The sequence below is a fragment of the Vibrio sp. JCM 18905 genome, assembly GCF_055393305.1.
The window spans coordinates 173,014-403,699 of sequence record NZ_AP043878.1 but is presented as its reverse complement, the minus strand read 5'-3'; the positions used below and the strand labels follow the sequence as shown (position 1 = coordinate 403,699).

The following is a 230,686-nucleotide window of genomic DNA, read 5'->3' as shown; positions in this document are numbered from 1 at the left end:
ACTGCTTAGTGGAAGATGACGGCCGTACATAAATACGTTTTCTTGCACCTGAGCCGCAAGCTCACGTGTTGGCGTCAGGATAAGTGCACGAACTTGGTTAGCACGAACGCGAGGGCCGTTCGATAAACGCTCAAGAATCGGTAGCGTAAAGCCTGCAGTTTTACCTGTACCAGTCTGCGCTGCTGCCATTACGTCTTTCCCTTCCAAAATAGCAGGAATTGCTTTTGCCTGAATTGGCGAAGGGGTGTCGTAGCCTTTTTCTTGAATAGCTTTAAGGATTGGAGCAGATAGACCTAAAGAGGTAAAACCCATATGTATGATTCTCAATTGTAGAGTTAGATAACAACGCGCCGAAAACAAATCGGTACGAAAAGTGCGACATTCTGAGGCTTTTACGCGCTGGCTTCAACTAATTCTGTTATGGATAAATATTTGAACCGGATCTCATTTCTTTTTTGAACAAAAAAGAGCATAGAAAAGTGACGTAGATTCATTCTGTAGTTTGAATGTGTTACGTGTTCTTTCGGAAAAAACAGCGAGACAAATGGTGATTATTAATCACTCAAACGGCTTAAAAGTACTTGTTTGATAAATAATCAGAATGATTGAATGTTATTCAGTGTTTTGCCACTCAATTTTAATGGAAATTAGTTAGTAAAGTATTACCAAGTCTCAGATTTGACACATGTCGGTGTGGTTAAATGCTGAGCAGAAAGGAATCGACTGATATAAAACAATGAGCTTGATGTGAATGCAAGGATCTCATTCAGCATCAAATCGCACTATTATCCCAGCTTGCTAACAAAGGTTGTACTATGCGCTTTGCTATCCGATTTCTCTACTCACGGCCTCCTTCACACTTTATTCAGAGATCTTTCTGCTTTTACTGCCTGAGTTAAAGCTCTCTAAATATTTGTTCTATTGTTGTATTTAACGGTGGCAAGGCTTGTCTACCTAGAGTGCTTTGTTACTGCAAGTTCTATATTTCTGATGTTATGAATTAATTTTGTGGTTGTGAGAACTAATAAAATGTCGTCAATAAATAACAATTTCTACTGGGTTGGTGAACAGCCTGTCAGTGAATTAGCTGAAGATATGGTTTTGGTTAATCATATTGATGAGGTGGCAACGGGACTCGGTGGCATGGTGTGTATTGCTTATCAAGATCCACACCAAATAGATACCGCGCTGAAAGCGTTTTATCAGGAGAAAGGGCGTTGGTCTTGGGCGGTTTATGTCACCGTGGAAACCCCTTATTCTCGATGCGTTACCGACGGTGTCTTTGAAGCTAGAGAATCAATAAAAATTTGGCGATCCATTCAGAGCAAGCTCGATGCCATTGATGAACCGGAAGTGTTAGATCCTTTGATTGGTTGGCTTGGGGTCAATCGTCAGCGAAGAGTGACTGCTTTAAAAAGTTTAGAGTCTATGTCGGTTTATTCGTACCCAATCATTGATATGTTGTTTCCTGATATTTATTCGACTTATCGATACGTGCTCTCAGAGCAAGGTCGCGGAGTCTTAGAAGCGGAAGTACTGATCGATAGAATTCGTGTTTGTTCTCATTGCAACAGCGGACACTTGAATTATGTAGAGGTGTGCCCGGATTGCAGCAGCATCGATATCGACTCTCAAAGCTCTTTGCACTGTTTCACTTGTGGCCATGTTGGTGAACAACACAGCTTTCAGCGCCGTGGAAAGCTCGAGTGCCCCAAATGTTTGACTCAGCTGCGCCATATCGGCGTTGATTATGATCGCCCGCTTGAAAACCACGTTTGTAATAGTTGCTCCAGTTTATTTGTTGAAGCGGCGACGATCAGTCAATGTTTAAGTTGTGACTCAAAGATCAAAGTTGAAGAGCTTGTTGTCCGTAAAATTTACCAATATCGACTTGGTGAAGTGGGTGAATACATTTTCCAACACGGTAAGTCCATTCAAGCTCCTGAACTCTCGATCAAAGGCAAAGTGGAAGTCAGCTTTTTCCAAAATTTGCTTGCATGGTTAAATAAAGTCGCGCTGAGACACAAAGAACAGCACCTTCTACTTGGACTGCATTTACCGACGATCGATGAATACGGTAAGCAATATGGCGATGCAAAATTGTTCTCATTAATGGATCAACTGACGCGTCGTCTTAGCAGCTTGTTTAGAGATACCGATATCTGTTGTCAGTACAAACAGGATGTGTTGCTTGTCCTAATGCCAAATACGACCAACGCGAGCCTGTCCATTTTACAGCAAAAATTATCGGATCTGGGTGAACTTGTTGAAGACGAAGAGTTTGAGTTGGATGTCTTTGTTTGGGACCTGCCCGATCCGATCATTGAAGACGGTGTTTCTGTTTGGATGGAATCGCTGATGGGTGAGATTTATGCTGCAAGATAGTCTCGTTCTGCTCGACTATCTTCGAGGTATACTACTTCACAACGAAGAGTTATGGCTATTGCTGTTTCCCGTCATGATCATTATCGAGCTACCTCTATATTTGCTGGTGCTAACAGGGATATTTCGTTGGTCATATGCGCAAGAAGACCCAGAATTAAAGCGGTTTCCTTCAGTGAGTTTCGTTATTACTTGTTATGGTGAAGGTGATGCGATTGGGATCACTATCGATACGTTAGTTGAGCAAGTTTACCCAGGTCATATTGAAGTACTTGCTGTGGTTGATGGGGCGGTACAAAACCAAGATACCTATCAAGCCGCGTTAAATGGTGAGAAAAGGCATGCAGGCGTTCGTAATCGTAAAGTGCGCGTGTTGCCCAAATGGCAACGAGGAGGCCGGGTTTCAACACTGAATGCCGGCTTATCAATGGCTAGTGGTGAAATCGTCATTAACGTGGATGGAGATACGTCTTTCGATAACGACATGGTCTTCACCATGATGAAACAGTTTGCGGATAAAAATGTGATTGCAAGCGGTGGTGCGTTAAGAGTTCGCAACCATAACGCCAACTTGTTGACCAAAATGCAATCCTTGGAGTACATGCTGTCGATGCAAGCCGGTAAAACGGGGATGGCGACTTGGGGTGTTCTCAATAACATTTCTGGCGCATTCGGAGCGTTTCGGAAGAACCTGCTTAAGCAAGTGGGGGGCTGGGATACGCATACCGCAGAAGATCTCGACTTAACCATGCGCTTGAAGCAATACAAACGTCGTTACCCTGATAATAAATTGGCTTTTTCGACGCACTCCATCGGCCATACTGATGTGCCAGATACGTTGAAAGGTTTGGTATTGCAGCGGCTGCGTTGGGATGGCGATTTATTGTTTTTGTTTTTGCGTAAACACAATGAAGGGTTGTCTCCACGGCTACTTGGTTGGGGGAACTTTTTATTCACTCTGGCTTATGGCGTGATTCAAAACGTTTTATTGCCGCTGCTTGTGGTGATATTTAGCGTGTACATGGTGATTGTCTATCCACTTAAATTTGTATTGGCGTTGATGCTAATGCTCTATTTTGTCTACCTCTTCTTATCTGCTCTGATTTTTGTTGTCTACATTGGGCTTGTATCAGAGAGAAAGAAAGAGGATTTGAAGTCAGCGAAATGGTTATTTCTTTACCCTGTCTACCAGTTTTTCATGCGTTTGATTACCGCTTTCTCAATGGTTAATGAGGTTGTGAGGAGAAGTCATGAAGAGTCGAGTATGGCACCTTGGTGGGTATTGAAGCGAGGTAAAAAGTTTTAGTATGAAAGTTAACTTTCACTTAGATAAGAAAAACAAACCGCAGTCTGAGAACGGGATGAAAGTCGTCTACGGACAGGCAAAGCGTGGCGGTTATCGTCTCCGTTGGTACTTGATTTTAGCGATTGTAATCAGTCCGCTTTTGTTTATGGCTTATTACTTGTTTAGAACGCAAGTGTTAGTGACGGCGCCTGCCATTATCACGTCACATCCACTTACGGTGACGGCAACTCGCTCTGCCATTGTTGGGCCAGTGCCTGTGAATGTCGGTACGGAAGTGACTCAGGATCAAGCGCTGCTGTTGTTAAAAGATAATGCGTTGAATAAAGAGATTGATTTCATTAAAGATGAGCTGGTGAAACTGTCTAAAAATCAGGTGCAAAGTACTGATGAGCTATACAAAAGTGCTATTGAAAGCTCAGCCGAAGGCTTGAAGAAGGTCCGTGATATTCAGAAAAAATACGACCTTTACAGAAAGAAAGGGCAAGTGTCTGAGGTGGATTACGCGGCTATTGTGAGTGTGAATAACTCACTGAGTAATCAGTTAAGCAGTCAGAAAATTGCTTATGTGGATGCGATGCGTAACTTGGAAGAGTTAGAGTTGGCTGGTCCAGTGACACAAGAGTATCGTTCTTTAATGCGTGAGCTGGTAGTAAAGCGTGCTCAACAAGAAGATCTCACCTTCCGTTCCCCGATGAACGGTCGTGTACTCGATATTCATGTGCATGAGGGGCAAAATGTATCGGAAAATACGCCATTGCTCACGATTGCTCGCAACGTGACACCTGAAATTACGGCTTTTCTAAATCCTAAATACCTCGAATACAGTAATATGGAAACCAAAGCAAAAGTCGTATTTCCTGATGGTCGAAAGTTTAGAGCGACGGTATCGAAGCCAGTTGAGGTTGTGAACAAATTGCCTTCAGAACTTCAAAGCCCATTTGAAGGGCAGCCAGCCTATTTAAAAGTCACACTGAGCTTTGATGAGCCGTTGGAAAAAAGTCGATGGATTGAAGGGGTCGAAGTGGAAGTTCGCTTTTAACGTTGGTTGATTGAGTAGAAAAGGAGCGAAAGCTCCTTTTCTTTTTTGGTTGTTAACGCGCCTTTAGTCGCCTTTAGCATGCATTAAAAACGCGCTAGTCAGTTGCTGAAAGAGTGAATCTATCGAGAGGCGGTCGGATATATGATTGAAGAGCGGTGTGTGGACATCGCCACGAATATCATCGCTGTGACCACAAAGCTGATTACACATTCGTACTGGTTCGACAATCTTCTCGACGTCGGCATCAATCAGAATGCATGCTTGTGACAATACCACTTGTCCGCCGCCTTTTTTAAGTAAAACACGCTGCGCGGTTCCCACGACTTTTTGCCCGCCAATGTTGAGGTTGTACTCGCCATCGCAGTAGGAATAAGGCGTAGCATGAACATCCACTTTCACGCCGAGCTGTTTAAAGAAAACCGTTAATATCGCACACAAATCGAGATACGCTTTCTTGATGTCGTAAGGCTCACCGTCTGGCCAGTGATAGATGTGGGATAGATTAATAATACCCGGTACTTGAGGGACGGGGGCACCACCAGTTTTACGGGAAAAGAGTTTCCAGCCAGACGCATTTAACGCATGTTCTAACTCGTTAGAAATAGGCCACTTTTTACCTGCGGGAAGCACGAGCGTCGGGCTTTTTACTTGCCAAAGTAATAGCACTTGCGAGAGTTGGTTGGACTGAACTTGTTTAATGAGCTCATCTTCTTTTTCAAATGCATCAGCGACTTCCGTAGCTGTGAAGCGAATTAGCTTATTCTTAGCAACCAAAACTCTATCCCTTGTGTGTATTTAATCGTTACTGTTTTATCTCAGATACGGTTTTATTGCTAGGTCTGTGATTGCGAGGTTTTTACTCGTTAGATGCGTGGCCACTTTTTGGTTTTTCCGTTGTCCATTAGTTCTACTTGAACGCGCGATAGAAATATTTTGTTGGTCATCGCATAAGCAACTCATAAAATCCGCCATCTATAAAATTTTTTGGCGATATGAATATGAAAAAGCGAGTGATGTGTCTCGCGTTAGCGGCATCATTAACGGGGTGTGTGACGTTCCCAACTCAAGAATCTGAGCAAGTACAGGTGCTTTGGGACAATGTGAATGCGATTGAAAACTGTGAACTAATGGGTACCGTGATCGGCTCAGAAGGGCACTTTTACGACTACTGGCTTCACGCAGATAAAGACATGGTATGGGGGACGCTAAACCAAATGCGCATCAAGGCGGCAGATTTAGGCGCAGATACCTTGTATTTATACCAACCGTTAAGCTTTTCTACGTCAGTGACGATGTTTGCAAACGCATACAAGTGCAAACAGTAGCGATTTGCTTGCTCATAACTGAAAGACAGGCGTTGCTCGCCTGTCTTTGATGCGCTCAACAAACGTGGGTTTGTTCGTTATGTTCTCTCTCGCCGTTAATTCACATTGGCTGTTGCTACCGCGACAGAGTCGGAAAACGACAGCGTGAAATCTTGCTCTGTATTGAGCACTTTGGCTGGAAACTCTAAGCTTAATTGCGCGTGTGGTGCGACTTCTGAAGCGATACTGGTGACGAATTTTCGGGTTTCACCCGGAGAGATTGACAAGTTGTTTCCATTCTTAGAGGAAAGCTCCGCAATGCCCATAGTTTGCAGCGTGTTGCCTGCCGTATCAGCCAGATGCAGTAAAGATTCTGACTTATAGACCAACTCTCCACTTTCGGTGCGATAGGCGCTAAATGTGTTGAAGTTTGGCTGCAATGAACCTTGTGAACCGACGTTTGTGACGGAAAACATCACGTTAGAACCATCAAAATTCTCGACTTTCACCAACACGTTACCGTCTTGGTAACGAGCGGCTGCCGCAGCACTTGCTTGCTGTTTCTGCCTCTGTTTTTCTTTTTCAATGTTGCTCAATTGGTTTTGCTCGTTTGCTAGGCGGTTTTCAGCCATCGCGTACGATTGATCCACCATTGCCAACAGCGCTGGGATTGAATACAGCGTTAGACCTTCCAAATGGTCAAAGTCGATTTTGGCATGCTGAGTAAGTTCGTGATTCGAGAACTGGCAGTAGCCATCAATCAAGCTAACAAATGCGACTTCAAAAGTACCTTGTAATCGGCTTACTTCCTGTGCGGCTTTTTCTAAATCTGAGCGTACTTTTCGGATCTCTTCCAATGTCTTTTGTGGCAAACGTCCATTGGGCGATACGTCATTGGAAACCGAGACCAATTCTTCGGTTACAAATGGATTGTTTTCGGCTGGAATCACTGTGGTGATGCGGTTGGATTTAGTGATGTCTTCGCCCAGTAAAACCATCATTTTTTGCGATACGGCAGTTGTGTTGCCCGCTAAAACATCACTACAGTTTGGAGACGTATTCGCATACGCGGCGAATGCGGTAAAAAGTGAAAAGATAACGGACCAGCCAGTGGCGACGAGTCCTGTCGTGGTTCGAGTGTTCATCCTGATAACCCCTCTGTCATTTGGTGCGATTCACTGACGTAATTGCCAATCAAGCGACTGGCTCGCGACATTCAGAATGGTTCTGGTCAATCCTTCGTAGTGGGCATGCCTGCAGATGCTTTCTAGTCGATTTTTCAATCGCTAAGCCACGACTGAGTAAAGTGTCTGAAATTGAGAGCATTAATGCTGCGAAGTTGATGTCTTTTGTCTGAAAGATAGACGTAACTTTTCTAACCATCAAATATGTGATTAGCTTCTCACTTTTATATGAGTGAGAGGATCAAGAGAAAACAGGCACTTACTGTAGAGAGTTGATTTGAAGGAAAAATATAAATTTTTTTTGGGAACTTTTTTGATGCTGCCTTTGAGAATTTTTTCGAATCTCAAAGGCAGGTTCTAACGCGGGGTACTCAATTACAAAGTGTTAAGTACATCCGCAAGTCGAGTGACAGCCGTCGTCAGTTCTTCTGGTGTGGCATTGGTAAAGTTAAGACGCAGAGCGGCTTTTACCTTGGAACCTTCCGGATAGAATACCGGGCTTGGCACCACAGCAACCCAGTTTGCGAGTAGAGTTTTCGCCAGTTCGAACGTGTCGCATTCTGGAATTTCGACCCAGACAAACATGCCACCATCGACAGGTTTGAGTACGCAACTTTCTGGCAGCTGTTTTTGCAGCTCAGCAAACATGACATCGTAACGCGATTTGTAAAGGGCGCAGATGGTTGAAATGTGTGTTTCGAAGTTGTGATGTTGCAGTAGACCATGCAGCAATGCTTGCATAGGAATACTAGAGTGCAGATCTGCTCCTTGTTTGATTTTGATGAGTGGCTCAAGGTAACTGCGTTTTCCGGTTACCACACCAATACGCAAACCTGGTGAGGCGATTTTGGAGAATGAACGCAGCACGATGGAGTGCTGCGGGCAGAATTCCGAAACCAGCGGCAGTGCTTCACCAGAAAAACGCAGCTCGCGGTATGGTGCGTCTTCAATGAATACAACGTCGTATTGGATACAAAGCTCGGCAACTTTTTGGCGAGTCTCTAGTGCCCAGCATACGCCCGTTGGGTTGTGAAAATCGGGTACGGCGTAGAACATTTTTGGTTGCTGTGTGGAAAAGCATTGCTCGAGTTCTTCAAGGTTTGGGCCACACTCGGTTTGCGAAACGGTCACGATATTGGCTTGAACTAAACCGAATACTTGCATGGCTCCAAGGTAGCTTGGTGCTTCCATCACCACTTTATCGCCCGGATTCACGTACGCACGCGCGATCAAATCTAGCCCTTGCTGAGAACCCGTTGTGATCATCGCCAAATGAGATTCTGGTAGCTGGTAATAATCGGTCAAAAAATTAAGTAGCGGTGCGTAGCCTGCTGTTGCGCCGTATTGAAACACCTCTGGCATGTTCGCGAGGTTTTCTAGCGTCGGTTTCATTAAGTCGATCGGGAAGGTTTTTTCGTCCGGTAAGCCACCCGCAAGAGAAATGACATTCTTATCGCTCGCTGCTGCGAGGATCTCTCGAATGTAGGATGACTTAGTTTGTTGTAATGACTGTGCGATTTCCATGTGCTGTGCTTCTCGTAATTGTCTTTTTTTATGTCAGAAATAGTATAGGTAAATTGCCAAGCTTGGTGTGTCCATTTATGCTGTTAAACATGTCCATTTATGCTATTTGAGCGAAAGTTTACTCCGTGAGCCATCAACAAGTTTCCAGAATCAATGACGTGTTGTTTTACATTCACCAGGACATTAGCAGAGAGTTATCGGCTAAAGAGCTGGCGGATGTAGCAGCCTATTCTGAACAACACTTCCACCGTATTTTTAAAGATGTAGTGGGGGAGTCCATCCATCAATATATCCGCCGTACAAGAATGGAATACGCTGCCAATCAACTTATGTTTGATACCAGCTCATCGGTGTTAGACATTGCTAACAAGTGCGGCTTTAGCTCGGTATCTTCTTTTAGCCGAGCGTTTAAAGCGACGTTCGCTATGTCACCTGGTGCGTGGCGAAAGCATGATTTACAAGTCGCAGAAAAACCGTATTTGAAGGATCCGGAAGTAGCAGCGGGTTATCATCGTGTTGCGAAACGCGAGTTGCCAGAACCTAAAATTATGGAGGTTCCACAACGCTTTGCGGCGTATGTACGGCATGAGGGTTATAGCCGTTCCATTCGCAACGCGTGGCTGATTTTGAAAGCGTGGGCAAGTTCTGAGAATCGGGACTTTTCGGTTCAATACGGCTTGCATCACTCCAATCCTGCTTGGGTCGAACTCGACAAGTGTCGTTATGTGGCTTGTATGGCGATTGATACGCCGCTCAAAGTGCGCGGCGTCGTGAATCAAATGACCATCCCAGGCGGTTTACATGCCGTCTTTCGCTTAACGGGCGTATATGGTGAGCTTCTTCCTCAACTGAGTATGGTACTAGAGAAGTGGTTGCCTAACTCTGGCTTTAAACAGCGTTCTACACCCGCTTATGTTCATTATCATAAAAATCACTTTCTCAGCCATGATGAGGCGTTTGAGCTGGATTTCTATCTACCCATTAGCTTCTTCTAAGGATGAAAATGAACGTATTATCGTGTGAGTCGGTTTGTGGTGAGCAAAGAACTGACCAAGAGCGCCATGAAGAAAAGGCAGAGCTTGTGCTGACTCTGCCATTTCTAGGGGATCTTAAAAGTTTGCGTCTGTATCAGTACCAACGGATACGTTAAGTCCGCTAGTTGATTGATAAATGCTGAAAGTTTCGCCAGCGACAATACCTTCTTCAGAATCGTCATTTGCCGTACAGGTATAACCGACCGAGTAAGTACCAGGTTCTACAAAACCGAATTCGTACTCGTAATTTGCATCATCAACGTCTTGAACCACGTTCGCTGCTGCGATTGGCATTGCTTGGCCTTCTGCGCCGGCAAATGGCCCCATGTTTTCTTCGGCGATATTTCCTTGATATAAGTAGACCGCGTGCGAATATCCATTTGCACTTGGGGTATCCGTTTCGCAGCTTTGATAGGTCAATGTTGCGACATCACCCTGAATCTCCCCCGTTGTAACCGTGTTAATTAAAGTGACGGAGGTGCGTTGAATGCTGTAGCCTTCGTTTTGGCCTGTTCCGTCTTTTAAGCCACGGCGCAGATCAAATTCAACTACGAACTCATTATTGTCAGGGTTGACTGCAAAGGTGTTGTTAAAGAACAGTACTCCAGAGTCAGGATCCTTTCCGACACCTTGTGGGCAAGCACCATCACCTTTGACGGTCAGTGGGATTTGATTTCCTGTCGCTTCGTCAATCACATACGATGGGTAGTTTGGATGATCGCCATCATTAACAAACACGCAGAGTTTATAATTACCAGTTGGTATCAGTTCATCATCCACCAATTCCTGCGCGTCACTGCCTTGGAAATTGAGTAAGTTAACACTTAGTGGGAGTGGATCTTCACCTTCGGGAAGGGGGTTACCATCTTCGTCGACCAAATTGCCTTCTTCGTCTGTTTTATACACATCGAATACTTGTGGTGTGCCACCATCCAGAGGAAGAAATGCAACTTTGTTATATGTGATCACCACTTCTGATACGTCATCAATAGGGGCATCTGATACGGACAAAGTAACAGGAGTCATTGTACTGACAGAGTCACTGTCTGAATTACAGCCAATAAGTGCAACGGCTATTGATGCACTGATTAGGCCAATTTTCATGCTGTTCATTAGATGTACCTTTTTATGAGAAGTGTATTAAATGTAGCTTATTATTGACAAAATACAGAATAACAACGAGCGGAGTTACCGGGTCGAAAACAGTGACGAACCATCATTAAGACGTTCAGTAAAAGTGTGCTCAAATCGACGATATTGTGCTCAATGAAGTGCTATGGTTAAGAATGTGTCGCTCAAAAAATGAGCGGAGATATACATCAATAACTCTAGCCAAGAGGTCTCTATGTTAGGTGAAAATCACTCATTAACTCATGAATTCCCAGAACATTTGGATACCATTACTCAGCTTGCCGAAAACGATGCATCATTTGCTGAAACCGTTAAAAACTACAATGCTTTAGATAAGGAAATCCGCGTACTAGAACTGCAAGGAAGCCCGATTGATGATCACGAAATGAACGTGTTAAAACATAATCGAGCTGAGCTCAAAGATTGGCTCCACTCGAGAATTATGGGCTCTTAGCGACGCAATGATCATCGGCTCGTAATCTACGAGCCGATTTTAGTTTCAAGGGACGATGCCAAGTATTCCAACATTAGGATTGCTGAGCAGGAGCTTGGAGTGGCAGGTGGCCTGTTTTTACCCAAATGACCGTTTCTTGCTCTACAAAAGGAAAGTGCTCACTCATATGTGGACTGCGTATCCAAGAGTAGGGAGGATAGGTTCCTAGCTCGTCTTTAAATTCCCCCGATAACACAAAAATTTCTTCACCACCAAAGTGACGGTGTGCTTGAAACTTCTCGCCTTTCGGCCATTTAACCAATGCTACATGTTCATGCTGAAAATCATGCAATGGCATGACTTTCAGCCTACCAATGCCAGGTAACCAATTCGCTTCGTTCGTGTTGATGCGAACTGCTTCAAGATCATCAGAATTGAATTGATTTAGTTTAACTAAAATCACACAGCCTTTCTTGCTATAGGGCGCATGTTGACTTCCAGGAGGGTTACGCAAGTAGGTTCCAGCAGGGTAGTCACCATGTTCGTCAGAGAACACTCCTTCGAGCACTAATATTTCTTCTCCGTGAGGATGAGGATGAGTCGAAAAGTGCGAGTTTGGCTCATACTTCACTACGCTGGTGGTGTGCCCTGATTCTTTGGCTTCTCTTTCCAAAGGTTTACGCCACACGCCTTTGGAAGGGCTGGCGATCCACTCCTGTTCACCTGTTTCTATCACGATTCTTTTCGAGAAATCCATATTCAACATACTGAAATTCCGTTACTTATCTAATGATTGACTCTCAATAGTATACGTATAAAAAACATCAATTGATTCACTTGTTGATAGTCAAAATCAGGGATTGAATACGAGCTAGCAGTCGGAACCGAGTTAAATTTCTGCTTGTGTAATGATAATTGTTATATTATAACATTGCAAAATTAAATGTTATAACATAACAAAAGGAAAGAAGTAGTGAATAAGAAATTGGTTTCTCTCGCGATCGGTAGCATTTTTGCGTCCCCTGTTTTTGCCGATACATTATCGAACCCACAGATTGGTGTTGTTGTTGATGGCTACTACCAAGATGGTCAACGTCATAATTCTGAGCGCGAAGAGGGCTTTGGCCTAGGCCATACGGAATTGAACTTATCATCAAATATTGACGACAAGTTTCACGGTGCGTTGACCGCTGTTCTTGAAAGTCATGGCGATGAGACAGAATTAGAGCTTGAAGAAGCATTCATCGAAACTTTGGCATTGCCATACGGTGTAAACGTGCGCGCAGGCCGATTCCTATCTGACTTCGGTTACCTCAACAATCAACACATGCATACTGACAGTTTCGTTGAACGCCCAATTGCTTACCGTACTTTCCTTGGTTCGCATTACTATGATGACGGTGTACGCGCAAACATCGTTCTGCCAACCGATCTTTACGTGAAGTTTGGTGTAGAAGCATTAAGCGGCAACAAGATGTCTTCTGTTGAAGATGGCTCTAAAGTTGGTGTTTACACGACAACGATGAAGCTTGGTAATGATTTCTCTGAATCTTCAAGTTGGCAGTTTGGTTTAAGTTATCTGCGTAACGAAAACGGCAAAGTTAAAGAATTCGAAGATCACGACCATGGTCACGAAGAAGAACATGACCACAGCCACGCTGCGGCTGTAACGGGTGCGAACCTATACGGCGCAGATTTTGTGTGGAAGTGGGCACCAGATGGTAACTACAAGTACAGCAACTTCACGCTATCTGCGGAATACATGTTGTTAGACGGTGTAGTAGACAGCAAATACAAGAACGATGCAGAGTCACCAGACAACCTAAGCGCATACTATGTTTCGGGCGTTTACCGCTTCAACCCAAGTTGGTCTGCAGGCCTACGTTACGGCGAAGCAGAAAGCTATGATGGCCACGCACACGGCGATCATATGCATTTCACAGCACTGAATGATAAAGAGATGGATGCGATGATCGCATGGGATTCTTCTCATTTCGGTACGATCCGTGCGCAATACACTCGCATTGATAACCAAGACAGCGAAACAGACAACGTGTTTACTCTGCAATACGTGATGACATTTGGAGCGCACGGTGCACATGCGTTCTAAACTTGCGATAAGTAAATGCAGTTTAGTGATGATGGCGGCGGGAGCTGCCATCATCTCTTCGCCTGCTTTGGCTCTCAACATTTTCGTTTGTGAGCCTGAATGGAAAGCTTTTCTTGAAAGTCATGCCCCAAACGCCACCATTTACTCAGCAACCACGGCTAAGCAAGATCCGCATTATGTTCAAGCTCGTCCGTCTTTAATTGCCAAGATGCGCCAAGCTGACATGGCGATGTGCTCTGGCGCTGAGTTGGAGGTAGGTTGGTTGCCGATGCTTCAAAATAGAAGTGGCAATAGTGCTGTTCAAAATGGTGCACAAAGCATGATTTATGCGACCGATTTCGTGCGTATGTTGGACTCTCATGATCATGTTGACCGCAGCATGGGGGACATTCATGCGCACGGAAACCCACATGTTCAATTTGCGGCAAATGACATGATTCCGTTGTCTCGCAAAGTAACGGAGCGCTTAAAAGCGATTGATCCCGACAACGCACAAAGTTACCAAGTTAATGGTATGAAGTTTCGCGCGAAGTGGCAAAAAAAGCTCAATGAATGGGAACAAAAAGCTCAACCATTACAGGGGAAACGGGTCGTTGGATATCACTCCACTTACCGATACCTATTTGATTGGCTAGGTATGGTTCAAGTCGCGGATCTTGAACCGAAACCGGGGATATCGCCAACGACGTCGCATCTGCAATCTTTAACTCAATTGGATGCCAAACAGTTTGACGCTATTGTGTTTTCATCTCATCAAGATCAACGTCCGGCTATGTGGTTAAAGCAACAAACGGATAAGCCTGTAGCGCAGTTACCTTTGACGGTCTCAAAACAGCAAAGCTTAGATGAGCTCTATGATGAAGTGATTACTGATCTGCTCGCCACGTTGGTATCACCCAGTTCAGTGAAATTTTAATTATGGGTGAATACCTTTGGTTAGCGCCAGCGGTTTTGTGTGGCTTAATTGCGTTAGTTGGCAACATCGTTCTGGGGCAACAAGTCTTACAGCGGCAGATCATTTTTATCGATCTGGCGGTTGCTCAGGTCGCAGCATTGGGAGCAGCGCTAAGTCACTATTGGCTGAACTCTTCTTCTTGGTATGCTGGTTCTCCTTGGCTATCCGAATCATGGCTTGGCAGCATGCTTGGTCCTTGGATGATGTCTTTGGTGCTTTGTGGTGTTATTGCTGCGCTTGAAAAGCGTAAACATCCTCACCTAGAACCGACGATCGGCAGCTTGTTTGTTGTGTCCGCTTCATTGGCAGTATTACTGGTTAGCAAAGACCCACACGGTGCCGATTTTATTCAAGGGATCTTGAATGGCCAGCTACTGTGGTCAACATGGCAAGATGTTTGGCCTTTGGCTGTCATTACGGGGGCAATGTTATTGTTGCTAACGCTAAAACCAGAGTTTATGCATGGTAGTGGTTTTTACCTCATCTTCGCTATTTTGATGCCTATCACTGTCAAACTGACAGGGATTTACTTGGAGTTTGCCTTGCTTGTGATTCCAGGTTTGTGTGCCGCAAGTCTTAAAGGTAGACGTTTTTTAATCGCCAGTTTAGGTATCGGAACAATTGGTATTCTGCTGGGGATAGCAGCTTCTGCAAAGTATGATTTACCGAGCGGTGCGACGATTGTTATTACGTTGTTTATCATCGGAATGATATTTAACCTGCTCCCACCTTTCAAAAGGCACGTCTTGTTAGAGACAAGGCATTAACACGGCATTTACTCAAAGCACCACTGGCATTGTTGGTGCTTTTTTCTTCAAAGGCTTAGGGCTTTCCATCGTATTTCTATCTTGATTCTAGGAATAATACGGGCTGAAACATCATCAAGTTGTCTTGATTCATTCACACCCTACTTCCAGAATATTCCTATAGTTTCATTATCTAAATAAACCTCTTTGCGTATGAGAAGCACAAAGCCACATAACGATAAGCGCTTAGGAGCAAGCAAGATTTGTACTCTCAACATTTAAGGAAGACCAAGATGAAAGACGAAAAAGTCGCCGTCGTTACAGGGGCTGCTCGCGGTATAGGGCAGGCCATTTGCGAACAATTACTCGAAGATGGATTCCACGTCGTGGGGCTAGATATCTCGCCTATGGAGTGGAGTCAGTCGCCAAACCTTTCAAGTTATCAAGTGAATCTCTGTGAGGCCGCAGCGGTAAGTGAAGTGGTCGACAGCATCGTCGCGAAACATCAACGCATTGATGTTCTGGTCAACAACGCCGGGATAACGAGAGATGCACTGCTGCCAGACATGTTAGAGCAAGACTGGGACAGCGTTATCGACGTGAACCTAAAGGCGGTGTTTTTACTCACCCAGCGCGTTGCACCTGTCATGCTAGAGCAAGGCGCAGGCAGTATTGTCAGTATTTCGTCTATCGTGGGAACGGATGGCAATATTGGTCAAAGTAATTATGGCGCGAGTAAAGGTGGCGTGATAGCGATGAGCAAAGGCTGGGCGAAAGAGTTCGCAAGAAAAGGCGCTCAAATCCGAGTCAACTGTGTTGCTCCAGGTTTTATCGCTACCGACATGACAAAGAGCTTGCCTGAAAAAGTCATTCAAATGATGGAAAGTAAAACGCCTCTGGGACGCATGGGCTCGGCGCAAGACATTGCCAATGGCGTTGCGTTTCTAGCGTCTGATAAAAGTGCGTTTATAACCGGACAAGTGCTCAAGATTGATGGTGGGTTGGTGTTATAGCTCGCTAATCAAAATCTCAAATAACAAACGCCCTTTACTTATGTGAAGGGCGTTTTTGTTGGGTAACGTTAATTGCGCTGCTGGCGCGTTTTTGCCCCATTCCAATTTAACTCGTTTTATCGCAACTTTCTTTATAAAGTCACTGTATATACAGACAGCGCTTGTTACAAATCTCGAGGTAATTGGTTTTAACTTTCTAGAACAACTTAACCCACAAAAATAAGGAATAAAAATGCTCGAAGAAGTTTTTAAAACCGTTAAAAATGACCTATCTGAAATACGATGATGTGATTGGTATTAGTATTAGCTTTGCTGAAAAGTAGAGATGGTGAAAGCTAAGAGCTCAGTTTCAGGTGAAGAGGCAGAAGCAGAGTTTTTGCGACTTATGGAGCTATTCCGTAAGATCGGGAATCGTAATATTTATAGCAACAACTGTACTATATTTAGACCGCCTTCAGGCTTTAGATTTACCGATGAAGTAGCTAATACTTACTATCACATGTATGAGGGTGCTCTTAAGATATCCGAAGCTTTGAGCCTTCTAGAAGCGTTTTTTAACGCTAGTCTAGAGTACGCAGTTGGCGGTGGTCCAACGAGCATGATTCGATGGATTTTCGAAGTTGGCCGCGCTATTGCCATGCAAGAAATTGAGAACCAAATGATGTTCTGAATCCTACGCTAACTTACCTAGCAAATCAGTCATATCAAAGCCCTCTGACAACAGCATATATCTTTGGTTAACAAACTAGGAAAAAGTGGGTGTGTTAACACTAACTTTTTTTAACAGGTTTCATTCAAAAGTACCTTGTAGTATTTCGGTAAGAACAACTCACCTTTTTGCCATTCTAATTGAACGTGTTGGCATCGGCCTTGGTAAAGATAGTTACCGTCGGCGTAGATTGACTTACCTTTATCTATCACCTGATTAAGGAGCACAGCTTCTTCTATTTTATCGTCCACTCTGATTTTTGTTTGCAAGTCTCTATCATCATCTATTGCTATCGTCAGAATCCTATTTTTGGCGCTGAACTCTACAGATCTAAGATTATTAATTTTGTCTTCATCGCCACTGGTGTAAAAGTAGAACGCTACTGCAATTAAACCCAGAATAACAAATATTTTCATTTCATCCCCATAATTAATGCGTTGTATAATCAGCTATTTTAACACGGTGTTTTAGAGAGAAAAATTGATTGAAACGGCAGTCTTGTTGGAGTATTCAATAAAGAAAGATGTTTCAAAGGTCTTAGTAGAGTAAGAGAAGTTTCTTCACGTTAGGGCGTGTGACTCTAACGATCGTAAAGAGGTTGAAGACGGGGCTGCTGAAGATTACATGAAGGCAAACCAAATGGAGCCAGTAGAAGTTGCGGTATACGATGTGATTTTTCCTGTACCTACAGACAGCACAATGCCACCAACAATGCTACTAATTAGTTCAAATTATAAGGTACTAAATAACAAGTGGCTGCATTAAATTAGCACATAACAAAGCATTTAGAGTGATTTGCAACGCGTGGCATTTTCACTATACATTGGTTTTAGTGGTTGAGGTGTTATGCGGCAGCATCAGTATTGCGTTGATCACCTCAACAGGGCGTTAAAAGCCTTTTATGTCGTTTGAACCAAGGTATCGAGATCCGCTTCGCTCTTAGTCACTTTCAAGCTTAGCCGCTGATCTTCTAGAGGCGCGTCGTCACCAAGTAGATTGGGGAAGTGAGTGATTATCATTCCCTCAAGCGAACATCAAATTCCCATTCACAACGTGATATCTTCAAACTAATTCCGCTAGAACGAATAATTTAACTGTGCGCTGGTTAATGATTTTTCTGTAATTAACACCATTGAACGTGATAGAAGTAACAAAATCGCTTCCTTGAGGTAACGTTCCCGAAAAGTTTGTATATTATCGCCCCATTGATACAAGTGGTAGAGACGCTCTGAGTCTGAGCGCTCTGAAATTCAGGCTTTAGATGGGCATTTAAAGTCACCATGAGTTTGCAATTTTGCTTGGGAACGTTTGCAGATAACCTAAGTATAAATTTACGTGAGACTATGGAAATGAAACTACACACTTTGACGATGGCAGTAGCGCTTGGGCTGGTTACTGCACCTGCATTCGCAACAACAGATGTTGCCGCTCTTGAAAAGCGAATTAATGAATTAGAACAGAGGCTTGAACAGACAGAAAAAGTATCCGTAGAAGCAAATGAAAAAGCCTCAAGCTTTGAGTTTCATGGTTACGCTCGTTCCGGGTTGCTCATTAATGACGATCTGAATGGTGCAGTTGGTACTGGTCCTTACATGACGGCAGCTGGTGCTATTGGAGCGCCAATTGGACGATTAGGGGTTGAGGATGATCATTATGTGGAAGCAAACCTTATTCACAAACGTTTTGCAGATGATGGTTCCAGCGCTTTGTTCCGAATCATGCTGGCAGATAGTACGGAAACCAATAACGAATGGACAGCGAGTGAGAGTCAATTAAACGTTCGTCAGGTATATGCTGAGATAAACAAGTTGAGCATGTTCTCTGAATCAAGTGCGTTTGCTGACGCAACGTTTTGGGCAGGTAAACGATTTGACCGTGATAACTTTGACATTCACTTCTTTGACTCGGATATCGTTTTCCTCTCTGGTACTGGTGCAGGTGTGTATGACGTCCAAATGAGCGATTCGTGGCAAGCAAACTTCTCGATCTATGGTCGTGATTTTGGTGAGATTGATAGCTCGTCAACGGATGTTGAAAACTATATCGCGACAATGAACAACCGCTTTGGTAATTGGCAATTGATGCTGAGCGGCATGACGTCTGCTGATAACAATGATCGCGTAGAAGGTGCAGCGGACAAAGGTTTACATGCGATGTTTGCCTACCATGGCGATACCTTCTTTGGCATGAGTGAAGGCTTCTCTAAAACTGGTATTTTGATGGGTGATGGACTGGGTGCGGAACTTAAAGGCATTGGTTCAAACGGTGATTTGCTAGAAGACGCAAAAGCCGTACGTTTGTTCAGTTATGGTGTAACACGCATCGGCGACAACTGGCGTGTAGCACCTGCGTTGCTAGCAGAACACAGCCAAGATCGCTTTGCTAAAAATGATGAATTTACGTGGGCATCGTTCAACATCCGCTTAGCACAAGAGTTTACGCAAAACTTTGAGATGGTTTATGAAGGCTCATACCAATACATGGACCTAGACAATGCGATTGATAAAGCAAGTGGCAGTTTTTACAAAGCGACAATTGCACCAACGCTTAAGATGTCTACCGCAGCAGGTTTCTTTGACCGTCCGGAGCTACGTTTTGCAGTTAGCTACGTTGATTGGAGCGAAGACTTGAATGGCTACTCGATTAGCCAGGATGCGGGCGCTGCAACGATGGGTGATGGTGGTGAAGTTCTGTTTGCACTGCAAATGGAAACTTGGTTCTAAAGGGCTCTAACCGACAAAGAGTAATAAGAAAAGCGCCAACTGATTTCAGTTGGCGCTTTTTCATTAACAGGACTGACGCTCAATTGTTTTGAAGGTTAGTACCATCTTACTCATTTCAAAACTTCTGTTGGCGATTCTATCTAGTAACAGTTTCGCACCATTTTCCCCTGCTTTATCAAATGCATAGTTAAATGTTGATAAGGTTGGGGTGCACACTGATGCGAGCTCATCATCACCAACTCCTAGCACTAAAACGTCTTTACCCGGTGTTAACCCGAGCTCTTGAATCGCTCTCATCGCACCGATAGCAATACGGTCTGTCGCACAGAACAAGCCATCTAGCTTAGGGTTCTTTGTTAAGTGTTGTTTTGCCAATGAATAGCCAGAATCGATTGTAAAGTCACCACGAGCATGGAAGGCGAGCTCAAAACCATGGTGTTGCAGCGCTTGAGCAAATCCTTCAGAGCGTTGCTTATCTACCGCGATATCGTCACCTTGTACGCCAATAAAGCCCATGGTTTGGCAACCTTTTGCAACCAGTCTATTTCCCGCTTCAAACCCTACTCGTGCGTCATCATGAATGATGCTTGGAATATTAAACATGGAACCATCCTGACCGACGAGCACAACTGGGACCGCTGAGTTTTGAATTGCTTTGACCAGCTTGGAATCGAGGTGGGTCGCGTAAAGAATGATCCCTTCAACCCGTTTTTGGTTAAAGATCTGAATATATTCCAGTTCTTTTTCGTGGACTTGGTGAGTGCTAGCAAGTAAGACATGTTTCCCCGCTTTTTCAAGGACCTCGGTTAATCCATCGACGCCTTGGGATGTGGCATGAGAGGAAACCCGAGGAACAATGACACCAACCAGATTGGTCTTTTGAGATTTTAGATCTTTAGCGACTTGGTTTGGCACATAGCCACACTCAGCTACTGCTTGGCGGACTTTCTGTTTTGTCGCTTCTTTTACGCCATACTCATCGTTTATAACCCGTGACACTGTTGATTTTGATACGCCAGCCAGACGGGCGACATCATGCAGACTCGCCATTGTTCCTATCCATTCTGTTTTTCGTTTTTGGGATTGTTTGCAAAGAGAAGATGAAAGGCTCTTTGATAAGTAGCGATTCTAACCTCCTATACTGCTCTTAGGGAGAGAATTTGACGATCATTCTCACATTCTCTCTGCTTTATCTTTGATCATTTGGTTTTATTGAGCAAAAATCTGTTTTGCAAACGTTCCCGAAAACTTCGCAAGCTCAGATAATAATCCAATGGGGTATGAAATGAATTATCCGGCAGTAGCAAAAGAGTTGTTAACTCTATTAGGTGGTAAAAGCAACATCACCGCACTTGCACATTGTGCGACACGCTTACGCCTTGCCGTTGCAGATGAGCAAAAAATAGATGAACAAGCGATTGATAACCTTGAAGGGGTAAAAGGGCAGTTCAAAGTTGCGGGTCAGTACCAAATCATTTTTGGATCAGGCATCGTAAACCAAGTTTATGCAGAAATGGCGAAGTTGACGGGCATGAGTGAAATGTCCACCAACGACGTTGCGTCTGCTGGCGCAGAGAAACAAAACATCGTTCAGCGCGCAGTGAAGGGGCTGTCTGATATTTTCGTCCCAATCATTCCAGCAATCGTCGCTGGCGGTTTGTTGATGGGTATTTACAACCTACTGACTGCCCAAGGCTTGTTTATTGATGGTAAATCCTTGATTGAGGCCAATCCAGGACTGACAGACTTGGCGAACATGATCAACACGTTTGCAAACGCGCCGTTTGTTTACCTGCCTATTCTGCTGGCATTTTCAGCCAGCAAGAAGTTTGGCGGCAACCCATATTTAGGGGCAGCGCTAGGTATGTTGATGGTTCACCCTGACTTGCTGAATGGTTGGGGATTCGGCGGCGCATCTGTGTCTGGCAACATTCCGGTTTGGAATATTCTTGGTTTTGAAATCCAAAAAGTGGGTTACCAAGGTTCAGTGTTACCGGTTTTGGTATCGGCATTCATTCTTGCGAAGGTTGAGCTAGGCTTACGTAAAGTCATACCTTCTGTTTTAGACAACCTTTTAACGCCATTACTGGCGATTTTCATAGCGGGTTTGCTGACGTTTACTGTCGTCGGTCCGTTCACGCGTGATATCGGTTTCCTATTGGGTGATGGTCTGAACTGGCTATACAACACAGCTGGCTTTGTTGGTGGTGCGGTATTTGGTCTTATCTATGCTCCGTTTGTTATTACCGGTATGCATCACAGCTTCATTGCGATTGAAACGCAACTTCTTGCGGATATTGCGACGACAGGCGGCACCTTTATCTTTCCTATTGCGGCGATGTCTAACGTTTCTCAAGGTGCTGCAGCGTTGGCGGTGGGCATAATGAGTAAAGATAAGAAGATGAAAGGTATTGCGATTCCATCGGGTGTCACGGGTTTGCTGGGTATTACAGAACCAGCCATGTTTGGTGTTAACTTAAAACTACGTTACCCATTTATTGCGGCAGTTTGCGCTGCGGCGTTATCAAGTGCGTTCATTACAATGTTTAATGTGAAAGCTCAGGCATTAGGGGCAGCTGGTCTTCCAGGCATCATTTCCATCACGCCAGATAAGATTGGTTACTACATCGCGGGTATGGTGATCGCGTTCTTGACCGCATTTGTTCTCACCATTGTTCTTGGTATGCGTGACCGCGCTAAAGTCGGTAAAAAAGCAGCGGCTTAATCTGAACTCCTTAAGGGTGGAGTCCCCCAAAATCCACTTCTTTTCCTAAATGTTTGGGGTGCTAGCCAAGCACTAATGGCTTGGCTAGCCTTTTTCAATTTTTACTTGGTAGTGAAGGTGTTCAACACGTTGGGCTATCAGGGCTTTAACTTTAAGGTAAGCAAGATGAATCAAGTGTGGGTAACTGGTGATGCTGTTGTCGATCTAATACCGGAATCTGAGACTTCTTTACTCAAATGTCCCGGAGGTGCACCAGCGAATGTCGCCGTAGCAATTGCTCGTCTATCTGGTAAGAGTGCGTTTTTTGGACGTGTGGGTGATGACCCATTTGGTCGCTTTATGAAATCAACTCTGGATCAAGAGGGCGTGTGCACGGAGTTTCTCGTTAAAGATCCTGAGCAAAGAACATCAACAGTGGTGGTGGATTTAGACGATCAAGGTGAGCGCAGCTTTACGTTTATGGTAAAACCGAGCGCTGATCAGTTTATGTCTGTTGAAGATATCCCAAACTTTAAGCAAGGTGACTGGCTGCATGTTTGCTCGATTTCACTGGCAAATGAGCCAAGTAGAAGCAGCACATTTGAGGCGATCAAAAGAGCAAAAGCCGCTGGTGGTTTCATTAGCTTTGACCCTAACCTGCGTGATGAAGTGTGGCAAGATCAATCAGAAATCCAAGCTGTCGTAATGAAGGCTGTAGCGATGGCTGATGTGGTTAAGTTCTCTGAAGAAGAGCTTTTGTTCTTAACTGACTCAACATCGATAGCGCAAGGTTTACAACAAATAGCCGCTATGAATATTGCTTTGGTCTTGGTGACACAAGGTGCGAAAGGCGTTTGGCGCGTCTTTGAAAGTCAGAGTGAGCTGATCACCGGTCAAGTCGTTAGTCCGATTGATACCACAGGTGCGGGTGATGCTTTTGTCGGAGGGCTACTGGCATGTCTGTCTCAACATGACGATTGGAAAAATCATCCTGTTATTAGCTCTGCGATTCAATGGGCAAATGGCTGTGGTGCATTAGCGACGACGCAAAAAGGCGCAATGACCGCGCTTCCAACCCAGACAGAATTGCTGCAATTTATTGGGCAATGATCTTCAGATCCAATTTCAGTTGAGAAAAATTATGAGCTTAGACAACCGTTGGACTGTAGAGCAAAGATATCGCCGACTTGAGCAAATCCCTCAGTGTGATATCGAAGAAATGACACTTTTACGTCAGCAAGATAAAGGCTTTCCTAGTTTTCATATCGCCCCTAGATTTGGGCTGTTAAATGACCCAAATGGGTTGTGTTATTTCAATGGTGAGCACCACATCTTTTACCAGTGGACGCCTGTGGGACCAGTCCATGGAATGAAGTATTGGTATCACCTTTCTACTAAAGACTTCATCCATTTTACTGATCATGGCGTGGGTCTTCATCCTGACCAAGACTACGATTCACATGGTGTCTATTCGGGTGGTGCTTTGGTTGAAAATGACAACGTTTTGCTGTTTTTTACTGGCAATAAGCGTGACAAAAACTGGAATCGAATCCCAACTCAATGTTTTGCCACTATGGATTCAGAAGGCAACATTGAAAAAAATGGAGTGGTCATCGAAAACGAACATTACACGGAGCACTTTCGTGATCCAAAAGTTTGGAAGAAAGGCGACGACTATTTGATGGTGGTGGGAGCTCAAACCAAAACTGAGCATGGCTCAATGGTGCTCTATCAAAGCAAAGATTTGAAAACGTGGCAGCATAAAGGTCCAATTAAGACCAAGTTCTCCGACCTTGGGTACATGTGGGAGTGCCCAGACTTCTTTGAGATTGATGGTCAATCGGTGATGCTATTTTCTCCACAGGGCGTGAGCAGTAGTAATCCTTATGATTTCAAAAACATCTATTCTGTCGCGTATATCGTGGGTGATCAGTTGAACCTAGAGTCGATGATTTTAGAAAACCACCAAGATATTTTGCAGCCAGATTATGGGTTTGATTTCTACGCCCCACAAACCTATTTAGATGAGAATGGGCGTCGCATTCTTATTGCATGGATAGGGTTGCCAGAAATCGATACACCATCGGTCACACACCAGTGGGCAGGAATGTTGTCTCTTCCTAGAGAACTAACGTTGAAAGATGGTTTTCTTGTTCAAACTCCACTCCTTGAACTGGAGAGTTTAAGAAAAGAAGAGGTGGTCTTTGCACAGTCCCATACACTGGAAAGCACCAGTTGTTTGATCCAATTAGACCTTGAGGGCGATGGCTTTGAACTTGAGCTGAGTAACCTCAAAGGTGACAACATCGTCTTTAGTGCGACAAAGCACGAGTTTATGCTGGACCGTCGTCACATGTCTCATTTGTACGCAGAAGAATTTGGTAGCATTCGAAAAGCACCAAGATTGGACGCTAAACAGACGATTGATATATACATCGACAATTCTGTCATCGAGATTTTCATTAATGGTGGCAAACACGCGATAACCAGTCGTTTCTTTATTGATGACCTCAGTAAGGTAACGTTGAAAGGGTTGGAGCAAGCAAGGCTTTTCCCTTTGAAAGGCATCACTGGTTTGTTTGAATCAGCTAAGTAACGGTTTCGATTACGAAGATATTAAAACGCCCTTCATTGACTCAGTGAAGGGCGCTTTTCTTTTTAACTATCTAACCTAACTATCTTTCACGTACGTAAGTCTTCTGAACCAAAGTATCTAACACTACTTCGCTCTTAGTGACTGTAAAGTTAAGCGGTTGTTCTAAATCACCAAACAGAGGTGCGCCGCCGAGTTGGGCTTACTCATTATTGTTAGCATCTCGAACCTAACTCACATTAAAACAACGTTTTTCCTTATAGCGTGAAAGAAAACCCCATAACCAAAGGTTCTAATTAAGTGAAAGGTCAGGACTTTTATTTGAAGATTCCGGCCTAATATCTTGGGTATGCCCATTTATCGAATGCGGTGGGTTACTTCATCATGCTTGCTGGCGCACTGAGTTTGCCAGTTTGATAATGCATTCAAACACAATAAGGGATAACAATGGCTAACGAATACATTCCACCAAAAGTTTGGACAAACGATAACGAAAACGGTGGCCAGTGGGCGAGCATTAACCGCCCGGACTCAGGCGCTCGTCATGAGCAAGAATTGCCTGTTGGGGAACACCCATTCCAACTTTATTCCATGGGGACTCCAAACGGCCAGAAAGTAACGATCATGTTTGAAGAGCTTCTGGCGGCAGGCGTAAAAGAAGCAGAATATGATGCATACCTGATCAAGATTGGTGACGGCGACCAGTTTGGTTCTGGTTTTGTTGCTGTGAACCCGAACTCGAAAATTCCGGCCCTAGTTGACCGTTCAGGTTCTGAGCCAGTGAACGTGTTTGAATCAGGTAACATCCTATTCTACCTAGCAGAGAAGTTTGGTCACTTTCTACCAAAAGAGGGCGCAAAGCGTGCTGAAGTGATGAACTGGTTGTTCTGGCTGCAAGGTTCTGCGCCATACCTAGGCGGTGGTTTTGGTCACTTCTACGCGTACGCACCAGAGAAGTTCGAGTACCCAATCAACCGTTTTACAATGGAAGCAAAACGTCAGTTAGATGTATTAGACAAGCGCCTCGCAAACAATGAATTCCTAGGTGGCGATGATTACAGTATCGCTGATATCGCAACATGGCCATGGTACGGCAACCTTGTACTGGGTCGTGCTTACGATGCGGCTGAATTCTTAGACGTAGAAAGCTATAAAAACGTTGTGCGTTGGGCGAAAGCGGTTGATGAGCGAGAAGCTGTCCAGCGTGGTCGTATTGTGAATCGCTCATGGGGAGAAGAATGGGAGCAGTTACCTGAACGTCACAGCGCAGAAGATATTGATAAGGTATTGAAGCTTAAACCATAAGCAACCTTGGCTCAGTCACTTCAAGTAAGTTTATTTTCATCCGAACTCATAATCCAAAACTGATCAAATCCATAGCGCATCTTACTAGATGCGCTACTTTTATTTGAATTGTAACCCCGTTGAAGATTATTCAATCTATAGATAGTTCTTTGCTTCTATTTGTCGTTTTCATATTCAACAAGCCCTCTGCATTTCTATTAACTATTAGCTGATGGCATTCTAAAAATTTATACTTTAGATAACCTTAAATTTATAACTTAATTTTATATCTAATATAAATAAACTTAATGATAATTAATCTTTGACATAACCTTTTATTTTGTGTGGAATGTGCGGGTTAATCTATTTAAATCAAAATTTATAGATAAATAAAATTTAAATAATTTACTGAATTCTACATCTAGCTTTGAGCAATGTTTAGTTACAACTGCTTATACCATGAAAGAGGATATGTATAATGTCGTCGTTTGAGTCGTACTGGGTTGGGGTACGTGAAAGAATTGCTATACAAACTGAAGGTAACCGAAATTTAAAGTCTTTAGTGATAAAAAAGCAGAGAGTGAACTTAAATAACAGTGGCTTATCTTTTCGCGCTAAAGCCGGATGCCTTATCCCTCATTGTTACACTCAGTTTACTGATGACGATACAAACTCAAAGGCATCGAAAAAAGCCTCCCTTAGTTTTAAGAAAGGGAAATTATACTTTTCTCCTGTCTAGTAATAGATAATATTTAGGTTATATATAAATTAAATTTTTATTTTTATCTGAAATTCTGACAATAAATTATTATGTTGTTATGACCGAGATGAAGCATTGGTTAGTAAATTATTAGTTCGGATTATTAATTGAATTGTAGATTTTCTTAGTTGCCCCTAGTTAGATAGTGATAAAATTTTTAGCTATCTTTTCTCGTACAAGCTTAGTTTTAGATCTGGCTTGTACGGTTTTTTCTCTGAACACTAATTACATAGCATAACGGCATGATTTCTCGCCTCTTGTCTCATCTTTCTAGACGAAAGCTCTACCTACCTCTCATTATTCTCGACAAACATTGAGTAAAAGTAACTAATCGTAACAAGGTGGCTGTAACTGAGCGCCGTTTCAATATACTCGCTCTTTACCTAGGTAACCCTGCGCTTTGAATTCATTCGGGTACCGTTTGTAAGCCTTAAATGCTACTAAGATAAGATGTCATGATGAGAAAAAGTACTATATTAAACACAGTGTTAATTACAGGGTTCGCTGCTGTATCTTCGTTGGCTTATGCAGCACCAACGGTTGTGCCAAATGCACCGGAACTCAGTTCTCGTGGCTATGTTTTGATGGACTTTCACACTGGGAAAGTGCTGGTTGAACGTGATGCACATAAACGGCTAAATCCTGCGAGCTTAACGAAGTTAATGACGGCTTATGTGGCTGGTCAAGAAATTAACGCAGGTAATATTACTTTGGATGATGAGGTCGTCATTAGCCGAAATGCTTGGGCAAAAAACTTCCCAGATTCCTCAAAGATGTTTATTGAAGTCAATACTTCCGTTTCTTTATCTGACTTATACCGTGGCCTGGTTGTTCAATCAGGTAATGATGCTAGTGTGGCCATTGCTGAACATGTCGCAGGTAGTGAGTCAGGGTTTGTAAGCTTGATGAATAGTTGGGCTGCTAAGCTTGAATTAAATAACACGGCTTTCACCAACCCTCATGGTCTAGACAGTGACGGTTTATATTCAACACCTTATGACATTGCCAAGTTGGGTCAAGCTATTATTCGTGACTTACCTGATATCTACCCACTGTATAGCGAAACCTCGTTTACCTACAACGGCATTACGCAATATAACCGCAATGGTTTGCTTCGTGATCGCAGTATGAATGTCGATGGTATGAAAACTGGTTATACAAGCGGTGCTGGTTACAGTCTAGCGACTTCAGCGACTTCAGCGACTCAAGGTGACATGCGTTTAATTGCTGTTGTGATGGGAGCAAAAAGTGAGAATATCCGTGAATCCGAAAGCAAACAACTGCTAAGTTATGGCTTCCGCTTTTACGATACGGTAATGCCAACCGAGGCAGGAACGGAAGTTGCGAACGCTCGAGTTTGGATGGGCGAACAAGATGAGCTTAAAGTAGGCGTGGCCAATGACGTTTATCTCACTTTACCAAAAGGGGATGTGAACAAGCTACAAGCTGAAGTTGAATATAATGGCGATTTGGTAGCGCCAATTTCTCAACAACAAGTGGTTGGTAAAGTGCTTTACAAAGTCGAAGGTAAAGTTGTGAATGAAGCCGAACTTGTTGCGTTGGAATCAGTGGAAGAAGGCAGCTTATTCAAGCGAATTTTAGACTGGTTTAAGCAATTGGTCGCGAGTTGGCTCTAAAAAACAGCTAACTTCTGCCATTATCACTCTATCTTGTTATTGTTCTATTAAATCAATTTACTAAGGCGGCCAACGTGGTCGCCTTACTTTTTTGGAATACTCGTTGCGCTAAAACATCGAACCTTCTCGTATGGGTCTATTTTCGCCTAATTAGAAGCGTTTTTGTGTTTTTGAGTGCGAGAGAAAAGAAACTAGAACAAAAATGGAGTGACACGTGCACAAGATTTTATCTTTGACATTGATTTTATCGCTCATGGGCTGCGCTATGCCTTACCAGCAGCAGGTCGATAGTGGCCAATGTGTTGGAGTAATGACCTCTCAGGATGCGTATGGTTATTTAAACCCAAACCATTACACGATGCAGGTACTCGCGCTAAAGCAAGAAAAAGATGTGAAAGATTACATTCGTTATATCGATCCTAAGCATCCGGTTTGGGTTAACTGGAAAAACAGCCGAGGCACGCGTTGGTATACGGTAACTGTTGGCGATTTTAAAACGAAACAGGATGCCTACAATGCGCTTTCTTCACTGCCGAGCCGCGTAAAGCAATCATCCCCATTTGTGCTGACTTTTGCGGAAATGCAGCGTAAGCAACAAACGAGTGTTGTGAGAATGCGTTAGCCAACAAAAAACGGAAGCGATGGCTTCCGTTTTTGTATCTAAGGGTAAGCTTAAAGCGCCGCTAAAATCGTTTCTGCTTTGCTTGCTTCAAACTCTTTTGGTTCTTCAACGTTAAGTTTGGTCACAATGCCGTTTTCAATGATCATGGCGTAGCGTTGTGAGCGAATACCACCAAAGCCGCCGGTATCCATTTCAAGACCCAATGCTTTAGTAAAGCTTGCGTCGCCATCACCCAACATCAGGATTTCTGAAGCGTTTTGAGCTTCGCCCCAAGCTTGCATCACAAATGCATCGTTTACAGAAACACACGCAATTAAATCAACACCTTTTGCCTTCAACTCGTCGGCTAATACCACATAGCCTGGTAGGTGAGCTTCCGAGCACGTTGGGGTGAATGCGCCAGGTACAGCGAAGAGTACGACTTTCTTGTTTGCAAACAGCTCAGTAACGTCGTGGTTAACCATACCATCGGCAGTCAATTCGCTTAGAGTCGCAACTGGTAGAGCTTGGCCTTGTTGAATCATGATTTTATTCCTTTTTGTGTGCTAGTTTAGCTTTCTCAGTCTAGCGCTTATAAATGCGGTTAACCACAGAGCTTTTGTAAGGTTTTAACACCTAAGTGTTTGACCCAAGATGTAGCACTGATGGCTTTATTACAACGCTTCATGCTGACTTACGTATTGACTAACGAGATGGTGATACTTCGCTTTCAACTCATTATCGATGAAGCTAGCATCAATCGCATTCATTGTGAATTGAGCTAGTTCATTCTTACTCATTGGGTGTGCGTTGTTGACGGCTAAAAAGTTATCTGTCATGTAACCACCAAAGTATACCGGATCGTCCGAATTAATCGTCACAGCGACACCTTTGCGCAGTAGCTCGACAATATTGTGATCGTTCATATCGTCAAATACACACAATTTAAGGTTCGATAATGGACATACCGTCAGTGGCATTTTGCTTTCAATTAACGACTCGACTAATGCTTCATCCTCAACACAGCGAACACCATGATCCACGCGGCTGACGTGAAGCATTTCAATTGCATCGGTAATGTTTTGTGCGGGGCCTTCTTCACCTGCGTGAGCAACAGTCAGTAAGCCTGCTTCTACCGCTTGTTTAAATACTCGTTTGAACTTAGCTGGTGGATGGCCTTGTTCTGAAGAATCTAGACCGACACCAATGATCTTATCACGGTGTTTCAGAACGGATTGCAGAGTCTCCATGGCGCTTTCTTCTGAAAGGTGACGGAGAAAACACGCAATGATTTGTGAAGTAATGCCGAGCTTCTCGTGCCCATCTTGTAGTGCGCGGGCGATCCCGTGGATAACGGTGTCAAAGTCAATTCCGCGCTCTGTATGCGTTTGTGGGTCAAAAAAGATTTCGGTATGAATAACGTTATCCGCTTTACAGTGCAGTAAGTATTCCCAAGTGAGATCGTAAAAGTCTTGCTCTGTACGCAAAACATCCGCCCCTTGGTAATAAAGGTCAAGGAATGACTGTAAGTCTTCGAACTGATACGCGCTGCGTAGTTCACTCGGAGAAGAGTAAGGAATGTCGATGCCGTTTCGTTGTGCTAACTTGAAGAGAAGTTCTGGCTCAAGTGAACCTTCGATATGTAAGTGCAGCTCTACTTTTGGAAGACCTTGAATAAATGCGTTCATATTCCACCTTATGTGTATTGTGGATGCAGTTACTCTAAGAATAGGTATAGATAAGAATAAATCGAACGCTATCACAAAGAGTAAGACCCACGATGATCTCAACTCTTCGTAATCAGCACTTTGCGGGAACTGGTAGAGACCCCCAAACCATATCATTGGGGTTATACGAAGCAAACGAGGCGATTATACGCAAAATTCTCAATTTGGCTATACGCAAATAACCTAGTTGTCAGTAGTCGAAGGATTTTTCTAAGAAAAGTAACTGGCAACCGTATAAGTCACTTGGGTATAGAGGAGCAAATTGGTTTTTGAGCGTGAACGAGGCTTATCGTGTTGTTATAGGCGAGGAAAAGAGTGAGGCTTCGTTTGAGCAAAGGTAGGTGGCGGTACCTTGCACAACGATGGAGCAGAGAGAGAATTGAAAGAGTCAAGGATAGCTTATAGATCAAATAACTTGTCAAATTCTCTTTGTTCCATAATGTCTTCTATACGGCGTCGCGTTTTTTGTTTTACCGCCGCCGCGTTTTGCTCCGACTCTTTCTTGTCTTTTTCTGCTTGCTTCTTACTTTTTCTAGCCATTGGATACCTTCCAAATTAGTTGCATCATTCATTAATGCATGAAAACTGAATTAGTTAACAGTAAAACTTCCTAACTTTGAACCTGAATCACAGAGAATAGTTCCAGATTGCGTTTTCTCACAATATTCAAAATCGATCATGTAGCTATGAGAATGAAGCTTAGGTAATACGTGCCTTCGTAAAATATCACCATTTAATTGATGTATTTTAGCGTTCCAAGAGGTGTGAGGTTGTTCTAGATTAAATTCAATTTCTAACATTTATTCTCCTGTTTCTTAGTGATTTTGTCTTTGTTAAGTAATTGATACCAATGCCTTTGACGGCCTGTTCTTTTTGAGGACATGATTTTTCCTATAAATAATAAATTAAGCAGTACTATCCTATTTATTTTAGGTAGCACAAAGCAATGCCTGATATTAGGCTGAGTGATTAAAGTGAGAATATTTTTTGAAGGAGAGAGATTTGGTGCAGCATGGGCATGCTACACCAAGAAAAGCAGTCTTATAGAGGAGTTACTTCAGTCGCTTGAGGACCTTTTTTACCTTGCTCTACGTTGAAGCTTACTTTCTGACCTTCAGTCAGTGTTTTGAAACCGTCAGAAACGATAGCGTTGAAGTGTACGAATACATCTTGACCACCGTTGTCTTGAGATAGGAAGCCAAAGCCTTTAGTTTCGTTAAACCATTTTACTGAGCCGTTTACTTTAGACATAAAAATACCTTTGAATTAAACATTAAAATTTGAATTTGTTTTGTGGATCTTTTCTAAGCTATTGAATGTTCAATCAAGAGGAAGTTGTACGCAGGTGTCTGAATTGGGGGATTCAAGATTTTACTGAGAGGAAACTTAAACTAAATGTTGCATTAACAGCTCTCTTCTAAGAGCCAAGGCCTACTATACACCTTGTTTAGGAAATAGCTACACTTATTTTTAAATATATGTCGACAGCTTGGATAAGTGGGCTGTTCGAAAAATTTGAATAAGTAGCTCAAATAGCAAGGCTCATGATTATTTTTCTTCAATCTAAAATAGAACCATATCGATAGCCATGGCTGAACATGCGGTTTGCAAGCGGCCACAAAGGTAAACGAGGAGAAATAGTATGAGCACATTCAGAGAAATTCGTCAGCTTATTCAATCACAACCCACTGCTGATGGTGACGGAGTGAAAATTCGTCGAGTAGCAGGGTTTAATCATGCGAGTTTTTCTCCATTTTTGATGATGGATGAACTTAAGTCTGACGACCGTGCTGACTATATTGGTGGCTTTCCTCCTCATCCGCATCGCGGCATCGAGACGCTTACTTATATGTTGAAAGGTCATTTCCAGCATCGTGACCACATGGATAATGTTGGTGAGCTTCGTTCTGGTGGCGCTCAATGGATGGCGGCAGGAAGAGGCGTCATTCATAGTGAGATGCCTATTATGCAGGAAGGTGAATTGCATGGTTTCCAAATTTGGATAAACCAGCCTGCGAAAAATAAGATGTCACCGGCTCAATATCATGACTTTCAACCTGAAACGATAACGGAATTCGAAACTCAAAGCTCGGGCGTTGTGCGCTTGATTGCTGGTCATCTAACTATAAACAACGAACGTATTCAGGGGCCTTTAACAGAAACAGGTGTTGCTGCCACGGTGGCCGATTGGAGAGCGATGGTTGGTCACGCTTTGAATTTGACCACGGAGCAAGACCACAACATGATGATTTACGTTTATAAAGGACGTATTCAGGTAAAAGATCGTGAAATCAATCAAGGCGAAATGGCGATTCTATCGAAAGGTGAATGGGTTGAATTACAAGCCGAAAAGGAGAGTGGTGCTCTGATTTTTATTGGCGAACCAATCAATGAACCAGTGGTTCACTATGGCCCTTTTGTAATGAATAGCATGGAAGAAATAGAACAAGCAATCCAAGACTACAATTCAGGATTGTTTGAAAGCTACTAGCATCAACATCCTAACTCCCTTTTCTGTGAGTAGCGTAGTTATCAACAGTTTTGAGCCTGACCATTGGGCTCGACCAGAAGCAAATACGATAATCCACTGCCATCGAATTTGCGTTAGCCACGTCTAATCCACGTGGCTTTTTTCTACTTCTGATTCCATCGCATGATGGCTTCTTTTCCTGCTTCAATACCTAACTCATAAGCTTGGCGCAATGGTACTGGCGAGCGACTCAATCGTTTTAATTTAAATGATTCGGGAGGACACACTTGGATGATTTCGACTCCCAATGGTGGATTGTCGATCAGTGCTAAAGTTTGATTGTAGCGAACTTCACGCGTCAACATCGGCTCAATTAATCCTGGCGTTTCTTTCAACATCCGTTTGGTTAGTGCGCTGAACTTTCCTTTCGGCTTTTGATAGCTGGAGGGTTGACTGCGTAAAACCATAATCTTTTTGGCTCCTCGCTTTATTGCTTCTGCGACAGGAAGTGCATCAGAAACCCCACCATCAACGTATCGGGTACCGTTCAGTAAGACACCATTTCGGTAAAGTACGGGAAGTGCGCTGCTGGCTTTCATTGTTTCTGCGAGCTCGTCGACATTAGGAGTATGGTACTCGGCTTGGCCATTGTCTTGACGTGTTACGCCTAAAAAGAAAGGTCTCGAATCCGCTTTTAGTGCGGACTTGTCGATGCCAAGCTCTTCGAGAGTGACGTTCCACATCCAATCTAAGTTCATCATATCGCCGCCACGTAGAATCTGAGATGGTGAGATGAATTCTTTCCTTAAACTGTAATCGAGATAGATTTTTAAGTTGCGCCCGGGCATTTTAGCTAAATACGCCGCCAAGTTACTTGCGCCCGCCGATACGCCCCAAAAGCTATCAAATGGAGAGAAATCGTTAGCGAGAAAATGATCGAGTATGCCGCAAGAAAATACACCTCGCATTGCACCACCTTCGACAATCAACGCACGCTCTCCTACTTGTTCCATCACTGTGTTCCATTCTTTACCTATTGGATGAATAGAATGCAGCTTAACGCATAACGGTTTTATACCCAAGTGGCCTTAAGTGCTAGGGCATCTCCTTAAGTAAAAGAAAAGGGCATCGATGGATGCCCTTTTTATATTAAGCCTAGGGAGTTACAGGTTATTGAGCAGCTCATTTAGTGAAAGAGCACTGAATAAATATGTCACTCCCACACAGAAAGCGGCGCCTGTGATTCCGATACTGATCGTTGTTGTAATTAAAAGAAGTGTCATCTTAGACATACAAGATCAAACTCCTTTTTTATATTTAAGTAGGGCGTTGTGCGTCTGGTTATCGTTTTGAATCATGATGCAAGCGCCCTAAGTTTATTGTTCTAATAAAAGTGATGATCACTTGTCAAAAAAGCAGATAAATAGCACCCAAACTGTCGTTAATGCGAGCAGCGGAGTGAATACTTTCTGTATAGAGGCGCCATCGGTTAGGTTGTAGATTTTGATGGATTCGTTATAGAACGCCCGCTTGAACGCCTTAAAAGAAATATCATTTTTCACATGAGATTGTTCATAGTGTAGGTGTGCTGCGTCTGATAGTTGGTATTCTAAGTCTTGGAGTTCGTACTCTTTGTTAAGAAATGCCTCCCAAGCCGAAAGACGGGCTATCGTTTTTGGAGATTGATTACCCTTTAACTTCTCTAGACGTTTGGCATAAGCAGCTTGATATTTATCCACGGTGTATTCCTGTCTGAATAGACGTTGAGTTAGAACATTTGTAAAAAGAAAAACGAGCAAAAAAGGGGCTTTACGTTCTATGTCTGTGATAAATGCTAAGGAGCTCAATGGTCTATTTCTCTGATGTCGCGAATAATATTGATTGAACTAAAATGCGACAAACAAAATAATTTACTCAAGATAACAACGAATATTTGTTGCCTTTTAAAGAAAAGCGATAGTGATGCGAAGTGGTGGCTTTGATCGGGAAGAAACCCGCTTTCGTAACGGCTTACGTTAATTGAGAAAAAGTAAACGCTGGAACTATCGCTGGATTGGTGTGAGTTATTTATCGTCAAAAATCATTAATATCAACTATGCTTATAGTTCGACTTTTCGTAAATGAACTCAATTTAGATGAGCGGAAATAATACTGATTTTTGAGCGTGGGTGAGCTTGGAGGGTTAAGCTAATCCATTGATTAATAAAAAGTAAAGTAGTACAGAGCTAGGGTGAACTTCAACTTAAAGGTGACGGTATGGATATACAATCAACCATTATTGAATATGCGATAGCGATAATAGGCTTACTTTTGACGGGAGTTGCCCTCTGAGCACGATTGCCCAGAGGATAGAAAGTATATTGGCTGTTTGTTAGCGGTTGATATTGTACCGAGCCATTGCAGCTTCTTCTGACGACACAACCGTTTTACCAATTGGTGCGAGTGAAATAACCGCAAGCTTCAGGTGTTGGAGTGCAAACGGAATACCAATGATGGTTACAAAACACGCTGCGGCGGAAAGTACGTGACCGATTGCTAACCAAAGACCTGCAAAGACAAACCAAAGGACGTTGCCGATAACGCCTAGAGGGCTCGTACCAATGTCCATTTCATTGGTCAATTCATCGCGTGAAATGGCTTCTTTTCCGAATGGGAAAAAGGAAAAATTACCCATAACGATACACGCACGCCCCCAAGGTATTCCGATGATGCTAATAAAGGCTAAGATACCGAAAAACCACCATAGCAACCCCATAAATACGCCACCAAATACAAACCAAATGATGTTACCGAGTGTTCTCATTCTATTTCCTTTACTCTTGAATATGACGATGCAGGTTCCTGAGGGTATCGTAATGTAAAACTAGAACCACTCCGTTAATAAACGTGATCCGTTCCCTCATTCACTTGCTTGATAGAATAGCCGCATAAGTATTAACAGAGAATGAATGACTCCCTGAAGCTACGTTTGTTTTAGTATAGAGCGTAATACTCGATTAAGCATAAGCCAAGAATTAAGCTACCTAGAGGTAACTTTCTCGATATATTGACAAATTTGCTCTGCTAACTGATGGCTAGCAATGTTGCGTTTCACTACTTCACTAGCGATTTTTCCAGATTCAACGACGCTAAACCAGTCGAGCAACATCGCATGGAAACCTTTGCTCGTCAGCATTGGCGTCCAATCTTTCAAATTGATTTTTTGCTCTTGGTTCGCTTGCCATCGTTTCCCTTCAACGAAAGAGTCGAACTCCACTGATTTGTTAGCATAACAAGCTTGAACGCGTTCCATAGTCATACCGAAGTGACGATTCATCGAAGCGTGGAGTAAAGTATCTCCGTGTTGCCACTGAATATCTAAACGCGCCAATTGGTCACCTTCAAGCTGATGCGTTATGTAAGCCTCTTTTAAATCGGTCTTGGCTGTCACGTTAATACTGTCTAATGGATGAATAAAATCATCAAATATAAAGGTACGAATATCGCCTGGTAGTTGGTGGCGGTTCTTTTCCCAGCGTAGCGATTTTAGGTCAGAAATATTGCCTTGCTGTACCTCTGGCATGTGTTGGTTGTAAAGCGGAATATGACGTCGGTTGAAGCCCACATAAAGTGGTTGTTTTTCTTTTTCGGCAATATCGTACAGTTTTTCCACGTCATCAGCGTTGTCCGCTAATGGTTTGTCGACAAAGGTTGGGATTCCATTCTGCAAAAAGAATGCTGCGATTTGAGGATGTACGCTTGTTGCCGCATGAATCATGACAGCATCTACGCCAAAGTGCAGAAGCTGCTGGTAGTCTTGACAGGTCTCTGAGATTCGATATTGCTTAGCCAGACTCTCAAGTGCATTTGCGTTGCGGGTACAAAATACAAGTTCGATATTTGGAAGCTGAGTGATAACGGGAAGGTATGCTTTCTGAGCAATATCTCCTAAACCAATAATACCAATTTTCATCCTAGTCCTTATTTCGATGTATGGATGGCAGGTTGTAGTATAACGCTTGGCAAGCTGATGAGTTTAAATGCCTTGTTAGAAAAGAGCCTGACTCACATTTTGAGTCAGGGTTTGTTGGTCCACTTAGGAAGTCGTGCGGCAGTCTTTGAATATATCTAACTTGCCGTTGTAGGCTTGGGTTTGTACATCCATAATGCCTAATAAAGAGTGGAACACGTTATCATGTGAGTACTGGCTTGCCTTTTGCGCTTCATTCGACAAACAGTCGGTGTTGATTTGTTTCACTTGCTTAAAGCCGGAAGATAGCCACATGAGCAAAGGAACACGTTTTTGGAAGTCTGGTGCAAGGCCGTAAGGCATGCCATGTAAGAACAATCCGTTTTCGCCTAATGATTCACCATGATCCGATACGTAGATGAGAGCGGTATTATATTGAGACTCTAATGCTTTGAGTTTGTTGATGGTTTCTGCCAACACAAGATCAGTGTAGCGTATCGTATTGTCGTATGTATTCACGATTTGTTCGACGCTACAGTTTTCTATATCTGCACGTGGGCAGTCTGGTTTGAAAAACGCTTTGTCTCTAGGATAACGCTGGAAGTAGGTAGGACCATGGCTTCCTATAAGGTGCATGGCGACAACGCGATTGCCGTGCATATCCGCAACTTCTTGATCAAAGTGATCTAACAGCGCCATATCGTAACAGGTTTGACCGTTACACAGAGGACTTGCTTGCTTTCGGTTCACTTCAATTTTCTTGATCTTGTGGGCGACTTCTTTGTCTCCACCATCATTTTCTTTCCAGATGAGGTCAACTCCAGCGCGCTGCATGATGTCGAGAGCATTATCTTGGTTATCTGCTTTGGTCCGTTCAAACTCGCTTCGCGTGAGCTGAGAAAACATGCAAGGCACAGATACTGCAGTTGCAGTGCCACAAGACGCAACCTCTTGAAATGAAATTACATCCAGCTTACTGGTGTAAGGGTTTGTCTCTCGCTTATAGCCATTGAGTTGGTAGTTCTGTGTTCGAGCGGTTTCTCCGACAACAAACACCAGTAGTGTCGGCTTGTTCTGTGCTTGCTTTACTGCGCTATCTGACTGCTTTGCATCGATTCCAATCTCGCGATACGGCTCTGGCGTGGTGAAGTATTTCTCCTTTACATACCCAGTCGCGCTGTAAACGAATTGAGTGGGAATAATGATTTTTTTCAGATAGCTGTTATTGCGACCGACAGATGCATAGTCTTGGTAGTAAACACTGGCAATAACAGCAATTACTGCAAGAGATGACAACATCGATACCAACTTCGTGAGAGAAAAATATAGCAATTGGTGGCGCTGAGATTGCAACTTGACCTTATAGACAATCATCGCAGGGACGCCCCCCATAAGTAGCGTCCAGATTACAGAATAAGCACTCAGGTAAGAGCTTGCCTCGCTCGAATCGGTTTCAGCAATATTAGCAATCATTCCAGAATCGAAAAGTGTGCCATAGTTGTAACTTGCGTAGCTAACCATACTCGAAATTATGAGCAAAGTAATAAAGAATGGCTTTCCAACCCAAGGCCAACTAAATAAGTTAAAAAGGAAATTGAGCGCGGCAAGAAAGAAAATGGGTATCGTAATAATAAAGCCAATTTTGACATTATCTAGGCTTGAAAAAATACCATTCAGCTCTTTGTAAATAGGAATGTTTACAACCAGCGCGAAATAGAATGCCAACAAGAAAGTAAAGGTAACGTACGAGATACCTTTCTGTTGCAAATTATGTGTCTTCATAAGTAAATGTCTTGAATCAAAATCAGAGCAAGAACGAAGCCCAAACAAAAAGGGCAAGAGTGAGCGCAACAAATACTGCAGCCGAGCCGATATCTTTGGCTCTACCACTGAGCTCGTGCCAGTCATCGCTAACACGGTCGACAACCGCTTCTACGGCAGAATTAATAAGTTCGACGATCAGGACCAATAACAGGCTACTGATCATCAGTACTCTTTCAAATGTGGTGACTGGAAGGAAAAAAGCACAGACGGAAAGCACTAAGGCTAGAATCAATTCTTGTCTGAAGGCGGCTTCGTATTTCCATGCGGCTTTCAATCCCTGAAATGAATAGCCGGTCGCATCCATGACACGGCGTAGACCTGTTTTTCCTGGCTTCAAAATATGACCTTACTACAGCTTAATAATTTAGATTGTGCATCTATCCAAACGATGAGATGAGACTAATCGTTCTTGCGTGAAACATTTGTGAATGGCATTCATCACACAACCATATAGGGTTTGAATAAGAAAAAAGAGTTGAATTAATCAAGGTCGTAGACGGTATAGCCTTTATTCTGAAGGCATTTTCGCAGTACGAGAGATTGTGTCTTGGTGGAGTCATTGCTTCCACTCAACGCTCCGGCCCCTGCCCCTACAGCACCGCCTGCAGCGGCACCTACAGCAGCCCCACCTATCCCGCTTTCTAGCGCTCCAGCTGCTGCCCCAATTAGTGCACCTGTAACTGCGCCATTAGCAGCTTCAGATTTTGCAGCTTCCGTTTTGTCTACGTTGTCCGCATACCCTTGGCAATAAAGAAAATCTTGTTCATATTTAGCAGGATCAACATTAGTCATGTCGACAACAGGCTTTTGATTATAAGTACAAGCGCTAAGAGTAGAGGCAAGCGTCATAACCAGAATAAAAGGTGTGTACATGAGTATTATCCATTTGTTCTGTGAATTTATGGATTAAATGTACACTGTTTTATTGTTGGGCTCTGTCGCTGGAGTGTATTGAAGTGTCGTCTTCTGTAAAGGAGGAAAGACGTTAACTTAACTGTCTGATTTTGGAAGACGAAGTGTGAAGCAAGCACCACCAAGTGGGCTATGAGAAATCGAAACCTCACCATGTTGAAGTTCCATTATCTGCCTGACGATCGCTAAACCGAGCCCAAATCCACTCGTGTTTTTGTTTCGGGACTCATCCGCGCTATAAAATGCTTCAAAAAGGTGAGGCCAATGCTGCTCTTCTATACCTATACCATCATCATGTACATGGATTAAACAGCTTTGCTGATCACTTTTTATCTCAACCATAATTTGAGTATTTGCGTATCGCATTGCATTGCGTAGCAGATTATCCAAGGCACGTTTTAGCAGTTTTGGATCAGCGAATGCGCGCGCGTTTTCAGAGTTTGTTTCATTGAGTGAGATTGATAATTTGGTCTCTTTTTGCCATCTCTGTTTTAACTCATTAACTAACTTGGCGAGCGCTACGTTTTCTGTTTGCAACGCCGTATCTGGGCGTTCCATTTTGGCGTAATAAAGCAACTCTTCAACCATGTCTTCCATCTCGTCAATGTCCTCGACGATACTACGTACATGCTTTTTCTGTTGCTCGGTTAATGTAGAGTCCGATAACAAGTCAGCTTGCCACTGTAAACGAAAAATAGGAGTGCGTAATTCATGCGCAACTGCATTGGTCAGCATTTTATTGCTAGTGATCAGGCGAGAAACTTTGTCAGCCATCGTATTAAAGCTTTTGTTCAGCGTTCCAACGGACTTGGCACTTGAGGTGCTTGCTCGTGCTTTGAAGTTGCCTGAAGCAAACTCTACTGTGACTCTTTCTAACTCACGAATTCGACGACTCAAAAACCAGATCAGCAGTATGCAATACAGAGCAAATCCGGCTAAAAAGAATAACCATACAATGTTGTCATCAAAGTTAATCGCCTGAATAACTGAGCTATCCGGATCATCGATCATTTTGAAAATAGGGGTGTCCGCATCTAGGCGGAACCATATATCCCTTTCTTCGTCGTAAGCAACGTTAACAGAGGTGTCACTTTCAAATGCTTTTCTGATGTCCTCTGGAAGTTCTTCGAGCGTGTGAGGAATCAACAAGCGATGGCTGGACGTGGCAAATTGCTCAAGCTGTTGTTGAGTGTATTCTAGTCCGTGCTCTTCGTAGATAGGATAGATAAGATCGTGGAAAGCTTGACCTTCTTGCTCTTGTAGCAGGTAATCGTAATCTGTGTTGATCTCATAGACTAAGAATTCGTAACCCCACAAACTCACCATAAATAGAATGATAAGACCGACAAAGCTTTCCAGATAAATCCGTCTCATTATTCATTCCATGCATCAGGCATAAATAGGTAGCCTTTGCCGCGAACCGTGATGATTTTTTGTGGAGAGCAAGAGGCATCACCTAATTTTTTTCTCAATGTCACAATACGGTTGTCAATGGTGCGATCTGTACCGTCGTACTCAATACCACGTAGTGTTTTCGTTAACCACTCACGTGAGAGTGTTTTTTCTGCGTGTGTTGCGAGAACCCATAATAAATCGAATTCACCGTCAGTCAGCGCAATTTCTTCCTGGTTCATGACGCATGATTTACGTAATCGGTTTAAACACAGTACTCCAATTTGTAGACCGTTTTCGGACTCGGTAGAGGCTGCCTCTTTTCTTCTCAATAGCATGCGAATGCGTGCCAGCAGCACGCGAGGTTTGATTGGCTTGGTAACAAAGTCATCGGCGCCAATTTCTAATGCGGCGACGTGATCGAAGTCGTCATCACTCGCTGTCAGCATCAAAACTTTGCCTTTGTAGCACTCACGGATTTGACGACATACGCTCAGGCCGTCTTGTCCAGGTAGCATCAAATCTAACAAAACCACGTCTGGCTGTGTGTCAATAATCGCTTCGGGTGCGTCTGTCCCGTTGTCGATACATTTGACCTGGAAACCTTGTTCAACAAAATACTCTCCCAGCATAGCTTGTAATTTGGGATCGTCTTCCACGATGATTAAAGATGGTTTGACTTGTTGTGCGTTCATTTGAGTGATGTATACAATATTTAATATCACTGGAACTTAAACAAATTTACGAATTATTTCAAATAAAGCTTTCTCAGAATAAGGTTATCGGATGAGTTGATTCGATAAATACCCCAAGTAATGATTCAAACTTAATCATTAATCACATTTTGAAAAGTCTAAAAAAGGCGCAACTGTTGCGCCTTAATATGGAATATTAGGGTGAACTTACGTTTTATTCAGTGGTGCACACGACGCTGTTGTCGCTGCCAAAAGCATTGGGAACATAAGCGTCGGCTTGAGGATCGTTTTCCCACTTTGCATCATTGAGCAAGTAGCGGAACTGAACATTCTGCTCTTTAGGTAAGCGCGTTTTAAATTTAAATTGACGGCTTTTCTTCACTAATTTCATCGGTTCTGGCTGCCAGTTGTTAAAATCCCCAGCAATATGGATGGAGTCCCACTGGTCTTTATCTAGCTCGAACGTGACTTCAACTTCATCTTTTGTCTTAAAGAATCTTTTTTTAAGCATTGATCTTTCCTTGTTCGTACAAAAACTGTTCTAACTATTACTCGTGTTTCATAACGATTTCAAGTTTTATCGAATTGTCGCTGGTATCAGGTGAAGAACTATCTAAATGATGAATAGCTTAATCGCTATGAGTTCTTGTGAGAGGGGAGCGGTATTGAGAAGCCTCAAGGATATGGAACCGTTAACGTACCAAGTTTTTAGGCGAGGCGGAACTCAGAGTCCGTATCTTGAAGTCAAACCGTTATCATGTATTATCTTAAATCACCATTTTTGTTGATGTAGCTATGTTGAAGTTTAACCGTACATTGTTGACCGCGATAGTTTGTTTAGCCGCTATGCTTTTGAGCAGTGTCGCTCCTATGGCGAAGGCTTCAGCCCCGGTGAAAACAATTGAAGTACGCGATATTATTGTTCAGCAAGCTGTTCTGCACAAACAACTTGGCGTCAATGACGACTGCGTAGAATCACATCACGATGAGTCAACTATCAATAAGGTGCAACAGTCTCACACGAGTTGTAGCTCTTCCTGCATGGTCAAAATTCCCACCAACTTATCTCAAAACGACTTACTGCTTCTTCCTTACAGCCTTGCATTGATTGATAGGCCTCTAGTCGAAAAAGTAGTGACAGTGATCACCAAGCTTTATCGCCCTCCGATTGTTTAATTTCCCATCTCAAATTACTTGGGGTCCCCCCTTTTTACCAAATGAAATGATTTGGCATTTGAATGCCACGAGGAAATAAACAATGAAAAAACTACTTGCCTTATGTAGTGCACTTTTACTGACTTTTACCGCTCATGCAGCGCAATTTGAAGAAGGGAAGCACTACAAAGTTCTGGATGTTAAGAAAGCATCGAAACCTGTTGTGACGGAATTCTTTTCTTTTTATTGCCCACATTGCTACAAGTTTGAGTCGCTTATTGAGCGTTTAAAACCTGCTCTGCCAAAAGAGGCAAAGTTTGAAAAGGTACATGTGGGGTTCATGGGCGGAGATATGGCGATTCCGATGGCCAAGTCCTACGCGACGATGGTGTCGCTCGGGGTTGAAGATACAATGATTCCTGCCATGTTTGCCCAAATTCATCAAAAGCGACAAGCGCCAAAAGATGAAGCTGAGCTGAAACAGCTCTTCGTCGATAATGGCGTAGAAGGTAAGAAGTTTGATGCGGCTTACAATAGCTTTGCCGTAAACTCAATGCAGAAAGGCTTTGACAAGCAATTTTCAGCCAGCACGTTAAGAGGGGTTCCAGGTGTGGTTGTGAACAATAAATACATTGTTTTGGCTAACGAGATTCGTACTTACGACGAGTACAATCAATTGGTTAATTACTTATTGACGCTGTAACTATAAATAGCATTGATGCTTTAAAATGGCGACGATAGAGTCGCCATTTTTTATGCATATCACTTTCGCATTATCTAAGAACGCTTGTACATGCTTGAGTCGGAACACTAGTCATAAATATGGCATGCGGATAAAACAAGCTAGCAGCAGTGATTGCAACATTACATGGCTGAGCAATCGTAGTTTTAATCACATTGGTAAGCACGGCTCCTGTATTATTTACTGTTTGAGCGGCGGCTTGTTGTGCCTGGTAAGACACGCAACCTGTCGTTGCATTGATCATCGCAGTGCTAAACAAAAGTTTGCGAAAAAACATATTCATATCCTTTGTGAATGCTTTGAATTACTTATATGTGGATTGATTCATAAATGAAACAAAACAGTGTTCAAAATATGTGTGCATTCACGAAATGAACATTGTTTTATAAAAAGACGTTTTTTTGTGATCTTAGCACTGGACAGACCAGGTTATGAAACTAAAGCCAATCCGTGCATTACGATTACGCCGAAGGTCAGTTTGTTCCTCATTCCTTGATATCCCTTGGGCTCGGCGTCTTGTTCGACTTTCCTCACGAGTTTTTCTGCATACCAAACAGCAAGATACCCAATTGCTAAGAGTAGGGTAGCGACCGCGTAATGTTTGTGACCCTGCAGTAATGCGCCCCAAGCAAGTAAGACAAAAAGGTTGCTGAGAATTAATATATTTCTGCTAAGGCGGTGGTAGTAATGCTCAATGCCGTTACCCCAAAGGATGCCGGATAAAAAACTTAATATAACGGCGCTGTATGCGGTGAAAAATTGCTGGCCACTTAAATTGAACAGTGAGATGTCAGTGAAAATCAGCCCTAAACTAAACACAAATGGAACCAGACCTAAGTAACCGAGTTGTAGCATGGTTGAGCGTGTTGTCATGGTCGTCACCTTACAATTGTTGCTCTATCATATTGGTAAGCGTAGTACTTGTCGGTGATGTGGAGCTTGGAAAAGTGGCAATAACTTTGCCTTCAGAGCTAATTAGAAACTTATAGAAGTTCCATTTTGGTTTGATGCCAGCTTGGTTAGTAATCTCGCTGAATACGGGGTTTGCATCTACGCCTAATACTGAGGAGCGAGCCATCATTGGAAAGGTGACCCCGTAATCGAGATAACAGACTTTCGCAGTGTTTGTTTCGCTTCCTCTATCCTGTCGGAAGTCATTGCTCGGGAAGCCTATAACGGTGAAGTTTTGGTCTTTGTAAGTTTGATAGAGGGTTTCTAACTGTTCGAACTGAGGAGTGAAGCCACACTGGCTTGCTGTATTGACGACTAGTAGTGTCTTTCCCTTAAAGCTTTCGCATAGATCGACTTCTTCTGTTGAGTTTAACAACCTTTGCTTACCTTGAAGAATATCAGGGCACTCAGATGCAAGAGTAAGCGAATTCATGGAGATAAAGCCAACGAGAGCGACGAGTTTCAGTAATCCTTTCATGGTGTTGTTCCCTTTGTTTTCAATAAGTATAACTACTCAAGCGCAAAGAGGATCGATCAAAAAAGCCGCACAAATGCGCGGCTTTTTTCAGAGCTGGGATTTAATTATGCCAGTTTTAATTCGAACTGGTTGCGGTACATCACCATGTCTTCAATCGTCAGCACTGGCATGTTGTGCAGGCGACCAAACGCAACGATCTCTGGTGCTTTTGCCATCGTGCCATCTGGGTTGGTCACTTCACATAGTACGCCAGCGGGTTGAAGCCCTGCCATTTGCATCAGGTCAATCGTACCTTCTGTGTGACCACGGCGAGTCATTACACCACCTGGACGTGCGCGCAGAGGGAATACGTGGCCCGGGCGAGCAAGATCTTCAGGTTTCGCATGCGGGTTTGCCGCCGTTTTAATGGTCGTCACTCGGTCTGCTGCTGAAACTCCCGTTGTTACACCAACTTTCGCTTCAATAGAAACCGTAAATGCGGTTTGGTTTGCACTGTTGTTGTTTACCACCATTGGAGGCAGTTCCAGTTTGTCTGCTTGAGCATCTGTTAAGCACAAACAAACGATGCCGCTACATTCGCGGATCATCAATGCCATTTGCTCGTTAGTGAGGTGCTCGACTGAATAAATAATATCGCCTTCGTTTTCGCGATCTTCATCATCAAGAAGTAGTACGCCACGACCTTCTTTTAAAGCGATAAGTGCGTTTTCAACGCGAGTAATTGGGTCGCCGAATTCGGCAAGTAGTGATGACTGATTCATGGTTAACTCCTAAATTTCACCAGAATCAGGGCGGTATGAGAGATCGTCGTAAAATACGATCAAAAAGAAGTGCACCAGCACTCTTAGCAATCTGACTCGCTATGCTGGTGTATTCTTATTCTCTTTCATCCGGACTATAACCGTCGGCTCTGGCATCTCACCAGATCTGCTGACCTCGACGAATCGAGCGCTCGCGGGCTCACTTGAAAAAGTATACCGCCGGTGGGGAATTTCGCCCCGCCCTGAGAACAATTAAAAATGTGCCACTTCATCCAAGTTGTGAGGAAGTGGAGCTAGGATAGTACTGCGAACTGAATAGCTTGGAAAGTCGATTCCATCTGTATGATGGAAAAGTGTGCTATCGACGGAAATAATCTGTGCGAATAAAGTGATCAATCTGCTGTGGCACGAAGGTGTTGTAAATCAGGCTCGTATGCGTTTGCTTCACTTCGATATGATCTTGCATACCGTCCAGTCTTGTCTCTTCTACGGTAACCGTACCGTCCGACATGGTGTTGTCATTACGGATCAACAATGGGCGAGCGCCAATCGGCATCGTTCCTGCGATACTGCCGAGTTTTTGAGGGAAATCCCAAGCGTCATCATGTCTGTTTAATCCGTGGTGTGGCGAATTGCCTAAAATTGCACCCAATCCGAGATCTTGAATCCGACCTACTATGGACGCGCCTTTAAGAGGCGAACCGATAGCGACAACATGAGAGACTAAGCTGGTGCTCGGTTGTCTGTTGGCGAGATAGCGCTTAATCATCAAGCCTCCCAAGCTGTGCCCCACGAGCACGTTTGCGGTCAGTGGGTTAAGCGAATGGTCAATAGAATCAAACAGTGAAGACTCATCGATAGCAACAGTGTTATAGCTGAGTACTTGCGTTTCGTATCCGAGCTTTCGCAGCTTTTGGCTAAGAGGCTGCATGACCAGCCCATGCATATAAAGACCATGTAAGATGATGATTTTCATAATACCTCCTAGATTTATGACGTTGTAGATATCCTACTCTAATTAACAAAGAACTACTTGTGCTTTGTGGTGCATATTTACGTTTTGCTGAAAAGTTTGATCGGTATAGCAAGCGTATTAGCCCAGTAAATCCTGTACTTGTTGTTGCAATTGATGACGATTTAAAGAAGCTGGGCTTAACACTTCACCAATAACAACGTCCACTTTTGACCAAAAACGAGTCGGTCGTTTTGTGAGAGCATGTCCGCCTTTGTGGCTGAAAAAAGAACCCCAAAGCCCCTTTAACGCCATAGGGATGACAGGAACAGGATTACGTTCAAGGATTTTTTCCACACCAGGGCGAAACTCATCCAATTCACCGTTAGACGTTAAACGACCCTCAGGGAAGATACAGACAACCTCACCGTCGTTAAGCGCTTGTTCAATCTGTTCAAATGCTCGACGGTAAGTGTCGGCACACTTACGTGGAGAACAGATCGGGATAACACCGGCATGACGGAAAACATATTTAAGAACAGGCAGCTCGCTGATGGACTTGTCCATCACAAAACGAACCGGGCGAGTAGAGGTTCCCATCAAAATCAACGCATCGACATAGCTAACATGGTTAGCCACGATTAACGCAGCACCTTGTTCAGGAATATGTTGGCGCCCCTGTACTGACACACGATACATACAATGGCTGAGTAAATAACTGATAAAGCGTTGTGTAAATTCCGGTACTTGACGATAGACATAGATTGCCACGAAGAAGTTACCTATTGCCATCATGGCAAACAGTTCCACAATAGAAAGCTCTAGTGCGCTGAGTACAACGATCGAAACCAAAGCAGACACCACCATAAACAACGCATTCATGATGTTGTTAGCAGCAATGGCACGTGCACATTCCCCTTTGTTTGAACGAGATTGGATGAACGCATAAAGAGGAACAATAAAGACACCGCCGCTTACACCAACAAGGAACAGGTCAATCATGACGCGCAGATGTTTGGATTCAGCAACGAAGCTTTGCACATCATAAAAGTGAATCGGAAGTGATGGATAACTAGGGACGGCCCATAGCAAGTCGACGCCAAAGACTGTCAGACCAAGGATACCGAATGGCAAAATACCAAGCTCAACGTGGTTGAAAGAGAGCTTTTCACACAACCAAGAGCCTGTAGCGATACCAATGGAAAACAATGCCAACAGTAAAGAAACGACAGTACTGTCTGCAAACAAATGTTCACGCGCAAAGTTAGGGAATTGAGTCAGGTAAGTCGCACCCATGAACCAAAACCAACTGATGGCTAGAATAGACACCCAAATGCCTCTCTGTTTTTTTGCCACTTTTAACGTGTTCTTTAAACCAGAAATTGGTTCAAACTTCGCTTTGTCAGTCGATTGGCTAGGCATCGTTGGAATATTCACACTGCTCATAAAACCAAGCAAAGACAAGGCAATCACGATACAAGAAGCAATCAAGGTACCATTAGGAATGGCTAGCAGGAGGCCTGCGCTAAGCGTACCTATGAGAATCGAAAGGAACGTGCCCATTTCAACCCAAGCATTTCCTTTAACAAGCTCATTTGGTTTGAGCGCTTGTGGTAGCAAGGCGTATTTCACGGGACCAAAATAGGCCGATTGAGTGCCTGTCATAAACAGCAGAACCAGCATCAGCATGGCACTTTGGGTGGCAATAGCGGTTGCTGCGCAAGACATGATAGCCAGCTCGATGAGCTTTAGACGTCGGATTAATTTGGCTTTGTCCATGCTGTCAGCGACGGCACCAGCATGCGCAGAGAATAGAAAGAAAGGTAGGATGAATAAGCCTGCCGCCAAATTAACAAATAGATTAACGGATATTGGTAAGTTATCAATTTGGCTGTATGTCACCATCAATAACAGAACGTTTTTGTAGATGTTGTCATTGAGTGCGCCAAGGCACTGCGTCACAAAGTAAGGAAAAAAGCGTTTTGAGAAAAACATGCTGGCTCCGATTAAACAAAGTCGAATGAGATGAGAGCACTTTATGCTCAATGAACGATTAAACCAGCTTTCTCTGTCAAGTGACGTTGCATGCCACCAAAAGTAACGAAATTCGTTACTTTCATCTCCATTTGTTTATTGAGTTACTAATTTCGAGACTTCTGAGTAGGTTTTCTTTCCCATGGTTCAAACAGAGGGAACGTCCAGCGACGCATCGCAATAATCAGAGAGGTGCCGTGCTTTTCGTCCATATCGAGAGAGCTATCACTTTGGCAAGCCTGATAAAACTCATCGATGACCTTTTGCAGTTTCTGTTGCAGCTTCTTGTTGGTTGGTACACTCATCAGCCCTGTTGCCATGGAGAACTTTTCATCTTCACCAGAAAAGTAGCTTTGGAAAAAGGCGTCTTGAACTTGCTGTTGGAAGAACCGTTGAATAGGGCCGCCCATCTGCCACTTAAATGTCGGAGATATACGCAAACGAATTTTGTTATTTGGCTGCAAGTCGATGATGTTCAGACGATCCAACTGAGCCAGCTTTTGCACCAGTTCCAACTCATTGAAGGTGTATTGCTGAACGATTTGTTCAAACTGATAGCCACTTACCACACAGATCGCCACGAGTAGCAGGGCTTTATCGTCAACCAACTGCTTTTCTTGCTCTAACGTTAGCGACTCTAGACCTTTATTGTGCGCAGCCGCGAGCTTAAACAGTTCCGCCATTTCTAAACCAATCAATTGGCAAATGCGTTCTAAGCGTTCAAGGCTAATGTGTTGACCTTCAGCCAGTAACCGTTTGACGCTGCCTTCACTTAAATCAAGGTGTTGTGCAACATCGATGTAATGCAGCCCAGCTAACTTTAGCTGGCGTTTAAGCTCTTTAATTAACGTATGGCTTTCAGACACTTACGCGGTCACCTCATCGTGCAGCTGTTCTAGGTACGTTTGCATAAAGGCTTTACGTTTATTGGCTTCAAGTTTTGCAGACTCTGTGTTCATGGTTTCGGCGATTTTGAATAACTTGGTCTGGAAGTGATCCAGAGTGAATTGTTTGTCGTCGAGTTCTCGCTGTTGAGCAAAGATGTCTTTGTCATCGTAAAGTTGCGCATCAAACTCAGTGCTCACTTGTATACAGCGAGTAATGCCAATTGCGCCTAAAGCGTCCAGACGGTCGGCATCTTGAACGACTTTTGCCTCCAATGTGTTGGGTCTGATATTAGCGCTAAAGCTGTGTGCTTCTATCGCATGGGCAATGGCATCATGGTATTGCTGCGGATAATCGATACTTTCTAAAAACGCGACCGCTTTTTTGGCTGCAATGATTGAGCTCTGCTTGCGGTTTGGATGATCTTTCGGATAGGTAAAACAATCATGTAAATAGGCGGCGGGAAGCACAATAGATAAGTCGGCGCCTTCTTCCATAGCCAGTTTTTTTGCGGTGTTTACGACCCGTTGAACATGGCTTATGTCATGCGCCGCATCGACTTGCATCTCTTGCTGCATAAATTCCAAAAATTGCGATTCTATCTGGCTTAATAAGGTCATGAGTTATATCTACAACTAAAGTGAAGGCGGAAGTATGCCGAACGCAGAGAGGAATTTCCAAGTTCAATAGTGTAATTGAGATTTAGCCATCAGAACCTTATGCAACTTAGTGAGTTTCGGGTCATCTTAAATAGCATTTTTGTGCGTTCGGTTGGCTACTAAGGTGGTAAGACACAGAACAGCAGTGACGTTTGCCAATAGCAAAAGGGCCTGATGATTTCGTTAGACCCTTTTTCGTTTTAGTCGGTATTTTTACTAACCTTAGCGCTTGAACGTCACTTGCTCTGCTTGTTCAAGATGAATATGAGTCGTCGCAGGTTGCGTTTCTGCAAGGACTTTACCGTGACGAACCGAGTAGCGCACAGTCACTTGGCGACGTACTGCATCAAAGCCATTTTCAGCTGGAAGAATCAGAAGACTACCTGGTTTGCCTTCTTCAATTCCGTAATTGTCTTGAATGTTCAATGTGCGCGCTGAGTTGGTACTGATGAGATCTAGTGAGTTATTGATTTGCTCGTAACCCATGACCTGACATACATGTAGGCCCATATGCAGCACTTGCAGCATGTTTGCAGTGCCTAGTGGGTACCAAGGGTCAAATACATCATCGTGTCCAAAGCAGACGTTGATGTTGGCATTCAGCATCTCTTTCACTCGTGTTACGCCGCGACGTTTTGGGTAATCATCAAAACGGCCTTGTAAGTGAATGTTCACCAATGGATTTGCCACGAAGTTGATACCGGACATGCGTAATAAACGGAACAGGCGAGATGCGTATGCACCGTTGTAGGAACCCATCGCTGTGGTGTGACTGGCCGTGACTTTATTCCCCATATCAAACTTGTGCGCTAATGCTGCCAGTGTTTCAACGAAGCGAGATTGTTCGTCATCGATTTCATCACAATGCACGTCGATCAGACGGTCGTATTTTTGCGCTAATTCGAACACGTAGTGCAGCGATTCAATGCCATATTCGCGTGTGAATTCAAAGTGGGGAATCGCGCCAATCACGTCCGCCCCCAATTTGACGGCTTCTTCTAGCAGCTCTTTGCCATTTGGGTAAGAGAGAATACCTTCCTGCGGAAACGCAACGATTTGGATGTCTACCCACTCTTTCATCTCTTCACGCACTTCTACCATCGCTTTTAGGGCAATTAGGGTAGGGTCTGAAACGTCTACGTGAGTTCGAACGTGTTGTACACCGTTTGCGATCTGCCATTTTAAGGTTTGTTTTGCGCGCGTTTTCACGTCTTCAATCGACAGTATTTCTTTGCGCTCAGCCCAACGTTCAATACCCTCAAACAATGTGCCAGAGATGTTCCAGCTTGGCTCGCCAGCGGTTTGCGTTGTATCTAGGTGAATGTGTGGCTCGCAGAAAGGCGCCACCGCCATGCCGCCTTCAGCATCGATGGTATCACCGTTATGATTAAGCTCCACATCGTTGTTTTCAATGCGCTTGAATTGACCATCTTCAATCAAAATTTGCTGTAGACCTTCTTGTCCTTTTAGCGTTACGTTTTTGATCAGTAGTGTTGTCATGATGGTTCCTTACGCTGGCTGTGTAGCCAGTGCTTTTTTGTTAAGAATAGGATTAAGAATCAGGAAGCTAATTGCGCCGCCAAGTACAGCGTTAATCGGCACTACGCCAGGCAGGAAGTGTCCCGCACCAACGCCAATCACGACAGCGATAATGCCAGCCCAGTTAACGTTTTGGAATTGGGCGGCTTCAAAGTTTGCGTAGCGCTTACGGTTCGTGAAGAAGTCAGCGATGATCACGCCGCCAATCGGTGGAATTGCCAACGATAAGAAGGTTAGCCAGCCAACAAAGTTATTGTAGAGCCAGAGAGCGCAAAGTGTGCCAACAAGCCCGTTCGCCATCGAGATGTATTTACTTGGTAAGCCTGTGATGTTGGAAAATCCAAGACCCGATGCGTAGAGCGCGTTGTCGTTAGTCGTCCAAATGTTTAACCCAAGTACGATGATGGCAGGAATCAATAAACCTTGCGCAATCATCACTTCAGAGATGTCTGATTGACCAGTCACCGACGCACCTGCCGCGCCAAAGATAAACATTAACGAGTTACCGATGAAAAATGCCACCATTGTGATCATCACAGCGCTGCGCGGCTTTTTGCCAAAGCGCACGAAATCTGCCGTTAATGTACCAGCACTGACAAAAGAGCCGACAACCATCGCGAGAGCTATTGAAAAATCGAGTGGCTCGGTTGGTTGAACCTGTTGTAGTTCGCTAATACCGCCAACGCTATTTACTGCCTCGATGACAGAGTAGCCGCCAAGTAGCGCAATGGCAGGAACGGCAATTGCTGACAACACCATCAGTGCTGAGATGCCAAAGTAAACGGTCGCGGTCATGAGCAAACCGGAAACGAGGATCAATGTATTGGTATCGATGCCCGTTGCTTTATGCACCGGAATCGCAAACATCGCGACACCAACTCCAAACCACCCAACTTGAGTACCACCAAGAAGAGCAGAAGGAAGCCAAGATCCTTTAGAACCAAAAGAGAAACGAGCAAGAAGGTGAGTAGAGAGACCAGTAGAAGCGCCGATGTAACCGAGGAAAGAAGTGTAAATACCGAGGATTAGGTTACCGATGAGAACAGCGAGGAAAAAATCATTAAAGGAGAGCCCAGTACCGAGAGAACCCCCTGTCCACATACTTGCGGAGAAAAAAGTGAGTCCTAACATCACCATGGTTAGTGACGCCACGCCTTTTCTGGCCGTGTTGGGAACTGGTCCAAGACTGTAGTTATTGTCTCCAGCCATTATTACCTCCGCACATTGAAATATTAAATTATAGCACCTGGTTTTCAGGCAAACGGCGCGTATTATCGTGATGTAAATTTAATAGTCAATGATAAAATTGCAATTTAAACGTTTGCTTGATTTTTGGTTTCTGTTTTTTCTTTTAATAACAATGGCTTGGTTTTTAAGTTCTAAAAGTGAAAAGTTTATTTTTACGTATTTTCTATGATTTATAGACAGGTTTTCTATGTGAAATGAATATTTTGAATTGCTATTTGTTTTTATGGATTAAATTTATCTATAACTCTGGATTGTTCAGTCGATTTCTATGAAAAGAAAACGATTTCATGATGAGATTTTTGGTTTGGACGTTATTTGTTCTTTTTTGGGGTGTGTTTTCTTGGTTTTATTTTATGTAGGTGATTTGTTTTTGTTGAAGCTGGCATTTCTAATGGTTTAGTGGGCGAATATTTGAATTTTATAAACAGTAAACAATCTGTTGTGGGCAAGAAAAGTACAACCGAGCTCGGTCAGAGGATAAGAGAGCAATAGCCACATAAAAAAATAGCCAACCGCAAAGAGTGCGATTGGCTTATATACATGTGAACAAAATCAAGTTCACTAACAACGTCAGTTGGCTAGGTGACCCTCGGCTTAAGAAGGGTCGATTTATATAATGCAGTTACTGTGCCAACTTTAATATGCCCTAAAATACGTAGTTTCTGTGACATGCGTTGCTTAAAGTTTGAGTTTGTTTGCAATTTGCAACTGCGTTATGCAATTTGACTCTATTATGCTAATGATTGATTAATAAACAGTGGACTTTTTAGAGCATGACTAAACTCGCCGTCCCTAAAAAGGCGAAAAAACCAACTACATCTGTCACTGTTGTTAGAATCACCGAGCCAGCCAAAGCCGGGTCCAATTTAAACTTATCCAAAATAATGGGTATCAACACGCCAAATAAAGCAGCGGTAATAATGTTGACGATAATGGCCAGCGCGATGGTTCCACCTAAAACTGGCGATTGGAACCACAATCCGGCTAACCCGCCGATGATTAGCGCCCAAGCAATGCCGTTCAGTGAGCCAATACCCAGCTCATTTTTTAAGAATTTGAATCGGTTACCTGGGGTAATCTGATTGAGCGCCATCGCACGAACCATTAGAGTCAGGGTTTGGCTGCCTGCAATGCCACCCATCGATGCAACAATTGGCATTAGTACGGCCAAAGCCACCACTTGAGCAATCACGTCTTCAAATAGCCCGATAGTGACAGACGCTAAAATTGCAGTCAGCAAATTGATGCCCAGCCACACGCCGCGTTTTTGTGAGCTTTTTAATACTGGCGCAAACAAGTCATCGCCTTCATCCATACCAGTACCGGCCATTAAGCGCGCTTCGTAGATTTCACGTTGCGTACTCAATGCAAATTGCCAATCGACTTCACCAATCAGAGTTTGGTCTGCATCAGTCACAGGCAGAGCGGGCAGTGTGCTGTGCTCTAATGCTTCTACCGCTTCGGGAAGCATCATCTTACTGTCTAGCACCGTCACCGCTTCAATAACGAGTGTTTTCAAGCGAGTATCAGGATCACTACGTAAAATTTCGTAGTAATTGACTGTCCCTCGATACTGTTTATTACGGTTGATCAGGTAGACTTGTTGAGGCGTGTCGTAGCTATAGCGCTCCATTAACTGCTTAGCCGTTCCAATCGTAATATTAAAGGGCAGGGTGATGATTTTACGCTCAGCCCAGTGGCCGAGTTCTTCATCTTCATATTCGTTTGCCTGATCGTAAAGCTCTAACTCATCTTTTTCGATTAACGCGAGCGCTTCGTTGATGATCGACTCAGGCAACGAATCCGCCCATTCGATCAGCGATAAGTTATCAAGTTTAGCGAGGGTGAGTTTTAGCTCGACTTCAGATAATGCATTGATGATAGAAAAACGTACGTCGGCACGCATTTCCGTTAACACGTCGATATGCAGTTCTAGTGGCAAAGCTCGCCATAAGCGAACACGATCATCGATTGGAAAGGCTTCCAGAATTAGGGCGACTGCGCCAGGTTCGAGACCCGCTTCAATAGATTCATTGAGCGTTGCGACTTGATCCGCTTCTTCGGCTTGGCCAATTTGCTGGATTAGAGTGGAGAGATCTTGAAACTTGCTCACCGAGTACCCCGATAGTTAATTCGTTTTATGGAAGTATGGCATGTTATTGAGATGCACAACTATGCATCTTAACCTTGCTCAAGGTACTTGAAAGTAACAGAAAAACAATAGGCTATTCGCTGTTGATAGTGAGATATGGCTGTACCAATTGGCGAATGTTCACTTTTGCGCCAATTCTCGCTGCGAGCAAATACATGCCACCAATTTTACGATGTAAAAATAGGGCATCGGCAGGTGGGGTATGCCAGTACTCTTGTTCCATGCTCAAAATAGTGCCAGCTTCGCGAAGTTTTTGCGCTAAGCCACTGGCTTTAAAATCATATGGCTCATCAACTAACATGGGTTCACATGCCATTTTTACTAAATCGAGAATCGCTTGGCGCTGATCAGGTAAGATGGTTTGGCTGAAGAAGCCAATTTGTTCAAGCGCGTCATTCAAGCCTTGTTCGTCATTATTCATGACGGACGCAAAGGCTTGGCGATAGCCGGCACTGAATCGTTCGCTGTATTCGCGAGTTGCACCGAAATCTAACAAGCCGATTTGGCGAGTACTTTCAATGTACAAGTAATTGGCGAAGTTAGGGTCGGTTTGCACCATCTTGAATTCGAACAGCTCTCTGAACAGCAATTCGAGCAAACTGTGCATGACAAAATCTCGCGTACTTTGATCATAATGTTCGATGTGTTCAATGGGTACGCCGTCAATAAACTCCATGGCGAGAACGGAGTCTGAGCAACTTTCAGTGTGAATCTTTGGTACGACAAAATGAGGATGCTCCTTCAAAGCATTATGGTAACGAATCGCAAATTGCGCTTCTCGGGTGTAATCGGCTTCATCATGCAGTTGCTTTTTGGCTTCTTCTAGTAGCCCTTTGTAGTCTACGGATTCTGGAATCAACCCAACCACTTTAAGCAACGTACCTACGTTGTTTACGTCGCTATCGATACTTTTCCGTATGCCCGGATATTGCACTTTGACGGCTAGGTTATCGCCCGCATCGCTGTAGGCTTGGTGCACTTGTCCTATTGATGCACTGGCGATTGGTTTGAAGTTAAATGATAGAAACTCAGCTTTCCAACTCGTTCCTAGCGAACTTTCCATGACTCCGTTCAGTTGCTTTGCAGGCATTGGGTCTGCGTTGGAGCGAAGGCGGGAGAGAATATCTGCGAGTTCAGGTTCTAAAACATCACCAGCATCCATTGAGAGCATTTGACCAAGCTTCATTGCAGCGCCACGTAGGTGAGCAAGTTGGTCTGTCAACCGTGCGATGTTTTGTGGCGTCAGCAAGAGGTCTTTCGCTTTTGGTTTATTGCCTTTGGCGATTTGTTTCGTGCCTTCTGCAATCACATTGCCTGCGACACGGGTAGCAAGTGAAGCGAACTTGCTGAACCTTGAGATACGATGGGTAGGTAGGCTTCTTTCCTTTGCCGACATGAATCTTCTCCGCTATTTACTAACTAATTGTTATACGGGAAAAGGATGTGTTTGGATACAAATGAAAAAACCGCCAGCGAAACAGGCGGTTTGTGAGTTTAGATGGAGTAGAAGAAGTACAGCTGGGACTTCATTCGAATGATGATCCCGCGAATCACATCCAAGAAGGCCATGAAGCCTATCGGTTTTTCACCGCTGACCCATGCGAGGCCAACAGAGCCAACAGGAATGTCGTAGCCTTCTGGCTCATCAATCTTAAGACGAACAAAGTGGTGTTTGTTCTGTAAATTCTTTCCAGTGGTGACACGCACAGAATCATCGAAACCCAGCAGATTACCTTGTGACTCACCTGTTGCTTCAACAATGCCTTCGACGGTCGCTGAGAAGATCTTGCCTGGGTAAACGGACGAGGAGAATTCCGCAGGTTGACCCGGTTTGATGTTACGAATCGCCTGGTGGTTGACTCGCATCAGCACATACTTCTCGTTAGTGTACATATTAATACGTGGCATCATCGATACACGCTGACCTTCACGCAGGATAAAGTTGGTGACAAAGCCATCTGTTGGGGCATGAACTTTGGTGCTGTTCAAATCCCATTGCGCTTTTGCAATTTGCTCTTCAGCTTGGCGCAGTTCGGCTTGTTTGGTTTCAACTGCGAGCTCTGCTTTATGAATCGCCAGTTTTGCACGTGAAATATCGACTTGTTTCTTCTTAATTTGAGACTCAAGGGTTAACACGTTGTGACGTGCCATATCAACCGCACTCGATTGTTTGTCGATGTCGCTTTCCGTGATGGTGTTTTGCACCACTCGGTTTTGCTCAACATAACGATCTAGCATCTTTTTCTGCAATTTGTAGTCAACTTTCGCCGCTTCCAATTGGCTCTTTGATGTTTCTAGATCTTGCACCAATGCTTGATGATTCGCTTCTTCAATCTCGATGTCGCCTTTTGCCGTAGCTAATGCGACTCGTGCAGAATCGGCGGATACGCTCGCCTGATTTAATGCGATTTCGTATTGCGTTGGGTCAAGTTCATAAATAAGCTGACCTTCTTTAACTTGTTGATTTGGCTTAATGTAAATGTGGTCAACTTTACCCTTCACATTGGTTGAATCTGGACGCAATTGGATGTGTGGTGACTGCACGACAGAACCACCGGATAAATCCATCGGGGTGAAGTTAATCAAACCTACCCATACGAACATCAGCCAACTCAAACCGCCAAGATAAGCGAACGATTTGGTTGCTTTGTTCCAAGGCATGCCAACCAAACGCAGCAAATAGATGAAGAGAGCCCATACCGCTAAACCTTCTAACATTACGCTTCCTCTTTTGGCTGTGTTTCTGTTTGCGGTTTACTTCTCCATGTATCACGCAGATTGATGATGGCTTTTTCCATATCAACGAATGCAAAGATAACAGCTAGCACCCAAACCCAGTGCCAGACAAACCCTATCCAGGTGAGCGCAGTGATGAGCCCTATCTGATGATGGTCTTTGCTGTGCGCCTTATTAATTGGCAACTCATGGATTTTCCAAAAGCCGTAACACGCGCCCGCGACACTCGCGATTAAAACGACAGCAGCGACAACATGTAACGCCGTATCTGCGCCTGTACCGACAAATGGGACACTCAGTAAACTCATTAAACACTCCTCTATCAAACGGTTGGCGTATTGTGATCTGGATTTGATTTAGGTCTTTCTTTGTGACAGATTCAATCAATAGAGGATTGAATTTGATGTGATTGGTAATGAAGACGGTTCGATTTATTCGCGCGATGGGCATTCTAAACATGCATAACCTCGCGTTATCTAAATATAATTTGGGCTCGGATGAACTGGGGATTCCGTCGTCGGTATTTCACAACCCAATGACACTGATCCCGCTAAAAGCCGTCGCAGAATGGTATCGTTGTGTTGAACAAGCCAGTAGTGATCCAGATGTGGTTTTGAGTCTCAGCCGAGGTATTGAACTGCAAAAGCTTGGGCCTGTGGGACGCTGGCTATTTTCTGGGAATGATTTAGCCAGCGCGATTCGACGCGTTAATTATGGTGCGAGTAACTTACAATCTGGGGCATTTTTTGCTGGCGAACAGTCGGGCAAAATCATCAAATGGACTTACCACAATCCGTTTATAGAAACGTCAGTAAAGGTGCACGATAGTATCCGCTGTGCGGTATTTATGATTAAAGTGCTACGCGAATTTCTTGGTAAAGACTATCAGCCTTTGCGCGTCAAGATTTCAGGGTCGAGAAAAAATACTGAGCGATACCGGGAATATTTCGGCTGCGAGGTGGAATGGAGTCAGCCAAAAACAGAAATATGGATCCCGGGAGATGACCGATTAGCTTCCCGCCAAGTGAGCCATCGCGAGGACAGCCGTCTAGCGATGAGTTTTTCCGATTTGGATGATTTGCTTAATATGCCCGACCCAGAAGATGAGTTGAAAGTGATTTATGAAGTGGTGAACTACAGCAGTCATTATGGATTGCCAACGTTAGAGCGCGTTTCTTCTCTGCTTGATTTATCTGAACAGCAGTTTCAACGTCGTTTGCACAAATTAGGCCTCAACTTCTCGATGGTATCCGGCTATGTATTGAGTAATGTTGCGGCTGGGTTATTGAGTAAGCGCGTGAGTATTGATGACATAGCCATGCGCCTTGGTTACACCAATGTGGCGAGCTTCAATCGTATGTTTAAGAAACATCGTGGATTAACGCCCAAGCAGTATGCGGGAAGATTAGAAAAGTAATGCTTCACTTGTCTTTATGAAAACAAGCAATAAAAGCCCTCAAGGTAGAGGGCTTTGCTATTTTTGGTGTTGTTTAATGTAATGGCTATTTCTTAGGGCGCCAGCTTAGTGCACTTGCAACAGCGCCGATGGCAATCACATCCTTTTTTTGTTCACTAAGTTCTGGGAGCATTTGTACCGCAATGGTACCGTTCGTCTGTACAGCGGCAATTTCTTGTGTGCCTTCCTTAAAGCTATAACCCAATGGAATGTCTACCGCCATCATGGCGTCGGGACTAGTATGTACGGTTTCTACATTAAAGTGGGTGCTGCCAATACGCACTACGCCAGTCTCTTTTTTCTCAAAGCTGATGTCGATGAGAGCGGATTTTGGCTCCATCGCAAATTCTCCCACTTTGACGCCATCTTGGGTGATATCACAGGTGTAAGGATCATTCCCACCAAAATCGACGCCCATGTAGTTAACCGACATACCGCCTCCAGAGCAGCTCAGAAGCCAAGTTTCCCCGTTGTCGATACGAGTAACTTCTGCGCCCATCGCACCTTCTTTGAAAGAGATATGGTTAAACCAACTTGAGTTAGAAGCACTGCGTGAATAGTTGCCTTTGTACTTACCAGCAAAATCAAAATGACCATCTGCACCGAATCCCCAAAAATCTCCGTCGGTTTTGATCAGCATTTCTGGTTGTGCTTTTACGGCATCAGTACGATCCATGACAGCTAGGCCACCACAACCTACAAGGAGTAGGGGAGCGAATAGAGTAAGTTTCTTCATGTTTTTCATCGTTTATAGCTCGGTTACATCTAAGATTTGGTCGGTGAATTGGATCTTTTGAATGTCGTACAACTCATCCGAGCCTGTACTCGGGCACTTAACAGAAACGCTCTTTGCTTTGATAACAGTACATTCTGCCAGTTTGTGTGGCACGATATAGGTGTTGATACCACCTTCACCATAAATGCTGTTGTCTTTGCTGTTGCCTTCAAAGGTATTGTTTTGGTCATTACCGATGACATTCATTGCGTCGTCGCCAATGATCTTCACTCTTGTCAGCCACTGAGATTTGTAGGTGTATGCTTCTATCAAGCCGTCTTTGTTGGGAGCCATACGGAAGGTAGGCACTGTGCCTGGATTTGTCTTTTCTGTGTAAAGTTTGACGCCCGCAGAGTCGATGTTCGCGGTGTATTGCAAGTATCCGTGGAATAAGCCGCTGATCCAATCAACGGCTTGTGGATCTTGAGTTTGCATTTCTTCACGTGTTAATGCTTGGTAGCCATCTAAACCTTGTCCGTTTGCTTTTGCTACACCCATGTAAGCTTCAAAAGCGGCAGCAAAGTATTCGTGAGAATATGAAGGGCCCGTTTGTTTAACACTTTCAGGATCGAAGTCGTCCGATTTCCAATCGTCCCAGTCATACTGAGTTGGGCGCCACACCGTCGGTTTGCCCGCTTGAATATCGTTATAGATTTTTAACGCATGAGCTTGAATGTCATTTTGCAGTGCCGCAGTCCCCGTGTTAGGTGCAATACCTTGCGCTTGGACCAAGTGTAAAATTTCTTCAAAAGCGGCGTCTCGTTCGGCTTTTTTACCAAGATTGGCACAGTAATCGGCAAAATTACTCATGTAATGGCAATCGCCTTCAACTGTCAGTTCTCGATACATCAAAGATTGGCTGTTCCTTAGCCAGTTTGGTGTTTCTTTACTATTTACTAATGTTGCCACGATAGATGTGACAAGTGTATCCATATCATCTTCGTTAAGTACCATCATGCTTACAACAAACTTTTCTAGAGAACTCGTATCAAAAGAGTGTGCTAAGCCCGAGTTTGTCACTGCATCGTTCAGTTTGTCTTGGCGAATCAGTTCGTTGATAAAGATTTTGGTTAACATCTCATCATTCTGTTCGTCGTTTTCGGTCAGCATTAGTGTGGCATCACGCTCGGCTAATGTCTTAGCGATACGAGACTTGTCAGCGCCGTACTTAGAGTCTGGTTGGTTTGTGAGAAGGTGTTGGATGATTTTGGCTGCACGAAAGATTTTTTCATTATTCGCACCGTCATCAACAGCCACAATGTGAAATGCATCATTGTTATTTGCTTCAGAAAGGGAGATTTTCACATAGTGGGTGAAGCCCGCATCAGCAGCCACTTTTAACTTGGCTGGAAGCTCTGTAGAAACGACAGTTGGGATTGTGACAGTGCTCAATGTTGGCGCTGGTGGTGTTGGAGGTGTCGTTGTCGATGGTTTCGAATTAGATTCACTGCCGCCGCAAGCAGTTAGACTTATCGCGCAAAATATGGCTAAAGGTGTTAATTGGGAATATCTCATTTCATGTTACTCGTAGACTTTATTAGAGCAAGAAACTTAGAAGCAACATAAAGTCCTGTCTATATAAGCAAACAAAGTCATATATATCGATATTGTTTTTTGGTAAGGACTATCATTCGATATATTTAAAAATGTAGTAGATTTTTATTCCGAAATTTATTTTTTATGTGAAGCTATATTCTGCTAATAAATAAAACATCAGGTTATTGCATGGTTTTAGGGGCGTGGAATGATTAGGATTATCGTATATGTATGGTTTGTAAGCGTATGTAAGCCCGCTTTTTATTAAAATTATCATTTAAGTGGGTTGCGCAGTATAGGACGAGCGATATACTCCCTCCATCATATTGGTGGAGTAAATGATTCATGGTGGGCAATACAATCTTACTGGTAGAAGACGACTCTGAGATTGCTCGATTAACCAAAATGTACCTCGAAGCCGAAGGCTATACAGTAACTGTTATCGACAACGGTCAAAATGCATTAGAAACGATTCGCGGGCTCAATCCGGACCTAGTGCTGTTAGATTTGATGTTGCCGGGAAAAAATGGCGCAGAAATATGCCAAGAGGCACGTAAATTTTATCATGGGATTATCATTGTTTTGACTGCAACCGATGATGAAATGAGCGAGGTGAGCTTATTTAAGTTCGGTGCTGATGATTACCTTACCAAACCGATAAAAGGCAATATCCTTCTCGCCCGTATTGAAGCGGCGCTACGTCGCTATCGTCGTCAAGTTGATACCGTTGAAGAAGAAAAGCTGAGCCGATATGGCATTAGCCTTTGTCTTCGTCGCTCCCAAGCATTTTATTTGCAAAAAGATATTGGTTTAACGAGCTCTGAGTTTGAAATTCTAGAGCTCCTGATGCTGAATGTCGATAAGCCAGTATCTCGTGAATCATGTTGCCGTCTTGCCAGAGGCATTGAATACTGCATTACTGATCGTTCGACTGATATGCGTATATCCTCACTAAGGAAGAAATTCTCTAAGGCTCATATCCATACCGCTACCATTAAGACCATACGTCACCACGGCTATATGCTGACAGGTAAATGACGCATGTTTTCCCTGTTTACTCGTCTATATGTGGGGTTAGTTACTGGCCTTGCGCTGACTGTTGCTTTGTTTCTCTTTATGGGGGAAGAGTACATGCGCAAAACAGAAGTCGGTGTTTTTTTGAGTGATGGTGCTTATTTTGTCGATCAATACATTGAGCAACGAGGCACTCCGGATTCTCTCTATAAGAAGTTAACCGAAAACGGCAAGCAAGATTTCTTTATCTTTGATTTAACATTGGTTGAAAACTGGGACGGATCACCGCCTTGTCGAGATTGTAAGCTGCTGTACCGAATACAAGGGATACCTGTTTATCTTATTGATGGCAGTACCTATGCCGCGGTATTCCCTTTACCTAACACCTCGAAGAGTTTAGTTTTCAAAGAAAAAACGGATTTCTTTAGCCCAGATGTTGATTGGAATGAAGATTCTGAGATTGTATTTATACTGACTCTACTTTTGGTTGTTGTGTGCAGTTTAGGCATTATGGTTTACATACCTGTACGACGTCTTGACCGCCAAATTCGACAACTAACGGCTGCACAACAACAATTTGGTTATGGTGAGTTGAATACGCGAGTCGATCTAAAGCAATTTTCGCAACCCGTGAAAGAGCTCGCCCAAGGCTTCAACAACATGTCTGAAGAGATTGAGAGACGAGTACGTCAAACACACATCTTTACTCAAGCTATTCCTCATGAAGTGCGCACTCCGCTGAGTCGTATTCAGCTAGCGACGGATTTAGCTAGGCGCACGAGTGGTGAAATGCAGGCAGAGTTACATGACGATATTGAACGATACGTTGATGTAGTGACGGATTTAACGTCCGACATCGTCATGCTGTCTCGCTTGAGTGTGAAAAACCATTCTTTGAGCGATTCTGTTGAAACCATGGAACTGCCTCTTTGGTGTAAAAGCCGCATGAATTACCTAGGCTTAGAGTCCACCATGTTGAGAGCAGAAAATGAACTCGCGAACCAATTGATTCACTTTCAGCCTACTTTGGGTAACCTCGTCCTCGATAATTTACTGCAAAACGCCAAGCGTTACGGTGAATCCTGCGTTGAGGTGACGATTCGAATGGTAGCGGATTGCTGGAGCATCGATATTGAGGACGATGGTCCGGGCATCCCTGAAGCGATGCGAGAAGAAGTATTTATGCCATTTTCGCGTTTAGACAAAAGCCGCAACGCCGACATGAAAGGCTTTGGTTTAGGGCTTGCCATCGCTACCAGTGCAGCGAGGCAACTGGGTTGGGAGCTTTCCGTCGGCGAGAGTCACTTAGGCGGTGCACGTTTTACGGTGCTTATTCCTGCCAACGATTAGAGTAGGCACTGCGGTAGTCTGGTTCAGCGATACCTTCATACAAATCTTCACAAGCTTGCAGCGGACCTACGACGGTTCGGTAGGGTAGGACACCTGCCCAAACAGGAATATCCATGTCTTCCGCATCGTCGTTGACGCCAAAATTGCTGATTTTCACAGATGCCTCTGTGAGTGGGATACGCAGCAGCATGGTGGCTTTGAGCTCTTTTTCATTACTCAAACGGACTTGTTTTGTTCTCCCTGGAGCGATCTGTTCGATAAAGTGATTCAGCAACCTGTCTTTTTCTTGGTTATTCTCCACCATCTCAAACTGGCCAAAGACCACGGCGCTACGATAATGCGCACTGTGGTGAAATGCACTTCGAGCCAATACCCAACCATCAAACAAAGTAAAGGTTAAGCACGTTTGCACTCCTTGTTTGAGTGAGCGTAACAGTCGACTGTTGTTGGCACCATGGATATACACGTAATCATCGACACGCCATGCCAGCATAGGGATGACCACAGGGCCTGACTCGTTGGTTATCGCAATATGAGCGATTAGGCTTTCATCTATGATGGCGTGCAGTTTGCTAACATCAGAGACGGCTTTATGTGCGCCTTTCTTAATTTCCGTTCTATTGGTGTTGGATAGCATTTTCTCTCCTTGTTTGCTCACGATTACGAGCGATTGATCCTCATTCTTTGATTGCAATGTAGCGTTTAACTGGTAGCTTAAAGAGAGCCACTTTTAACTAATGGATGGATCCAGTTTGTCTTTGATTGATATCGGTGACCTATATTTAAAAGAAAGTGATGGAACGCGTCAGCAAGCGTTGTTTTTTGCTATTCGCAAGAAAATTGTTCAAGGATTGTGGGTGAAGAATGGGAAGTTGCCTTCTACGCGGAAGCTTTCACAAGCGCTTAATCTAAGTAGGAATACCGTGATTTCTGCTTACGAGCAGTTAGTGGCGGAAGGTTACTTGAACAGCCAAAAAGGTTCGGGTTTTTATGTTGCCGTAGAACTGCCGGAGCAGTACTTGCCTGAACCTAATTCAGTTCAGAGAGACTCATCACCGAAAACCAACTTTGACATCAACCGCGCATTTGCACCGGGTGTGCCGGATTTGGACGCATTTCCGATGGCGCAGTGGCAAAAGCTAGTTGCTCGCCACATGTCCCGCACCTGCTTGCTAGGGAATCAAGATATTCAGGGCAGTTGGGCATTGCGCTGTGCTTTAGCTGACTACCTTGCATCAAGTCGTTCAGTGAATTGTTCCCCAGAGCGCATTATTATTACCTCTGGGGCGCAGCAAGCGTTGTCAATTGCGACGATGGTAGTGCTCAAACAAGGTGATAAGGTTTTGATGGAGCAACCAGGTTACGCGCAAATGCGGAAGTTGATTCAGTTCCAAAACTATCAATTTGAGCCTTTGTTCGTAAGAGAGAAATTAGGTTTTGATGTGGAAGCGGTGACCTCAAGCGATGCCGATGCGCTGTATATCACACCAAGTAATCAATATCCGATGGGTACCACACTCAATACCGAGCAAAGAGGGAAGATCATCAACTGGGCGGTCGAGCAATCAAGTTGGATCATCGAGGACGATTATGACAGCGAATTTCAGTTTGCTCATCGTCCCTACACCAGCTTACAGGGGCTAGCAGCTCAAATGGGTCGAGATGATCGTGTGTTGTATGTGGGTTCCTTTAGTAAAGTGATGTTTAACGGATTGCGGCTTGGCTACCTTGTGGTTCCTGAACGTTTAGTAGAGCAATGTTTGGTGGTTAAAGATGCGTTAAGTGGTGATTCACCGACGCACACTCAAGAAGCGTTGGCGGATTTTATTACCGAGGGTGGGTTGTTGCGCCATATCCGAAAAATGCGCCGAATATATAAAACCAAGCATGAACAGATGCATTTATCCATTCAACAGCATTTTGGCGACAGTGTTTGCATCGTTAGCCAAGCGGCGGGGCTTCATATTACGTTGAAATGGCAAAACGGTATAGATGAGCTGCGTTTTACAAAACTGGCAGAGCATGAAGGGAGCATCTTGCGACCTTTGAGCTATTATGAACACCCAGATTTTCAAGCACGTCACTGGCATGGTGCCGTGCTTGGTTACGGTAATATCGCGTTAGAGAACATAGACGCTGGTATCCAACGTTTAGCCCTAATTTTTCGACATGGGAAGCAGTGACTATTCAATTGCGCGTGTTTGTCGTTTATGTCGCCACTGTTTCCAAGGCAGTAAAAGTAGAGTGAAAATGCCAAGTGCATAAAACATTGACCAGCCTAAACATATAAAAACACCGGTACAAAGCAATAGAGAAAGTCCCGCAAGCGCTTTACCAAACCCACGAAGCAATTTATAAGCGGCTAACATCGCCAACATGTAAACCAAAACGAATACACTATTTGCTAGTTTTAGGAAAAACTCCAGATCGAGCTGTGATAGGGTTCCTATCACGCAAGATATTAGCAGTACGCCGCCAACTAATAAGGTGGCTGAGAAAGGGACACCACGACGCGAAATCTTGGCTAGTGGGCTGTAAGGACGATGTTCCCGAGCTTGAGCCCAGACCATTCGCGCTAGGCTCTGTGTGTATAAGTTAACGCTCGCGAAACAAGCGGAGAATCCGATCAAACTGATTATCCATTTGGCCCCATCGCCAAGTAGTTGAGCACTCAACCATGGAATCGATGCATTATCGAATTGAGCATTACCATATGCACCAAACTTTAAAATAACAACAGAGCAAGCCCAGTACGTAGCTCCCGCTACAAAACAACCGACAATAATGGCGATAGGGAAGTCTCTTTGAGGGTTTTTGAATTCTTCCCCCATATGAGCAAAAGCCTCTATGCCAACAAAACACCAGAACATCACGCCAAGCGCTGCGGTAATAGGCCAAATTGACTCTTGTGTGATAGCTGGCATCACGAGATCGGCGCTGTTAACGTCACCTTTCCATAAAAATGTGCCAACGAGCGCAAAGACACTCAAAGCAATAAGAGTTTGTAAATGACCTGATGACTTAGTGCCCATCAAGTTGACGAACACAAGAAGTAATACCGTTAGAATTTGTGCAAACAGATTATTGCTAATAGGCTCTGGCAATATTTGCTGTAGAAAGCCTGCGGCGAGTGCAATCGCGGCCGGAACCCCTACCGGAATGACACTAACAAATAGCCAAGCTACACTACTTTCCAGCTTGGCGTTAAATGCTTTACGCACAAAAAATGCGGTTCCGCCCGCGTTGGGATATCGCTTGCCTAGCTGGGCAAAAGTCAGCGCAATAGGACAAATGGCGATGAATAATAAAATCCAGGCCCATAGTGAAAAATGACCCGCTATGCCTGCTGCAATGGCTGGTATCATAAAAAGCCCCGTTCCCATTAATGTTGTGGATAGTTGGGCGATACCGGATGTGAGTGAAATGTCTTTTTTGAGCTGTTCCATGCTAATTGATTCATCCAATGTTGTAGGACTTATGACGAAAACGCTTGTGGCTTCTAATTATCTCATTTATTGGAGTTTAATGAGCCCGCTAGTGCGCTGAGTGCATAAGAAGCGTATTTGATTTCAATGCGTTATCGCTCTTTTATTTGAATGGATAACGGTGCTCATCTCATGCTTACCAAATAGCATATCCAAAATCTTAATAACAAAATGATTTACTGAACCGTCAATATGACGGTTGTTTTAAATATTTCCAACAAAATGTTGGTTTCTTATGCAGTTAGAATCGGTATAGAATGAGAAAAATAAGGAAAGCTTGGTAAGTATATGGACAAGTTTGATCACAAGATTGTGGATCTTCTCCGACACAACGCTCGGCTGTCGGTGACTGAAATTGCGGATAAAGTGAACCTTTCTCGTTCTGCGGTGACGGCTCGTATTCGTAAGTTAGAACATGACAAAGTGATTCTCGGGTATCACGCTGAAATTGCCTCTTCAGGCGGGGACTCGATTTGTGCTTATTTTGCTCTAAAGTTCGATAAATCTACATCCACGTATTATTGCGAATCATATGCCGACGAACTATACAAAATCGATGGCGTAAAATGGTGCCATGCAATCAGTGGTGAAACGGATATGATGGTTTTTGTCGAAGTACCTACGATGACTCGTTTGAACGAAATCAGAGATCAAATTCAACGTTACCCAGAGCTAAGGCACCTCATGACTCATACCGTTTTAGCTGAGTTCTTTAATACGACTGGCAACCAGTTTGTGAAATAAGCATCATGGGTGCCATTATTTATTAAAACCTTCTTGAGCCGGTATGTTAAACAACATCAATTTGAATCTACTTAGGTCCTTGCATGTACTTTTAGAAGAGTGTCATGTCAGCCGAACTGCAGAACGTTTGCACATTACGCAGTCTGCGGTTAGTCGACAGCTTGCACAATTGCGCGATCTGTGTGGTGACCCACTGCTTATTCGTCAAGGTAATCAGCTGATACCAACTCCGCGAGCAATAGCGTTAAAATCAAAGCTTGATGCGTTACTGGCTGAGTTTGACCATTTACTCGATGACAAACCTTTTGAGCCGCAACTGTGGCAAGGCGAGCTGGTTATTGCCTCAAGCGATTACGTGGCACAATACGTTTTGCCCGATATTGCCTCTCACTTGGGTGAACAAGCACCACAATTGGATTTGGCGTATCGACTGTGGCAGCTAGATTTTATCGATAAGCTTCACGAGTTAGGAATCCACCTTGCTTCTTCTATGTATCCCACTCAGCCTGAAGGTGTATCTAGCATCAATATTGGTTCTGATAAGTCAGTTTGTTTGATGAAGGCATCTCACCCTTTAGCTGGTAAGGCTTCGATTTCTGTAGAGGACCTCATTAGTCATTCGCATATTCAAGTGACGGGTGGGGGAGACAAAGACTCAAGTACCGATATGGCACTAAAAGACAGGGGGCTGATGCGTCATGTTACCTTTAAAGTGCCTTTTTTCTCTGCGGCGGTAAATCGTTTGGTCTCAAGTGAGCACTTAATGGTAGTTCCGGAGCACATTGCAAATAATTTGGCCAAGCACTGGCCTTTGGTTCATAAAGCGCTTCCTTTTGAGACACCTACCCATGAATATTGGCTGATGTGGCATCCTAAATACGACAATGATCCAGCTCATCAGTGGGTGCGAGAGCAAATCCACGCGGTGATGAAAATATCGGAATACTCCATTCATTAGGTTATGATTTTAAATCATGACTTTTATGCGAAACTTTGATTTCAAATTATAGCTCTTCAATTGATAGATTGAGTTCAAATGGAGAGAGGTTATTTATGACACTAACAGTTTGGTTATCACTTTTTACCGTGTGTTTACTCGGTGCTATGTCTCCTGGGCCTAGCCTAGCGATTGTGGCAAAACATGCCTTGGCTGGTGGACGCATCAATGGTTTGGCAACGGCTTGGGCACACGCCTTTGGAATTGGCATTTATGCCTTTATTACGCTGATTGGCCTCGCTGTTGTTTTGCAGCAAAGCCCGATGTTGTTCAAGACGATCAGCCTTGCAGGCGCGGCATATCTTGCATATTTAGGGTTCAATGCGCTGCGTTCGAAAGGCGGTGTAGCGGCGAAGTTGGAGTCAGGCGAGGAAACAACGGTAAGCCAGTCTGCTCGAGAAGGTTTTTTTATCTCGATTTTAAGCCCCAAAATTGCCTTGTTTTTTATCGCACTATTTAGTCAGTTTGTAGCGCTAGGTAATGATTTGAGCAATCAAATGATCATTGTGGCTACACCATTTGTTGTGGACGGGCTTTGGTATACTTTTATCACCCTAGTGTTATCGAGCTCTAAAGTAGTGGACAGAATTCGTTCTAAAGCGGTGTTAATTGATCGTTTGTCAGGGATTGTTCTCATGCTATTGGCACTTCGAGTGGTCGTAACCGTATAAATTTGCAAAGACAACAAAATATTAAAGGCAGCCCGGATGGCTGCCTTTTTTGTAAAAAAGCACCCTGCCATTGTAAAGACAGGGTGAAAGCAAGAAGTTTCTTAGGAGCAGTCGGGGGAGAGAAACTTATATAAATTCTATTTACTTATCGGCGAACCTCTTCGAACTCACCTTCAATAGCATCGGCTTTACCAGTATTGAATTCATACTCTTCATGCATTTCTTTCTGCATTTTCTTCACGCGCTTCTCAATACGTTTGCCTGTAATTAATGCTGCGATGGTCAACGGAATCGCAATGATCAAGCTAAAGACTAATGTAAAAAAGCCCGTAATCAGTGCCAGTGCGGTAACAATAATCCGATTCATAATCATGACCTCTCTGTAATTCATGTGTTCAGATTAATGCTGTGAACATGAACAAAACATGAATGATAGCCTTTACTTTGTCCGGAGAGTGTCAAATGAGCGAAATGAAAAAACGCCTGAGGGTGATCAGGCGTATAAACGGGGAAAAATATTAGTAATGCGCTTTGCGCTTATTATTTAGAACAAATATGAGATATTGTCCGTTACGCTATGTGGTTAACGTTGTGGAGCAAAGTTCACCTATCGAGGGAATGTTTGGTAACGAACACCCATCATTTGTTCCATACAGTGCACAACTTGGCAGCTGTAACCGAATTCGTTGTCGTACCAGATGTAAAGTACACAACGCTTGTCTTGTGCGATAGTCGCTTGACCATCTACGACGCCTGCATGGCGAGAGCCAACTAAGTCAGTTGATACAATTTCTGTTGAATCGGTGTAGTCAATCTGTGCCGAAAGCTCAGAGTTCAACGCCATTTCACGCAAGTAATCGTTCAGTGAATCACGGTCTACGTCTTCACCTAAGTTTAGGTTAGCGACTGCCATCGAAACGTTTGGTGTCGGTACGCGAATTGCGTTACCTGTTAGCTTACCAGCTAGCTCTGGCAGTGCTTTTGCTACTGCTTTAGCTGCGCCAGTTGAAGTTAGAACCATGTTCAGAGAAGCACTACGTCCACGGCGGTCACCAGAGTGGAAATTGTCGATCAAGTTTTGGTCGTTTGTGTATGAGTGCACGGTTTCGATGTGACCAGAAAGGACACCATATTTATCATTCAGCGCTTTAAGAACCGGCGTGATTGCGTTTGTGGTACAGCTCGCGGCAGAGATGATGGTGTCATTTTCTTGAATAACTGATTCATTTACACCGAATACAACGTTTTTAATATCGCCTTTACCTGGTGCCGTTAGCAGCACTTTCTCTGCACCTTGACACGCTAAGTGTTGGCTTAGGCCTTCAGAATCACGCCAAACACCTGTGTTATCAACAACAAGCGCGTTGTTAATACCGTAAGCAGAGTAGTCTACTTCGCTTGGATTGTTTGCGTAGATGATTTGGATGTAGTTACCGTTAACGATCAGAGCTTTACGTTCCTCATCGATCACGATGCTACCGTTGAACTGACCATGGACTGAGTCACGACGCAGTAAGCTAGCACGCTTCTCTAAATCGCCTTTTTTACCGCCACGAACCACAATCGCTCGTAGTCGTAGTGGGTAACCTGGGCCACTTTTCTCGATCAGAAGGCGAGTTAGTAGTCGACCAATGCGACCAAAACCGTAAAGAACTACATCACGCGCTTTCAATGAAGAGTCTGCATCGCGTGCGCCATCAAGTGCAGTGATAAGGAAATCATTTAGAGACGCAGTATCGTCATGCTCATTCCAGTACTTAGTTGCCAATTGGCCAACATCGACACGACACGAAGAAATGCTCATTTCACATAGCGCTTGAATGATAGGCATTGTGTGCTCAAGTGAGAGTGGGCTGCCTGTATAACGTCTTGCAACGCGATGAGTTTTGAGAATGTCTATAGTAGTAGCATTGATAAGCGTTTTACCAAACAGAACCACTTCGATTCCTTTTTGACGATATAGCTTACCAATTAGAGGGGAAATAGATTCAGCAATCGTTTGGCTAGTTTGCCAGTCTTGGAGATATTTCTCTGGACTCATTGTTGTATTAGACCTTTCACGTTTTGGGGGCTAACCATACTCTCTGCTGTTGCCTCTTCGGCAGCGTGCAAGAGTGTGGTGGGTTATGTAATCGGGTTGTAATAGTTATGTGTGCGGATTCTAAGGTCGGAGCCCTTATTCTGCTAGGAAAATTAAATCCAGTGTAAAACACTAGTTAAGGTCGTGTTAGTGGTGAATTAATGTGACTAAAGCGGTGGTTTTCACGTATTGACATTTAAAAAGTCATCCACTTTTTTCGCGATGATAATGTGTGTTTTCAAATTAGTTTTGTTGTCACTGTGAATTCGTTTGCATTTTTGTGTGATTTGTCTCGATAAGGCAACGAGATAGGTGAACATATGGTTTGGAATTTCATGAAAAGTGATGTGCATCTTAGGTATGAGTGAAACTTCACTGTTTGTACTCAGCTTGAAGATCGAAAAGTATGATTCGAGTCACAATTACCATTTCATTGACCGATGGCGAAATAAGCGGAATGACCATGGTTTTGGTAGGTGAATGTTATTTTAAAGTAACCATGTCGTATATGCCTTTCAATGCTAGAAACTAGTCTAGTATTAAATAATCGGATGAGATCAACCATTGGGCTGATGGATGTTGAGATTATCAATAAAAACACGCTTAGCACTCCTCGCACTATTACCCACGGTGGTGATAGTGGTTTTTGCAGTTCAGCAGTTTTCTGACAATGCGTTGCGCGTAAGCCGTCTCAATCAAACGGTAATCAATATCCAAGGTTTCCAGTTGATATCCCAAGCCTCTCATTTTATATACTCCATAGAGAAAGCACGCCGCCAGCCTACGCTTCAAGCATCAGCCGCACTTAATATAGAAGAACAAGACGGTGTTATTTCTTCCATGCATCAAAAATTCGTCAGTAACCCCAATACCGCTGAATATGCTGATGAGCTGAAAGAGGCCATGCTAGGGGTATTATCAGGTAGGTTGGACGAGATGGATGACCTGGGCGATTGGGCATTTCAACTGCTTCAAAATATGTCGCGCTCTTTGCTACAAAATCATCAGTGGTATGGTAGTGAGGACGGCATTCGAATGCAGAATTTTATTGCTTACCTTGCTCAGCTGTCTTTTTGGACACAGAAAGAAGCCTGGTTGACGCATCGCCTAGTTCAAGATCCTAAGAGTCGGTTGAGTCAGAGTCTGTTTTTTCAGGCGATTGATCGACAGCAGCAAAATTTGGATGCGTTTTTAAATTTAGGAGGGTCATACGATCAAGTTGATAAATTGCTAGGCTTGTTTACGTCGCCGAGATATCAGAGAAATTTGGCATCTCGTGGGCGATTAATGTCAGGGGACATGTCACGTAGTGACTATGAAGCGTATTTGAGAGAACTCGATTTCCGTGTGCAACGCTTACAAGTACTCATTGATGGGTTCACGAAACAAACAGAGCAGTCGCTCCTAACACAAGTTCATGAACAAAAGACCAATATTGCTATGATTACCTCTGGCGTTATTTTGGTTATCGTCATGCTTTGCTGGCTTGGTTTTGGCACTTGGTTTCGGGTTAATAGCAAACTAGATGCGATTATTCATACCTTAACGGCGCTGATCAACGATGAAGAGAAACAGACGAAAGTCAAAGTCGATGGCAGTGATGAACTGACGATTTTCGCTCAGCAAGTGAATCGAGTGGTTGAAGAAAAGCAGAGACAAACAGACGAAATACTCCATGCTAAAGAGTCAGCAGTGTCTGCTAATCGCGCTAAATCAGTATTTCTTGCCAACATGTCGCATGAAATACGTACCCCCCTAAACGGTATTATGGGCATGACGGAGATACTCTCTCAAAGTGAGTTATCTTCCCATCAACAAGAAGTCGTTGATGACATTGACTCTTCATCTCAAACATTACTTACCTTGCTTAACGATATTTTGGATCTTTCTAAAATCGAATCTGGTCGACTGGAGTTGTCGTTAGTCGAGGCCGATATCCGAGAGGTGGTGTACCAGTCGATGGTTTTATTTCAATCCAAAGCCACATCTAAACAGCTAGAGTTGGGGATTAACTTAGCTGAAAACATTCCAACTCGAGTGATGGTTGATGATCATCGCATCAAGCAGGTTATCACGAATCTGGTATCGAATGCGGTCAAGTTTACCGAAAGCGGTCATATACGTGTTGATGTCAGTTATGACGAGTTACCTGAGAACGAGCGCGGAACGCTGATGTTTAAAGTCGAAGATACCGGGATAGGCATTGAACAAGATAAGTTAACGACGATTTTTGAACCCTTTACTCAGGAAGATGAAGGGGTGTCGAGGCAGTTCGGTGGAACGGGACTGGGATTGGCAATTTGTCGTCAACTGGTATCCATGATGGGAGGGCAGCTTATAGCGACATCCACAAAAGGAGTGGGCACATGCTTTGAATTCTCTATTGAGGTTGACGTTATTCCGGTGTTTGGCTGGCGCTCGGACGTGATAAATAAAGGGCTCTTGATCTGCACAAATTACGATTACGCTGATCAACTTTTGAAAGAGTGTCGATTAGCAAAAATCAATCTCTTTGGTGCGAATAATGTTAATGAAGTAAAAGCAATAAACGATGACTTTGATGTCATATTTCTGTGCCATAGTGACGACTCCAATACGGATGAAGCCTTAGATGAATTGTCACTCAAATATGATCTTCGTCGTGTGATTATTTGTCAGCATCATCTATCCACTCCTTACGACAATGCAGAAAGAGTACATGCTGTGCTCACATTGCCTTTTCTTGGCAATCGATTTAAGCATGTCATTGACGATTTAGCGAAGGTAGAAAAAACCATTTCAAGTGACGCTGTCACTAATGGTGCTCCAAAGTCTGAATATCGAACGTCGCGCTCTCACAGGAGGATCTTAATCGCGGAGGATAACTTGATGAATCAGAAAATCGCCAGTTTCTTTCTGGATAAAGCAGGGTATGACTATTTGATAACAAGCAATGGACAAGAAGCGTTAGAAGCCATCACAAAGGGAGAAGAATTCGATGCAATTTTAATGGATTGTATGATGCCGGTGATGGATGGACTGACCGCGACGAAAGAAATTCGTCGTTGGGAAAAGAAAGCCGGGCGTGAGAAAACGACCATTATTGCGCTCACCGCGAGTGTTTTGGAAGAAGACATTCACAACTGTTTTGCTGCAGGTATGGATGCTTATTTACCTAAGCCTTATAAATCGAATCAGCTATTTGAGCTCTTCAATCAATTAAAACTCGCCTAAATCGATAACATTTCAAGACGATAAAGCCCCAATCAAAGGGGCTTTATTTTAACCATGTATTGTTATGCGTTTGCTTGAGCGCCAGCGAGTTTACGTATGGTTTGTCGATAGGTTAGGTAAGCGGAAATGCCCGCCAGAATGTTGCCGATACAAGCGCCTAACAGTAGACCTCGGATTCCCCCCATTTGAGCGCCAACCCATAAGCAAGGAAGGAAAAAGACAAACAAGCGTAGCGCTGAAATGGTGAGCGCGGTGTAAGACTTACCTAATGCATTGCAAAGAGAAACCATCAACATACATACACCTAGTGAACCTAAGCTGACAGGAACAATCAGCAAATGCATTTCTAATACTTGCTCTACTTGAACATCACTGGTCATCAGTAGTGCAAGTGGGTTTGCGACGACAAACGTAATGGCTGCGATCAAAAGTTGAAAGCCCAGAATGAATTTTACGGCAATACTGACTAGCGATTGGATATCTTGGTAGTTCTTTGCGCCAAGTAAGCGCCCGACCATTGGGGGCATAGACATTGTCAGCGCTAACACCGAAACGATAGCAAAGAATTCGTAGCGTGAACCGAGCGCCCAAGCGGCGACTGCTGCGGTCCCGAAGCTTGCCAACAACTTTGTTGCTAACATGGACGACAACGGAGGCAGCAGTTGGCTGATCATCGCAGGTCCCATGATGTTACCGATAGACGCAACACTTTTAGCTACGTTGAGGTCTTGCCACTGCGTTGTTGCCCAGTGGTTCTTCTTCACGCGAGGCGCGACGACTAAAATACCAAACCCAAAAGCAACGATGGTTGCTATTGCTGCTCCGTTAATACCCAAGTCAAACGTGAAAATAAATAGAGGATCGAGCACAAGGTTCACGCCGCTGGTTACCATCATCATTGTGCCAGGCAACATGGTGTTGCCGTTAGCCCGGCAAATACTGTAGTAAAAATATAAAACCGCTCCAGTCCATGAACTTAGCAGCCACCAAGGCCAGTAGCTGTCGATAATCGGCATCACAGACTCTGGAGCACTTAATAGAGATAAAATGGGGTAGCGCAAAAGCCAAATTAGCCCTCCAAAAACGGCTACGCCGATTGAGCCAATCATCAAAACTAAGCCACCGAGCTGTTTGGCATAACGACTTTCATTCGCACCAAGCGCTTTAGAAATGACAGCGGTCGTGGCGATACCTAAACCGACTTGAATGCCGATAATGACCATTTGCAACGGAAGAGTAAAACCTTGAGCGGCCAAAGGTAAAACGCCGAGCTGACCGATAAATGCACTATCTACAAGCTGAAAGCTCATTAAAGATAGAACGCCAAATAGCATTGGCCAAGTCATCGTAAATAATTGTTTTGCAAGTGTTGGTTGTGTACTTGTCGTAGTTGAGGACATAGAAAGCTGAATGCGTTAGGAATAAGAGTTGGATTGATTGTACACGGCGCTTAGTTTAGAGACAAAAATAAACCCCGAGTAAGGTAGCCTTACTCGGGGTTGGAAAATCTAGCTTAAGCGTTTATTTTTTGCCGCTAGTTTGCTTGTCTTCTTCAGTCAGTTCGCGAATACGACGGCTGATGTCACGACGTGCTTTAGAGATTTCTGCACTTTTGATGATGTGGTCATCAACACGATCTTCGTAGTCTGCTTTCATATTTTTGATGATTGCGACGATTTCATCGTGAGTCATTTCTGGTTTGATGTAATCTAGAAGGTTTTCTAGAAGGTCAACACGTTTGCGGTTATCACGAACTTTCTTTTCGTTATCAAGCAGCTCACGTTTTAGTTTGTTTTTACGACGAGCTTGGTTAACGATTTCAAATACGCTACTCATAGTTCTCTTTCCTAATTTTATGAATATCTCCCTCGATTAAAGCACAACATCCAGTGGCATAACAGTCTTTAGATCAATCACAATGCAGAGTTGAACATTTCTCAACCAATTGCGATGTGTCCACATAATCACGCTTCTTTAATCGAGTTTTGGTCAACATCGTAGAATCCATCGATTCATTGTCATAACGTGGCCTTCACTATATTATCAACACCATTGAATGCAAAATGATGAACTTGATATGGACTCTGGGAACACTGCGGAGCAAGTAAGTAGTCAAGATAATGAGCAAGCCACTCGCTCTGTGGCTGAAAAGTTAAAAACAGCGTATATCAACGCTCGCGAGCAACTCGAAATCATCGAAGTTGAGCTGAATCGTTCAAAAATAATGATGGTTGATCAAGATGGCAATTTGACGAAAGTGCCAATTCTCTCGGAGCATTGATACCTGACCCGATTCGCAAAGGGTGCCAGGTCTTGCGCTATGCTTTAGCCTGACACCGACACCTGAATCGTTAACGCTTCTTGCATCTCTTTGCCAATGTATGATGCATGATTTCGAAGCGATTTAGGTACCAAGTCAAATGCAAAAATAATAAGGAAATGCATTATGAAAGTTGAGCTAACGGCAATTGAAGCACGAGTCATTGGTTGCTTGATCGAAAAAGAAGTCACCACCCCAGATCTTTACCCCCTCAGCCTAAACGCATTAACCAACGCGTGTAATCAAAAAAGCAACCGTGATCCCGTAATGTCGCTCTCTGAGTCAGACGTTCTCGATGCCGTTGATGCTCTAATTGAACGTAGGCTCGTCAGTGACGAAAGTGCGTTTAACAGCCGTGTTAGCAAGTATCAGCACCGTTTCTGTAATACGGAGTTTGGTGATTTAAAACTGACAGAACAAGAGAAGGGAATCGTGTGCTGTATGCTTTTGCGTGGTGCTCAAACGCCTGGGGAAATTCGTACTCGTACCAATCGTCTCACGACATTTCATGATGTAAAAGAAGTTGAAACGGTTCTGGAGCACTTAGCAAGCGAAGACAAAGGGCCATTAGTGGTCAAGTTACCGCGTGAAGCCGGAAAGCGAGAGTCACGCTATATGCATTTGTTCTGTGGCGACGTTGACGTCTCTGAGCTTGCAGCGCCAGTGTCAGCGGCTGGCTCTAATTCTGATCGAGTCAGCCAGCTAGAGCTCGAAGTTGCTCAGCTTAAAGAAGAGCTCGATGAACTCAAAGCTAAGGTCGAGTCACTACTTTCATGATTGAAAATACAGCGCAGCGTTGGAGTGTCTATTTGATACGAAATAACCGCAATGCGCTGTATTGCGGTGTCACAAACAATGTTGAGCGAAGATTCAATCAGCACCAAACGGGCAAAGGAGCGAAAGCTTTAAAAGGAAAAGGTCCCTTGGTATTGGAGTGGTCTTCGGATTTTGATTCAAAGACGCTTGCCATGCGGGCTGAGTATTATATTAAGCAACTAACAAAAGCTAAGAAAGAGCTGCTTGTCACGTCAAAAGCAAGTATTGTCGTTGATGAAAATCAGCAGATGATGTTAGAAATGGCTTTATCGAAATAAGCGTTCGGCGACATGCCGAATAACAAAGAAACCGTCCACTGAGGCGGTTTCTTTTTAGTTTTGGAGTACCATGTAAGAACAAACTGACGCATAATGGGTTGGTGTTCTGTTTAAACACTCAGAGTATGAAAAGGAGAAATGATATTTTGTGACCTTGTAATTAGGTACACAATAAACGTTTATTCGTTCCAACTCAGACTAGGAGCCAATTTATTATTGAAACAGGCACTCAGAGGAAGGTAGATTACAAGAGTAAAGGATGACTCGGCTAGGTAACGAATAGAGCTGAATTAGGCTCATAAAAAGCTAAAGAGCAGTAGATGAAAAAAGCGTTAGTATTCTCCCTGATGTCAATGGCCACTGTCGCGCCGATAGCGCAAGCCACTCAAGTCCTCAATGGGTATTGGGCATATCAAGAATTTTTAGACCAGTTTCCAGAACAGAAGCAGTTAACGAATGCGTTGGCTGACGCCGTGCGAGAGACTCCTGTTCCGGTTGAAAGAGACAAAAAGCGTCCGTTAAAAATTTCTGTGGTTTATCCAGGTCAACAGATTTCGGATTATTGGATTCGAAATATAGACGCATTTGAACAGCGTTTAGATAAACTCGATATCGACTATCAACTTAATCAAGTATTTACCCGTCCCAACGCAGATATTAAGCAACAAAGTTTGTCTTTAATGGAAGCGCTGAAGAGCAACTCCGATTATCTGATTTTCACTCTCGATACCACTAGGCATCGTAAGTTTGTTGAACACGTCTTAGACTCAAAGAAAACCAAGTTGATCTTACAAAATATCACTACACCGGTAAGAGATTGGGAGGATCACCAACCGTTCCTTTATGTTGGTTTTGATCATGCTGAAGGCAGCCGTGAGCTTGCCGTGGAGTTTGGTAAGCGTTTTCCAAAACAGAGCCATTATAGTGTGCTCTACTTTTCAGAAGGATATATCAGCGATATCAGAGGTAATACCTTTATCAATCAAGTCAACCGTGATAACAACTTTGAACTACAATCTGCTTACTATACCAAAGCGACAAAGCAGTCTGGGTATGAAGCAGCAAAAGCGAGTTTGGAAAAATACCCTGACGTCGATTTTATTTATGCGTGTTCTACAGATGTGGCGCTAGGGGCTGTTGATGCGCTGAAAGAATTAGGGCGTGAAGATGTCATGATCAACGGCTGGGGTGGCGGCTCTGCAGAATTAGAAGCGCTTTCGAAAGGGGAGTTAGACGTTACTGTTATGCGTATGAACGATGATACTGGCATTGCAATGGCAGAAGCGATTAAGTGGGATCTTGAAGGGAAACCCGTTCCAACCGTTTATTCTGGTGATTTTGAAGTCGTCACGAAATCTGATTCTCCAGAAAGAATTGAAGCATTAAGAAAACGCGCATTTAGATACTCAGACAATTGATGACAACTACATCAAAAACAAGAAAGCGTCGCTCATTGTCGACGCTTATTACGAAAATAATCATTCTCGTACTTGCTCCGATCATTTTAGGCATCTTCGTTCAGAGTTATTACTTCTCGAAGCAAATTATTTGGCAAGAAGTGGATAGAACTAAGCAACAGACGTCAGCGCTGATTCTTAATATTTTTGATAGCCATTTTGCTGCGATTCAGATTCATCACAACAGTAACTCGAAGAGTGATGTTGTTTTAGATTTTTATACAGAACGGGATGAAGAAGCTCTCAATTACTTTTTCATGAGTATTGACCAGAGTGATCCTTCTCATACGCCAGAGTTTCGCTTTCTCACCGATCATCAAGGCATTATTTGGGACGATGGGAATGCGCATTTCTATGGCATCAATAACTTGATTCTCAATGGCCTCGCGAGCCAAGTGACTTTTAGCAACAATTGGTATTACCTTCCTTCACATACCCCAATGGGAACTCGCCACCTGTTACTGCGTCGTGTACCGGTTTTACAACCTAAAACCGGTGAAGTGATGGGGTATTCTTACAATGTTGTTGTTCTAGATAACAACTTCGGGTTGATGGAAAGACTAAAAAACGAAGGAAACGTTGATAATGTTGTTTTGGTGGCCAACGATACGCCACTAGCTAGCTCACTAGTCGGAGATGAAGCGTACAAGATATTTGATGTTCTGAAGCGGCGAGAGTCTCAGCAAAAGCTTGACCAGTTGTTGATCATTAAAACCCCTATCGAAGTCAATGCTGCCACGACGGATTTGTGTTTACTAACCGTACAAGACAATCAGAGTGTTGTGACGCTGCAAATCCAGCACCTTTTGGCGATGCTGGCTTCAGTTATCGGGATGGTGATGATTGCGTTGATGACCAAAGAGTGGATTGAGAATCGAGTCGTCGAAGAGCTTGGCTCGTTGATGGCATACACTCGTTCGGCTCGTGAAGAAAAAGGGTTCGAACGGTTTGGTGGGTCGGATATCGAGGAGTTCGATCATATTGGTTCGACACTAGAAAACACCTTTGAAGAGCTGGAAGCGCAAAAGCGTTCATTCCGCGATCTGTTTAACTTTGCGTTATCGCCGATTATGGTGTGGTCAGAGTCTGGTGTACTCATCCAAATCAACCCGGCAGCCCGCAAAGAATTGGTCATGGAAAACGACATTGAAACTATGCACCCAGTGTTTAAAGGCTTCAAAGAAAAGTTGATGCCGCACCTGCGAATGGCAGCTCAAGGAGCCACGTTAACTGGCGTCAATGTACCAATTGGAGACAAGGTATATCGCTGGAACTTATCGCCGATTCGAGTTGACGGTGATATCAGCGGTATCATTGTTCAAGGTCAGGATATTACGACGCTTATTGAAGCGGAAAAACAAAGTAACTTGGCACGTAAAGAGGCAGAAAAATCCGCCCAAGCACGTGCCGATTTTCTGGCTAAAATGAGCCATGAAATCCGAACGCCAATCAATGGCATTCTAGGAGTTGCTCAATTATTAAAAGACTCGGTCGAAACGGAAGAACAGAATAACCAAATTGACGTACTTCGACATAGTGGTGAGCACTTACTTGCTGTTTTGAATGATATTTTGGATTTTTCGAAGATTGAGCAGGGTAAGTTTAATATTCAAAAGCACCCGTTTTCGTTCACTGACACGATTCGGACGTTAGAAAACATTTATCGTCCAATTTGCGAAAATAAAGGCGTTAACCTCGTCATTGAAAACAAGATTGATCCCAATGTTGAAATCTTTACTGACCAAGTTCGTCTGAACCAAATTTTATTCAACTTAGTCAGTAACTCAGTTAAGTTTACCCCCTCGGGCAGCGTACGCTTGCATGCTGAACTGGAGCAGTTCTACGGCGCCGAAAATAGTGTGTTGGTAGTGGAAATTACGGATACGGGCATCGGCATAGAGCCTGATAAGCTCGACCAAATGTTCGAACCTTTCGTTCAAGAGGAAGCAACGACCACTCGAGAATACGGTGGCAGTGGCTTGGGACTGACCATTGTGAAAAGCCTCGTCGATATGCTGGAAGGTGACGTTCAAGTACGTAGTCAAAAAGGTTTGGGTACGACCTTTGTTATTACAATGCCAGTGAAAGATCGTGAGCGAGTGCTCACCCCTCTTGATTCAAGCTTGAGAGTTAAACCTGGTGAGTTATTCGCAGAGAGTCTAAAAGTACTGTTGGTAGAAGATAACCATACTAATGCCTTCATTCTCAAAGCATTTTGTAACAAGTACAAAATGCAGGTTGATTGGGCAAAAGATGGGTTGGAAGCGATGGAGTTCTTAAAAGATCATACTTACGATTTGATTTTGATGGACAACCAACTGCCGCATCTTGGAGGAATTGAAACAACCAAAGAGATCCGACAGAAGCTGAAGTTAGGCACGCCAATTTATGCTTGTACTGCCGATACGGCGAAAGAAACCAGTGATGCGTTTATGGAGGCGGGCGCGAATTACGTATTGCTCAAACCGATTAAAGAAAATGCGCTGCATGAAGCCTTTGTTGACTTCAAGCAGCGATTCTTAATTGAACGAACGTGATGAACTCATTCGCTATGAGCCTTAATTGATAATTCAATCGCTCACTAAACCGAAAAGCACAACGCCATAACTTAGGGTTGTGCTTTTTTGTATCTCAATGCTTCACTTGTTGATAAGCCAGGAGTGCTGATATTACCTTTAGTGTCGTATATCACTACTATTCAACCCAAGTACTACGTTGCGTCACGCAAACTTGTTCCCCAATAGCATATTCTATGTGATTTAAATCACAAAAACTTATTTACTTAGCGTGCTAACTATTTTATATTACTTAGCAAGCTAAGTAATTGAGTAGATCTTATGATTCAAGACATCAACAGTTTGCGCGACCTTTCTCTGGCTGAAAAGTTATCTCGTGTTGCCCGTTTGTGGAAAATGGTTGCAGATCGCGAGTTGGAGCCTTTAAACCTGACGTACCCGCGTTGGACTGCGTTATGGAAACTTTATCGAATGGGCGACAACGTTAGTCAGAAGCATTTGGCTGAAGCGCTTGAGATTGAGTTGGCATCGCTGATGCGCACATTAAAGCTATTAGAAGAGCAATCTCTGATCACTCGCCATTGCAGTGAGCATGACAAGCGAGCACGTATTGTTAGCCTTACAGAAGAAGGTAAAACCCTACTCAAGCAAATGGAGACTCGAATTCTTCAAGTACGGAGCAAGCTACTGACGGAAATCAATGACCAAGAGCTTCAAAAGCTTTCATTGATCCTAGATCAGATTGCTCACAATGCACTTGATTCACTTAGCGAATAAGTCAGAAACCCGAATTAAAAGAGAAGTAAACGCCTATGACTCCAGATCAAAAATTCGCACGTTGGATCAAGTATTCTTGCGTCGCGTTTGTCCTTGTCTTTGCCTATTTTCTAGTCGCAGATCTCGCCATGCCACTGACGCCCCAGGCAATGGCAACGCGAGTGGTAACTAAAGTAGCTCCCCGTGTGAGTGGACAGATTACGCATCTTTATGTTGCCAACAACCAAGAAATAAGCCAAGGCGATCTACTATTCCAGATTGATCCACAGCCTTATCAGCTCGCCGTAGAAAAGGCTCAACTTAACCTTGAGCGTGTGACTCAAAATAATGAACAGCTTGATGCCTCTATTGCAGCGGCAAAAGCGGACGTTGAAGCAAGCAAAATTGTCGCCGAGCAAAAAGTTCGCGAAGCCAAACGTCTTGATACATTGTTTCATCGCAATGGCACCTCGCAACAACAGCGTGATGACGCACAAAGTAGTGCAACGGCAGCCAGAGCAAACTTACTGGCCGCGCGCGCTCGTTTAAAAGAGTTGGAAGTAAACCGAGGCGATTTAGGTGCAACGAATGTAAATATCCGCGTGGCACAAAACCAGCTAAAACAAGCGGAACTTAATCTGTCTTACACTAAAGTAATTGCTGAACATGATGGCGTTGTCGCTAACTTGCAGCTGGAAACGGGTGCCTATGCGGCAGCTGGTACGCCTCTTGTGGCTTTAGTCTCGGATGAAGTGGATATTATTGCCGACTTTCGTGAAAAGAGTCTGCGACACTTCAATCAGAACAGTCGGGCGTTAGTGGCCTTTGATAGCTTGCCAGGTGACGTATTTGAAGCTCGTATTACGAGTGTGGATGCAGGGGTAAGCTCAGGGCAGTTTGATGCAGATGGCCGCTTAGCGACACCGACTGACTCAAACCGTTGGGTGAGAGACGCGCAGCGTTTACGTTTACATTTAGCTATCGATGAACCTCAACAGCGCGCATTTCCGGCCGGTGCACGTGCGACTGTGCAACTGTTGCCAGAAAACTCGTTATCTGGCTGGTTAGCGAGATGTCAGATCCGATTTTTGAGTCTTCTTCATTACATTTATTAACGGGGAGGCGATATGAAGTTATGGGATCACCCCATGTCGGAAAACGACTTCCGTCAGTGTTTGCGCATTGCAACTGGCGCGACCATTGGCTTCACCTTATGTAAGGTCTTTGGCTGGAATTATGGCGTATTTTTTACCGTAACACCGATGTTGTTACTTGGAATGGTACCAGTCATGAGCCTGCATGCTGCACGACAGCTGATTTTTTCAGCGGTCGTATGCGGATTGGAGGTCGGTATTCTTGGTGGGCTATTTGGTGGACATCCTGGCATGATGACGATCATCGCCTTCGGGTTGTTTTTGTATAAGTTCGCCTGTATGTCAAAAGGGAGCTTATTCTTGTTTGGGGCAAATAGCGTGCTGAGCTTGAGCATCATGCTGCATTTTGCGAGTTATCCAACAACCGACTTAAATGATCTGATATTCGGCAACCTACAAGCGAATGTTATTTCAGTGATCGTGGCCTACGTCGTGACATTTTTGATCCCTGATGCAGAGCCCCGTCAGCCACCGGCCAAACCATCTCAGCCTAAACAGAATCACCGCATGCGTCATGAAGCCCTTATGGGGGCGAGCATCGCTACAATGTCTTTCCTTGTATTCCAGCTATTTGACCTCAGTGATTCTATGTCCGCTCAGGCGACAACCTTGCTTTTATTGTTTCCTATGCATTGGAACGGTGCTTTAGGGTATGCGCGCAAAAGAGCAATGGGGACCTTGATGGGGGTAACCTTTGGTATTGCTGGGCAGCTCGTACTATACGATTGGTCGGATACCTTGCTGTTTATCGTCCCATTGCTGTGGATTGGCGCGATGATGTTCAGCTATATGCATGTAAAAGAGTCTAGTGGGTCAGGAGCTGGGTTTGGCGGATTAACTACATTAGGTATTTTATTTGGCCAATACCTTACTCCGGATGGCGATTTAATGTTCAGCGCGCTGTATCGCGTGAGTAGTATTTTGTTTGCTATTGTTGTCACTCTGCTCGTGACCTATGCGGTGCACAGAGTGCTCAACAGCTTTGAGGCGACGCGCTTTAGCCAGCAGTAAGTTCAGACGTTACTGGTTAGAAAGGACTGCTCCAGTAACTCTGTTTTTAGCTCGTGACTCATCGCTATTGGGCTTTCAAACTTAATTCCTATTACCCAGCCTTTCACCAACTTCTTAATGTTGGCAATGACACACCGATTTTCTTCTCCAATATAGTGACTTAGAGAAGAGTCGATAGTGACACTTTCACCAACGTTGAATTCTGGCTCTATAAAGGTTGAGATACCAATACCTGCCAGTGAGAAGTCGATAAGGCTACCGTCGTAAACATTCCCCGCATGAACAATCTTACAATCCATTTGCAGCTTATATCGTTCGTGTTCCCGGACTGGTTTGGTTGCAAATGTTCCTGGAATTCGAATAAATAAAAGGGGCGAAGGACGAACCGCAGTTGTTAGAACACTGGATTTAAATGCAATGACATGGCCTAACTCCGTATCTGATACACCACGCACGATGACATCGGCGTTTGGGAGTTTTCTCATCACTTGCTCTTCAAGCAAACGCATCGGTATATCAAGAATCAAATACGCGTTCTCTTTCATCCCAAGATAGGTGGTGGAATACGTATACTGGTCCTTAGGCCCAAACTCGAAATTAGTCGAAAGTTTCATTCCTGGTTTGAGGAATCTATGCAGTTCATCTTTAGTATGAGTGGCAGGCATTACATTGGCGTTTTAATTATTGGTTAAATCGAGGCTATCAAAACGCCATTTTGTTATTCAAGATAGTAGGACAAAAGTTTTTGTAAAATTATCGCTATCTGTGAAGTGGTGGGCGATAAGTTTGGCTCATTCCATCTTTCATAAAGATTTGGCTTGCCACAATACTGCCGCAGGTTACCAGCATCAGCGCTAACCAAGTAAGTGAATCTGGTTGTTCACCAAAGATTGGAACGGCAAGAAGTGTCGCGACGACTGGAGTTAATGACCCAAAAGCAGCACTGGCTTCGGCGCCAATAATTCGGATTGCATAGATAAAGGTAAAAGAGGCGATTAAGCCTGCGCCGACACCTTGCAACATCGCGTGGCCAAATAATTCTTCCCACGGCCACTGACTGATCGGCGTTATCGCTAGGTAACTATCTACCCATCCGAAGCCAACCGCAATGATGAGCAGTGCCAAAGACGCGATTGCAACGAATCCAGCACAGACATGCGCATTAAGGTTAGCAACACGAGCACTGATGGTGAAAACAGCCCACATAATGCTACCGGTTAGAAACAGGATGTGGCCTTGTAATTGAGACCAGTTGTACTCTGCACCGCTATTAGAAAGAAGAAATACGAAAACCCCTAACAGCACCGTAGAAAGCCCGATTAAGCGGTGAGCACTCAGCGACTGTTGATAGCACAACACCGCGATAGCAGAAACAAATAATGGCAAAGTACCAGGTACTAATGCACTGCCGTGCGCCACGGGAGCGAAGTGCATAGCTGTGCCGACGACCAGCAGGTAGGGCAGGCCACTCCCTACCACAACACCAGTTAGGTAGCGTTTAGGCACGACGCGAAGCGCCTGCTTATGCTTAATCACAAATGGTAATAAAATTAAACTTGGGATTAGAAAGCGAACTAACGCGATATCGGCTGGCTGCAAACTAGAAATTGCGCCCCCTTTTAAAGAAATAAAGAAACCAGACCAAAGCAGTAAGGTCGTTAATATAGCTGCGTATCCCAATATCATTGTCGGCATGTCCATTTGTAAATGATGTGTTAATTGTTGAATAAAACTCGTGCCAAAGGGAGGCAAAGTTTGACGTAATTAAGCTTGATGTTGGTGATAAAGCGCGTATAAGTGTTAATTGTTAGTGATTATTGGCATGGAAGGACAAATGGACAAAATTGACAGGCAACTGATCAACTTGATGCAGAAGGATGCGACCCTGACTACGGCAGAGCTCGCTGACAAAGTAGGATTATCGGCATCACCTTGTGCAAGACGCATTAAGCGTTTAGAGCAGGAGGGCGTAATTAGCGGTTATCGAGCCATTGTGTCCAGAGACACGGTGGGTATTGCGATGACCGTATTTGTTGAAGTCAGTTTGAACAACCACCAAGCTTCTTCGATTGATGAATTTGAACATGCTGTTGTTGAAATGGACGAAGTGATCTCGTGCCATGTTGTATCAGGGGCTTATGATTATTTGTTAGAAGTGGTCAGCAAAGATCTCGCTGGTTATGAAACATTCACTAGAAAGCTACAACGATTAGAAAACGTAAAAGATATCCATACGCACTTGGCGATTAGACAAGTGAAAGGAAATGGAAGCTTGCCGATTTATGCATAAGAAAGATGAAATTTCTCGATAGACTTAAGATTGCTCACTATCACCGAAAGCGATACCGACAGTTCGGTACAGACAGAGCGCGAACGCTGGGATGGAGAGATAAGTACAGCCAAATCAGTCGATTTGAAGCTTTGTGCCGTGGGTTAACGTTAGACGGTTCAAGTCTTTTAGATATTGGGTGCGGCTACGGAGACTTATTAGCGTTTATTGAGTTCAACAATCTGCGCCCCCAAAGTTATATTGGCATTGATCAGCAAAAACAGTTTATCTCTGAGGCCAGAAAGCGGGACTTTCGTACTCAAAGTGAGTTCGTATGCGGTGACTTTTCAACGTTGGTATTGCCCCGTAGTGATTATGTCTTTGCTTCTGGATCATTGAATTATCAATCCGCGAATCCAAATCATACCATTGAGATGATCGAGAAAATGTACCGGGCCGCAGAGAAAGGGTGCGTGTTTAACTTATTGGATGAAGAAAAGCTGCCGAGCATGAGAATGCTCGCATCGCATAATAAAGTTGGGGTGTTACGCTATTGCCGATGGTTATGTCCAGACGCACAATTGATCGAGGGTTATTCCGATCACGACTTTACGATCGCGATGATCAAAAAAGCGGAGTCAGTTTCCTGACTCCGCCTTATAAATTCTTAAGCCTTATTGGTGCTTGTATTGTGAGATTTCACAGTTACCTGTGTATCTATCAACCTTGAATGAGAACGCAGCTGAATGGTATTCCCTCCCATCACTCCAAATTGTTTCTCCGAAGATTTTACAAAGGTCCAAATCGCTGATTGAACCAAACTCTTTTACGTGCCTAACTACTGACAAAAACTTGGCTTTGGTAGCATTAGGACAGTCCCTGTTACTTAATCGATTGATAACCATGGTTGTAGCATCATCTCCAGCCAAATGTGACTTTTTATTAAATTTTATTAATGGGTAAATTAACCAAAAATTGGCCATAAGTAAAGCATTATTGTGACGTATGTCTCTATAAGTTGCCTCTCTTGGTCATGGTTTAGTCAAGTTTATAAAAGGGAACAGTCCCATTTTTTACATATAACGTTGGGATCACTAAAAGAGGGAATTAAAGCACGAATAACGTCCAATATTGGAGTGAAAACCCGACATCGTCTTTTCAAAACGGGCTCGATTTTTACCTCGAAACATCTTGAGCGTATTGAAGCGATCTCGCTTCTTTATCATAGAGTTGCGCTAGTGCTTGGTACTGTGAAGAAAGGCGTTTGTAATCCTCGGTAAGTTGCAAAGCGTTGGTGTTATACCACTCCGCAGTGATTTGATTGGCAGTTTCGTTTGACTCACGGCACTTTTGGGCAAGTTTCTTCCATCCATTTGCTGACCATTGAGATTGTGTGCTCAATTTAATCAACTCGTTAGCTTTAGTCGTGAGTTCTTCTTTATATTGAATGGAGGCTTTTAATTGAGTTTTGAACGCATTTTGGTTCGAGCGGGCGCGCCAAAGTAATACGAGTTCATGTAGGGAAAAGGTTTGGGACAATAACTGACGCTGCTTATGTTCGGCTAAAAGTGCATTGAATACCTCAACATGCTTATTGTAATTGGACTCTAAACGATTGAATTGGGTAAGATTGTCATTCCACGACGATGGGTTACATTGAATATTGGCGTGCCCCATAATGGGGAACAGAAGAAACAACAGTATCCAATTGAGTTTGTTGATCATTATTGCTCGCGTTAGTTGACCGACCCTTTTGAGTATATACCCAAATTTCCGCGACATGCGTGTTGCTGGTGAGATAAGAACAAAGAATGAAAAGGAAAAGTACATGAAGAAAATTCTCATCGCATTGATTGTCATACTGTTGCTCGGTGGGGCGGGTGCTGGATACTATTTCTTCTTTATGCAAAAAGATGAACCTGAAGTGCCAAAAGCTGCGCAAGTGGAGCAAGCGCCAGTGGAAGAAGAAACATCCAAACCGATTCTGGATTTAGAAACCTCCCCTCCTGAAGTGACCGAATACTATGTCATTGAGCGTCGAATCAATGTTTACAATAAGCCAAATGCTAATGCTTTGGTTGTCGATACGCTCTATAAGGGAGAAAAAGTATCGGTGTTAGAAAAAGTGGATGGTTGGTATCGAATCTCTGGTTACCTTGTTTATGAAGAGGGCGGTGAAGAAAAAGCTGAGTGGTTGAATTCCGAAGGATTATCTGATGCAGAGCCAGTTATTAAAGAGCAAGAGCGTTTAGAAATACTGGATGGATATTTGCAGAAGTCGGATGATTTAAAAGTCCACTTGGACATCTTCCGCAAGAAAACCCAGCAATTGTTAGACGATGAAACCTGTGATCCGAGTGATTTTGAAGAGCTCGGTGGCTGGGTTCGTTCGGTTACTTATGACAAGCGCAATGTGTACTTCATTTATTGTGGTGGTTTGGAGCAAGAGAACAAAATCTATTTAGATGTCGATAAAGGCGATATCTTTTACCGCTAACAGAGCGCCTTTAGTTTAAAGCCTCTAGAGATTTATAACTTTTTAGTTGTGAACCATAATTAATAGGAATACTATCATCGAGTCGAGTGAAAAAACTCGACTCGTTTTGTTTTTAGTGAGTTCTTATGTCTCAGATTGGCTTGAAAAAATTGCTTTTTATGCTGCTTGCGATGGTATTGCTACCAGCGCATGTTTTTGCTGCGCAAATCGATCAGAAAGCTCATTTACCTTACTTTTCTAAGCTGCAACCATTTGTTGCGAGTATTACTTTTGCAAATACCTCAATCGATTTTTCTGAAGTCTCAGAAGAAACGACGCAGTCTCCGATTTCTGAAAGTCATGCAAGACTCGATACGCTAGCCCTATTTAACACTCAACGTTGGGTTTCTCACTTACGTGAAGGCCTTGATGATGAGCATGTTGACGTTGTTGGTGACCTAAACACGCCTTTCTATGCTGACGCAGGTTATGCCTACAGCCTGATGGATATCAATTGGCGTCAAAACCAGTACACTTTTTATCATTTCACAAGCGATCATCGCATTTCTGGTTGGAAAGAGACCAACGCAATGTACGTCGCACTCAATAGTCAGTTTTCTGCCTAAACACCATCTATTTGCACCATTGTGCACTCTTAACACGACGATTGTATTCAACAGGGCGTAACCGTCCTGAGCATTTCATACCCTGAATTTATTCTGGGGGCATCTGTCGTGTGTTAAGCCCTGTTATTAAAAGCTTCACTTCGTAGTGAAGGGATGATGTTTACATGAAAAAAACACCAAAGCAGCAAAAGAACAGAAAGCTGATGAATCACTATTCAGCTTGGAAATATGTCGTATTAATCACGACGGTCATTATCTTAACGTTAAGCGCGATTCCGACTTGGTTCGGTGAGCAACCATCGATCCAGCTAACGTTTTCAAACCAAAACAGCAGTGAAATTTCGGTTGTTCAGTTGAATCAACTACTGAAAACCAATCATATCTCAGCAGACAAAATCATCGAAAAAGATGGCAAAACGACCATTGTATTCGATGATGAAAATGCGCAAAGCAAAGCTCGTGCGTTACTAAACAATGAGCTAAATAAAGAAGACAGCATTACCTTCTCATATGTGTCTGTTGCTCCAGAGTGGCTGAATGAGATGGGTTTTAGCCCAATCAAACTCGGTCTTGACCTTCGCGGTGGGGTACAGTTCCTCTTGAATGTCGACGTAAATAAAGCATTTGAGGAGCAACGTAATGCTTTGATCGATGAGATCAAAGCAAGCCTGCGAGATCAGCGCGTGCGTGGTGTACAAATTCGCGCAGAAAGTGGTAACCGCATTGCGGTAAACAGTGAGAGTGATACCGCCCTAGCTGAAGTAAACAAATTCTTGCGTCAAAACTATCCTGGTTGGGTGGTGAAAAGCTCGTCTCGCGGTTTTGTTCTTGAGCCAAGTGAGCAGAATATTCAAGAGTTCCAATCAACGACATTGCAACAAAACTTGAAGATTATGCGTGGTCGTATTGAAGAGCTAGGTATTACGGAAGCATTAGTTCAGCGTCAGGGTAAAGACAGCATTCGTATTGAGCTCCCAGGTGTACAAGACCCAGCACAAGCGAAAAACGTTATTGGTGCCACTGCGAGTTTGGCATTCTACGAAGTGAAAGATGCAGGCCAAGCGCGAAGCGGCCAAGATCTTGTGCTGAAAGATAACGATGGCCGAACTGTTATTCTGGAGAAACGACCAGTCCTAACGGGTGAGCACATTGTTAACGCTCGTGCAGGCGTCGACAATATGGGTATGTCAGAAGTTAACATCTCGCTTGACCACGCGGGCGGTAAAAAGATGAGTGATTTCTCTGCAACGCATATTGGCAAACCAATGGCGACGGTTTATCGCGAATACAAGACAAACGATCGTGGCGTAACAGAGCGCAGCGAGCGCGTTATCAGCGTTGCGACTATTCAATCTCAACTTGGTAGCCAATTCCGTATTACCGGTGCTGGCAGCATGGACGAAGCGCAGCAGTTAGCGCTATTACTTCGTGCGGGGTCGTTAACTGCCCCGGTTACTATCGTAGAAGAGCGCACTATTGGTGCTTCTTTGGGAGCTGAAAACATTGAAAATGGCTTTGCGGCACTTGCTTTGGGTATGGGTTTAACACTGACCTTTATGGCCCTTTGGTACCGCCGCTTAGGTTGGGTGGCGAACGTGGCGCTTTGTGCAAACATGCTTTGTTTGCTTGGCTTAATTGCCTTGTTACCAGGTGCGGTGCTAACACTTCCAGGTATTGCAGGGTTGGTGTTAACCGTTGGTATGGCAGTGGACACCAACGTTATTATCTTCGAACGTATTAAGGACAAAATGCGTGAAGGCCGCAGTTTCGCTCAAGCGATTGATCTGGGCTTTGATAGCGCGTACTCGACCATCCTTGATGCCAACATTACTACCATGATCACCGCCGTGATTTTATACGCCATCGGTAACGGTCCAATCCAAGGCTTTGCCTTAACACTCGGATTAGGTTTGTTAACCAGTATGTTTACAGGCGTATTTGCCTCTCGAGCAATGATCAATTTAATTTGGGGCCGAGATGCCCGTCGTGATGTGAGGGTTTAATCATGGTCGAAATGCTAAAACAAAATATTCGTAAAATTCGCCACTTTACTACGCTAGTTTCTATCGTTTTGACGGTGATCGCACTTGGTGCTCTGGGCTTTAAAGGGTTGAACCTAGGCTTGGATTTTACTGGTGGTATGGTGACAGAAGTGAAAGTCGATAAGTCGTTAACCAACCACGATCTGCTTGATACACTACAACCAAAACTTGGTGAATCAACCTCTGTCACCCGCACAGGTGAAGATGGTCGTTGGCTTATTCGCTACTCCGCCCCAGAAGAAGGACAAACTCTGCCGAGTGTGGAAGAGGTATTAAAGCCAGTTTCACATCAAGTTGATGTCGTCAGCAACAGTATTGTTGGTGCTCAAGTTGGTCAGGATTTGTTTGATCAAGGCGGTTTAGCACTATTGATTTGTGTGCTGAGCATCCTTGGTTACTTGTGTTTCCGTTTTGAGTGGCGCTTAGCGAGTGGCTCTGTATTTGCTCTGGCTCATGACGTAATTGTCGTCCTCGGCTTCTTCGCCATTACCCAAATGGAATTCAACTTAACGGTTTTTGCTGCCGTATTGGCAATTTTAGGCTACTCATTGAATGATTCGATCATCATTTCAGATCGAATTCGTGAGCTACTGATCGCGAAACAAAGTTGGAAAATGGAAGACATCAATGACCAAGCTGTCATCGCGACGTTCTCTAGAACGATGGTGACTTCAGGCACAACACTGATTACTGTTGGTGCACTATGGATTATGGGGGGAGCACCGCTAGCGGGTTTTTCAACAGCGATGTTTATTGGTGTGCTATCAGGTACATGGTCTTCCATTTCCATTGGTACCGTATTACCTGAACTGTTCAAGCTCGAACCGAAGCATTACTTGCCTGTTGAGATTGATACCGCGCCGTAATACGAGGTGCTGAAGGTAAAAAGTGCTCGCGCCACTCAGTTTGAGTGGCGTTTTACTTTGTGCTATTTCACACGCATCAGGCGGTGTTTGACGTGACCTAAATCGAACTCAATGATTTGAGAGCGCTTCATCGATTCAACCAGGCGCAACATGGATGTGTGATAACCTTTCTTTTTCATCCATTGCAATGGCTCGGAAAAGCTGTCTTCGTTTACAACGTAAGATTCGCCTTTGTGTTCTCCAGCATAAACGTTTACGACCCAAACCCGGGCCTGAAAATCTAATACTTCACTTATGTTTCGCGTAATTTTTCTTAGGATATTTTTCATCATTTCCAGCGTTGCTTTAGCTCAGTAATAGCCAAACACCAACCCCCATCATTAAAGTGCCCGCGATACGGTTCATCAGGCGCACATTCTTTGATTGACCCAACACGCGTTTCAGTCCTTTACCACCCGTGGCATACAGAGACATACAAATGAACTCAAAAAGAAGGATGATGGAGACAAGCACGATCAGCTGTGGAGCAAGAGCCGCATTTTGATCGATAAAAGGCGGCAGCAGAGAAATCATAAATGCCCAGCCTTTTGGGTTTGCGATAGCGGTAACGAAGCCTTGCATGATGAGCGCGACATTACCACTTCTGGGTGTCTCCAAATTATCGACATTTATTGCTAACTTACCTCGAGATCGCCACATTTCTACACCAAGATAGAGTAAGTAGCCGCCACCAATAAACTTTAGTGCGATAAACATCCAAGGATAGTTGAGCATGATCGCTGCGATCCCTAGTACTGCCGAGACTGAAACCAGCGCGACACCGACGAGTTCACCAATCATCATCCATAATGTGCGGCGATAACCGATACTCATTCCTAGCGTTAAGGCGAGCGTCATGCACATTCCTGGTGTAATTGAGACAAAAAAGAAGGTAGGGATGAACATACTGAGCAATGCAAGATTCATGTTTGTTGATAACTAAGTGATTTGATAGAAGCCACAAAGATAGTGCAAATTGATAAAGGATACTATCCCCAAATAACCTCAAGGTGCTAGGTTCAGCGAGAATGACTTGGCTCACAGGCACGGCAACGATTTGAAGATCTAGTGGTTCTAAATCAAAAATCGTTAACAAAGGCTGTGGGATAAGGAAACTCGCCCTGCGGAGCATGTCACTGACACGATTTCTGCATCTTGACGTCATTTGGGTATAACATCAATTTACTGGGTTAAAGAATCTAGATGATTGCTTTAGGAGATGGCACTATCGAATATTGCACCGTACCGGTACTTCAATAGATAAAAAGTGATTCGATACGTTAAATGCTAGTTAATTGATGTTATTTGGATATTTAAAATAAAACTGAAATTATTTTTTAATTGCTGCGTCATAATAGTGCGAACTGCACCAAAATGAGACGTTTTCTTCTATTTTTTACATTCTAAATATACCAGTTTTCATAAGTAAAACTATAAATATAAAATTAAGGTTATACTGTCAGTAATATCATTTAAGTTAGTAATTAAATGATATTACTGACAATTGCTTATATTGATATTTGAATTATTATTCTAATCGTATTTATAGATAACAACTCTGAGTATGAGAGTAGTATCTGAAATCATGAGATGATGTAACGTCCACTGTTCGGTATGTAACTTATTGATAAATAATGATTAAATTTATGTTCTGATAAGCTTGTGTTTAACTTTATTTTATTTAAAACAATGACTTATAAATAGTTAACCATTTTATAACATTTCATGTTTAATGAGATCTAAATCAATCTTATGCAAATGGATTAGTTTTTTATTTGAAATGTAATATTTCTGGTTTAACTTAAAATAAAAGGCATCACAGGATTGATAGCCAAAAGAATAAATAAACACGTCAGTTGGTGATTTATTTCATCAGTGTATTTAGTTTGCTTTTTTAAATGCCGTTAAGAATGGAGTCTTCGATGAAGAAAGTCGCTTTGATCACCGGATCAAAAGGCGGAATTGGTTCTGCTATTTCCTCTCAATTAGTGAATGATGGTTACCGTGTAATCGCTACGTATTTCACAGGCAACTATGAATGTGCGTTGGAGTGGTTCAACAGTAAAGGGTTTACCAAAGATCAGGTTCGCCTTTTTGAGTTGGACGTAACAAACACTGCAGAGTGTGCAGCAAAGTTAGCGCAATTGCTTGAGGAAGAAGGGACCATTGATGTCGTTATCAACAACGCAGGTATCACACGTGATGGCGTGTTTAAAAAGATGACTGCGCAAGCTTGGAATGACGTCATTAATACCAACCTCAATAGTCTATTCAACGTTACGCAACCTCTGTTCGCTGCGATGTGCGAAAAAGGCGGTGGTCGTGTTATTAACATCTCTTCAGTCAATGGCCTAAAAGGGCAGTTTGGTCAAGCAAACTACTCGGCGGCGAAAGCTGGGATGATAGGTTTCTCTAAAGCGTTGGCGTATGAAGGTGCTCGTTCGGGTGTGACAGTAAATGTTATTGCGCCAGGTTACACTGGTACACCAATGGTTGAGCAAATGAAGCCAGAAGTATTGGAATCCATCACGAATCAAATCCCAATGAAACGCCTTGCTACACCAGAAGAAATTGCAGCATCAGTCAGCTTCTTGGTCAGCGATGCAGGAGCCTATATCACCGGTGAGACTTTGTCGGTGAACGGCGGCCTATACATGCACTAAGGAGATAAGATGATGGAAAAAGTGTTTATCGTAGCAGCGAAGCGCACTCCAATTGGCGCCTTTGGTGGCAGTCTGAAAAATACCTCTGCTGGCAATTTGGCAGCAGTAGCGATTAAGGGCGCATTGGAAGCGGCGAAGTTGAATGCCGACAAGATTGACGAAGTCATTGTTGGCAACGTTGTCGGCGCAGGTCAAGGCATGGGAGTCGGTCGTCAGGCGGCATTGTTCGCTGGGATTCCGGACGCGGTTCCTGCGTATGGTGTAAACATGGTTTGCGGCAGTGGCATGAAAACCGTCATGGATGCAGTTTCACATATCCGTAGTGGCGATGCAGAGATTGTTGTTGCAGCAGGTGTTGAGGTCATGTCTCAGATACCGTTTGCCGCGCCAAGTAGTATTCGTGATGGCAACAAAATGGGCAACCTAGAGCTGAAAGACCTGCTCGTAGCGGACGGTTTAACCGACGTTTACAACCAATATCACATGGGTGTGACGGCAGAAAACGTTGCAAAAGAAATCGGCCTAACCCGTCAACAGCAAGACGAGTATGCGCTGTCTAGCCAACAGAAAGCGGTAGCGGCAATCGAAGCGGGCAAATTCAAAGACGAAATTGTGCCCGTAGAAGTAAAGCAACGCCGTGAAACGGTGCTATTTGATACCGACGAATACCCAAAGGCTAATGCGACCATGGAAGCGTTAAGCAAGCTGCGCCCTGCTTTTGACCGTGAAGGCACTGTGACTGCGGGGAATGCATCAGGTATTAACGATGGTGCGAGTGCAATTATCGTCGCGTCTGAGAGCGCAGTTAAAACACATGGACTCACGCCTATTGCTGAGATCGTAAGCTATGCGCAATCGGGACTTGATCCGAAAATCATGGGTCTAGGTCCAGTGGAGTCAGTCAATAAAGCATTAGCAAAAGCGGAATTAACGGTAAACGACATTGACGTTTACGAGTTGAACGAAGCATTTGCCGCGCAAGCACTTGGCGTGATTCATCAGTTGGCGGAAACCAACCAAGTTCCCGTTAACGCGATTCAAGATAAAGCGAACTTTAATGGTGGTGCTATCGCGCTAGGTCACCCACTTGGTGCATCGGGCAACCGAATCTTAGTGACGCTTGTTCACGAGCTTCATAAGCAAAATGGTCAATATGGTGTCGCATCACTTTGTGTGGGCGGCGGCATGGGGACGGCTGTGGTTATAAAAGCAGTTAAGTAATTATTTAAACGGACATTTTTAATTCTTTCTCTAGGAGATAAACCATGTACACAGATTTCTTCAAAACCTTTAGCGATCAAACTGAAAAAAATCTAGAACCTTACTTGAAGTTCAACAAGCTAGTGACAAAAAACGTAGAAGTGTTGACTGAGCTTCAACTGAACGCAATTCGTACTTACAGCGAAGTGGGTCTGAACCAAATGAAAGCGGCATCAGAAATCAAAGACGTAACGTCATTGACTGCTTTCAACAGCCAGCAACTAAGCGTTCTTACTAAGCTTTCTCAACAAATGATGGACGACAGCAACAAGCTTCAAGCTATTGCAAAAGAGTTCAAAGAAGACGTTGAGAAAATGACTTCGGAAAATCTAAAGACTGTTACTCCAGCGTAATTTGTCCGATTCTCGCCGCCTTAGGGTCTCTAGACCCTAATTTGGGCGGCGTTGTTTTTTCCGAATATAGGAGTAAGACTATGTTTCAGCACTTCTTTTCGGACTATCTTGTACAGCTTCAACAAACCAATCAACAGTGGTGGCATGATTTCGAAGTGAACAAGGCAGTCGTGAACTCTCCTTTAAATAAGGCCATGCAAGAAGTGAACTTGGAAGACACTGCCAAACTCTTCGAACAAGCTGTAAATCAGCCTGCTGCGATCTTAAAACTGCAAGCAGAATGGTGGGAACAGCAGCTACAAATTTGGCAGAATGTCGCGTTGGCGGGTAACCAAAAACAGATCATTGAAGCAGAAAAAGGGGACAAGCGTTTTTCTAATGAAGCGTGGCAAAATGAGGTGATGTATAGCTTCATTAAGCAATCCTACCTGTTATTCAGCAAGACTTATTTAGATACAATTGAGTCACTCGAAGGTTTGGATGAAAAATCTAAAGAGCGAATACTTTTCTTTTCTCGTCAAGCCATCAATGCACTTTCCCCTTCGAATTTCATCGCGACGAATCCAGAACTCTTGAAACTGACACTTGAGCAAAACGGTCAAAACCTTCTGGCTGGCTTAGAGCAGTTAAAAGAAGACGTTGAGTCCAGCGCGGACATTTTGAAAATTCGTATGACGAATAACAATGCATTCCGCGTGGGTGATGACGTTGCGACCACTCCGGGCGATGTGGTTTTTCAAAACGAATTGTTTGAGTTGATTCAATATCGACCTCTAACAGAGAAAGTGAATGCGACGCCACTGCTCATCGTTCCGCCTTTCATTAATAAATACTACATCCTTGACTTAACAGCGAAGAACTCAATGGTTCGATGGTTGCTAGAGCAGGGACATAGCGTATTTATGATGTCTTGGCGTAACCCAGGCAAGGCACAAGCGCATGTAGAGTTTGGTGACTATGTGACAGAAGGCGTCGTCAAAGCCGTCGCGGCAATTGAAGATATAACGGGCCAAGAGCAAATCAACGCGGCTGGTTACTGTATCGGTGGTACGGTTCTGGCGAGCACGGTTGCGTACTATGCGGCAAAACGTATGAAGAAGCGTATTAAATCAGCGACTTTCTTCACCACATTGCTCGACTTTTCTCAGCCAGGCGAAGTTGGCGCGTACATCAATGACACCATTGTGAGTGCAATTGAGGCGCAAAACAACGCAAAAGGGTATATGGACGGTCGTTCATTAAGCGTCACATTCAGCTTACTGCGTGAAAACAGCTTGTACTGGAACTACTATGTCGACAACTACTTGAAGGGCAACAGCCCAGTCGATTTTGACTTGTTGTACTGGAATAGTGACAGTACCAACGTGAGTGCTGCCTCCCATAACTTCTTGCTTCGTGAGCTCTATTTAGAGAATAAGCTAGTGCAAGACAAAGGCGTCAAAATTGGTGGGGTATGGATTGACCTAAATAAGATCAAAATTCCTAGCTATTTTGTATCAACGAAAGAAGACCACATTGCGTTATGGCAGGGAACTTATCGTGGTGCCCTGAACACTGGTGGCAACAAAACGTTTGTTCTCGGTGAGTCGGGTCATATTGCGGGTATCGTGAACCCTCCAGCGAAAAATAAGTATGGTTATTGGTTGAACGATACTTTGGATGATTCAGCTGACGAGTGGTTGAATAATGCCGAGCACAAAGAGGGCTCGTGGTGGACACATTGGAATGAATGGCTACTTCAATTCAATCCAAAAGAGCAAGTCGAACCATTCCCTATTGGCTCGGAAGACCACCCAGCAATAGATGAAGCGCCAGGGCAATACGTCAAGCAGGTTCTGCCAGTAAAAGAATCTTAAACAACTCCCTATAGCAGTAAATTTTAGCGACCTTTATGGTCGCTTTTTTTGGTCGTTACTGGCTACCTTATTACACCGATTGAATATGCGTATCGGTTGAGGACATCTTGTGGCCGAAAGTGACGGTGAATAAAAAAGCGCCGAGTAGATACTCAGCGCTTAGTGTCAACAAATAGGCAAGTTGACGGGTAGAGGTGCGTTGCGTTACCCCTCTTTATCCTTACCAAATGACAGCAGCCAGAGAGAGATTGCTGCTACTGCCACAAAGCCGGAAAGAATAATCACAGGCATGGCGCTATAGCCAAGGATATGCCAAATTACAGATTCTAAAGTACTCATGGGAAGTCTCCTTAGTGCCAGCCTTCAACGCCGCTCATGTCCGGTAGTTTGTGCGCGATGCCTTTGTGACAATCAACGCAGGTTTTCTCTCCAGAAGCTAGCGCAGTAGAGTGCTGTTCCGCTGCTCGTGAGCCTTGTTGAGAGTAATCCATATAATCAAACTCGTGACAGTTACGACACTCAAGAGAGTCATTCTTTTTCATTCGTGCCCACTCTCGCTCAGCAAGGTGTCCTCGACGCTCTTGGAACTTCTCTGGTGTATCGATAGTACGCAGAACATAGTGAGCGAATAGCTCTTTGGATGCTTGTACTTTACGAACGATCTTATCTGTCCATTCATGAGGAACGTGACAGTCTGAGCAGATGGCACGAACACCAGAACGGTTAGAGTAGTGAATTGTTTCTTGAATTTCAGCAACGATTGGTGCGTGACAGCCAGAACAGAACTCTTCTGTGTTGGTTGCTTCCATACCTGTGTTGAATGCGCCCCAAAACAAAAGACCGCCAGCAAAACCTAAGAACAAAACCACACCAGCGGCAGCTTTACTTGGGTTCTTCAGTCTTTTCCAAAACGCTTTAAGTATTTTCATAAATAACCTCTTCGTACTCGCGTTTCAATTACTGAAGCGAATCAACTGCCTCGAACTTGTTTTCAACTAGTGGCTTAGCATTAGTTTGTGGCACGTGGCATTGCAAACAGAAGTAACGACGAGGAGACATATCCGCCAATACAGCATCTTCTCGGTTTACATAGTGCGTTACGCTAATTTTAGTCGCGCCTGACTCTTTTGCATTTTTCCAGCTGTGGCACGCAAGACACTTATTAGCATTTAACGACACTTCGTAGTGACGGATGCTGTGTGGGATCAACGGTGGTTGATAAACAAAGCTATCTTCAACAATCTGATCTTTAGGGAAGTCTTTGAACTCATCTGCTGGGCGTGTGTCTTCCAATTGAGACATTCCACGTAGAGACTCTAGACCACCAATGCCACCTGGATTATCTAACTCAGCTTGCGCAATGCCTGTCACTAAAGCACCTACAGATAAAAGTGCGACAAGTAATTTTTTCATCATTTCATCTCCGCCTTTATGGCTTAAATTCTTTATTAGGCCGCCATAGTGACGGCCGTAGCATTCGGTATCTGAAGGTTAAGCAATCTTAGTGATTTTGACTGGACACTTCTTAAAGTCTGTCTGTTTAGACAGTGGGTCAGTCGCATCTAGGATGAGCTTGTTAATCAAAATACGTGCATCAAAGAACGGTACGAATACCAAACCTTTTGGCGGACGGTTACGACCGCGAGTTTCAACACGAACGCGTACTTCGCCGCGTTTGTTTGCCATGAGTACTTCTTCACCACGACGAACGTTACGCGCTTTTGCGTCTTCAGGGTGCATGTAACACACTGCGTCTGGTACTGCTTTGTATAGCTCAGGTACACGACGAGTCATGGTGCCTGTGTGCCAATGTTCAAGAACACGACCAGTACATAGCCACATATCAAACTCATCGTTTGGCACTTCTGGTGGCGCTTCATATGGTGCAGAGATAATCTTCGCTTTGCCGTCAGCATTGCCGTAGAAATCCCAACCAGAACCTTCTTTTGCGTATGGGTCAGAACCTTCTTTAAAGCGCCACTGTGTTTCCTTACCATCAACAACTGGCCAACGTAGACCACGCACTTCATGGTAACGGTCGTATGGTGCTAAATCATGCCCGTGACCACGGCCAAATGTTGCGTATTCCTCAAACAGACCTTTTTGAACATAGAAACCGAAGTGGTGGGCATCGTCATTCAGTTCGCGTGCTTCTTCGATAGGGAACTTGTCGACATTACCATTGCGGTATAGTACGTCGTACATGGTTTTACCACGGTACTGAGGCGCTTTCGCTAGTAGCTCTTCAGGCCACACTTCTTCCATTTTGAAGCGTTTCGAGAACTCCATTAGCTGCCATAGGTCAGATTTTGCCTGACCGACCGTGCCCACTTGTTGGTACCAAGCTTGAGTACGACGCTCTGCGTTACCGTAAGCACCTTCTTTCTCAATCCACATTGCAGTTGGAAGAATAAGGTCTGCTGCTTGCGCTGTTGCCGTCGGGTATGGGTCAGACACAACGATGAAGTTTTCTGGGTTGCGGTAACCTGGAAGACGTTCTGTGTTGATGTTTGGACCTGCTTGCATGTTGTTGTTACATTGAACCCAGTAACAGTTCAGGACACCATCGTTCAACATGCGGTCTTGCAATACGGCGTGGAAGCCAGGTTTTGGTGGAATCGTACCTTCTGGCAGTTTCCAGATGTCTTCTGCAATCTTACGGTGTTTAGGGTTAGCAACCACCATGTCCGCTGGTAGGCGGTGAGCAAACGTACCAACCTCACGAGCCGTACCACACGCAGATGGTTGACCCGTTAGTGAGAATGGGCTGTTACCCGGAGTCGAGATCTTACCGGTTAGTAGGTGGATGTTGTAAACCAAGTTATTCATCCACACGCCACGAGTATGTTGGTTCATACCCATTGTCCAAAGTGACATTACTTTCGTATTTGGATTGGCGTATTGCTTCGCAAGCTCGATAAGCTTCTCTTTTTCAACACCAGAGATTTCAGAGGCTTTCTCAGCGGTGTAAGGTGCAACAGACTTTTTGTACTCTTCGAAAGAGATAGACGTTAGCTTGCCTGAGTTAGGATTCTTCGCTGCTTTTTGTAGCGGGTCATCGTCACGTAGGCCGTAACCGATGTCGGTATCTGCTTGAGTGAAGTTCGTGTGCTTGTTCACGAAGTCCCAGTTTACCGCATCGTTTTCGATGATGTAGTTCGCGATGAAGTTAGCAATCGCTAGGTCAGATTGTGGATTAAAAATGTAGCCGTGATCTGCCAACTCAAATGAACGGTGGTAGTAAGTAGAAAGTACGTTCACTTTAACGTGAGGGTGACTTAGGCGACGGTCAGTAATACGAGTCCATAGAACAGGGTGCATCTCTGCCATGTTCGAGCCCCATAGAACGAATGCGTCTGCGTTCTCAAAGTCATCGTAACAACCCATCGGCTCATCGATACCGAATGCGCGCATAAAGCCAACTACAGCAGAAGCCATACAGTGACGAGCGTTTGGATCAATGTTGTTTGAACGGAAGCCCGCTTTCATTAGCTTTGACGCAGCGTAGCCTTCCATTACTGTCCATTGGCCTGAGCCAAACATACCTACGCTTGTTGGACCTTTTTTCTCGAGGGAAGCTTTCCATTTCTCAGCCATGATGTCGAAAGCGTCATCCCAAGAGATAGGTGTAAATTCACCGTCTTTGTGGAATTTGCCATCTTTCATTCTCAGCATCGGCTGAGTCAGGCGGTCTTGACCGTACATGATCTTAGAAAGGAAGTAGCCTTTAATACAGTTTAGGCCTTTGTTTACTGGTGCTTCTGGGTCACCCTGTGTTGCTACCACTTTGCCATTTTGAGTACCAACAAGAACAGAACAGCCTGTACCACAGAAACGACAAGGTGCTTTGTCCCATGTGATTTTGGTTTGATCAGAGCTTGCAATCAGGTTGGCTGCAGATGCTGGTAGTGTCACACCTGCGACAGCAGCAGCTGATGCAGCCGCGTTTGCTTTCACAAACGCACGTCTTGTCATTTTCATACTTCACCCTCGATTTGGGAATGTTGTGTTCCAGTGTCTTCTTCATCCGTTTCTTCAAGCCCAGTTTCGATTTGGTGATAAACCAATACCGTGCTCAAGACATTCGGTAAATTGTTAATGGCATCGATAGTGTCTGTGATAAAACCTTGGTTCTCGGTTTCAAGCACGACGATAATCTTGCCTTCTGGACTATCACCATAGATTTCCGCATTTTCATGTGCTTCGATCTGTTGTTTGATTTCGTCCAGATGTTCTGGCAGTACGTGTACTACCAAACTTGAAATATGCACTTCATTTAGTGACATATAGCTCTCTCATTTATTGCCTTTTGGCCGACGACATACGGCTTAGGCTGTTATATTGCTCACATTGATGGATGAAGTCGGGCACACTGAAACACAGGCGCCGCAGCCGTTACACTCATCAAGGTCTAAATTGGGTTGTGCTACTTTCCCCAGCTCTAATTTGAACTGAATTGCCATCGGGTCGCACATATCCCCACAGCTTCGGCATTCGACATTTTGTTTTGCTAAGCAGCTATCGTTGATGCTTGCTTTCGCTTGCCAAGGTTGCTCTGTTTTTGGCAAGAAAAGGGGCTCAGGACAGGCGTCTGCACACTGATAACAAAATGTGCATTCATCAATAGAAAAATCGACCGAAGGGAATCCGCCATCACTTTTAGTTATAATCTTTGTTTCGCAGGCCTCAATGCATTTACCGCAGCGAGTGCAATCGTCCGTAAACTGTTCTGGCTTGGTTAACCAAGGCAAACGTACGGCGTTGTCGGGGTGCGCTTTTCTTGCAAAGAGTCTTCTTCTGGAAAGGTCTACCACTTAGTCACCTCGAAACTTGGAACCCAAACTAAGCATAGTCCACAATTTTCATTAATAAACTGTCATTTAAACTAACGAAATTGTAGTTTTTGACATATTTGTATAAATACCTCTTAGGAGGTAAATGGGATGCAATATTGTTTTGGATCAATAAATTCCGTCGCAGGTGATCACATATTGATAAAGTTGAAAGGTAATGGGTTCATTGCACGTACAAATAGGGTTGTTAATGGGCGAGGAACTCAGATTGTTTAAAAATGTGAAAAAGTCAGTGACGCGCACGATTGCGTCCGCGATGCTTCTTATTTTGCTGCTTTCAGTTGCTACGACTGGTTTTGCAATTTTTACGTTAGCGTCAAGCTTGAATGATGCAGAAGCCGTCAATGTTGCTGGCTCGATGCGAATGCAAAGCTACCGTCTGGCGAATGATATTCAGGTTAAATCTGTTGACTATTCTTCACATATTGACGCATTTGAACATTCGATATACTCACCTTCCATGAAAGCACTCCAGCATTGGTCAGTGCCAGAAGACATTACTCATGATTACTACCGTCTTATTATGAGATGGCATGAGCTCAAGTCGGTGTTGAGAGGAGACAACCCGGCGGAGTACCAACTCCTAGTGGCTGGTTTTGTAAAGCAGATCGATGAGTTTGTATTTAAGCTGCAAAGCTTTTCGGAGCAAAAGCTGATTAACTTAGCTTGGATTGGCGGGTTAGGGTTAGGCGGTATCCTTTGTGTCAGTATGTTTGTTGTCCATTTTGTGCGCCTCGAAGTTGTACGGCCTTTGCGTGCTTTAGTTTTTGCTAGCGAGCAAATTAAGAATCGCTCATTTAATATATCGCTTGATGTATCCAGCGATAATGAAATGGGGATCCTGACTCGAACCTTTAATCGGATGGCGACGGACCTTGGTAAGTTATACCGAGGGCTAGAACAAGCGGTTGATGAAAAAACGCGTAAATTACAGCATGCGAATCAGTCTTTAGAAGTATTGTATGACTCGTCGAAAGAGTTAACGGCTTCGCGTATTAATCAGGATAACTTCCAAGCCATATTACAACATATTGCAAGTCTTGAAGGCATTAAAGCGGTCAAACTTGAAATAGAGCAATTGGGAGAACCGAGTTGGATATTGATGGAAGGGGAAGAGTGCTGCCACGACTGTGATGAAGATTGCCACAGTAAGGCTCTAACGTTGGACGGTGAACACTTAGGCTATTTGTATTGGAAGGCAGGGCTACCTTGTCCGAATGAGGCACTGATTGACAACTTTGTGCAGATTTTATCGCGTGCCGTGTATTACAATCGAGCCCAACGCCAAGCAGAACAAATCCTACTGATGGAAGAGCGAGCCACCATTGCTCGGGAACTGCATGATTCATTAGCTCAAGCACTCTCTTATTTAAAAATTCAGGTCGCTTTATTAAAGAGAAGCGTAAAGAATTTGCCTGATGAAAAAGCGATAGCTCAGGCGAATCAAGTCATTGCCGAGTTGGATACGGGCTTATCTGCTGCTTATACCCAACTACGCGAATTACTGACGACGTTTCGTCTTACGATTAAAGAGGGCAGTTTTGGCCAAGCATTGCAAGATATGGTCGAAACGCTCAACGAACAAACCGCCGCTGACATTACGTTAAAAAATAGACTTTCTTCAACTGAACTGGATGCACACCAGCAGGTTCATTTACTACAGTTGATTAGAGAAGCGGCAATTAATGCCATCAAGCATGCGCAAGCAGATAATATTCACATTCAATGTCTTGATAATGATGGAAAAGTCACAGTAACCGTTACCGATGATGGAATAGGCTTTGAACATCAAGACGAAAAATTAAATCATTACGGTATGAGTATCATGCAAGAGCGAGCCGCTAGGCTGCATGCCGATCTTCACATTGAAGCATCGATCAACAAAGGCTGTACCGTAAAACTAGAATTCCAACATAGTAAGGAAGTAAACAGTGACAGTGTGTAAAGTAATGCTGGTGGATGACCATCCACTCATGCGACGAGGTATTCACCAACTTTTAAGCTTTGAGCCTGAGTTTGAAGTCGTTGCAGAAGCAAGTAATGGCGCAGATGCGGTAGCGAAAGCGCATGAGCTGGAACTGGATCTTGTACTTCTTGATCTCAATATGAAAGGCATGTCAGGCCTCGATACCTTACAAGCGCTACGTGCTGATGGTTGTGAAGCTCGAATTGTTATCTTAACCGTATCGGATAGTCCTGCTGACATAGAAGCAATAGTTCGAAGTGGCGCAGATGGCTATTTATTGAAAGATACTGAGCCTGATGAGCTGGTTGAGTTGCTAAAACAAGCGCATCAAGGCGACAAAGCTTACAGCCAAGAAGTTTCTAAGTATTTGAGTGAGCGTTCAGGACAAGAGGACGTTTTTGATACGCTGACGGATCGCGAAACGCAGATCTTAAGAGAGGTGGCAAGAGGTTTCCGCAACAAGCAGATTGCCGATCGTCTTTTTATTTCTGAATCAACGGTTAAAGTGCATATGAAGAGTTTACTTAAAAAGCTTCAAGTTCCTTCTCGTACTGCGGCAACCGTTCTTTATCTTGAGCGCTTTGGCGACATCAAATAATACAGTTGAAGAACAATCCCAAACCACCAATGGAATCAATCGTTTAGCGTGATTTTAATAATAAAAAAAACCGCCTTTAAGGCGGTTTTTTTATTTGTCTGGGCGAATAGAGTACAAGTCACTGTTGTGCTTACCGCACTCTAAATAGTACTGATAAGCCACTTTTTTGCTTTCAGCAATGACTCTCATGCAGTGCATTTTCCCCTGTTCAAAATATCGAATCTCATATTCTACACTGGTATCAAGTTGCTCAGCGGCTGCCATACTTCGCCTCCATAAACCATCCAAAAAACATCCATGCAAATTATATGCCGTTATAGGGAGCGTCGTTCGGTGCATTTTTTAGCCGATAATTGCGCTCTAACTCACTTTTTTGCGGATAGCTGTGATCAAAAAGTTAATTTCAAACTCTATATATTATTAAGGTGGCAATCAATATTTGTCACACTGGTGTAAGTTTGCCGCAATATTAAGTGATACAAGTTGAGTATAGAACTTAATCAATAGAAAAGGGAATACGAATAAGTGACTAAATTACAGGGTGTATCTAATAAGGTGCTTCGCTATGGCCTTCTATTTTGTTTCGTATTTCTTCTTGCCGGATGTACGAAGAAGTTTCTATACAGCAATATCGATTGGTTCGTTATCGATTACATAGAGGATTATGTTTCTCTGCAAGGTGAACAAGAAGTCTTGGTCGAAGAACGCTTATTATTGTTAGCAGAATGGCATAAGAAAGAAGAATTACCGTTATATATCGATCATTTAAAAGAGCTTGAGGGATTAAAAGCGAACGATATCACCCTAAATTATTTGCAGGAAAATCGAGATAGAATGCGAGCGCATTACGATAGAGTGGTAAGCAAAGCGGCACCAGACCTTTTTGCTTTGAGTTTACAGTTAACGAAAGATCAAGAACGGGAATTTCTGAGTAATGTACAAGAGCATTATCAAGAGCGAAACGCAAAATATGCGGATAAAACGGAAGATGAAATACGTGAAATTATTCTAGATAACACAGAAGAATGGATGGAAGAGTGGTTGGGAAGTCTATCAGAAAGTCAGCGCCAATTAGCTCAAACGTTTTCTCAACAAGTCACTCTTAACAGTCCTTTATGGAGAGGTTATCGAGCAACGATATATCAAGAGCTCGAATATCTGTTCGACAACAAGTCCAATGCTGTCACTTATCAGGATATATTTATGCGCCTGTTGTTCGAGCCAGAGAGCTATTACAGTGAGCAGCTTTCTAAAAATATTGATTCTAACTTTGTGCTGGTCGATCAACTGACATTAGATATTTCTCAATCTATGACCGATAAACAATGGCGTCATTTTCGCGGTAAGGTAAAAGAGTGGCGAGTACTAGCTGAGGAATTATTAGATTAGATTCATGCTTCAATTGACGAGGGGATGTGCATTAGCCTTTCTTATGAAAAAATGATTCAAAGCAAATTCTTATTGAGCTAAGAGCGTAACATAGCTTGAGGTTTGATGAGGTAAGGTCAGCTTACTGATGGTTGATAAAGCCTCATCGTATAAAAACAATGAGAATAAATATGAAACATTTAGTTGAAAGATTTCTTCGCTACGTCACGTTCGATACCCAATCAAATCCACATGTTACGCTTTGCCCAAGCTCGCCTGGTCAGCTTGTGTTTGCTGAGTTGCTTAAGAAAGAGATGATCGAACTTGGCTTAAGTGATGTGACATTAGATAAAAATGGCTACTTGATGGCTAGACTGCCAGCTAACGTTGATTATGAGGTGCCGCCTATCGGCTTTATTGCCCATATGGATACCGCGCCTGACGCCTCAGGAAAAAACGTAAAGCCGCAATTTATTGAAGATTATCAAGGTGGCGATATTGCGCTAGGGTTGGGGGATGAAGTGTTATCTCCGGTGCAATACCCAGATTTACATCATCTACATGGCCATAACCTTATCACTACCGATGGCACTACATTACTTGGCGCGGATAACAAAGCTGGTATTGCTGAGATTCTCTCTGCGGTCGCGCTGTTACTAGAAAATCCAGACATTCCACACGGCGACATTCGTATCGGCTTCACACCAGATGAAGAGATTGGCCGGGGCGCAGATTTATTTGATGTTGAAAAGTTTGGCGCGAAATGGGCATACACTATTGATGGTGGCCCGCAAGGTGAACTGGAATACGAAAATTTTAATGCGGCAAACGCCGATGTGATTTTTCATGGTGTCAGCGTTCACCCTGGTACTGCAAAAGGTAAAATGGTTAATGCGATGAACTTGGCTGCGAAATTTCAGGTTCAAATGCCTCAAGATCAAACTCCCGAAACAACAGAAGGCTACGAAGGGTTCTTCCATTTAAAATCGGCAGAAATGGGCGTGGCGCGAAGCGAACTTGGTTACATTATCCGAGACTTTGATCGTCAGGGCCTTGAAGAGCGAAAAGCCTTTATGCAGAAACTCGTTGATGACATGAACGCGGGCTTACGTCATGGTTCTGTAGAACTGAAAATAACAGACAGCTATTACAATATGAGAGAAATGGTTGAGCCTTACCCGCATATCATTGAGTTAGCGAAGCAAGCGATGGAAGCGTGTGATGTTGAACCGATTATAAAACCTATTCGTGGTGGTACAGATGGCGCACGTTTATCTTTTATGGGGTTGCCGTGCCCGAATATCTTCACTGGTGGTTTTAACTTCCATGGGATTCATGAGTTTATTTCGGTTGAAATGATGGAGAAATCAGTGCTTGTCATCGTCAAAATTGCTGAACTCACCGCGAAAAAAACACGGTTAACAGACTAGGTCGAGCGGTTCTTGTCGATTGAATGGGGGAAAATAGCCCAGAGTCATCTGGGCTATTTTTAAATTCAAAAACGAAACATTAACGTACGTCTTTGTCTTCAATTTCAATGTCTTCTAGTGGTAGCCAGTCGACTTTCACACCCGCTTGATCGAACATGTCTTGGCTGACTTGGATTTTATCTCCCCAGCGAGATAGAAAGTCTTCAGATTGCTCAGGGCAGTGCACGTGTGAGATCCCTGTTTGAATGATCTTTGCCGCGCAGTTAGGACATGGAAAATGAGTCACCCAAATATCACATCCGTCTAAATCACGTTTTGAGAACAAAATTGCGTTCTCTTCCGCGTGTAGTGTTTTAAGGTATTTCAACTCGCGTTCATCGGTATCGACACTGTCAGAAACACCGTGCGGGTAGCCATTAAATCCAACAGATACAATGCGATTCTGTTTAGTGATAACTGCACCGACTTGTGTTGATGGGTCCTTACTCCATGACGCCACTAGTTCTGCCATCTGGTAAAAGCGTTTTGCCCATTTAGAAATCATAGTCATCCTCTCTGTCGAAGGCGTTGAATTAATTGAATGATAACCCATTTATATTAAAAAAATAGTCAAAATCGGGGTCTTGAGTATGAAGGCGTCATTTTTTGTCTTTTTAACCATAAAACGTTCTTATCTTGAGCACCGAATCTCACTTTCCGTCTTTATACGATATCTCACATAATGTTTCCTAGCGCCTCTAAATGCACGATGCCTGAGAGTGTATATCAAATAGTTATGATTGAGCTGTTTGTATATTGCTCATTAAATATCACTGTTAACTAAATTACTTTATTTTCTTTTTGTTTCTCATGTTTACATTTAGAAACATTTTGGGGGCTTTTGAGTGAAGTTTTCAGTTGCAGCAAGGAGTAAGGTTGATGGGAATTCAACAATATCCTGTTCTATAAAGACGGTAAATACATGCAAAAGAAACCACTTGTCGCACTAATGGCGGCTACAGCAATCCTCGCTGGATGCGGGGAAGCTAATAATGCCCAAAGGGAAGGCCAGGCGCCTCTCGTAGTGACTCAGGATGTCACGGTTATCGACTACCAACCGAGCAAGTCTTATATCGGTCGCATTGAAGCAGTAGAAGATACCAATATTACCGCGCAGATTTCTGGCTATTTAAAAGCTCGTCACTTTGAAGAGGGGCAAATGGTAGAAAAAGGACAGCTTCTTTATTCTATCGAGCCATCTTCTTTTGAAGCACAAGTCGCGAGCGCTAAAGCGGCACTTGCACAAGCAAAAGCCGCGCTAAAAAAAGCGGAACTAGACCACACCCGAGGTAAAAACTTGTTGCCTCGTGGTAGTATCTCTCAATCTGAGTTTGACGCCTTAACTGCGGCACTTCTTGGTGCGAAAGCAGAGCTAGAAGCAGCAAATGCTCAGCTTAAGCTTGCTGAAGTTAACCTTTCTTATACTCAAATCCGAGCTCCGTTCAGCGGTCGCATTAGCGATACCAAAGTGAGTACTGGTGATCTTGTTTCCCCTTCATCTGGCGTGCTGACGACATTGGTGAGCTTAGACCCAGTGCATACTTCATTTAGTGTGAGTGAGCGCGAGCGTTTAGCCATGGGTATGGATCAAGTCAAAGGCGACGGCTCAGCAGAATCAAACAGAGTTGAAGTTCAGCTTGAGCTGGAAAATGGTCAGTTTTTTGAGCATCTCGGTAAGCTCGATTTCTTAGGTAATCGTATTGATACCAAAACTGGTACGATTGCAATGCGTGCGCTAGTGCCAAACCCAGATCAGAAGTTACTTCCGGGTCAGCACATCAAAGTGAACTTGAGAGATAAGAACACGAAAGACGTTATTGCTATCCCACGACGTGCCGTACAGACTGACTTAGAAGGTGACTTTGTGATGGTGATGGCTGAGGGAAGTGTGGCAGAGCGTCGTAACGTCGAGCTTGGACCTCAGGTTGAACAAGGCATTATCATTCGAGAAGGCCTCGAACAGGAAGATACGGTTATTACACAGGGCCTACAGCGTGTGCGTAATGGTGTAGAAGTGCGCATTCAAACACCTGCTGAAGATAAGCAGTAGGGGGCACTATGTTAAGTCGTTTCTTTATTCAGAGACCTAAATTCGCGCTGGTTATTTCGATCATATTAACGCTAGCAGGCGCGATCTCACTGGCGATTTTGCCAGTGGCGGAGTACCCACAGATAAGTCCGCCATCAGTCAGCGTTTCGGCATACTACACCGGTGCGAGTGCGGAAGTTGTCGAGCAGGCCATTGCGGACCCCATAGAGACGTCGGTCAATGGCGTTGAGGACATGATATACATGTCTTCAAAGAGCGCGAACGATGGCTCATACAGCCTAAACGTCACGTTCGATGTCGGGACCGATCCAGACATGGCGCAAGTAAACGTGCAAAACCGTGTGTCACAGATCGAGTCAAAACTGCCTCAAGAAGTGCGCATGGTTGGTGTGACGGTGAAAAAGCGTTCACCTGACTTGCTGATGGTACTTAACTTCTATTCACCTGATGGCAAATACGATGATCAGTTCTTGATTAACTACATTAACTTGAATGTAAAAGATCAGCTGGCTCGTGCGAAAGGTATCAGTGAAGTTAACGTGATTGGTGGTGGCGAATACGCAATGCGTGTTTGGTTAGACCCTGAAAAAATGGCCAACCTTAAGCTAACCACGTCAGACGTATACGCCGCTTTGGCTGAACAAAACGTTCAAGTTGCGGCAGGGCGTGTTGGTGCAGCACCATACAACAATCCTCAAGAAGTTCAGTTTAACCTTGTGACCAAAGGTCGCTTGGAAAGCGTGAGCGAGTTTGAGAACGTTGTCCTTCGAGCTAATCCAAATGGTTCCACGGTTTATCTGAAAGATGTCGCTCGTGTCGAACTAGGTAAAAAGTTCTACGATGGTAACGGTAAATTCCGTGGTCAGGACGCGTCAATTGTTGCATTGTCTCTTCAATCGGATGCGAACGCGTTAGAAAGTGGTCAGGCCGTCATGGAGCTGCTTGAGGACTTGAGTAAAAACTTCCCTGAGGGCATGGCGTATGAGACCAGCTACGATACAACCGTGTTTGTATCTGAATCGATCAAAGGGGTAGTCAAAACACTGATTGAAGCGATTCTATTGGTGATTGCTGTAACTTACTTGTTTTTGGGTAGTGCGCGCGCAACGTTGATTCCTGTTGTTGCGATCCCCGTTTCTCTGATTGGTACGTTTGCCATCATGCAGGCGACTGGCTTCACCATCAATACGGTCACTTTGTTTGGCTTGATCCTCGCGATTGGTATCGTGGTGGACGATGCGATTCTGGTTATCGAAAACGTCGATACCACCATGGCGAAAGACCCAACCATTTCACCGCGTAAAGCGACATTGCTAGCGATGAAAGAAGTAACGGGCCCAATCATCACGTCGACCTTGGTTCTACTTGCGGTATTCATACCCGTCGCCATGCTGCCAGGTATCACCGGTATCATGTATCGCCAGTTCGCTTTGACCATCTGTATTTCGGTTGTTATTTCATCCATCAATGCATTGACGCTGTCTCCAGCACTTTGTTCTTTGGTATTGAAGCAGGGTGGGGGCAACACCGCTAACTGGTTCCAGGCTTTCAACCGAGGCTTAGAGCGTATCACAACGCGTTATGGTCAGGTCGCTGGTTTCTTGGTGAAGAAATCTTTGCTGCTCGTGACGTTCTTTATAGTCGCTATCGCGGCGGTCACTTTCTTTGCGAAAACCACCTCAACAGCGTTTGTTCCTCAAGAAGATAAAGGCATTTTGCTGGTTAACGTTCAGCTACCAGATTCAGCTTCTTTATCTCGTACTGAAGAAGTCACCAATGATTTAATGAACATGATTGGTGAAGAGCCTGGTGTGGATGGCGTGACGGTTGCGAACGGTTACTCGTTTATGACAGGCGCAGCAGCATCAAACGGTGCATCTGTGTTTATCAAACTGCATGACTGGGATACTCGTAACTCGTTGCAAGGGGAGCACTCTGCCAATGCCATCGCGGCGCGTATTAACGGTCGTGCTGCAACAGAGTTGCCTCAAGCGGTTGTGTTTGCGATGGGGCCACCAGCGGTTCCTGGTATGGGGGCAGCGTCTGGTTTTGAGTTTGTGCTTGAAGATACGCTAGGGCGAAGCCGTACCGATTTGTCGATGGTCATGGGAGAAATGATCCAAGCGGCCAACCAAGCCCCTGAAATTGCCTACACGTTTAGCACGTTCCGCGCGAATGTTCCGCACTACTACGTTGATATCGACCGTGAGAAAGCGCAGCAGTTGGGTATTTCGCTATCGTCTATTTTCCAAACCTTGCAAGGCAACTTAGGTTCGCTTTATGTGAATGACTTCACCATGTTTGGTAAGAACTTCCGCGTAACCATGCAAGCTGATAGCCAGCACCGTAGCAGCATGGAAGATCTAGAGCGTTTCCATGTTCGTTCTTCGAACGGTGATATGGTTCCGCTAAGTACGCTAGTGAGCTACGAGCAAGTGTTTGAGCCTGATGTGGCATGGCGTTACAACATGTACCGCAGTGCTATCATTCAAGGCCAACCAGCACCGGGTTACTCTAGTGGTGATGCGATTGCTGCAATGGAACGCGTTGCTGCTGAAGTTCTCCCGCAGGGATACACGTATGAATGGACAGGTATGGCTTATCAGGAAGTACTTGCGGGTAACCAAGCCATTTATGCGTTTGCGCTGGCTTTGATCTTCATTTACTTGTTCATGGTGGCACAATATGAGAGCTGGAGTATTCCATTAGCCATCATTTTGGTGGTGCCAGTAGCAACGTTAGGCTCCTTCTTGGCGTTGAATCTGACTGGGACACCGCTTAACTTGTATGCGCAAATTGGTCTTGTCTTGCTCATAGCCTTGGCGGCGAAAAACGCAATTTTGATTGTGGAGTTCGCCAAGCAAGAACGTGAAGAAAAAGATGCTGATATCGATAGTGCTGCGGTTAAAGGAGGCACGTTACGTTTCCGCGCTGTGAATATGACATCTTGGTCGTTTATCCTGGGTATCTTCCCGCTGATCTTCGCCGCAGGTGCTGGGCACGTGAGCCAAAACTCGCTCGGCGTGTCGCTGATTGGTGGTCTATTGTGTGTGCTTCTAGCAGGTACATTCTTGATCCCAGGCTTCTACGCTCTGGTGCAAAGACAGCGTGAGAAAGTTCATGGCGGCAACACCAAGCTGGTTCCTCTTGATGATGAGTAATCACACCCGCTGTGCACAGTAGAGCACGAAGTTAAAGTCGAAAAAAAGCCCGAAGCAATGATTGCCTCGGGCTTTTTATTTGTAGGGAAGGTTATTTTAGCGCGGTTTTAAATTGTGCAACTGCTTCGTCCATATCATGAGCTTGAGCAGAAACAGAGTTCACTTCGTGCAAGCATTCCTGAGCGGATTGCATGTTGTTTTCAGATATCGCGTTAAGCTCGGTGATTGAGCCACTAACTTGGTTCATCACGATACCTTGCTCTTCAATCGCAGAAGCAATGCGCTCCGAATTGCCTTGAATTGCATGCATGTCAGTGATGATCTGCTGCAGGCTAGAATCCAGTTTTTCAGAGGCATTAAGCGTTTGTTGTCCTTGATCGTTACATTGATCAATATCCGCCACGACCGTCGACATTTGAGCTTGAATATCAACAACAACTCGCGTGATTTCCTCGGTAGATTGATGAGTTCGGCTAGCTAGGGCACGTACTTCATCGGCAACAACGGTGAAGCCACGACCTTGTTCGCCCGCTCGCGCGGCTTCAATTGCTGCATTGAGAGCCAGTAAGTTAGTTTGTTCCGCAATTTCTTGGATGATGTTCACCGCACCACCAATTTTATCTACATGTTGGTTCAACGAGCCAATCGACTGCTGACTGTTCGATAAAATACTGGTCAATTGACCAATGTTGGTTACGGTGGTTTCAACAACACTTCGGCCTTGTTCGGCATTATTCGCGGCTTGATGTACACCCTCTACCGCAACCGACGTGCTTTCCGATATTTCACCTATCGTTGCCACCATTTGCTGAACCGCAGTAGCCATCGATGCAGTGTGGTCAGTTTGAGTATGGAACTGCTCCATAACCCCTTCTAGCTCACGATGCATATTATCGGTACTGGCCGTTAACTGCGCCGATTTTTCTTGGGTGCCACTAATTAACTGCTCAAGCTTATCCAACAGATCATTGAGGTGGTGGCTGATATCAAATAGCTCATCTTTGCCTTTCAAGTCAGAGCGCAGTCCCATGTTGTTTGTTTCGCTAATGCTTCGAATGGTGCCAAGCAAGCTGTTTACTCGTGTATTGATTGAGCGAGAGATCTGCCAAATCAATGCGAAAATAACACCTAAGATCAGAGCAGTAATGACCTGGTTGATAGTCGACATTTGCTCATTACGCTTTGCAGCAGCAGAGCTAAGGGCTGTCGAAAAGGTTTCAAATTGCTCTTCTACTGCATGAGATAATGCGCGAGTTTCACCAAGTAGGCCTTGGTCGTAAGCGACTCCTACAACTTGTTTTTGTGCCGCTACTAGCTTACCTGTTTTGATGAGCTCCGGAGCATATAGCCCAACAAGCAAATCACTATTGAATTGACCTGATTTGACCGCAGAGTCAAAACGAACCAACGCCAGCAATTGCTGGTGGTCGGAGCGTTGCTTGGCTTCTAACAGTGCTTGCTCGTAACCAGCAAGAAGGCCACTCTTTGCATCAAGTCCGTAGCGTTGGTAAGCACTGACCAGATTCTGAAAGCCCTTTTGGTATGCAAGGAGGTCTTGCTTGAATCGCTGACTAGAAGGTAATTCATTGCTCGTGAGTATGCTAGCAAGCTCTTTTTCGGTATTTAGAAACTTATCAACATTCGCATCAAATTTGTTTAAGTATTTGTCATTACTACGCAGTAAGAAATCTTTCTCGTTTCTGCGTAAGTTGAGTAAACGTATTTCTAGATCGCCAACGAGTTTGATGGCGTGGTTAAGTTCATTGCTCTTATTGGCGAAATGGGATGACGTACCCAAAAGGGCCACGATGCCTAAAATGGCGATAACTCCGAGGAAGTAGAGTTTTTGCCTAATAGTCATATTGTTGTTTCCTGAATAAGTAACTAAAAAGAGAAATCCAATGAGATTTCCCAAGGGCTAGCAAACGTTGTTCAACTAACATGTCGAGAAAACGACATGCATTAATACAGCACTTTCTTACGTTGCTGCTTTTTCGCTCCATGCTTGTTCTTGGTATCAAGTCTTCGGCGTTGAGAAGCGCGGGTTGGTTTCGTTTTAATACGCTTCTTCTCCTGTAAGGCGGCAGCTTTAATTAAAGCTTGAAGCCGATTCAGGGCGTCTTCCTTATTTTGTTCTTGCGTGCGAAATTGTTGCGCTTTGATGATGATCACGCCATCTTTAGTTATACGACTGTCAGAAAGAGCAAGTAATCGTTCTTTGTAGAAGTCAGGTAAGCTGGAATGTCGGATATCAAAGCGTAAATGTATAGCGGACGCTACCTTGTTAACGTTCTGGCCACCATTTCCTTGAGCTCTAATTGGGGATAATTGAATTTCCCACTCTTGAATTGTGACGAAGTTCGAAATTTTGAGCATGATAAGTAAATGCCGGTAAGGACGATTGAAAGAGCTGATAAATTAACATCACAGATGTACAAATAGAAGAAAAGACATGAGCACGATTGATTTTAGGCCCTATGAGGGATTCATATTTGATATGGATGGTACTTTAATAGATACCATGCCAGCCCATTTGGCTGCTTGGCAAGCAACCGCAGATCGCTTTGATTTTCCGTTTTGTCAGGAGTGGTTTCACAGTTTAGGGGGCATGCCGAGCTTTAAAATTGTTGAGGAGCTAAACCGTGTGCATGAGCTTTCATTAGATCCTAAAACCGTCGCTACATTTAAAATGGAAACGTTCGCTGCTATGGAGCTGCACGGGGACGTTATTCCGTGCACTAATATCGTGTTAGAAGAATATTTAGGCCACAAGAAAATAGCGGTCGGGACTGGCAGTCAACGAGAAAGTGCCATGCGCTTATTGAGCCACTCCGGTTTATTGGACAAGTTGGATGTTGTGGTAACAGCAAGTGATGTAGAGAACCATAAGCCTTTTCCGGATACCTTTTTGGTGGCGGCCGAGCATCTTGGGTTGGAAGCGTCACAATGTCTTGTATTCGAGGATACCGAGCTAGGTAAACGAGCGGCGCATGCAGCGGGTATGGATTGTGTTATGGTGCACGATAACGAGTTAATCTTTTTTCCAAAACCATAGTAAAAAGAGCGATAAAGCGAGATCAAAATGGGGTGCAAACGCACCCCATTAACTTTTACAACATCATAGATAAAGTATCATAGATGTTTATTCAGGTTGAACTAGCTCTTGGTATTCAAACGAAGGAACCACAACCTCTACGCGACGGTTTTTCTCACGACCTTCACGAGTGCTGTTGTCAGCAACTGGGTTTTCTTCACCCATGCCTTTCACAGTTAAACGATCTGAGTCAATGCCTGCAGCAGTTAGGTAATCCGCAACAGATTGAGCACGACGCTCAGACAGTTTTTGGTTGTAAGTCGCAGGACCAGAGCTATCCGTGTAGCCAGTGATCTCTACTTGAGCTTGAGGGTATTCGTTCAAGAATGATACGAAGTTGTCTAGACGCTCCGAAACAGACTCTGTTAGCTTAGCACTGTCGAATTCAAACGTACCTGTACCGTACTCTTCTTTGTGCACTTTGCTCATCATCACTGGTTCTGGATCTGGCTCAACCACTTCTTCTGTTACAACTGCCGCAACCACTGGCGCAGCCGCAAATTTGTAGTTAAAGCCGATACCGAAGAAGTTAGCGTCCATGTCGTCCCATACGTCATCAGACAGGTCTTGATAGCGTTGATATTCTGCGCGTACGCTCCAGTTTCTGTCGATAGTGTATTCAGCACCTAGCGAGCCAGTTGGAACGAAATCTTTTTCGTCATCAGACATCATGTAAGCACCACCGATCTTAGCGAATAAGTTCCAAGATTCGTTCAAGTGCCAGTTAAATTTAGGTGCGAGAGTTAAAGCCGTTAAATTGCCGTCGATCGTATTAACTGTATTAGCCCCTGACTTAAAGTTAGCTTTGTAATCGCCTAAGAAGTCGACACCATACTCTAGCCCGATGATATCGGTGAAGTCATAACCGATATGTAGTCCAGCACCAAAAGCTTCATCATCACAAGGGCTATTTAGATAGCAAGCATCGTCAAGTGTAGTCATGCCTACTTTGCCCCCGATATACATTTCAGCTTGAGCAGAGTTTAAAAGCGCGCTACTACCAGCTACCACTGCTGCTACTGCAATTGCTACTTTGTTCATAATGTTTCCTTGTATTGATTGCATATTAACTTCTACTTCGTTTTATCAAAAAATTAGAAAAAACCAGCGTTTATAAGAAATTAGTTTAATATTCTAATCATTTCATATCAAGCAACAATATCTTTGAACTTGATCAACATTTACTAACCAATAACACCTCACAAACTTCTGATATTTCTTACATTGTAGTAAAGATTTTTGGGGTCATAAGAAAATTGATGATTATTTTGAACTTTTTTTTGTAAACTTTATTTTACATCGTGCGTGGTGGTTAACAGGTGGTTTTTATTTGCATTTATTTGCAAAAACTGATTGCAAGTCTACGCCTAAGCCGATAAGTTACTTAAACGCTAGACAGAAAATGACCAGAGCCCTTGATGCTGCTCGCTTTGTGAACAATGTTGCAATGAGTTCAGTTGGCAAAAAATTGGGTCGGAAATAAAAACCAGGAAGTAGAAGTAATGTTTCAAACTGATGATGTAAGAATAAATAGAGTAAAAGAGTTATTGCCACCTGTAGCAGTATTAGAGAAGTTCCCAGCGACTGAAACCGCTTCTTCGACCACTTTTGATTGCCGTAATGCCATTCACAATATTCTTGAAGGAAAAGATGACCGATTACTTGTAATTGTTGGCCCGTGTTCCATTCACGATCCTGCTGCTGCGGTTGAATATGGTAAAAAGCTAAAAGTATTACGTGATGAACTTGGGGAACAGTTAGAAGTTGTGATGCGAGTTTATTTTGAGAAACCGCGTACAACGGTAGGATGGAAAGGTCTGATCAACGACCCTTACCTAAATGATACCTACAAGCTGAATGATGGTCTGCGTATTGGACGTAAGCTTCTTCTTGATCTTACCGATATGGGCTTGCCGACCGCGAGTGAGTTCCTAGATATGATCACGCCTCAGTACGTGGCGGATCTGATCAGTTGGGGGGCTATCGGTGCTCGTACGACAGAATCTCAGGTTCACCGTGAGCTTGCTTCTGGCCTTTCTTGCCCTGTTGGGTTTAAAAATGGTACAGACGGGAACATTAAGATCGCGAGCGACGCGATTCGTTCTGCAAGTGCTTCTCACCACTTCCTATCAGTAACAAAATACGGTCATTCTGCGATCGTAGAAACCGCTGGCAATCCTGATTGCCATATCATTCTCCGTGGTGGGAAAGAGCCAAACTACAGTGCAGCGCATGTTGCTCAAATTAAAGATGAGTTAGATGGTGCAGGGCTACCGAAAAAAGTGATGATTGATTTTAGCCACGCTAACAGCTCGAAGCAGTTCAAACGTCAAATGTTGGTGTCTGATGACGTATCAGAGCAAATCGCTGGTGGCGAAGAAGCAATTTTTGGTGTGATGATTGAGTCTCATTTAGTTGAAGGTCGACAAGACCTAGTAGATGGCAAAGCGGCCACTTATGGTCAGTCGATTACCGATGCATGTATCGGTTGGGAAGATACGGAAACCGTACTTCGTCAGCTTTCAGATGCAGTAAAAGCGCGCCGTAACAAATAAGCTCAACAGAAAGAACTTTTTTTAAAGAGCCAGAGGCATTGTGCCTCTGGCTCTTTTTATTGAGAATTACTCGCATCTCTTTCTATTGTTTCTGCTTTCCTATATGTTATCTGTATGCGCTGTAACCAAAAGGAATTTGGAATTGAATCGTAATGTATGGCTATTATCCCTTTGCCAAGCCCTATTAATGACAGGGAATATTTTACTCATATCTGTTATTGCCCTTATTGGCAAAACACTTGCGCCGTCATCAAGTTTTATTACGTTGCCCGTTGCGCTGCAATTTTTAGGACTGATGGCTGCGACGATCCCAGCATCACTAATTATGGGCAAGTTGGGACGTCGACTTGGGTTTAGTCTCGGTAATGTTATTGGCATTTTGGGTGCCAGCCTAGCGACGTATGCGTTAAGTCAACAGAACTTCTATCTGTTCTGTGTTTCTACCTTTTTGCTTGGTGTTGGTATTGGCTTCGGTACGCTATACAGATTTGCTGCTATTGAAGTGTGTGAAGACTCGGCAAGACACAGGGCGATTTCGATATCTATGGCGGGAGGGGTACTAGCGGCGATACTTGGCCCTAATTTGGCGGTGTATTCACAGCAATGGTCAGATGATGGTTTGTACATTAGTGCTTTTGCCGTGCTTATTGGACTTTATATAACTGCGTTGATCGTGCTGCAAACGATTCGTTTTCCACCAGCACACACGCAAGTTCTACATACTAAAGCGGATAAAGTGGGGCATATTATCCGTCGACCTAATTTCATGCTAGCGGTTATCGCCGCAATGGTTGCGTATGCGGTAATGAACATTTTAATGACAGCAACGCCTCTGGCGATGATTGGTTGTGGCTTTGATTTTGACAAAGCGGCAGGAGTGATCGAATGGCATGTGCTGGGCATGTTTGCACCGGCGTTTGTCACGGGACGCTTGATAGAGCGGTTTGGCGCGAAGAATATGATTTTAGCCGGTGGATTTCTATTTGTTGCTTGTATTGGAATTAACATACACGGAGTGTCCATTTGGCACTTTAGTCTTGCTTTAGTTCTGTTAGGCGTTGGTTGGAACTTTATGTTTATCGCGGCAACTGGGTTATTTAGTCAAAGCTATGAAGCGAAAAACAGGAGCAAGGCTCAAGCGTTTAATGAATTCTTCGTGTTCAGTTGTGTCACTATCACTGCATTACTATCTGGCTGGCTTGAATCCACCGTAGGTTGGCAAAACCTTAATTTGTACGTTCTTCCTTTTGTGTTACTCGTCATCGTGATGTTTGCTTTGAAAACGAACAAAGAAACGGAATCCCAAACTGCTTGATTAGATCTTCTATACATAGCCCGGCATAACGTGTCGGGTTTTGTTTATTAGCTCAACTCCACAACTTCTTCTTTATATTTTTATTGATAATGTGAATTCCCACACTAAAAATGTCGAATTGATAAGACTTTTTGTCTAACTTTTTGTAATAAAAATAAAAATCCTGTATATATCTTGCCGAAAATCAATAAAAACTACAGAAGTTTCGTCTATGTCAGTCAATATTTCTCATAAAGCTCAAGAAACTCTCGTGAGGGAGTCTGAGGAACTCGTCTCAACAACGAACCTACAAGGTGTTATTACGTATTGTAACGAAGCCTTTTGCCGTGTTGCTGAGTACACTCACGAAGAACTCGTCGGCCAGAACCACAATATCGTTCGCCACAATGACATGCCTAAAGCCGCTTTCGGCGATATGTGGGCACGTCTTAAGCAAGGCAAAGCCTGGCGCGGCATGGTTAAGAACGCCACTAAGTCGGGCGGTTACTATTGGGTTGATGCCTATGTCACCCCTATTTATGAAAATAACCACGTTGTTGGTTATCAATCTGTGCGCGTGAAGCCAAAGCGAGAGTGGGTTGATATAGCCACGAAAGCCTACAAGAGTATGCGCGCCGCCGAGAAGTCAGGTCGTACTTGGTCGTTGAAACTCAATGAAACCATTCGCTATGCGATTCTACTTGGCGCATTGACCGCACCTGCTGCCGCATATGCATTGTCTATTGAAGGTCCATTGGCTTGGCTTGCAAGTGCACTACCTGCGAGTGTTCTAGCGTTGTTATTCCGCCAAGAGTTAATTGATACGCCTCAACAACTGAAAAAGTTACAAAAGCAATACGACAGCGTGAGTCGCTTGATCTATTCCGGCAACACGGCGTTTTCGATTGCTGATTTCCATATCAAAATGCTGTCCGCTAGAATTCGAACCGTGTTGGGAAGAATGACAGACTCCGCACTGCCGTTGCAGCATTGTGCTGAAGAGTTGAGCCAAACCACAGCAGAAGTTTCGGCTGCATTAAATCAGCAAAACACCGATATTCATCGCGTACGTGATGCGACTCAAGAGGTGGAGTCTTCGGCGAATTCAGTCTCTTCTAGCACCAATGATGCCCATATGCTAATTGATGACACCTTGAAGTCATGCTTGATGGCGAAGGAAACCATCGATCAAACGCACACCAATCTAACGCAGTTGAGCCTTCAAGCTGAAAAAGCGACGGAAACTACGTATCAGCTGAGTGATCAGGCGCAGAAAGTGAATCATTTGATGGAAGAGATTGGTGGGATCGCAGAACAAACCAATTTACTGGCACTTAACGCGGCAATTGAAGCGGCGAGGGCGGGTGAGCAAGGTCGTGGTTTTGCTGTTGTTGCCGATGAGGTGCGCGCGCTCTCTGGTCGCACATCCAATGCAACTGAACAAATCCAAGCGTCTATCTCTGCTATGTTGGCGACGATACAAAGTTGGCAAAAAGACATTCTGGCAAACAAAGAGCAAACGGATACATGTTCTCAGGTTGCCGAACAAAGCGCGCTTCGTTTGTCTGAGGTTGAACAGATGATGCAAAGCATGAGTGGGTTGATGGTCGATGTGGCGGAAGCGGCGAATAACCAGCTGAAGCTATCCAGCGATGTAAATCAGCATATTCACTCTATTGCTTCTACGGCAGAGCAAAACTTGGCAGCAACGCACTCCGTAGAGCAAAACAGCCGTCAGTTGAAAGAGCAAGTACAAGATTTCTATCAGCTCGCGCTTCGATTTGAAGACAAATAGCCGTAACGAAAGTCGTTGTGTTCACTTTCTGGCTGTGTTTATACAAATAGGGGCCAGATAAAAGAAAGCCCCGCCATTGCTGGCGGGGCTTTTCAGTTTTCACATTCGCAATAGAGAAAACTGATTATCTTTTTACTGCAATTACGCTAGTAGTTCTTTTGCTGTATTTACTACGTTTTCGGTAGTGAAACCGAACATTTTGAACAGTTCACCAGCAGGTGCAGATTCACCGAATGAAGTCATACCGATGATGCGACCGTCGAAGCCTACGTACTTGTACCAGAAGTCAGCGATACCTGCTTCGATAGCGATACGAGCTGTTACGTCTGATGGTAGAACGGTTTCACGGTAAGCGGCGTCTTGCTTGTCAAATGCATCTGTTGATGGCATTGAAACAACGCGTACTTTCTTACCTTCAGCAGTTAGCTGTGCTGCTGCTTCTACTGCTAGTTCAACTTCAGAACCTGTTGCGATAAGGATTAGCTCTGGCTTGCCTTCGCAATCTTTCAGGATGTAACCACCTTTCGCGATGTTTACTAATTGCTCCGTATCACGCTCTTGTTGCGCTAGGTTCTGACGAGAGAAGATAAGCGCAGTTGGTGCATCTTTACGTTCAATCGCTAGTTTCCAAGCCACTGCTGATTCAACTTGATCACATGGACGCCATGTGCTCATGTTTGGCGTTAGACGTAGCGATGCCATTTGTTCAACCGGTTGGTGAGTTGGGCCATCTTCGCCAAGACCGATAGAATCGTGCGTGTACACTTGGATGTTCTGAATCTTCATCAGAGCCGCCATACGCATTGCGTTACGTGCGTACTCCATGAACATTAGGAATGTCGCGCCGTAAGGAACGAAACCACCGTGTAGCGCAATACCGTTCATGATCGCCGTCATACCGAATTCACGTACACCGTAGTGGATGTAGTTACCAGAGAAGTCACTTGCTTCTAGAGACTTAGAACCAGACCACATGGTTAGGTTAGAAGGCGCTAGGTCAGCAGAGCCGCCCATGAACTCAGGTAGTAGAGCACCAAATGCCTCTAGAGCGTTTTGAGATGCTTTACGTGATGCAATATTTGCTGGGTTTGCTTGAAGATCGGCAATGATTTGGCTTGCTTTCTCTTCCCACTGTGCAGGAAGCTCACCGTTTACGCGGCGTTTAAATTCAGCTGCCAGCTCAGGGTACGCTGCTTCATAAGCTGCAAATTTCTCGTTCCACGCTGCTTCCTTAGCTGCGCCTGTTTCTTTCGCTGACCATTCTGCGTAGACTTCTTGCGGAATTTCAAAAGGACCGTGCTCCCAACCTAGTTCTTTGCGTGTTGCTGCGATTTCTTCTGCACCTAGTGGTGCACCGTGACAATCGTGTGAACCAGACTTGTTTGGTGAACCAAAACCGATGATTGTCTTAGTACAGATAAGTGTAGGGCGAGGATCCGCTTTCGCCGCTTCGATTGCTGCGTTGATCGCTTCAGAATCGTGACCGTTTACTGCCGGGATTACGTGCCAGCCGTACGCTTCAAAACGCTTAGGCGTGTCGTCAGAGAACCAACCTTCAACGTGACCGTCGATAGAAATGCCGTTGTCATCCCAGAATGCGATCAGTTTGCCTAGACCTAGTGTACCAGCTAGAGAACATGCCTCGTGCGAGATACCTTCCATTAGACAGCCGTCGCCCATGAACACGTAAGTGAAGTGGTCAACGATGTCGTGGCCTTCTTTGTTGAACTGTGCTGCTAGCGCTTTCTCAGCTAGAGCCATACCAACCGCGTTAGTGATGCCTTGACCTAGAGGACCCGTTGTGGTCTCGATACCAGGCGCGTAGCCGTACTCTGGGTGACCAGGAGTCTTAGAGTGAAGCTGACGGAAGTTTTTCAGATCATCGATAGATAGCTCGTAACCGCTCAAGTGCAGTAGAGAGTAAATTAGCATTGAGCCGTGGCCGTTAGACAGTACGAAACGGTCGCGGTCTGCCCACTCAGGGTTTGATGGGTTGTGGTTTAGGTGAGAACGCCAAAGAACTTCAGCGATATCAGCCATGCCCATAGGTGCACCTGGGTGACCAGAGTTAGCTTGTTGAACACCATCCATGCTTAGCGCACGGATTGCATTTGCTAGATATTTACGATCCATAGTGATTACTTCTCGATAAGGGTTTAAATAGAGGGAACTCGTCGAAACAAGTTCAAATAGAAAATCTTGAATAAGCGCTGATGGTAAAAGCGAGTAGACGGGCTACTCGCTTTTGGTAAGCAATTAAAGCTTAGCTTCGATCATCGCTTCTAGTTTACCTTGGTCAACGGCGAAGTTGCGGATGCCTTCAGCCAGTTTCTCAACCGCCATTGGGTCTTGGTTGTGTTCCCATAGGAACTCAGAATGAGTCATTGGTGCAGGACGCTCAGCTGCGCCTTTAGAATCAACTAGCTTCTCAACCACTTCACCTTCTGCAGCTTCTAGCTCAGCAAGTAGAGCAGGAGCGATAGTTAGACGGTCACAGCCAGCCAGTTCTAGGATCTCACCGATGTTACGGAAGCTTGCGCCCATTACGACAGTTTTGTAGCCGTACTCTTTGTAGTAGTTGTAGATCTTAGTTACAGACAGTACGCCTGGATCTTCTGAAGCTTCGAAGTCACGGCCTTCTTTCGCTTTGTACCAGTCCATAATACGGCCAACGAATGGAGAGATTAGGAATACGCCAGCTTCTGCACAAGCACGCGCTTGAGCGAATGAGAATAGAAGCGTTAGGTTACAGTTGATGCCTTCTTTCTCTAGGATTTCTGCTGCGCGGATACCTTCCCAAGTAGACGCTAGTTTGATAAGGATGCGGTCGTTAGTGATGCCTGCATCGTTGTACATTTTTACTAGTTGACGTGCTTTCGCTACGCTTCCTTCCATATCGTAAGATAGGCGTGCGTCAACTTCTGTAGAGATACGACCTGGAATAGTTTTTAGGATTTCTTTACCGATGTTTACTGCAAGCATGTCACAAGTGTCTTGAACTTGTTGAGCTTTGTCGTTGCTCTGTGCTTTAGCATATTCGATTGAAGCATCGATTAGAGGTGCGTACTCTGCGATTTGAGCGGCTTTCAGGATAAGAGAAGGGTTAGTTGTTGCGTCTTCTGGTTGATACTTTTTGATTGCATCAATTTCGCCAGTGTCTGCTACTACAGTCGTTAGTTTACGAAGTTGCTCTAACTTGTTGCTCATAATCGATCATCCTATTTAAATGGGCTTAAGCGTGATTTTTGTTATCACAGCTTGTGCATTTGCAAGCGAGTTAGCTAATCGTCTCATCGCATTTAATGAGACATCTGCTCAGCCAACTACGGAAAATTTCGTTACCGAACAAATGCAATGAACATTTGATCGATAGCTGAGTAAATGATGTGTCCATATTTATCCTATCTATGCTGAAAGTCAATCGCTGAAATCGACTTATAGTGAACTTCATCAACGTTTTTTTACTGTGTGTTTAGTGGTTAACCCAAATAAACGTTTGCCCTTATTGTTCAAAGCTTGAGCGTTGTACGCTAGGGTAAAAAATTGTAGTGAGAAAATGTTATTGCGATGAGCAAATGTAGCGTTTAAATTGATAAAGAACATATGCTAAGTCAATGAGCATATGCTCACTTATTGCATACAATATCGATCCTCTTAAAGGGCGAGAGAAACCATGAGCAGTTCTAATCAAGATATTTCCATTGAAAACACGGATTTGTTGACAGAGATTTCCGTCGCGTATTATCAAGACGGTGCGACTCAGGAAGAGATATCGAGAAAATTTGCCATATCACGCGCAAAGGTCGGGCGAATGCTCAAGCAGGCGCGTGATGAAGGCATCGTTGAAATCACCGTTAAATACCACCCGGTGTTTAGCGCCAAGATTGAGCAACGTTTGATCGAGCGATTCGGCGTTAAGCGTGCGCTTGTCGCTCTTGATCAGCCAAATGAAGAGGCACAGCGACTACAGGTGTCGGGATTGGTGTCCAATTATCTCACCAGCACGCTTAAAAACGGCATGGTGGTGACCGTTGGACAAGGGCGCAACGTATCTTCTGTCGCTCATCATATTGGTGTTATTACGCCGCGTGACTGTAAGTTTGTATGTGGTATCGGCGGTATTCACCCACGTGGTGGTATGTATAACGCCGATCACATTTGTCGTCAGTTAGCGAAAAAGTACGGTGGAACGTCCGAAACTCTCTATGCGCCTGCTTACGCAGAAAATAGAGAACAGAAGTTGGCTTTCATGCAAAATGCAACCGTGAAACAAACACTCGATTTGGCACGTAAAGCCGATGTCGCTTTGGTCGGTATTGGTGACATGAGCGAAAACAGTTACATGGTGGACTTAGGTTGGTTTACGCCTGATGAGGTCGTTCAATCGAGACTTCAACAAGGCGTGGTCGGGGACTTTGCAGGTTATGATTTCTTTGATATTCACGGTAATGTTGCCAACACCGTAATGAGTGACCGAGTGATTGGCCTTGGTATTGAAGAGTTTCGCCCAATATCGGAAGTCATCGCGATTGCAGCGGAGAACAGCAAGCCGCTCGCCTTACTTGGAGCATTAAGAACCGGAGCGATAGACGTGATCGCCACGAGCGTCAGCAACGCATTAACGGTACTCAACTTAGATGAGCAAATGCACGGCAACGCGGCATCTGAGAGTTAGCACAAATAATATGCAACTTATGTAATCAGGCTGCGAGGAGTTATAAATGACTCGCAGCCTGATTTCGTTTTCAAGTTAAAAATATTCTCTAGGAGTAGCTTTAAATTTGCACATCTACTCTGGAGAACACAATGAACAAGACACTTCTTGCTGCACTGATTATGGGGCTGACTGGTGCGGCGCACGCCGAGCAAAAAGTCGTAGCAGGTTACTTTGCGGATTGGCAGTACGCAAATGCAGAAAACCCATACACGGTGAACGATATTCCCGCCGATAAACTGACGCACGTGATTTACGCGTTTCTTAGTATGTGCGGCCCTCATACCGGTGCTTCTGAAACGGTACAAAAACTGGTTGCCGAACAATGTGAAGGAAAAGATCCGTATACGGCGATCATTGTCGATACCGAAGCAGCATTAGAAAAGGACTTTGGCGATGTCTCCGTTAACGTGCCATACAAAGGCCACTTCGCTCAACTTGCTGAAATGAAGAAACAACATCCTGATCTTAAAATTCTCCCTTCTTTTGGTGGTTGGACAATGTCCGAACCGTTCCATGCTATGGCAAAAAACAAACAAGCGATGGATCAATTCTCAAAAACTGCCGTTGAGTTGATTGCTCAATATGATTTCTTTGATGGTATTGATCTGGATTGGGAATACCCTGGTGGTGGCGGTTTAACAACGTCGCCTTGGAACCCTGACACCAAGCTTTCTGATGAGCAAAAAGTATCTGAGCGTGAGGCCTTTACCTATTTGGTGAAAACCATGCGTGCAGAATTAGATGAACTCACAAATCAAACCAAACGTGAATACGAGCTCTCTACTGCTGTTGGCGTTGGTCCAAAAGCAGCAGGTATCGATTGGAAAGCCGCGGAGCCGTACCTAACTAACATGTTTGCAATGACGTATGACTTCCTTGGTGGTTGGGGGCAGCAAACCGGGCATACTACCAACTTGCATGCGACTGAGCGAAGCTGGTGGGGCATGGGCGCAGACGTGTTTATTAATCAGATGATTGAGCTCGGTATTCCAAGTGAGAAGCTGGTGATTGGCGCTGCGTTTTACGGGCGTGGCTGGCAAGGCACCAAAGACTTCTCGGGTGGCTTACCAACGCAAGATCTTGTATCCGAGCAAGGAGCGCAGTTTGGTACGGGTGAGAACGGCTATTTCATGTTCTGGGATTTGGTGAAGAACTATGGAGCGGAGCAGGGCTACGAGTACAAGTATGATGAGCAATCTCAAGCGCCTTACTTGTGGCATCCTGTAAAGAAAGTCTTTATCTCTTACGAAGATCAACGCTCGATCAAAGCCAAAGCAAATTGGGCTAAACAGGCGAACTTAGGTGGCATTTTTACCTGGGAATTATCAGGCGACCCGAAAGGCGAGTTGGTGGAGGTGATGTACCAAGAAATGAATAAATAAAACCTTCTAAGCAAAGCGATCGTAATTATTCAACTACGGTTTCTTTGCTTTGGTTCTGCCTCGTAAAAGCGATCAAGTCTTCAAGCGATAAAGGTTTAGAGTAGAAGTAGCCCTGAATCAAATCACAACCGCAAGCTTTTAACTCATTCAGTTGTTGCAGCGTCTCTACTCCTTCAGCCAGTACTTTCATTTCAAAGTTTTTGCCGATAGAAATGATATTCTTAACCATATTCAGCGCTTTTTTGTCATGCTCAATGTGATCGACAAAGCTCTTGTCAATCTTCACCTCGTCAATAGGTAGCGTACGCAACATGCTTAATGAAGAGTAGCCAGTCCCGAAATCATCGAGCGAGATTTTAAAGCCAAGAGCATGCAAGCGCTCGCAAATTGGTGCGAACTTTTCAAGATCTTCAATAAACAGGTTTTCGGTGATCTCTAGGGTAATCTTTGAACATTCGATGCCGCGTTTCTCAATAGCATTCATAAGATTAGTAATGAATTTGGCGTGAACAAACTGTTTGACCGAGATGTTAATAGACATCTGGATAGATGTATCAATATTACCAGTCAGTTTAGCCATATCTGTCAGGCTATTTTCAATGATTTGTTCACCAATACGAACCATCAACCCTGTGCTTTCTGCGACGGGAATAAATTCACTTGGTGGGACTAAGCCGAGCTCATCATCACTCCAACGAATAAGCGCTTCGACACCATAAATATCGCCTTCTAGGTTTAACTGAGGTTGATAAACCATATGAAGCGCTTGCTTATCTATCGCGAGCCTCAGGCGTTGCTCAATTTTCATTTTACGCAGGTGTGTAGCTTGCATCTGCTGATTGAACAGGCTGTATACGTTGCGTTGTTTTTTCGCTTGATACATCGCAATATCGGCTGACAGGAGCAATTCATCTAATGTTTCACCATGGTGTGGATAGCAGGCAATACCAATACTGCAACTGAGCAGGAACTGACTGTCATTGACTTCGTAGGGTTCTGATAGCGCATTTATTAAGTCGCTCGCTAGTCTTTTAACGCTTACTTCATCAATTCGATTCGTTAGAAAAATAAACTCGTCACTGGCTTCACGGATGATTAATCGGCCATCGTTAACAAAGGTGTTTAAGCGGATAGATATTTGTTTTAGAACTTCGTCGCCAAAGTCATGACCATGTGTGTCGTTGACTGATTTGAAATTATCAATATCGATAAACATCAAAGAAAAAGGATTCCCTTTCCCTGAAAGCCAATGTCGAATGTTTGCGCGTAGGTACTCTCGGTTTGGTAATCCAGTGAGATGATCGTGGTTCGCTTGATAGAGCAAACGCAGTTTTGTTTTATGTTCATTGTTCGCAATGGAGCGGAATAAAGCGTAAAAAGCACCTTGGACGATAAGAAAAACAATCGAGTACAGTGCAAACTGTTCGTAAAATCCGCGCTTAATAAAATTCAAATCTGTCGAGGAAGAGGCCCAAAGATGATAATCAGGAAGGTATCTCAATGTGATTAACTCACTCAGGCGAGAATTGTCGACAACAATATTTAGCGCTCGTGTGAGCTTTTTTAGTTGCGCTATATCCCAGCCTGAATCTTTTGTGATTTGAGCCATAACGGCTTTTATATCTAAATCATTGGCAGGTTTTAGGTAATCTTCTAGGGTTGTGTCTTCTGACGAGCTAAAAGTAAGGTAGCCATCACTGCGGATCAATGTGACCCGGTTGTGCTCATTGGCATGGATGTCGTTACGAAAAACCGAAGATGAATTCATATTAAAGCCAGCCGTCATCACTGCTTGTACAACACCATCTTTATTTGGAATTGCTTTTCGGATCGGAATCACAAGTGAATCTTGAGCTGGCATAAAATACGTTCGACCTATAATCATTCGGTCGGAGTTGAGCGCTGCCAAAAAGGTATCACGAGTCAGTGGATCTTGTTTTAGATTATGCAGCTTTGCCAAGATCAAGTTGGAGCTTACGGCGATGTAGTCTCCATCGGGGTTGGTTAGGCCGAATCCAATAATCGCCGGATGGATACTGAGCAGTTTGTCCAGCATCGGGCGAGTTTGAACTGCTGCTGTACGAGTAAAGTCATTTCTCTCGACCAACTGATGACCAATGACTTCAAGTAACGATTCTTGTCCTTTCAGAAGTGATTCGACAGAAGAGGCAAACAGCTCCAATTGTAGGAGCTGCTTATCTTTGTACTTATTCAGGGTTGACTCATAATGGTAGCGGCCAAACAACACGAACAGCACGGCGCTTATCGTAAGTAGCGCCATGTATAGTGTCCAAATGTTCTTCTTTAACCTGACCATGCCGCTTCGATAGCTCCTAGATTAGCGAGTAATGGGTAATGAGTGGTCTGCGCCCCATTCTGTCCATGACCCGTCATAGACCGATAAATCACGCCAACCTAACTGGTATGCTGCTAGCAGCAAAATACAGGCCGTTACACCTGAGCCACAACTGAAAATGATTGATTTATCATTATATAACGTTAGTGCACTAAATGCTTGTTTCAATTCCGAGTCTGCCTTTATAAAGCCATTACTCAATAATGTTTGGAAAGGGAGGCAAACAGAATTAGGAATATGACCAGAACGCAGTCCTTCTCTTGGCTCTGGTACCTCGCCTAAAAAACGTGCACGTGAGCGAGCGTCAACAATGTTTGCACTGCAATTGTTTGAGTACTCTAATATTGCATTTGCGTCCAAAAAAGCATGTTTATTTAATTTCCCGGTAAAGTTTCCAGGCTGCTTAGCTTCTGACAAGGCATCCGTGACAGGCAGTCCAGCCTCAATCCAAGCCGGGAGGCCACCATTAAGCACTTTGACATTATCATGTCCCATTGCCTTAAACATCCACCATGCGCGCGGAGAGGCGAGTGTTCCTGAGTTGTCATAAACAACAATAAGGTCTTCGTTGTTCAGGCCAAGTTTCTGAGCGCTGTGATTAAATCCTTCTTCTGTTGGCATCATATGAGGGAGATTGGTATCTGGGAGACAAAAGTCATTGTCGTAGTCGAAACGCAATGAGCCTGGAATCCACTTATTGGTGATCTTTTTCCCTTCGGAAGGAATTTGAAAACGAATACTCGCGTCTAGAAGTTTTACATTCGGTTGGTCTAATAAAGCATGAAGCTCTTTGGCATCGATCAATGCTTGCATGGTTAAATCCTTCTGATTTGGGAAGTCCGCACAGTATTTTTACTCACAGCGAATGAATGAAAGGGATGAGTCAAAACTTGAGCGGGATGCTTGGTGGAACAACGCAATAGAGCCCACTGGACAAGATGCGGACACTGGAACCGTCACTCGTTGTTGCTCTATCTCAGGTGAATTGATAGTGAGGTACCGACGTTGACCATCAAGGGACTGAGTTAAAGTGTTGCTAATGACGGTGGCTGAAACCGTGTTCTCATCCGTCTGCTTAATGAGCAACAAGAGCACAAGTAGGGCAATGAAACCGCTGAAGACCAACATATAGGTTTTGGGATTATCCAATTTGCGCTCCATTGCTATTGTTTCAAGTAATCATTTTGTTTTACAACAAAAAAATCGCATGTTCAAAGAACGATGCGATTTTGTCTTAAAACCTGTGGCTTGCGCCAGTCCCGAGTATCAATGCTCACCAATAGAGCATCTTACATGCGCCATGTCGTATTTCCGGTTGAGACGACTTTTTGCAGAGGTTCTGAGCCATCGTAGAACCAAATTTCGATTAACAGGTTACCTTGGCTATCCGAGGTGGAGAAGTCTAAGTTAGCTTTCCCACTCGTCAGCGCAGCAGAAGCAACATTGCTCGAATATTTTGCTTGGTAGGTTCCAGACGCATCTTCACGGTACTCCTTATAAATGCTCAGATGTGCGCGCTGTAAAGAGTAACCACTAATATCTACCGCAAGTGAGCTTTCTAACCTTGGGTCATAATCGAACCCATCTGGTACGTCTAAATTTTGCATGCTTGGCTCTTCAACAATAACGGTAGTTTGAGCTGGAGGTGGAGTAGCGCTATCGTTGCTTTTGTCTCCACCGCCGCCACCGCCACCGCCGCAGGCTGTTAACGCTAATCCCATGATGATTGTGATTAAGTTTTTCATGATGTTTCTCCTATGGAATGTAACGTTTGTTTGCTTTAGGTTGGGTATGCCAGTTTGCTCCTTCTCGCCCACCAGACTCGGCGTAGGTGGCAAACTCTGGGTAAGCGTCAACTAAGTCAACTTTCTCTAGCGGCCAATTCCACTCTTCGACGATAAGCAATGCCCAAGGGAGGTTGTTCGCTGTTTTGAAGTACACGCCTCGAGCCGGGTCACTTGCGTCTACGCCCACGCCATATAGGTTTGCGTCATCAAACTGCTCAGTTGGTGCTTGGTCTGGCAAATGTACTTCCCATTTTCTACCTGGTTGAAAGGTGATGCCATCGCCGTGATATGTATTGGGGGTGGCAAAGATAAATGGGTCATAAGGCATGGCCTGTAGCGCTGAGCGGTCGGAGCCTTCCTTAAAGTAGATGGTCAGTGTGAAAGACAACGCGACGTTATCATTGCAACCCGTTTGGGTTCTAAAATACGCACATTGACTTTGCGCATACTGACTGAGGTCGTCACTGATAATGAAGATGGCTTCTTCTGATATCGCTTCTAGACCGTTGGTCGGTTGTTCTTTACCATTAAACGTTAGCTTTGTTAAGCCGTTTTCAATGCTCGCTTTCGAAACGCCAGGTAGACGAATAGCAAAGCCATTTTTATAGCCAGCCCCATAGGCGGCCAGATCTCCGCTAATTTGGATATTTTCCACCGTGCCGTCCATACGTGTTTCAGTCATACGGAACTTAATGACTACGTCATTCATGTCGTAGTCAGCGGTGTAAGGCCAGTTGTCTTCATACGCGACCGTTGCGTAGGAATCGGCACTTGGGAAGTGCTGTACGGATACGCCGTTTTCAGTGATTGTGATTGGGTAATCTTCTACTTCACCTGATGTTGATCCGCCATCAAAGTTCAGACCAGTTTGTTGGCTAAAGCGGAATCGGCTCCAGCTAGGACCTGCGGTTGCCAGTTCAGAGACGACAAATGGAAGCGTATTGCTGCCTGCAGAGAGTAACTCATCGGTGAATACTTGCTCACCTTCGTCAGCAAAGTCACCATCTCGGTTCCAGTCAAACCAAGCTGACAAGTAGCCGGATGTTGATGCAGTTACGCTCACCAGTGAACTTAACCCTGGGTCGAGTGCGGCAACAAAGCCGACGCCATCTTCATCTGCTGTACCAACTTTGTTATCTCCAGACGGAGCCACTTGTCCATCGGCATCACCATCTGGCGCAATTGTGCCAAGCCAAGTTACACCATCAACAGCGTGGCGTGGTCCGTTAGAAGAGAGCAAGGTAGCGTAAGTGTCAGGTGCGTCACCAAAGTCAATTGGCTCGTCTTCGTCAATAACAGGAGCGTTCGCGCATCGGGCACCGTCATTTTGGCTGGAACTTGGACCGTTAGACACAAACTCTACAGCAGGAACAATGCCCGCAGCGATATTGGCGGCATTATTTTCTGATAAGTCGACGCGATAAATTTTGCCGTCCTGGTTACGCGATACGTAGTAGTTTCCGTTTACATCAAAGTAGCCTGCACCAAAGGTACCCGTTTCCCCTGTATTGCCGATCGCGGTTGCTTGGCCTGTTTTTGTATCGAATTTATACAATACGCCAGACCCATTATCGATACCATAGAGCGCACCGTCGCCAGGGTGGAACGCAAAATCGGTTAAACTCACACTTGCATTTGATGTGATTTTATTCAGGGTTAAGGTAGCATTTGGGTCCGTATCTAACGGCGATAGATCAATGGAAAATAGCCCTTTACCTTTGCGATACAAGTAGTAGACGTGGTTGTACACGTCGCCGACAAAAAACGTATGGCTAGGAAGCCCTTGTACGTTGAGAGTTTCTGCTTGAAAGTCCTGGCCTAAACGTACGATTTTCAAGTTGGTTGTATCGTAACCATAGATGTATCGATCAGTGAAGTTGAAACCGACGCCGTTAATACCAGATGCTAAGCCCACATCGTCGGTCAGTAACTTGGTTGATCCGGTAACCAGATTAACGCCGTAAACTTGCACTGGGGTCGATTGGAATAAATATGCTTTGCTCGGACAAGTGTCGAATGGTGCTGCGCTTACGTATGCGCTTGCGAACAGAGATCCAAGTAATAGTGATGTCCTTTTCATGATTCGCCCTCTCATTGGTTTGTATGATATGCAATGAAAGGAATGTGCCAGTTTTTAACTTGCTGTTTATAATGAATTTTATATCGGTAAGTTATTTGGTTCGAAATATGAATCTCAGAATAAGAAAAAGCTCAACGTTACGTTGAGCTTTTTGAGAATCTTCATTGATAAGCTGACAGCGTTACTTAGCCACAAACAGGGCAGGTCGGCATTTTCATCAAATTCATTTCCCGCCAGGACATGCTAAACGCATCGAGAATGAGGATCTTCCCTTTTTTGGGTTGGCCGTAATTTGCAATCACCTTGATGGTTTCCATCGCTTGTACAGCGCCAACAATACCCACAACAGGCGCCATGACGCCAGCTTCAACGCAACTTAATGCACTGCTGCCAAATAGCGCGCTCAAACACTGATAGCACGGTTGAGTTGGGTCGTCGTACGTAAACACACTCACTTGGCCTTCCATACGAATGGCTGCACCAGAAATAAGCGGTGTTATTGTTGCAAAGCAGAGTCGGTTGAGTTGATTGCGAGTGTCGACGTTATCTGAAGCATCGACCACCACAGTGTGTTGTTCAATCAAAGCCTGAAGCTGAATGTCGTCAAGGCGTTTAGCAACGGTATTTACTTCGATATGAGGATTAAGTTCCCGCAACGCATCTGCCGCGGAGTCAACCTTTTTACGGCCAATATCGGCGTCGTGGTGCAATACTTGGCGTTGTAAATTGGAGAGTTCAACAATATCGTCATCGATAAACGTAATATTGCCAACACCAGCCGTGGCAAGGTATTGGCTAGAAGCGCAACCCAAACCGCCAGCACCCAAAATAAGCACCGAGCTTTGTTTGAGTGCTTCTTGCCCTTCGAAATCGAACTGACGAAGAATGATCTGGCGGTTATAGCGCAGCATCTCCTGATCGGAAAGAATATCCACGGTACGTTCCTAGTATAATGTTGAGTTAAACAGTTGGATTTGAACCGTTTCGCCAACTTCCACACGGCCACGCTCACGTTCCAACACAACAAAGCAGTTTGCCAAACTCATTGAGCGGAAGGCTCCTGAACTCTGGTTGCCAGTGGTTTCAACGACAAATTTACCGTTTTCTAGAGTATAGATACCGCGTTGGTAGTCTGTACGTCCCGGCGCTTTCTTAAATGCGGTTTTAGTCGTCGCAGGGATAGACTCAGGCGCTTTCCATTCAGTATGGCCTGCCAATTTAGCCAACATTGGTTGAACAAGTACGTACATTGTTAGCACCGCAGATACAGGGTTACCTGGTAGCCCACAGAACCAAGCAGTACTTAACTTGCCAAATGCGAAAGGTTTACCCGGCTTGATTGCCAGTTTCCAGAAACCGATTTCGCCAAGTTCTTCAAGAATGTCTTTGGTGTAATCTGCTTCACCAACGCTGACACCGCCAGACGTTACAACCACATCCGCAAGCGTTTGTGCTTTTTCAAACGTTGCTTTTAATGTTTCTGGGCAGTCAGGGATAATGCCAAGATCAATCGCTTCACAACCAAAGTTTTCGATCAGCGGCTTAATACCGTAACGATTACTGTCGTAGATTTGACCAGCCTTGAGTGGCTCACCCAATGGTTTAAGTTCATCACCTGTGGAGAAAAATGCCACCTTTGGCTTACGCACGACGGTGACATGGCTGACACCAAGAGAGGCAATCATTGGAATATCGCGCGGTGTCAGGCGCGCGCCTTTTGCCAATACAATATCGCCTTGCTTGATGTCGTCACCCGTAGGGCGGATGTTATTTTGCGGCTTCACATCCGTTTGGGTGAACTGAATACCAGCGTCGGTCACTTCCGTATTTTCTTGCATGATAACGGCATCACAGCCTTCCGGAATTTTCGCGCCAGTCATGATTCGAACACAAGTGCCTGCCGGCCATTCTCCTTCAAAAGGCTGACCAGCGAAGGATTTACCTGCCAGAGGCAACACTGTAGACACTTCTAGGTCTTGAATACGAATGGCATAACCGTCCATTGCTGAATTGTCGAAAGGGGGCACGTGAATTGGCGATAAAATGTCTTCAGCCAGCACAAAACCCAGAGCGTCAGCAAGAGGAAGAGAAAGTGTCGTTTGGATAGGTTTGATTCGCGATAGCATCTTATCCATCGCTTCTTCAATTGGCATCAAGCCAGGTGCATCGCAGCAGCCCATTGAGATAATCCTATGTTCTTTTGTTTTGTGGCAACTCTACCATAAAAGGGGACCGAGTAAGAATGTCCACCTATAAAATATGGGTGTAATTATTCAAAAATCCGAGTATCCTTGTCACCCATCCGAAAGGGGTAAAGTTCCTACGGAGCATGAGAAAATAGCTCAGTGTATTCTTGTTATGTGCCTTGGCGTTATAAACATCGGACTGAGCGACTTTAACGCTACGGGATGAAAACACGGCAATTGTATTTCACACCGAGAGTGGTAGTTACAAAAGAGGAAGTGGAATGTCAGGTCTTAGCGAGTCAGCAAAGTTAGTGAAAGAAGCGCTAGAGCAACGCGGGTTAGAAACACCAATGCGCCCTAATGCCGTTAGCCGTGAAGAGAAGAAGGAAAAGATTGAATACCACATGCGTGAGATTCTTGGTCTGCTTCAGCTCGACCTTACGGATGATAGCTTAGAGGAAACGCCACACCGCATTGCAAAAATGTACGTGGACGAGATTTTCTCTGGTTTGGATTACTCCAACTTCCCCAAGATCACAGTTATCGAAAACAAGATGAACGTGAGCGAAATGGTTCGCGTGAAAGACATTACTGTGACCAGTACGTGCGAACACCACCTTGTGACAATCGACGGTAAAGCCGCTGTTGCTTATATTCCTCGCGGTAAGATCATTGGCCTGTCTAAGATCAACCGTATTGTTCGTTTCTTTGCGCAACGCCCTCAAGTTCAAGAGCGTATGACCCAGCAAATCCTTGTTGCTTTGCAAACATTGCTTGAGTCTGACGATGTAGCGGTGACTATCGACGCGACGCATTACTGTGTGAAATCACGCGGAGTGATGGATGCCACCAGTGAAACCACGACTACAGCGTTAGGTGGTATTTTTAAGAGCAACCCAGCGACCCGTGCTGAATTTCTGCATGGTCTGCGTTAATCAAATCGACAAATAAAATTGAGAGAGGATGGCGAGTTGCCATCCTTTTTTATATCTTTTATATCCAAATCATCGTCAAGTGAGTCGCAATAAATAGTAATTATGCAATTGTGTATTGACAGTCACATTCGTTGCTCTTAATATATGCGCCCAATGAACGGCTACAACTTGTAATCGTTTGTTTTAAAAAGAGATATTTCTCTAAGTTCAGCTGATCTCGGTCAGTTGTCTTTCTATTTTCTAATAATAGAAAGACAACAAATTTGGGACTCGGCATGACTACACAAAGCACTATCAGCACCTCCTCTATTTCAGCTCCAGTTACAGAAAGCAGTTGGCAAAAGAAAGCCATGCTCAGTGTCGCTTTTTTGATGGCGACAACCTCTGTGGGTCCCGGCTTTTTGACTCAAACCGCAGTCTTCACAAATATCTACAAAGTCGATATGGCATTTCCAGTTTTGGCTTCTATTTTTATCACGTTTGGTATCGTGATGAACTTGTGGCGTATTGTCGGCGTTTCTGGCATGCGAATCCAAGATATTGCGAACAAAGTGGCACCCGGCATGGGTTATGGTGTTGGTATTCTCCTTGCGCTTGGTGCAGTGGCGTTTAACTTTGGCAACGTGAGTGGCGCAGCGTTAGGCATCAATGTGCTAACGGGCGTGGACACAACATGGGGCGCACTGTTTACTGGTGTCGTTGGCTGTTTGTTGTTTGTGGTTCATAACGCTTCCAAACGAATGGACCAAATGGCTCGCTACCTTGGCTTGTTTATGATTGTTCTGATCGCATACGTGGCTATGACGAGCTTACCTCCGATGGGAGAGACACTAAGTGCAGCGGTGATGCCTATGGATGTTGGTAGTTTGCTTCTGCCTACGTTGACTATCGTTGGCGGCGCAGTTGGCGGTTACTACACGGGTGCACAACGCCTAGTAGACATCGGCTTGAAAGGCAAAGAGAACGTGCCTTCCATCACCTCAACAGCGTGGGCTGGTATTTCTATCGCGGTGGTTATTCGAATCCTACTGTTTTTGGCGGTGTTTGGCGTTATCGCGACAGGCGCAACGCTGGATACGGCTAACCCTGCGGCGGATGCTTTCCGTCAAGGTGCTGGCCAGCTTGGTTACTTCATCTTTGGCTTAGTACTGTTTGTAGCTTCCATCACGTCTGTGGTTGGCAACTCTTACATGGCTATATCATTAATTAAGACGCTTTTCCCAGTTGTGGCGCGAAACGAGAAAGCGTGGTGTGTTGGTTTCATTATCCTAACCTCGCTAGGCACGGTAACCATGGACATGCCAATTCTTCTTTTGATGCTAGCGGGCCTAGTGAACAGCATTATTCTTCCTATCGTTTTGGGCACTGTATTGGTTGCGACAAAGCGCAAAGATATTGTCGGTGACTACCAACACCCAATGTACTTAACGCTAACTGGAGCAGCGATTGTTATCGTAATGGCGGCATCGAGTTTGACTAACATTGGGAACTTCATGGCGAAGTTTGTGGGTTGATGTCTTATTGATTAGATGAACAGCGGCCTCAGATGAGGCCGTTTTTTATGCTTGTTTAGAGGGCGACTTAACGATTTCTGGCCAATACATTTTGACGTAACCTGCCGATACCCAAACCACCAACACAGTCGCAATGCTGAGCTCTAAAAAGCCAAAATCGTGTAGCCAGTGCCAATGTGGATGCGATTCGGCAAAAAAGGAGGTTAAGCGGTACATCGCAATGGCACTGATCACGGAAGGAAAGGTTACCGCCGCGATAGAAGGTTGAAACTTCAATCGAAGTAAGCGGAAGTAACACAGGTAGATCAATAACGTCATTGTGATAGCAATCCCTGCTAATGCGCCAGTCAGTATCGGATCGGGCAGGGGAAAGTTCACCAAGTATGCCGCCAATGACAAGTTTACCGGTGCGGCCATAATTGCGAGGGTCGGCCTGGCTCGTCTCGGCAGAGATCCGAAAAACACCAAACGATAGAGCACCAGCGGTAACATAAAGAAATAAATGCCAATGCACATCATCGCTAAGGTTTCAGAGAATAGGTTGTGACCCAATTGGGAGCCTGCTAATGAGCTGCTGATCAGTCCCACTGGATATAGAAACCAGCTAGGTACGATATTCGACATTTTGAAGTTCATTAGCTGAAAGCTAAAAAACAGTACCATCATAGTAAAATGCAGCAAAAGTGCCATAAACCAGAGTGGATAAGCAATGATTGGCGCTACAGAAGCAAGATAATCTGCAAGGATTAGTAATGCCATACTCATGGGTGCCATTAAGCTACCGCTCAATGGGTGACGAATGTCGACCATAAATAATCGTGGATTCGTGGCATATTTTATCAGCACAGGGGCGAGTAAAAGCGCGCCGAGTGACGCTAAAAATGGGCGTATTGGTTCACCAATTTCAGGGACATAGAGTGCCCAAGCTTGTCCTAAACCTATCATACCTAGCGCTAACGCGGCTTGAGACGGCGGAACGCTATAAAACTGCACAAGTCTTCTCCAGTTCAAATCTACTCCATTTGATTTTTGCCTGAATGAAACGAAACGTGATGATTTGGATGAAATGCTCTATTTGAGTAGCGAATACTAGCAAGTTTAGAGAGTGCTTACTCATGAAAGGTGGTGAGGAAATATCAGAGAATGGTGTTTTTGTGAGTTTGGTATCGAATATTTTGGAAAAGATGTAAAAATGTAGAGTTTATCGCTCCAAACCCTTCGATAGTTTGGAGCGAAATAATAACAAAGCGAGAATTATGTCGATTGGTTTTCAGGAAGATCCTGCTGACGTAACTTATCGTTTTTGATTGTACGATGTAGCAACTGGCTGTAAATCGGTTGTCCGCCAAACAACTGAGCAATAATCACGGCACCTAAACAAGTAATGATAAGTGGTAGAATTAAGTAGTAGTTATTGGTCATTTCAATCACCAACAAAATGCCCGTGATCGGTGCGCGTACCGTTGCAGCAAACAGGGCCCCCATGCCCGCAATAGCAAATACGCCAGGTTCGATATCAAGCGTAGGAAGCAACACATCAGCACTCGCTCCGAATGCATAGCCAAACAAGGTCCCCAGAGCAAGCATCGGTGCAAAGATACCACCCGGCGCACCAGAGCCAAAGCATAGCAACGTCGTGATGACGCGACCAAAGAAAAGCAGAACTAAAACGGATACCGAGTAGTTGCCATTGGTAATATCAGGAATAAGGCCGATGCCACCGCCAGTTAGCTGTGGCACGTATAAGAGAAGCAGACCAAAAATGCCACCAAGTAGTGAACCCACGATTAAATAGCGTTTACGATCGTTTTTGTGAATTGCGACAAAACTGTCTTGTGCCACGGTAATCAATTTATTAAAGATCACTCCGAATACGCCAAACAATGCGCCAAGCAATAGAAACAACCAAAGGGACTGAAGCTCTGGAGAGTGATATTGCGGCATTGTGATGACAGCGTCTTGCCCGTTGATGGCGCGAAACACAATGTTGGCCATAATAGCAGAGATGATCACCGCGCGAATTGAGATCAGAGAATAGCGAAACTGAGGTCGCATTTCCTCCACAACGAACATAATGCCTGCGAGTGGGGCATTAAAGGCGGCAGCCAAACCACCAGCGGCACCTGAAGCGAGTAGGGAATGACGAGTATCGTCATCTTTCACACGGAAAATATCGGTCACCATTCGACCAACTGCGCCGCCCATTTGAACTGTCGGACCTTCGCGACCAAGTACCATTCCGGAGCCAAGTGCACCCATGCCGCCGAAGAATTTTACTGGTAGAACTCGCCACCAACGCACTGGACGAATGTTGTCCATCGCGCCTTCTATTTCTGGGATGCCTGATCCCGCAGCTTCTGGAGCAAAGCGGTGAACAAGAAAGTAACCAACAAAAGCAAGCAGAGCACTGATCAGTACAGCAGCAAGCCAAAGAGGAAGTACGCTACCGATTTCGCTTCTTAGCCATTCGGTACGGGTTTCAGAAACAAAATGAACCGCAAGTTCGAAGTAAGTGCCGACAAAACCAGCTAGTGTGCCAACGATTGCGGCCATAATCAGGACAGAAAATGGTGTGGACCCTCGAGAGACAAACTGGTTAATCGCATCTTTCGGTACGTGCGCTAACACAGATTTCACAATTCTCTCTCGTTTGGTCATTAACAAGTTCTCCTGTTGCTGGTGGAAGGGACGCGAGAAAGTATACGCTTCGCAGAGTCTAGACCTAATCAATAAAGATGCAATTTAGCTTTTCACTATTGAGTGTTCGAAGTGTCGCGATGTCATTCATTCACCAGGACTGTGCTATTGCTCTCATAATTTGGGATAAAAAACTTGTTTTTTGAGCAAAATGAACCATGCTTTAGGTGTAAAGCAACATGACTGCTTCAGAAGGAGGGATGTGAGGTTTTACACACAATTTGGATGGATTCAAACCCTACGGTAAGTCCTCGTTTTATGTTTGGGATGCATCAATAGACATCTTCGATTCGCACACTCACGATTGAGTAACGAGGTAGAGGCGCACGCAAATGTGCGCCTTCTTAATTTCTGCTCTACAACTTTCCGCACTACCTGCCACTATTTTTATCTTGAACAATTTCTACTAGTCGGTAATGTCTGGGTTCGATGTTAATCAACCAGAGTAATTCATGCGCTTTTATCCTCGAGTCCTGTTTTCTTTATGTTGTTTTTCGGTAACGTTTCCAGCATTTTCGACGCCGAGTTGGTGGCAGGACACGTTGTCTTCAATGCCGTACTCCAATTTAAAAGAGCGTATAGAGACAAGGGGAAGCTGGTATCGCTGTGACGTGCAGCAGCAAGATGTTTCAACGTATATCAGCACATTTTGTTTGGACGATTTTTCGTACTATCAGCAGCATCTGTATGGTGAAGTGGTTTTGGGAAAGGACAGTGCTCAGTTCTCTTTTTTGACCGAATATCAATGGCAAAGTCTCAATGACTTAATCCTCAATTTAAGAAAAGACGGATTAGTTTTACGCAACATAACTATCGGACAAGAACACTATGACGTCGTTGAAGCGCTGGAAAAGAAATCTTCTGAGCTCGTCGATAAAGAAGTTATCTTGTTGATAAACCGCTATCCGCAAGAAACGATTCGAAGCTTATTTTGGATAAAACCGGACGAGTTTTCGTCGCCATCACCGTCTTTAAATGTGGAATTGCACAGCGATGGCGAAATTATCGATGTTAAAGTGACTCGTTTTTAGATTCTTTATGGAGAGATAGAAAGGTCGCCATCGCAGACTCGTCCAAAAATCCATCCGATTTTTTGTGCGCACGCAGGTATTGATAGCCAGCGATGAGCTTACGGTGCTGTTCTTCTGCCTCATCTGGCAACGGCTGATTCATAACGTGTTGAAATGCAAGTTTGTACGCATCCATATCTACGACTTCAGCGCGGCGATATAAATAACCACATCCGGTCGCTAACCATTCAAGAGAGCAGTTGGCTCGCATCGCAATTTGATTTGCTTTCGTAAGGCTCGGTTCACTGCCTTTTAAATATTTGCGTATTAAAGCTTCAGACACATCAACGCGTCGTGCAAATCCGCTGATGCTTTCTTCTCCGATCAAGGTGGCTAGGCGTTGGGCAAAAGACATATTTCGTACTCCAGTTCGAATTGCCAAAGTTTACCCGTTGAGCCGATGTGAAAACAAGACTACGATGAATGCAGATCAATTGAAGGAGAAAAACCATGGTTGCAAAAGTTGTGACTGCACCAAAAGGCCCTGAGTTCTCAGAGCTGGTCCAAGGATATTGGCGTGCAGTTGATTGGGGTATGACTGCTCAAGAGCGTTTGTCATTCCTCAAGCAACATATTGAGTTAGGCATTACCACGGTCGATCACGCAGACATATACGGTAATTACGAGTGTGAGAAGTTGTTTGGTGAAGCACTTGCTCTCGATAAGAGCGTGCGAGAGCAGATTCAGATCGTCACAAAGTGTGATATCAATCTGTGCGGAGATAAAACACCAGAGCGTAAGATTAATCACTATGATACGAGTTCCGCTCACATCTACCAATCGGTGAATAACTCGCTTGAGCGTTTGAATGTGGACGAAATCGATGTGCTTTTAATCCATCGCCCTGACGTGTTAATGGATGCCGATGAAGTGGCTGAAGCATTCTCAGAGCTACACAAAGTGGGTAAAGTGAAGCACTTTGGTGTATCTAACTTTACTCCACGTCAGTTCGAATTGTTGCAATCCCGTTTAGGTAAGCCTCTTGTGACTAACCAAGTGGAAATCAACCCGCTTAATTTTGAAGTTGCACATGATGGAACGCTTGATCAAATGCAAATGCTGCGTACGCGCCCAATGGCTTGGTCTTGCCTCGGTGGAGGCTCTATCTTCAGTGGTGACAGTGAGCAAGCCGTTCGTGTTCGCAACGAATTAGAAGCGATTCGCGAAGAAGTGGGGGCGACTAGCATTGACCAAGTGATTTACGCTTGGGTACGCCGTTTACCATCTAACCCAATTCCAATCATTGGCTCTGGTAAGATTGAGCGTGTGCAAACGGCAGTAAATGCGCTGAATATCGAATTGACTCGAGAGCAATGGTATCGCGTATGGGTGGCTTCTAAAGGCCATGGTGTGCCATAGAAGTGACACTTTATTGATGAATACATTATTCAAGGCACCCTATGAAAGGGTGCTTTTTTATTGCTACGCGATACCGATTTACCCAGTACTCATACTGAGCGGATAGAGTGGGAGTAAAAACGGATTTTTAATTTAAAATGCAACTTTGTGCTTATTTTTAATGGAGGCGTTTTATCCATGTTTGTTTCATGTCACTAAACAGCGAATGGGATGTTTGCTTTTTCGCCATTTTGTTCACTCATCCATTCATATTGCGTATGCTTATTGAATAAAAAAGAAATAAAAACTCGTCAGTTTTCTCGTATTACATGCTGTAACAATCTGTTAGACTCCGGCGCAGATTGTGGAATATAAAAAGGTGATTGAATGTCTTTTCCCGTACTCATCTGTGATGATTCAGCGTTAGCACGCAAACAGATGGCGAGATCACTACCAGCCACATTGAATGCCGATATTACGTTTGCTATCCACGGAAAAAATGCGCTAGAAGAACTCGAAAAGAACGAGTTTAAATTGATGTTTCTTGATTTGACCATGCCAGAAATGGATGGCTTTGAAACACTAGAAAACATGCAGCGGTTAGGGAATACAACTCCGGTGGTTGTGGTGTCGGGGGATATCCAACCTAAAGCGAAAGAGCGCGTGTTCGCACTGGGTGCAAAAGCGTTTATTCAAAAACCGATCGCCAAAGATGAACTCAAGAATGCGCTTAAAGAGTTGGTTGAGCCAGAGCCTCGTCCTCAAATTATCACGCCTGTTTCTATTGAGTTACCGATTTTACGTCGTCGCGATATTTATATGGAAGTGGCGAACGTCTCTATTGGTCGAGCCGCAGATGCATTGGCGCGTCATTTTGATGTGTTTGTGCAATTACCGCTCCCGAACGTTAATATCTTCGAAGTGAGCGAACTACACATGGCACTCCGTGACTTAGCGTCGCATGATAACGTATCGGGCGTTTGTCAGGGCTTTTGTGGCGAAGGTATTGCGGGTGAAGCGCTGGTGATTTTGAGCGATTCGAGCGTATCGGATCTCAAGAAGTTGATGAAAGTGCCAGCTGACAGCGACGAACTGGAAGAGCTTGAGCTGCTCATGGATATTTCCAATATCTTGGTGGGGTCATTCTTAAATGGCTTAGGCGAACAATCTGAAGTGCGATTCTTCCAAAGCCCTCCAGTGCTTCTTGGTCAGCATATATCAATTGATTCGATCATTGAGTCTACGACGGGCGCATTCAGCCGCACCATGACATTCGAGGTGAGCTACAACATTGAGGGAACGTCAATCCGTTGTGATTTATTGTTTATGTTCGTCGATGAATCTTTGCCGCTGCTCGATAACAAACTGTCATATCTAATGGAGGAGTTCTAATGTTGAATATGCCAGCAGAGTTTGAACAATTCCATTGGATGGTCGACATGGTGCAAAACGTCGACATGGGGCTCGTCGTCATTGACCGAGATTATAATGTGCAAGTGTGGAATGGGTTTATGACTCATCACAGTGGTTTGCAATCTCATGATGCAATTGGTCGTTCTATCTTTGATATCTTCCCTGAAATCCCGCAGGAATGGTTTAAGTTAAAAACAAAGCCCGTGTATGATTTAGGTTGCCGCAGCTTTATTACGTGGCGCCAGCGTCCTTACTTGTTCCGTTGCCGTAACGTACGCCCTGTTACTCAGCAAGCGGAGTTTATGTACCAGAACGTTACGCTGAACCCCATGCGTACCCCGACTGGGAAAATCAATTCGTTGTTTTTATCTATACAAGACGCGACGGCTGAAGCATTGATGTCTCAGAGTCAGTAGCGATAAAAAACTTTCTCAAAAGCCAAGGTTCGCCTTGGCTTTTTTGTATACTTATAATTGTGTTTCCTAATGCGCAGAACGTGAAGATGGACTTTAATCTCGCCCTAAAACTCTACACCGCAGAACAAGTAAAAAACGGTGAAACGCTGGCAGCGCAAATGGCTGGTGTTTCTATGTATAGCCTAATGCAACGCGCAGGTATGGCTGTGTATGAGCGTTTTTTACACTTATATCCCAAATCAAAAAATATCTTAGTCATTTGTGGCAAAGGGAATAATGGTGGTGACGGATACGTATTTGCCTCGCTTGCTAAACAAGCGCAACTCAATGTACAGGTTTTCCAACTTGGTGATGTGACTGCGCTCAAAGGTGATGCTTTACGCGCATATCAAGATTGGCAGTCCATCGATGGTGTTAACAATGATTGGGATGAGTGGAATACCGCATTGCTAGAAGCCGATGTGATCATTGATGCCATGTTAGGCACTGGTTTAAGTGGTGAGGTTCGTTCGGAGTACCGTCGCTACATTGAGCAAATCAATCAAATTCACACCCCAGTGATTGCAGTCGATATTCCTTCCGGGTTGTGTGCAAATACAGGTGCTATTTTAGGCGATGCCATTCATGCTGAGCATACTGTAACCTTCATTGGTGTTAAGCAAGGCTTGTGCACCGGACAAGCGAGAGATCGAGTTGGTGAACTCCACTTTTGTGGATTGGGTGTAAATATTGAGTTTGATTCTATCGAAGCAGAAAGTGCACTAGGTATTGATCATCAGGTTGTTTCAAGGTTAATGCTCAAGCCAAACCCGACAGCACACAAAGGTGACAATGGCAAACTACTTTGCGTCGGTGGTAACCAAGGTATGTCAGGAGCGATTCGTTTATGTTCCTCCGCTGCGGTTAGAGCCGGAGCGGGTTTAACTGCCGCAATTACTCACCCGAGTAGCCTTATTCCACTACAGATTGGCTGCCCAGAAGTAATGAGCCAAAGCATCACCGCTGACTTACTCAGGGATACTGAGAACGACTTAACCAAACGCATTCGCTGGGCTGAAGTATTGGTGTTTGGTCCAGGTTTTGGTGATGATGAGTGGGCTTATCAAGCCTATCAATATCTGGCTCAAGAACAGAAACCTAAAGTTGTTGATGCTGATGGGCTCAATATTCTAGCGATGCTAAGCCAACGATGTGATGGCACTTTGGTGTGCGACAACCAGCGAGTGATCACGCCGCATCCTGGAGAGGCAGCTCGACTATTAAATGTGACCACTCAACAAATAGAAAGTGACCGATATTCTGCTGCAAGACAACTGCAAGAGCGTTATGGCGGTGTGGTGGTTTTAAAAGGCGCGGGAACACTTATTTACGATGGAACGAGAATGTACGTCTGCCTAGCGGGTAACGCCGGAATGGCGACGGGCGGAATGGGAGATGTGCTATCTGGTGTTATTGGTGCGTTGCTAGCTAAAGGGTTACCCATTTCCATTGCGGCACGTTTAGGTGTGGTACTCCACAGTCATGCTGCGGATATAAACGTGAGTCAGCATGGTCAAATTGGTCTTTTGGCAAGTGATGTTATAGGCACACTTCGTACCGCTATTACTCAACAAATCGATAGGACGTAGCTAGATCTCGCCCATCACTATGAAAAAATGATCGATTTTTTTGGAGTACTTTTTCCGAATTAGCAGCGCATCTTAGTATTAGGTGATTGAGTTTTAGGCAGATTTGAGAGGTGATGCGTTTTCATTTTAAAGGTATGACGCAAAGGTTTGCGCAATAGGTTAACTTAAACGTTTTCTTAAGTTGTTGATAATTATAAATAATGAGAAAAAATAACGACTTGAGGAGTGTTTTTGATATGCGATTATCAAGATGGTATCACAAAAAAAATTCAAATATCAGACTTGTAGGAAATAAATCACAGCCTATAATGCTGAAAACCGGAGCGTCTGCCAACGCTCCGGTTTTTTTGTGTCCGAAGAACAGTGAACTCGTCTGCCAACGAAATCACTACGCACTCTGAGATGACACATATACATATGAATCAAGGAATTACACAATGCGTATCGAACAAGAACTTAAGTTAGGTTTTAAAGATGTACTGTTTCGCCCGAAACGTTCTACCCTTAAGAGCCGTTCTCAAGTAAATTTAACCCGCGATTTTACATTCAAGCATAGTGGTCGTCAATGGTCTGGTGTGCCTGTAATCGCAGCAAACATGGATTCGGTTGGTAGCTTTGCAATGGCTAAAGCGCTAGCTGAGCATGGTGTAATGACTGCTGTTCACAAACATTACACGGTAGAAGATTGGGCTGAGTTTGCTAAATCAGCTGATAAAGCAACCCTGAATAACGTAATGGTGTCTACGGGAACATCTGACGCAGACTTCCAAAAAACCAAAGATATTATGGCGCTTTCAGATGAATTTATTTTCATCTGTATCGACATTGCAAATGGTTACTCAGAGCATTTAGTCGAGTATGTTGAACGCGTGCGAGCAGAGTTCCCAGACAAGGTGATTTCTGCGGGTAACGTGGTTACTGGTGATATGTGTGAAGAGTTGATCCTCGCTGGTGCAGACATCGTGAAAGTAGGCATTGGCCCTGGCTCAGTTTGTACAACTCGTGTAAAAACGGGTGTTGGTTACCCGCAGCTTTCTGCAATCATCGAGTGTGGCGATGCAGCGCACGGCCTTGGTGGCATGATCATCGGTGACGGCGGTTGCTCATGCGCAGGTGATGTATCCAAAGCATTCGGCGGCGGTGCGGACTTTGTTATGCTAGGCGGCATGTTAGCGGGCCACGAAGAGTCAGGCGGCGAAGTTATCGAGAAAGACGGCGAGAAGTTCATGAAATTCTACGGCATGTCTTCTAAGAGCGCGATGGAGAAGCACTCAGGTGGTGTTGCTGGCTACCGTGCGGCCGAAGGTAAAACCGTATTATTGCCATACCGTGGTAGCGTTCACGGCACTATTCAAGACATCCTTGGCGGCGTTCGCTCAACTTGTACATACGTGGGTGCAGCAAAGCTTAAAGAGCTAACCAAGCGTACTACATTCATCCGTGTTCAAGAACAAGAGAACAACGTGTTCGGTAAAGAGTAAATCGACTGAATGTAACAAGTGTTGAAACAACCATAAATTGATATTTAAAACCATGTATTGATATTTGGTGCAAATATAATTGATATTGCCTCTTCATAAGTCTATGACTCTTTAAGTTTATGACATTTTTGAAGGGGCAATTTTATATCTGCTTTAGTATGAGATACTTGCTACTATCTCGGTTTAATCTAATACTGATTGAATAATATCAAATGCTTTTTCTATTTTTGGGGTAGGGATAATGCCAAACCCAAATAAGAGGGCATTAGAATGATTGTTGATAGAAAAATGCGATGATGGATAAACCGCTACATTGGATGAAGCAAGCTTATTCACCATTTGTGTCGCGCACCCCGATACTTCAGCTGCTATATGCAATCCACCTTGGCTCTGAATACGTTGTAAGCAATCTACGTTGTCAATTAATTGAGTGAGCTTATGATACCTTTCGCTGTAGATATTATTCATATTGAGTAAATGGTGAGAGAAATGACCGTCACGCATGAATTCGTCAAGTAGGATTTGAGACACCACAGATGTACTTCGTCCCAAGTGCCATAACATATTTGAAATTGGATCTATTAAAGATTTTGGCGGAATCATATAGCCAATGCGTAAGCCGGGAAATAGTATTTTAGAGAAACTGCCTATCATAATGACGCAGTCATTTTTGTCTTGTGATTTGAGAGCTTGCTTACTGGTATTGAGATAGTGATATTCCGCATCATAATCATCTTCGATAATGATTGCGTTATTAACTTCTGCCCACCTCAACAGTTCTAACTTTCTTTCGACGGAGTAGCTAAAGCCTAAAGGGAACTGATGACTAGGCGTTGTATAAATAATTTTGGTATTAGAAGGGATTGATTCAACGACAACGCCTTGGTCGTCCATCGGCACGGTGCCTATTTGCGCGCCAAGTAATCGAGCTTGATTTCGAAAAACAGGATATCCTGGATCTTCCGTCGACACGGGATCCCCCGGAGAGAGTAATGTAAGGAGAGTCGTCATTATTGCCTGCTGGCACCCTTGCGTAATGATGATGTCTTCAGGATCACAGATTACGCCTCTCGAATGTCTTACATACTCGCAGATAGACTCTCGTAAACAAGCTAGTCCTTGCAAATCACCACCATGTGCAAACTCTGGAGTTAATGCATTGAGCCTACTCAGTCTTGAGTGTCGCCAAATATGCTTTGCTATTCTCTGATGATCAGGAACGCCTAAAGTGAAGTCATAGTCTAGATTCTTTGGTGCGATGATCTCTGGCTTTTTCGCTGCGTTAGTGCCAAACACCCCTAGTTGGTAGTGTTTTATTGGTCTCTTATCTTGATTCACCGTTTGTTCTAGAGCATTACTTACGTACGTGCCAGACCCTGCCTTTTTTACTATCCACCCCTCGAACTGAAGTCGCTCATACACCGAAATGACAGTGTTTCTTGCTATGCCTAACTTTTTAGACAACATGCGAGTCGACGGTAATCTCTCATTTGAGCGTAATCTGCCTTCTAATATCCCTTGATATATCTCGGAATAAAGCTGTTGGCTGGTGACTTTTCCAGTTTCGAAGTGTAGTGAAAATGGCATCGTTTTCTCTGTAGACGTTGAAAAGTGGTTCTAAATCGTTGTGAGGATGTGGATCTGTATATACCAAGTATATCTACCTAGTATACCGTTATCGTGATATGGAGAAAGCGTAATTGAGTACACTATTTCCCCATCTTGCAAACGGATGTTACTTACATTCGTATCTAATCGGCCTACCTATCAACGGTGATCAGGTTTAAACCTGTTTATATCGCACTAAAAATTTGAAGACATAGTGTTATTCATCGGGGGTTAACGATTGGAGTTCTTCAAGTCAGGATTACTTTTATATAAAAAGCTAAAAGCCTTGGAATAAACTAGAAATTAATTATAAGTGAAAATTAAAAATTGAGGGTTCAATGAAACTAAACAATGCCTTAGTGGCCATTTTATCGCTCACTTCTTTCGTCACGTTTGCGAAAACGGAGTTAACGGTTAGCAGTCAATTAAAGAGCGTAGTTGATGAATGTGCTAAAGGATTAATGAACGAATACGACATTCCGGGGTTGGCTGTTGCAGTAACGATTGATGGTAAGCGTTATTTTTACAATTACGGTTTCGCTGACGAAAGTACGGGGAGTTTAGTCACCAACGACACAATTTTTGAACTCGGCTCTATCAGTAAAACTTTTGCCGCTACTTTGACTGGGTACGCCCAAGAAAAAGGTAAGTTGAACATGGATGACAAGGTCAAAGATTATATTCCAGAATTAGAAAATAGTGTCCTGGGTAATACCAAGCTAGTTCATGTCGCAACCTACACTGCAGGTGGTCTACCATTGCAATTCCCTAGCGAAGTAACGAACGACGCTGAAATGATGCAGTACTACAAAACGTGGAAACCGGAGTACGAAGCCGGTACTAAGAGGAAGTACTCAAACCCTAGTATTGGTCTATTTGGCTACATCGGTGCCTTGAGTATGAAGTCAGACTATACGGAAATGATGGAAACCGTCATCCTACCTGAGCTCGGTATGACCAATACGTTTGTCGATGTACCAAAGGATCAGCTTAACAACTATGCTTTTGGTTATAGTTCTGAGGGAAAACCCGTTAGAGTTAATCCAGGTATTCTTGATGCACAAGCCTATGGTATTAAATCAACAAGCTTAGATATGCTTCAATATATCGAAGCAAATATGGGTCAAGCGCAACTTAATACTGATATAGAAAATGCGCTAGAGCGAACTCATACTAAGTATTTTGATACCGACACGTTTACACAAGCCCTAGGATGGGAGGGTTATGATTACCCCGTTTCACTTTCGCAATTATTGAAGGGTAACTCCAGCGACGTAATTCTCAACGCTAAACCGGTTCAAGCAAGTGAATCCGGTACTCTCGGTCGTGACGTTTGGTATAACAAAACGGGTTCAACAGGTGGCTTTGGGGCATATATCGCATATGTACCCTCTGAAAAAATAGGCATAGTGATTCTAGCGAATAAAAACTACCCTAATGCAGAAAGAGTAGAGGCTGCTTACAATATTATTAGCTCGGTGGTGAAGTAAATTTTAGTGGTAATAGGCACTACGTAATTATTAGCGCTTATTTAGATACATACTATCTGCAGTGTTTTATTCGATAGTATTTATAGGAGTATTCATGAAAACTAAGCATTGGTCTAAGGTGACTTTGCTACATGAAGTTGTTACGAACCCAAATATAACGATTAAAGGTAAACATAGTTATTACAGTGATTGTTGGGACGCCGGTTTTGAGGAGTCCGTTGTAAGATATCTACAAGGCGACGAGTTCAGCCGAGATTGGGAACCAAAATGGAAGATTGATAAGTTACATATAGGTGACTTTGTCTGTATTGCAGCGGAAGTTGTGATTGTTATGGGGGGAAATAGTACACATAGAGCTGATTGGTTCTCCTTGTACCCATTTATGGACTTTATTGAAGAAGCGTACGTCGGGAAAGGAGATACTCACATTGGCGATGGCGCCTGGCTCGGTATGCGATCCATGATAATGCCGGGTGTGACTATCGGAGAAGGAGCAATCGTTGCGGCAAACAGCGTGGTGACGAAAGATGTTGAGCCTTACAGCATGGTTGCAGGCTCACCAGCTAAGCATATCAAATATCGCTTTTCTCGCGAGACGATAGACGAACTGCTCGCCCTTAGGATATATGATTGGCCTGATAAGAAAATCGACAGCCTGAAGAGATTGTTATGTTCAGACGATTTAGAAGGGCTGAAAAAGGCAAGCGCTGAATACGATAAAAACCATTCAGTAGAGTGACGATGTCACTATTTTAAAAAACAGAAGAGGCTCATTATAGAGCCTCTTTTTAGTGTGATGGATATCTGCAACCACCACACTTCCTTATCAACTCATCATTCAGCAAGTCGCCAACTAGAATCGGAAACCTTTTAGTTTCATCCTTGTAGGGAAGATTGCCTCAATAGCTGGCTCTTTCAATTGTTAGCAGAGACGCTCATAACTGTTTTGTTTGAGCAATTCGGTTAAGTCGCCTTGACCATATTTTAGAGTTGCTTGGTGTTTTTGATGTTGAATGACCTGATCAAAAGTAGGTCGAGTCACTGAACGAAAAACGCCCACGGGTACGGGAAAGTCTGGATAGCTCAAGTTAGCAAGCGCATAAGCATAGTATGACTCCTCGCATTGACTGGAGTGGAGCAAAAGGTTCGGGGCCTCTGATTCGACAATCTCGAAACCAAACCCTCTATTGATCAACGCTTTTGAGTGTGTTTTACCAAACAATAACGGTTCATTATCTGAGAGATAAAGTAGATGTTCGCTTCTATTAGCAGGGCCGTTGTAAGGTTCGTGCACTTTATCGTTAAAAATGACGCAGTTTTGTAGGATTTCAACCACAGCAGTGCCCGAATGCGCGGCGGCAGCCTCTAACACCATCGTCATGTGTGTAGGATCATTGTCTGATGTTCGTGCTATGAACGTAGCACCTGCGGATGCTGCCAATGCCAAAGGTTTAAGCGCTTGATCGGGAGAGCCTTCAGGGCTCGACTTAGAAATGAAGCCCTGTTCGCTTGTCGGAGAAAATTGGCCTTTGGTAAGTCCGTAGACAGCATTATTAAAAAGCAAAATTTTAATGTCTTGGTTGCGTCGAATCGCGTGAATAAAGTGATTACCGCCAATACTCAGTGCGTCACCATCGCCAGTTACAACCCAAACATCTAACTCTGGGTTGCTCGCTTTTACACCAGTAGCGATGGCAGGGGCACGGCCGTGAATAGTATGAAATCCATAAGTATCGAGATAATAAGGAAAACGAGATGAGCAGCCGATCCCTGAGATGAATACGGTGTTCTCTTTAGTTCGACCTAATCGTGCTAGAACGGATTGCATCGTTTTTAATACGTTAAAATCACCACAGCCTCGACACCATTTGACTTCAATATCAGATGCGAAATCTTTGCGGTTGAGTACCTTAGTCGTCATTTTTAATATCCTTCAGGTGGTGGTTAATAGACTCAATGACCTCGTGAACTTTGAATGGTAACCCCTTAACTTGGGTTACGGAGCGTGCAGAAATGGCATATTGTGAGCGAATCACTTTGACGAGTTGTTGGTTATTCAACTCAAAAACAAGCACATGTTTGAATTGGCTAATGATCTCTTCCAAATTGATTGGAAACGGGTTTAGATACTTAATATGGGCGTGGGCAACCGATGCGCCTTGCTTTCTCAGATGCTCAATTGCGGTCGACACAGAACCTTGCGTGCCTCCCCAACTTAGCACTAGCAGTGAGTCTAGAGTACTGCCTGTTAGTGTTTGTTTAGGGATGAAATGGCAGATGTTATTTATTTTTTTTGCTCTTTCATCAGTCATGCGCTGGTGGTTTTCAGGATCATGAGAAGGGTTGCCTGTAATCGCTTGCTTTTCCAATCCTCCAATGCGATGCATTTTCTCTTTTGTACCAGGCGTGACCCACTCTCTGCTGTAATACACGTCATCACGGGCATAGGGATAAAACGGGCTTATGTTTGCTTTTGCTGCCTCGGCAGTGAGCTTAATCTCATCAGGGTTGGGCACGAGCCAAGATTCGGAGCCGTTTGCTAAGTAGCCGTCACTCAACAAGATCACTGGCGTCATAAATGTAGTAGCAATTCGACAGGCCTCGATTGCCATGTCAAAGCAGTCTGCAGGAGAAGCAGGAGCCAACACTGGGAGTGGTGAATCCCCATTTCTACCATACAAAGACAAAAGCAAGTCTGATTGCTCTGTTTTAGTCGGTAGACCAGTTGAGGGCCCTCCACGTTGTACGTTGATAACAACCATTGGCAACTCCGCCATCACGGCAAGGTTAATGGTCTCTGCTTTCAAACATAATCCAGGGCCGGACGTTGATGTGACTCCTAAACCGCCAGCATAAGATGCACCTAAAGCTGAACAAGCAGCTGCAATCTCATCTTCTGCTTGGAATGTCGTGACCCCAAAGTGTTGATAGGTTGATAGTGTGTGTAGAATATCTGAGGCGGGTGTTATGGGGTAAGAGCCCAAAAATAGCTGGCGTTGGAGTTTTTCTGCTGCGCATATTAACCCAAGCGATAATGCTTCGTTCCCTGAAACAGTACGATACAAGCCAGCTTTATCTGCTACGGGAGCAACCTGAAAACAGTCGCTGAATATTTCGGTTGTTTCAGCATAATTAAATCCCGACTTTATGGCTAAAGTATTTGCCTCTCTCGCTTGCGGATTGTCAGCGAATTTATTATTTAGCCATTCAATGGTCGGTTCTAGCGGACGGCTGTAAATCCATAAAACAATACCAAGCATAAAAAAGTTTTTGCTTCGCTTCACTATTTTAGGCGCAATGTTTAACTCAGAAAGAGATTGAACGGTTAAACGCGTAAAACTGTCACTAATCACTCGATAATCTGCGAGGCTACCATCGCTCAATGGGTTAGATTCATAGCCAGCAAGCTCAAGGTTTTTTTTATTAAAACCATCGAGATCAATAAGCACCAAACCGCCTTCAACGAGTTGTGAGATTTTGGTTTTTAATGCAGCGGCATTCAGAGCGATTAAGACTGAAAAATCGTCGCCAGGAGTATAAATCTCTGTTGAGGCAAATTGCATCTGAAAAGCCGATACTCCAGATGTGGTTCCTGCCGGAGCCCGTATCTCAGCTGGATAATCAGGTAACGTCATGACATCGTTTCCTTGTTTCGACGAGTTGTCTGAAAAGCGTTCTCCAAGTAATTGGATACCATCTCCAGAATCTCCAGCAAAACAGATCACTTCGCGTTTAAGTTGAATTATTGTCATTAAAACCTCTTACCGTGTTAGAGCAAGTTCAGTATGTTTCATTGCACTTAATGAGATGCAATGGAATTAAAGGTTGGAGAAAATGCCGTAAGCCTGAGCATTTTGAGTGTAGAGTTAATGGTGTTGGCTTTATTTGTCGTCTCTGAGGTCAGTAGAAATATCCATAGCTAGGTATGCTTTTCCGAAATACTAGAAAAGTTTGCATGACACAAAAATACTTTTTCTGTCATATTAGATGTGATTATTTTTCATTAATTGTGAGCGTTATGGATAAGCTGTCATTAATAAAGTTGTTTGTATCTGTTGTGGACTTAGGGAACTTTACAGCAGTCGCGAATCAATTAGGGCAGTCGCCTTCTACTGTTAGTAAAGCGATTGCTCGCCTAGAACAGGATTTGGGTGTTCGTTTAGTTCACCGTACAACACGTCAACTCCAGCTCACTGAAGCGGGGTTTAACTACCTTGAGACGGCAAGAGAAGTGATCAACTTGCTCAAAAGTAGTGAAGAGCAGCTTCATCAAAGTATTGCATCTCCGTTTGGTACACTTCGTGTCAGCCTTCCTTTATCGTTCGGGCAAAACTATATAACTCCGCTGATTCCAGAGTTTTGCGAACGTTACCCTGAAGTGAAGTTGGATCTTAGCTTTTCCGATGAATACACCAGTATATTGGAGAGTGGGATGGACGTTGCTATTCGAAGCGGGAGACTAAATGACAGCAACCTGATTGCGAGGCGATTATGTCCTATTGATATGGGTATGTTTGCCAGTCCGGAGTACATAAAGAAGTTTGGTCGGCCTCAGAGTGTTGAAGCACTTAACCAGCACAAATGGATAATGTACCGCTATAAACAATCGGGGCGCTTGCTTACCTTGACGATGCCTTTAGATGGGCAATTAGTAGAATTTAGTCCTACACATCAAGTGACAGTAGACAATGGTTATGCGATGGCCTCTTTAGCGAGTTTAGGAGCAGGGATTGCTCTGATGCCCCAATATCTTGCTCGAGACTTAGTGCAGCAAGGTAAGCTGATGTTGGTTTCTGAACCTCAAAGAACCGATGGTCAAGGTGTCTATATATACTATCCAAGTCGTAAGTTTGTGCCCGCGAAAGTAAAAGTGTTTATCGACTATATTATTCATAAACTTGATGAGCAGGGAGAGGCGATCAACAGCAGTTGGATGCTGAACCATTAAAGCTCTTACTGGAGGATGATAGCTTTTTCTGAAGTCTAAGCGTGTTACGTGCCAGTAAGTTTGCTACATTCAGTTGTGCCCACAAAAATATTAACTCATGGGTCTGTAAACAAAGATTCGCATCATTAAGAGCCGCATATAGCGGCTCTTTTTTTGTCCTGAAATTGGAAAGTGGCGACAGATCTTGAAGCGCTCAGAGGGTTACGAGGACTCGCTTCAGATAAATGAAGAAAGAGCGAATCGAAGTGAATGTTGTTACCTGTTTGACTGCCTATACCGTTGCCATTCCGCTGTTAATTCAGCTTTTTCTTTTCTCGCTGCAATCAGCATTTCTATATTAACGTCAGTGTTTGGGTGCTTTTGAATGTATCGCTCGTAATCAACCGGAATACCATTAATGTGCAGTTCAAGGTGTAAATGCGGCCCTGTTGTTCTTCCTGTGTTACCCGTTTTTCCTATCACTTGTCCTCGGCTGATCTTCTCGCCAACGTGGACGTTGCGTTGAGATAAGTGTAGGTAGCGTGATACAGAGCCATTTGTGTGGCGGATATTAATGTAGTTGCCCGCAAAACGGTTGTAACGAGACTTTAAAACGATGCCATCAGCAATACTACGAATCGGTGTACCTACTGGTGTTGCATAGTCAGTGCCTAAGTGCGGAGTCGTTATATTAGTTACTGGGTGTGTTCGTTTTAAGTCATAGCCAGAGCTTACTCTGTAGCTTTTATCAAAGGGATCTGAAAATCGGAGTTTATTTTTTATTGACACGCCATGTTCATCAAATATGTTACCTTGCCCATCATTGATAATAAATAAATCGGTTTTACTACCTAAATAGTAAAAAGAACTAATATAGGTTTCATTTCTACTATTTAACTTAGTTCTTAAGATAAAATGGTCATCTCTCTTAACTGAATCAATAATATTAAAGTTACTTTTAATAAGGGCCAATAGTAAATTAATCTCTTTTTGACTTATCCCTGATTTTAACAATGAAGCGACAAACGAGTACTCAACCACACCTATGGTGATTTTTTGTCTAAGAGTAGCCACCTCAAAAGGCGCTTGAACTCCCTCATTCTTGAACTCCAAAGGATTAACGGTAGGCAGTCTATCCATGGGAGTGAGGATGTGGTGAGAAAGAGACACGCCAATAAAAATGAGTAAGGCAATGGTGAGAAGGGTTGCGGTAGGAGTTCGCACACTCCTTTTTATTATCAAAATAGTCATTAGTTTTGGTGGTTTATCAAGGCTGACAGTTGTGCGTAGAGTATAATATTTTAAATAAAACCTAGCATTAAATTATGGCTAATTCCTCTGTTTTAACTAAGTGAATAATTATAGGTGATGATTTTAATTTAATAATTTAGTAAAAGTGACGGTTGGTCTGGTGTTTTTGGCTTTTTAAATGGTGTTATTGTCACGTTGAGAAAATATTTTACAATAATATAATCTCGGCAAAATATATTTTGCCAAATTACTATGTTCGCTAAAAATACGCTGAAATTAACATTAGGTCTTACGCTTACATCTCTTTTATTGAGTGCATGTGGTGGTGGTGATGGAGGAGACAACACTCCTCCAGCTAGAAGCAAAGGAAGCATTTCCGGTATGGTTTTTGACGCCCCTGTAAATGGCGCAAAGATTGAGGTTTTCGAGTTCAAAAATGGAAACTTAGGCCGGAAGTTGGCTAACACGACGTCTGATGCGTTCGGAAACTATCTGCTAGAGTTTGAATCGTCTTCAATGCCTCTTTTTGTTGTTGCAAAAGAGGGGAGTTATACCGACCCGTTTACGAATGAAACGGTATCAGTGAGCAATGCGAAGACACTTAAATTTGAAGGTGTTGTGAACTTTAAAGAGGGGAGTGAGCAAAAGTTAATGCTTACTCCGCTGTCGAACTTGGCAGCAGGCTTGGCAAAGTACAAAATTTCTCAAGGATCCACAGATGAGAGTGCCTTTTCAACCGCTTTGGATAGTATCAATAGCATGTATGGGTTTGACGTAAATGAGACCAAACCTATTGATATAACCAAAGGTGGGCAAAGCAGTTTTGCTAGTGCTGGGCATCAATACGGCGCTTTATTAACTGCATACTCGTCTTACTCTTACGATCTTATAAAAAAATACGGCAACAGCGATAACGTCTACACTTCAATGCATTTCGCTGACATCCAATATCGGGATGTTATTGCAGATGGTGTTCTTGATGGTCTTGAAGTGAGCCAGACTTCAGGAGCAGTGACTCCCCTCAGCTTTGGACAGAAAAAGATAAATAGCGACATTTATACACGTGATTTATCTCAGCATGTTCTGATCGTGGTAAACGATCCAAGTGTCAATATCTCTGGTACTGATGCCGCAGACTATGTCGACTTTAGTAAGAAGCTTAATGACTTAGGTACATATGGCAGTACTGATGGCGTCATTCCACCGCGAGATGGTACGGATATCGATACAGATGCGCCAATAGTTACTCGTACGGACAGTGATGTACTTGCTGGCACCGATAAAGTTGATCTAAAAATTGTTGATGATATCGGTGTAGAAGACGTATCCGCCTTTATTCAGTATCAGATTAATGGCTCTTGGTCTGGTGAATTTCAATGTAACGACATACAAGATTTTGGAAGCACATTCTGTTCGGTTGAATTTGATGATTTTGAAGTTGGCCTTCGAGAGACCAACGTTAAAGTTAACATTAATACCAAAGAGATCGATAGTGTAGATATGAACCCTGCCACAGGGCTTTCAAACGTAACAGCAGCACGGTTAGTCTTATATACAGCGGATGTACTGGGTAATGAGTTAATTCCAGGCAGCCATTTGGGTCTTCATATCGATTTTGAGTGGGATAACGATGCGCCTGTTATTGATATTACATCGGCGAGTGCAATTAATAATCAACTTAAAGAGTATGTTCTGAAAGGGGTTGTAAAAGAAAGCTCGCAAGAGATTAGTTCGGTCAGTATTTCATTTAAAGATGGCTTACATGAGGACGTCACATGTTCTCCTGTAACTGTAGAATCTGGAAATGCTTGTGAGTTTAGTAAGGCTTACCCAACTGATGAATTCCTATCTACGACGGTCTTTGAGGTTCGAGCGAAGGATAGCAAAGGCAATACGGGCACCGCTCAGCATGCAGTAAGTCGTGACGATCAAGCGCCAGCACAAACGATTACTTATCCTGAAGGTGCGTCAATGACGTACGTAAATGTCGGTTTAGATGGTGAACGAACCACTTACGATGGTATCTACTCTCAAGATACGTATACCCCAGACAATGTTCAAGCAAGCCGCGATTTCCTAAAGATTGACTATGCGTACGCAAGTATAGGGATTCAGAACTCATTAAAAGGGATAGATTTTAGTAACTTCAACGCTAATTTATTGAAAGAGAATAAAATCCCTTATGTTCGTGTGAAAGTATCAGACGTAAATACCGATACGGTTTTAGGCTCCAACGCCAATAAACTTAAGCTCGTCGTCAAGTATTATGTCAGCCAAAATAACGATAACAACTACTCACTTCAGCAAGTTATTGATACAACCGCATCGGATGATGACTACATCGCAAAAATTCCGCACGAAACGCTGTTAGATAGCAATGGGCGAGTAGAGGATGTCATCTATTACATTCCATTTGTAAGAGATATTTTGGGTGACAGCTTTAAATCGGTATCAGAAAACAGTAGTCAGAAGTTAGTCATTCAAACCGTCGATGAGTCTGATAACGAAAGCACTCCAAGAGAAGTATATTTTAGAAGTAGCTTTGATCTGCCAACTATAAAAGTGGTGACACCCTTTATTGGTGCGCGAGCTCAACTTGAAGGGTTGAGTCCAAATGGTGAATTCACTTCACTTGCGAGTTGTACCACTATCCAACAATTGGAAAGTGACCAATCAATGGCTCTTGACGTCGCGAGTTGTGAAACCACAACTGATGTTGTGAATTATGACTTCATGCGTGTTCGTTTAATTGGTATCGAAGGCAGCGAGCCATACTACTATCAATGGAAAAGAGATCCAGGAACCAAAAAAGTAACGGTTGATTTAAACAAGGCCAATATTGGTGTGTACTTTAAGCTCAATGGCTCCCAGACTTACTATATTACTGAACTATCGACATATCAGACTAGCTTGTTTGATTTCCAGTGGGATCAAGTCACTGCCGGAGAGAAAACTTCTGAGCGTGCGATTCAAATTCTTGATGAGGTGCGCTACGCGTTATCAGGCACGAACAACAACTCATTCTTTGGGTTTGATCCAACGGTTGTGCCTTATGCAACGAACGAAATGCTTGCTACTAAAGCGATTCCAGAAAAGCCATCAAACGATTATCTACACCGATTTCTTGTCGAAGCCATCGATAGTATTGCTCAAGGAATGCCGAGAAATAACTCATTAGATTTTGCCTCCGCTATTTACGATGATTTGAGCTTTGATGGAAAAGCGAATGGTATTGGTGTTGGTGGACGTCAGGTTATGCTCGATTCTTATCAATTCGGTTCCGATACTTATCGAAAGGATTTAGCGCAATCGTATTACGAAATCATGGCGAGCAAATACGGTATTGAGACCAATATCGCGCAGCTCTATGCTGATGATATTTCGATGGCTAATCCTAACTTAAATGGTAAGAACATTTTTGATACAGAGGGTAGCAGTATCGATATCTTGCCTCCACAGCCAAAATTAACGATTGAAAGCGGTCGAGAGACGATGGTTGGCAATAAGCTTTATATTGCTGGTGAAGTTGTTTCTAAAATTGTCCTAGACGATCCTTCTGGTATTGTAGAAACTGACGCTTATGGTCCGAAGTTTAGCACGATGTGGTATCAAGCCAGTGAGCCAAACATTGAAATACCGCTGGACATCAACATTGTAGAGAACCCTGGCAACAGCAATGCTTATCGAAAAGAGTACCTCTTTACCCTTAACTCTCAGTCTAGTGAACTAAAAGATATTGTAGAGTTTGCTGTGGAAACCAGTGCCATGGACCCACATGGCAATGCGTATGGTTACGATGGCAAAGCTCCGTTTATAGAAACGGTATTTATTGATAATGATTTCCCTAAAACGAGTTACCTCCCACCTAATGATGTCGATGGTAAACCTGTAGAAGACGGTATTTATTTAAATGCCAAAAATACCCATGAATTGACCTTCAAGGTTGAAGATGTTGTGGGTGACAAGCTTTCTTCAAGAGGTCTTGTTTTCTACCAGCAAACGGGTGAAAAAGTCACATACACACCAGAGGACTTTTCGAATAACTCGAAAGACGCCTTTAAAGTCAAATTATGTACGGGGGAGCTTTGTTCAAATCAAGGCGCGACGATTTACCCGGGTGATGGTGATTGGCTAGTCGTTGCAGCGGCAGAGGATAATTTAGGTAACTCCGTTTCAGAGTTAACTAGCACGGCTCCGAGATTCAATATTCGTATCGACTCTGAAGCTCCTATTGTAAAAAGTGAGCAGGTCCAAAGCCGTTTAGGCGGTAACAACCAATGGACACCTGTTATTGATTGGGGGACGTTAAGCCCCGGCAATAATGTAAAAATAGATCTTCGCCGAGGGTCTGGTCAGGCACTGACATTAGAAAGCTGTGACCCTCTAACAGAGACGTGTGACGTACCATACCTAGTTGGTGAACAACCTGACGTCAAAGTCCAACTGGTTTCAAAAGCATTTGATTACGATGAATGGAATGAATTTTATGTCACTGCGACGGACAACGCTTACCCTGCCAATGTTAGTACAACAGGGAAATTCACATTCCAAGTCGATAACAAAGGCCCAGAAATCATCCTAAATACGCCTTGGGTTGAAGACACATTGTCCAAAGAGAACTATGTTGTCGGGCGTGAGTTCAACGTGCGATTTAAATCCGTAATAGACGATTCAGACATTGAGCAAGTCTCTCTATATCAGAATGGTAAAGATTCGCCAATTAAGACAATTGTGCCAACGGATTCATCTAAAGAGTTTGCAATGTCTCTCATTAAGAGTGACACAGATAAAATAGACATTTCTGAAGATGAAAAAACCACGTCACTGTATGTAAAAGCAACCGATATTTACGGTTTTGAATCTAGTTCTAACACGCGCAAGGTTATTCTTGATCGTGATGGGCCAACATTAGGGTTAAGTGGTTTCAATGCGAATGACTACTACTTAGGAAACTATGTCTTTGACCTAACGGCGCTAGACCTAAATGCAAACGGTGACGTTTCAATTAATGGCGTAAATCGAGAAAGCCTAGAGTATTGGACGTTTAGCGATCTTGAGCCATTACCTGGCTCTCCAGGTAAAAAAATCAATGAAGATCTCAAAGTGAGCCTTGGTGATTTAGGTACGGGTACACACAAGATTCGTTTAAAAGGGTCTGATGTTCGTGGCAACACAACCTTAACCAGTGGTGAGCAAGATTTTACCGTTAAAGTGTACAACTCCATCCCGCAGGTAACGCTAGCGATGAGTTACACGGATGGAACGCCAATTACAAACAACACCATCTATCAAGATGGGAATATCGTACTTACGCTTGATATTGTTGATGATAGTGGCGTTGATCGAATTGACTCAACGTATAGATTTTCTGGAGAGCAAAACGGGACTAACTTTACGTTCTCAGAAACCGCAGATGGCACTTGGACGGCAACGCTGCTTTCTACACAAATTGCCAAAGATGGTAACTATGAACTTGATATAAAGGTTTACAACAAAGTTCGTTACCTTGACGAAAAAGACAGAAAGGTTGGAAAAGTAAACCAAACCTTTAGCGTACAGCGTGAAGGCGTGGTTCTCTCGGTTGCAAGTCCTCTGGACTTCCAAAACTACTTATCTGATGGTGTTCTTGATGTCACCTTTACTACATTGAGTGCGGTCAAAGCCAAAACGTTAGAGTGTTGGGTTCGTGAAGAGTACAACTCTCTAGATGCACCACCAACTAATGAGCAACCAACTTCTGGTGTTATCAACGTATCGCAAGAACCTTACAGTTGTAGTGTCAATGTTGGGCAAAACATGACGAAAGCACCTGTCACTTTGATCACTAAAACCTTGGGTACAAATGGGCGTGAAACGATCAACAAGTTCAATTTTTCGATGGTGGATATTGATGCACCAACAGTCGTTGATGGTAACTCATACAGTTTTAAAGGAAGTGATGTTTGGTTTGATGAAGCTTTGAAGAAGAAGATGCTCACATTTGAGCTCTCTTTCAATGATGCTTTGTCAGGCGTGAATACTGAAAGTTCAGATAAATATCCAAAGCTGGTTCGTAATCTTGGCAACAAAGCTTATACACCAACGACTTGTGCCAAAGGTGTTGGAAATATCAAGTGTACGTACTCTGAATCCTACGCCGATATTATTGATGGTCTGAGTACAACTCAAGAATACAAAATCAAGAACGTATCTGATTTAGCAGGAAACTTGACGCCAGAGCATGATCTACTGCTTGAATTACCTAAAGGTTCGGTAGTCGTTGAAATTACTGATCCGGTTGGAAACACAACCATTAATGGTCAGCAGCTTGTCGCTAAATTCAGAATTAAGTTGTATGAAAACTCTAGGCTAGACAATGTGATGGCCAGATTTGGAACGGAATCCTACAACTATAAAGATAATCCGGAGAAGTTTGCGCAATTGGAAGTGTGTGCAGATGACCCAACCTACAAGTGTTCAACATTTACGAGTGAACTTCCTAGCGATGCTGATGGAAAAACGATCAGGACAATTATTACCGCAACGGATGTGTGGTCGAGAGTCGGTGAAGCGACCGTTGATATTAAAGTTGACAACACACCTCCAAGTGTTGGCGATGAGATTATCGTAACCGAATCGCCAACAAATCCTGATAATGTTCGTTTTCGTTTTGATATAACGGACACTGGTAGCAGCCTCGCAAAAGTAAACTACTCGGTTTTAAACCCGAGTTATCAAGAAGAAAGAGTAGAGGATGGGAATGGTTCATCTACGTACTTTGAACTACCGAAATCTCAGTTAGAGGGGCGTGGTTCAATCACAGTAGACATCAAAGCGACAGATAGCGTCGGACTGTATTCTGATATCAGAAAAGTCATTGATATTAGTGTTCCTAAAGTCACAGTTGATTTCGATGGAATTACGAGTTTGCAGGGTGGGAAACTGTTTTTAACCAAGGCGAGCCAGCCGTTTACGGTATCTACGGTGGAAGGAGAAAGAGTGAAAGCTTCACAATATTCTGTGGAGCTTATTCCAAGCCTCGGTGATTCCTTGCGTTACTCAGGTGATGTTATCTCATCTAGTGGTAATGGAATGATGAACTTTGCCGTCGATAACCAAGGGGTATATACCCTTAAGGTGACGGTGACGGACTCAGTTGGAAGAGAGAATACAAGCTTTGAATTACTAGGCAAAAGTTATGATGGACAAGTTATCGAGTCTATTGTTGATTATGACGTTCCAAGTATTTCTGGCTTAAGTGCTAATCAAATCTCTAAGATACCGACAAACGATAAGTATCAGCTAGAAATTAGTGCATACATTACAGATAAAAATTTAAATCTCGTCACGTCAAAAGCGGTGAGTGGTGGCAGCACTGTGGCTCCTCAAGCGATTACTGAGCCGACAACCGAAGCGGGGCCTTATGTCATAAGCTATTTGTTACCTAAAGGCGATCATACGATCACGGTGGCAGCAACAGACAAGGTGGATAACAAGAGTGAAAGTTCTATTGACGCGCATGTGGAAGCGGCAACCGTTCCCGGGCTAAGTATCTCTACCGCCTCAAGCGCCCCTCTTTTTGGAGGCGAAGAGATTACGCTCGCGTTTAACTTTACAGAAGAAGTTACGAACTTTGATATCTCAGATGTCCATCTTGTCGCTAGTGATAGCGGTGCAACAGGAACGTTAAAACAAGATACTTGGTCGACTTCAGACAATATTACGTGGATGGTTAACTATGTCAGCCCAGAAAAACAAGATAAAAATATCACTATTCAGGTAGAAGACAATAGCTATCAAAGTACCAACACAATTCCTGGAAAAGGAAGCAGCTTAAGTATCGCGGTTGAAGGAACCTTACCAAAACTAACCAATGTGACATTTAACCCCGAGCATCAGAGTGTGGGTCAAAGCGTGAGTGTCTCGCTTGAGTTTGATAAAGAGATCCAAGAGGCGACCGCTACGCTTGGCGGCAATCGCATCAGTTCTCTGTCCGCAACGGCAGATAAAAAGGTCTGGGTTGGTGATGTACAAGTTCCGAGCACCACGCTGTTAAGTGTCGACTTGGTTGTTAGTCAGTTTAAAGATTTGACTGGTAACATAGGGGAGGATAACACCGTTCACGAATTACCTATCACGCCGACCTTAGCTATCACTCCAGTGGGCAGTGTGGATGAAATGCAAGCCGCCACGTTACAATTCGAAGGCACGTCAACACGTTTTGACGGCCAGTCCCTTCGTCTTGAAGTGAAAGCCCAAGGCAGCGCGACGGTATTGAAAAGCAGCAGTGCGACAGTACAAGCCGGTGGCACTTGGACCAGTGACGCAATGGACATGAGTCACCAAACCAACGGCACTTATACCGTGATTGTGACAGGGACGAACTCAGCTGGCATTGAAGTGAGTGAAAGCCAGAGCTTTACATTGGCGCAATCTCTGCCAACGTTGACTAACGTGACGTTTACGCCTGAGCATCAAGCCATCGGCCAAAGCGTGACGGTGACGCTGGAATTCGATAAAGATCTGCAATCCGCAGCGGCGGCGTTAGGTGGTACGACGATCACTTCATTAGTGGCAACATCGGATCCGAGTGTTTGGACTGGTGATGTGGTGGTACCAGGCTCGTCAGAACTCAATGTGGCGTTGCTGGTTCGTGACTACCAAGACTTGTCAGGGAATACAGGTAGCCAGAACACGGCTTACTCCATGCCGATCACGCCGACCTTAGCTATCACTCCAGTGGGCAGTGTGGATGAAATGCAAGCCGCCACGTTACAATTCGAAGGCACGTCGACACGTTTTGACGGCCAGTCCCTGCGCCTTGAAGTGAAAGCCCAAGGCGGCGCGACGGTATTGAAAAGCAGCAGCGCGACAGTACAAGCCGGTGGCACTTGGACCAGTGACGCAATGGACATGAGTCACCAAACCAACGGCACTTATACCGTGATTGTGACGGGGACGAACTCTGCGGGTATTGAAGTGAGTGAAAGCCAGAGCTTTACATTGGCGCAATCTCTGCCAACGTTGACTAACGTGACGTTTACGCCTGAGCACCAAGCCATCGGCCAAAGCGTGACGGTGACGCTGGAATTCGATAAAGATCTGCAATCCGCCGCGGCAGAGTTAGGTGGCACGACGATCACCTCATTAGTGGCAACATCGGATCCGAGTGTTTGGACTGGTGATGTGGTGGTACCAGGCTCGTCAGAACTCAATGTGGCGTTACTGGTTCGTGACTACCAAGACTTGTCAGGAAATACCGGTAGCCAGAACACGGCTTACTCCATGCCGATCACGCCAACCTTAGCTATTACGCCAGTGGGCAATGTGGATGAAACGCATGCCGCCACACTACAATTCGAAGGTACGTCGACACGTTTTGACGGTCAGTCCTTGCGTCTTGAAGTGAAAGCCCAAGGCAGCGCGACGGTATTGAAAAGCAGCAGCGCGACAGTACAAGCCGGTGGCACTTGGACCAGTGACGCAATGGACATGAGTCACCAAACCAACGGCACTTATACCGTGATTGTGACGGGGACGAACTCTGCGGGTATTGAAGTGAGTGAAAGCCAGAGCTTTACATTGGCGCAATCTCTGCCAACGTTGACTAACGTGACGTTTACGCCTGAGCACCAAGCCATCGGCCAAAGCGTGACGGTGACGCTGGAATTCGATAAAGATCTGCAATCCGCCGCGGCAGAGTTAGGTGGTACCACGATCACCTCATTAGTGGCAACCGGGGATCCAAGCGTTTGGACTGGTGATGTGGTGGTACCAAGTACGTCAGAGCTCAATGTGGCGTTGCTTGTTCGTGACTACCAAGACTTATCAGGAAATACCGGTAGCCAGAACACGGCTTACTCCATGCCGATCACGCCGACCTTAGCTATTACGCCGGTGGGCAGTGTGAATGAAATGCAAGCCGCCACGCTACAATTCGAAGGTACGTCGACACGTTTTGACGGCCAGTCCCTGCGCCTTGAAGTGAAAGCACAAGGCAGCGCGACGGTACTAAAAAGCAGCAGTGCAACGGTACAAGCTGGTGGCACTTGGACCAGTGACGCAATGGATATGAGTCACCAAACCAACGGCACTTATACCGTGATTGTGACAGGGACAAACTCAGCGGGCATTGAAGTGAGTGAAAGCCAGAGCTTTACACTCGCGCAGTCTCTGCCAACGCTGACTAATGTGACGTTTACGCCTGAGCATCAAGCCATCGGCCAAAGCGTGACGGTAACGCTGGAATTCGATAAAGATCTGCAATCCGCCGCAGCGGAGTTAGGTGGCACGACGATCACCTCATTAGTGGCAACAGCGGACCCAAGCGTTTGGACTGGTGATGTGGTGGTACCAAGCACGTCAGAGCTCAATGTGGCGTTGCTGGTTCGTGACTACCAAGACTTACCAGGGAATACAGGTAGCCAGAACACGGCTTACTCCATGCCAATCACACCAACAATACATCTAGATGCTATCAACGATGTTGCTGGAGTGGAAAGCGTGACAATAAGTGGTAGCAGTGAACGATTTGAAGATAGTGAGTTCATAGATATCAAAGCAGTCGACGCTGATGGTACAGAAGCCACAGGCATGGCTACCGTGTTTGCAGACTCATGGACAACTGATTTAGATCTTTCAGGACTGAAGGACGGGGTGGTGACGATTTATGTGAATGGTACCAACAAGCTTTCCGCCTCTGCCGAAGAGGCTCAAGCAACATTTAATTATGATCGCTTCGCAAATACAGCCTCCTTAGGTGCTGTCTACAACCGATATTTTAGTGAGAACAAAACTTTAAAAAATGCGGCATAAATAAAGCGAGCGTTTAGCTCGCTTTATTTATTTGGGACTTTTTGTGATATTTATCAAAATAATTGCCTTTATTGATAAGTTACTCGAATTAATGAATCGTCTTAATACAAGGCTGAATAACTATAATAACTAGGCCAATGTTGCTTTTAGGTGTGTATGACGTGATTGTGATGGTCGCTCGGCAGGTGCTGTGGTGAATGTGTCGTGTTGAAAATCTTTTTAAATATTATATATTTACGCTCGTTTCTATACTCTGAGTATAGTGTTCTGCATGAGGTCGATGAGTAATACCTCGCCTCTTTAACTCGCGATGAAGCAAATTTAATCCTAGCAAGCTTCAGAGCAGTTACTTTTGTGAGTGCGTAATGCGCTCACCTTTTTATTTAAACTTCCTCAGTAACAGTCAATTTGTTGTTTGTTGCTGAGGAGGGCATCTCATCAGCTTCTGACTTTCCGAGCGCTTACCTCAAGCTCACGTTATTACGATTTTTGTTAACTTCAGTCCATAAATTAAATTTTTTTAGAGAGTAAGATTTTACCTTTTTGACAAAGTGGGTGATGTTACTGGCTTTTATTGTGGTTAAATCGCATGTTTTGATAGTAAAAATCACCATTTTTTTGGTGTTTTTGATTTCGGGCGATTTTTCTATCTCGTTGAAAATAAATGGCTAAGTAAGTAGGATACGCAGACCAAATCGTACTTGTAAGCCTTATCAGCTTAATTGTCACCGCAGCCATATTGACGATGTTGGTTGTGGAGAATTCAAATGCATTTAGTTTGCAAATTTATACCTAGCTCGAAGCTATCCTCCAACGAGCTATCTCATGTTCTTACACCGGACGAGTGTATAGGACAGCTTTCGCGTTTGCGAAATTCAGATGACATCCTTAGAAACCTCCCTAAAGAATTGGCGCAAAAGATTTCCATCTCTGCCAAAAAAACGACCAGCGCATTGCTAGCTGCTATAAGAATCGAATTGGGAAAAGGCAATTGGGTGTCATTATCTACCGTTGCACGTCGGTCGCCATTGACGGACTCTCAGCTGCAAAGCTTCCCTAGACTTAAATCACTCGTTGACTCTGTATCTGCTTCGAATGAAAGCAAAGCTTTTAAAGCAGGATACAAGCAGGTTACCGACGATGTTGCTTTAGTTCGTAGTTACACGCATGTCCCCTCTGAGCCAAGTCCAGATCAAAAAATCGTTGTCGAGTTTGCAGGGCAGTGGTCTAGCAACGCGGCATGTTTGATGTTGGGAAAAACCGAAGCTCAAAAAGAAAAAGTCACCATAGGCAAAGCTGATACCGAGAACAAACACCGTAGCCTCGCGACATTTAAAGATCTCGAAGCTGAGGGAAAAACGCTCTATATCAAAATCCCTTGCACTGACCAGCCTCAGCCAATTTTGCTTAAACTCGCCGAAGACCTGCAACCCGTTGATAAAGAAACTCAGATGGATGAGTGGGATAATGTGTTGGTGCCGGTGAGACCTTTGGCTTACTTAGATGGCAGCAACGACAAAGCAAAAGCTTCTGACCTGCGTGGTGGTTTCCTTTATGTGTTTTGGAAAGGGAAGCTTTGGCGAGAGATGGCCATAAACGAGAAAGGTTATTACCAAGATGTTGACGTCGAGTATTACCGTACCCTAGAGCAAGAAGAAAAGAAAAAGGACACACCTCAGGTAATACAAAGAAGCGCAAGCGGCTTTGCCATGGCGCATTTCTGGGCTCCTTACAAAATATCGGGTGAAGTCCAACAGGGAGAAAATGGACTCAAGATCATTTTCTCACCAAAGCAAAAGCGCTTTGCTCAAATTGAGGCATTAGAATCGGATGCTGCTTTGCTTGAGAAATCCAGCACACCATTAGATGAATTAAGCAGTTACAGTGACGCACAGTCATTCAGTGCACAAGAATTCACCTCCGATGTAGATAGCGCCGCCATCCACAAAGTTACCGAAGACGACATGCCATGGCTGAGCGACCAACAAGCCATAGTTCGCAGCTATGACCAGAGTAATACCGTGATTGCTTATGTTGACGGAAAAAACAGTGGCCTATTATTCCGGGTGGATGTTGGTACGTCTGGCATCACCGCTTTGAATTCACTCTATGTGATCGATCACAATAGCGACTATAAAGACGTCTTTGATTTAGAGTTTTATGAAGGGGAAGACCACGACTGGCAGCAAGCGTTGTTAAGTGGGCTACCATCGGACGGGGTCTTTACTATGTCCCTAGTACATGACCAAGACCCAGACAGTCGTCACGTACTTTTTGATCGGGTCGCTTACAACGATTTATTTGTTGAACCTGATAGCGCTACTGAACGTTCGCCCGAAGCTCAGCCAAACGATAAGCCTAAAGGTATGACTGCAGCAAAAAAACAACGCTTTGAGTCATTAGTGCTGGATTGGTCGTTGTAACCTAAATAGAAAATGGATTAAGAATGAAAAAGAAAATATTACTCGGCTTGGGTTTGACGACTGTTGTTGTCGCGGGTGTTGGTTACATCATTGCTAAGCCGTATTTTGATGAGAAAGCTCGAATAGAGAGCATGGCAGACCGCCTAGATTTGTACAAAGGTAAAACGGATACTTGGCTTTACCAGTACGATTTTGAAATACCGGATAGCCCAAAGGTTGCAGATTGGAATACTGAAAATGTGACACTCCCTCAGGTCCTGTTTACTATCGAAAACCGAGAAGATAAATCCAAGGTCAGTTACTGGGTATTAAATATTGATGGTACTAACCCTCAATTGCTGATCCCTGAAGGGATATTGCCTCCCCCGCCTAATACTGGGATTGATTATGCTAAATATATGTCACGATCGCCAAACGGCCGCTATCTTGTTGTCCCTCAGAAAGATAGTACCGTGCTGTATGATCTAGATAATGGCGAAATAACTAACATTAGTGAGGAGTCTGGCTCAACTCGTCACGACATCATGTGGGATACAGACAGCACACAAGTTGTTGTGAAAAAAAGAGATGAGCTTCTTCTGGTTAAGCTAGACACCAAAGAGGTAGTGAAATTTACTGATGTAAATGGTTCATACGCACGTTACATGACCTCTTTTGCCAAGCCTTATATGAGCCAGTCAGAGCAAGCGATCTATTTGAGTTTTAATTCGAGTTTGGCGGGGTTTGGCTGTGGGTGGGAGAATGACGAATACCTTGAAACTTTTGGGGAGAGCGATGTACCCAAATGCGGTAATACATTCGTGTTTGATGCAAAAACCTTAAAACTGATCGATCGCGGTGACTTTACTCCGGATAGCTACGATTGTAATGTCTGGGGCGGAAAGTATGGAGATGGTTTTTATTGCCTTGGAGGTGCGGCATACCGCTCGGGAAGGCCCTCTGAAAAAATAGGCGATTTCCCTGCTACAGTGGATTTGTTGGCTTTTAACGGTAGTGATATGTGGTTCGTCCCTGTTCACGGTCGAAACATAACCCGCGTATTACACCAGCCCACCGATAATAGCCCTACTACAGAAATGATATATGGGTTCGTAGGTTTTAGAGATGGAGAACGAGTTAAAAAATCCGCCTATGGCTTTGGCTTTAGCCGTAATGTGATTGAGCATAAAGAAGCGGATAATTGGAGCGAGTCACTCTATCCGCTACCAAGTTATGCTGACATCGAAAAAGCAAGAACCGTTCTAGAGGAGCGTAATCATGGCTAGGGCTAAGATTGAACAGCACTCTCTCTACTTGATGGGACAATTGGTCGGACCAGGCGGGGAGGCCATTACTGGCAACGGGCTCTATCCATTGCCCGGTTTTGCGTTAGCCCTTCCAGAGTTAACAGTTGGTCAAGCTGTGGATGGTAGCAATAGTAAGAATGCGTCACCACTATACTTCAGTGATTCATCAGGTCGGCTACAAGGTTGGAATACCAAGGTTCAATCAGTTAAAGAGCTTGATGGGAATAAGCTTTCTTCTTCACCACTAACGATTTCTAGCACGACAGATAAGCTAAAACCCGTCTATATCCCACCTTACTTAATTCCCGCTGCGGTTATGTCTGAAGATACTGCTTGGACGGAACGCTTAGCAGCCTTGGCCAAGGATGTTGTAAGTTCTAGTGATGAAAGCATTGAAGTTAGCGTAGTAACTAACAGAGATATTGAACAGGACCAAAAGCTAAGCAAAGACCCTGCCGAGAGGCGATTTTTAGCGCCCGAATTAGCCGAGTTTTTTATCCATAAAGCTGAAGCAGCAGAGGCGCAGTTTGGGCAAAATAAAGGCGCGTATAAACGCCTGTATGAAAAAATTTATAGCAAAAACTATAATCATAATTTTTATTATCTGCGTATTCCTCAAGTTTGGACCATCAATTTATTCTTCTCTGCCGACTATTTTGAGGGGGCAGAAGTTACTTTGTCCGGACAACCAGAAAACTTGATCATCCAAGGGGATGCTAAGGATATAGGCAATAAAATCACTAGCCGAGTAAGGCCGGTTACATACTTTGATATTGCTAATCAGGCCAGTGACTCTGACGTTGCAAAGGAAGTAACCCAATATGTCGCCACATTTTGGATAACTGGCGGTCATCTGGATGAGGATGATCAAATCAAGCAATTAGTCCGCTTTGATATAGATTTAGAGGGAATTAAGCGATATTGGGATGCATTACTTAAACCTTCAGATAGCCAGATGGCTCAGGTTGCTAAGTTAAATATCCCAAACAATTGTTACTCATTATCTGAGCAAGTCTTACACCTGCCTATTTATTCAATAGCAGGGCGCAGCATCATCCTTTCTGGTGATCCCATCTCTGTTGAGGAGTCACTGTTCCAACATGCGCCAGAAACATTTAAAGGCTGGCTCGATTGGAGTAAAAATCTCCCCTATACAAGCGAAAACAAACCTGCTACTGGTGTGCAACCGTCGATTAATATTCTAAATTCCATCGGTAACTATAAAGCCGTTATCGAGGCTTCAGCGTCTGGCGTGATGGATCCATTCAGTATGACGACGGTTCATAAAGCATTTAGCGCAGGTTTGAATCGAGAGCAAGCTGAAGATAAGCTCTTAAATGCTTTAAAACTCGCGGTCGGTATTGATGCAAAAGCAAAGGGTTTCTTAGATTTTGCGCAAAAGCTGAAGCCACCGGCTCAAGATACGCTTGGATCTGTTGAAGATTTAGCAAAAGCACTTAACTGGTCAAATCACTTTGGGAGCGCGTTACCGAGCGTTTATACAATTCCACCAGCGTTACAGCATTTTTGGCATAAGGTGGACGATAAGATCGTAACTCCTTTAAAGCCCGCCGTTCGGGCTATTGAATATGCACTTGATAAGCCTTTTGGCTTTGCTGAGTTTGTTTCTAGCGGTCTTGAAATTCCGAAAGGTATCGAGAATTCCGAGGCGGCGTTTAATGCCTATATTGATAAGTCGAAGGAATATGGCCAGAAAACACAATCGGTAATATCAACACTTTTATTGAGCGATGAAAAAGATCGTCAGGCACTGCTTGAGTCTGAAGCGGAACATAAAAAAGCGCTCCTTGAAGCATTCTCTGATAAAAGTGTAAGTCATAAAGTGCTGTTAAATGGTAGGCCGCTGTTAGAGAAAAAACGGGCAAAAGAAGGTGAGGCAAGCTATCTCACGCTGTTTTTTGAATTTGATAGCGCAAATGATGAACTTACCAATTCTGATAAGAAGCTCGTTTCTAAAGTGGCTGAATATCTGCGTAATACAGAATCAGAAATGTTGCTGAACATTGAAGGATATACGTGTGATATTGGCTCGGTGGAATACAACACTAAACTGTCGAAAAAACGTGCTTCGGCGCTGAAATCTTCAATTTTAGAAGATCTTGGCACTGATGCTATTAAGTGGGACCATCGAATATCTGCGCTTGGTAAAGGCGTTTATGCCGATAATGATACGAGTAATAGGCGCTTAAGTCGTCGAGCGGAGATGAAGTTCTACCTCAACTCTGCTTTTGAATATCCTGCTTGTAGAAGTTGGCTGCTAGCTCTGGAGAAAAATCGACAGAAAGCGGTTTTAGCAGAGATGAAAGTCCATGAGGAAATTTGGAAATTTTCCGGCCAAGCCTTTGATATTGCATTAGGCTTTGCTGCGCCAATGCTTGGTCCAGGTGCTGCGTTAGCATATGGGTTGTATTGGTCAGGTGAAACCTTGGTTTCTACTTTGGATGGTGCAGCCAAAATTCTTAATAAAGAATTAGAAGAATACAAAGAGAAGCAGAAACGTTTTTCTGAATTTGATGTGGTAGGACAGGCGTTACTGTATCGCGGTTTACCTGCGTTCGATGAACTGAGTGTTGTTGGCAAGGCATATATAAAACGCGCTATAGCGCTCAATGGGCTGCTGCGATTGCTTCTACTTGAATCTCAAATAAAAGAAGAGAACAAAACAACGAATTACGTTTCGGAATATTACGCGGTTAATCACTTGACGTCTGGGCAAAGAGATCTTGATATTGAAGGCTATATAAAGACCTATCTTTTAAGTGATGAATGGGATTTGGGGGGAACTTGGCTTCCTTCTTTCCACCTTGATGAAGCGTGGCTAGAAACAAAGAATATTTACCGTAGTGCTTCGGAAAGTGTGCTGAGTTTTGCTGCAATGACGAGTTACGTAACATACCGAGCGAAGCAATCTCAGACTGGGATAAAAGCGCTTGAACAATCGCAGGTATATCAAAAATTCTGTCCTATACATACTATTACGGACCCTAGTTTAACTAAGCTTAGATCTTTATTAAAAGCGCCAGATTTATCTAAGCTTGATGACTCCATGTTTGCTGGGCATATGGTTTCCGTAAAAGTCAATGACGAGTGGCTCCCACTCGAAGACAGGGTTAACAGCGGTGAAGCTATTACGCCGACTATGCCAATTAGAGTACTTATTATTCTTGATATGAAGGACGAAACGCTGACCAAGTTCAAAGAAGAAGGTTTGCTTAATCTTGTGCCTGTGGGTGTTAGACCTGTGAGGCAAAATAGGTTCTTTGATGATTTTGGCTCTTACACTACTGAATATGTTCGTGAAATTGCACTGGAATCACTAGTTGAAACTGAGAGGGCGTATTTAACAGAGAAGCAAATGTTAGAGACAGATACGACACTATACGGTGTTGTTGTAAGTCCTACTTATTACTTTGGATGCAACATCATGAGTGGCATCAAGCCTATTGCAGATGACTACGGTAGCAAAGAATGGAAGTCGGTGTTTGGTCAGGTAGATGAACAACACTCAGCGTCTTATGTGATGCGTTACCTTTTAGAAGTTGGTGTGCCTAACGTTGCTAAAACAGAAACAAAGCTAACATATAAAAGAGAGCTCGTATTTAAAACACAAGATGGTGAGGAGCTAACTTCTAGTACGAATAAGGCTTCCATCTTTAATTTAACAATGTCGAAAGAGCATGAATTCTTATATGAGAAAACCTTCTTAGCAAGAGCAGGGAAAAAAGCAGTAGAGTATCCAGAATTATTCTCAGATGCTAAGGCAAACTTGTACATTTATGATGCTAGCGTTAAGAGCCTCATTCCCGGAAGTGAGCACGACGACATAATGGAAGCGCTCGGCTGGACAAAAAAACAGCCATCCTATGATCCTTCGGCTCAAGCCTCCAAGCTGCTACTTATTGTCAGCACTAAATCGGTTGCTAATGTGGAGATAACTCTTGAGCAAGGGGGGTTTGACACTCACCGTTTACCAGTGGATATTCGTTTGAAAGCAAACGACGCAAGAGGTCGCTACAGTTTTGAGCATCAAGATGTTGATCTGTATCCACTAGGAAAGGTCGAAGTGAATCTCGTGAAAAAAGAGGTCTTATTCAAACCTAAGTCGGTTCCGCAAAACTTGACTGACATTTCGAAGCATCTTTCGAGCAATATAAGTAAGCTTGTAGACGACATGGTAGTCAAGGAAGGAGGGATATTCGATTTATCACCAGACTTTGTTGACACTGATCTCTATGCAGTCGAGATTTCACTGAAGTACACTAATGCAACTGGGAAAGAGATGACTGGCTTGCGCCCGTTTATCCCTAGTGAAAACGAAAAGCCATATATCATGCTCGATATCGATGGGAAAGCAGGCTTATCTTTAAACGCTTCATCACAGAAGCTTCCAGTACGAGCTATAAATACAACGGCGCCAACCTTGTTCAACTCACGAGAGATCCACTACAACCCAAAGTGGTATGAGATGAGTAAAAAGGAGTTTAAAGCTATTTCTGAATATACTGCGGGAACGACTGACGATGCTGATTCCAATTTGGCAAATTCAACTCGTAGCAAGATGTCCCACAAAGCTACTCCGTTGAGTGTTTGGATGAATGCAGAGCCTGTAATGAAAGACTACTCTGTCGCTAGGGATCTTCCATTATCTGCGCAACGAGAGCAAATACTTAAAAAGTGGTTACTTGATGGAAAATAAAAAACCGCCTTCGGGCGGTTTTTCTTTTCTTATGACTTCATACTGAATTTAAAATTTTCTTTTTAAGCCCCATCAACTAGCTGCAGAAATATCGTATTTCTTCATCTTATGGTTGAGAGTGCTCATTGGCAGCGCCAATTGCTCAGCGGCCTTCTTGGTGTGCCAATTGCAGGCATTTAAGCAGTCGATGATCACAGTACGCTCGTATTGGCTAACGACGTCCTTAAGGCTCTTTGAAGCGTCTTCTAAATCCGCTTGTGCCTGCCGCTCGTAAGCAGGTTGGTCTGGGGTAGGTGAGGCTGCTTTCATGTCGATATTTGGCACATCTTCTGGGATTTGTTCGCCAAACTCAATGTGAGTAATGGTTTCAAAATCGGACAGTAGCACCGAGCGCTCGATGATGTTTTTCAGCTCACGTACGTTACCTGGGTAAGGGTACGCAAGAAGCTGTTTACGCACGTTGGCACTTAACCCCGGTGCTTGCGGCAAACCTAGCGTGTTGGTTGTGTGTTGCACGAAATGTTCAGCAAGGGGAATAATGTCCGACTTGCGTGCTCTCAGTGGTGGTAATGTAATAGGGAACACATTCAAGCGATAGAACAAATCGGCACGGAATCCGCCATCTTTGATTTGCTGCATGAGGTTACAGTGCGTTGCCGCGATAACGCGAACGTCCACTTCAATCTCTTTGCTGGTACCGATAGGGCGAACTTTGCGTTCTTGCAGTACACGCAGTAACTTTGCCTGCAGTAGCATTGGCATATCGCCAATTTCATCTAGGAAAAGCGTGCCGCCGTTGGCTGCTTCAAACAAACCGACTTTGTCTTTGTCCGCGCCAGTGAATGAGCCTTTCTTATGGCCAAAGAGTTCTGACTCTAATAACTGCTCTGGGATTGCGGCACAGTTCTGTACGATCAAAGGTTGTTCTGAACGATTAGAGTTTTCGTGAATGTATTTAGCGATCACCTCTTTACCAGCGCCTGTTTCACCACGCAACAGAACGTCGACAGGAAGAGATAGCACCTTATCAAGACGATTCAAGACATTGAGCATTTCTTCGCTCTCTGCAATAGGACCTTGATAGGCTTTCTTAGTACGTTTTTTGAGCTGAGTGTTCTCGCGCACTAGGGCTTGATTGTCGGCATTGAGATTTTTAATCACTTGCCCATATTGCTCTAACCACACAGCTTGGCGAATATTACTCGCGGCCATTCGACAAAACTCAGTCAAGGCTGCTTCGTTGTCGATGACGTTCAAATCGAGTAAGACTAACAGTCCAATGGTTTTGCTTTCGCTATCAATCAAAGGCCAAGCCAATAAGTTCTCGCTTTTTAATCCCAGTGTCTGCTCAGTTTGATAGATGCTTTCGCAGTCATAGCCGTTGTACTTATACAACTCGTTAATCAATACCACTTCACCATTACGAATGGCAAAGTTAAATGGGTCGTTCTCACTGGCTGAGTCTAACTGTAATGCTTCCCAAGGGTGGGAAACAATCGTTTTATCGTTATGGTGAGCGGTACTTGGAATCAACGCTTGCCCAGTCTGGTCCAAAACATAAATGATGCCGTGCTTTGCGAGGGTCATTTGTCTCGCCGCGGTCAACACAGCATCCAATGTTTGGGTAAGCTGGCTGCGATCAGCCAAAGACTGACTGATCGCAAGTAGGGCGTTACTAAGTTCGCTATGGTTAGCTGAACGCATAGGTTAGTGTTCCTTGCTCATCGACAGACACTTCGATTTGCGTATGTGAATCATCCTTGTCATGCACCAATAGCTGAGTCGATAGTTGCGGCAGCAACTGACGGTTGATGACCGCGTCGATATTACGCGCGCCTGTTTCAGCAAGGCGACAGTTACCTAATACGAACTCAACCAAGCTTTCTTCGTAGCTTAGCGACAACTTGTGATGGCTCTGTAGACGCTGAGAAACTTTGTTCAGCTTGTGGTGAATAATTTCTGTCATTGCTTCATCAGACAGAGGAACAAATGGTAGTACTGACATACGTGCCAACAGCGCCGGCTTGAAGTGTTGGTTCAAAGTAGGGCGGATAGCTTCTGCGATGATGTTTGCATCAATGTCTTTGGATTGATGAACCAAAGATTCAATCTCGTGCGTCGCAAGGTTACTGGTCATGATGATCAGCGTGTTCTTGAAGTCGATGGTGCGACCTTCGCCGTCGTTCAGCGTGCCTTTGTCGAACACTTGGTAGAACAGGTTCAACACTTCAGGGTCGGCTTTTTCCACTTCATCAAGAAGTACAACAGAATATGGACGTTGACGAACCGCTTCTGTCAGCATGCCGCCTTCACCGTAACCTACGTAACCCGGAGGTGAACCAATTAGGCGAGATACGGTGTGCTTCTCTTGGAACTCAGACATGTTAATGGTCGTCATAAAGCGCTCACCACCAAACATTTGATCAGCAATCGCACGAGCTGTCTCGGTTTTACCCACACCACTTGGGCCAACCAGCAGGAATACGCCTGTCGGTGCGTCTGGGTTACCTAGGCCGGCTTTTGCGGTTTGAATGCCTTCAGACAGTGCATCGATAGCGTATTCTTGGCCTTTGATACTTTGTGTTAGGCTTTCTTTCAGTTTTAGCGTGGTTTCTGCTTCGTCTTGAAGCATCTTACCCATAGGAATACCAGTCCAATCCGAGATCACGTGGCTGACTTCATCTGGGCCCACTTCAAAGTGAACTAGTGGGTTGCCATTGCGGATCGCGTCTAACTGTTCTTGGCAGGCTGAAATTGCAATGCGAACGGCTTCTTCATCCATTTCTGCATATGGAGAAGAGTCTTGTTCTGAATCTTCGTCTGCAACAAGCTCTTCTTCATTTGTTTCGCCAAAGACCAGTTCATGCAAGCGGGAGCGTAGAGCAATCATCTCTTGGATCTGCTCCTTTTCTTTGTGCCATTGCGCTTCTTGTTGTGCTAGCTCTTCTTTCGTTGTTTCCATGGCCAGTTTTAGGTCTGGAATGTTAGCAAGGCTGTGCTTGTCGCCAGTTTGCTGCAGAGCATCACGCTCAAGTGCTTCAAGCTCGCGCTGTTGAGCTGCAAGTTCTTGTTGCAGTGTCTCTACAGAAGCAGGAATGGCATTAAGGCTGATGTTCACTCGTGCACACGCCGTATCTAGTACATCGATCGCTTTGTCTGGCAGTTGACGGCCAGAGATGTAACGCGCAGACAGTGCTGCCGCAGCAGTGATAGCGTCGTCACGCACGTAAACGTTATGTGATTTTTCATAAGCAGGGCGCAGACCACGAATGATCAATGCTGCTTGTTCAGGAGATGGTTCGTCGAGTTTCACCAATTGGAAACGACGTGCAAGAGCAGGATCTTTCTCGAAGTACTTCTTGTATTCCGACCATGTTGTCGCAGCGATGGTTTTGACTTCACCACGTGCTAGAGCAGGTTTTAACAAGTTTGCCGCGTCGCTGCCGCCTGCTTGGTTACCACCGCCAACAAGGGTGTGTGCTTCATCGATGAAAAGAATGATAGGAGTTGGTGAGTTTTTCACTTCATCCAATACTGCGTTTAGGCGTTTTTCGAATTCGCCTTTTACGCTTGCACCAGCTTGCAGAAGACCCATGTCCAGGCCGTAAAGCTCAACACCTTTGAGGTTGTCTGGTACGTCACCTTGTACAATCTTAAGTGCCAAGCCTTCTACTACTGCGGTTTTACCAACGCCCGGTTCACCAACAGCAATAGGGTTGTTTTTACGGCGACGAGCAAGAATGTCCACGATTTGGCGGATTTCTTGGTCGCGGCAGAAAACAGGGTCGATTTCGCCTTTGCGTGCTTTACCAGTGAAGTCTGTGGTGAATTTGCTCAGTGCTGAACCATCTTCACGAGCTTGTGTTTTCTCTGAAGTAGCAACTTGCGCCTCAATAGAGTGGCTTGTTAGCTCTGCAAAGTTACGCTTAAGGCTGTCAGGGTTTACTGCTTCAAGGATAGAGGCGTAACCATGTTGGCCGTAACGGAGAGGGTTGCTAACAAGAGTAAGGAGTAGGGCGCCAGAGCGGATTTGTGTTTCGGATAGATCTAAAGAAGAAACCAGCCAGCTTTCTTGTAACCATTCGATTAATAAAGCAGAAAAAACAGGTTTGCTGCCATTTCCTTTGGCGTTGGTGTCGAGTGTAGATCGAACCGATTGTCTTAATAAGTTCTCAGAACAATCAAAATGACTTAATAAGACGTCAAAATCACTATTTGGCCTTTCTAATAGACTCAGTAAATAATGCTCAATTTGAACTTCGTTTGCTTTTTCAGAGACTGCAAGTGCAGCGGCGTCTTCTAATGCTACTTTTGCAATCGGGTGTAGACGCTGAATTAATGAAGAAAGGTTTATATTTATCATAGCCATTTTATTCTTTAGAGGAAAAGAGTAGCGGCTATTATACTAAAAGTGATTGCGTTCTTTTTTTATCAAGATATTTTGACTATCGTTTGTTGGTTATTTTTAATGATTATTGTGACATTAATGTTTGTGGTTATTTTAATGAGGTTGTTATTCTAAATTAATTGATAGTAAAAGTGTCGGATTTATTAGTTTTAATGACTTTATTTACACAGTTTTATATGGTTATTTTCACTTTTTAAAATTAGAACAATTTATTATTATCTTAATCCAACTTTTTGGTTTTTTATCCAATAAATTGTACTCAAGATATTAGTGAATAATGCCTTAGTTTGTTTAAATCGTTGTTTTTGTTGTGTTTTTAAAGTTGGCACGGACTTTGATTATACCAAGTAGTCGCGGTGATAAGCGATTTGGTGATTTAAACAAAACAGATTTTAGAAAAGGAAATAGCGATGCCAACTCCAGCATATATGTCTATCCAAGGTGAGACTCAAGGCCATATTACTAAAGATACTTACTCTGCAGATTCAGTAGGTAACACATGGCAAGAAGCTCACGTTGATGAGTTCCTAGTACAAGAACTTGATCACGTGCTAACTGTTCCACGTGATCCACAAAGTGGTCAGCCAACTGGTCAACGTGTACACCGTCCACTTGTTGTAACTAAAGTTCAAGATCGCTCATCTCCACTACTATTCAACGCACTAGTATCTGGCGAAAAACTTCCTGAGTGTGTGATCCGCTTCTACCGTACTTCAGTTCAAGGTAAACAAGAGCACTACTACTCAATCAAATTGATTGATGCGCTACTTGTCGATATCCAAACTCGTATGAACCACTGTCAAGACGCAGCAACAGCTGACCGCGTGACAGAAGAAGTGCTTAAGTTCACTTACCGTGCGATCGAAGTAACTCACGAAAACTGTGGTACTGCGGGTAACGACGACTGGCGTGCTCCACGCGAAGCTTAATTGCTCGTCGCGTAAAGATTCAGGGCCAACGATTGTTGGCCCTAATTCGATTATTTGTATCAGGTAAAAGATATGGTGAATGACGTAGAATTTAAATTTGAAGTGCCTGGATGTGGGCATGAATTTCGGGTTGAGAGCTTTCATGTTCATGAAGAGTTATCTAAGCCTTTCCACATCAATCTCTCATTACTTTCACTTGATCCAGATATCTCGTTCGATGAGTTAATACGTAAAGCTGGAACATTGACACTTTACGGACAAGGTGTTGGGGCTGCGCGTGTGTTCAACGGCGTGGTGAATGAAGTTCGTTACTTAGGGACTGGACGTCGTTTTTCGCGTTATCAATTAGTTTTAGTTCCTCAAGCTTGGTTCTTATCTCAGCGCCAAGATTGTCGTATTTTCCAGCAAAAGTCAGCGCAAGACATCATCACAGAAGTACTCGATGATGGGGCAGTCACCGATTACCGATTTGAAGTGTCGGGTACTTATCCTCCAAAAGAATACGTTCTGCAATATCGTGAGTCTGACTTGCACTTCGTGCAGCGTATGATGGCTGAACACGGTATGTGGTATTACTTTGACCATAGCGATTCAAATCATACGATGGTCATTGTTGACAGTAATGACGCGATTGCACCTTTGATAAGCTCGCCACTAAATGCTTCATACATTGGGCCGATTGTTTATCATGCCGATGGTGGCGGTGTTGCCGATCGCGAACATATCTCTGATCTCGAGGTAGTTAACCGCGTTAGAACGGGACAGGTTACGTACACAGATTACAACTACGAACACCCTAAAATTCCACAAGAGATGACACAGGCTGGCGAGCTCGACCAAGATCTCAAGCAGTTTGATTATCCTGGACGATACGTTGACCCGCTGATGGGCCAAGTGAGAACCACGGAGTGGATGTCGGAACACATAGTCGATAATCAACAAGTGGAAGCAACGAGTGACGTAATGCGCTTAGCATCTGGTTACAGCTTTAACGTCAGTGACCACCCACGTTCTGAGATTAACCGCGATTACCTCATGTTGTCTGTAATGCACACAGGGCAAGATCCGCAAGTGCATGAAGATGAAGCGAGTGGTATGCCAACCACTTACTACAACCAGTTCTCATGTATTCCACGTGATGTGGTTTTTAAAGCGCCTAAACTAGCAGCACCAGTGGTTGATGGCCCTCAAACGGCGGTCGTTGTAGGACCAGAAGGTGAAGAGATTTACACCGACAAACTTGGTCGAGTGAAAGTACAGTTCCATTGGGATCGCTATGGCGATAACGATGAACATTCAAGTTGCTGGATCCGCGTAAGCCAATCCATGGCGGCGCCAACTTGGGGCGCAGTGTACTTGCCGCGTATTGGCCATGAAGTCGTAGTGACTTTCCTTGAGGGGGATCCAGATCGTCCGTTAGTTACGGGCGCAGTTTACAACGGTTTGCATTTCCCACCGTACTCTTTGCCAGAAAATAAAACTCGTACCACGTTCCGCACGCAAACGCACAAAGGAACAGGTTACAACGAGTTGAGTTTTGAAGACGAAGCGAACCAAGAAGAAGTCTATATTCACGCTCAAAAAGATATGTCGACCAAGGTGCTCAACAACCGTTACCGTGATATCGGTCAAGATGAGTTCTTAAAGGTTGCACGTCACCAAACGAATGAAGTTCACGGTGACCATAAAGAAACCATTCATGGGCATAAAACGACACAAGTAAACAGTACGTTTACCGAGACAGTCGAGCAAGACGTTACCGTCACATACAACGCGAATGAAGCTCAGTATGTGAAAAACAATTCTGACTTAGAAATTGGTGATAACCGTACGACTAAGATCGGTAAAAATGATGATTTAGATATTGGTGAAAACAGTAACCTTACTATCGGTGCATCTAAGAGTTCAGACATTGGTGCGGATGATAACCAGACGGTTGGTGGCAACTTAACGGTATCAGTGAAAGGTAACACCGCTTATAAAGCCGATGGTGCGACGCAAATTATCAGTGGCGACAAGATTGTATTGAAAACGGGTGGTTCCTCTTTAGTGATGAACAGTGATGGTTCAATAAAGTTATCAGGCTCGGCTATTACGATCGAAGGCAGTGACAAAGTCGTCGTGAAAGGTGGCAACGTAGTGGTTAACTAACAATGGAAAAACAACCTCTTACAACAGAAGTAATATCAGAGCAGCAAGCCGAATCAACGGCTTGCTTTTCGCGTTTTGGAATAATAGTGGCTATCAATGAGTCTACGGGCAGTGTGCGAGTTGATTTTGATGGTAACCCATTTAAGCAGCCACTCACTGCGAGACTAGGACGTGGCTTTCGTCGTTCTGAACTGCAAATGGCTATCGATAATCGATTAAGTTGTCGAGTTGAGTTTTTGAACGACGACTTAAGCTTGCCTCTTGTGACGGACATTTTCTTCTCTATTCTGGATGACTCTGATGAGTTTGTACTGCGAGCGAAGAAGATGGTGATCGAGACAGAACAAGAGTTGATAGTCAAAAGTGGTGAGACAGAAACTCGCTACAGCGGGCGTGATGGCCGTATTACAACTAAAGCGAAGTACGTCACTTCTCAAGCAGAAAAAGCACAAAAAATTCAAGGCGGAACGATCGCAATTAACTAATTACCTCGCGTTAGCTAATGGTTTTGTGTTAACAAGTCACGCCGAGTGAGCTAATTACTTCGAGTTAACTAATTGCAATCGCGTTATGGCACGCTAATAACGGATAACTAGATGCGACAAAGAATCGGTGTCGAGCACCTAAAGGCACCCATAACCAATCAAGAAGTCGAAGGCGCGTTAGCAAAAGCTGAGCGTGCTGTGAACGATCTTTCCCAATTGCCAGTAACGTGGCTGGATTTCTGTAATGAAAAGCTGTCCATTGCTTCTGAAAGTATCGGGTTTTTAATCAGGCAGCGAGTTCAAATTCACAAAAGGGGTTATCCAAGTCGTGAGTTGGAGTATCTCAAACTGATCGAACGCCAAATTGAAGAACTGAAGCAAGTGTACTTGTCGTTTTATCGATTAGCGCCGGGGTTGATTCATCAATTAAGAGGCCAGGAGCCAGAAATCTACGGCTGGCTGATGCTACAGGGCGAGTTGGGCTCAGAGTTGGAGAACCTTTTGTGTGGACTGAGTTTGCTCGAAGATATTGACGCTAAAACTGCAATGGTCATTGCCGTACAATCTCCGGTTGAGTCTATGGATAGCACGCTTTCGGAGCTTATTGAGGGTAATGCGACATCCAGTGCGTTTTACTTTGAATGCTTACGTGTCCGCCAGACATTAAGTGTTTCTCTCATCAAGCGCTGGCACAAAGCCAGCATCATTAGCTCTCATGTTGCTTTGCCACTACTCGCTTTACAAGACGTGAAAGAGGGGATTGATTGGCTCAATGACAATGCAGGCAGCGAACAATATCTATTTGAACGTTTGATTACCAAACGTGACAGAGGCACTTGGTTCCGTCAGAGCTTTGGCATCGAACCAAATGGATTACCATCAGCGCAAGTGCTCACTTATGCCAAGTTGCTTGAGTTAAAAGAGTTTGAGGCGTTTGATATCTCTTCTTCATTAGCACCTGTTGATTTTGCGCTGAGTGGCGATTGGAAACTGGTGCCCCAAATCATCGAGCACTTGGAAAGTCTGGAGGAAGCTGAGGGTGAAATTTGGCTTCAAGCCTTGTATGTCGTCTACGGAAAACTTCTTCCTCTGACTCCGCAAGATGTTGGTGTCGAGTATGAATGGGAAGAGGTCGTCGATCTTCTCAATGAGTGGGTGGAAGATGAAAAATATATCCAAAATCTACCAAGCCGCTTGGGTTACGCATTGAGCTTCGAGTCTACGTTAGCTGCGATGCAAGATGCTAACGTTGATGTGCTGTTCCGCGATTGGCTATGGCGTCAACTCTGTATTCAATCCAGAGCCTACGTGCCTTGGGATATGGCAATGCCGATTCATCAACAAGACTGGAACTTTAACAATTTAAAGGCCGCACCTTCTGCGAGCGAACGATTCAACTTAAGGAATAGCAATGCAGTTATGGGATATTGAGGCGCACCCTGAGCTATCACTTAAAGGTCGTTTTCAACGTGACGAAAACGGCGATGAAGTCTGGGTTGTGGTCGCCAAACGCACATGGCAATTCGATGGTGTTGTTTGGCACGAATTAGGTGAAAGTGAAATCTTCGATGATCCTCAATATTTGGGCGAAGAAGGCTTCTCTGCGATGAAAGTTGACCACGAGTTCGCGTATACCAAAGACAACACAGATGTACTTGTTTACGGCAAAGCACGCAGCTACGCGAAAAAGCCAGTGACATACCAAGAGTGTCGCGTGTTGATTGATGGTCATATCGATAAGACTCTCGCTATTTACGGGGAACGCGTATGGGTTGAGCATGCTGGCAGTATCACGCTGAGTAATCCAATCCCATTTATTGAAAAAGACATTGATTACACTTGCGCGGTAGGCGGTGATTTACGTAACCGAATAGGTGGTGGGGTTGCCGACTCCAACAAAGAATTGCTTGAACAGAAAGTACCCTCGGTTTTTTATCCTCGTGAGGATTGGAGTTCCGACGTGAAAAAACTACGCGTTGCGGGGTTCGGGCCCGTGCCTCCGTTCTTTGAGGCGCGCCAGAAGCTGGCCGGCACGTTCGATGACGATTGGATTGAGAATCGCAAGCCAATGTTGCCACTCGATTTTGATAAGCGTTTCTTCCAAAGCGCGCCTATTGATCAACAGTGCAAAGGCTTCCTTCGTGGAGGAGAGCGTTTGATGATGAGTGGCTTTTGTCATGATGACACGCTTTCATTCCGCATTCCTAAAGAGAAATATCGAGCAACTGCCGTTTTTAATAACGATAGCTATCAAGTTGATATGGCGATGTACACCTTATTCGTTGATGCTGAAAAGAAAACCATATCAATCAGTTACACCGCTGCGTTTCCTTGTCAGGGCAAGGAGCACTTGTTGGTGTCGACATCGATCACTAAGTTGGAAGAGGTAAGCGAGCATGCATAATTCAACAGGCCGTTACGTGCTAGGTATGGAAGTGATGACGCCAACCGGTATGAATTTAGATATTGCCAGTGCAGTTTCGTATGCTGATTTAGGAAGATTCGACCAATGTGTAGGGGATGATGGTATCGAGCGCTTTACTTACGCAAAAATCGAATACACCAAAGAAATTGAGCAGTTTGAGAAAACGTGTGAGTTAATAACCCACTTGCTTGATTCATTGTTGGAACAATTGCCGCGTTCTTTAAAGCCGATTCCGTTACTTATAGCGGTGCCTGCGTCTATTTCACTAGTAAAGGTGCAAGAATGGCTTGGTGAAAGTCACTACGCTGAATTTGTCTCTGTGGTGAATGCCGTTCATGCCAGTGGGCCTAGTTTCGTTCTCCAGGCCATGAAATCATTGGATAAATACGATGCCATGATGTGTATCAGTGTCGATTCCTTGGTGAATTCGATGCAAACACTCATCGACGATGCGATGGTAATGAGTACGAATAATCCATGGGGCGTTATTCCGAGCGAGGGTGGGGCGGGTTTAATTCTTTGTCGAAGGAATACCGTAGAAACATTGAAACTTAAGCCTCAAGCGCAGCTTGGCTACATTGATACGGAATTAAACACTTCAGATCGAAGAGGCATGTTTCGACTTGTTCAACGTGCGAGTAAAAAGCTCGATTCATTTGGTGAAGTGTATTCCGATATGACGAACCTTCGCATGCACTCGGAAGATTACGGCTTTGCTCTGGGGGCTAAAGCAGAACGATTCACGAACCCAGAACAACCGCAGCTTATCAATGAGTTGTTGGGCACGATGGGCAGTTGCTCTTCTCTAGCCTTAATCGCCTTTGCGGTCAGAGATCACCATTTTAGGCAACCAACCACGTTGTTAATGTTTGACTTTCATGGTGACAAGGGGATTCTCCAGTTGCTGCAATGTTAGTAGGCACTCATCGATCAAATGGCAATGAAAATACACTCATATTATTAGGTTGAAGTTTGTAACACGAAAAAGCGTATAACTGATGCAGTGAAAGCGTAAGTAAAAAACTCTAATAAGTTAGTAATAATAACTAAAATAATAGGCTTACTGTTTGTTTTAAATACCAACCTTGATACAAGTACGTTCAAGAAAATATTATTCAACTCTAATAATATTTATTCTATGAAAGAGTACTAAGTGTCTAATAATCAGAGTACAGCCAAAGGATATATCGATCAGTTGGTTGTGAAAGCTATTGAGAAAAAGAAACTGAATGAGCAAAGGCTAGCAGAAAAAAATAAGCCAAAGCTTGAGTACGTGCTTTTTTCACAATTTGATGTATTAGACAAGCTTCCCTCTAAAAATGGTAAAACAACCGTTTATCATCTCGCAAAAAAAGGGCAGCCAGAAAAGCAGATCTGTTGCAAAGTTATCAATGATGACTCGCCAGAATTTGCGAGCAAAATGTTGGTTAACGAAGCGAGTCGATTAGAGCTTTCCCAACACCCGAGCGTGGCTAACTTCATAAAAATCGGCAACGAATTCGAACGCCCATATTTGATGTACGAGTGGATCCAAGGTGAATCACTAGCAGAAAAAATGGAGCGCCACTCTTCTAAAGGTTTCCGTCACGACCATATCGCTTGGTTGGTATATCAACTCGCTGGTGCCTTAGAGTTTATGCACACAAGAGGCATCTGCCATCTTGATATTAAGCCATCCAACGTGCTAGTGAGTGAAGGCGATTACGTTAAACTCATCGATTTCGGTGCTGCTCGTTATATTGGAGAAACGGAACCTTACGCAGAAGCAAGCTTGAACTACGCTTCACCTCTTTATATCGAAACTGGCATCGCGGAACCGCAAGATGATGTTTACTCCCTTGCTTTGCTCGCTGGACATTTATTTTTGGGTTCAATATTTGGTGATACTTGGAATAAACAATTAAAAGACCGAAAGCGTCCTGCATTGATCCCGGCTCATATTTGGAAGTTGTTGAAACAAGTCATCAATAAACCAAGAGGGCATGGCTATACCGCTATTTCTTTCGCCCAGCAGTTAGCACGAATCGATACTCAATCGATTAACTCAAATTCTAACGCACCAATTTTCAGTAGCTTGCGTAATGCGGATCTTCTGCTTACACACTGTAAGTCGAATGATAAAACAGCGTACGGACGCTTCAAACTATTGGAGGCGAGTTTAGTGTTGAGTGTGGTGGCAATGACAGGAAGTTATTTGTATCAGCAAAATTCGTATGCATTGGATGCTATTTTTGCCAAAGAAACGACACCTTTAAGTCACACAATCACGCCCACAGATACCGCTTCTTTTTTGGCTGAGCCGCCATGGAAAATCAAAGAAGTATTAGCAAAAAATGAGCAGAGCGTTGATACAACTAAAGCCTACCGAGAAGCGTATCGAGTTCAGCAATTAAGCCTTTCGGGTTTATATAATGAAAAACAGACTCAGTTGAAGTCTTATCAAGCTTTAGCTGATGGACTACCACAGACATTAGTGGATTTACGCAAGGAGCTTGTCACGTTGCGAGAGGAACTCGTTCGTGATGGTGCATTGTTTCCCTATGCGGACGAAACACTGACTAAAGTGATGTCGGGTTTGAATGTCGCCTCTGTTGATTCCATGAAAGTATCTGCCATTGCTGGCAGTCGTGATAAGCAGATTGTTCACTTAATTTTAGATGGTGAAGCTAAGCTCGCAGAAGAAGAAATGAAAGAGGCGTGGTTATTAAACCAGTCACAGGCATATTTCTATAGCCAAATTTTACCAATGAGAGTGATGGAAAATATTAATGACTCCATTGATAAACATGCAGAAGCTCACTTTTATACCAAAGCGATTGAAGAAGCTGAATTAGCCAAAGACTACTTCGGTAATACGCCAGAACTAGAAAAAAAAATAACAGACTTAATCATCGCAAGAAGCGAATTTATTTTGTTTAGTACGGTGATGGAGCAATCCATTTTCGACAAACAGAAATTGCATGAGTCCCTTGCTGATTTAGAAAGAAATGCGCCAAGAAAATTTACAGAAATCACAAAAATTCTAGATAGCATGGCGTCGGATGCGATTAATCAGAGTCATCAGTTTTCTAAGCCTGCAAATGGTGCCATTGCCGTAGCTCGTGCATTGAGAGACTACTTGACTGAAGGAGATGCGAATTTTGTCCAACATTGATACTGATCACCTTCTTAAACCGATTTCTGATGAATCTCCTGCGGGTAACGATGCTCGTTACGAGTTTTGCTATGAAATGATGGAAGCCGAGGTAAAAAAGTTCGGTTCTCTATTTGGCGAAACAGTCGACTGGAATGTAGTAAAAACCAATGCGATGGAAGTGCTCGAGCATCATAGTAAAGATTTAAAAGCACTTTGCTATTTAGTACGAGCGCTTGCAGAGGAATCCGGGCTCAAAGGTTTTGAGCAAGGTCTGAAGCTGCTTAATGAGGCGTTATCTTGCTTCGGTAATGATCTTTACCCGTCACGGAAACGCGGTAGAGACGGTGCGGTGGAGTGGTTGAACCATCAATTTAAATTGATGAGCACTAAGCTTGCGGACAGTGCGCAATCTTGGGAATTAGTTTCAGGCTGTATTTCGGCGATTGAAGAAGTGCAGCGTCAGTACGACGATGTTTACCAAGATTCCGAAGCGGACTTCTTTGAGATTCGCACGCAGCTCAATGTTTTATCTCAACAAGCAGCGGCCGATGACCAGAGCGATGACGCAATAGCTACCATCGAACAAGCGGCACCAGCTACGCAGCCTGCCGCGGTAGAAACGCCAGCACAGAACGACGTTCAAACCGCTTCAGCGAAGATGGTTCCGCCGGCCCCTAAACCTGCGCCAGTTAAGAAAGCCGTAGCAAAAGAAGTCGATGTCGATACAGATTTCTCATCGCCTACGGCTTCAAAACGCACGTTAAAAAAAGTCGCGGAAGTCATGCTTCATGCGAATCCAAGTGATCCGCTGGCTTACCGAATTTATCGTCATCTGACTTGGGATGACATTGATGGTCTACCTGACCACCAAAACGATCAAACGCCATTGAGCTTGGCGGTATCGTCCGATCAACAAGCGGAATACCGCGACAAAGCCAATCAGGAAAGTGACATCGACACGATTAAACGTTTGGAGCGCACGCTAACTGACGCGCCATTTTGGCTCACAGGCCACCATTTCGTGTATTTGATGCTTACTAACTTAGGTTTTGATGACGCAGCACTTGCCGTGAAACAAGAAGTAAAGCGGTTTGTTGAGTCACTGGAGGGCATCGAACGCCTCTCTTTTAAGAATTCTATACCATTTGCAGATGAAGCAACATTGAGTTGGTTGTCTACTCAAGATGCTACTTCATCGGCAGCACAAACTGTCGTACAGACGGTTGTGATCGCTGAAGAAGATTCATTGCTGGTGGAGGATATCACTCTAGAAAATCTAGGGGAATATGCCGCAGAACTCGCCCGCAAACTTGAGCTGGATGGCTCAGGGCGTGGACAGTTCATGCTGTATTTACAATTGATAGCAGCTTACCAGTCTGTTGGATTATACCCGTTGTGTTTGCCGTATCTTGAGAAGGGGTGGGAAGTACAAAATGCGTTTAATCTCGCGAGCTGGGAACCCCACTTATCGTCGCAGTTAGAAGACCTGATTCGAAAAACACTCCATCAGTTATTCAGAAGTAAGGATCTTTTACCTGAGAAGTATGAAGAGTGGAAAGCAATTTATGACTAATTAAAGAGTTAGATAAGGAACGAATTATGTCACGTGACGGCTCGGTGGCTCCTAAAGAGCGAATTAATATCCGTTATGTTCCAGCAACTGGCGATACGCAAGAAGACGTAGAACTGCCGCTAAGCATGATGGTGGTTGGCGACTTTACTGCACGTGCAGATGAGACGCCAATTGAAGAACGCACTCCAATCAATATCGATAAAGACAACTTTAACGAAGTGCTAGAAGGCATGTCTCCAAACGTTAAAGTGAACGTTGAAAACCGTCTTTCTGATGAAGAAGGCGGCCAAATCGGTGTTGATCTAACGTTCCAAAACATGAAGGACTTCTCTCCAGAAGCGATCGCGAAAAGTGTACCTGAATTAAACAGCCTACTTGAGCTTCGCGAAGCCTTGGTGGCGTTGAAAGGCCCTCTAGGTAATGTTCCTGCATTCCGCAAGAAGATCGCATCAGTACTTCAAGATGAAGACGCGAGAAAGAAACTGTTGGATGAACTAAGCATTGGTAACGACCAAGACGCGAAAGAAGAGTAAGGGATATCATGTCTGCAGAAGCACAAGCGCCAGAACAAGAAGCAGCCTTAGTTGAATCAGGCTCACTTCTGGATAGCATTCTTAACGAAACTCGTTTAAAGCCAAGTGATGAAGGTTTTGATGTTGCAAAACGCGGCGTAGAAGCATTCATCAGTGAGCTACTAAGCAGCTCGAACACAGAGAAAGTGGATCAGTCTTTAGTTGATCTGATGATCTCAGAAATTGACCAAAAACTGTCTAAGCAAGTTGATGCAATTCTTCACAACGAAGAAGTTCAAGCGATTGAATCAACTTGGCGTGGCCTTAAGTACCTGGTTGACCACACTGACTTCCGTGAGAACATTCAAATTGAATTGATCTCTGCAAAGAAAGATGAAGTTCTTGATGACTTCGAAGACGCACCAGAAGTGGTGAAGTCTGGTTTGTACAAACAAATCTATACGCGTGAATATGGTCAATTTGGTGGTAAACCTGTTGGCGCAGTCATTTGTGACTACGATATGTCGGCTTCGTCTCCAGACATCAAACTGATGGAGTACATGGCAAACGTGGGTGCAATGTCTCATGCACCATTTATTACATCGGCGTCTGCGAAGTTCTTTGGTTTAGATAGCTATGAAGAGCTACCGAATCTAAAAGATCTTAAGTCAGTATTTGAAGGCCCACAATACACTAAATGGCGTAGTCTACGTGAACACGAAGATGCACGTTACCTAGGTCTATGTACGTCTCGCTTTATGCTACGTACACCTTACTCTGTAGAAGATAACCCAATTAAGGCGTTTGACTACGATGAGCAAGTAACAGACAGCCATGACAACTACCTATGGGGTAACTCTGCGTACGCGATGGCATCAAAAATTAGTGAATCTTTCGCTAAGTACCGTTGGTGTCCAAACATCATTGGTCCTCAAAGCGGTGGTACTGTGCATGACTTACCGGTTTACAACTTTGAAGCCATGGGTCAAATCGAAACTAAGATCCCAACTGAGATTCTTGTTTCTGACCGTCGCGAGTACGAGCTAGCAGAAGAAGGCTTCATTGCGCTAACTATGCGTAAAGGTTCTGACAACGCGGCGTTCTTCTCTGCAAACTCTGTTCAAAAGCCGAAAGTGTTTGCGAACACGCCAGAAGGCAAACAAGCAGAGATGAACTACAAGCTAGGTACTCAGCTTCCTTACATGTTCATTATCAACCGTTTAGCGCACTATATTAAAGTGCTACAGCGTGAGCAAATCGGTTCGTGGAAAGAGCGTTCAGACCTAGAAATTGAACTGAACAAGTGGATTCGTCAATACGTTTCTGACCAGGAAAACCCGCCAGCGGAAGTCCGTGGTCGTCGTCCACTACGTGCTGCTAAGGTTGAAGTGTCAGACGTAGAAGGCGACCCAGGTTGGTACAAAGTATCAATGTCTGTACGTCCTCACTTCAAGTACATGGGTGCGAGCTTCGACTTGTCTCTAGTTGGTAAGTTAGACCAATAACCCATTGCTGAAACCATAAAGCAGCCAGTACAGACTGGCTGCTTTTTTCGTAGGAGTGAAGATGGAAAAAGGTTATCGCCTTTTAGAGCGGATTGAGCTTGGTGAACCCAAAAACTGTTACGAGAAAGTCGTTTCTCACAAGCATTTGATTGAATCTATTCATTCTCATCTCGCAGACTTGCTGAATACCCATTCTGGGAATGCAATGATCGACAATGAGTATGGTTTACCCGATTTTAATGACGTACTTTCTAACAACACGAACCTAGTTCGCCACATTCAAAAAAACATCACGTCAACCATAGAGCGCTTTGAACCGCGACTGTTGAATGTCGAGGTTAATTACCGTGAAGATCACCATAACCCGCTACAACTCGGCTTTGGTATTCGCGGCGAAGTTTCCCATAACGGCGGTAAAGTCCCAATGTCGATAGACGTCTACATGGGAACCGACGGCCAATTTAACGTTTAGTAGGTGCCACTTGAGTAACAGTAAATACTTTCAAGATGAACTCACGTATTTGCGTGAGTCGGGTAGTGAGTTTGCCAAATATCATCCGAAGTTAACTCACTTTCTCTCTGAGGGAACCTTTGACCCAGATGTCGAACGACTTCTCGAAGGTTTTGCCTTTCTGACAGGTCGAATCCGCGAAAAGATTGATGATGAACTGCCTGAGCTGACGCAATCTCTGATGACTTTGCTGTGGCCACATTACATGCGTTCGATTCCGTCTTTGTGCATTAGCGAACTAAAACCGCATACCGGAAGTGTTACTGAGAAAACCGTGGTGAAACGTGGCGCAGAAATGGCGAGTGAACAGGTAGAGGGCACGCAATGTTTGTTCCGTACTTGTTACGACGTCAATCTATACCCAATTACGATCACTAACATCGAACAGACCAACAGCCGCACCAGTTCGATGATTGATGTGACTTTATCGACGGAGCATGGTCTTGAACTGTCTCGGATCGGTTTAGACACGCTGCGATTACACCTGCATGGCGAGATTCATATTACTCGAACTGTCTTTTTATGGCTGTTCCGTTACCTAGATTATGTCGAATTAGATGTTGGTGGTGGTTACAAACATCGCTTAGGGCCAGAATACGTTAAGCCAGTTGGGCATGAAGAGGACGAAGCGCTCCTGCCTTACAGCAAAAATTCATTTGCAGGCTATCGTTTGCTGCAAGAATTCTTCTCTTTGCCAGATAAGTTCATGTTCTTCGACATTAAAGGCTTAGAGTGGCTAAAAGGCATTCCACAACGTAGCACGGTCAAAATCAAATTCCACTTTAAGCGTGCATTACCGTCAGAAGTGGTGCTTAAAGATAAACACTTGAAGTTGCACTGTACGCCTGCCGTTAATTTATTTGAAAAAGATGGCGATCCAATTCGTTTAGAGCACCGACGTAACGAGTACAAGGTACGTCCGCAAAGCAACACTCAGGAGCATTACGAAGTCTATTCCATTGAGCAAGTGGAAAGCTGGAGTAAAGACGAGCGTCGTCGAAAGTCTCTGATTGAATTTGAATCATTTGAGCATCAAATTAACCAACGAGATAAGCGCGAGTTCTACAAATCTAAAGTTGCTGAGCGTGTAAGCGGTAGAGGCCTTGAACGCTACATATCATTTCATACTCATAATGGGGATATTGCGGAACTGGGGACAGAAACGGTACTCATGAAACTGCAATGTAGTAACGCAGATTTGGCGGAACGTTTGTCAGTGGGGGATATCACTTACGCGACTCATAAATCACCGACCTATGCGACGTTTAGGAATATTACCAAGCCCACTCAATCGGTCAGTCCGCAAGTGAATGGTGAGCTTCAGTGGCAGCTAATTGCGAATATGTCACTCAACTATTTATCGCTGGCAAATATTGATGTACTTAAAGTACTTCTCTCTACCTATGATTTCCACTCTCGAGTTGACAGACAAGCGCACCGTGCATCAATTCATCGACTTGATGGGGTTATCTCTTCGGAAATGAAACCAATCGACCGTGTGTTTCGTGGCGTTTCGGTACGCGGCAATCAGTTTAAGTTGGTCACCAATTCCAAATTTTTTGTCAATGAAGGCGACATGTTCTTGATGGCGACGGTGCTTAACGAATTCATCCGTTTGTACTCGAGTGTGAACTCCTTTACCGAACTGGAAGTGTTTGATGAAGCGACAGGTGAGGTTTATAACTGGGCAAGTCTTATCGGACAGCAGACGATACTATGATTAATACACTTTCTGATAAGTCGAATGAGTTTAGTTTCTATCAAGCCGTCTTGCTGCTAGAGAAGCATTATCAACTAGAGCCGAACTCTAACTTTGTCGCCGTCGGTGAGAACAAGTACTTCCACCAAGAACGTATTGAGTTCAGCGTTTCGCCAAACTTATCTTTTCCAAAGAGCGATATGGACTTTATTGCTCATATGGAGAGAAATGGCCAGCAGTATTCTAGAGTCGAAACTAACTTTCTTGGCTTGCATGGTTCAAGCTCACCACTTCCTGCTTCTTATACTGAGAAACTGGCAGGGCGAGATCCCGAAGACAATCCGGTAAAAGATTTCTTTGATTTTTTCCATAATAGGTACACCAGTTTGTTGTATCGGGTTTGGAAGAAATACCGATATCACGTGCAGTACCAAAGCGGGGCAAGTGATGCCTTCTCTGGACGTATTCTGCACTTGGCGGGCCTATCTAGCGTAATGCAAGATAGTAAGGTCGCAGAGTTAGATCGAGCGAAAATACTGTCTTATGTAAACCAACTTTCTACGCGTACGCGTTCGCCGAAGCTGATTTCCGGTATTGTTTCGCATTACTTCTCGTTGCCTAGCGTGCGCATTGAAGAGTGGGTATATCGCCGCGTAGAAATCGCAGAAAGCCAACGGAATAAACTCAACCGTGCTAATTGCATATTAGGGCAAAATTTGCACTTAGGACAAAGCATTGCGGACTTAAACGGCAAATTTAATCTCTGCATCGACAGCATCGATTTTGAAACATTTAAGCAGTTTTCCTACGATGGTGAGTTACACAAAACACTGGTTGGCCTGATGCGTTTCATTTTGCGTGACCCGATGTCGTGGGACTTAAAGTTGACAGTTAACTTAGATAGTATTCCAGAGAATAAGCTAGGTAATGGGGAAGGGAACCACTTAGGACAAACATTCTGGTTAGGTAACCCAAGTGATAAAGATGCCAAAATCCGAGTTATCGGAAGCATATAAGAAAGCCGCTCTACGAGCGGCTTTTTATGTTGTCATCAAAAAGGTCAGAAAAGCTTAACGGCTGATCGGCTGGTGAAGTACGACGGTAGTATCAAGCCTTTGAATCCCGTTAAATGACTCAATTTCGTTACAAAGATGATGAATAGACTGCAGATCGGGCGCTTCAATTAGGGCAATAATATCAAAGTTGCCACCAACAACGCTTGTTAAGCGAACCTCAGGGATTTCTTTAAGCGCATTTGTTACATCATTTTTCTTACCCTTTTCACAAGATATCAATAGATAGCTTGCGGCTTTGCGCCCTTCGTTTTCTACACGAATTTGTGCGGTATAGCCTTTGATAATACCGGTCTTTTCTAAACGATTAATCCTTTCTGCTACTGCTGTACGAGACAAACCAATGTTTCGAGATAGATTCGCAATAGACTCACGCCCGTTTGACAATAGACTTGAAAGTATTTTTCGATCTAATTTATCTAAACCTTGTAAAGTCATGTTTGAAATCATGTGTTCTGCCTATTTTGTTTTTATATTGTTATTTAATCGACTCTGGGAGCGTAAAGTTATATAGCTCAGCAAGAGTGAATGGGTTTTTCTGCGTCAATGGAGTGATGCGTAAGCTTAAGTCCCTCCCTGACACTTTTATGTCACTGACAAAGCTGCCGTTATGAGTGTTTGTCAAGGTCGAGTCACCTAGCAATCTGTATATCGCCCATTGACCACTCTTATTTAAAACGTGCTGTCTACCTTCGTCTGTTACATCCTGGAGTGTGATACTAATATTGAAGTCACCATTTTGCGGTGGCCAGGCCATTTCACGAATTCGGCTTGGACCGTGGTAGTAACTCATATTGGTATCTGCAATTTTTAAACTGGCTCTAATTGCACTAGAGTCAAGGTCGAGTACTCTTGCACTAAACGGAATATGAACTCGGTTGGTGCTTTTATTAATTAATGTATCTCGAATGACGTTATAGTTGCGTAGTTGCACTAGTAGAGCTGGAGAGATTGGCATCGTCTCACCATCTACCTGCTTTGGCGTCCACAAGTTCGTATCGTAGAACGGTGCAAAGTTTTTCTGAATAAATGTGTCTAACAAGCCACCTGAAGCAAATAGCAATTCGAAATCTTCAATTGAAATTTCCTCGGTCGCTGTTAGGTCAAATGGATATTTCCCTAATCCAATCTCTTTAAACTTGGTATAAATTTCACTGTACCACTGAGTTTGGATGCCTTTTGCGGACTCTGTAATCATTACTGACCAGCTTTGCTGAACCACATCTAGTAACCAGCTGCGAACGGGTTCTGGTGATTTTTGTGCAATCTGTTTAAGCTTGATTAATGGGTCCGCCTCAGTACTGTTCATTCGATGCTGTGCTGCTGCTAGCGCCGCCATTTGTGGATCTGGCGCGTCGGCGATGTCCTTCATGTAGGTGCGAACACGGCTCAACGCTGCAACGGTCTCATCCCAAGGAGTAGGGGAGTTTGGTGTCTCACTCACTTGAAGCTGGTTTAATAAGTGAAAGGCTTGCTCAACACGTTGCATTAGCAAGTAATCAGGCTTTACCACTTCTTCTACGGCATCTGATGCAGAATCTGCTGCTGCCGCGAGTTTCGGGTCAAGTTTTGAAATTAGAGCGCTTTTTTCGCCAACGGGTGAAAATTGCGTGTTGGCATAGACCTGCTTCAATACCGTTGTCATTGGTGAAGAAGGGCCAGAGATTAAGTCTATCGCGTTGGTCAGGTCACCAACGTTGTCATAGTTTTGGACTTTGAGCTCACTCAGCGCATTACGCCAGTTATTGATGTAGTCATCAGTATATTTTTTTCGCACTTCTTCTTTAAAGGCTTCTTGCTCTTCGTTGGTAGGGATGACATGTTGCGATAGACCTAGAACCCAGTTGTCGCTGATTACTCGTTGTGACATTAAGTCCACGCGTGGTCGATAAAAGGTGCTAAAACCTGTGGAGGTATAGATCTTATCGACGATTAAGCGTTCGCTATCGATTGGCGTGTTAAATACATTGCTAAACTCAAAACCGACGGCTCGTTGCAGATCTAATGTTCCTAAATCAATAGAGCTTGCTTCGTTTAAAATGCCTGCATACACGAGGTCGACATTCGAATTTGCAAGTAATGAGCGACGTGTTGCGCGAACAAGATCCATGTTGATATCGATTGGAGCAAATTGTGTGCGAAAGTAGGCGTCTAAGTAGCGCATGGCCTGATCAACGACGTCACTTCGGTTACTCAAATCACTCATCATTTGGAGTGTTTGATGACGTAAAAAACGGATATCACGCTTAGATGGATCGTTAAGCATTAAATACCCCTTCAATAGAGGTAAAGCGCGCGTGAAAGCGTTTTGATTTTGTGCCAATTGTAGGCGGTAACCTTTCTCAATCAGAGGTATTAGCTGCTGAGCGACTTCCTTAAGTAATGCCTCGTAGGCAATGCGAGTGCTTTGATCCAAACGGCTAATATTGAGTGGTAATATTTCCTCATCTAAAGCCTTAGAACCTTTAAGCCATGCCCCATAAGACGGTTCTATCGCTTTGGTTGCATTTTCTAAAAGCTCACTAAATCTTGCATCGTGCTCTGCTTGTGATTTGTCATCAATACTTAGTAGTTGATTCATCACATGTAAATTACTGTCTAACGTAGTTGCAAAAAAGTAACCACCGCCAGCAAGCAGAATAATGGAGCCGAGTATGGCTAAACGGCTTTGTCTCTGAATTAGACGAAGATACGTCTTGTTTTCTCCCGCAAAATCGCTCTCAGGCAATATTTGCGAATCAATCAGAAAGCGAGAAAAATACGGTGTTTCCGTCAACTGGGTATGCTCAGAGGCGATAATTGGTAAGTTGAAGTAGTTACTACAACTTTTTGCTAGTAAATTGTATTTACGACCGCCTTGTAAACTTGAGCTAAAGAAAATTTCACGGATATCTAGCGAATAAACACCGTTGTTAACATCACACAGACGCTCAAGAACATAGCTGACTTCAGACTGACATAGCTCAAACTGCTTAGGGAAAGCGAGAATTGCCTGTTTCTCGTCGATATCTGTTGAGTTAGCTGATGCATCTAGCGCGTTACTTTCAAGCACTTTAACTAGATTTCGGTAGCTATCACGGTAGTATTCTGAAAAAACACCTTTGGCCTCTTTCAGCGGGATAGAAAGGAACTCTACACGTGTCTTAAGAGAGCTAAAGTGCATGTATTCTTTAAATCCATCTAACTTGTCTAGCTTCGACATAATTAGATAAATGGGTAATGCTGACGACGTTTTAGAGTTGATAGTGCTCAAGCGCTCCAATAACGACGAAATAGTGTACTCTTTTTGTTCTGGCTCAGAGACGATCATGAACTCGAAGTCGATGAAGAATAAACAGCCAGAAAATGGTTTTCTAGGTCGGTGGCGAATCACTTCTTCGATGAATGTATTCCATAAAGAAGCGTCACTGCTTGATATTTCTTGAAACACTAAGCGTTGGTCAGGTTTGATGTATACAGCGCTGTCAGATTCGTACCATTCAAAAAAATCATTCTTAGCGGTTCTCGTGCGATCCATTGGTTTAATTGCACTAGAATTAAATAAAAATTGACGTCGCCCTGACCCTTTATTACCAAGCATCAGATAAATTGGTTTCTTCCCTGAGTTAGCAAGAAGAGGTTGGATAACCATAGAAAGAGCTTCTTCCTCAGTTTCCAAATTTTGAGCTTTAGCGCTGTTCTTTTTTTTCAACCATAGTGTGAATTGAAAAGTGACGTAGAAAATGGCGATAACACCAAGGCTCAGCCAAAGATACAGTTTATCTGCATCTTTTAGAAAAAGAAGATAAATAGCGGTAATGGTTATCGCCACTAAAAGCGTTAATATAGTAGAAATCACAACTGGATTTCTAAACAGTTTTTGTTTGAACATAAGCCTAAAACTTCTTTAATTGTATTGTTATTTATTGTCAGTTTTTTCAGCTTGTAGCTGACTCAATTTATATAGGTAGATGTTCAGTAAAAGGGTTGCGCGGTCAATTTCCTTTTGCTGTGAATACTTTTCAGCGTATTCAATACGACCTAGAAGCGGGAATAGTGAGTTACTATATTCGTACGCCGTTTTAGAGTTCTTATCTACATTCTGTCTAGCTACGTTGGCAAACACCGTTCTTGCGTCTGAGAATCGCTTATACACATCCATAAACTGGTCTTCTAAATGGGCGCTCTGTGTCAAAAAGTTTTGACGTAGCTGCTGGGCAGAAGATGAATCTGGATAGATTGCGATTAATTCATTGGTCAAGCTATCGAGCTCGCTGACGTTACTTACTTTGGCCGAGTCTAAAAACCAGTTATTCATCATAATATCTACGCGATTAATAGTTGGTGTTTTCAGTGACTGGGCATATTTTTTATTTTCGTAATCTAACGAGGCGACCAACTTTACAAGTTCATTAAGTGAAGCTTGACTAATTTTTTGCTCCAGCGTTCGATAGCGTTGTTGTTCGTACACAAAATGTGAACATATCGCCGTAACAATCAAGCCAATGATGAAGTAGATCATAAATCGGCCGGACTTTGTTGGGGTCGTTTTTTCACTGTTATTGAGGTGGGATGGCGAGTCCGGGGCAGGAGAGGGAGATACATTCACTTTAATTTCAGGTGTTGCCTGTGCGGAAGCAGCAGCGTTAGTATTTGCTTGTTTTTTCTCGCGTAACTCTATGGCATGTTGTTGTTCTTTTATCTGTTCAGCCCATTGATTTAAGATACGACGAATGCGACCAAATGAAGGCGCTTGAATACCGTAATGAAGGCGAAGCTCATCCTCTATTCTTAAACACAACTGGTGCGCAGCTTCAATCAGTGGAAGTTCTTCCGGCAACGCACGGTGCTTATTAATACGTTTTTCAGTATGCTCCACCATCCATTCAATTGCGCTCATTCGTGCTTTTGACTTTGAATGTTCAGGGTATGCGGTGTTCCAATAGACGACACACACATCAAGCAATGAATTTAACCCTTCAACAAGGCCTCTTAGACCATCGTTATATGTTGATGCGACCGTGAAGTAGCAGCAACAACGTAAGTCTTTTGCGTGAGTGCTCAAGATTTTTTTTGAGAGTGTTTGAACCGTTTTCCAAGAGACTCTTCCGGTGACTTTATTAAGATTATTTATTTGACGTTTTATTTCGTCAAAGTCTTCAGAGCCATTAGGGTTAGAGCCGCTTGGGTTATTTTCATCGATTGGTCTTCGAGCGAAGTCGCTAAAAAACATAAGGCAAATTCCAACTGATCATATAGAAGTATTAAGGTATATAGGACTCCACTGCTGTTATATTAAATTGTAAGCAGTGCATTACCGAAGTGATTCTATAGACAAAAGAAGTTGTTTAGATAATAAAAACACTTAAAAAATAAATTAAATTATCCTTAGTGTGATCTTTGTTCATAATATTAATGTCAATAGTTCGATTTGTTTTTAAGGAGAGCCTTATATATGACGAAGTCGATCTTTTGAGTTAATAAATGTGACTAAATTGTTAACTTTGTCTGTTTTTTGTTCGCCTGTGTTCTTTAAATTAGCCCTCTTAAATTGGTGGTAGAGCCTTCTTAATTTTTATTTAATTAAATAGGTTTACAGGCTCATTGCTTTAACTCAGTTCGGTCCATTAGTTTTTGTTTGTAGGTAAAATAACCAACCCTATAGTTGAAATGTATTAAGTTATAGGTGTTTTTTTAGGCTTATTGAAAAAGAGAATATAATTGATATCTTTCGCCTCTAAGTAGAATATCGGTTTTCCTAGAGGGACGAAATGCTAAAACCAAGTCAAATCGGGCTGATTTCAGCCATGTGTCTATTTTCTTCTTTTGCAGTAGCAAAGGGAGAGCGTTATGGACTCTCTGCCAGTATGTTGACTATCGATAGCATTAATTACGAAGAAGGTAACAGTGGTGAACAAGACACTCTAAGGTTTGGCTTGGTTCATTCTCGCCCTATTGATGAAAATAATAACCGTTGGCGCTGGTGGTTAGGGCTTAACTACCTAGCAGAAGATATCGAAGCGCCAGCTAGCGGTCTATATCAAGAAGTAACTAACTATGAACTTCGTGTTGTACCGCAATATGCGCTGGCTTCTTGGAGCGTTTTCACACCGTACGTAGGTGCTGGTTTATCTGCAGGTTACTCACAATATTCAAACCGTTGGCAAGTTGACCCAGAAGGTTACCGCTATAAGAGTGTCGAGGACATCGATCAGTTCGAGCTGGGTGCAGTTATCGCCGTTGGTACAGTCATTAAGCTAGGTAGTAACCCAGATGCTCATATACAAATCATTCCTCAAGCCTCTTATATTCTCCCAGTTATCAATGATGGGATAGGTGGGCTTGAACTGTCTGTTTCTATGCTATTTTGAGGTATATAGATGCACTCAAATCAGCTAGTTCTATTTGTTTCTAAATGCCCAGAGGAATACACAGGTGTCAAGCACATTGAAATGCCCGAGAGTGGTGGTTCAATAGGGCGTTCACCAAGTTGTAGTGTGTCTTTAACCGATCACAACCGCTTTATATCAGGCACTCATTGCCTGATCAGTGTGTATGGAGATACCTACTATATTAGTGACGTATCCACTAATGGCACTATGGTTAACGGAAACAAAATACTCAAAAATCAACCTGTTGCGATAGTCGATGGCGATATTATTTCTTTAGGACAATATGAAATTGGCGTTTCTCTGGAGCATGTTACCTCGACACAAGACATTGCCGCTGATATAGCCCCTGAGCGAGTATCCAATGATCCTTTGGTTAGCCTCGGAGATGCAGTTGTCGAAGAAGAAGAAAAAGTAGGCGCTTTAGAAGATTTGTTTATGGAGACTAAACAAGATGACATTGATTGTCATGATCCTGTTGCGCACCTTAACTTTTCAATGCAGCGAGATGATGATCATTTAATTCGTGACGATGAGCATCCAGAACCTGAACAGCCTAAAACGGTGGAAAGCACACGTCAGGTGGTCGATGACAGTTTCAGCATATACTCCGAGTTCGATCAGCCAAGCCTCATCCCTGAAGATTGGATGGCTACGGAGACCAAGAGTAACGCATCAATAAAGGGTTCGTTAGGGGTAGAGAACGGTACGCCATATAGAGAAGATATTGTCTCAGAAGAGACGGTTCAACCCCAAACGACGATTCTAGATAGGGCAGTTCAAAGACAGCATAATGCACCTAACTCCACCGAGACGATCGTCGAACATACTGCTACGGGCTCAAAATGGGAAGAGATGACACAGTCATTTACTCCCTCTTCTCAAGCTAATCAGCAACTGCAAATGCCTGCGGTAGAACCTACGATAAACAGTACGACTAAAGAGCAAGCGGGAATCGAAGCAACCGCCTGTTCTCAAGATATAGCACAAGCGTTTTTTGATGGTTTGGGTATTAGAAATCCTGAGCTAATGACGAATGAAGCTCAGTTGTTCAAACAAATGGGCACTTGTTTGCGCTTATGTATTGATAACCTGCAGAAAGAATTACACGAAGTAGAGTCCTTGAAAGAAGAGCAGAGTACGAGTGAGTCTGACTCTAACATTGCGGAGCTGATGCTGACTCTCAATAGCCAACATCTACTGGCTCCAAATGAACTGGTAGAACAAATGCTTGATGAGTTGAATGACCACCAAGTCACGTTTAATAAAGCGCTGAATGAGCTCATTTTAGAACAATCAGAGACGAACGATCCCGTTGCATTTGCTAACAAAGTGGCGAGTCAATCTTTGTTCTCAACGAAGTCAAAACTGTGGGGCGAATATTTAGATTTCTACTCTAACAATCGTCGTCTGCTCAACGAAACATCCTTAAAAGGGCTGATTAAGAAAAACTATAACAAAGTGATTAAGGGAAACCATGCGTAGTATCGCCGTATTACTCGGATTTGCCATGTTGTCCGGTTGTTCCATGTGGGATCAATTTAAAGAGTCCACGGGTATCACACCAGAAACTTCGTCCATTGAATTGGTTATTGAGGCGTCACCTGTACTCAATGTGAGAGATGGGGGGCAGTCATCTCCGGTCATTCTCCGCCTTCACGAATTAAATTCGCCAGTTTTATTCCGAAGCTTAGATTTTTTTGCGCTGTTTGAAAACGATAAAGCGTCGTTGGGTGATGAGTACATCAAACGTTATGAATATCAAATACAGCCAGGTGGAAAAGTTCATGAAATGCTAACGCTAGACCCTGACACTCGTGCCGTCGGTTTTTCTGTGGCCTTTCGTGATATTGATGGTTCGTCATGGCGTAAAGTTGAAGTCATTGAAGAGAAGAGCGAGTACTACATCAAGCTCAAGTTAGAAGGCAGTGAGTTAATTTCTGATAATACTCGCGGCATTGAACAGGTTTACTTTTAAGGGATAGAAACATGTCTTTATACAATCCAGTTGTTTGGCAAGATGGAATGTTCATGAAGCCGCAGCATTTTCAACAACTCGATCGTTCGCAAAGTAAACTGTCGAGTATGTTGAGCAGCAACGCATCTCCTTTACATTGGGGGATTAAGCGTTTGGAAATAAATTCACAACTGCTAGCCCTCGGTAAAATTGGTATTACGCGTGCAGAAGGTATCCTACAGGACCGCACGCCATTTGAACTTCCACTGCTCGCTGAACTACCAGAAGTGAAAGATGTGGATCCTTCGATTGCCGATAAAGTGGTTTATTTGTGCTGTCCGTTACCATCGGAACGTTCTGAGTTATTTGGCACTAAAAAAGACGGTGCACGTTATACGATGGAATCTCAAGAAGCGGTTGATGCTTGTTATGATTCGGAAGACATGGCAAATATCGTCGTCGGTAAGCTTAACTTTTGCTTAATGTACGACCATGAAGATAAAAGTGCTTACACGTCTATTCCGATCCTCAAGATCTCGGAAGTGAAGCCAGATGGCAGCGTGATCTTAGATGATAGTTTCATTCCTACCTGTATCGATATTCACGCATCTACGGTACTTAATAAGTTCGCGACGGAGTTTGCTTCTATGCTCAAGCACCGCGCAGAATCCATAGTTCAGCGATTAGGGGTAGTGGATCAACAAGGCGTATCATCAGTTTCTGACTTTATGCTTTTGCAAGCGCTCAATAGATACGAACCCTTGTTTTGGCATTTTGCAAACACAGAAGCTGTACACCCTGAGTCTTTGTATCGAATTCTTCTTCAGGCAGAGGGCGAGCTTTCGACGCTGTGCTCGACGACACGCCGACCTATTGAGTTTACTAAGTACAATCATGGTGATTTAACTAGTTGTCTTTCTCGCGTTCTAGACAGTGCGAAAATGACATTGAGCGTGATGTCTGAACAAAGAGCAATTCCACTGACCTTAAAAGATCAGAACTATGGCATCAGAACGGCAGCGATCCCTGACAATAAGATCATTGATACGACGACCTTTATTCTTGCAGTTAAAGCCGACGTTACCTTGGATGTCCTGCATACGCAGTTTGTCAGCCAAACGAAGATCGGTTCAATCGATAACATTCGCGACTTGATTAACCTTCAACTGCCAGGGATTGAGATCAAACCAATGCCAGTTGTGCCACGCGCGCTGCCGTATCACGCTGGCTATACCTATTTCGAGCTCGATAAAACGGGTGAAGAGTGGATGGCATTGAAGAACACTGCTGCGATTGCGATTCACGTTGCGGGCGATTTCGCTAACTTATCATTGCAACTTTGGGCCGTTCGTCTATGAGTTACGCAGAAACAGACGTCACCGTAGTCTTATTCCAACCAGAGCCTGGCAAACCAATGGAGGTAATGCCAGCGCCTGACTTATCGAGAAACATCGCAGTACAAGATCTATCTATCGACAACATGGGTATTAACCCGCTGGTGGATCAATTCTCATGGTTGATCGCCAGTCTGTCTTGTATGTCTTCGATCCCTTGGCTTGATGACCCGATGCCATTTCGTGAACAAGTGGCACGTGAGATTCGAAAAGGTGAACGAAAACTTAATGAAATGGAGCTCGATCGTGCTTCGGTTCTTGTTATTCGTTACTGCTTGTGTGCGGCGATTGATGAATCTGTTTGTCGGCAAGAATGGGGGGCAAATAGTCACTGGAGCCAGAACAGCTTACTGTCTGAATTCCATAACGAAACATCTGGTGGTGACAAGTTTTTCGTTATTCTCGACCGCTTAAAAGCCGACCCTCGCAAATACCGTCACGTTATAGAGTTTCTCTATTTATTGCTTCAACTTGGTTTCCAAGGCAAGTACGGCCGTGAAGAGCGTGGTAACGAAAAGTTAGCGGAAATTGGCAGCACCATTTATCGATTAGTGCGAGATGACCGCCTAGCAGAACAAGAAAAAGTTTCTTTAATCAACCTTAAAGCTAAATACCTAAAGAAGCCGTTAAAAAGGGTAATTTCACCCAAGCTGATCTTGAGTCTTAGTGCGATTACGTTTGCGCTTATGTATGCGGCAACCTACATCGTCATAGACTTAAAATTCCAGCAACTGCTTGAAGTGTATAGATAACCAGAAATCTAAAAATGAGATCTTCTGCCAGTTTTAAGGTTTGCTGTGAATATCACTGGTCTTTTAGTGAAATTCACTAGTCATTTAGAGAGATTGCAATGTGCGATCTCTTTTATCATTCAATCAATAAAATTCAAATGGATTGGTTATGGGCGTAACAGTTGGTGCGAATGGACTTTCGATAGTTCATAAAGGCTCAGGTGGTGAAGCGAATGCAACGCTCCCAGATGTTTGTTTAACTAAGGTCGGCAAGCCAGTCGTTCCTATCCCTTATGGCAACAATGCTAAATCAGCAGACCTTGCTGGTGGGACTACGACAGTCTCTATGGATGGCGGTAACAGTGTCGCTATTAAGGGCAGTACGTTCTCAAAAAGTACTGGCGATGCGGGCGGTGACAGAAAAGGCGTTGCCTCAGGCACGATAGAAGCCGAAGCAAAATTCATTTCAGCTTCACCAACGGTTAAATTTGAGGGCAAAGGCGTATGTCGTCTATCCGATCAAATGACCATGAACAAAGCTAATACCATGTGTCTTGGTGGGGCACAAAACCCATCGGTTTCTGTGACGGAAGAGCAGGAAGGGACGTATACGGTTGACTTATACCTCTCATACTCAGACGGTGAACCCGTTCAAGGCGCAACATACACTCTCACAGATCAATCTGGCGCAGTGTTTGAAGGAACTCTCGACAACAACGGTAAAGCATCTGTTGGTGGCGTTGCTCCGGGTGAGTTTGCCATAGAGTACGGCGAGGACAGCCGAGACTTTATGCCGAATGTTCCAACTAAGACCAATCCGAACTTTAATCCTAGTGCTAACGCTCAACTGATCATTGAAGAAACAAAGAAAGGCGAAGTTGGTTTCTGGGAAAATGCTTGGACGCGAATGTCTGGTGCTGCAAGCTGGGTTTGGGGCGTCATTCTTGGTGACTTTAACGATGATGCCTCCGTAGAACAGATCATTGCCAATACGGCCCTGACCATGATTCCTGTTGTCGATCAAGCAGCAGATGTCCGCGATTTATCAGCGAACATTATGACGTTGTTGAATGAGGAAGAACGTGAAAAGTCGGAAAACTGGCTGGCTCTTTCATTAACGCTTATCGGTTGTGTCCCGACATTTGGTAGTGCAGTCAAAGGTACGTGTAAAGTAGCCCTTAAAGGCGGAAAAGGAACATCAAAAGATACTTTACTGGCTGTTTTAAGAGGCATGGGTAAAGGCGATCCAGAGAAGTTCTTGCGTACGTTAGATTGGATGGATTATGCAAAACAAACCAGCCAGATTGTTAGTGATGTTTTAAAACCTTGTATTGAAGTGGCAACCGAGTTGGCTTCATACGCAAACAGAATGGGCGCGGATGAGCTCGGTGCGTATTTCTTGAAGCTAGCGGATGAGGTAAAAATCATCGACAAGATGGTACCCGACAAACTAAAAGAAGCGATGGGCGAGTTTGATGATCTTTTTGCTCGTATCCTAGGCAAGGGCGAAAAAACTTACCCAGCGAAAGTAAAACATAATACCGGCGAGTCTGCACAGTCAGGAAAGAATTCTGCAAAGGCGAATGAGAAAAAGGGTAGCGAAGAGTTTCATTGCCCAGTTTGCGGGAAGAAACCTGAAAAGTGCGATGCTTATTAAGCGATGATAATGATATGACTAAGATGCGTAAAAAACCTAATCACAGCCTAATCAATGGGTCAGGTGCAAAGTTAGCTGCCCAGATTCGGAAAAACAATGGATACGGGTCCGATTTTAAGGAACACCCGTGGGCAGACAGCAGAGTAGAGAGTGATCAATGTGGTCTAGAAGCGCACCATATCATTACTACGAAGAATTTGGATACCCCTCAATGGAAAAAATATAGGGAAGCATATGAGTATGATATTAACTCTTGGGAAAATGGAGTGATGTTTCCCTCTGAGCCTGATATTGCTTGCCAAGCGTCTACTCACGTTCACCGTTCTAACCATAATGGTGGAATAGATTTCACGAGCGTTAAAACTAAATTTTGGAAGGGAAACGACCCCAGTGTTGAAGTAAAAGATGATGTTGCTACATACCTACGAGGTTTAGATTATAAATACATAAAAGCTGTATACTCCGACATAGACTCAATTAAGCAGAATGCAAAATCAAAAGTGTATTGTAAACCAGGCAACAAAGAAAAATTTACATTACATATGAATCAAAAATCGAAAGCTATTCTAGCTAAACTTAACAGCTTTTTATACACTATTTCTACTTATGGTCATGACTATTCTCCTGTAAGTAAGGTCGGGTGTGCTGGTGGTGACTCTGAAAACAAAAGTAAAAATAGAGGATATTGTGAGCATCGCATGAAAAATACTTCACACGGCATCCTGAATCACCAAGATAATGAAATAAAACAAAGAACTTTAAAGGTCGGAAAATGAGCGATTATTACTTTGCTAGAGAAATTGTTGAAACACCACTTTATGATTTTCCGGATGAACTCTCTGATTCGGTTCCATCCAACGTATTTACATATCCTAACCAGCCAATTCCGCTTGTAAAAAGGTTTGCTCCTACAGAAGGTTATAAGATTACTGATGTGTTTTTAATTCCTTCACTAGTAATAAGGAGTGATGTTTTTGAGAGTATTTCTTTCAATAATTTATTTGGAGTGAACTGGGTTGACATAACTCTTGTCGATAATGGAAATCATGCTTATAAAATGTTACAGCTTTGCAATGAAATAAACGTAATTGACAGAGATAAAAGTGACTTCGATTTTTACGATGAATTTGAAGGTGGAGAGTTTATCTCTGGAATGAATAGGTTGGTTGTAAATGATGATTTGATAGATAGCATAGAAATTGAAAAAAGACTTATATTTAGGGATTCTGGTTGGAAGGATAAAATATTTTACCATAAGTCCATTATGGAAATGTTTCTTGAGCAGAAAGTACAGGGGATAGAGTTTTTCTCTGTTGATGATTATTCGGAGTTTTTATAGATGTATATAAGATTTGAAGAAATAATTAAGATTTTACCGGAGAAAAGAAATAAGTTTGTTTTTTGCAATCCTGATATCTATATTAAGCTTCAAGCTAATAAGGTTGTTATATGGGACTCAATTTTATCTAACCTTGATAGTAAATGGTTAGAAGGCAAGTTTCTTTGGCCCACCCAATTTGATTTTGGTTCACATTCAGAGGACTATGAAAGACAATTTGATGATTACAAGACAATTGAGCTTTTACAGTTTCCTGTATTGGAAAGCTTAGATATTGAAAACTGTTATGCTTTTGTTTTCGATCAAAATCATGATCTATATATTCATGAAGATTTCATTCAAGCTCTAAAACTAGCTGGTTGTCAAGATGTTTGGTACGATACAACATACCCCTTTGGACGTTATTGATAATCATTAAATAAGCCCCGGCAGGCACTTTAAATTTATGAAGCCCAAGTTACTATATTGCTATTAATTCTAGAAATGCAAGTGAACGTAAAATATTAAAACTATGAACTTTTCAATAATCAGTGAAAACTTTCATGAGTCTACAACAAGTTTTGTTTGTATTGACACTAGAGAGCCATTATATAGCAAAGCGCAATTTGAGCCCACAAGCTCTTTAGAGCCTATTGTTTGGGAATCTACGGATGGTTTTATTAAAGGTGTAGGTAATATTGCGGATAATGGTGATCTCTGTGTTAGTAAGGAGTTCGCTGAACTGGTGATGAGTTTTGACCCTTATGGGATCGAATGTTACCCCGCAGAACTTAGATTACCAGATGGCTCGTTATCAAATCGTTATTTGTTGGCACTAAATAATGTTTTAGATGTTATTGATGAATCTAAATCTAGAATGAGAAAGTCACCCAAGAGAAATAAGATGTTAGTTATGGAACTTTATTTATCTGAGGAGAAATTAAAAAAAATCCCTCTTCAAAATAGAGTTTTGTTCCGCGTTAAAGGGGCAGAGACCGCAACAATTTTCTGTGAGGAAATTTTTGATCTTGTGAGTGGCACTGAATCATTTAGTGATTTAAGAGCTTTTAAATTGGATTGTGATAAGGAAGTACCAAAGTACTGAGGCTTAAAATGAAAGAACAATATCATTTACTAACTAAACAAGACCTAGGTAACTTCCCATTCCAACAAAGCCCTAAGCCAATAGTGCCAGTAGAGCCAGATTTGCTTTTGGAAATGACCTTTTCTCCAAAGCTATTTATCATCAGTGATATTGCGTCAAAAGTAGAGAAACTGGTCGTACATGGAGTAGAGTGGTTAGACGCTCGCGTGGATTGTTCTCCAAGCCAACCATCTGATGATGAAATTAAAGTTTACGAAGATTATCGTATGCCTTATATCCATCAAACTTATAAATTGACGGACAAAGAAAAACAATACGGCAAGTTAAACTGGCTAGACATTGAATCAACAGAGTTTGATTTCTCTAAATTAGAAAATATTCCCTTAGAAGAACGATTAATATTTAAGCTAGAAGAAGACTTTGGATTAGTTTTTATTCACCAGAGTGTGATAGACCTTCTTAAAAAAGACGTCAAAGACGTTTGGATAAGAGATGTATAATTAATAGCGCCGAAAGGCGCTTTTTATTTTCTTTAAAATAAAGTATGGTCTCCCTCCTTTTAAAATGGTAAGTGTTGAAGAATTCTACAGTGGTTAGGTAAATGAATAAAATAACTAAACTCGCTTTGGCTTTGTCCGTATTGACATCTGTTGTTGGGTGTCAACTGGTGTCAAATACGCCGATGCAATCGACAGCAACGAAGGGAATAATTGAAAAAGCAAAGGCAGAGTTTGATGGACAACGTTTTTATAAGTTGAATGAATATGATCAAGAAATCAACGTTTCAGATGATGGGGTCATTACCTTCAAGTCTTACTTACCACGCAGCGGCGGCTATGAATGGGTACCAATTGTGATACGCGATACTAGTTTTCGTGTTTCTTGCGATTATTTCAGTGAATATGTTGAAGCTGGAATGGTTGTTCAGGTTCAGTTTGTAGGTAAACGCGGGCGCATTGAAAATTACGACAAGCAACGTTGTGAAGAGTTTGGCGAGCCAACATGGCAATAAGATCTATGGATAATTAAAGCGCCGACAGGCGCTTTTTATTTACGCCTTAATTAACGTTAGAAGAGGTTTAGACCAATCTTCGGAAGATTAGGCAAGCAATGCGTAGTATCTGGTTAATGAAAAAATACGAAAGTTGCAACAATGTACGTGTCAGTAAAGTAGGAGCGATAAAGCATCCGCGTACTGTACTCATCGTGTGTTACGTTAATTAGGAGTGTCTACCATGAAAAGCCAGAACGACAATCAAGCAAGTTACCAAGATGAACCTGATGAAGGTCGTCGCAATATGATGAAAATGACGGGTGCCAGCGTGGTTGCTATGGGAGTTGGAGCGCTCTCAACGAGTTCTGTTCAAGCTGAGACGCAAATAAATCTTGGTGACACCTGGGATAAAACATTTACGAAAAGTAACCAAGTTCAACATCGCAAAGTGAGTTTTAAAAACCGTTATGGCATCACGTTGGCAGCGGATCTTTATCAACCTAAAAACAAAAGTGGCAAGCTTGCGGCTATCGTCATTAGTGGTCCATTTGGCGCTGTGAAAGAGCAGTCTTCAGGGTTATATGCTCAAACATTAGCCGAGCGAGGCTTCATTACTTTAGCGTTTGATCCATCGTATACCGGAGAGAGTGGTGGTGAACCAAGAAACGTTGCATCACCTGATATCAATACAGAGGACTTTAGCGCAGCTGTGGACTTTATTGGCCTACAGAAAGACGTTGATCGTCAGAAAATTGGTGTGATAGGCATATGTGGTTGGGGCGGCATGGCGTTAAACGCAGTTGCTACAGATAAACGCGTCAAAGCAGTCGCAACCAGTACGATGTATGATATGACCCGTGTAATGTCTAAAGGCTATAACGACAGTACGACGTTTGAACAGCGCACGCAAACGTTAGAGCAGCTAAGCCTGCAACGATGGGAAGATGCCGAAAATGGAACGCCTACTTACGGGCCAGTATCGCTTGAGTTAGTTGGAGGTGAGCCCCAATTTGTTGTTGAGTATGCAGCCTATTACAAGTCTCCTGAACGTGGCTTTCATCCACGAGCGATTAACTCAAATGCCGCATGGACACTCACAACGCCGCTGTCATTTATGAATATGCCAATTCTGACCTATATTGAAGAGATATCTCCACGCCCAGTGTTGTTCATTCATGGCGAAAAGGCGCACTCTCGCTATTTCACTGAAACGGCGTATGAAGCGGCGGCAGAGCCTAAAGAATTGATGATCATTCCAAATGCGAATCATACGGATCTCTACGATCAATTGGATGTGATCCCATTTGATAAATTAGAGAGCTTCTTTAAGGTTAATTTAGTTTAGATCGCACTCTAGAAGACAACTGAGGAGTGGTTACTATTGTGCTCCTCAGTTACTATTGTGCTCCTCAGTTCCTATTGATTGAAAAATTCTCTAGATTCTCGGTGAACCATTACGGAGAGTATTTCATTATTATTGTCACAAGTCGGTATGAACTTGTTTTGTAGAAAACGCCAATAAAATCGCTAAAAAGCTACATGTTAATAGGATGACACTTAAGTTTTGTGCTGTTCCAGCCATCGCTAATCCCGTCCCGATCATGATGTAGTACATGAGCCCAAATAAAGCGCCTGCGCTACCTACCTGTTGTTTATAATCAACGAGTGCGTCACTGAGTATATTGGGTATCGCAATCCCATACGACATGACGACTAACATCATTGGAGCAACAAACCAGATTGATTGGCTCAGAATCAACACACCGACTGATCCCAAACTAAGCAATACTGCTGAGAGCCAAAGTAGTTGGCTTTTTCGAACATTTTTAGACACTAGGGATTTATTTAAATAACTTCCAAGCAGAGTGCCTAACCCCAGTACCATGCCACTGTATCCAAATTGTTCGGAGTTATACCCAAGTGCTGAGAAAGTAAATGCGCCAAGCTGGTAATAAGAAAATAGAGCAATGTTATACAAAGCAACCAGTAATCCTGAGCGCCAAATTCGCGCGTCTCTTACCATTTTCCAGCTAAGTTGACGCAACCGTACTGGTGTCTGTTCTTTCTGTGTTTCAGGAAGCTTAATAACGTTATAAGCGAGCAATAATAACGCGATTAAAAACAAGGCAAAAAACACATAACGGTATCCACCAAGCGCTGTAAGCTGCCCGCCTAATAGCATGCCAACTACCGGGCTGATTGATATACCCATCCCCATTAAGCTGAAGACTTTACTCAGTTCTTGACCGTCAAACGCGTCACGAAGCATGGTCTGTGTGACAACGGAACCTACCGCGATACCAAATGCGCTCAGGGCTCGCGCAGCCATGACAACAGCAAAACTCTCGGTTTGAGTTGCGAGTAAAGACGCAAAACCATAGATAAAGAGCCCAATTAACATGGTAGGCCTTCTTCCCAGTTTATCTGCGAGCACTCCCCAAACTACAACGCCAATGGCAAAAGCTAGGAAGTAAATCGACAATGTTTGGGCTGCTTGTGCGTGGTTTACATCAAATGATAGAGCGATTGAGCTCAACGCTGGGCTATAGATGGTTTCTACAATTTGTGGAAACATCAACATAACCAGCATGAGCCATAAAGAGGGCTTAGTATTCATATTGTTACCCATCGTTAATGAAGTTGGCGGGCAGTATAAATGAGGCTATGATTGATCTAATAACAACATAAAAACCAAATACATCAACATTCGGACAAAATGGCACTTATTGACGAAGAAACACAATTTGACGCAGACAAAATTTCTAATTGTGTAGTGGGAATTGCTGCGGATATTGGCAAGCACGACTCAGGTATGCATCAGCACAAGAAAGGGCAATTGTTGTACGCATCTCAAGGTTGTATGAGTTTTGCTCTGAAAGATTCGATTTGTATTCTGCCCCCGACAAAGGCGGTTTGGATCCCACCTAATACGCCGCATCGCGCACTGATGACGAATGTGGTTGCGTATCGATCTTTGTATTTTGATTGTGAGGTGTTTGCGTGTCCGAGTAAGATCACGATGATAGAAGTAAATACTTTACTCCAAGCCCTCATTGATAAAATGTCATTTTGGGAGTGGGGTAAACCTAACAGCGAGATGGTAAATACGACGGCGCTTTTTTGGGAGGAGTTTTATGCTGCGAAACGTTATTCGTTTCAGTTGCCTTTGCCATCACATCGGCGTTTAGCAACGTTTCGCCGAGAGGTGGTGGAACCTTCATTTCTCGCTCCTTCGCTTACTACTCTTGCAGACAAAGTGGGGGCAAGTACTAAGACGGTAACACGATTATTTAAGTCGGAAACGGGTATGAATTATCAAGATTGGCGTCAACAGTGGAGGCTCTTAAAAGCAGTTGAATTGTTATCAACGGGAATGCAAGTCAGCGCCGTTGCTGATTGGCTGGCGTTTTCGTCAGACAGTGCTTTTATTGCATTTTTCAAAAAGCAAACTGGGCAAACACCGCTAATGTTTATGAAAACTAGACCTTAAAACATCACGATGCTTACGTATTTCTTTAGTACAAATTTGGGCTTTATAGATTCCGTATATATTGGTTCACATAGGGAAATGCTATCGAGCACGTTACTTGTGTTTACTCGGCAGCTTACGAAAGTATTGAGTAGTAAAATCAATAAAGGCTCGGATGCGTTTTGGTTGATGTCGGTCGTGATGGTAAAGGAGTGAAAACTCCACACTCGGAATGCTCCAGTCGGTAAACACTTCTTTTAGCTTGCCTGTCTGGAGTTCTTGTTGGCAATAAAGTGCTGGCACACGGATGATACCATTTCCCGCCAACGCTGCTTTTATCATTACTCTGCCACTCTTACATCGTAACTGTCCACGTATCTGGTGTTCCGTTGACTGCTTTGTATTTGTGTTCTCGAATGCCCAGCGTGTCACACTGCCTGTCAAACAAATGTGTTTTTCTAAGTCTTTTGGATGCGAAGGATAGCCATATGTTTCTAAATAACTTGGGCTTGCGTACGTCCCCATTTCCACATCGATCAGTTTGCGAGCGATAAAGTTGGAGTCTTCTAACTTTCCCATTCGAAAAGCGATATCGAATTCATCTGCGATTAAATCGACACGATGGCTGCTAAAATCTAAGTTAATGTTCACTTGTGGGTGTTGGATTAGAAACTGAGCAACGATATCTGCGACAACGTCTTCCCCTAAATAACCCCCCACGCAGTTGATACGAATTTCGCCTCTTAATTCTTCTACATCATCAACCACTGCCATAACAGCTTGATCAATATTGTGAAGGGCGGTTTCACACTGTTTATACAGAACCTTGCCTGCTTCGGTGAGCTTCAGTGTTCGAGTGGTTCTTTGTAGCAAAGTGGCACCAATCTGTTGTTCCAGATTTGTTATTTGACGTGAAACGTGTGAGCGAGAAACGCCAAGTTCCTCTGCTGCTTTTGTGAAGTTTCCTAGTTGAGCGATTAGGACGAAAGAGCGAATATCCGCAAGGTTGATGTGTGTTTGCATGACGACTTCTGCGTAATTCAAAAAAGTATTGTTGCAGTATAACAACAGTGTTTCAACTAGGTCGGTATATATCAACAAACAAAGTTTTCTTAAACTTATCGCCACTGAGGTAAACCGTTCTATTAAGGATTCAAAATGAAAAAGTTAATTGTTATTACAGGCGCTAGTTCAGGCATTGGTGAAGCGATTGCACGTCACTTCAGTGAACAGGGCCATGCTCTTCTTTTGTTAGCAAGACGTGTAGAACGTTTAGAAGCATTAAACTTACCAAATACGCTTTGTGAAAAGGTAGATGTGACCGACAAAGCTTCTTTTGAGGCGGCAATTGAGAAAGCTGAAGCGTTGTATGGTCCGGTAGATGCACTTGTAAATAACGCAGGCGTTATGCTTCTAGGCCAGATAGATACTCAGGACGCATCGGAGTGGAAGCGCATGTTTGATGTGAACGTACTTGGCTTGCTCAATGGTATGCAGTCCGTCTTAGCACCGATGAAAGCACGCAACAGTGGTACGATCATTAATATCAGCTCTATTGCGGGCAAGAAAACATTCCCTGATCATGCCGCTTACTGTGGTACCAAATTTGCGGTTCATGCGATTTCTGAAAACGTACGTGAAGAAGTCGCATCATCGAATGTTCGCGTTACGACTATTGCACCTGGCGCTGTGGAAACTGAATTACTTTCCCATACTACGTCTCAAGATATTAAAGATGGCTATGATGCTTGGAAAGAGGATATGGGGGGCGTGTTGGCAGCCGACGATATTGCACGAGCAGTGCTGTTTGCTTATCAGCAACCGCAAGGTGTATGTGTTCGCGAAATTGCTTTGGCACCGACAAAACAGCAACCTTAACATTAATTTACAGCGACTTCTGGATCATTAGGGCTGTGAATATTTGCACACCGATTCGTGATTGATATGGCATCTTTCAACTAAGTCGTATGAAAATTTAGGTTACCCATTTAAGTCCGTAGCCTAAGTGTGTTATTGCTTATACCCAAGTTACTCAAGGTGAGAAAAAACTTTGAGTAATTTGGGTTTTTATTTGGTCTCAATTTTTAGTATGTCGCTCTATTGGGGTCTGCGGGCCACAGTCGTAAAGAAAAGGAGAAGGTGACGTAAAGCAAAATGAAGCAATATCCATAGCTTAATGAGAATTGATTTCATCAACGTCACAAGCCGTTACAATTATCCGTTAGGTATTATACTTTGTGGGTGGTTAATATTTAACCAAACAAGGAGGTGTGTATGAAACGATTCGCGAACATACTTTTTGCAACACAAGGATTGCCTGGTCATAGTGAGGCGCTCGAACAAGCGATGAGGATCGCATCCAGCAACAAAGTACCTGTTTCAGGGCTAATTGCGTGCCCCGATTTCCCCGCGGATATGCTCCAGTATCAGCAAAGTTATGAGCAATCGCTACAAGACTCCCTCAAACAAAGCATTCAGGAATACAGACAGAAGCTCGATCTTTCTGAAGATGATCTGGCATTTCCTCTTACTGTGAAAAGCAGTGAAAAACCCGCTGTCTGTATCATTAAAGAAGCATTAGCTGACAACAAAGATCTTATCATCAAAGAAGCTGAACCACTCAGTGAAGGCGCTGAAGGCTTCAAAGCCATTGATATGACACTGTTACGCAAATGTCCTTGTCCATTATGGTTACACCGACCGATTGATAAGCCGAGAGACAAACGCCGTGTGGCTGTTGCGATAGATCCGTTAACGGCGAGCGATGAACAGCACTCATTAGCGGTGCGTTTGCTTGAATTATCTCGTTCAATAGCCGACACCTGTGACAGTCGTTTACATGTGATTTCTTGCTGGGAATATTACTTAGAGAACTACCTACATGACAATGCTTGGATTCAAGTCGACGATGCTGAGTTGAAACATGAACTCGACAAAGCAAAAGCCGATCATAAACAAGCTCTACAACAACTGCTGGAAGAGTCGGGGATTACGGGTGAAATTGTGATTCATCATTTACACGGAAAGCCTGATGAAAAAATCCCGGATTACGTAGAAAGCATAGAAGTGGACGTTCTAGTCATGGGTACCTTAGCGAGAACAGGGATATCTGGCTACGTCATTGGTAATACGGCTGAAAACATTTTGCAATCTATAAACTGTAGTTTGGTCGCTCTTAAGCCCGATGGTTTTGTATCGCCGATTCAGTAATTGGTGTGTAACAAACCTGGGTTTAAGTGGTTGTTTTAGGTAAAGGAGGGAGACGGAGTTCTAGAACATGGAATTATCAGTGTATCAATAAGTTATCAGAGGAGAGTGACATGAAAAACCTATGCCCGAAATGCCACACAGAAATGATAGAACGTTCGAACGTTTATGTTTGTCCGAGAAATGATATCGGTGACTGCACCTACGATGCGTTCGAGTTAACTGATGACGATAATCCATACACATTCAGTCGAGAACACGTAAGTAGTGATCTACGTTCTTACACCGTAGCGGACAGCAAGTAGCTGTTTGTATTAACGTTCCTTTAAGTAGCATTCAGTGATTGCTGTTTGCTACTTATCCCTTGGTTTTATGATCTTTTTTGAAATACTTGGGCTAAAACAATCAAGTGGAGCTTTTTATCTTTGCGCCAAATAGGGCGAACTTTCTTATAAAAATGAATGGGCTGCGATGTTGAATAGCATAACGGGTAAAGAAAACCTGCCGAAAAATCCCGATAATCAGTTGGTCTTACTGATTTTCCCTGTGCTGCCAATTTTAATCTTCTCTTTTCTTTTTTACATCTACACACCCGCAGGCGTAAGCTGGAATGCGGAATGGATACCTGGCCTCGATATTAACTTCAGCTTTAGGTTAGATGGTCTGTCATTCCTTTTTGCCGGGCTGATCAGCGGGATTGGCGCACTGATCCAAATATACGCTTTGGCTTACTTACGAGAGAGTGATAGCCGATTTTCCTTTCATTTATACCTAACCCTATTCATGCTTGCCATGCTAGGGATTGTGATGAGCGATAACATCCTGTTGTTATTTGTTTTCTGGGAACTCACCACCATCACTTCTTACTTACTGATTGGTTTTAATCACGAAAACAAAACGTCACGAAAAAATGCACTGCAGTCGTTGATCGTTACAGGTGCTGGTGGATTAGCGTTGTTAGCTGGCCTTATCTTGTTGGGAGCGATGGCAGGGAGTTATGAGTTACATACGATCATCGCTCAGGCGGACACGATTGCGCAGCACGAATGGTTTATGCCATCTCTAGTGCTCATACTACTTGGTGCATTTACTAAATCTGCGCAGTTCCCGTTTCATTTTTGGCTACCTAACGCGATGGCAGCGCCCACTCCAGTCAGTGCGTATTTACACTCTGCAACAATGGTAAAGGCAGGCATTTACTTGTTAGCGCGTTTATCGCCAGTTTATGCTCATAGCGAGGTTTGGTTTTATGCATTAGTGATCACAGGGAGTATCACCGCCGTTTGGTGCACGTTTGTCGCATTAAAACAAACTGACTTGAAGCTGATGCTAGCCTACAGCACGAATGTTGCTTTGGGTAAATTAACATTATTACTAGGTATGGGCACAGATTTGGCCGTGAGTGCAGTATTGATGTTTATTCTCGCTCACTCTTTCTACAAAGCTGCACTGTTTATGGTGGTGGGGAATATCGATAAAGCGACAGGAACGCGAGATATTGATCAACTGTACGGTCTGAAATCAGTGTTAATCATCAGCATGGTTGCGGGGAGTTTGGCTGCATTGTCTAAAGCGGGATTCCCGCCGTTGTTAGGCTTTTTGAGCAAAGAATACATGTACAAATCCGCAGTAGAGCTCAATAACTGGATCGCCTTTGTACTTTTAATGGTCAATATATTGATGGTTGCGCTAACCATTATGCTTATTGCGAGACCATTCTTTGCTCGCCGTGATCTCGTGCCAATTGAAACGAAGCCGATTGAGGCCAAAAAGGCTATGTGGGTTTCACCTTTACTCTTGGCACTTGGCAGTCTCATCGTTCCGTTAGTCGGTTTAAATTGGTTAGATCACCACATCATCTTTCCTGGCTCTGCTGACATTCTGCCTGCAGCCGATATTAAAGCGACATCACTATGGCATGGTGTGAATGTACCGCTGGTCCTAAGCGTTATCACGCTAATATTGGGGTATGTGGTGTACCGTGTTTATCCTACTGTGTCTGCATTTTTTCAGCGGTTACATCTATTCGTCCCCAAAGCAGAGAATGTTTTTGAACGACTATTAGATGACATGATGACACTGGCGAATTGGCAAACGGCGCTGTTGCAGCAAAAGAAGTTGAGTCGTTATGTCCTGCTATTTTTCGCGGTACTCGCCGTCGCTTTACTTGGTCAGGTAGCATTTATTCCTCTGCCTTTGTTAGAGCAGCTTTCAAACGTGGCTTTCTATGAGATTGGCATTGCCTTATTGCTGATTGGTGCAGCGATCGTATGTACGTTGTCTCACTCAAGGCTTCTTGCGATTTCTGCGCTAGGTATGATTGGCTTTATGACCACGCTTGTTTTTATGATCTACAGCGCTCCGGACGTCGCGAAGACTTTACTGTTAGTGGAAACATTAATGGTGGTCTTTTTAGCATTGTTAATGCGTCATATGCCGCGTTTAACCACCGTGCCCAAGCATTCAATAAAACGCAAATTGGCGAATGTTTGTATAGCGGGCGTGATAGGTGTTTCGATTACTTTCCTCTTGTTAGGAATCACGTCCCAGCCGATGGATTCATCGGTGTCGGAATTCTTTGCGGAAAATAGTGTCCCAGGCGGGCATGGGCGCAATATTGTCAACGTCATTCTCGTCGACTTTCGTGCGTTTGATACATTGGGAGAGGTTGTCGTCGTTGTCATTGCTGGGATTGCAGCAGTGAGCTTGCTAAAGACAAGAGCGAAAAAGCAAAACCGTATTCAATCATTAATTTTTGCAACCACGGCACATATCGTCGCGGCGCTCATGCTCGTGTTCTCTGTGTATCTGTTATTACGTGGTCATAACGAACCGGGTGGTGGCTTCATTGGTGCATTGATTGCCGTTATTGGCTTATCGCTTCTCATGTTCGCGGAATCACCGAAATACGTTCGTTCTAGATTGTATTTCAAGCCGTTTTTCATTGCGTTATTTGGCATCGCATTGAGCTTAATATCTGGTGCTTTAAGCTTTGCGTTTGATAAACCGTTTTTAACCGGGTTGTGGTGGAAAGATGTGATACCACTAGGTACGCCGTTGGTTTTTGATGTTGGTGTTTATCTTGCCGTTATAGGTGGCGTGATGGGGATGCTGCTTCGTATTAATGAGGAGCTAGAGTGATGGAAATAGTCTGGAGTGTTGTCGTTGGAGTATTTGTCGCTGCAGGCATTTACTTAATGCTAGAAAAGCATATCTTGCGTCTTTTGTTCGGTATCATGTTACTCAGCAGTGCGGTTAACCTTGCTATTTTTACCGCGGGAAGGCTGACTCCTGGAGAGCCGCCATTGATTGGCGATAATGCACTTTTTCCACCAGATGGCGCGGCAAACCCATTACCTCAAGCGCTGATTTTAACCGCGATAGTCATCGGTTTTGGGCTACTTATTTTTGCTTTAATGTTGTTCTATCGAGCTTATAAAGATTCTGGAACCGCAGACGTCGATGAAATGCAACGTTCTGAGGAGGGTCAATGAGTTCGATTTTGCTGACGTTACCTGTTGTTCTTTCATTGAGTACGGCGCTGACCATTTTCTTTGTACGTCGCTCAACAAAAAGTGCTGAGTGGTTAAGTGGCGCGAGTGCGATTTTGAACCTTGTTGTCGCAGGCCTTCTCACAGAAAACATCATAAGTAATGGTATTCAAGCCGTTGCTTTTGGCCAGTGGCAAGCACCGTTTGGTATCGTTTTTGTCGCAGATTACTTCAGCGTTGCCATGGTGATGATTACGGCGGTGATTGGTGCGATATGTGTTTTCTATGCCATGGCGGACCTTCACCGAAAACCTTCCTATAGCAATTACCATGCGTTGACGCACGTGTTGCTTGCTGGTGTTTATGGCGCGTTCCTCACCGGAGATATTTTTAATCTGTATGTTTGGTTCGAGGTCATGCTCATCGCGTCATTTGGTTTAATGGTATTAGATGCAACGAAAACTCAAATTGATGGGGCAGTGAAGTATGTGATGTTGAACCTGATTTCGACGCTAGTGTTCTTACTTGCCATCGGTTTGTTGTATGGCGCAACGGGCACCTTGAACTTGGCCGATCTCTATACCAAAGCGGGAGAGAGCGAACTGAGCATCAACATGATGTTGTCCGCCTTGTTTTTGTTTGCCTTTTCTATCAAAGCGGCACTATTTCCTTTATTTGCTTGGTTGCCAGCTTCTTATCACACTTTACCAAGTGGTGTGGTTGCGCTGTTTGCTGCGTTGCTTACTAAAGTCGGTGTATACGCGTTAATACGAGTCTTCACATTGGTATTTCCGCTCGCCGAGAGTGGTTGGCAGCCGACGTTGATTTGGATTGCTGGCCTCACCATGTTAACGGGCGTTTTGGGGGCGGCAAGTCAATTCGACATTAAGAAAATTCTTTCTTTTCATATTATTAGCCAAATAGGTTACATGATAATGGGATTAGCGATTTACACTCCTTTAGCTTTGGCTGGCGCTATTTTCTACATTGTTCATCACATCATTGTAAAAGCGAATTTGTTCTTAATCGGTGGCTTTATTGAGCGCAAATATGGCTCTAGTCAACTTGAACATTTGGGCGGGGTATATAAAGCAATGCCTTGGTTAGCGTTCTTGTTTCTTGTCCCTGCGTTTTCTCTGGCAGGATTTCCGCCGCTCTCTGGTTTCTGGGGCAAATTCTTGGTCATCAAATCGAGCATACAGGCTGAATATTACTGGTTAGCCGGTACCGCGCTATTGGTGGGGCTGCTTACTGTCTATTCGATGACGAAAATTTGGAGTGAGGCATTCTGGAAAAAGCCGGTTAGGGAAAAAACAGAACAGACTCTGCAGGTCAAAGTACATTGGTTGTATTGCGTTCCAATTGCCGTATTGACCATGTTCACGTTGGTCATAGGCTTGGTGGCGGAGCCTTTTTATCAGTTTTCTGTTCAAGCCGCGGAACAACTGTTAAATCCGAATGAATACATTCGGGCGGTATTGGGAGGAAATCCATGATCTATCTATTCCTCAATCTTTTCTTAGCATTAGCGTGGATGATGTTAAACGGCAGTTATTCGAGTCTGAATTTTGTCGTCGGATTTACGGTCGGTTTTTTTGCCTTACGGTTGAGCCAACCATTTGGATTAAAAACCAGCTACTTTAGACGTTTTGCGTCGGCATTAAAGTTACTGGTGTACTTCGCTTATGAAATGATCATATCGGTTGCAAGAGTCGTGTGGGATGTCGTGACGCCAACGCATTTGAGCCAGCCAGATATCGTCTATGTTCCTTTGGACGTCGATTCCGACCTTGAAATCACCTTACTTGCGAATATGGTTTCTTTAACACCGGGCACACTCAGTTTGGACGTTACGCCTGATAAAAAGCATCTTATCGTTCATGCCATGTTTGCTCCTGAGCATGAAGAAGTTATTCGTGGAATTAAAAACGGATTAGAGCATCGAATTTTGGAGGTGACGCGTGGATAGTTGGCTGCAAATAAGTGTCACTTTTGCCTATGCAGGGCTATTACTCAGTTTTGTTATGGCTTTCTTCCGTTTAATTTTAGGACCAACGCTGGCTGACCGAGTTGTGGCGTTAGATTTGATTTCATTTATCACCATCGGTTTTATTACGGTTTACACCTTAGACAGTGGTGAGGATGCCTTGTTAGATATCGCCATTACATTAGGTTTGGTCGCATTTCTTGGCACAATCGCATTTGCGCGTTTGATCGTTAAAAGGAAGGAGAAAGAATAATGGATGTGTTGATTGGGCTGTTTTTATGTTTAGGGACGTTATTGATCCTAAGCGCTAGTTTAGGTGTGTTGCGGTTGCCAGATCTATATACCCGAATGCATGCCGCAACCAAAGCCGGTACCGTCGGAGTTAGTTGCTTACTACTAGCGGTTGCCCTCTCAATTCCTGAAGTCACCGTGATCTCCCGAGTTATCGGTACGATGTTGTTTATCGTTCTCACTGCGCCAGTTGCCTCCCACCTACTCGGAAGAGCAATGCGAGAGGTCGGATATAAGATTTGGCGCAATGATTAAGTTTTTTCTTGTTTAACCAATTGTCACTATTGATTAAGCTGGCTAATTTCTTCCAGCACTTCTGGGTTAGCAATGGCACCAATATTTTTTACAGCTTGCCCGTTCACCAGTTGTTTCACGGCTAGTTCAACCAGTTTTCCTGATCGCGTTTTAGGAATATCACTGATAGCAAAAATTTGGCGTGGCACATGGCGTGGTGAACATTTTGATTTTAGTGTTTGGCGAATTGAATCGGTGAGTTGTTGGGTTAACTCGACCTCGTGAGCGAGTTTTACTAGTAACCAGATTTCTTCAGACTGCTGGTTTAACTTGCCGACGGCGATGGAGTCCTCGACCTCGGGTAACGCGTTCACTTGCTGATAGATCTCAGCGGTGCCTATTCGTACGCCGCCTGGATTTAAGGTTGCGTCACTACGGCCATAAAAAATAAAGCCGCCATGTTCGGTTTGCATCACATCGTCGCCGTGGTGCCAGATATCAGTAAACTTGCTCCAATAAGCGTTGTGATAGCGTTCGCCGTTGTCGTGCCAAAAACCGATAGGGAAGTTAGGTAGCGAGTTATTGCACGTTAGTTCGCCGCGTTGCTGTGTAATGGTTTTTCCCTCGTCGTCCAAAACACGCACGTCGATTCCCAGCCCTGCGCCTTGGCATTCACCTTTGTAAACTGGTGAGATAGGGTTTCCAAGTACAAAGCACCCGCAAATATCCGTGCCGCCAGCGATAGAAGCGAGATGCAAGTCCTGCTTGATGTGCTGATAGACATAATTAAATTGTTCTGGGTAAAGCACCGAACCAGTTGAGCACAGAGTTTTGAGTGACTTCAGGTTATGTTCTAGTTTTGGAGAGCTGTTCGCATGCTCCAGTGCCTCTAAGTATTTCGCTGAAGTACCAAACAGCGACACGCTATGTTCTTCCACTAATCGCCATAAGAGCGAGTGATCAGGGTAAACCGGACTACCGTCGTAAATCACTAAGGTTGCTCCACTCGCAAGAGCGGAAACATGCCAGTTCCACATCATCCAGCCACATGTTGTGTAGTAGAAAACCTTGTCTTGTGGTTTGATATCGCAATGTAGTTGATGTTCTTTGAGGTGATTGAGCAAGGTACCGCCCACGGAATGGACAATACACTTAGGTTGACCTGTTGTACCAGAAGAATACAAAATGAATAACGGGTCATTAAACAGTGTTGATTGATATTGAACTGGTTTTGGAGAAAAGTGGTGAGTAATATCAGACCAATACACAAAGTCAGAAGTGCTAGCACTCTTAGCGTTTTGTATATATTCGATTTGGCATACGCTAATAGTGGCGTATTCGGAGACACTGCTTAGCTTACTACTAAGAGTCGTGTTTTTGTCCGTCATATCGAAAGCTTTGCCTCCGAACTGGTAGCCATCACAGCAAAAAAGAACTTTCGGCTTGACCTGGCCAAAACGCTCTACGACGCTATCGATACCAAAATCAGGCGAGGTTGAAGTCCAAATGGCACCAAGACTGGTGGTGGCCAGCATGGCAATAACGGTTTCAGGAAGGTAGGGCAAATAACCCGCAACGACATCGCCTTTGCCAACACCACAATTGAGTAGCCATTGCTGAACGACAGACACTTGTTCAAGCAACTGTGTACCAGTGAGCTGCCTGTGTTCACCGCTTTCATTAGTAAAAACGACAAACTCACGCTCAGGTGTTTGTTCGGCCTGAGATAGGAGGTTCTCTGCGTAGTTAAGCGTGGCGTCAGCAAACCATACGGTGTCCCTATTTACATGGCTCTGAGTAGAATCTGTCTGTGTCCATTTGGGAGCACCAAGGCTTTTGACTTGCGAGCCAATATTTCCAATGAC

Annotated in this window: 196 protein-coding genes, 1 pseudogene and 2 riboswitches (2 of these 199 running past the window's edge); of the genes and pseudogenes, 111 read left to right on the top strand and 86 right to left on the bottom strand. The window is 43.9% G+C overall.

Annotation, left to right across the window (positions count from 1 at the left end; all coding sequences use genetic code 11):
• Positions 1–312, bottom strand: partial view of a DEAD/DEAH box helicase gene (locus ACZ5ZC_RS01645; RefSeq protein ID WP_464931691.1) — the 5' end (the start) only. It extends 1,257 nt beyond the left edge of the window; 312 of the gene's 1,569 nt are visible here — the first part of the coding sequence; the start codon lies at positions 310–312; its stop codon lies off the left edge, out of view.
• A gap of 717 nt (positions 313–1,029) precedes the next feature.
• Between ACZ5ZC_RS01645 and ACZ5ZC_RS01640 the strand changes: the two genes are divergently transcribed.
• Genes ACZ5ZC_RS01640 through ACZ5ZC_RS01630 form a run of 3 tightly spaced genes read left to right on the top strand, consistent with a single transcriptional unit; the run spans position 1,030 to position 4,727 of the window.
• Entirely contained in the window at positions 1,030–2,385 is a 1,356-nt protein-coding gene (locus tag ACZ5ZC_RS01640) for a TackOD1 domain-containing metal-binding protein (protein WP_054866956.1), read from the top strand.
• Positions 2,372–3,688 (top strand): glycosyltransferase family 2 protein, encoded by a 1,317-nt coding sequence (locus tag ACZ5ZC_RS01635; protein WP_464931690.1) that lies wholly within the window; start codon positions 2,372–2,374, stop codon positions 3,686–3,688. Before ACZ5ZC_RS01640 ends, ACZ5ZC_RS01635 begins: the two co-directional genes overlap by 14 nt.
• Before the next feature lies 1 nt (position 3,689).
• Positions 3,690–4,727 (top strand): HlyD family secretion protein, encoded by a 1,038-nt coding sequence (locus ACZ5ZC_RS01630; protein WP_048624783.1) that lies wholly within the window; start codon positions 3,690–3,692, stop codon positions 4,725–4,727.
• Positions 4,728–4,790: 63 nt separating this feature from the next.
• On the opposite strand, the gene ACZ5ZC_RS01625 is transcribed toward ACZ5ZC_RS01630, so the two are convergent.
• Complete coding sequence (locus ACZ5ZC_RS01625) at positions 4,791–5,501, bottom strand: lipoate--protein ligase family protein (RefSeq protein WP_054866957.1); 711 nt, start codon at positions 5,499–5,501, stop codon at positions 4,791–4,793.
• A gap of 224 nt (positions 5,502–5,725) precedes the next feature.
• Between ACZ5ZC_RS01625 and ACZ5ZC_RS01620 the strand changes: the two genes are divergently transcribed.
• Complete coding sequence (locus ACZ5ZC_RS01620; protein WP_020834976.1) at positions 5,726–6,052, top strand: DUF4156 domain-containing protein; 327 nt, start codon at positions 5,726–5,728, stop codon at positions 6,050–6,052.
• Positions 6,053–6,147: 95 nt separating this feature from the next.
• Here the strand turns inward: ACZ5ZC_RS01620 and ACZ5ZC_RS01615 are convergent, their stop codons facing one another.
• A complete protein-coding gene (locus ACZ5ZC_RS01615; RefSeq protein ID WP_054866958.1) occupies positions 6,148–7,176 on the bottom strand; it encodes a hypothetical protein in 1,029 nt (342 codons plus the stop codon).
• 414 nt (positions 7,177–7,590) lie between these two features.
• Positions 7,591–8,739 (bottom strand): aminotransferase-like domain-containing protein, encoded by a 1,149-nt coding sequence (locus tag ACZ5ZC_RS01610; RefSeq protein WP_054866959.1) that lies wholly within the window; start codon positions 8,737–8,739, stop codon positions 7,591–7,593.
• Between the two features lie 125 nt (positions 8,740–8,864).
• On the opposite strand from ACZ5ZC_RS01610, the gene ACZ5ZC_RS01605 reads away from it, so the two are divergent.
• Positions 8,865–9,734: an AraC family transcriptional regulator gene (locus ACZ5ZC_RS01605; protein WP_006741415.1), complete on the top strand. Its 870-nt coding sequence runs from the start codon at positions 8,865–8,867 to the stop codon at positions 9,732–9,734.
• Positions 9,735–9,848: 114 nt separating this feature from the next.
• Here the strand turns inward: ACZ5ZC_RS01605 and ACZ5ZC_RS01600 are convergent, their stop codons facing one another.
• Positions 9,849–10,886: a DUF4382 domain-containing protein gene (locus ACZ5ZC_RS01600; RefSeq protein ID WP_464931689.1), complete on the bottom strand. Its 1,038-nt coding sequence runs from the start codon at positions 10,884–10,886 to the stop codon at positions 9,849–9,851.
• A gap of 232 nt (positions 10,887–11,118) precedes the next feature.
• On the opposite strand from ACZ5ZC_RS01600, the gene ACZ5ZC_RS01595 reads away from it, so the two are divergent.
• A complete protein-coding gene (locus tag ACZ5ZC_RS01595; RefSeq protein ID WP_005392770.1) occupies positions 11,119–11,358 on the top strand; it encodes a YdcH family protein in 240 nt (79 codons plus the stop codon).
• 73 nt (positions 11,359–11,431) lie between these two features.
• On the opposite strand, the gene ACZ5ZC_RS01590 is transcribed toward ACZ5ZC_RS01595, so the two are convergent.
• Positions 11,432–12,103, bottom strand: coding sequence for a cupin domain-containing protein (locus ACZ5ZC_RS01590; RefSeq protein ID WP_464931688.1), 672 nt, complete (start codon positions 12,101–12,103; stop codon positions 11,432–11,434).
• A 207-nt stretch (positions 12,104–12,310) separates the two neighbouring features.
• Between ACZ5ZC_RS01590 and ACZ5ZC_RS01585 the strand changes: the two genes are divergently transcribed.
• The 5 genes from ACZ5ZC_RS01585 to ACZ5ZC_RS01565 all read left to right on the top strand — a co-directional run bounded on the left by ACZ5ZC_RS01585 (position 12,311) and on the right by ACZ5ZC_RS01565 (position 16,831).
• Complete coding sequence (locus ACZ5ZC_RS01585; protein ID WP_047008076.1) at positions 12,311–13,447, top strand: hypothetical protein; 1,137 nt, start codon at positions 12,311–12,313, stop codon at positions 13,445–13,447.
• On the top strand, positions 13,437–14,363 hold the full coding sequence (locus ACZ5ZC_RS01580; RefSeq protein ID WP_006741420.1) for a metal ABC transporter solute-binding protein, Zn/Mn family: 927 nt from the start codon (positions 13,437–13,439) through the stop codon (positions 14,361–14,363). Before ACZ5ZC_RS01585 ends, ACZ5ZC_RS01580 begins: the two co-directional genes overlap by 11 nt.
• Before the next feature lie 2 nt (positions 14,364–14,365).
• Positions 14,366–15,169, top strand: coding sequence for a metal ABC transporter permease (locus ACZ5ZC_RS01575; protein WP_301658392.1), 804 nt, complete (start codon positions 14,366–14,368; stop codon positions 15,167–15,169).
• A gap of 272 nt (positions 15,170–15,441) precedes the next feature.
• Positions 15,442–16,161, top strand: coding sequence for a beta-ketoacyl-ACP reductase (locus ACZ5ZC_RS01570; protein ID WP_464931687.1), 720 nt, complete (start codon positions 15,442–15,444; stop codon positions 16,159–16,161).
• A 325-nt stretch (positions 16,162–16,486) separates the two neighbouring features.
• On the top strand, positions 16,487–16,831 hold the full coding sequence (locus tag ACZ5ZC_RS01565; protein ID WP_054866962.1) for a hypothetical protein: 345 nt from the start codon (positions 16,487–16,489) through the stop codon (positions 16,829–16,831).
• 110 nt (positions 16,832–16,941) lie between these two features.
• On the opposite strand, the gene ACZ5ZC_RS01560 is transcribed toward ACZ5ZC_RS01565, so the two are convergent.
• Positions 16,942–17,286 carry a hypothetical protein gene (locus ACZ5ZC_RS01560; RefSeq protein ID WP_053809279.1) on the bottom strand — a complete coding sequence of 115 codons (345 nt, stop codon included), beginning with the start codon at positions 17,284–17,286 and terminating at the stop codon, positions 16,942–16,944.
• Positions 17,287–17,494: 208 nt separating this feature from the next.
• On the opposite strand from ACZ5ZC_RS01560, the gene ACZ5ZC_RS01555 reads away from it, so the two are divergent.
• Positions 17,495–17,635 (top strand): hypothetical protein, encoded by a 141-nt coding sequence (locus tag ACZ5ZC_RS01555; RefSeq protein WP_301638981.1) that lies wholly within the window; start codon positions 17,495–17,497, stop codon positions 17,633–17,635.
• Between the two features lie 584 nt (positions 17,636–18,219).
• Positions 18,220–19,593: a carbohydrate porin gene (locus ACZ5ZC_RS01550; RefSeq protein ID WP_464931806.1), complete on the top strand. Its 1,374-nt coding sequence runs from the start codon at positions 18,220–18,222 to the stop codon at positions 19,591–19,593.
• Positions 19,594–19,656: 63 nt separating this feature from the next.
• Here ACZ5ZC_RS01550 and ACZ5ZC_RS01545 read toward each other — a convergent pair whose 3' ends face one another.
• On the bottom strand, positions 19,657–20,643 hold the full coding sequence (locus tag ACZ5ZC_RS01545; protein WP_395355218.1) for a LacI family DNA-binding transcriptional regulator: 987 nt from the start codon (positions 20,641–20,643) through the stop codon (positions 19,657–19,659).
• Positions 20,644–20,878: 235 nt separating this feature from the next.
• On the opposite strand from ACZ5ZC_RS01545, the gene ACZ5ZC_RS01540 reads away from it, so the two are divergent.
• From ACZ5ZC_RS01540 to ACZ5ZC_RS01530, 3 genes are all read left to right on the top strand, one after another.
• Positions 20,879–22,318: a sucrose-specific PTS transporter subunit IIBC gene (locus ACZ5ZC_RS01540; protein WP_006741425.1), complete on the top strand. Its 1,440-nt coding sequence runs from the start codon at positions 20,879–20,881 to the stop codon at positions 22,316–22,318.
• Positions 22,319–22,483: 165 nt separating this feature from the next.
• A complete protein-coding gene (locus tag ACZ5ZC_RS01535; protein ID WP_054866995.1) occupies positions 22,484–23,407 on the top strand; it encodes an aminoimidazole riboside kinase in 924 nt (307 codons plus the stop codon).
• 31 nt (positions 23,408–23,438) lie between these two features.
• Positions 23,439–24,893 (top strand): sucrose-6-phosphate hydrolase, encoded by a 1,455-nt coding sequence (locus ACZ5ZC_RS01530; protein WP_054866996.1) that lies wholly within the window; start codon positions 23,439–23,441, stop codon positions 24,891–24,893.
• A gap of 79 nt (positions 24,894–24,972) precedes the next feature.
• On the opposite strand, the pseudogene ACZ5ZC_RS01525 reads toward ACZ5ZC_RS01530, so the two are convergent.
• A pseudogene (locus ACZ5ZC_RS01525) lies at positions 24,973–25,083 on the bottom strand (dihydrofolate reductase family protein); the annotation flags it as partial.
• A 254-nt stretch (positions 25,084–25,337) separates the two neighbouring features.
• On the opposite strand from ACZ5ZC_RS01525, the gene yghU reads away from it, so the two are divergent.
• From yghU to ACZ5ZC_RS01510, 3 genes are all read left to right on the top strand, one after another.
• Complete coding sequence (gene yghU / locus ACZ5ZC_RS01520; RefSeq protein ID WP_464931686.1) at positions 25,338–26,195, top strand: glutathione-dependent disulfide-bond oxidoreductase; 858 nt, start codon at positions 25,338–25,340, stop codon at positions 26,193–26,195.
• 1,197 nt (positions 26,196–27,392) lie between these two features.
• Positions 27,393–28,571, top strand: coding sequence for a serine hydrolase (locus ACZ5ZC_RS01515; protein WP_054866966.1), 1,179 nt, complete (start codon positions 27,393–27,395; stop codon positions 28,569–28,571).
• Positions 28,572–28,785: 214 nt separating this feature from the next.
• Positions 28,786–29,193, top strand: coding sequence for an SPOR domain-containing protein (locus tag ACZ5ZC_RS01510; protein WP_006741205.1), 408 nt, complete (start codon positions 28,786–28,788; stop codon positions 29,191–29,193).
• A gap of 50 nt (positions 29,194–29,243) precedes the next feature.
• Here ACZ5ZC_RS01510 and ACZ5ZC_RS01505 read toward each other — a convergent pair whose 3' ends face one another.
• From ACZ5ZC_RS01505 to cspE, 5 genes are all read right to left on the bottom strand, one after another.
• On the bottom strand, positions 29,244–29,717 hold the full coding sequence (locus tag ACZ5ZC_RS01505) for a peroxiredoxin (RefSeq protein ID WP_005396331.1): 474 nt from the start codon (positions 29,715–29,717) through the stop codon (positions 29,244–29,246).
• Positions 29,718–29,846: 129 nt separating this feature from the next.
• Complete coding sequence (locus ACZ5ZC_RS01500; protein WP_464931685.1) at positions 29,847–30,860, bottom strand: adenosine deaminase; 1,014 nt, start codon at positions 30,858–30,860, stop codon at positions 29,847–29,849.
• Positions 30,861–30,949: 89 nt separating this feature from the next.
• Positions 30,950–31,049, bottom strand: a riboswitch (purine riboswitch).
• Between the two features lie 249 nt (positions 31,050–31,298).
• Complete coding sequence (locus ACZ5ZC_RS01495; protein WP_005396335.1) at positions 31,299–31,439, bottom strand: PA3496 family putative envelope integrity protein; 141 nt, start codon at positions 31,437–31,439, stop codon at positions 31,299–31,301.
• A 50-nt stretch (positions 31,440–31,489) separates the two neighbouring features.
• On the bottom strand, positions 31,490–31,699 hold the full coding sequence (locus tag ACZ5ZC_RS01490; RefSeq protein ID WP_053807947.1) for a hypothetical protein: 210 nt from the start codon (positions 31,697–31,699) through the stop codon (positions 31,490–31,492).
• 241 nt (positions 31,700–31,940) lie between these two features.
• Positions 31,941–32,150 (bottom strand): transcription antiterminator/RNA stability regulator CspE, encoded by a 210-nt coding sequence (cspE, locus tag ACZ5ZC_RS01485; protein WP_005396336.1) that lies wholly within the window; start codon positions 32,148–32,150, stop codon positions 31,941–31,943.
• A 391-nt stretch (positions 32,151–32,541) separates the two neighbouring features.
• Between cspE and ACZ5ZC_RS01480 the strand changes: the two genes are divergently transcribed.
• Complete coding sequence (locus tag ACZ5ZC_RS01480; protein WP_464931684.1) at positions 32,542–33,390, top strand: pirin family protein; 849 nt, start codon at positions 32,542–32,544, stop codon at positions 33,388–33,390.
• Positions 33,391–33,533: 143 nt separating this feature from the next.
• Here ACZ5ZC_RS01480 and ACZ5ZC_RS01475 read toward each other — a convergent pair whose 3' ends face one another.
• The 10 genes from ACZ5ZC_RS01475 to ACZ5ZC_RS01430 form a co-directional block, all read right to left on the bottom strand.
• Positions 33,534–34,382 carry a patatin-like phospholipase family protein gene (locus tag ACZ5ZC_RS01475; RefSeq protein WP_464931683.1) on the bottom strand — a complete coding sequence of 283 codons (849 nt, stop codon included), beginning with the start codon at positions 34,380–34,382 and terminating at the stop codon, positions 33,534–33,536.
• Between the two features lie 387 nt (positions 34,383–34,769).
• Positions 34,770–35,108: a hypothetical protein gene (locus ACZ5ZC_RS01470; protein WP_006741201.1), complete on the bottom strand. Its 339-nt coding sequence runs from the start codon at positions 35,106–35,108 to the stop codon at positions 34,770–34,772.
• Positions 35,109–35,740: 632 nt separating this feature from the next.
• Positions 35,741–36,172 (bottom strand): YccF domain-containing protein, encoded by a 432-nt coding sequence (locus tag ACZ5ZC_RS01465; RefSeq protein ID WP_005373685.1) that lies wholly within the window; start codon positions 36,170–36,172, stop codon positions 35,741–35,743.
• A 216-nt stretch (positions 36,173–36,388) separates the two neighbouring features.
• On the bottom strand, positions 36,389–37,321 hold the full coding sequence (locus tag ACZ5ZC_RS01460; protein WP_054866971.1) for a Gfo/Idh/MocA family protein: 933 nt from the start codon (positions 37,319–37,321) through the stop codon (positions 36,389–36,391).
• A gap of 123 nt (positions 37,322–37,444) precedes the next feature.
• Positions 37,445–39,100 (bottom strand): phosphoethanolamine transferase, encoded by a 1,656-nt coding sequence (locus ACZ5ZC_RS01455; RefSeq protein ID WP_464931682.1) that lies wholly within the window; start codon positions 39,098–39,100, stop codon positions 37,445–37,447.
• 22 nt (positions 39,101–39,122) lie between these two features.
• Positions 39,123–39,479: a diacylglycerol kinase gene (locus ACZ5ZC_RS01450; protein WP_012842368.1), complete on the bottom strand. Its 357-nt coding sequence runs from the start codon at positions 39,477–39,479 to the stop codon at positions 39,123–39,125.
• A gap of 143 nt (positions 39,480–39,622) precedes the next feature.
• On the bottom strand, positions 39,623–40,015 hold the full coding sequence (locus ACZ5ZC_RS01445; RefSeq protein ID WP_464931681.1) for a glycine zipper family protein: 393 nt from the start codon (positions 40,013–40,015) through the stop codon (positions 39,623–39,625).
• Between the two features lie 117 nt (positions 40,016–40,132).
• Entirely contained in the window at positions 40,133–41,428 is a 1,296-nt protein-coding gene (locus ACZ5ZC_RS01440; protein WP_048624808.1) for an ATP-binding protein, read from the bottom strand.
• On the bottom strand, positions 41,428–42,141 hold the full coding sequence (locus tag ACZ5ZC_RS01435) for a response regulator (protein WP_005396348.1): 714 nt from the start codon (positions 42,139–42,141) through the stop codon (positions 41,428–41,430). The genes ACZ5ZC_RS01440 and ACZ5ZC_RS01435 overlap by 1 nt, the downstream gene beginning before the upstream one ends.
• Before the next feature lie 214 nt (positions 42,142–42,355).
• Positions 42,356–42,652, bottom strand: a complete 297-nt coding sequence (locus ACZ5ZC_RS01430; RefSeq protein WP_005396349.1) for an isoamylase early set domain-containing protein — start codon at positions 42,650–42,652, stop codon at positions 42,356–42,358.
• 284 nt (positions 42,653–42,936) lie between these two features.
• Here ACZ5ZC_RS01430 and ACZ5ZC_RS01425 point away from each other — a divergent pair, with 284 nt between their 5' ends.
• Positions 42,937–43,317 carry a hypothetical protein gene (locus ACZ5ZC_RS01425; protein WP_464931680.1) on the top strand — a complete coding sequence of 127 codons (381 nt, stop codon included), beginning with the start codon at positions 42,937–42,939 and terminating at the stop codon, positions 43,315–43,317.
• Between the two features lie 82 nt (positions 43,318–43,399).
• A complete protein-coding gene (locus ACZ5ZC_RS01420) occupies positions 43,400–43,999 on the top strand; it encodes a thiol:disulfide interchange protein DsbA/DsbL (protein ID WP_005373667.1) in 600 nt (199 codons plus the stop codon).
• A gap of 70 nt (positions 44,000–44,069) precedes the next feature.
• Here ACZ5ZC_RS01420 and ACZ5ZC_RS01415 read toward each other — a convergent pair whose 3' ends face one another.
• From ACZ5ZC_RS01415 to ACZ5ZC_RS01350, 14 genes are all read right to left on the bottom strand, one after another.
• Entirely contained in the window at positions 44,070–44,315 is a 246-nt protein-coding gene (locus ACZ5ZC_RS01415) for a hypothetical protein (RefSeq protein WP_005373664.1), read from the bottom strand.
• Between the two features lie 152 nt (positions 44,316–44,467).
• A complete protein-coding gene (locus ACZ5ZC_RS01410; RefSeq protein WP_464931679.1) occupies positions 44,468–44,911 on the bottom strand; it encodes a DUF3429 domain-containing protein in 444 nt (147 codons plus the stop codon).
• Between the two features lie 10 nt (positions 44,912–44,921).
• Positions 44,922–45,422, bottom strand: coding sequence for a glutathione peroxidase (locus ACZ5ZC_RS01405; protein WP_373273873.1), 501 nt, complete (start codon positions 45,420–45,422; stop codon positions 44,922–44,924).
• Positions 45,423–45,571: 149 nt separating this feature from the next.
• Positions 45,572–46,228, bottom strand: a complete 657-nt coding sequence (gene ribB, locus ACZ5ZC_RS01400) for a 3,4-dihydroxy-2-butanone-4-phosphate synthase (RefSeq protein WP_006741191.1) — start codon at positions 46,226–46,228, stop codon at positions 45,572–45,574.
• Positions 46,229–46,341: 113 nt separating this feature from the next.
• Positions 46,342–46,482: riboswitch (FMN riboswitch) on the bottom strand.
• Positions 46,483–46,586: 104 nt separating this feature from the next.
• Positions 46,587–47,204: a lipase family protein gene (locus tag ACZ5ZC_RS01395; RefSeq protein ID WP_054866975.1), complete on the bottom strand. Its 618-nt coding sequence runs from the start codon at positions 47,202–47,204 to the stop codon at positions 46,587–46,589.
• Between the two features lie 117 nt (positions 47,205–47,321).
• Positions 47,322–49,175 carry an MFS transporter gene (locus tag ACZ5ZC_RS01390; RefSeq protein ID WP_464931678.1) on the bottom strand — a complete coding sequence of 618 codons (1,854 nt, stop codon included), beginning with the start codon at positions 49,173–49,175 and terminating at the stop codon, positions 47,322–47,324.
• A 146-nt stretch (positions 49,176–49,321) separates the two neighbouring features.
• Positions 49,322–50,080 carry a helix-turn-helix domain-containing protein gene (locus ACZ5ZC_RS01385; protein ID WP_464931677.1) on the bottom strand — a complete coding sequence of 253 codons (759 nt, stop codon included), beginning with the start codon at positions 50,078–50,080 and terminating at the stop codon, positions 49,322–49,324.
• Positions 50,081–50,719: an HD domain-containing protein gene (locus ACZ5ZC_RS01380; protein WP_054866977.1), complete on the bottom strand. Its 639-nt coding sequence runs from the start codon at positions 50,717–50,719 to the stop codon at positions 50,081–50,083.
• A gap of 261 nt (positions 50,720–50,980) precedes the next feature.
• The gene (locus tag ACZ5ZC_RS01375; protein ID WP_464931676.1) at positions 50,981–52,258 is read right to left on the bottom strand and encodes a cytosine deaminase; all 1,278 of its coding nucleotides are present in this window, start codon (positions 52,256–52,258) and stop codon (positions 50,981–50,983) included.
• A gap of 9 nt (positions 52,259–52,267) precedes the next feature.
• Complete coding sequence (codB, locus tag ACZ5ZC_RS01370; RefSeq protein ID WP_005373644.1) at positions 52,268–53,506, bottom strand: cytosine permease; 1,239 nt, start codon at positions 53,504–53,506, stop codon at positions 52,268–52,270.
• A gap of 805 nt (positions 53,507–54,311) precedes the next feature.
• Positions 54,312–55,658, bottom strand: a complete 1,347-nt coding sequence (locus tag ACZ5ZC_RS01365) for a magnesium transporter (RefSeq protein WP_005396363.1) — start codon at positions 55,656–55,658, stop codon at positions 54,312–54,314.
• 112 nt (positions 55,659–55,770) lie between these two features.
• Positions 55,771–57,093, bottom strand: a complete 1,323-nt coding sequence (locus ACZ5ZC_RS01360; protein WP_464931675.1) for an ABC1 kinase family protein — start codon at positions 57,091–57,093, stop codon at positions 55,771–55,773.
• 98 nt (positions 57,094–57,191) lie between these two features.
• On the bottom strand, positions 57,192–58,415 hold the full coding sequence (locus ACZ5ZC_RS01355) for an HlyD family secretion protein (protein ID WP_243328005.1): 1,224 nt from the start codon (positions 58,413–58,415) through the stop codon (positions 57,192–57,194).
• Positions 58,415–58,741, bottom strand: coding sequence for an MFS transporter (locus ACZ5ZC_RS01350; protein ID WP_046875867.1), 327 nt, complete (start codon positions 58,739–58,741; stop codon positions 58,415–58,417). Before ACZ5ZC_RS01350 ends, ACZ5ZC_RS01355 begins: the two co-directional genes overlap by 1 nt.
• 107 nt (positions 58,742–58,848) lie before the next feature.
• Here ACZ5ZC_RS01350 and ACZ5ZC_RS01345 point away from each other — a divergent pair, with 107 nt between their 5' ends.
• Positions 58,849–59,850 carry an AraC family transcriptional regulator gene (locus ACZ5ZC_RS01345; RefSeq protein WP_054866979.1) on the top strand — a complete coding sequence of 334 codons (1,002 nt, stop codon included), beginning with the start codon at positions 58,849–58,851 and terminating at the stop codon, positions 59,848–59,850.
• Positions 59,851–59,935: 85 nt separating this feature from the next.
• Here the strand turns inward: ACZ5ZC_RS01345 and ACZ5ZC_RS01340 are convergent, their stop codons facing one another.
• Together ACZ5ZC_RS01340 and ACZ5ZC_RS01335 are read right to left on the bottom strand one after the other, a co-directional pair.
• Positions 59,936–60,625 (bottom strand): VV20781 family protein, encoded by a 690-nt coding sequence (locus ACZ5ZC_RS01340; RefSeq protein ID WP_243328004.1) that lies wholly within the window; start codon positions 60,623–60,625, stop codon positions 59,936–59,938.
• Between the two features lie 12 nt (positions 60,626–60,637).
• On the bottom strand, positions 60,638–62,179 hold the full coding sequence (locus tag ACZ5ZC_RS01335) for a hypothetical protein (protein ID WP_464931674.1): 1,542 nt from the start codon (positions 62,177–62,179) through the stop codon (positions 60,638–60,640).
• 366 nt (positions 62,180–62,545) lie between these two features.
• Here ACZ5ZC_RS01335 and ACZ5ZC_RS01330 point away from each other — a divergent pair, with 366 nt between their 5' ends.
• Positions 62,546–63,238 (top strand): response regulator transcription factor, encoded by a 693-nt coding sequence (locus tag ACZ5ZC_RS01330; protein WP_054866982.1) that lies wholly within the window; start codon positions 62,546–62,548, stop codon positions 63,236–63,238.
• Positions 63,239–63,241: 3 nt separating this feature from the next.
• Positions 63,242–64,564, top strand: coding sequence for an ATP-binding protein (locus tag ACZ5ZC_RS01325; RefSeq protein ID WP_256898799.1), 1,323 nt, complete (start codon positions 63,242–63,244; stop codon positions 64,562–64,564).
• On the opposite strand, the gene ACZ5ZC_RS01320 is transcribed toward ACZ5ZC_RS01325, so the two are convergent.
• Positions 64,545–65,201, bottom strand: a complete 657-nt coding sequence (locus ACZ5ZC_RS01320) for a pyridoxamine 5'-phosphate oxidase family protein (RefSeq protein WP_054866983.1) — start codon at positions 65,199–65,201, stop codon at positions 64,545–64,547. The two genes, ACZ5ZC_RS01325 and ACZ5ZC_RS01320, sit on opposite strands and share 20 nt — an antisense overlap.
• Positions 65,202–65,301: 100 nt before the next feature.
• Between ACZ5ZC_RS01320 and pdxR (ACZ5ZC_RS01315) the strand changes: the two genes are divergently transcribed.
• A complete protein-coding gene (pdxR, locus tag ACZ5ZC_RS01315; RefSeq protein WP_464931673.1) occupies positions 65,302–66,747 on the top strand; it encodes a MocR-like pyridoxine biosynthesis transcription factor PdxR in 1,446 nt (481 codons plus the stop codon).
• Here the strand turns inward: pdxR (ACZ5ZC_RS01315) and yjeH are convergent, their stop codons facing one another.
• Entirely contained in the window at positions 66,748–68,010 is a 1,263-nt protein-coding gene (gene yjeH, locus ACZ5ZC_RS01310; RefSeq protein ID WP_446571580.1) for an L-methionine/branched-chain amino acid transporter, read from the bottom strand.
• A 327-nt stretch (positions 68,011–68,337) separates the two neighbouring features.
• Here yjeH and ACZ5ZC_RS01305 point away from each other — a divergent pair, with 327 nt between their 5' ends.
• The 3 genes from ACZ5ZC_RS01305 (at position 68,338) to ACZ5ZC_RS01295 (ending at position 70,461) form a co-directional block, all read left to right on the top strand.
• Positions 68,338–68,793, top strand: coding sequence for an Lrp/AsnC family transcriptional regulator (locus ACZ5ZC_RS01305; protein ID WP_005396378.1), 456 nt, complete (start codon positions 68,338–68,340; stop codon positions 68,791–68,793).
• Positions 68,794–68,836: 43 nt separating this feature from the next.
• Positions 68,837–69,751: a LysR family transcriptional regulator gene (locus ACZ5ZC_RS01300; RefSeq protein ID WP_005396380.1), complete on the top strand. Its 915-nt coding sequence runs from the start codon at positions 68,837–68,839 to the stop codon at positions 69,749–69,751.
• A gap of 95 nt (positions 69,752–69,846) precedes the next feature.
• Positions 69,847–70,461, top strand: a complete 615-nt coding sequence (locus ACZ5ZC_RS01295; protein WP_046875874.1) for a LysE family translocator — start codon at positions 69,847–69,849, stop codon at positions 70,459–70,461.
• Positions 70,462–70,606: 145 nt separating this feature from the next.
• Here the strand turns inward: ACZ5ZC_RS01295 and ACZ5ZC_RS01290 are convergent, their stop codons facing one another.
• Together ACZ5ZC_RS01290 and ACZ5ZC_RS01285 are read right to left on the bottom strand one after the other, a co-directional pair.
• A complete protein-coding gene (locus tag ACZ5ZC_RS01290; protein WP_005397748.1) occupies positions 70,607–70,828 on the bottom strand; it encodes a hypothetical protein in 222 nt (73 codons plus the stop codon).
• Between the two features lie 240 nt (positions 70,829–71,068).
• A complete protein-coding gene (locus ACZ5ZC_RS01285) occupies positions 71,069–72,502 on the bottom strand; it encodes a glyceraldehyde-3-phosphate dehydrogenase (RefSeq protein ID WP_074190481.1) in 1,434 nt (477 codons plus the stop codon).
• 615 nt (positions 72,503–73,117) lie between these two features.
• On the opposite strand from ACZ5ZC_RS01285, the gene ACZ5ZC_RS01280 reads away from it, so the two are divergent.
• Positions 73,118–75,754: a hybrid sensor histidine kinase/response regulator gene (locus tag ACZ5ZC_RS01280; RefSeq protein ID WP_464931672.1), complete on the top strand. Its 2,637-nt coding sequence runs from the start codon at positions 73,118–73,120 to the stop codon at positions 75,752–75,754.
• A gap of 62 nt (positions 75,755–75,816) precedes the next feature.
• On the opposite strand, the gene ACZ5ZC_RS01275 is transcribed toward ACZ5ZC_RS01280, so the two are convergent.
• Entirely contained in the window at positions 75,817–77,154 is a 1,338-nt protein-coding gene (locus ACZ5ZC_RS01275) for an MATE family efflux transporter (RefSeq protein WP_464931671.1), read from the bottom strand.
• 121 nt (positions 77,155–77,275) lie between these two features.
• On the bottom strand, positions 77,276–77,590 hold the full coding sequence (locus tag ACZ5ZC_RS01270) for a DUF496 family protein (RefSeq protein ID WP_005373603.1): 315 nt from the start codon (positions 77,588–77,590) through the stop codon (positions 77,276–77,278).
• A 241-nt stretch (positions 77,591–77,831) separates the two neighbouring features.
• On the opposite strand from ACZ5ZC_RS01270, the gene ACZ5ZC_RS01265 reads away from it, so the two are divergent.
• From ACZ5ZC_RS01265 to ACZ5ZC_RS01230, 8 genes are all read left to right on the top strand, one after another.
• Positions 77,832–78,035, top strand: coding sequence for a hypothetical protein (locus tag ACZ5ZC_RS01265; protein WP_031780656.1), 204 nt, complete (start codon positions 77,832–77,834; stop codon positions 78,033–78,035).
• Between the two features lie 165 nt (positions 78,036–78,200).
• Entirely contained in the window at positions 78,201–78,851 is a 651-nt protein-coding gene (locus tag ACZ5ZC_RS01260; protein WP_269043579.1) for a YceH family protein, read from the top strand.
• On the top strand, positions 78,848–79,168 hold the full coding sequence (locus tag ACZ5ZC_RS01255) for a GIY-YIG nuclease family protein (RefSeq protein WP_012842363.1): 321 nt from the start codon (positions 78,848–78,850) through the stop codon (positions 79,166–79,168). The genes ACZ5ZC_RS01260 and ACZ5ZC_RS01255 overlap by 4 nt, the downstream gene beginning before the upstream one ends.
• Positions 79,169–79,488: 320 nt before the next feature.
• Positions 79,489–80,586 carry an autoinducer 2-binding periplasmic protein LuxP gene (locus tag ACZ5ZC_RS01250; RefSeq protein WP_005397733.1) on the top strand — a complete coding sequence of 366 codons (1,098 nt, stop codon included), beginning with the start codon at positions 79,489–79,491 and terminating at the stop codon, positions 80,584–80,586.
• Positions 80,586–83,162: a quorum-sensing autoinducer 2 sensor kinase/phosphatase LuxQ gene (gene luxQ / locus ACZ5ZC_RS01245; RefSeq protein ID WP_048624830.1), complete on the top strand. Its 2,577-nt coding sequence runs from the start codon at positions 80,586–80,588 to the stop codon at positions 83,160–83,162. The genes ACZ5ZC_RS01250 and luxQ overlap by 1 nt, the downstream gene beginning before the upstream one ends.
• Before the next feature lie 300 nt (positions 83,163–83,462).
• Positions 83,463–83,918 (top strand): MarR family transcriptional regulator, encoded by a 456-nt coding sequence (locus ACZ5ZC_RS01240; RefSeq protein ID WP_005397727.1) that lies wholly within the window; start codon positions 83,463–83,465, stop codon positions 83,916–83,918.
• A 35-nt stretch (positions 83,919–83,953) separates the two neighbouring features.
• Entirely contained in the window at positions 83,954–85,012 is a 1,059-nt protein-coding gene (locus tag ACZ5ZC_RS01235; RefSeq protein WP_301614292.1) for an HlyD family secretion protein, read from the top strand.
• Positions 85,013–85,024: 12 nt separating this feature from the next.
• The gene (locus ACZ5ZC_RS01230) at positions 85,025–86,062 is read left to right on the top strand and encodes a DUF2955 domain-containing protein (protein ID WP_464931670.1); all 1,038 of its coding nucleotides are present in this window, start codon (positions 85,025–85,027) and stop codon (positions 86,060–86,062) included.
• 2 nt (positions 86,063–86,064) lie between these two features.
• Here the strand turns inward: ACZ5ZC_RS01230 and ACZ5ZC_RS01225 are convergent, their stop codons facing one another.
• Both ACZ5ZC_RS01225 and ACZ5ZC_RS01220 read right to left on the bottom strand, forming a co-directional pair.
• On the bottom strand, positions 86,065–86,727 hold the full coding sequence (locus ACZ5ZC_RS01225; protein WP_065646235.1) for a PilZ domain-containing protein: 663 nt from the start codon (positions 86,725–86,727) through the stop codon (positions 86,065–86,067).
• 94 nt (positions 86,728–86,821) lie between these two features.
• Positions 86,822–87,748: a DMT family transporter gene (locus ACZ5ZC_RS01220; RefSeq protein WP_464931819.1), complete on the bottom strand. Its 927-nt coding sequence runs from the start codon at positions 87,746–87,748 to the stop codon at positions 86,822–86,824.
• A 148-nt stretch (positions 87,749–87,896) separates the two neighbouring features.
• Between ACZ5ZC_RS01220 and ACZ5ZC_RS01215 the strand changes: the two genes are divergently transcribed.
• Together ACZ5ZC_RS01215 and ACZ5ZC_RS01210 are read left to right on the top strand one after the other, a co-directional pair.
• The gene (locus ACZ5ZC_RS01215) at positions 87,897–88,352 is read left to right on the top strand and encodes an Lrp/AsnC family transcriptional regulator (protein ID WP_031780652.1); all 456 of its coding nucleotides are present in this window, start codon (positions 87,897–87,899) and stop codon (positions 88,350–88,352) included.
• 5 nt (positions 88,353–88,357) lie between these two features.
• Positions 88,358–88,981, top strand: a complete 624-nt coding sequence (locus ACZ5ZC_RS01210) for a class I SAM-dependent methyltransferase (protein ID WP_005397716.1) — start codon at positions 88,358–88,360, stop codon at positions 88,979–88,981.
• A 526-nt stretch (positions 88,982–89,507) separates the two neighbouring features.
• Here the strand turns inward: ACZ5ZC_RS01210 and ACZ5ZC_RS01205 are convergent.
• Complete coding sequence (locus tag ACZ5ZC_RS01205; protein WP_065646236.1) at positions 89,508–90,056, bottom strand: ATPase; 549 nt, start codon at positions 90,054–90,056, stop codon at positions 89,508–89,510.
• Positions 90,057–90,159: 103 nt separating this feature from the next.
• Here ACZ5ZC_RS01205 and ACZ5ZC_RS01200 point away from each other — a divergent pair, with 103 nt between their 5' ends.
• From ACZ5ZC_RS01200 to secF, 4 genes are all read left to right on the top strand, one after another.
• Positions 90,160–90,828, top strand: a complete 669-nt coding sequence (locus ACZ5ZC_RS01200) for an SH3 domain-containing protein (protein ID WP_134645497.1) — start codon at positions 90,160–90,162, stop codon at positions 90,826–90,828.
• A 125-nt stretch (positions 90,829–90,953) separates the two neighbouring features.
• On the top strand, positions 90,954–91,433 hold the full coding sequence (locus ACZ5ZC_RS01195) for a hypothetical protein (protein WP_054868061.1): 480 nt from the start codon (positions 90,954–90,956) through the stop codon (positions 91,431–91,433).
• 164 nt (positions 91,434–91,597) lie between these two features.
• Positions 91,598–93,436, top strand: a complete 1,839-nt coding sequence (gene secD / locus ACZ5ZC_RS01190; RefSeq protein ID WP_464931669.1) for a protein translocase subunit SecD — start codon at positions 91,598–91,600, stop codon at positions 93,434–93,436.
• A gap of 2 nt (positions 93,437–93,438) precedes the next feature.
• A complete protein-coding gene (secF, locus tag ACZ5ZC_RS01185; RefSeq protein WP_464931668.1) occupies positions 93,439–94,341 on the top strand; it encodes a protein translocase subunit SecF in 903 nt (300 codons plus the stop codon).
• A 62-nt stretch (positions 94,342–94,403) separates the two neighbouring features.
• Here secF and ACZ5ZC_RS01180 read toward each other — a convergent pair whose 3' ends face one another.
• The gene (locus ACZ5ZC_RS01180; RefSeq protein WP_012842361.1) at positions 94,404–94,670 is read right to left on the bottom strand and encodes a hypothetical protein; all 267 of its coding nucleotides are present in this window, start codon (positions 94,668–94,670) and stop codon (positions 94,404–94,406) included.
• Positions 94,671–94,686: 16 nt separating this feature from the next.
• The gene (locus tag ACZ5ZC_RS01175) at positions 94,687–95,307 is read right to left on the bottom strand and encodes a LysE family translocator (protein WP_041853084.1); all 621 of its coding nucleotides are present in this window, start codon (positions 95,305–95,307) and stop codon (positions 94,687–94,689) included.
• A 995-nt stretch (positions 95,308–96,302) separates the two neighbouring features.
• Between ACZ5ZC_RS01175 and ACZ5ZC_RS01170 the strand changes: the two genes are divergently transcribed.
• The 4 genes from ACZ5ZC_RS01170 (at position 96,303) to phaC (ending at position 100,512) form a co-directional block, all read left to right on the top strand.
• Positions 96,303–97,043: an SDR family oxidoreductase gene (locus tag ACZ5ZC_RS01170; RefSeq protein WP_005398281.1), complete on the top strand. Its 741-nt coding sequence runs from the start codon at positions 96,303–96,305 to the stop codon at positions 97,041–97,043.
• 12 nt (positions 97,044–97,055) lie between these two features.
• A complete protein-coding gene (locus ACZ5ZC_RS01165) occupies positions 97,056–98,264 on the top strand; it encodes an acetyl-CoA C-acetyltransferase (protein WP_330943330.1) in 1,209 nt (402 codons plus the stop codon).
• Positions 98,265–98,308: 44 nt separating this feature from the next.
• Complete coding sequence (locus ACZ5ZC_RS01160) at positions 98,309–98,656, top strand: phasin family protein (RefSeq protein ID WP_005398278.1); 348 nt, start codon at positions 98,309–98,311, stop codon at positions 98,654–98,656.
• A gap of 80 nt (positions 98,657–98,736) precedes the next feature.
• Complete coding sequence (phaC, locus tag ACZ5ZC_RS01155; protein ID WP_006741150.1) at positions 98,737–100,512, top strand: class I poly(R)-hydroxyalkanoic acid synthase; 1,776 nt, start codon at positions 98,737–98,739, stop codon at positions 100,510–100,512.
• A 204-nt stretch (positions 100,513–100,716) separates the two neighbouring features.
• Here phaC and ACZ5ZC_RS01150 read toward each other — a convergent pair whose 3' ends face one another.
• The 6 genes from ACZ5ZC_RS01150 to napF all read right to left on the bottom strand — a co-directional run bounded on the left by ACZ5ZC_RS01150 (position 100,717) and on the right by napF (position 105,326).
• Entirely contained in the window at positions 100,717–100,851 is a 135-nt protein-coding gene (locus ACZ5ZC_RS01150; RefSeq protein WP_464931667.1) for a TIGR02808 family protein, read from the bottom strand.
• A gap of 11 nt (positions 100,852–100,862) precedes the next feature.
• The gene (locus ACZ5ZC_RS01145) at positions 100,863–101,441 is read right to left on the bottom strand and encodes a NapC/NirT family cytochrome c (protein ID WP_005398274.1); all 579 of its coding nucleotides are present in this window, start codon (positions 101,439–101,441) and stop codon (positions 100,863–100,865) included.
• 28 nt (positions 101,442–101,469) lie between these two features.
• Entirely contained in the window at positions 101,470–101,925 is a 456-nt protein-coding gene (locus ACZ5ZC_RS01140; protein WP_031780699.1) for a nitrate reductase cytochrome c-type subunit, read from the bottom strand.
• A gap of 78 nt (positions 101,926–102,003) precedes the next feature.
• On the bottom strand, positions 102,004–104,493 hold the full coding sequence (gene napA / locus ACZ5ZC_RS01135) for a periplasmic nitrate reductase subunit alpha (RefSeq protein ID WP_006741149.1): 2,490 nt from the start codon (positions 104,491–104,493) through the stop codon (positions 102,004–102,006).
• The gene (locus tag ACZ5ZC_RS01130; protein ID WP_005398456.1) at positions 104,490–104,798 is read right to left on the bottom strand and encodes a chaperone NapD; all 309 of its coding nucleotides are present in this window, start codon (positions 104,796–104,798) and stop codon (positions 104,490–104,492) included. The genes napA and ACZ5ZC_RS01130 overlap by 4 nt, the downstream gene beginning before the upstream one ends.
• 42 nt (positions 104,799–104,840) lie before the next feature.
• On the bottom strand, positions 104,841–105,326 hold the full coding sequence (gene napF, locus ACZ5ZC_RS01125) for a ferredoxin-type protein NapF (protein ID WP_005398455.1): 486 nt from the start codon (positions 105,324–105,326) through the stop codon (positions 104,841–104,843).
• 247 nt (positions 105,327–105,573) lie between these two features.
• On the opposite strand from napF, the gene narQ reads away from it, so the two are divergent.
• Together narQ and ACZ5ZC_RS01115 are read left to right on the top strand one after the other, a co-directional pair.
• A complete protein-coding gene (gene narQ / locus ACZ5ZC_RS01120) occupies positions 105,574–107,310 on the top strand; it encodes a nitrate/nitrite two-component system sensor histidine kinase NarQ (RefSeq protein WP_282175099.1) in 1,737 nt (578 codons plus the stop codon).
• Positions 107,297–107,929, top strand: coding sequence for a response regulator (locus ACZ5ZC_RS01115; RefSeq protein ID WP_005398453.1), 633 nt, complete (start codon positions 107,297–107,299; stop codon positions 107,927–107,929). Before narQ ends, ACZ5ZC_RS01115 begins: the two co-directional genes overlap by 14 nt.
• Positions 107,930–108,019: 90 nt before the next feature.
• On the opposite strand, the gene ACZ5ZC_RS01110 is transcribed toward ACZ5ZC_RS01115, so the two are convergent.
• Entirely contained in the window at positions 108,020–108,193 is a 174-nt protein-coding gene (locus tag ACZ5ZC_RS01110) for a hypothetical protein (RefSeq protein WP_005373524.1), read from the bottom strand.
• A gap of 261 nt (positions 108,194–108,454) precedes the next feature.
• On the opposite strand from ACZ5ZC_RS01110, the gene ACZ5ZC_RS01105 reads away from it, so the two are divergent.
• The gene (locus tag ACZ5ZC_RS01105) at positions 108,455–109,318 is read left to right on the top strand and encodes a DUF6279 family lipoprotein (RefSeq protein ID WP_041853083.1); all 864 of its coding nucleotides are present in this window, start codon (positions 108,455–108,457) and stop codon (positions 109,316–109,318) included.
• A 170-nt stretch (positions 109,319–109,488) separates the two neighbouring features.
• Positions 109,489–110,727, top strand: coding sequence for a peptidase T (gene pepT, locus ACZ5ZC_RS01100; protein ID WP_199804267.1), 1,239 nt, complete (start codon positions 109,489–109,491; stop codon positions 110,725–110,727).
• Positions 110,728–110,806: 79 nt separating this feature from the next.
• On the opposite strand, the gene ACZ5ZC_RS01095 is transcribed toward pepT, so the two are convergent.
• Complete coding sequence (locus tag ACZ5ZC_RS01095; RefSeq protein WP_005373515.1) at positions 110,807–111,271, bottom strand: dCMP deaminase family protein; 465 nt, start codon at positions 111,269–111,271, stop codon at positions 110,807–110,809.
• 417 nt (positions 111,272–111,688) lie between these two features.
• Between ACZ5ZC_RS01095 and vmeY the strand changes: the two genes are divergently transcribed.
• Positions 111,689–112,816 (top strand): multidrug efflux RND transporter periplasmic adaptor subunit VmeY, encoded by a 1,128-nt coding sequence (gene vmeY, locus ACZ5ZC_RS01090; protein WP_464931665.1) that lies wholly within the window; start codon positions 111,689–111,691, stop codon positions 112,814–112,816.
• A gap of 8 nt (positions 112,817–112,824) precedes the next feature.
• A complete protein-coding gene (gene vmeZ / locus ACZ5ZC_RS01085) occupies positions 112,825–115,977 on the top strand; it encodes a multidrug efflux RND transporter permease subunit VmeZ (protein ID WP_046875892.1) in 3,153 nt (1,050 codons plus the stop codon).
• A 91-nt stretch (positions 115,978–116,068) separates the two neighbouring features.
• Here vmeZ and ACZ5ZC_RS01080 read toward each other — a convergent pair whose 3' ends face one another.
• The gene (locus ACZ5ZC_RS01080; protein WP_464931664.1) at positions 116,069–117,838 is read right to left on the bottom strand and encodes a methyl-accepting chemotaxis protein; all 1,770 of its coding nucleotides are present in this window, start codon (positions 117,836–117,838) and stop codon (positions 116,069–116,071) included.
• Between the two features lie 101 nt (positions 117,839–117,939).
• Positions 117,940–118,353 (bottom strand): alternative ribosome rescue aminoacyl-tRNA hydrolase ArfB, encoded by a 414-nt coding sequence (gene arfB / locus ACZ5ZC_RS01075; protein WP_464931663.1) that lies wholly within the window; start codon positions 118,351–118,353, stop codon positions 117,940–117,942.
• A gap of 76 nt (positions 118,354–118,429) precedes the next feature.
• Between arfB and ACZ5ZC_RS01070 the strand changes: the two genes are divergently transcribed.
• The gene (locus ACZ5ZC_RS01070; RefSeq protein ID WP_301608582.1) at positions 118,430–119,032 is read left to right on the top strand and encodes a beta-phosphoglucomutase family hydrolase; all 603 of its coding nucleotides are present in this window, start codon (positions 118,430–118,432) and stop codon (positions 119,030–119,032) included.
• Positions 119,033–119,119: 87 nt separating this feature from the next.
• Here the strand turns inward: ACZ5ZC_RS01070 and ACZ5ZC_RS01065 are convergent, their stop codons facing one another.
• Positions 119,120–120,112 carry an OmpA family protein gene (locus ACZ5ZC_RS01065; RefSeq protein ID WP_006741142.1) on the bottom strand — a complete coding sequence of 331 codons (993 nt, stop codon included), beginning with the start codon at positions 120,110–120,112 and terminating at the stop codon, positions 119,120–119,122.
• A 461-nt stretch (positions 120,113–120,573) separates the two neighbouring features.
• Here ACZ5ZC_RS01065 and aroG point away from each other — a divergent pair, with 461 nt between their 5' ends.
• The 3 genes from aroG (at position 120,574) to ACZ5ZC_RS01050 (ending at position 124,715) form a co-directional block, all read left to right on the top strand.
• Positions 120,574–121,626, top strand: coding sequence for a 3-deoxy-7-phosphoheptulonate synthase AroG (aroG, locus tag ACZ5ZC_RS01060; RefSeq protein ID WP_005396134.1), 1,053 nt, complete (start codon positions 120,574–120,576; stop codon positions 121,624–121,626).
• Positions 121,627–121,768: 142 nt separating this feature from the next.
• On the top strand, positions 121,769–122,941 hold the full coding sequence (locus ACZ5ZC_RS01055) for an MFS transporter (RefSeq protein ID WP_464931662.1): 1,173 nt from the start codon (positions 121,769–121,771) through the stop codon (positions 122,939–122,941).
• A gap of 211 nt (positions 122,942–123,152) precedes the next feature.
• Positions 123,153–124,715 (top strand): methyl-accepting chemotaxis protein, encoded by a 1,563-nt coding sequence (locus ACZ5ZC_RS01050; protein WP_161445663.1) that lies wholly within the window; start codon positions 123,153–123,155, stop codon positions 124,713–124,715.
• 141 nt (positions 124,716–124,856) lie between these two features.
• Here the strand turns inward: ACZ5ZC_RS01050 and tkt are convergent, their stop codons facing one another.
• Together tkt and tal are read right to left on the bottom strand one after the other, a co-directional pair.
• Positions 124,857–126,848 carry a transketolase gene (gene tkt, locus ACZ5ZC_RS01045; RefSeq protein WP_054868067.1) on the bottom strand — a complete coding sequence of 664 codons (1,992 nt, stop codon included), beginning with the start codon at positions 126,846–126,848 and terminating at the stop codon, positions 124,857–124,859.
• Between the two features lie 123 nt (positions 126,849–126,971).
• Entirely contained in the window at positions 126,972–127,922 is a 951-nt protein-coding gene (gene tal / locus ACZ5ZC_RS01040; protein WP_005396118.1) for a transaldolase, read from the bottom strand.
• Positions 127,923–128,388: 466 nt separating this feature from the next.
• Between tal and ACZ5ZC_RS01035 the strand changes: the two genes are divergently transcribed.
• A complete protein-coding gene (locus tag ACZ5ZC_RS01035) occupies positions 128,389–129,390 on the top strand; it encodes a sugar-binding transcriptional regulator (RefSeq protein ID WP_005396112.1) in 1,002 nt (333 codons plus the stop codon).
• A gap of 131 nt (positions 129,391–129,521) precedes the next feature.
• The gene (locus ACZ5ZC_RS01030; protein ID WP_464931661.1) at positions 129,522–130,814 is read left to right on the top strand and encodes a glycoside hydrolase family 18 protein; all 1,293 of its coding nucleotides are present in this window, start codon (positions 129,522–129,524) and stop codon (positions 130,812–130,814) included.
• A 25-nt stretch (positions 130,815–130,839) separates the two neighbouring features.
• Here the strand turns inward: ACZ5ZC_RS01030 and ACZ5ZC_RS01025 are convergent, their stop codons facing one another.
• The 7 genes from ACZ5ZC_RS01025 to moeA form a co-directional block, all read right to left on the bottom strand.
• Positions 130,840–133,131 carry a bifunctional diguanylate cyclase/phosphodiesterase gene (locus tag ACZ5ZC_RS01025; protein WP_054868069.1) on the bottom strand — a complete coding sequence of 764 codons (2,292 nt, stop codon included), beginning with the start codon at positions 133,129–133,131 and terminating at the stop codon, positions 130,840–130,842.
• A gap of 21 nt (positions 133,132–133,152) precedes the next feature.
• Positions 133,153–133,983, bottom strand: a complete 831-nt coding sequence (locus ACZ5ZC_RS01020) for a sulfurtransferase (protein WP_464931659.1) — start codon at positions 133,981–133,983, stop codon at positions 133,153–133,155.
• 39 nt (positions 133,984–134,022) lie between these two features.
• Positions 134,023–134,319, bottom strand: coding sequence for a hypothetical protein (locus ACZ5ZC_RS01015; protein ID WP_005396101.1), 297 nt, complete (start codon positions 134,317–134,319; stop codon positions 134,023–134,025).
• A 140-nt stretch (positions 134,320–134,459) separates the two neighbouring features.
• Positions 134,460–134,915 (bottom strand): hypothetical protein, encoded by a 456-nt coding sequence (locus ACZ5ZC_RS01010; protein ID WP_006741131.1) that lies wholly within the window; start codon positions 134,913–134,915, stop codon positions 134,460–134,462.
• Positions 134,916–134,925: 10 nt separating this feature from the next.
• On the bottom strand, positions 134,926–137,037 hold the full coding sequence (locus ACZ5ZC_RS01005) for an LruC domain-containing protein (protein WP_432584052.1): 2,112 nt from the start codon (positions 137,035–137,037) through the stop codon (positions 134,926–134,928).
• Between the two features lie 185 nt (positions 137,038–137,222).
• Positions 137,223–137,972, bottom strand: coding sequence for a molybdopterin-synthase adenylyltransferase MoeB (gene moeB / locus ACZ5ZC_RS01000; RefSeq protein WP_464931658.1), 750 nt, complete (start codon positions 137,970–137,972; stop codon positions 137,223–137,225).
• A gap of 9 nt (positions 137,973–137,981) precedes the next feature.
• Positions 137,982–139,217 (bottom strand): molybdopterin molybdotransferase MoeA, encoded by a 1,236-nt coding sequence (moeA, locus tag ACZ5ZC_RS00995; protein WP_256954855.1) that lies wholly within the window; start codon positions 139,215–139,217, stop codon positions 137,982–137,984.
• Between the two features lie 287 nt (positions 139,218–139,504).
• On the opposite strand from moeA, the gene folE reads away from it, so the two are divergent.
• Complete coding sequence (folE, locus tag ACZ5ZC_RS00990) at positions 139,505–140,158, top strand: GTP cyclohydrolase I FolE (protein ID WP_006741127.1); 654 nt, start codon at positions 139,505–139,507, stop codon at positions 140,156–140,158.
• Positions 140,159–140,433: 275 nt separating this feature from the next.
• Positions 140,434–141,672 (top strand): NRAMP family divalent metal transporter, encoded by a 1,239-nt coding sequence (locus tag ACZ5ZC_RS00985; protein WP_054868071.1) that lies wholly within the window; start codon positions 140,434–140,436, stop codon positions 141,670–141,672.
• A 45-nt stretch (positions 141,673–141,717) separates the two neighbouring features.
• Here ACZ5ZC_RS00985 and ACZ5ZC_RS00980 read toward each other — a convergent pair whose 3' ends face one another.
• Together ACZ5ZC_RS00980 and clcA are read right to left on the bottom strand one after the other, a co-directional pair.
• Entirely contained in the window at positions 141,718–142,683 is a 966-nt protein-coding gene (locus ACZ5ZC_RS00980; protein ID WP_457921417.1) for a TDT family transporter, read from the bottom strand.
• Between the two features lie 243 nt (positions 142,684–142,926).
• A complete protein-coding gene (clcA, locus tag ACZ5ZC_RS00975; RefSeq protein ID WP_005396086.1) occupies positions 142,927–144,330 on the bottom strand; it encodes a H(+)/Cl(-) exchange transporter ClcA in 1,404 nt (467 codons plus the stop codon).
• Positions 144,331–144,821: 491 nt separating this feature from the next.
• Between clcA and ACZ5ZC_RS00970 the strand changes: the two genes are divergently transcribed.
• Positions 144,822–145,400 (top strand): hypothetical protein, encoded by a 579-nt coding sequence (locus ACZ5ZC_RS00970; RefSeq protein ID WP_054868073.1) that lies wholly within the window; start codon positions 144,822–144,824, stop codon positions 145,398–145,400.
• On the opposite strand, the gene ACZ5ZC_RS00965 is transcribed toward ACZ5ZC_RS00970, so the two are convergent.
• Positions 145,381–145,794 (bottom strand): helix-turn-helix domain-containing protein, encoded by a 414-nt coding sequence (locus ACZ5ZC_RS00965; protein WP_005396084.1) that lies wholly within the window; start codon positions 145,792–145,794, stop codon positions 145,381–145,383. The genes ACZ5ZC_RS00970 and ACZ5ZC_RS00965 overlap by 20 nt on opposite strands.
• A 95-nt stretch (positions 145,795–145,889) precedes the next feature.
• Here ACZ5ZC_RS00965 and ACZ5ZC_RS00960 point away from each other — a divergent pair, with 95 nt between their 5' ends.
• The 5 genes from ACZ5ZC_RS00960 (at position 145,890) to ACZ5ZC_RS00940 (ending at position 151,715) form a co-directional block, all read left to right on the top strand.
• A complete protein-coding gene (locus ACZ5ZC_RS00960) occupies positions 145,890–146,798 on the top strand; it encodes an aldo/keto reductase (protein ID WP_047008144.1) in 909 nt (302 codons plus the stop codon).
• Between the two features lie 366 nt (positions 146,799–147,164).
• Positions 147,165–148,169, top strand: coding sequence for a response regulator (locus ACZ5ZC_RS00955; protein WP_006741121.1), 1,005 nt, complete (start codon positions 147,165–147,167; stop codon positions 148,167–148,169).
• Positions 148,169–148,606 (top strand): PAS domain-containing protein, encoded by a 438-nt coding sequence (locus ACZ5ZC_RS00950; RefSeq protein WP_005396081.1) that lies wholly within the window; start codon positions 148,169–148,171, stop codon positions 148,604–148,606. Before ACZ5ZC_RS00955 ends, ACZ5ZC_RS00950 begins: the two co-directional genes overlap by 1 nt.
• Before the next feature lie 86 nt (positions 148,607–148,692).
• Positions 148,693–150,234: an NAD(P)H-hydrate dehydratase gene (locus tag ACZ5ZC_RS00945; protein ID WP_464931657.1), complete on the top strand. Its 1,542-nt coding sequence runs from the start codon at positions 148,693–148,695 to the stop codon at positions 150,232–150,234.
• Positions 150,235–150,671: 437 nt separating this feature from the next.
• Positions 150,672–151,715 (top strand): GMP reductase, encoded by a 1,044-nt coding sequence (locus tag ACZ5ZC_RS00940; protein ID WP_005396079.1) that lies wholly within the window; start codon positions 150,672–150,674, stop codon positions 151,713–151,715.
• A gap of 183 nt (positions 151,716–151,898) precedes the next feature.
• Here ACZ5ZC_RS00940 and pdxR (ACZ5ZC_RS00935) read toward each other — a convergent pair whose 3' ends face one another.
• Positions 151,899–153,302 carry a MocR-like pyridoxine biosynthesis transcription factor PdxR gene (gene pdxR / locus ACZ5ZC_RS00935; RefSeq protein WP_464931656.1) on the bottom strand — a complete coding sequence of 468 codons (1,404 nt, stop codon included), beginning with the start codon at positions 153,300–153,302 and terminating at the stop codon, positions 151,899–151,901.
• 359 nt (positions 153,303–153,661) lie between these two features.
• On the opposite strand from pdxR (ACZ5ZC_RS00935), the gene ampC reads away from it, so the two are divergent.
• Positions 153,662–154,813, top strand: coding sequence for a class C beta-lactamase (ampC, locus tag ACZ5ZC_RS00930; RefSeq protein WP_464931655.1), 1,152 nt, complete (start codon positions 153,662–153,664; stop codon positions 154,811–154,813).
• Positions 154,814–154,907: 94 nt separating this feature from the next.
• Positions 154,908–155,552, top strand: a complete 645-nt coding sequence (locus tag ACZ5ZC_RS00925) for a CatB-related O-acetyltransferase (protein ID WP_256953375.1) — start codon at positions 154,908–154,910, stop codon at positions 155,550–155,552.
• 183 nt (positions 155,553–155,735) lie between these two features.
• On the opposite strand, the gene ACZ5ZC_RS00920 is transcribed toward ACZ5ZC_RS00925, so the two are convergent.
• Complete coding sequence (locus tag ACZ5ZC_RS00920) at positions 155,736–156,734, bottom strand: 2-oxoacid:ferredoxin oxidoreductase subunit beta (protein ID WP_464931654.1); 999 nt, start codon at positions 156,732–156,734, stop codon at positions 155,736–155,738.
• Positions 156,724–158,565, bottom strand: a complete 1,842-nt coding sequence (locus tag ACZ5ZC_RS00915) for a 2-oxoacid:acceptor oxidoreductase subunit alpha (protein WP_464931653.1) — start codon at positions 158,563–158,565, stop codon at positions 156,724–156,726. The genes ACZ5ZC_RS00920 and ACZ5ZC_RS00915 overlap by 11 nt, the downstream gene beginning before the upstream one ends.
• Before the next feature lie 266 nt (positions 158,566–158,831).
• Here ACZ5ZC_RS00915 and ACZ5ZC_RS00910 point away from each other — a divergent pair, with 266 nt between their 5' ends.
• Entirely contained in the window at positions 158,832–159,761 is a 930-nt protein-coding gene (locus tag ACZ5ZC_RS00910; RefSeq protein WP_006741107.1) for a LysR family transcriptional regulator, read from the top strand.
• 255 nt (positions 159,762–160,016) lie between these two features.
• Here the strand turns inward: ACZ5ZC_RS00910 and ACZ5ZC_RS00905 are convergent, their stop codons facing one another.
• Positions 160,017–160,991 (bottom strand): peptidoglycan DD-metalloendopeptidase family protein, encoded by a 975-nt coding sequence (locus ACZ5ZC_RS00905; RefSeq protein ID WP_054868075.1) that lies wholly within the window; start codon positions 160,989–160,991, stop codon positions 160,017–160,019.
• Between the two features lie 381 nt (positions 160,992–161,372).
• Here ACZ5ZC_RS00905 and ACZ5ZC_RS00900 point away from each other — a divergent pair, with 381 nt between their 5' ends.
• From ACZ5ZC_RS00900 to ACZ5ZC_RS00885, 4 genes are all read left to right on the top strand, one after another.
• Positions 161,373–171,785 carry a tandem large repeat gene (locus ACZ5ZC_RS00900; protein WP_464931652.1) on the top strand — a complete coding sequence of 3,471 codons (10,413 nt, stop codon included), beginning with the start codon at positions 161,373–161,375 and terminating at the stop codon, positions 171,783–171,785.
• A 767-nt stretch (positions 171,786–172,552) separates the two neighbouring features.
• Positions 172,553–174,208 (top strand): hypothetical protein, encoded by a 1,656-nt coding sequence (locus tag ACZ5ZC_RS00895; RefSeq protein ID WP_464931651.1) that lies wholly within the window; start codon positions 172,553–172,555, stop codon positions 174,206–174,208.
• Between the two features lie 23 nt (positions 174,209–174,231).
• Positions 174,232–175,473: a hypothetical protein gene (locus tag ACZ5ZC_RS00890; protein WP_464931650.1), complete on the top strand. Its 1,242-nt coding sequence runs from the start codon at positions 174,232–174,234 to the stop codon at positions 175,471–175,473.
• Positions 175,466–180,211: an OmpA family protein gene (locus ACZ5ZC_RS00885; protein WP_464931649.1), complete on the top strand. Its 4,746-nt coding sequence runs from the start codon at positions 175,466–175,468 to the stop codon at positions 180,209–180,211. Before ACZ5ZC_RS00890 ends, ACZ5ZC_RS00885 begins: the two co-directional genes overlap by 8 nt.
• Before the next feature lie 72 nt (positions 180,212–180,283).
• Here the strand turns inward: ACZ5ZC_RS00885 and ACZ5ZC_RS00880 are convergent, their stop codons facing one another.
• Both ACZ5ZC_RS00880 and tssH read right to left on the bottom strand, forming a co-directional pair.
• The gene (locus tag ACZ5ZC_RS00880; protein ID WP_464931648.1) at positions 180,284–181,915 is read right to left on the bottom strand and encodes a sigma-54-dependent Fis family transcriptional regulator; all 1,632 of its coding nucleotides are present in this window, start codon (positions 181,913–181,915) and stop codon (positions 180,284–180,286) included.
• The gene (tssH, locus tag ACZ5ZC_RS00875) at positions 181,902–184,574 is read right to left on the bottom strand and encodes a type VI secretion system ATPase TssH (protein ID WP_257897984.1); all 2,673 of its coding nucleotides are present in this window, start codon (positions 184,572–184,574) and stop codon (positions 181,902–181,904) included. The genes ACZ5ZC_RS00880 and tssH overlap by 14 nt, the downstream gene beginning before the upstream one ends.
• Positions 184,575–185,029: 455 nt before the next feature.
• Between tssH and ACZ5ZC_RS00870 the strand changes: the two genes are divergently transcribed.
• The 13 genes from ACZ5ZC_RS00870 to tssG all read left to right on the top strand — a co-directional run bounded on the left by ACZ5ZC_RS00870 (position 185,030) and on the right by tssG (position 200,561).
• Positions 185,030–185,548, top strand: a complete 519-nt coding sequence (locus tag ACZ5ZC_RS00870; RefSeq protein ID WP_005373415.1) for an Hcp family type VI secretion system effector — start codon at positions 185,030–185,032, stop codon at positions 185,546–185,548.
• Positions 185,549–185,620: 72 nt separating this feature from the next.
• Positions 185,621–187,699 (top strand): type VI secretion system Vgr family protein, encoded by a 2,079-nt coding sequence (locus ACZ5ZC_RS00865; protein ID WP_161442446.1) that lies wholly within the window; start codon positions 185,621–185,623, stop codon positions 187,697–187,699.
• A 2-nt stretch (positions 187,700–187,701) separates the two neighbouring features.
• Positions 187,702–188,184, top strand: coding sequence for a hypothetical protein (locus ACZ5ZC_RS00860; protein WP_054867477.1), 483 nt, complete (start codon positions 187,702–187,704; stop codon positions 188,182–188,184).
• 111 nt (positions 188,185–188,295) lie between these two features.
• The gene (locus tag ACZ5ZC_RS00855) at positions 188,296–189,615 is read left to right on the top strand and encodes a hypothetical protein (protein WP_464931647.1); all 1,320 of its coding nucleotides are present in this window, start codon (positions 188,296–188,298) and stop codon (positions 189,613–189,615) included.
• Positions 189,596–190,588 (top strand): DUF2169 family type VI secretion system accessory protein, encoded by a 993-nt coding sequence (locus ACZ5ZC_RS00850; RefSeq protein ID WP_464931646.1) that lies wholly within the window; start codon positions 189,596–189,598, stop codon positions 190,586–190,588. Before ACZ5ZC_RS00855 ends, ACZ5ZC_RS00850 begins: the two co-directional genes overlap by 20 nt.
• Positions 190,581–191,525, top strand: a complete 945-nt coding sequence (locus ACZ5ZC_RS00845; RefSeq protein ID WP_464931645.1) for a hypothetical protein — start codon at positions 190,581–190,583, stop codon at positions 191,523–191,525. The genes ACZ5ZC_RS00850 and ACZ5ZC_RS00845 overlap by 8 nt, the downstream gene beginning before the upstream one ends.
• 237 nt (positions 191,526–191,762) lie before the next feature.
• Entirely contained in the window at positions 191,763–193,763 is a 2,001-nt protein-coding gene (locus ACZ5ZC_RS00840; RefSeq protein ID WP_464931644.1) for a serine/threonine protein kinase, read from the top strand.
• Positions 193,750–195,318: a type VI secretion system protein TssA gene (tssA, locus tag ACZ5ZC_RS00835; RefSeq protein ID WP_464931643.1), complete on the top strand. Its 1,569-nt coding sequence runs from the start codon at positions 193,750–193,752 to the stop codon at positions 195,316–195,318. The genes ACZ5ZC_RS00840 and tssA overlap by 14 nt, the downstream gene beginning before the upstream one ends.
• 26 nt (positions 195,319–195,344) lie before the next feature.
• Positions 195,345–195,851: a type VI secretion system contractile sheath small subunit gene (gene tssB, locus ACZ5ZC_RS00830; protein WP_005392637.1), complete on the top strand. Its 507-nt coding sequence runs from the start codon at positions 195,345–195,347 to the stop codon at positions 195,849–195,851.
• 8 nt (positions 195,852–195,859) lie between these two features.
• The gene (tssC, locus tag ACZ5ZC_RS00825; RefSeq protein WP_005392635.1) at positions 195,860–197,335 is read left to right on the top strand and encodes a type VI secretion system contractile sheath large subunit; all 1,476 of its coding nucleotides are present in this window, start codon (positions 195,860–195,862) and stop codon (positions 197,333–197,335) included.
• Positions 197,336–197,396: 61 nt separating this feature from the next.
• Positions 197,397–197,807 carry a type VI secretion system baseplate subunit TssE gene (tssE, locus tag ACZ5ZC_RS00820; protein WP_005392634.1) on the top strand — a complete coding sequence of 137 codons (411 nt, stop codon included), beginning with the start codon at positions 197,397–197,399 and terminating at the stop codon, positions 197,805–197,807.
• Positions 197,808–197,817: 10 nt separating this feature from the next.
• Positions 197,818–199,566: a type VI secretion system baseplate subunit TssF gene (gene tssF / locus ACZ5ZC_RS00815; protein ID WP_006741090.1), complete on the top strand. Its 1,749-nt coding sequence runs from the start codon at positions 197,818–197,820 to the stop codon at positions 199,564–199,566.
• Complete coding sequence (gene tssG, locus ACZ5ZC_RS00810) at positions 199,563–200,561, top strand: type VI secretion system baseplate subunit TssG (RefSeq protein WP_006741089.1); 999 nt, start codon at positions 199,563–199,565, stop codon at positions 200,559–200,561. The genes tssF and tssG overlap by 4 nt, the downstream gene beginning before the upstream one ends.
• A gap of 54 nt (positions 200,562–200,615) precedes the next feature.
• Here tssG and ACZ5ZC_RS00805 read toward each other — a convergent pair whose 3' ends face one another.
• The 3 genes from ACZ5ZC_RS00805 to ACZ5ZC_RS00795 are packed head-to-tail and all read right to left on the bottom strand — an operon-like array spanning position 200,616 to position 205,830.
• Positions 200,616–201,068, bottom strand: coding sequence for an Lrp/AsnC family transcriptional regulator (locus tag ACZ5ZC_RS00805; protein ID WP_005373369.1), 453 nt, complete (start codon positions 201,066–201,068; stop codon positions 200,616–200,618).
• 28 nt (positions 201,069–201,096) lie between these two features.
• Positions 201,097–204,489 (bottom strand): type VI secretion system membrane subunit TssM, encoded by a 3,393-nt coding sequence (gene tssM, locus ACZ5ZC_RS00800; RefSeq protein WP_464931642.1) that lies wholly within the window; start codon positions 204,487–204,489, stop codon positions 201,097–201,099.
• A 27-nt stretch (positions 204,490–204,516) separates the two neighbouring features.
• Positions 204,517–205,830: a type VI secretion system ImpA family N-terminal domain-containing protein gene (locus tag ACZ5ZC_RS00795; protein ID WP_464931641.1), complete on the bottom strand. Its 1,314-nt coding sequence runs from the start codon at positions 205,828–205,830 to the stop codon at positions 204,517–204,519.
• A gap of 538 nt (positions 205,831–206,368) precedes the next feature.
• Between ACZ5ZC_RS00795 and ACZ5ZC_RS00790 the strand changes: the two genes are divergently transcribed.
• From ACZ5ZC_RS00790 to ACZ5ZC_RS00730, 13 genes are all read left to right on the top strand, one after another.
• A complete protein-coding gene (locus ACZ5ZC_RS00790; protein ID WP_005392629.1) occupies positions 206,369–206,968 on the top strand; it encodes a hypothetical protein in 600 nt (199 codons plus the stop codon).
• A 9-nt stretch (positions 206,969–206,977) separates the two neighbouring features.
• Entirely contained in the window at positions 206,978–208,471 is a 1,494-nt protein-coding gene (tagH, locus tag ACZ5ZC_RS00785; RefSeq protein WP_464931640.1) for a type VI secretion system-associated FHA domain protein TagH, read from the top strand.
• Complete coding sequence (gene tssJ, locus ACZ5ZC_RS00780; protein WP_005392625.1) at positions 208,464–208,964, top strand: type VI secretion system lipoprotein TssJ; 501 nt, start codon at positions 208,464–208,466, stop codon at positions 208,962–208,964. The genes tagH and tssJ overlap by 8 nt, the downstream gene beginning before the upstream one ends.
• 11 nt (positions 208,965–208,975) lie before the next feature.
• The gene (gene tssK / locus ACZ5ZC_RS00775) at positions 208,976–210,301 is read left to right on the top strand and encodes a type VI secretion system baseplate subunit TssK (RefSeq protein ID WP_047008196.1); all 1,326 of its coding nucleotides are present in this window, start codon (positions 208,976–208,978) and stop codon (positions 210,299–210,301) included.
• Positions 210,298–211,089 (top strand): type IVB secretion system protein IcmH/DotU, encoded by a 792-nt coding sequence (gene icmH, locus ACZ5ZC_RS00770; protein WP_006741083.1) that lies wholly within the window; start codon positions 210,298–210,300, stop codon positions 211,087–211,089. Before tssK ends, icmH begins: the two co-directional genes overlap by 4 nt.
• Before the next feature lie 148 nt (positions 211,090–211,237).
• Complete coding sequence (locus ACZ5ZC_RS00765) at positions 211,238–212,725, top strand: PAAR-like domain-containing protein (RefSeq protein ID WP_203342634.1); 1,488 nt, start codon at positions 211,238–211,240, stop codon at positions 212,723–212,725.
• Positions 212,726–212,739: 14 nt separating this feature from the next.
• Positions 212,740–213,501 (top strand): AHH domain-containing protein, encoded by a 762-nt coding sequence (locus tag ACZ5ZC_RS00760; RefSeq protein WP_203342633.1) that lies wholly within the window; start codon positions 212,740–212,742, stop codon positions 213,499–213,501.
• A complete protein-coding gene (locus ACZ5ZC_RS00755; RefSeq protein ID WP_054867469.1) occupies positions 213,498–214,064 on the top strand; it encodes an imm11 family protein in 567 nt (188 codons plus the stop codon). The genes ACZ5ZC_RS00760 and ACZ5ZC_RS00755 overlap by 4 nt, the downstream gene beginning before the upstream one ends.
• Positions 214,065–214,472 (top strand): hypothetical protein, encoded by a 408-nt coding sequence (locus ACZ5ZC_RS00750; RefSeq protein ID WP_203342632.1) that lies wholly within the window; start codon positions 214,065–214,067, stop codon positions 214,470–214,472.
• Between the two features lie 103 nt (positions 214,473–214,575).
• A complete protein-coding gene (locus ACZ5ZC_RS00745) occupies positions 214,576–215,148 on the top strand; it encodes an imm11 family protein (protein ID WP_054867467.1) in 573 nt (190 codons plus the stop codon).
• Between the two features lie 8 nt (positions 215,149–215,156).
• Complete coding sequence (locus ACZ5ZC_RS00740) at positions 215,157–215,648, top strand: hypothetical protein (RefSeq protein WP_054867466.1); 492 nt, start codon at positions 215,157–215,159, stop codon at positions 215,646–215,648.
• Between the two features lie 101 nt (positions 215,649–215,749).
• Complete coding sequence (locus ACZ5ZC_RS00735; RefSeq protein WP_464931639.1) at positions 215,750–216,160, top strand: hypothetical protein; 411 nt, start codon at positions 215,750–215,752, stop codon at positions 216,158–216,160.
• A 223-nt stretch (positions 216,161–216,383) separates the two neighbouring features.
• The gene (locus tag ACZ5ZC_RS00730; RefSeq protein WP_464931638.1) at positions 216,384–217,487 is read left to right on the top strand and encodes an alpha/beta hydrolase; all 1,104 of its coding nucleotides are present in this window, start codon (positions 216,384–216,386) and stop codon (positions 217,485–217,487) included.
• A gap of 135 nt (positions 217,488–217,622) precedes the next feature.
• On the opposite strand, the gene ACZ5ZC_RS00725 is transcribed toward ACZ5ZC_RS00730, so the two are convergent.
• Positions 217,623–218,759, bottom strand: coding sequence for a multidrug effflux MFS transporter (locus ACZ5ZC_RS00725; RefSeq protein WP_464931637.1), 1,137 nt, complete (start codon positions 218,757–218,759; stop codon positions 217,623–217,625).
• Between the two features lie 99 nt (positions 218,760–218,858).
• On the opposite strand from ACZ5ZC_RS00725, the gene ACZ5ZC_RS00720 reads away from it, so the two are divergent.
• Complete coding sequence (locus ACZ5ZC_RS00720) at positions 218,859–219,632, top strand: AraC family transcriptional regulator (protein WP_134645544.1); 774 nt, start codon at positions 218,859–218,861, stop codon at positions 219,630–219,632.
• A gap of 93 nt (positions 219,633–219,725) precedes the next feature.
• Here ACZ5ZC_RS00720 and ACZ5ZC_RS00715 read toward each other — a convergent pair whose 3' ends face one another.
• Positions 219,726–220,634, bottom strand: a complete 909-nt coding sequence (locus ACZ5ZC_RS00715) for a LysR family transcriptional regulator (protein WP_464931636.1) — start codon at positions 220,632–220,634, stop codon at positions 219,726–219,728.
• Between the two features lie 135 nt (positions 220,635–220,769).
• Here ACZ5ZC_RS00715 and ACZ5ZC_RS00710 point away from each other — a divergent pair, with 135 nt between their 5' ends.
• From ACZ5ZC_RS00710 to mnhG, 9 genes are all read left to right on the top strand, one after another.
• Complete coding sequence (locus ACZ5ZC_RS00710; RefSeq protein ID WP_046875926.1) at positions 220,770–221,489, top strand: SDR family oxidoreductase; 720 nt, start codon at positions 220,770–220,772, stop codon at positions 221,487–221,489.
• Positions 221,490–221,885: 396 nt separating this feature from the next.
• The gene (locus ACZ5ZC_RS00705) at positions 221,886–222,821 is read left to right on the top strand and encodes a universal stress protein (RefSeq protein ID WP_054867464.1); all 936 of its coding nucleotides are present in this window, start codon (positions 221,886–221,888) and stop codon (positions 222,819–222,821) included.
• A gap of 110 nt (positions 222,822–222,931) precedes the next feature.
• Complete coding sequence (locus ACZ5ZC_RS00700) at positions 222,932–223,123, top strand: hypothetical protein (RefSeq protein ID WP_005392611.1); 192 nt, start codon at positions 222,932–222,934, stop codon at positions 223,121–223,123.
• 166 nt (positions 223,124–223,289) lie between these two features.
• A complete protein-coding gene (gene mbhE / locus ACZ5ZC_RS00695) occupies positions 223,290–225,959 on the top strand; it encodes a hydrogen gas-evolving membrane-bound hydrogenase subunit E (RefSeq protein ID WP_457869218.1) in 2,670 nt (889 codons plus the stop codon).
• Positions 225,959–226,312 (top strand): Na+/H+ antiporter subunit C, encoded by a 354-nt coding sequence (locus tag ACZ5ZC_RS00690; RefSeq protein WP_085343934.1) that lies wholly within the window; start codon positions 225,959–225,961, stop codon positions 226,310–226,312. Before mbhE ends, ACZ5ZC_RS00690 begins: the two co-directional genes overlap by 1 nt.
• Entirely contained in the window at positions 226,309–227,805 is a 1,497-nt protein-coding gene (locus tag ACZ5ZC_RS00685; protein WP_464931635.1) for a Na+/H+ antiporter subunit D, read from the top strand. The genes ACZ5ZC_RS00690 and ACZ5ZC_RS00685 overlap by 4 nt, the downstream gene beginning before the upstream one ends.
• Complete coding sequence (locus ACZ5ZC_RS00680; RefSeq protein WP_053807862.1) at positions 227,802–228,278, top strand: Na+/H+ antiporter subunit E; 477 nt, start codon at positions 227,802–227,804, stop codon at positions 228,276–228,278. Before ACZ5ZC_RS00685 ends, ACZ5ZC_RS00680 begins: the two co-directional genes overlap by 4 nt.
• The gene (locus ACZ5ZC_RS00675) at positions 228,271–228,549 is read left to right on the top strand and encodes a cation:proton antiporter (protein WP_005392606.1); all 279 of its coding nucleotides are present in this window, start codon (positions 228,271–228,273) and stop codon (positions 228,547–228,549) included. Before ACZ5ZC_RS00680 ends, ACZ5ZC_RS00675 begins: the two co-directional genes overlap by 8 nt.
• Positions 228,549–228,842, top strand: a complete 294-nt coding sequence (gene mnhG / locus ACZ5ZC_RS00670; protein WP_054867462.1) for a monovalent cation/H(+) antiporter subunit G — start codon at positions 228,549–228,551, stop codon at positions 228,840–228,842. The genes ACZ5ZC_RS00675 and mnhG overlap by 1 nt, the downstream gene beginning before the upstream one ends.
• 26 nt (positions 228,843–228,868) lie before the next feature.
• Here the strand turns inward: mnhG and ACZ5ZC_RS00665 are convergent, their stop codons facing one another.
• A protein-coding gene (locus ACZ5ZC_RS00665) for an acetoacetate--CoA ligase (RefSeq protein ID WP_054867461.1) crosses the window boundary here: on the bottom strand, positions 228,869–230,686 show its 3' portion. It continues 189 nt past the right edge of the window; only the last 1,818 of its 2,007 coding nucleotides appear in the window; the start codon falls outside the window, past its right edge — the gene reads right to left on this strand; its stop codon occupies positions 228,869–228,871.

Coding starts and splice junctions, on each gene's coding strand:
- ACZ5ZC_RS00955 (WP_006741121.1), top strand. CDS start 147,165: ATGTCTTTTCCCGTACTCATCTGTGATGATTCAGCGTTAGCACGCAAA.
- yghU (WP_464931686.1), top strand. CDS start 25,338: ATGGCTAACGAATACATTCCACCAAAAGTTTGGACAAACGATAACGAA.
- yjeH (WP_446571580.1), bottom strand. CDS start 68,010: ATGGAACAGCTCAAAAAAGACATTTCACTCACATCCGGTATCGCCCAA.
- ACZ5ZC_RS01480 (WP_464931684.1), top strand. CDS start 32,542: ATGAGCACATTCAGAGAAATTCGTCAGCTTATTCAATCACAACCCACT.
- napA (WP_006741149.1), bottom strand. CDS start 104,493: ATGAAAATGACAAGACGTGCGTTTGTGAAAGCAAACGCGGCTGCATCA.
- ACZ5ZC_RS00895 (WP_464931651.1), top strand. CDS start 172,553: ATGCATTTAGTTTGCAAATTTATACCTAGCTCGAAGCTATCCTCCAAC.
- ACZ5ZC_RS01475 (WP_464931683.1), bottom strand. CDS start 34,382: ATGGAACAAGTAGGAGAGCGTGCGTTGATTGTCGAAGGTGGTGCAATG.
- ACZ5ZC_RS01615 (WP_054866958.1), bottom strand. CDS start 7,176: ATGAACACTCGAACCACGACAGGACTCGTCGCCACTGGCTGGTCCGTT.
- cspE (WP_005396336.1), bottom strand. CDS start 32,150: ATGTCTAAAGTAAACGGCTCAGTAAAATGGTTTAACGAAACTAAAGGC.
- ACZ5ZC_RS01530 (WP_054866996.1), top strand. CDS start 23,439: ATGAGCTTAGACAACCGTTGGACTGTAGAGCAAAGATATCGCCGACTT.
- ACZ5ZC_RS01295 (WP_046875874.1), top strand. CDS start 69,847: ATGACACTAACAGTTTGGTTATCACTTTTTACCGTGTGTTTACTCGGT.
- ACZ5ZC_RS01455 (WP_464931682.1), bottom strand. CDS start 39,100: ATGAAGACACATAATTTGCAACAGAAAGGTATCTCGTACGTTACCTTT.
- ACZ5ZC_RS00760 (WP_203342633.1), top strand. CDS start 212,740: ATGACTAAGATGCGTAAAAAACCTAATCACAGCCTAATCAATGGGTCA.
- ACZ5ZC_RS01545 (WP_395355218.1), bottom strand. CDS start 20,643: ATGGCGAGTCTGCATGATGTCGCCCGTCTGGCTGGCGTATCAAAATCA.
- ACZ5ZC_RS01005 (WP_432584052.1), bottom strand. CDS start 137,037: ATGAAAAGGACATCACTATTACTTGGATCTCTGTTCGCAAGCGCATAC.
- pdxR (WP_464931656.1), bottom strand. CDS start 153,302: ATGCCATTTTCACTACACTTCGAAACTGGAAAAGTCACCAGCCAACAG.
- ACZ5ZC_RS00920 (WP_464931654.1), bottom strand. CDS start 156,734: ATGACGACTAAGGTACTCAACCGCAAAGATTTCGCATCTGATATTGAA.
- ACZ5ZC_RS00945 (WP_464931657.1), top strand. CDS start 148,693: ATGGACTTTAATCTCGCCCTAAAACTCTACACCGCAGAACAAGTAAAA.
- ACZ5ZC_RS00925 (WP_256953375.1), top strand. CDS start 154,908: ATGAAAACTAAGCATTGGTCTAAGGTGACTTTGCTACATGAAGTTGTT.
- mnhG (WP_054867462.1), top strand. CDS start 228,549: ATGGATGTGTTGATTGGGCTGTTTTTATGTTTAGGGACGTTATTGATC.
- ACZ5ZC_RS01595 (WP_005392770.1), top strand. CDS start 11,119: ATGTTAGGTGAAAATCACTCATTAACTCATGAATTCCCAGAACATTTG.
- ACZ5ZC_RS01030 (WP_464931661.1), top strand. CDS start 129,522: ATGAACAAGACACTTCTTGCTGCACTGATTATGGGGCTGACTGGTGCG.
- ACZ5ZC_RS01420 (WP_005373667.1), top strand. CDS start 43,400: ATGAAAAAACTACTTGCCTTATGTAGTGCACTTTTACTGACTTTTACC.
- ACZ5ZC_RS00965 (WP_005396084.1), bottom strand. CDS start 145,794: ATGTCTTTTGCCCAACGCCTAGCCACCTTGATCGGAGAAGAAAGCATC.
- ACZ5ZC_RS01380 (WP_054866977.1), bottom strand. CDS start 50,719: ATGACCTTATTAAGCCAGATAGAATCGCAATTTTTGGAATTTATGCAG.
- ACZ5ZC_RS01500 (WP_464931685.1), bottom strand. CDS start 30,860: ATGAACGCATTTATTCAAGGTCTTCCAAAAGTAGAGCTGCACTTACAT.
- pepT (WP_199804267.1), top strand. CDS start 109,489: ATGAAACATTTAGTTGAAAGATTTCTTCGCTACGTCACGTTCGATACC.
- ACZ5ZC_RS01515 (WP_054866966.1), top strand. CDS start 27,393: ATGAGAAAAAGTACTATATTAAACACAGTGTTAATTACAGGGTTCGCT.
- secF (WP_464931668.1), top strand. CDS start 93,439: ATGGTCGAAATGCTAAAACAAAATATTCGTAAAATTCGCCACTTTACT.
- tssJ (WP_005392625.1), top strand. CDS start 208,464: ATGCGTAGTATCGCCGTATTACTCGGATTTGCCATGTTGTCCGGTTGT.
- tssC (WP_005392635.1), top strand. CDS start 195,860: ATGTCTGCAGAAGCACAAGCGCCAGAACAAGAAGCAGCCTTAGTTGAA.
- ACZ5ZC_RS01110 (WP_005373524.1), bottom strand. CDS start 108,193: ATGGCAGCCGCTGAGCAACTTGATACCAGTGTAGAATATGAGATTCGA.
- ACZ5ZC_RS01550 (WP_464931806.1), top strand. CDS start 18,220: ATGAAACTACACACTTTGACGATGGCAGTAGCGCTTGGGCTGGTTACT.
- ACZ5ZC_RS01170 (WP_005398281.1), top strand. CDS start 96,303: ATGAAGAAAGTCGCTTTGATCACCGGATCAAAAGGCGGAATTGGTTCT.
- ACZ5ZC_RS01205 (WP_065646236.1), bottom strand. CDS start 90,056: ATGATCAACAAACTCAATTGGATACTGTTGTTTCTTCTGTTCCCCATT.
- ACZ5ZC_RS01275 (WP_464931671.1), bottom strand. CDS start 77,154: ATGTCCTCAACTACGACAAGTACACAACCAACACTTGCAAAACAATTA.
- mbhE (WP_457869218.1), top strand. CDS start 223,290: ATGTTGAATAGCATAACGGGTAAAGAAAACCTGCCGAAAAATCCCGAT.
- ACZ5ZC_RS01575 (WP_301658392.1), top strand. CDS start 14,366: ATGGGTGAATACCTTTGGTTAGCGCCAGCGGTTTTGTGTGGCTTAATT.
- ACZ5ZC_RS00850 (WP_464931646.1), top strand. CDS start 189,596: ATGCAGTTATGGGATATTGAGGCGCACCCTGAGCTATCACTTAAAGGT.
- ACZ5ZC_RS00865 (WP_161442446.1), top strand. CDS start 185,621: ATGGTGAATGACGTAGAATTTAAATTTGAAGTGCCTGGATGTGGGCAT.
- ACZ5ZC_RS01535 (WP_054866995.1), top strand. CDS start 22,484: ATGAATCAAGTGTGGGTAACTGGTGATGCTGTTGTCGATCTAATACCG.
- ACZ5ZC_RS01610 (WP_054866959.1), bottom strand. CDS start 8,739: ATGGAAATCGCACAGTCATTACAACAAACTAAGTCATCCTACATTCGA.
- phaC (WP_006741150.1), top strand. CDS start 98,737: ATGTTTCAGCACTTCTTTTCGGACTATCTTGTACAGCTTCAACAAACC.
- tal (WP_005396118.1), bottom strand. CDS start 127,922: ATGAGCAACAAGTTAGAGCAACTTCGTAAACTAACGACTGTAGTAGCA.
- ACZ5ZC_RS01270 (WP_005373603.1), bottom strand. CDS start 77,590: ATGAGTAGCGTATTTGAAATCGTTAACCAAGCTCGTCGTAAAAACAAA.
- ACZ5ZC_RS01305 (WP_005396378.1), top strand. CDS start 68,338: ATGGACAAGTTTGATCACAAGATTGTGGATCTTCTCCGACACAACGCT.
- vmeY (WP_464931665.1), top strand. CDS start 111,689: ATGCAAAAGAAACCACTTGTCGCACTAATGGCGGCTACAGCAATCCTC.
- ACZ5ZC_RS01410 (WP_464931679.1), bottom strand. CDS start 44,911: ATGACAACACGCTCAACCATGCTACAACTCGGTTACTTAGGTCTGGTT.
- ACZ5ZC_RS00890 (WP_464931650.1), top strand. CDS start 174,232: ATGAAAAAGAAAATATTACTCGGCTTGGGTTTGACGACTGTTGTTGTC.
- aroG (WP_005396134.1), top strand. CDS start 120,574: ATGTTTCAAACTGATGATGTAAGAATAAATAGAGTAAAAGAGTTATTG.
- ACZ5ZC_RS00885 (WP_464931649.1), top strand. CDS start 175,466: ATGGCTAGGGCTAAGATTGAACAGCACTCTCTCTACTTGATGGGACAA.
- ACZ5ZC_RS00940 (WP_005396079.1), top strand. CDS start 150,672: ATGCGTATCGAACAAGAACTTAAGTTAGGTTTTAAAGATGTACTGTTT.
- icmH (WP_006741083.1), top strand. CDS start 210,298: ATGAGTTACGCAGAAACAGACGTCACCGTAGTCTTATTCCAACCAGAG.
- ACZ5ZC_RS01320 (WP_054866983.1), bottom strand. CDS start 65,201: ATGCTATCCAACACCAATAGAACGGAAATTAAGAAAGGCGCACATAAA.
- ACZ5ZC_RS01010 (WP_006741131.1), bottom strand. CDS start 134,915: ATGAAAAACTTAATCACAATCATCATGGGATTAGCGTTAACAGCCTGC.
- ACZ5ZC_RS00960 (WP_047008144.1), top strand. CDS start 145,890: ATGGTTGCAAAAGTTGTGACTGCACCAAAAGGCCCTGAGTTCTCAGAG.
- ACZ5ZC_RS00870 (WP_005373415.1), top strand. CDS start 185,030: ATGCCAACTCCAGCATATATGTCTATCCAAGGTGAGACTCAAGGCCAT.
- pdxR (WP_464931673.1), top strand. CDS start 65,302: ATGGATGGATCCAGTTTGTCTTTGATTGATATCGGTGACCTATATTTA.
- ACZ5ZC_RS01440 (WP_048624808.1), bottom strand. CDS start 41,428: ATGAGACGGATTTATCTGGAAAGCTTTGTCGGTCTTATCATTCTATTT.
- ACZ5ZC_RS01180 (WP_012842361.1), bottom strand. CDS start 94,670: ATGAAAAATATCCTAAGAAAAATTACGCGAAACATAAGTGAAGTATTA.
- ACZ5ZC_RS00740 (WP_054867466.1), top strand. CDS start 215,157: ATGAAAGAACAATATCATTTACTAACTAAACAAGACCTAGGTAACTTC.
- ribB (WP_006741191.1), bottom strand. CDS start 46,228: ATGAATCAGTCATCACTACTTGCCGAATTCGGCGACCCAATTACTCGC.
- ACZ5ZC_RS01265 (WP_031780656.1), top strand. CDS start 77,832: ATGGACTCTGGGAACACTGCGGAGCAAGTAAGTAGTCAAGATAATGAG.
- ACZ5ZC_RS01340 (WP_243328004.1), bottom strand. CDS start 60,625: ATGAAGAAACTTACTCTATTCGCTCCCCTACTCCTTGTAGGTTGTGGT.
- ACZ5ZC_RS01345 (WP_054866979.1), top strand. CDS start 58,849: ATGAAGACGGTTCGATTTATTCGCGCGATGGGCATTCTAAACATGCAT.
- ACZ5ZC_RS01350 (WP_046875867.1), bottom strand. CDS start 58,741: ATGAGTTTACTGAGTGTCCCATTTGTCGGTACAGGCGCAGATACGGCG.
- ACZ5ZC_RS01445 (WP_464931681.1), bottom strand. CDS start 40,015: ATGTACACACCTTTTATTCTGGTTATGACGCTTGCCTCTACTCTTAGC.
- ACZ5ZC_RS00900 (WP_464931652.1), top strand. CDS start 161,373: ATGGTTTTTGACGCCCCTGTAAATGGCGCAAAGATTGAGGTTTTCGAG.
- tssH (WP_257897984.1), bottom strand. CDS start 184,574: ATGATAAATATAAACCTTTCTTCATTAATTCAGCGTCTACACCCGATT.
- luxQ (WP_048624830.1), top strand. CDS start 80,586: ATGACAACTACATCAAAAACAAGAAAGCGTCGCTCATTGTCGACGCTT.
- ACZ5ZC_RS01240 (WP_005397727.1), top strand. CDS start 83,463: ATGATTCAAGACATCAACAGTTTGCGCGACCTTTCTCTGGCTGAAAAG.
- codB (WP_005373644.1), bottom strand. CDS start 53,506: ATGGCTGGAGACAATAACTACAGTCTTGGACCAGTTCCCAACACGGCC.
- clcA (WP_005396086.1), bottom strand. CDS start 144,330: ATGACCAAACGAGAGAGAATTGTGAAATCTGTGTTAGCGCACGTACCG.
- ACZ5ZC_RS01035 (WP_005396112.1), top strand. CDS start 128,389: ATGAGCAGTTCTAATCAAGATATTTCCATTGAAAACACGGATTTGTTG.
- ACZ5ZC_RS00845 (WP_464931645.1), top strand. CDS start 190,581: ATGCATAATTCAACAGGCCGTTACGTGCTAGGTATGGAAGTGATGACG.
- ACZ5ZC_RS01025 (WP_054868069.1), bottom strand. CDS start 133,131: ATGGTCAGGTTAAAGAAGAACATTTGGACACTATACATGGCGCTACTT.
- ACZ5ZC_RS01540 (WP_006741425.1), top strand. CDS start 20,879: ATGAATTATCCGGCAGTAGCAAAAGAGTTGTTAACTCTATTAGGTGGT.
- ACZ5ZC_RS01095 (WP_005373515.1), bottom strand. CDS start 111,271: ATGATTTCTAAATGGGCAAAACGCTTTTACCAGATGGCAGAACTAGTG.
- ACZ5ZC_RS01080 (WP_464931664.1), bottom strand. CDS start 117,838: ATGACTATTAGGCAAAAACTCTACTTCCTCGGAGTTATCGCCATTTTA.
- ACZ5ZC_RS01065 (WP_006741142.1), bottom strand. CDS start 120,112: ATGAACAAAGTAGCAATTGCAGTAGCAGCAGTGGTAGCTGGTAGTAGC.
- tssB (WP_005392637.1), top strand. CDS start 195,345: ATGTCACGTGACGGCTCGGTGGCTCCTAAAGAGCGAATTAATATCCGT.
- ACZ5ZC_RS01175 (WP_041853084.1), bottom strand. CDS start 95,307: ATGAATCTTGCATTGCTCAGTATGTTCATCCCTACCTTCTTTTTTGTC.
- vmeZ (WP_046875892.1), top strand. CDS start 112,825: ATGTTAAGTCGTTTCTTTATTCAGAGACCTAAATTCGCGCTGGTTATT.
- ACZ5ZC_RS01635 (WP_464931690.1), top strand. CDS start 2,372: ATGCTGCAAGATAGTCTCGTTCTGCTCGACTATCTTCGAGGTATACTA.
- tssM (WP_464931642.1), bottom strand. CDS start 204,489: ATGTTCAAACAAAAACTGTTTAGAAATCCAGTTGTGATTTCTACTATA.
- ACZ5ZC_RS01505 (WP_005396331.1), bottom strand. CDS start 29,717: ATGATTCAACAAGGCCAAGCTCTACCAGTTGCGACTCTAAGCGAATTG.
- ACZ5ZC_RS01405 (WP_373273873.1), bottom strand. CDS start 45,422: ATGAATTCGCTTACTCTTGCATCTGAGTGCCCTGATATTCTTCAAGGT.
- ACZ5ZC_RS01580 (WP_006741420.1), top strand. CDS start 13,437: ATGCGTTCTAAACTTGCGATAAGTAAATGCAGTTTAGTGATGATGGCG.
- ACZ5ZC_RS00730 (WP_464931638.1), top strand. CDS start 216,384: ATGAAAAGCCAGAACGACAATCAAGCAAGTTACCAAGATGAACCTGAT.
- ACZ5ZC_RS00765 (WP_203342634.1), top strand. CDS start 211,238: ATGGGCGTAACAGTTGGTGCGAATGGACTTTCGATAGTTCATAAAGGC.
- ACZ5ZC_RS00985 (WP_054868071.1), top strand. CDS start 140,434: ATGACTACACAAAGCACTATCAGCACCTCCTCTATTTCAGCTCCAGTT.
- ACZ5ZC_RS01630 (WP_048624783.1), top strand. CDS start 3,690: ATGAAAGTTAACTTTCACTTAGATAAGAAAAACAAACCGCAGTCTGAG.
- ACZ5ZC_RS01140 (WP_031780699.1), bottom strand. CDS start 101,925: ATGAAAAAATTACTTGTCGCACTTTTATCTGTAGGTGCTTTAGTGACA.
- ACZ5ZC_RS00970 (WP_054868073.1), top strand. CDS start 144,822: ATGCGCTTTTATCCTCGAGTCCTGTTTTCTTTATGTTGTTTTTCGGTA.
- ACZ5ZC_RS00710 (WP_046875926.1), top strand. CDS start 220,770: ATGAAAAAGTTAATTGTTATTACAGGCGCTAGTTCAGGCATTGGTGAA.
- ACZ5ZC_RS00700 (WP_005392611.1), top strand. CDS start 222,932: ATGAAAAACCTATGCCCGAAATGCCACACAGAAATGATAGAACGTTCG.
- ACZ5ZC_RS00690 (WP_085343934.1), top strand. CDS start 225,959: ATGGAAATAGTCTGGAGTGTTGTCGTTGGAGTATTTGTCGCTGCAGGC.
- ACZ5ZC_RS01070 (WP_301608582.1), top strand. CDS start 118,430: ATGAGCACGATTGATTTTAGGCCCTATGAGGGATTCATATTTGATATG.
- ACZ5ZC_RS00795 (WP_464931641.1), bottom strand. CDS start 205,830: ATGTTTTTTAGCGACTTCGCTCGAAGACCAATCGATGAAAATAACCCA.
- ACZ5ZC_RS01560 (WP_053809279.1), bottom strand. CDS start 17,286: ATGAAAATATTTGTTATTCTGGGTTTAATTGCAGTAGCGTTCTACTTT.
- ACZ5ZC_RS00755 (WP_054867469.1), top strand. CDS start 213,498: ATGAGCGATTATTACTTTGCTAGAGAAATTGTTGAAACACCACTTTAT.
- ACZ5ZC_RS01425 (WP_464931680.1), top strand. CDS start 42,937: ATGTTGAAGTTTAACCGTACATTGTTGACCGCGATAGTTTGTTTAGCC.
- ACZ5ZC_RS01435 (WP_005396348.1), bottom strand. CDS start 42,141: ATGAACGCACAACAAGTCAAACCATCTTTAATCATCGTGGAAGACGAT.
- ACZ5ZC_RS01335 (WP_464931674.1), bottom strand. CDS start 62,179: ATGAGATATTCCCAATTAACACCTTTAGCCATATTTTGCGCGATAAGT.
- ACZ5ZC_RS01280 (WP_464931672.1), top strand. CDS start 73,118: ATGTTGAGATTATCAATAAAAACACGCTTAGCACTCCTCGCACTATTA.
- ACZ5ZC_RS00790 (WP_005392629.1), top strand. CDS start 206,369: ATGCTAAAACCAAGTCAAATCGGGCTGATTTCAGCCATGTGTCTATTT.
- ACZ5ZC_RS01330 (WP_054866982.1), top strand. CDS start 62,546: ATGGTGGGCAATACAATCTTACTGGTAGAAGACGACTCTGAGATTGCT.
- ACZ5ZC_RS00745 (WP_054867467.1), top strand. CDS start 214,576: ATGAACTTTTCAATAATCAGTGAAAACTTTCATGAGTCTACAACAAGT.
- ACZ5ZC_RS01255 (WP_012842363.1), top strand. CDS start 78,848: ATGATTGAAAATACAGCGCAGCGTTGGAGTGTCTATTTGATACGAAAT.
- ACZ5ZC_RS01300 (WP_005396380.1), top strand. CDS start 68,837: ATGTTAAACAACATCAATTTGAATCTACTTAGGTCCTTGCATGTACTT.
- tssG (WP_006741089.1), top strand. CDS start 199,563: ATGATTAATACACTTTCTGATAAGTCGAATGAGTTTAGTTTCTATCAA.
- ampC (WP_464931655.1), top strand. CDS start 153,662: ATGAAACTAAACAATGCCTTAGTGGCCATTTTATCGCTCACTTCTTTC.
- ACZ5ZC_RS01460 (WP_054866971.1), bottom strand. CDS start 37,321: ATGAAAATTGGTATTATTGGTTTAGGAGATATTGCTCAGAAAGCATAC.
- ACZ5ZC_RS01620 (WP_020834976.1), top strand. CDS start 5,726: ATGAAAAAGCGAGTGATGTGTCTCGCGTTAGCGGCATCATTAACGGGG.
- ACZ5ZC_RS01415 (WP_005373664.1), bottom strand. CDS start 44,315: ATGTTTTTTCGCAAACTTTTGTTTAGCACTGCGATGATCAATGCAACG.
- secD (WP_464931669.1), top strand. CDS start 91,598: ATGAAAAAAACACCAAAGCAGCAAAAGAACAGAAAGCTGATGAATCAC.
- folE (WP_006741127.1), top strand. CDS start 139,505: ATGTCAGGTCTTAGCGAGTCAGCAAAGTTAGTGAAAGAAGCGCTAGAG.
- ACZ5ZC_RS01230 (WP_464931670.1), top strand. CDS start 85,025: ATGAAGTTATGGGATCACCCCATGTCGGAAAACGACTTCCGTCAGTGT.
- ACZ5ZC_RS01165 (WP_330943330.1), top strand. CDS start 97,056: ATGGAAAAAGTGTTTATCGTAGCAGCGAAGCGCACTCCAATTGGCGCC.
- ACZ5ZC_RS01195 (WP_054868061.1), top strand. CDS start 90,954: ATGTCTCAGATTGGCTTGAAAAAATTGCTTTTTATGCTGCTTGCGATG.
- ACZ5ZC_RS01285 (WP_074190481.1), bottom strand. CDS start 72,502: ATGAGTCCAGAGAAATATCTCCAAGACTGGCAAACTAGCCAAACGATT.
- ACZ5ZC_RS00915 (WP_464931653.1), bottom strand. CDS start 158,565: ATGACAATAATTCAACTTAAACGCGAAGTGATCTGTTTTGCTGGAGAT.
- ACZ5ZC_RS00950 (WP_005396081.1), top strand. CDS start 148,169: ATGTTGAATATGCCAGCAGAGTTTGAACAATTCCATTGGATGGTCGAC.
- ACZ5ZC_RS00905 (WP_054868075.1), bottom strand. CDS start 160,991: ATGACTATTTTGATAATAAAAAGGAGTGTGCGAACTCCTACCGCAACC.
- tssE (WP_005392634.1), top strand. CDS start 197,397: ATGGAAAAAGGTTATCGCCTTTTAGAGCGGATTGAGCTTGGTGAACCC.
- ACZ5ZC_RS00715 (WP_464931636.1), bottom strand. CDS start 220,634: ATGCAAACACACATCAACCTTGCGGATATTCGCTCTTTCGTCCTAATC.
- ACZ5ZC_RS00705 (WP_054867464.1), top strand. CDS start 221,886: ATGAAACGATTCGCGAACATACTTTTTGCAACACAAGGATTGCCTGGT.
- ACZ5ZC_RS01495 (WP_005396335.1), bottom strand. CDS start 31,439: ATGGCTAGAAAAAGTAAGAAGCAAGCAGAAAAAGACAAGAAAGAGTCG.
- ACZ5ZC_RS00725 (WP_464931637.1), bottom strand. CDS start 218,759: ATGAATACTAAGCCCTCTTTATGGCTCATGCTGGTTATGTTGATGTTT.
- ACZ5ZC_RS01210 (WP_005397716.1), top strand. CDS start 88,358: ATGAAATTTCTCGATAGACTTAAGATTGCTCACTATCACCGAAAGCGA.
- ACZ5ZC_RS00680 (WP_053807862.1), top strand. CDS start 227,802: ATGATCTATCTATTCCTCAATCTTTTCTTAGCATTAGCGTGGATGATG.
- ACZ5ZC_RS01160 (WP_005398278.1), top strand. CDS start 98,309: ATGTACACAGATTTCTTCAAAACCTTTAGCGATCAAACTGAAAAAAAT.
- ACZ5ZC_RS00750 (WP_203342632.1), top strand. CDS start 214,065: ATGTATATAAGATTTGAAGAAATAATTAAGATTTTACCGGAGAAAAGA.
- tkt (WP_054868067.1), bottom strand. CDS start 126,848: ATGGATCGTAAATATCTAGCAAATGCAATCCGTGCGCTAAGCATGGAT.
- ACZ5ZC_RS01430 (WP_005396349.1), bottom strand. CDS start 42,652: ATGCTTAAAAAAAGATTCTTTAAGACAAAAGATGAAGTTGAAGTCACG.
- ACZ5ZC_RS01020 (WP_464931659.1), bottom strand. CDS start 133,983: ATGCAAGCATTGATCGATGCCAAAGAGCTTCATGCTTTATTAGACCAA.
- ACZ5ZC_RS01200 (WP_134645497.1), top strand. CDS start 90,160: ATGAAGAAAATTCTCATCGCATTGATTGTCATACTGTTGCTCGGTGGG.
- ACZ5ZC_RS01150 (WP_464931667.1), bottom strand. CDS start 100,851: ATGAGTACTTTAGAATCTGTAATTTGGCATATCCTTGGCTATAGCGCC.
- ACZ5ZC_RS01355 (WP_243328005.1), bottom strand. CDS start 58,415: ATGTTAGAAGGTTTAGCGGTATGGGCTCTCTTCATCTATTTGCTGCGT.
- ACZ5ZC_RS01290 (WP_005397748.1), bottom strand. CDS start 70,828: ATGAATCGGATTATTGTTACCGCACTGGCACTGATTACGGGCTTTTTT.
- ACZ5ZC_RS01590 (WP_464931688.1), bottom strand. CDS start 12,103: ATGTTGAATATGGATTTCTCGAAAAGAATCGTGATAGAAACAGGTGAA.
- ACZ5ZC_RS01555 (WP_301638981.1), top strand. CDS start 17,495: ATGAAGGCAAACCAAATGGAGCCAGTAGAAGTTGCGGTATACGATGTG.
- ACZ5ZC_RS00880 (WP_464931648.1), bottom strand. CDS start 181,915: ATGCGTTCAGCTAACCATAGCGAACTTAGTAACGCCCTACTTGCGATC.
- ACZ5ZC_RS01395 (WP_054866975.1), bottom strand. CDS start 47,204: ATGAAAATCATCATCTTACATGGTCTTTATATGCATGGGCTGGTCATG.
- ACZ5ZC_RS01325 (WP_256898799.1), top strand. CDS start 63,242: ATGTTTTCCCTGTTTACTCGTCTATATGTGGGGTTAGTTACTGGCCTT.
- ACZ5ZC_RS00855 (WP_464931647.1), top strand. CDS start 188,296: ATGCGACAAAGAATCGGTGTCGAGCACCTAAAGGCACCCATAACCAAT.
- ACZ5ZC_RS01220 (WP_464931819.1), bottom strand. CDS start 87,748: ATGATATTGGGATACGCAGCTATATTAACGACCTTACTGCTTTGGTCT.
- ACZ5ZC_RS01260 (WP_269043579.1), top strand. CDS start 78,201: ATGAAAGTTGAGCTAACGGCAATTGAAGCACGAGTCATTGGTTGCTTG.
- ACZ5ZC_RS01215 (WP_031780652.1), top strand. CDS start 87,897: ATGGACAAAATTGACAGGCAACTGATCAACTTGATGCAGAAGGATGCG.
- moeA (WP_256954855.1), bottom strand. CDS start 139,217: ATGGGCTGCTGCGATGCACCTGGCTTGATGCCAATTGAAGAAGCGATG.
- ACZ5ZC_RS01235 (WP_301614292.1), top strand. CDS start 83,954: ATGACTCCAGATCAAAAATTCGCACGTTGGATCAAGTATTCTTGCGTC.
- ACZ5ZC_RS01050 (WP_161445663.1), top strand. CDS start 123,153: ATGTCAGTCAATATTTCTCATAAAGCTCAAGAAACTCTCGTGAGGGAG.
- ACZ5ZC_RS01130 (WP_005398456.1), bottom strand. CDS start 104,798: ATGTCACTAAATGAAGTGCATATTTCAAGTTTGGTAGTACACGTACTG.
- ACZ5ZC_RS01465 (WP_005373685.1), bottom strand. CDS start 36,172: ATGAGAACACTCGGTAACATCATTTGGTTTGTATTTGGTGGCGTATTT.
- tssK (WP_047008196.1), top strand. CDS start 208,976: ATGTCTTTATACAATCCAGTTGTTTGGCAAGATGGAATGTTCATGAAG.
- ACZ5ZC_RS00910 (WP_006741107.1), top strand. CDS start 158,832: ATGGATAAGCTGTCATTAATAAAGTTGTTTGTATCTGTTGTGGACTTA.
- ACZ5ZC_RS01570 (WP_464931687.1), top strand. CDS start 15,442: ATGAAAGACGAAAAAGTCGCCGTCGTTACAGGGGCTGCTCGCGGTATA.
- ACZ5ZC_RS01360 (WP_464931675.1), bottom strand. CDS start 57,093: ATGTCGGCAAAGGAAAGAAGCCTACCTACCCATCGTATCTCAAGGTTC.
- ACZ5ZC_RS00735 (WP_464931639.1), top strand. CDS start 215,750: ATGAATAAAATAACTAAACTCGCTTTGGCTTTGTCCGTATTGACATCT.
- ACZ5ZC_RS00720 (WP_134645544.1), top strand. CDS start 218,859: ATGGCACTTATTGACGAAGAAACACAATTTGACGCAGACAAAATTTCT.
- ACZ5ZC_RS01390 (WP_464931678.1), bottom strand. CDS start 49,175: ATGTTTTTCTCAAAACGCTTTTTTCCTTACTTTGTGACGCAGTGCCTT.
- ACZ5ZC_RS01565 (WP_054866962.1), top strand. CDS start 16,487: ATGGTGAAAGCTAAGAGCTCAGTTTCAGGTGAAGAGGCAGAAGCAGAG.
- ACZ5ZC_RS01145 (WP_005398274.1), bottom strand. CDS start 101,441: ATGAAAATACTTAAAGCGTTTTGGAAAAGACTGAAGAACCCAAGTAAA.
- ACZ5ZC_RS01375 (WP_464931676.1), bottom strand. CDS start 52,258: ATGACAACACTACTGATCAAAAACGTAACGCTAAAAGGACAAGAAGGT.
- ACZ5ZC_RS00860 (WP_054867477.1), top strand. CDS start 187,702: ATGGAAAAACAACCTCTTACAACAGAAGTAATATCAGAGCAGCAAGCC.
- ACZ5ZC_RS01490 (WP_053807947.1), bottom strand. CDS start 31,699: ATGTTAGAAATTGAATTTAATCTAGAACAACCTCACACCTCTTGGAAC.
- ACZ5ZC_RS00685 (WP_464931635.1), top strand. CDS start 226,309: ATGAGTTCGATTTTGCTGACGTTACCTGTTGTTCTTTCATTGAGTACG.
- ACZ5ZC_RS01600 (WP_464931689.1), bottom strand. CDS start 10,886: ATGAACAGCATGAAAATTGGCCTAATCAGTGCATCAATAGCCGTTGCA.
- arfB (WP_464931663.1), bottom strand. CDS start 118,353: ATGCTCAAAATTTCGAACTTCGTCACAATTCAAGAGTGGGAAATTCAA.
- tagH (WP_464931640.1), top strand. CDS start 206,978: ATGCACTCAAATCAGCTAGTTCTATTTGTTTCTAAATGCCCAGAGGAA.
- ACZ5ZC_RS00805 (WP_005373369.1), bottom strand. CDS start 201,068: ATGATTTCAAACATGACTTTACAAGGTTTAGATAAATTAGATCGAAAA.
- ACZ5ZC_RS01640 (WP_054866956.1), top strand. CDS start 1,030: ATGTCGTCAATAAATAACAATTTCTACTGGGTTGGTGAACAGCCTGTC.
- ACZ5ZC_RS01250 (WP_005397733.1), top strand. CDS start 79,489: ATGAAAAAAGCGTTAGTATTCTCCCTGATGTCAATGGCCACTGTCGCG.
- ACZ5ZC_RS01225 (WP_065646235.1), bottom strand. CDS start 86,727: ATGCCTGCCACTCATACTAAAGATGAACTGCATAGATTCCTCAAACCA.